127 protein-coding genes, 73 pseudogenes and 1 riboswitch (2 of these 201 cut by a window edge) are annotated in these 230,686 nt (G+C 50.0%); of the genes and pseudogenes, 101 read left to right on the top strand and 99 right to left on the bottom strand.

The features are described 5' to 3' along the window. On the top strand, nucleotides 1-424 hold the end of the coding sequence (locus ABDK09_05445) for a chemotaxis protein (protein ID XAW87652.1). Its footprint begins 500 nt before the window's first position; only the last 424 of its 924 coding nucleotides appear in the window; its start codon lies off the left edge, out of view; the stop codon is at nucleotides 422-424. Between the two features lie 105 nt (nucleotides 425-529). Here ABDK09_05445 and ABDK09_05450 read toward each other — a convergent pair whose 3' ends face one another. After that, nucleotides 530-922, bottom strand: coding sequence for an MmcQ/YjbR family DNA-binding protein (locus ABDK09_05450; GenBank protein ID XAW87653.1), 393 nt, complete (start codon nucleotides 920-922; stop codon nucleotides 530-532). 1 nt (nucleotide 923) lies between these two features. After that, nucleotides 924-1,422: pseudogene (locus tag ABDK09_05455) on the bottom strand (MarR family transcriptional regulator). Nucleotides 1,423-1,537: 115 nt separating this feature from the next. Here ABDK09_05455 and ABDK09_05460 point away from each other — a divergent pair. Beyond that, nucleotides 1,538-2,434: an EamA family transporter gene (locus tag ABDK09_05460; protein XAW87654.1), complete on the top strand. Its 897-nt coding sequence runs from the start codon at nucleotides 1,538-1,540 to the stop codon at nucleotides 2,432-2,434. Nucleotides 2,435-2,601: 167 nt separating this feature from the next. Further along, nucleotides 2,602-3,619 (top strand): annotated as a pseudogene (locus tag ABDK09_05465) (GGDEF domain-containing protein). 221 nt (nucleotides 3,620-3,840) lie between these two features. Here the strand turns inward: ABDK09_05465 and ABDK09_05470 are convergent. Next, nucleotides 3,841-4,419, bottom strand: coding sequence for a hypothetical protein (locus ABDK09_05470; GenBank protein ID XAW87655.1), 579 nt, complete (start codon nucleotides 4,417-4,419; stop codon nucleotides 3,841-3,843). 161 nt (nucleotides 4,420-4,580) lie between these two features. Here ABDK09_05470 and ABDK09_05475 point away from each other — a divergent pair, with 161 nt between their 5' ends. After that, entirely contained in the window at nucleotides 4,581-6,101 is a 1,521-nt protein-coding gene (locus tag ABDK09_05475) for a DUF3612 domain-containing protein (GenBank protein XAW87656.1), read from the top strand. Between the two features lie 479 nt (nucleotides 6,102-6,580). Here ABDK09_05475 and ABDK09_05480 read toward each other — a convergent pair whose 3' ends face one another. Next, a complete protein-coding gene (locus tag ABDK09_05480; protein XAW87657.1) occupies nucleotides 6,581-7,945 on the bottom strand; it encodes a diguanylate cyclase in 1,365 nt (454 codons plus the stop codon). A gap of 127 nt (nucleotides 7,946-8,072) precedes the next feature. On the opposite strand from ABDK09_05480, the pseudogene ABDK09_05485 reads away from it, so the two are divergent. Further along, nucleotides 8,073-8,682 (top strand): annotated as a pseudogene (locus ABDK09_05485) (alpha-ketoglutarate-dependent dioxygenase AlkB). A 187-nt stretch (nucleotides 8,683-8,869) separates the two neighbouring features. Further along, the gene (locus tag ABDK09_05490; protein XAW88471.1) at nucleotides 8,870-9,946 is read left to right on the top strand and encodes a DUF3541 domain-containing protein; all 1,077 of its coding nucleotides are present in this window, start codon (nucleotides 8,870-8,872) and stop codon (nucleotides 9,944-9,946) included. Nucleotides 9,947-9,980: 34 nt separating this feature from the next. On the opposite strand, the gene ABDK09_05495 is transcribed toward ABDK09_05490, so the two are convergent. Continuing rightward, entirely contained in the window at nucleotides 9,981-10,898 is a 918-nt protein-coding gene (locus ABDK09_05495; protein XAW87658.1) for a DMT family transporter, read from the bottom strand. Nucleotides 10,899-10,990: 92 nt separating this feature from the next. On the opposite strand from ABDK09_05495, the gene ABDK09_05500 reads away from it, so the two are divergent. After that, complete coding sequence (locus ABDK09_05500) at nucleotides 10,991-11,887, top strand: LysR substrate-binding domain-containing protein (GenBank protein ID XAW87659.1); 897 nt, start codon at nucleotides 10,991-10,993, stop codon at nucleotides 11,885-11,887. Nucleotides 11,888-12,257: 370 nt separating this feature from the next. After that, nucleotides 12,258-13,328 carry a GGDEF domain-containing protein gene (locus tag ABDK09_05505; GenBank protein XAW87660.1) on the top strand — a complete coding sequence of 357 codons (1,071 nt, stop codon included), beginning with the start codon at nucleotides 12,258-12,260 and terminating at the stop codon, nucleotides 13,326-13,328. Here ABDK09_05505 and ABDK09_05510 read toward each other — a convergent pair. Beyond that, nucleotides 13,294-13,588 (bottom strand): annotated as a pseudogene (locus ABDK09_05510) (hypothetical protein). The gene ABDK09_05505 and the pseudogene ABDK09_05510 sit on opposite strands and share 35 nt — an antisense overlap. A 382-nt stretch (nucleotides 13,589-13,970) precedes the next feature. On the opposite strand from ABDK09_05510, the gene ABDK09_05515 reads away from it, so the two are divergent. Then, entirely contained in the window at nucleotides 13,971-14,819 is an 849-nt protein-coding gene (locus ABDK09_05515) for a pirin family protein (protein ID XAW87661.1), read from the top strand. Nucleotides 14,820-15,112: 293 nt separating this feature from the next. Here ABDK09_05515 and ABDK09_05520 read toward each other — a convergent pair. Further along, nucleotides 15,113-15,395: pseudogene (locus tag ABDK09_05520) on the bottom strand (pyrimidine/purine nucleoside phosphorylase). A gap of 437 nt (nucleotides 15,396-15,832) precedes the next feature. Here ABDK09_05520 and ABDK09_05525 point away from each other — a divergent pair. Further along, the gene (locus tag ABDK09_05525) at nucleotides 15,833-16,219 is read left to right on the top strand and encodes a DUF2850 domain-containing protein (protein ID XAW88472.1); all 387 of its coding nucleotides are present in this window, start codon (nucleotides 15,833-15,835) and stop codon (nucleotides 16,217-16,219) included. Nucleotides 16,220-16,258: 39 nt separating this feature from the next. Here ABDK09_05525 and ABDK09_05530 read toward each other — a convergent pair. Then, nucleotides 16,259-17,627, bottom strand: a pseudogene (locus ABDK09_05530) (TrkH family potassium uptake protein). Further along, nucleotides 17,624-18,287: pseudogene (locus ABDK09_05535) on the bottom strand (TrkA family potassium uptake protein). The pseudogenes ABDK09_05530 and ABDK09_05535 overlap by 4 nt, the downstream one beginning before the upstream one ends. A gap of 221 nt (nucleotides 18,288-18,508) precedes the next feature. On the opposite strand from ABDK09_05535, the gene ABDK09_05540 reads away from it, so the two are divergent. Continuing rightward, complete coding sequence (locus tag ABDK09_05540) at nucleotides 18,509-19,627, top strand: mechanosensitive ion channel family protein (protein XAW87662.1); 1,119 nt, start codon at nucleotides 18,509-18,511, stop codon at nucleotides 19,625-19,627. Between the two features lie 80 nt (nucleotides 19,628-19,707). Here the strand turns inward: ABDK09_05540 and ABDK09_05545 are convergent. Then, nucleotides 19,708-22,070 (bottom strand): annotated as a pseudogene (locus ABDK09_05545) (ATP-binding protein). Nucleotides 22,071-22,274: 204 nt separating this feature from the next. Between ABDK09_05545 and ABDK09_05550 the strand changes: the two are divergent. Further along, the gene (locus tag ABDK09_05550) at nucleotides 22,275-22,769 is read left to right on the top strand and encodes a hypothetical protein (GenBank protein ID XAW88473.1); all 495 of its coding nucleotides are present in this window, start codon (nucleotides 22,275-22,277) and stop codon (nucleotides 22,767-22,769) included. Between the two features lie 79 nt (nucleotides 22,770-22,848). Here ABDK09_05550 and ABDK09_05555 read toward each other — a convergent pair whose 3' ends face one another. After that, complete coding sequence (locus ABDK09_05555) at nucleotides 22,849-23,748, bottom strand: LysR family transcriptional regulator (GenBank protein XAW87663.1); 900 nt, start codon at nucleotides 23,746-23,748, stop codon at nucleotides 22,849-22,851. Nucleotides 23,749-24,019: 271 nt separating this feature from the next. Between ABDK09_05555 and ABDK09_05560 the strand changes: the two are divergent. The 3 genes and pseudogenes from ABDK09_05560 (at nucleotide 24,020) to ABDK09_05570 (ending at nucleotide 29,915) form a co-directional block, all read left to right on the top strand. Further along, nucleotides 24,020-25,715, top strand: a pseudogene (locus ABDK09_05560) (L-lactate permease). Nucleotides 25,716-25,819: 104 nt separating this feature from the next. Beyond that, a complete protein-coding gene (gene lldD, locus ABDK09_05565) occupies nucleotides 25,820-26,959 on the top strand; it encodes an FMN-dependent L-lactate dehydrogenase LldD (GenBank protein ID XAW87664.1) in 1,140 nt (379 codons plus the stop codon). A gap of 111 nt (nucleotides 26,960-27,070) precedes the next feature. Next, nucleotides 27,071-29,915, top strand: a pseudogene (locus tag ABDK09_05570) (FAD-binding and (Fe-S)-binding domain-containing protein). A gap of 108 nt (nucleotides 29,916-30,023) precedes the next feature. Here the strand turns inward: ABDK09_05570 and ABDK09_05575 are convergent. Continuing rightward, nucleotides 30,024-30,858: pseudogene (locus ABDK09_05575) on the bottom strand (pyruvate, water dikinase regulatory protein). Nucleotides 30,859-31,030: 172 nt separating this feature from the next. Between ABDK09_05575 and ppsA the strand changes: the two are divergent. Further along, nucleotides 31,031-33,404 (top strand): annotated as a pseudogene (gene ppsA / locus ABDK09_05580) (phosphoenolpyruvate synthase). A gap of 393 nt (nucleotides 33,405-33,797) precedes the next feature. Then, the gene (locus ABDK09_05585) at nucleotides 33,798-35,408 is read left to right on the top strand and encodes a methyl-accepting chemotaxis protein (protein XAW87665.1); all 1,611 of its coding nucleotides are present in this window, start codon (nucleotides 33,798-33,800) and stop codon (nucleotides 35,406-35,408) included. 71 nt (nucleotides 35,409-35,479) lie between these two features. On the opposite strand, the gene ABDK09_05590 is transcribed toward ABDK09_05585, so the two are convergent. Both ABDK09_05590 and ABDK09_05595 read right to left on the bottom strand, forming a co-directional pair. Beyond that, a complete protein-coding gene (locus ABDK09_05590) occupies nucleotides 35,480-35,995 on the bottom strand; it encodes a hypothetical protein (protein ID XAW87666.1) in 516 nt (171 codons plus the stop codon). Between the two features lie 9 nt (nucleotides 35,996-36,004). Then, nucleotides 36,005-36,349, bottom strand: a complete 345-nt coding sequence (locus tag ABDK09_05595; protein XAW87667.1) for a DUF805 domain-containing protein — start codon at nucleotides 36,347-36,349, stop codon at nucleotides 36,005-36,007. 223 nt (nucleotides 36,350-36,572) lie between these two features. Here ABDK09_05595 and ABDK09_05600 point away from each other — a divergent pair. From ABDK09_05600 to ABDK09_05610, 3 genes and pseudogenes are all read left to right on the top strand, one after another. Further along, a pseudogene (locus ABDK09_05600) lies at nucleotides 36,573-37,605 on the top strand (AraC family transcriptional regulator). A 612-nt stretch (nucleotides 37,606-38,217) separates the two neighbouring features. Further along, nucleotides 38,218-38,898, top strand: a complete 681-nt coding sequence (locus tag ABDK09_05605) for a malate:quinone oxidoreductase (GenBank protein XAW87668.1) — start codon at nucleotides 38,218-38,220, stop codon at nucleotides 38,896-38,898. Continuing rightward, on the top strand, nucleotides 38,873-39,823 hold the full coding sequence (locus ABDK09_05610; protein XAW87669.1) for a malate:quinone oxidoreductase: 951 nt from the start codon (nucleotides 38,873-38,875) through the stop codon (nucleotides 39,821-39,823). The genes ABDK09_05605 and ABDK09_05610 overlap by 26 nt, the downstream gene beginning before the upstream one ends. 256 nt (nucleotides 39,824-40,079) lie before the next feature. Here ABDK09_05610 and ABDK09_05615 read toward each other — a convergent pair whose 3' ends face one another. After that, a complete protein-coding gene (locus ABDK09_05615; protein XAW87670.1) occupies nucleotides 40,080-40,547 on the bottom strand; it encodes an Lrp/AsnC family transcriptional regulator in 468 nt (155 codons plus the stop codon). Between the two features lie 110 nt (nucleotides 40,548-40,657). Between ABDK09_05615 and rarD the strand changes: the two genes are divergently transcribed. Continuing rightward, entirely contained in the window at nucleotides 40,658-41,578 is a 921-nt protein-coding gene (gene rarD, locus ABDK09_05620) for an EamA family transporter RarD (protein ID XAW87671.1), read from the top strand. A 269-nt stretch (nucleotides 41,579-41,847) separates the two neighbouring features. On the opposite strand, the pseudogene ABDK09_05625 reads toward rarD, so the two are convergent. Further along, nucleotides 41,848-42,745: pseudogene (locus ABDK09_05625) on the bottom strand (EamA family transporter). 108 nt (nucleotides 42,746-42,853) lie between these two features. Between ABDK09_05625 and ABDK09_05630 the strand changes: the two are divergent. The 5 genes and pseudogenes from ABDK09_05630 to ABDK09_05650 all read left to right on the top strand — a co-directional run bounded on the left by ABDK09_05630 (nucleotide 42,854) and on the right by ABDK09_05650 (nucleotide 48,098). Further along, a pseudogene (locus ABDK09_05630) lies at nucleotides 42,854-44,228 on the top strand (PLP-dependent aminotransferase family protein). 247 nt (nucleotides 44,229-44,475) lie between these two features. After that, complete coding sequence (locus tag ABDK09_05635; protein XAW87672.1) at nucleotides 44,476-45,375, top strand: DUF4432 family protein; 900 nt, start codon at nucleotides 44,476-44,478, stop codon at nucleotides 45,373-45,375. A 52-nt stretch (nucleotides 45,376-45,427) separates the two neighbouring features. Next, nucleotides 45,428-45,706: a DUF4432 family protein gene (locus ABDK09_05640; protein XAW87673.1), complete on the top strand. Its 279-nt coding sequence runs from the start codon at nucleotides 45,428-45,430 to the stop codon at nucleotides 45,704-45,706. Between the two features lie 309 nt (nucleotides 45,707-46,015). After that, a complete protein-coding gene (locus ABDK09_05645; protein XAW87674.1) occupies nucleotides 46,016-46,975 on the top strand; it encodes a hypothetical protein in 960 nt (319 codons plus the stop codon). A 327-nt stretch (nucleotides 46,976-47,302) separates the two neighbouring features. Further along, nucleotides 47,303-48,098: pseudogene (locus ABDK09_05650) on the top strand (PhzF family phenazine biosynthesis protein). 291 nt (nucleotides 48,099-48,389) lie between these two features. On the opposite strand, the gene ABDK09_05655 reads toward ABDK09_05650, so the two are convergent. Genes ABDK09_05655 through ABDK09_05670 form a run of 4 tightly spaced genes read right to left on the bottom strand, consistent with a single transcriptional unit; the run spans nucleotide 48,390 to nucleotide 52,271 of the window. Beyond that, nucleotides 48,390-49,715 (bottom strand): cytochrome c, encoded by a 1,326-nt coding sequence (locus ABDK09_05655; GenBank protein ID XAW87675.1) that lies wholly within the window; start codon nucleotides 49,713-49,715, stop codon nucleotides 48,390-48,392. An 8-nt stretch (nucleotides 49,716-49,723) separates the two neighbouring features. Then, a complete protein-coding gene (locus ABDK09_05660) occupies nucleotides 49,724-51,199 on the bottom strand; it encodes a GMC family oxidoreductase (GenBank protein ID XAW87676.1) in 1,476 nt (491 codons plus the stop codon). Then, a complete protein-coding gene (locus ABDK09_05665) occupies nucleotides 51,159-51,509 on the bottom strand; it encodes a hypothetical protein (GenBank protein ID XAW87677.1) in 351 nt (116 codons plus the stop codon). Before ABDK09_05665 ends, ABDK09_05660 begins: the two co-directional genes overlap by 41 nt. A gap of 3 nt (nucleotides 51,510-51,512) precedes the next feature. Further along, nucleotides 51,513-52,271 carry a gluconate 2-dehydrogenase subunit 3 family protein gene (locus ABDK09_05670; protein XAW87678.1) on the bottom strand — a complete coding sequence of 253 codons (759 nt, stop codon included), beginning with the start codon at nucleotides 52,269-52,271 and terminating at the stop codon, nucleotides 51,513-51,515. Between the two features lie 415 nt (nucleotides 52,272-52,686). On the opposite strand from ABDK09_05670, the gene ABDK09_05675 reads away from it, so the two are divergent. Together ABDK09_05675 and ABDK09_05680 are read left to right on the top strand one after the other, a co-directional pair. Then, complete coding sequence (locus ABDK09_05675) at nucleotides 52,687-53,409, top strand: helix-turn-helix domain-containing protein (protein ID XAW87679.1); 723 nt, start codon at nucleotides 52,687-52,689, stop codon at nucleotides 53,407-53,409. Nucleotides 53,410-53,524: 115 nt separating this feature from the next. Then, nucleotides 53,525-54,487, top strand: a complete 963-nt coding sequence (locus tag ABDK09_05680) for a DMT family transporter (protein XAW87680.1) — start codon at nucleotides 53,525-53,527, stop codon at nucleotides 54,485-54,487. Here the strand turns inward: ABDK09_05680 and ABDK09_05685 are convergent. Then, nucleotides 54,475-57,100, bottom strand: a pseudogene (locus ABDK09_05685) (alkaline phosphatase family protein). The gene ABDK09_05680 and the pseudogene ABDK09_05685 overlap by 13 nt on opposite strands. 94 nt (nucleotides 57,101-57,194) lie before the next feature. Between ABDK09_05685 and ABDK09_05690 the strand changes: the two are divergent. Continuing rightward, nucleotides 57,195-58,382, top strand: coding sequence for an ISL3 family transposase (locus ABDK09_05690; protein ID XAW88474.1), 1,188 nt, complete (start codon nucleotides 57,195-57,197; stop codon nucleotides 58,380-58,382). Nucleotides 58,383-58,385: 3 nt separating this feature from the next. On the opposite strand, the pseudogene ABDK09_05695 reads toward ABDK09_05690, so the two are convergent. Then, a pseudogene (locus tag ABDK09_05695) lies at nucleotides 58,386-58,652 on the bottom strand (hypothetical protein). A 407-nt stretch (nucleotides 58,653-59,059) separates the two neighbouring features. Here ABDK09_05695 and ABDK09_05700 point away from each other — a divergent pair. After that, nucleotides 59,060-60,397, top strand: coding sequence for an MATE family efflux transporter (locus ABDK09_05700; GenBank protein ID XAW87681.1), 1,338 nt, complete (start codon nucleotides 59,060-59,062; stop codon nucleotides 60,395-60,397). A gap of 107 nt (nucleotides 60,398-60,504) precedes the next feature. Here the strand turns inward: ABDK09_05700 and aroG are convergent, their stop codons facing one another. Both aroG and ABDK09_05710 read right to left on the bottom strand, forming a co-directional pair. Further along, nucleotides 60,505-61,557: a 3-deoxy-7-phosphoheptulonate synthase AroG gene (gene aroG, locus ABDK09_05705; protein ID XAW87682.1), complete on the bottom strand. Its 1,053-nt coding sequence runs from the start codon at nucleotides 61,555-61,557 to the stop codon at nucleotides 60,505-60,507. A gap of 178 nt (nucleotides 61,558-61,735) precedes the next feature. Then, nucleotides 61,736-62,380, bottom strand: a complete 645-nt coding sequence (locus tag ABDK09_05710) for a TetR/AcrR family transcriptional regulator (GenBank protein ID XAW87683.1) — start codon at nucleotides 62,378-62,380, stop codon at nucleotides 61,736-61,738. Nucleotides 62,381-62,633: 253 nt separating this feature from the next. Between ABDK09_05710 and ABDK09_05715 the strand changes: the two are divergent. Then, nucleotides 62,634-63,697, top strand: a pseudogene (locus tag ABDK09_05715) (MBL fold metallo-hydrolase). Nucleotides 63,698-63,785: 88 nt separating this feature from the next. Here ABDK09_05715 and ABDK09_05720 read toward each other — a convergent pair. The 3 genes from ABDK09_05720 to ABDK09_05730 all read right to left on the bottom strand — a co-directional run bounded on the left by ABDK09_05720 (nucleotide 63,786) and on the right by ABDK09_05730 (nucleotide 66,266). After that, a complete protein-coding gene (locus ABDK09_05720) occupies nucleotides 63,786-64,859 on the bottom strand; it encodes a COX15/CtaA family protein (protein XAW87684.1) in 1,074 nt (357 codons plus the stop codon). 18 nt (nucleotides 64,860-64,877) lie between these two features. After that, nucleotides 64,878-65,429, bottom strand: a complete 552-nt coding sequence (locus ABDK09_05725; protein XAW87685.1) for a hypothetical protein — start codon at nucleotides 65,427-65,429, stop codon at nucleotides 64,878-64,880. Nucleotides 65,430-65,546: 117 nt separating this feature from the next. Continuing rightward, nucleotides 65,547-66,266 carry an SURF1 family protein gene (locus ABDK09_05730; protein XAW87686.1) on the bottom strand — a complete coding sequence of 240 codons (720 nt, stop codon included), beginning with the start codon at nucleotides 66,264-66,266 and terminating at the stop codon, nucleotides 65,547-65,549. 40 nt (nucleotides 66,267-66,306) lie between these two features. On the opposite strand from ABDK09_05730, the gene ABDK09_05735 reads away from it, so the two are divergent. After that, entirely contained in the window at nucleotides 66,307-66,534 is a 228-nt protein-coding gene (locus ABDK09_05735) for a DUF2909 domain-containing protein (protein XAW87687.1), read from the top strand. A 42-nt stretch (nucleotides 66,535-66,576) separates the two neighbouring features. On the opposite strand, the gene ABDK09_05740 is transcribed toward ABDK09_05735, so the two are convergent. The 4 genes and pseudogenes from ABDK09_05740 to coxB form a co-directional block, all read right to left on the bottom strand. Then, on the bottom strand, nucleotides 66,577-67,461 hold the full coding sequence (locus ABDK09_05740) for a cytochrome c oxidase subunit 3 (protein ID XAW87688.1): 885 nt from the start codon (nucleotides 67,459-67,461) through the stop codon (nucleotides 66,577-66,579). After that, nucleotides 67,454-68,041 (bottom strand): annotated as a pseudogene (locus ABDK09_05745) (cytochrome c oxidase assembly protein). Before ABDK09_05745 ends, ABDK09_05740 begins: the two are co-directional and overlap by 8 nt. A gap of 24 nt (nucleotides 68,042-68,065) precedes the next feature. Next, nucleotides 68,066-69,715 carry a cytochrome c oxidase subunit I gene (gene ctaD, locus ABDK09_05750; protein XAW87689.1) on the bottom strand — a complete coding sequence of 550 codons (1,650 nt, stop codon included), beginning with the start codon at nucleotides 69,713-69,715 and terminating at the stop codon, nucleotides 68,066-68,068. Then, nucleotides 69,712-70,882 (bottom strand): annotated as a pseudogene (coxB, locus tag ABDK09_05755) (cytochrome c oxidase subunit II). The gene ctaD and the pseudogene coxB overlap by 4 nt, the downstream one beginning before the upstream one ends. Before the next feature lie 322 nt (nucleotides 70,883-71,204). On the opposite strand from coxB, the pseudogene ABDK09_05760 reads away from it, so the two are divergent. Together ABDK09_05760 and ABDK09_05765 are read left to right on the top strand one after the other, a co-directional pair. After that, nucleotides 71,205-72,912 (top strand): annotated as a pseudogene (locus ABDK09_05760) (phospho-sugar mutase). Between the two features lie 134 nt (nucleotides 72,913-73,046). Next, nucleotides 73,047-74,426 carry an IS4 family transposase gene (locus ABDK09_05765; protein ID XAW87690.1) on the top strand — a complete coding sequence of 460 codons (1,380 nt, stop codon included), beginning with the start codon at nucleotides 73,047-73,049 and terminating at the stop codon, nucleotides 74,424-74,426. A gap of 77 nt (nucleotides 74,427-74,503) precedes the next feature. Here the strand turns inward: ABDK09_05765 and ABDK09_05770 are convergent, their stop codons facing one another. Continuing rightward, nucleotides 74,504-75,547: an alkene reductase gene (locus ABDK09_05770; GenBank protein ID XAW87691.1), complete on the bottom strand. Its 1,044-nt coding sequence runs from the start codon at nucleotides 75,545-75,547 to the stop codon at nucleotides 74,504-74,506. 163 nt (nucleotides 75,548-75,710) lie between these two features. On the opposite strand from ABDK09_05770, the gene ABDK09_05775 reads away from it, so the two are divergent. After that, entirely contained in the window at nucleotides 75,711-76,292 is a 582-nt protein-coding gene (locus ABDK09_05775; GenBank protein ID XAW87692.1) for a TetR/AcrR family transcriptional regulator, read from the top strand. 75 nt (nucleotides 76,293-76,367) lie between these two features. On the opposite strand, the gene ABDK09_05780 is transcribed toward ABDK09_05775, so the two are convergent. Further along, a complete protein-coding gene (locus ABDK09_05780; protein XAW87693.1) occupies nucleotides 76,368-77,000 on the bottom strand; it encodes a LysE family translocator in 633 nt (210 codons plus the stop codon). Between the two features lie 189 nt (nucleotides 77,001-77,189). Here ABDK09_05780 and ABDK09_05785 point away from each other — a divergent pair. From ABDK09_05785 to ABDK09_05795, 3 genes and pseudogenes are all read left to right on the top strand, one after another. After that, a pseudogene (locus ABDK09_05785) lies at nucleotides 77,190-78,027 on the top strand (AraC family transcriptional regulator). A 120-nt stretch (nucleotides 78,028-78,147) separates the two neighbouring features. Then, nucleotides 78,148-78,870, top strand: coding sequence for an AzlC family ABC transporter permease (locus tag ABDK09_05790; GenBank protein ID XAW87694.1), 723 nt, complete (start codon nucleotides 78,148-78,150; stop codon nucleotides 78,868-78,870). Nucleotides 78,871-78,883: 13 nt separating this feature from the next. Beyond that, nucleotides 78,884-79,204, top strand: coding sequence for an AzlD domain-containing protein (locus tag ABDK09_05795; GenBank protein ID XAW87695.1), 321 nt, complete (start codon nucleotides 78,884-78,886; stop codon nucleotides 79,202-79,204). Between the two features lie 129 nt (nucleotides 79,205-79,333). Here the strand turns inward: ABDK09_05795 and ABDK09_05800 are convergent. Together ABDK09_05800 and ABDK09_05805 are read right to left on the bottom strand one after the other, a co-directional pair. Beyond that, a pseudogene (locus tag ABDK09_05800) lies at nucleotides 79,334-79,949 on the bottom strand (fumarylacetoacetate hydrolase family protein). 105 nt (nucleotides 79,950-80,054) lie between these two features. After that, on the bottom strand, nucleotides 80,055-80,525 hold the full coding sequence (locus ABDK09_05805) for a MarR family transcriptional regulator (protein ID XAW87696.1): 471 nt from the start codon (nucleotides 80,523-80,525) through the stop codon (nucleotides 80,055-80,057). Between the two features lie 117 nt (nucleotides 80,526-80,642). Here ABDK09_05805 and ABDK09_05810 point away from each other — a divergent pair, with 117 nt between their 5' ends. The 4 genes and pseudogenes from ABDK09_05810 (at nucleotide 80,643) to ABDK09_05825 (ending at nucleotide 83,952) form a co-directional block, all read left to right on the top strand. Continuing rightward, nucleotides 80,643-81,068: an organic hydroperoxide resistance protein gene (locus ABDK09_05810; protein ID XAW87697.1), complete on the top strand. Its 426-nt coding sequence runs from the start codon at nucleotides 80,643-80,645 to the stop codon at nucleotides 81,066-81,068. Between the two features lie 196 nt (nucleotides 81,069-81,264). Further along, nucleotides 81,265-82,255, top strand: a pseudogene (locus ABDK09_05815) (porin). A 420-nt stretch (nucleotides 82,256-82,675) separates the two neighbouring features. Next, a complete protein-coding gene (locus ABDK09_05820; GenBank protein XAW87698.1) occupies nucleotides 82,676-82,876 on the top strand; it encodes a hypothetical protein in 201 nt (66 codons plus the stop codon). Between the two features lie 464 nt (nucleotides 82,877-83,340). Beyond that, nucleotides 83,341-83,952 carry a glutaredoxin domain-containing protein gene (locus tag ABDK09_05825; GenBank protein ID XAW87699.1) on the top strand — a complete coding sequence of 204 codons (612 nt, stop codon included), beginning with the start codon at nucleotides 83,341-83,343 and terminating at the stop codon, nucleotides 83,950-83,952. 130 nt (nucleotides 83,953-84,082) lie between these two features. Here the strand turns inward: ABDK09_05825 and ABDK09_05830 are convergent, their stop codons facing one another. The 3 genes from ABDK09_05830 to uraH form a co-directional block, all read right to left on the bottom strand. After that, entirely contained in the window at nucleotides 84,083-84,217 is a 135-nt protein-coding gene (locus ABDK09_05830; protein XAW87700.1) for a hypothetical protein, read from the bottom strand. 130 nt (nucleotides 84,218-84,347) lie between these two features. Beyond that, nucleotides 84,348-84,698: a hypothetical protein gene (locus ABDK09_05835; protein XAW87701.1), complete on the bottom strand. Its 351-nt coding sequence runs from the start codon at nucleotides 84,696-84,698 to the stop codon at nucleotides 84,348-84,350. Between the two features lie 123 nt (nucleotides 84,699-84,821). After that, the gene (uraH, locus tag ABDK09_05840; GenBank protein ID XAW87702.1) at nucleotides 84,822-85,229 is read right to left on the bottom strand and encodes a hydroxyisourate hydrolase; all 408 of its coding nucleotides are present in this window, start codon (nucleotides 85,227-85,229) and stop codon (nucleotides 84,822-84,824) included. Nucleotides 85,230-85,415: 186 nt separating this feature from the next. Here uraH and ABDK09_05845 point away from each other — a divergent pair. Together ABDK09_05845 and ABDK09_05850 are read left to right on the top strand one after the other, a co-directional pair. Next, a pseudogene (locus ABDK09_05845) lies at nucleotides 85,416-86,319 on the top strand (LysR family transcriptional regulator). A gap of 200 nt (nucleotides 86,320-86,519) precedes the next feature. Next, nucleotides 86,520-88,428 (top strand): annotated as a pseudogene (locus tag ABDK09_05850) (EAL domain-containing protein). A 168-nt stretch (nucleotides 88,429-88,596) separates the two neighbouring features. Here the strand turns inward: ABDK09_05850 and ABDK09_05855 are convergent. After that, nucleotides 88,597-89,949 carry a peptidoglycan DD-metalloendopeptidase family protein gene (locus ABDK09_05855; GenBank protein XAW87703.1) on the bottom strand — a complete coding sequence of 451 codons (1,353 nt, stop codon included), beginning with the start codon at nucleotides 89,947-89,949 and terminating at the stop codon, nucleotides 88,597-88,599. Nucleotides 89,950-90,145: 196 nt separating this feature from the next. Between ABDK09_05855 and ABDK09_05860 the strand changes: the two genes are divergently transcribed. Next, nucleotides 90,146-91,339, top strand: a complete 1,194-nt coding sequence (locus ABDK09_05860; GenBank protein ID XAW87704.1) for an ISL3 family transposase — start codon at nucleotides 90,146-90,148, stop codon at nucleotides 91,337-91,339. 124 nt (nucleotides 91,340-91,463) lie between these two features. On the opposite strand, the gene ABDK09_05865 is transcribed toward ABDK09_05860, so the two are convergent. From ABDK09_05865 to ABDK09_05875, 3 genes are all read right to left on the bottom strand, one after another. Further along, the gene (locus ABDK09_05865) at nucleotides 91,464-91,763 is read right to left on the bottom strand and encodes an isoamylase early set domain-containing protein (GenBank protein XAW87705.1); all 300 of its coding nucleotides are present in this window, start codon (nucleotides 91,761-91,763) and stop codon (nucleotides 91,464-91,466) included. Between the two features lie 247 nt (nucleotides 91,764-92,010). Next, entirely contained in the window at nucleotides 92,011-92,364 is a 354-nt protein-coding gene (locus ABDK09_05870) for a hypothetical protein (protein ID XAW87706.1), read from the bottom strand. Beyond that, the gene (locus ABDK09_05875) at nucleotides 92,339-92,635 is read right to left on the bottom strand and encodes a hypothetical protein (protein ID XAW87707.1); all 297 of its coding nucleotides are present in this window, start codon (nucleotides 92,633-92,635) and stop codon (nucleotides 92,339-92,341) included. The genes ABDK09_05870 and ABDK09_05875 overlap by 26 nt, the downstream gene beginning before the upstream one ends. A gap of 281 nt (nucleotides 92,636-92,916) precedes the next feature. Between ABDK09_05875 and ABDK09_05880 the strand changes: the two are divergent. From ABDK09_05880 to ABDK09_05890, 3 pseudogenes are all read left to right on the top strand, one after another. Next, nucleotides 92,917-94,594, top strand: a pseudogene (locus tag ABDK09_05880) (SulP family inorganic anion transporter). Nucleotides 94,595-94,972: 378 nt separating this feature from the next. Then, nucleotides 94,973-96,353: pseudogene (locus ABDK09_05885) on the top strand (YjiH family protein). 325 nt (nucleotides 96,354-96,678) lie between these two features. After that, nucleotides 96,679-97,798, top strand: a pseudogene (locus tag ABDK09_05890) (GGDEF domain-containing protein). Between the two features lie 175 nt (nucleotides 97,799-97,973). Here the strand turns inward: ABDK09_05890 and pstB are convergent. From pstB to ABDK09_05910, 4 genes are all read right to left on the bottom strand, one after another. After that, nucleotides 97,974-98,723 (bottom strand): phosphate ABC transporter ATP-binding protein PstB, encoded by a 750-nt coding sequence (gene pstB / locus ABDK09_05895; protein XAW87708.1) that lies wholly within the window; start codon nucleotides 98,721-98,723, stop codon nucleotides 97,974-97,976. Between the two features lie 50 nt (nucleotides 98,724-98,773). Continuing rightward, nucleotides 98,774-99,637, bottom strand: a complete 864-nt coding sequence (pstA, locus tag ABDK09_05900) for a phosphate ABC transporter permease PstA (protein ID XAW87709.1) — start codon at nucleotides 99,635-99,637, stop codon at nucleotides 98,774-98,776. Between the two features lie 5 nt (nucleotides 99,638-99,642). Continuing rightward, nucleotides 99,643-100,575, bottom strand: coding sequence for a phosphate ABC transporter permease subunit PstC (gene pstC, locus ABDK09_05905; GenBank protein XAW87710.1), 933 nt, complete (start codon nucleotides 100,573-100,575; stop codon nucleotides 99,643-99,645). Nucleotides 100,576-100,672: 97 nt separating this feature from the next. After that, nucleotides 100,673-101,494, bottom strand: a complete 822-nt coding sequence (locus ABDK09_05910) for a phosphate ABC transporter substrate-binding protein (GenBank protein ID XAW87711.1) — start codon at nucleotides 101,492-101,494, stop codon at nucleotides 100,673-100,675. 403 nt (nucleotides 101,495-101,897) lie between these two features. Between ABDK09_05910 and ABDK09_05915 the strand changes: the two are divergent. Then, a pseudogene (locus tag ABDK09_05915) lies at nucleotides 101,898-103,539 on the top strand (methyl-accepting chemotaxis protein). 137 nt (nucleotides 103,540-103,676) lie between these two features. Here the strand turns inward: ABDK09_05915 and ABDK09_05920 are convergent. Beyond that, nucleotides 103,677-105,023 carry a DEAD/DEAH box helicase gene (locus tag ABDK09_05920; GenBank protein ID XAW88475.1) on the bottom strand — a complete coding sequence of 449 codons (1,347 nt, stop codon included), beginning with the start codon at nucleotides 105,021-105,023 and terminating at the stop codon, nucleotides 103,677-103,679. Between the two features lie 432 nt (nucleotides 105,024-105,455). Here ABDK09_05920 and ABDK09_05925 point away from each other — a divergent pair, with 432 nt between their 5' ends. Then, complete coding sequence (locus tag ABDK09_05925) at nucleotides 105,456-105,725, top strand: Lpp/OprI family alanine-zipper lipoprotein (protein XAW87712.1); 270 nt, start codon at nucleotides 105,456-105,458, stop codon at nucleotides 105,723-105,725. Nucleotides 105,726-105,845: 120 nt separating this feature from the next. Here the strand turns inward: ABDK09_05925 and ABDK09_05930 are convergent, their stop codons facing one another. From ABDK09_05930 to ABDK09_05945, 4 genes and pseudogenes are all read right to left on the bottom strand, one after another. Continuing rightward, the gene (locus ABDK09_05930) at nucleotides 105,846-106,778 is read right to left on the bottom strand and encodes a L,D-transpeptidase family protein (GenBank protein XAW87713.1); all 933 of its coding nucleotides are present in this window, start codon (nucleotides 106,776-106,778) and stop codon (nucleotides 105,846-105,848) included. Next, on the bottom strand, nucleotides 106,768-108,195 hold the full coding sequence (phrB, locus tag ABDK09_05935) for a deoxyribodipyrimidine photo-lyase (protein XAW87714.1): 1,428 nt from the start codon (nucleotides 108,193-108,195) through the stop codon (nucleotides 106,768-106,770). The genes ABDK09_05930 and phrB overlap by 11 nt, the downstream gene beginning before the upstream one ends. A 24-nt stretch (nucleotides 108,196-108,219) precedes the next feature. Beyond that, nucleotides 108,220-109,021, bottom strand: a pseudogene (locus ABDK09_05940) (MerR family transcriptional regulator). Beyond that, a complete protein-coding gene (locus ABDK09_05945; protein ID XAW87715.1) occupies nucleotides 109,011-109,964 on the bottom strand; it encodes a DUF523 and DUF1722 domain-containing protein in 954 nt (317 codons plus the stop codon). The pseudogene ABDK09_05940 and the gene ABDK09_05945 overlap by 11 nt, the downstream one beginning before the upstream one ends. Nucleotides 109,965-110,400: 436 nt before the next feature. On the opposite strand from ABDK09_05945, the pseudogene deoD reads away from it, so the two are divergent. The 6 genes and pseudogenes from deoD (at nucleotide 110,401) to ABDK09_05975 (ending at nucleotide 117,711) form a co-directional block, all read left to right on the top strand. Next, nucleotides 110,401-111,112 (top strand): annotated as a pseudogene (deoD, locus tag ABDK09_05950) (purine-nucleoside phosphorylase). 69 nt (nucleotides 111,113-111,181) lie between these two features. Next, nucleotides 111,182-112,651 carry a lactate dehydrogenase gene (locus ABDK09_05955; GenBank protein XAW87716.1) on the top strand — a complete coding sequence of 490 codons (1,470 nt, stop codon included), beginning with the start codon at nucleotides 111,182-111,184 and terminating at the stop codon, nucleotides 112,649-112,651. A gap of 167 nt (nucleotides 112,652-112,818) precedes the next feature. Next, nucleotides 112,819-114,307 (top strand): annotated as a pseudogene (locus ABDK09_05960) (hypothetical protein). Further along, a complete protein-coding gene (locus ABDK09_05965; GenBank protein ID XAW87717.1) occupies nucleotides 114,288-115,868 on the top strand; it encodes a GGDEF domain-containing protein in 1,581 nt (526 codons plus the stop codon). The pseudogene ABDK09_05960 and the gene ABDK09_05965 overlap by 20 nt, the downstream one beginning before the upstream one ends. 326 nt (nucleotides 115,869-116,194) lie before the next feature. Beyond that, nucleotides 116,195-116,575 carry a DUF3302 domain-containing protein gene (locus ABDK09_05970; protein ID XAW87718.1) on the top strand — a complete coding sequence of 127 codons (381 nt, stop codon included), beginning with the start codon at nucleotides 116,195-116,197 and terminating at the stop codon, nucleotides 116,573-116,575. 5 nt (nucleotides 116,576-116,580) lie between these two features. Then, entirely contained in the window at nucleotides 116,581-117,711 is a 1,131-nt protein-coding gene (locus tag ABDK09_05975) for an HlyD family secretion protein (GenBank protein ID XAW87719.1), read from the top strand. 199 nt (nucleotides 117,712-117,910) lie between these two features. Here ABDK09_05975 and ABDK09_05980 read toward each other — a convergent pair whose 3' ends face one another. Beyond that, on the bottom strand, nucleotides 117,911-119,086 hold the full coding sequence (locus ABDK09_05980; protein XAW87720.1) for an MFS transporter: 1,176 nt from the start codon (nucleotides 119,084-119,086) through the stop codon (nucleotides 117,911-117,913). A 139-nt stretch (nucleotides 119,087-119,225) separates the two neighbouring features. Here ABDK09_05980 and ABDK09_05985 point away from each other — a divergent pair, with 139 nt between their 5' ends. Together ABDK09_05985 and ABDK09_05990 are read left to right on the top strand one after the other, a co-directional pair. Next, nucleotides 119,226-119,972, top strand: coding sequence for an endonuclease/exonuclease/phosphatase family protein (locus tag ABDK09_05985; protein XAW87721.1), 747 nt, complete (start codon nucleotides 119,226-119,228; stop codon nucleotides 119,970-119,972). A gap of 31 nt (nucleotides 119,973-120,003) precedes the next feature. Beyond that, complete coding sequence (locus ABDK09_05990) at nucleotides 120,004-120,195, top strand: hypothetical protein (GenBank protein XAW87722.1); 192 nt, start codon at nucleotides 120,004-120,006, stop codon at nucleotides 120,193-120,195. A 103-nt stretch (nucleotides 120,196-120,298) separates the two neighbouring features. On the opposite strand, the gene ABDK09_05995 is transcribed toward ABDK09_05990, so the two are convergent. Continuing rightward, a complete protein-coding gene (locus tag ABDK09_05995) occupies nucleotides 120,299-120,631 on the bottom strand; it encodes a GNAT family N-acetyltransferase (GenBank protein XAW87723.1) in 333 nt (110 codons plus the stop codon). 234 nt (nucleotides 120,632-120,865) lie between these two features. Between ABDK09_05995 and ABDK09_06000 the strand changes: the two genes are divergently transcribed. The 6 genes and pseudogenes from ABDK09_06000 to sstT all read left to right on the top strand — a co-directional run bounded on the left by ABDK09_06000 (nucleotide 120,866) and on the right by sstT (nucleotide 126,298). Beyond that, nucleotides 120,866-121,513: a flagellar brake protein gene (locus ABDK09_06000; GenBank protein XAW88476.1), complete on the top strand. Its 648-nt coding sequence runs from the start codon at nucleotides 120,866-120,868 to the stop codon at nucleotides 121,511-121,513. Between the two features lie 411 nt (nucleotides 121,514-121,924). Next, nucleotides 121,925-122,846: pseudogene (locus ABDK09_06005) on the top strand (DUF368 domain-containing protein). A gap of 239 nt (nucleotides 122,847-123,085) precedes the next feature. After that, nucleotides 123,086-123,514, top strand: a complete 429-nt coding sequence (locus ABDK09_06010) for a hypothetical protein (GenBank protein ID XAW87724.1) — start codon at nucleotides 123,086-123,088, stop codon at nucleotides 123,512-123,514. Then, entirely contained in the window at nucleotides 123,511-124,134 is a 624-nt protein-coding gene (locus ABDK09_06015) for an SCO family protein (protein XAW87725.1), read from the top strand. The genes ABDK09_06010 and ABDK09_06015 overlap by 4 nt, the downstream gene beginning before the upstream one ends. 13 nt (nucleotides 124,135-124,147) lie before the next feature. Next, a pseudogene (locus tag ABDK09_06020) lies at nucleotides 124,148-124,583 on the top strand (copper chaperone PCu(A)C). 496 nt (nucleotides 124,584-125,079) lie between these two features. Beyond that, nucleotides 125,080-126,298: pseudogene (gene sstT / locus ABDK09_06025) on the top strand (serine/threonine transporter SstT). A gap of 160 nt (nucleotides 126,299-126,458) precedes the next feature. Here sstT and ABDK09_06030 read toward each other — a convergent pair. The 3 genes and pseudogenes from ABDK09_06030 to ABDK09_06040 all read right to left on the bottom strand — a co-directional run bounded on the left by ABDK09_06030 (nucleotide 126,459) and on the right by ABDK09_06040 (nucleotide 130,141). Beyond that, nucleotides 126,459-127,631 (bottom strand): tetratricopeptide repeat protein, encoded by a 1,173-nt coding sequence (locus ABDK09_06030; protein XAW87726.1) that lies wholly within the window; start codon nucleotides 127,629-127,631, stop codon nucleotides 126,459-126,461. A gap of 283 nt (nucleotides 127,632-127,914) precedes the next feature. Next, nucleotides 127,915-128,733, bottom strand: a complete 819-nt coding sequence (locus ABDK09_06035; GenBank protein XAW87727.1) for a MalM family protein — start codon at nucleotides 128,731-128,733, stop codon at nucleotides 127,915-127,917. A 96-nt stretch (nucleotides 128,734-128,829) separates the two neighbouring features. After that, a pseudogene (locus tag ABDK09_06040) lies at nucleotides 128,830-130,141 on the bottom strand (maltoporin). 467 nt (nucleotides 130,142-130,608) lie between these two features. Here ABDK09_06040 and glgX point away from each other — a divergent pair. From glgX to ABDK09_06055, 3 genes and pseudogenes are all read left to right on the top strand, one after another. Further along, nucleotides 130,609-132,597: pseudogene (glgX, locus tag ABDK09_06045) on the top strand (glycogen debranching protein GlgX). Nucleotides 132,598-132,872: 275 nt separating this feature from the next. Next, nucleotides 132,873-134,724 (top strand): annotated as a pseudogene (locus ABDK09_06050) (ABC transporter ATP-binding protein). A 120-nt stretch (nucleotides 134,725-134,844) separates the two neighbouring features. After that, nucleotides 134,845-135,549 carry a DUF445 domain-containing protein gene (locus ABDK09_06055; protein XAW87728.1) on the top strand — a complete coding sequence of 235 codons (705 nt, stop codon included), beginning with the start codon at nucleotides 134,845-134,847 and terminating at the stop codon, nucleotides 135,547-135,549. Nucleotides 135,550-135,688: 139 nt separating this feature from the next. On the opposite strand, the pseudogene ABDK09_06060 reads toward ABDK09_06055, so the two are convergent. From ABDK09_06060 to ABDK09_06095, 8 genes and pseudogenes are all read right to left on the bottom strand, one after another. Then, nucleotides 135,689-137,567: pseudogene (locus tag ABDK09_06060) on the bottom strand (PhoX family phosphatase). A gap of 298 nt (nucleotides 137,568-137,865) precedes the next feature. Beyond that, a complete protein-coding gene (locus ABDK09_06065; protein XAW87729.1) occupies nucleotides 137,866-138,702 on the bottom strand; it encodes an arginase in 837 nt (278 codons plus the stop codon). 6 nt (nucleotides 138,703-138,708) lie between these two features. Next, nucleotides 138,709-139,443 carry an IclR family transcriptional regulator gene (locus ABDK09_06070; protein XAW87730.1) on the bottom strand — a complete coding sequence of 245 codons (735 nt, stop codon included), beginning with the start codon at nucleotides 139,441-139,443 and terminating at the stop codon, nucleotides 138,709-138,711. Between the two features lie 286 nt (nucleotides 139,444-139,729). Next, nucleotides 139,730-141,617 (bottom strand): annotated as a pseudogene (locus ABDK09_06075) (methyl-accepting chemotaxis protein). 262 nt (nucleotides 141,618-141,879) lie between these two features. Beyond that, nucleotides 141,880-142,437: a hypothetical protein gene (locus ABDK09_06080; GenBank protein ID XAW87731.1), complete on the bottom strand. Its 558-nt coding sequence runs from the start codon at nucleotides 142,435-142,437 to the stop codon at nucleotides 141,880-141,882. A 22-nt stretch (nucleotides 142,438-142,459) separates the two neighbouring features. Then, nucleotides 142,460-142,735 carry a hypothetical protein gene (locus ABDK09_06085; GenBank protein XAW87732.1) on the bottom strand — a complete coding sequence of 92 codons (276 nt, stop codon included), beginning with the start codon at nucleotides 142,733-142,735 and terminating at the stop codon, nucleotides 142,460-142,462. Further along, on the bottom strand, nucleotides 142,735-143,598 hold the full coding sequence (locus ABDK09_06090) for an ABC transporter ATP-binding protein (GenBank protein XAW87733.1): 864 nt from the start codon (nucleotides 143,596-143,598) through the stop codon (nucleotides 142,735-142,737). Before ABDK09_06090 ends, ABDK09_06085 begins: the two co-directional genes overlap by 1 nt. Next, nucleotides 143,595-143,966: a GntR family transcriptional regulator gene (locus ABDK09_06095; protein XAW87734.1), complete on the bottom strand. Its 372-nt coding sequence runs from the start codon at nucleotides 143,964-143,966 to the stop codon at nucleotides 143,595-143,597. The genes ABDK09_06090 and ABDK09_06095 overlap by 4 nt, the downstream gene beginning before the upstream one ends. A 256-nt stretch (nucleotides 143,967-144,222) precedes the next feature. Here ABDK09_06095 and ABDK09_06100 point away from each other — a divergent pair, with 256 nt between their 5' ends. Next, nucleotides 144,223-144,837: a DUF2057 family protein gene (locus ABDK09_06100; protein ID XAW88477.1), complete on the top strand. Its 615-nt coding sequence runs from the start codon at nucleotides 144,223-144,225 to the stop codon at nucleotides 144,835-144,837. Nucleotides 144,838-144,899: 62 nt separating this feature from the next. Here the strand turns inward: ABDK09_06100 and ABDK09_06105 are convergent, their stop codons facing one another. Then, a complete protein-coding gene (locus ABDK09_06105) occupies nucleotides 144,900-146,180 on the bottom strand; it encodes an HD domain-containing phosphohydrolase (protein XAW87735.1) in 1,281 nt (426 codons plus the stop codon). 210 nt (nucleotides 146,181-146,390) lie between these two features. On the opposite strand from ABDK09_06105, the pseudogene ABDK09_06110 reads away from it, so the two are divergent. Next, nucleotides 146,391-146,928, top strand: a pseudogene (locus ABDK09_06110) (GNAT family N-acetyltransferase). A gap of 89 nt (nucleotides 146,929-147,017) precedes the next feature. On the opposite strand, the gene ABDK09_06115 reads toward ABDK09_06110, so the two are convergent. The 3 genes and pseudogenes from ABDK09_06115 to ABDK09_06125 all read right to left on the bottom strand — a co-directional run bounded on the left by ABDK09_06115 (nucleotide 147,018) and on the right by ABDK09_06125 (nucleotide 150,166). Next, a complete protein-coding gene (locus ABDK09_06115; protein XAW87736.1) occupies nucleotides 147,018-148,406 on the bottom strand; it encodes a DASS family sodium-coupled anion symporter in 1,389 nt (462 codons plus the stop codon). Nucleotides 148,407-148,603: 197 nt separating this feature from the next. Continuing rightward, nucleotides 148,604-149,461, bottom strand: a complete 858-nt coding sequence (locus ABDK09_06120) for an alpha/beta fold hydrolase (GenBank protein XAW87737.1) — start codon at nucleotides 149,459-149,461, stop codon at nucleotides 148,604-148,606. Between the two features lie 113 nt (nucleotides 149,462-149,574). Further along, nucleotides 149,575-150,166: pseudogene (locus tag ABDK09_06125) on the bottom strand (TetR/AcrR family transcriptional regulator). 145 nt (nucleotides 150,167-150,311) lie between these two features. On the opposite strand from ABDK09_06125, the gene ABDK09_06130 reads away from it, so the two are divergent. After that, on the top strand, nucleotides 150,312-151,268 hold the full coding sequence (locus tag ABDK09_06130) for an AEC family transporter (protein ID XAW87738.1): 957 nt from the start codon (nucleotides 150,312-150,314) through the stop codon (nucleotides 151,266-151,268). Nucleotides 151,269-151,364: 96 nt separating this feature from the next. Next, nucleotides 151,365-151,998 (top strand): annotated as a pseudogene (locus tag ABDK09_06135) (START domain-containing protein). On the opposite strand, the gene ABDK09_06140 reads toward ABDK09_06135, so the two are convergent. From ABDK09_06140 to ABDK09_06185, 10 genes and pseudogenes are all read right to left on the bottom strand, one after another. Then, a complete protein-coding gene (locus ABDK09_06140; protein ID XAW87739.1) occupies nucleotides 151,999-152,385 on the bottom strand; it encodes an MAPEG family protein in 387 nt (128 codons plus the stop codon). It abuts the pseudogene before it with no gap. Nucleotides 152,386-152,639: 254 nt separating this feature from the next. Continuing rightward, nucleotides 152,640-153,002 carry a hypothetical protein gene (locus ABDK09_06145; protein ID XAW87740.1) on the bottom strand — a complete coding sequence of 121 codons (363 nt, stop codon included), beginning with the start codon at nucleotides 153,000-153,002 and terminating at the stop codon, nucleotides 152,640-152,642. Nucleotides 153,003-153,042: 40 nt separating this feature from the next. Beyond that, entirely contained in the window at nucleotides 153,043-153,363 is a 321-nt protein-coding gene (locus ABDK09_06150; protein ID XAW87741.1) for a hypothetical protein, read from the bottom strand. Beyond that, nucleotides 153,360-156,628, bottom strand: a pseudogene (locus tag ABDK09_06155) (T6SS effector BTH_I2691 family protein). The gene ABDK09_06150 and the pseudogene ABDK09_06155 overlap by 4 nt, the downstream one beginning before the upstream one ends. Beyond that, nucleotides 156,625-157,485 carry a DUF4123 domain-containing protein gene (locus ABDK09_06160; GenBank protein XAW87742.1) on the bottom strand — a complete coding sequence of 287 codons (861 nt, stop codon included), beginning with the start codon at nucleotides 157,483-157,485 and terminating at the stop codon, nucleotides 156,625-156,627. The pseudogene ABDK09_06155 and the gene ABDK09_06160 overlap by 4 nt, the downstream one beginning before the upstream one ends. After that, nucleotides 157,482-159,569, bottom strand: a complete 2,088-nt coding sequence (locus tag ABDK09_06165; GenBank protein XAW87743.1) for a type VI secretion system tip protein VgrG — start codon at nucleotides 159,567-159,569, stop codon at nucleotides 157,482-157,484. The genes ABDK09_06160 and ABDK09_06165 overlap by 4 nt, the downstream gene beginning before the upstream one ends. 206 nt (nucleotides 159,570-159,775) lie before the next feature. Continuing rightward, a pseudogene (hcp-2, locus tag ABDK09_06170) lies at nucleotides 159,776-160,295 on the bottom strand (type VI secretion system effector Hcp-2). A 367-nt stretch (nucleotides 160,296-160,662) separates the two neighbouring features. Beyond that, nucleotides 160,663-162,853, bottom strand: a pseudogene (gene glgB / locus ABDK09_06175) (1,4-alpha-glucan branching protein GlgB). A gap of 164 nt (nucleotides 162,854-163,017) precedes the next feature. Beyond that, nucleotides 163,018-165,199: pseudogene (gene malQ, locus ABDK09_06180) on the bottom strand (4-alpha-glucanotransferase). Nucleotides 165,200-165,309: 110 nt separating this feature from the next. Beyond that, a pseudogene (locus tag ABDK09_06185) lies at nucleotides 165,310-167,764 on the bottom strand (glycogen/starch/alpha-glucan phosphorylase). Nucleotides 167,765-168,292: 528 nt separating this feature from the next. Here ABDK09_06185 and malT point away from each other — a divergent pair. After that, a pseudogene (gene malT, locus ABDK09_06190) lies at nucleotides 168,293-171,002 on the top strand (HTH-type transcriptional regulator MalT). Nucleotides 171,003-171,102: 100 nt separating this feature from the next. Here the strand turns inward: malT and ABDK09_06195 are convergent. From ABDK09_06195 to cyoA, 6 genes and pseudogenes are all read right to left on the bottom strand, one after another. Further along, nucleotides 171,103-171,460 (bottom strand): annotated as a pseudogene (locus tag ABDK09_06195) (YibL family ribosome-associated protein). A gap of 120 nt (nucleotides 171,461-171,580) precedes the next feature. Further along, on the bottom strand, nucleotides 171,581-172,447 hold the full coding sequence (cyoE, locus tag ABDK09_06200; GenBank protein XAW87744.1) for a heme o synthase: 867 nt from the start codon (nucleotides 172,445-172,447) through the stop codon (nucleotides 171,581-171,583). 7 nt (nucleotides 172,448-172,454) lie between these two features. After that, nucleotides 172,455-172,769, bottom strand: coding sequence for a cytochrome o ubiquinol oxidase subunit IV (cyoD, locus tag ABDK09_06205; GenBank protein XAW87745.1), 315 nt, complete (start codon nucleotides 172,767-172,769; stop codon nucleotides 172,455-172,457). Then, nucleotides 172,769-173,372: pseudogene (gene cyoC, locus ABDK09_06210) on the bottom strand (cytochrome o ubiquinol oxidase subunit III). The gene cyoD and the pseudogene cyoC overlap by 1 nt, the downstream one beginning before the upstream one ends. A 37-nt stretch (nucleotides 173,373-173,409) precedes the next feature. Further along, a pseudogene (gene cyoB / locus ABDK09_06215) lies at nucleotides 173,410-175,390 on the bottom strand (cytochrome o ubiquinol oxidase subunit I). Between the two features lie 6 nt (nucleotides 175,391-175,396). Further along, nucleotides 175,397-176,311 (bottom strand): ubiquinol oxidase subunit II, encoded by a 915-nt coding sequence (gene cyoA / locus ABDK09_06220; GenBank protein ID XAW88478.1) that lies wholly within the window; start codon nucleotides 176,309-176,311, stop codon nucleotides 175,397-175,399. Between the two features lie 427 nt (nucleotides 176,312-176,738). On the opposite strand from cyoA, the gene ABDK09_06225 reads away from it, so the two are divergent. After that, nucleotides 176,739-177,125 (top strand): DUF393 domain-containing protein, encoded by a 387-nt coding sequence (locus ABDK09_06225; GenBank protein XAW87746.1) that lies wholly within the window; start codon nucleotides 176,739-176,741, stop codon nucleotides 177,123-177,125. Between the two features lie 163 nt (nucleotides 177,126-177,288). On the opposite strand, the gene ABDK09_06230 is transcribed toward ABDK09_06225, so the two are convergent. The 6 genes and pseudogenes from ABDK09_06230 to ABDK09_06255 form a co-directional block, all read right to left on the bottom strand. Continuing rightward, entirely contained in the window at nucleotides 177,289-178,173 is an 885-nt protein-coding gene (locus ABDK09_06230; GenBank protein ID XAW87747.1) for an NAD(P)-dependent oxidoreductase, read from the bottom strand. Nucleotides 178,174-178,396: 223 nt separating this feature from the next. Next, nucleotides 178,397-179,017: a YebC/PmpR family DNA-binding transcriptional regulator gene (locus tag ABDK09_06235; GenBank protein ID XAW87748.1), complete on the bottom strand. Its 621-nt coding sequence runs from the start codon at nucleotides 179,015-179,017 to the stop codon at nucleotides 178,397-178,399. Between the two features lie 173 nt (nucleotides 179,018-179,190). After that, on the bottom strand, nucleotides 179,191-179,400 hold the full coding sequence (locus tag ABDK09_06240; protein XAW87749.1) for a DUF3283 family protein: 210 nt from the start codon (nucleotides 179,398-179,400) through the stop codon (nucleotides 179,191-179,193). A gap of 161 nt (nucleotides 179,401-179,561) precedes the next feature. Continuing rightward, nucleotides 179,562-179,759 carry a hypothetical protein gene (locus ABDK09_06245; GenBank protein ID XAW87750.1) on the bottom strand — a complete coding sequence of 66 codons (198 nt, stop codon included), beginning with the start codon at nucleotides 179,757-179,759 and terminating at the stop codon, nucleotides 179,562-179,564. A gap of 857 nt (nucleotides 179,760-180,616) precedes the next feature. After that, the gene (locus ABDK09_06250; GenBank protein ID XAW87751.1) at nucleotides 180,617-181,657 is read right to left on the bottom strand and encodes a replication initiator protein RctB domain-containing protein; all 1,041 of its coding nucleotides are present in this window, start codon (nucleotides 181,655-181,657) and stop codon (nucleotides 180,617-180,619) included. Further along, nucleotides 181,557-182,594, bottom strand: a pseudogene (locus tag ABDK09_06255) (replication initiator protein RctB domain-containing protein). The gene ABDK09_06250 and the pseudogene ABDK09_06255 overlap by 101 nt, the downstream one beginning before the upstream one ends. 1,274 nt (nucleotides 182,595-183,868) lie before the next feature. Between ABDK09_06255 and ABDK09_06260 the strand changes: the two are divergent. Both ABDK09_06260 and ABDK09_06265 read left to right on the top strand, forming a co-directional pair. Next, a pseudogene (locus tag ABDK09_06260) lies at nucleotides 183,869-185,087 on the top strand (AAA family ATPase). A 7-nt stretch (nucleotides 185,088-185,094) separates the two neighbouring features. Next, nucleotides 185,095-186,067, top strand: a pseudogene (locus tag ABDK09_06265) (ParB/RepB/Spo0J family partition protein). A gap of 78 nt (nucleotides 186,068-186,145) precedes the next feature. On the opposite strand, the gene ABDK09_06270 reads toward ABDK09_06265, so the two are convergent. Next, complete coding sequence (locus ABDK09_06270) at nucleotides 186,146-187,177, bottom strand: spermidine/putrescine ABC transporter substrate-binding protein (GenBank protein ID XAW87752.1); 1,032 nt, start codon at nucleotides 187,175-187,177, stop codon at nucleotides 186,146-186,148. Nucleotides 187,178-187,384: 207 nt separating this feature from the next. Here ABDK09_06270 and ABDK09_06275 point away from each other — a divergent pair, with 207 nt between their 5' ends. The 14 genes and pseudogenes from ABDK09_06275 (at nucleotide 187,385) to ABDK09_06340 (ending at nucleotide 203,965) form a co-directional block, all read left to right on the top strand. After that, entirely contained in the window at nucleotides 187,385-189,442 is a 2,058-nt protein-coding gene (locus ABDK09_06275) for a GNAT family N-acetyltransferase (protein ID XAW87753.1), read from the top strand. A 291-nt stretch (nucleotides 189,443-189,733) separates the two neighbouring features. After that, on the top strand, nucleotides 189,734-190,009 hold the full coding sequence (locus ABDK09_06280; protein XAW87754.1) for an STAS domain-containing protein: 276 nt from the start codon (nucleotides 189,734-189,736) through the stop codon (nucleotides 190,007-190,009). 13 nt (nucleotides 190,010-190,022) lie between these two features. Then, nucleotides 190,023-190,382 (top strand): response regulator, encoded by a 360-nt coding sequence (locus ABDK09_06285; GenBank protein XAW87755.1) that lies wholly within the window; start codon nucleotides 190,023-190,025, stop codon nucleotides 190,380-190,382. A 165-nt stretch (nucleotides 190,383-190,547) separates the two neighbouring features. Beyond that, nucleotides 190,548-192,750: pseudogene (locus ABDK09_06290) on the top strand (chemotaxis protein CheA). 75 nt (nucleotides 192,751-192,825) lie between these two features. Next, nucleotides 192,826-193,299, top strand: a complete 474-nt coding sequence (locus ABDK09_06295; GenBank protein XAW88479.1) for a chemotaxis protein CheW — start codon at nucleotides 192,826-192,828, stop codon at nucleotides 193,297-193,299. Continuing rightward, nucleotides 193,299-193,763 (top strand): chemotaxis protein CheW, encoded by a 465-nt coding sequence (locus ABDK09_06300; GenBank protein XAW88480.1) that lies wholly within the window; start codon nucleotides 193,299-193,301, stop codon nucleotides 193,761-193,763. Before ABDK09_06295 ends, ABDK09_06300 begins: the two co-directional genes overlap by 1 nt. 10 nt (nucleotides 193,764-193,773) lie before the next feature. Continuing rightward, nucleotides 193,774-196,189: pseudogene (gene aer2 / locus ABDK09_06305) on the top strand (aerotaxis transducer Aer2). Between the two features lie 15 nt (nucleotides 196,190-196,204). Continuing rightward, nucleotides 196,205-197,036, top strand: a pseudogene (locus ABDK09_06310) (protein-glutamate O-methyltransferase CheR). Nucleotides 197,037-197,044: 8 nt separating this feature from the next. After that, complete coding sequence (locus ABDK09_06315) at nucleotides 197,045-197,689, top strand: chemotaxis protein CheD (protein ID XAW87756.1); 645 nt, start codon at nucleotides 197,045-197,047, stop codon at nucleotides 197,687-197,689. Beyond that, nucleotides 197,686-198,733: pseudogene (locus ABDK09_06320) on the top strand (chemotaxis response regulator protein-glutamate methylesterase). Before ABDK09_06315 ends, ABDK09_06320 begins: the two are co-directional and overlap by 4 nt. 25 nt (nucleotides 198,734-198,758) lie before the next feature. Then, nucleotides 198,759-199,982: a methyl-accepting chemotaxis protein gene (locus tag ABDK09_06325; protein XAW87757.1), complete on the top strand. Its 1,224-nt coding sequence runs from the start codon at nucleotides 198,759-198,761 to the stop codon at nucleotides 199,980-199,982. A 54-nt stretch (nucleotides 199,983-200,036) separates the two neighbouring features. Then, nucleotides 200,037-200,336, top strand: coding sequence for an STAS domain-containing protein (locus ABDK09_06330; protein ID XAW87758.1), 300 nt, complete (start codon nucleotides 200,037-200,039; stop codon nucleotides 200,334-200,336). Between the two features lie 38 nt (nucleotides 200,337-200,374). Continuing rightward, a pseudogene (locus tag ABDK09_06335) lies at nucleotides 200,375-202,076 on the top strand (fused response regulator/phosphatase). A 493-nt stretch (nucleotides 202,077-202,569) separates the two neighbouring features. Next, nucleotides 202,570-203,965, top strand: a pseudogene (locus ABDK09_06340) (FapA family protein). A 177-nt stretch (nucleotides 203,966-204,142) separates the two neighbouring features. Here ABDK09_06340 and ABDK09_06345 read toward each other — a convergent pair. The 3 genes and pseudogenes from ABDK09_06345 to ABDK09_06355 all read right to left on the bottom strand — a co-directional run bounded on the left by ABDK09_06345 (nucleotide 204,143) and on the right by ABDK09_06355 (nucleotide 207,604). Further along, nucleotides 204,143-206,053 carry an EAL domain-containing protein gene (locus ABDK09_06345; protein XAW87759.1) on the bottom strand — a complete coding sequence of 637 codons (1,911 nt, stop codon included), beginning with the start codon at nucleotides 206,051-206,053 and terminating at the stop codon, nucleotides 204,143-204,145. A gap of 5 nt (nucleotides 206,054-206,058) precedes the next feature. Next, nucleotides 206,059-206,725, bottom strand: a pseudogene (locus tag ABDK09_06350) (transglutaminase-like cysteine peptidase). Nucleotides 206,726-206,770: 45 nt separating this feature from the next. Then, nucleotides 206,771-207,604 (bottom strand): annotated as a pseudogene (locus ABDK09_06355) (HlyD family type I secretion periplasmic adaptor subunit). 23 nt (nucleotides 207,605-207,627) lie between these two features. Here ABDK09_06355 and ABDK09_06360 point away from each other — a divergent pair. Together ABDK09_06360 and ABDK09_06365 are read left to right on the top strand one after the other, a co-directional pair. Next, a pseudogene (locus tag ABDK09_06360) lies at nucleotides 207,628-208,655 on the top strand (IS630 family transposase). A gap of 54 nt (nucleotides 208,656-208,709) precedes the next feature. Continuing rightward, nucleotides 208,710-209,736, top strand: a protein-coding gene (locus ABDK09_06365) for an IS630 family transposase (protein ID XAW87760.1) whose coding sequence is annotated in 2 segments (ribosomal slippage) — nucleotides 208,710-209,159 and nucleotides 209,161-209,736 — 1,026 coding nt in all. Because the reading frame shifts where the segments join, the coding sequence is not laid out codon by codon here. A gap of 16 nt (nucleotides 209,737-209,752) precedes the next feature. Here ABDK09_06365 and ABDK09_06370 read toward each other — a convergent pair. After that, a pseudogene (locus ABDK09_06370) lies at nucleotides 209,753-210,341 on the bottom strand (biotin/lipoyl-binding protein). A 296-nt stretch (nucleotides 210,342-210,637) separates the two neighbouring features. Between ABDK09_06370 and pdxH the strand changes: the two are divergent. Then, on the top strand, nucleotides 210,638-211,273 hold the full coding sequence (pdxH, locus tag ABDK09_06375; protein XAW87761.1) for a pyridoxamine 5'-phosphate oxidase: 636 nt from the start codon (nucleotides 210,638-210,640) through the stop codon (nucleotides 211,271-211,273). Between the two features lie 42 nt (nucleotides 211,274-211,315). On the opposite strand, the pseudogene ABDK09_06380 reads toward pdxH, so the two are convergent. The 3 genes and pseudogenes from ABDK09_06380 to ABDK09_06390 all read right to left on the bottom strand — a co-directional run bounded on the left by ABDK09_06380 (nucleotide 211,316) and on the right by ABDK09_06390 (nucleotide 215,479). Continuing rightward, nucleotides 211,316-212,033 (bottom strand): annotated as a pseudogene (locus ABDK09_06380) (helix-turn-helix transcriptional regulator). Between the two features lie 316 nt (nucleotides 212,034-212,349). Continuing rightward, nucleotides 212,350-214,207, bottom strand: a pseudogene (locus ABDK09_06385) (SUMF1/EgtB/PvdO family nonheme iron enzyme). A gap of 168 nt (nucleotides 214,208-214,375) precedes the next feature. Beyond that, nucleotides 214,376-215,479, bottom strand: a complete 1,104-nt coding sequence (locus tag ABDK09_06390) for a PEGA domain-containing protein (GenBank protein XAW87762.1) — start codon at nucleotides 215,477-215,479, stop codon at nucleotides 214,376-214,378. Between the two features lie 436 nt (nucleotides 215,480-215,915). Between ABDK09_06390 and ABDK09_06395 the strand changes: the two genes are divergently transcribed. The 7 genes and pseudogenes from ABDK09_06395 to ribB all read left to right on the top strand — a co-directional run bounded on the left by ABDK09_06395 (nucleotide 215,916) and on the right by ribB (nucleotide 226,164). After that, nucleotides 215,916-216,740: an AraC family transcriptional regulator gene (locus tag ABDK09_06395; protein XAW87763.1), complete on the top strand. Its 825-nt coding sequence runs from the start codon at nucleotides 215,916-215,918 to the stop codon at nucleotides 216,738-216,740. Between the two features lie 272 nt (nucleotides 216,741-217,012). Next, nucleotides 217,013-220,134: pseudogene (gene putA, locus ABDK09_06400) on the top strand (bifunctional proline dehydrogenase/L-glutamate gamma-semialdehyde dehydrogenase PutA). A 24-nt stretch (nucleotides 220,135-220,158) separates the two neighbouring features. Then, nucleotides 220,159-220,857 (top strand): aldehyde dehydrogenase family protein, encoded by a 699-nt coding sequence (locus tag ABDK09_06405; protein XAW87764.1) that lies wholly within the window; start codon nucleotides 220,159-220,161, stop codon nucleotides 220,855-220,857. A 72-nt stretch (nucleotides 220,858-220,929) separates the two neighbouring features. Further along, nucleotides 220,930-222,421 (top strand): annotated as a pseudogene (putP, locus tag ABDK09_06410) (sodium/proline symporter PutP). A 217-nt stretch (nucleotides 222,422-222,638) separates the two neighbouring features. Further along, entirely contained in the window at nucleotides 222,639-222,866 is a 228-nt protein-coding gene (locus ABDK09_06415; GenBank protein ID XAW87765.1) for a hypothetical protein, read from the top strand. Between the two features lie 200 nt (nucleotides 222,867-223,066). Beyond that, nucleotides 223,067-224,957, top strand: a pseudogene (locus tag ABDK09_06420) (methyl-accepting chemotaxis protein). A gap of 296 nt (nucleotides 224,958-225,253) precedes the next feature. Beyond that, nucleotides 225,254-225,393, top strand: a riboswitch (FMN riboswitch). Nucleotides 225,394-225,506: 113 nt separating this feature from the next. After that, nucleotides 225,507-226,164, top strand: a pseudogene (ribB, locus tag ABDK09_06425) (3,4-dihydroxy-2-butanone-4-phosphate synthase). Nucleotides 226,165-226,508: 344 nt separating this feature from the next. Here ribB and ABDK09_06430 read toward each other — a convergent pair. Then, nucleotides 226,509-227,270 carry a hypothetical protein gene (locus tag ABDK09_06430; GenBank protein ID XAW87766.1) on the bottom strand — a complete coding sequence of 254 codons (762 nt, stop codon included), beginning with the start codon at nucleotides 227,268-227,270 and terminating at the stop codon, nucleotides 226,509-226,511. 536 nt (nucleotides 227,271-227,806) lie between these two features. Here ABDK09_06430 and ABDK09_06435 point away from each other — a divergent pair. Both ABDK09_06435 and ABDK09_06440 read left to right on the top strand, forming a co-directional pair. Then, entirely contained in the window at nucleotides 227,807-229,126 is a 1,320-nt protein-coding gene (locus ABDK09_06435; protein ID XAW87767.1) for an enterochelin esterase domain-containing protein, read from the top strand. Between the two features lie 267 nt (nucleotides 229,127-229,393). Next, a protein-coding gene (locus ABDK09_06440) for a TonB-dependent receptor (protein ID XAW87768.1) crosses the window boundary here: on the top strand, nucleotides 229,394-230,686 show its 5' portion. It continues 306 nt past the right edge of the window; only the first 1,293 of its 1,599 coding nucleotides appear in the window; it begins with the start codon at nucleotides 229,394-229,396; the stop codon falls past the right edge of the window.

Raw genomic sequence — 230,686 nt, forward strand, 5'->3', positions numbered from 1 at the left:
GCGTGAGCGACTTAAAGCCCTCAATATTATGCTGGTTGATGATTCATCTATCGCACGTAAACAGCTGGCGGATGCGCTGGATCGTATCAATATCCCTTACCAGATCTGTAAAAATGGTCTGGAAGCGATTGATGTGATGCGCCGTTTAGCAGCAGACCATCAGGCGATTGACATCCTGGTCAGTGATATTGAAATGCCGGGACTGGATGGCTATGAGTTGGCATTTGAGGTACAAAACGACGCTAACCTCAGCCATGCTTACTGCATCCTGCACACGTCGCTGTCGAGTGAAATCTGTGTCGATCGCGCCCATCAGGTCGGCGCGCACGAAGCGTTAGAAAAATTCAACGCCACCGAACTGATTGAAGCCATGTTGCGCGGCGCCAAAAAACTGAGCCAGCAGCCACTCTCTGCCGCCCATTGATCAGGCGTCTCCCTGAAGGCACTGCTAAGACTGTGCCTTCAGGACCTGTTCAGATATTGCCTTGCAAGTACAGTCCAGGCGTTGTGTTACGGCCACAGTTCGTGGTCAGTCTTGTGGCCCCTGGCCCGGTTTTGCCTGGCAGAACAAGCCCAGCAAGGCTTCCCGTTCCCCTTTACGCAGCTTACTGACCACCAGTTGGTAAGAGCGCGTACACAAGTCCTCAATCATTCCGGCATCTGCATCGCCCTGCAACGAGACCGAAATCCAGTGACGCTTGTTCATATGGTAACCCGGACGAATCGCACTGAACTGACTGCTCAGTACCTCGCCATCCTGTGGGGTACATTTCAGGGTCACAAAAGGAGAGGGGTGCTGCTCGGACAGTGCGGCAAACATCTTACCGCGAATTTTATAAACCAGAGGATCCGGGCCAAACGGGTATTCCGCCTGAGCCTGAGGCAAGCTGTCAAGAATGCGAATCAGCGTGCTGGTGTCCATGTTATGCGCCGCCAGCCGGTTCAAAACTGCCCAGCCAGTCTCTCAGCAACGCAGTAAGTGCCTGCTGCTGCTCAGTCGTCAGCGTTGCCATCAACTGATGCTGGATATTAACGTGTTCCTCGAGCAGGGTATTAATCAAATCCAAGCCCTGCTCACTGAGCTTAACTTCAATGCTGCGTCGGTCCGCCGTGCTGTGTACGCGGGTAATCAGGCCTTTCTGCTCCAGTTTATCGAGACGATTGGTCATGGCTCCGGAGGTCAGCATCATCGAAGCGAGCAGTTTCAGAAGGGGTTAGTTGATGCGGTGTGCCGGCCCGCAACAAGGTCGCCAGCACGTCAAATTCACCCATCTTCAGACCATGCTGCTTGTGTAACTCTCCCACCGCCGCTTCGAGGTACTTAATCAAACGCATCATGCGTCCCATGATACCCATAGGTAAAGTGTCTAACTGTGGCCGTTCTGACTGCCACTGAGCAAGTACGCGATCGATCGCATCCATCAGGTTGTGTTCTCCTTTATCGGCTTCGAAAATTTACTTTAACATAAAGATACTTTACAAGAAGCATTCTGTGCGATAAATTTTAATTAGATATCTCAACATAAAGATACTTGATATGAACATTTTCTTCGCCATGATTCCTGCCTTCCTGTGGGGAACCACCTACGCTGTCACTAAATCCACCTTGGCCGACTGGCCACCTTTGGCACTGGGAGCGCTGCGTGCACTGCCTGCCGGTCTGCTGCTGCTTGCTCTAAAACCAAGCTGGCCGGATAAAACAAGCTGGAAAACGCTGGGCATGGTTGGCCTGGTCAATATCGCCGCATTCTTCAGCCTGATCTTTGTTATGGCTTTGACGTTGCCATCCGCCATTTCGGGGGTCGGGATGGTGTCTGTCCCTGTCTTTGCCATGGGCTACCACTGGCTCGTCCGTCGTCAACGTCCGTCGCTTATTCAGTTGATGTGTGGTCTTGGCCTGGTGCTGCTGGCCTGGATGCTGTTTGATCCTAAAACCCTCAGTCTCAACCCGCTTGGTCTGCTGGCCATGCTGGCGGCGATTATGTGTATCATCTTTGGTTCAACCCTGACCAAAGCCCTGGGCGGACGCATTCACTGGTGGTCAGTACTGACCTGGCAACTGATCATTGGCGGCCTGGCGCTGAGCGCGGCGGCAATGGTGCACGCTTTCATTGAACCGCACGCCTATCTGGAGGCCCTGCATCACTTTTCTGCCCGCAACGCGATTGGCATCATCTGGATAGCGCTGGCCAATACTGTCATCGGTTATGGTTTGTATGTGTGGCTGCTGCAACGTATGTCGGTAGTGGATTTTACCTTTGGCGGTATCGCTAACCCAGTGGCCGGTATTGTTTGCGGAGGCTTGTTACTGGATGAATTTTACCAACCGCAGCAATATGCCCTGATGGCCGGAATGATAGTCATGTCACTATTACCTCAGGTCATCGCCCTGCTGCGTCAGCGCCGCCCGTTAAAACTGGCTGCTCACTCATGAGCGGCCTGATCTGATTAGGTTTTGATCTATATAGATAAAAGCACTCGGCTAAACCCTATCTGGCTCATAGAATCCTTACATATCATGCGTTTTTTAAAGCATTACTGACCAAACTCAGCTACTATTTGTTAATCAAATGGTTATCGCCTAGTGACTTCCGATACATAATGACTGACGACGATTTCAAAAAATCCACGGCCAACCTCAAACAAGCCGTTCCACTGATGATCAAAAACCATGTTGCCGCGACGCCTGCCAACTACGCGCTCTGGTACACCTATGTCGATAACAGTATGCCGCAGCTGAATGAGGAGATGGACGCCATTCTGGCCAACTTCGATCTGTTCCCGCCAGCCACTGGTGAGCATCTGTACAAGACGCACATAGCGACCAAAGCCGAAACCAGCGTCAGTGAACTACGCACCAATATCGAATTGCTGGCCAATGAAATCTGCTGCTCCATGTCAGACACCATGACGGACACCAGTGCATTTGAAGCCGCTATTGATAAAAGCCTGAATGACCTTGAACGGGTTGAGCACGAAGAGCTTTCCATCGAGGAAGTGATGGTCAGGATTCGTCAGTTTGTCAGTGAATCACACGATATCCGTCATTCGACCCGTTTTCTCAACAATCAGTTACAGAGTGCCAGTCAGGAAATATCACGCCTCAAAGCGCAACTGGCGGCGGTACAGCGCGATGCCCTGTTTGACAGCCTGTCTGGTCTGTATAACCGCCGCGCCTTTAATGATGACCTGGCGGCCCTGATGCATGGCCACCAGCCAATGAGCCTTATTTTGCTCGACCTCGATCATTTTAAGAGCTTTAACGACGAATTTGGTCACCTGTTCGGCGACAATATTATACGCAGCCTGGGCAAGCGTCTGCAGGCCAGTTGCCGGGAAGGTATTACCGCTTATCGTTTTGGCGGCGAAGAGTTTGCGCTAATCCTGCCGAATAAATCATTGCGCAGCGCACGTCAGTTTCGCAGATACATTGCGTCGCTCAATTGAAAAACTCAAGGTACGCGATCGCCGCAGTAATAACCAGGTCGGTAACATTACCGCCTCATTCGGCGTTTCGCAGCGTGATGAACTTGATAGCGCACAGTCACTGCTCGATCGGGCTGACAAAATGCTGTACGACGCGAAGAACCTCGGACGTAACCGGGTGATGCCGATTTAACCAGGCGCTTCAAGCAGCACAGAACAGCTTTACGAAACGCTGAGACAATAAAAAATCCACCGATTCAACCCGGTGGATTTTTTATTACTGAAGAGCTTAAGCAAAGCAAACGCTTTGGCTTGTATTGCTGTGATAACCATTGTGCGGATTTGTATAGCTATGCGGCTTTTCACCGCCAAACCTTGTTTACCGCAAAACCTTGTTCACCACGAACCTTGCTGTCACAGATTAAAACAGTAGCTCAGGCAGTAGTCTTCTCCGCTTTTCGACGTATATTCTTTATCCTCACTGCACGCCTGTGGTCGGCCACGCTCGTCTCCTTTGATAAGGCTTATCCAGTGGCGCATCCCCGCGGTCGGTTCAGTTTCATCACACATCTGACAGAAGGTAGTGCAGGTCTCAAGCTGAATATCGTCTATTTCCACCAACTCAACACAGCCTGTTCCTTTCATGCAGCCCAGCAACACTTCAACATGGCAGCCACTGCCATCACGCAGCAGGATCGAGCACGGATTGTCTTTTCCACCAGTGTACGCCACAAAGTGTTTCGGATATTTCAATCCGCTGTGTGTGCCGTCTTTGAAATAGGCCAGTACGTGACTGTAATCAATCATGTAGCTGGTCACGTCCTGGTGAGAGCCACTTTCCAGCGGAAACAGGCGGTCAAGCAACTGTTTGGCTTTGGCTTGTTTTTCACACTGTTTATCAGCGCTGATCGTCTCGACGGCGAAGACAGCTTCAGCGATAAATGGCTTTGGTTGTTGTTGGATTTCTGTTTTATCGAATGTCAGCATATTCATCGTCTTTCCCTCATGGATAACCCAAAATGTTTCGTCCTGCGCATTCACATCAAGCTGGTTAAGTATTTTTGTTTTCCAGTTTGTGACTTGCTTATTTGGTAGACTAGCGGATTTTTTACTACAATTTCACAACAAAAATTTTACAATGTGAATTTTACAAAATGGCCGTGTCAAAAAGCTTAGTCAGACAATCTCATTTTCTTGGAACTAAAGTCAGAAACCTGAGAAAACGCAATCACTTAACGATGGAGGATCTCTCCGCACGCTGTATTCGGGTCAATCCGGAGTACGCGCCATCCGTGTCCTACTTGTCGATGATTGAACGGGGCAAGCGGGTACCGAGTGTGGAAATGCTTGAGGTGATCGCCAATGTATTTCAAAAAGATCCAGCCTGGTTTCTCGATGACGAGCCGGAGCAGGCCGACATCACCCCGGACAAAGGTAACCGCGGCGGGATTAGCGGCATGGCTCTGGAGCCAAGCTTTTTGTTCTCGAACGACATTTTGCAGATTGCCATACCAGAAATGCTGTCACAAACCGGCATTACCGGCCGCCAGTTTGCTCATCTGCTGATCCGTGCTCACCAGGAAAGCCTGCAGAACCATTTCCCCGATTTGGAACGTGCAGCTGAAGAGGTCGGGCTCAAACGTCTGAATCTGGCGGTGGAAGATCTGTTCGATATCGCCAAAAGCCTGGGGCTGAATATTCGCTGGGTGCAGCGTACCCCGCGTGACGTGGTGGACGAGCTTGGGGTGAGTGCCAAACAGCTTATCACCTCATTTTTTGAACCTCCCGGCACCATTTATCTCAATGAAATCCTGCGCCAGCACCCGACACGGCTTAAATATGACTTGGCGGTCTACATTGGCCACAATGTGCTGCATAGCAAAGACGGCCTGAAAAGCGTGCTCACGGTCGGCCACACGCAAGGCTGGGAAGAGCAAGACAGCCAGCCTACTTCAGAGCTGAACTCACAGGACATTCTGCAGGCGTGGCGAGACTTTGAATCGAGCTTTTATGCCGGTGCCCTGCTGTGCCCGAAAGTCCCGTTCCGCCAACTGCTCGACCGCAATGGCTATGAGATTGATGTGCACCTCAAAGCCGGCGTGTCACCGTCAGTCGCGATGCGCCGTATGACGGTCGTATCCCCCTATCCGTACTGGCACTATTTCGATGCTTACGGCGAAGGAAAGCTTAAAGCGGTTTATCGTGGGAATGGTATCCCTCTGCCCTGGGGTAATATGCGCAAAGTTAACGACCCCTGTCAGCACTGGGCAGTTTTCCGTCGCCTGTCTGAGCCTCAACCGGACAGCTCCGCACAGATCTCTATTCTCAACGTCGGCGACGAGCCGCGCATTTACTGCTGTGAATCGGTTAACATGACCGATCCTGCCGGCAACAACCGGGTGTTGTGCGCAGGCATTGATCTCAACCCCGCCATTGCAGCGCAAGGCGGGGATGCACTGGCCATTGCAGAAGAGCTGAAAGCGTCTTGCGTCAGTCACGGCGGGAGTACGGTGATTCCGGGCGCAATTAAGAAAGATTTACTTACTATCGCAAAAATTCTTAATATCAACTGGATTGAACGTGGGATTGAAAATGAAGCGCGCTTGATTTGCTCACGTGGTGCGGTCTGTCCGCGTCAGCCAAGCTGCTATGCAAAATGTGGTGGCGAAGAGTAAAAGCCACACCATATCCGGCCAGCTAATAGATTCATTTGAATGAGTTAATTGTCGGGAAAAGAGCAAAAAAAAGCCAATCGCAATAAAGGCGGTTGGCTATATATAGATGTGAACAAGATGGTTCACTAACAACGTCAGTTGGCTAGGTGACCCTCGGCTTAAAAGGGTCAATGTATATAAAGCACATAGCGTGCCAACTTATAAAATGCTTTAAATACGGGGTTAGCGGTGAAAAATAGAACGATTTCATTACAACTGATGTCATAATACAATTGCGATTTGCAAATAATTGCAATATGCAAAGCTAATGAGCAACTAAACACTAACAATAGAATTGCATATTGCGGGAAGCGCAGAAAAGTATGCTAAGACGGAGCTGAAGAAACGCAAGCCAGCTTAACAAGTGCAAACCATATTTAAGAAATGCAAACCATGCCTAAGAAATGCAAACAAAGCAACTAGAGACGGTCGAACCAGCTCTAATCGGTCAGATGGCGGCGTTTCGCATTATACATACGTTCATCGGCACGCTTGAGCATCGCATCAGGATCGCAGAATCCTTCTGAGAACACAGCGTGGCCGATACTGACTCTTAAATCAATGCTCTGCCCTTCATAGATGACCGGAGTGTGGCACAGCTCATTATCAATGGCCTGAATAACGAAGCTCACATCATCAAAATTAGCGATTCGCGGTAATAAAACCAAAAACTCGTCGCCGCCAATCCGGGCAACAACGTCCGAGCCGCGCAGCACAGATTTCATTCTCCGGGCACTTTCCACCAACACTTTGTCACCAGCAGCATGGCCAAAGGTATCATTGATCTGTTTAAACTTGTCCAGATCGATATTGAGCAAAGCGAAATTGTCGGTTTTACCGGACTTTTGCGCATGTTCAAAAAAACGCTCCAGAGTAAAAATAAAATAGCGCCGATTGGGTAAATGGGTCATCTCATCGTACATGGCTCGAATGTCCGCCGAGCGATAGAGGCGGTAAATGATCACAAACGCAATGGTGAGCAACAGCATCAGCGGATAGCCGATAAAACGAACCAGGTTACGCTGATAACTATCAAGCTTAACGAGAGGATCTTTTTTTTCACGCGCAGCCAGCTGCCAGCTGCCGTAAGGAAAACGCACCGTCTCAGTGGCAACGGCTTGCTGAAAGGTCTCATGTTCGCCGTAAAACAGGTCGCCGTGGCTTCCGGTGCTATTGGCACCACGAATCGCCACATCATAATTTTGCTCTAATTCGCCGATCCCCGATTCTGCGAGCAAAGACTCCCAGTCGAGCACCAGGCTACAGGCTCCCCAATAGCGGGTATTGGCCGGCGGATCAGTAAAAACCGGCACACGCACGATAAGCGAGCGCCCCCCCTGAACCAAATCAAATGGTCCGGCGATGAAAATCTTCTTCAACTGGCGGGCTTTCACTATCGAATCCCACTGACTGGGAATAGTGCGGTAATCCAATCCCAGCACGGACTGGTTATTTTTCAGCGGATAGACAAATTTGACCACATCATCCGGCGCCAGACCAATAACCTTAACGTGACTGACTTCGCCCATGACATGTCTGGCCAATTCATCCCATTCCTGCAACGTGGAGTCAGGGCGCAGAGTGACCAGCGTCGACAAACTGTTGGCTGAATAGATATCGGACAGAATGGAGGCTTCAAGACGATAACGAATCAGAGACAACTCTTCTCGCGCGCCGGCTTGTAACCCGTCACGCATGTAAGTACGCTGATAATTCTGTAGTGTTTCTATGATGGCAATGCAGGAGAGGATAAAAATAACAAGCAGCGCACGGACACCCATTCGTTTACCTGAGGTCAGAGTCATCGCGCTTATCTCCTGTTACTGTGTACGAGCCGCCCCGTTATAGCGGGCTTTATGAGACTACAACATTTAGAATAAACAAATCAGTCGTTAAATCCACACTTAAATTGTTATTTTGTTTGTATAAATTATGGAAAAAGAGACATCAGGATTATTTGATGACAGCCCGCAATGGATCGATATTGCGGATGGACGTTTGCTGTGGATCGAGCATTTTCTTCCTCAGGCAGCGGCGAGCGAGATTCAGTCCGCACTGATGCGTGAACTCGACTGGCAGCAAGAAGCCATCACTCTGTTTGGTAAGAGGGTCCTTCAGCCGCGCCTGCAAGCCTGGTATGGCGATCAAAGTTATACCTATTCAGGGCTGACTATGGCGCCCAAACCCTGGACTCCGACCCTGAAGACGCTGCGCCAACAATGTGAACGAGCCGCACACTCATCATTTAATTCAGTGCTGGCCAACTTGTATCGCGATGGACAAGACTCTATGGGCTGGCATCAGGACAACGAACCGGAAACTGGGCCATCAGCCTGTCATTGCCTCGTTGTCATTCGGTGAAACCCGTCGTTTTATGTTAAAGCATCTACACAGCAAAGAAAAATTCGAACTGCCACTTGGGCACGGCTCACTGCTGGTGATGGCAGGCCCTACTCAGCACTACTGGCAGCATAGTGTACCAAAAACCGCAAAGCCCAGAGAACCACGTATCAATCTGACTTTTCGCCATATTTACCCTTAGAAGGTTCAATATTGCTGCGTTTTTTTACACAAGCCTGACATCAGTTTCACTTCACATTCGGGCTATCATCTATGCTTAGTGGTCATGAATGGTCATATTCAGGCTTACTATGTTGCTACCTCGTTCCTACCTAATCAGCATACTTTCTGCAGCGCTGCTGCTGCCATATCCGGCGCTTGCCGCGCCAATGGCTCAGTCAGACAGCGCCAATGAAAGTAATAGCGCGTCGGTTGACAATTATGCTTACACTGCCGATCTGATTCGAAATACCTTTGAAAGTCAGTTGTACACACTGCCCGCTTTTAAGGAAGGTCATTATGGCCTGAGAATGTATCGCCAGACGCTTGATGACAAATACGCCGCAGCGGTGTGGAGTGACATGGCCAGAGTGGCCAGTCAGCTCAATTATTTTGCGGCTGAAGTGAATACCCCCGAGCAAATTTACCTCTATTCGCAACAAAAGCTGGCCAGCTATAGTAAAGACCCGTCGATTCGTTCCAAATTGCGTTACACAGTATCGAAACATACCCCGGAATATCTCTACCTTGGCCTTGATTTACTCGGCAGCATGGCCAGGGCCAATGAATATGGCCTCAAACATCGCTCCGATCAGCTGTTCAGGAAGATCATCCGTCGCTACGACTTCAGCAACTATGCCACCAATCCGGAAATGATCCGGGCCTGGGCCGCTCAGCTGGCCAATCAGGTTTACTGGCTACGTCAATTAGGCGAACAAGATGTGGTCAATAAGTTTATTCAGGCGTTTCGCGCCACATACCCGGATAGTGAGGATGATGACCTGTCACCACAGCAATTTGAAAATAAATTGTATGGCATGACACACATTATCTTCGCCGATTCTGAATACTATCAACATCTGGTCAGTGAACAGCAGCATCAGTGGATATACGATTACCTGCGCGCCAATATCGATACCATATTGCAGCATGCCAAAGAAGATGTGATTGCCGAAGTGGGCATCAGTTTCTTACTCGCAGGGCTGGATGATGATCCGGTGGTCGAAAAGACCCGCCAGGCCATCGTTCAGGCAGTGAATAAAGAAGCGGGTATGGTGCCTTCCGTCAGAGGTGGCACCAACCTTGCCCGGGGTGAACACCGTAATGTGCTGGCGATTATGCTGCTCGACTGGCAGGGCGTACATGAAGTACCAACGTTCGCCCATCAGCCGGACATTTTTGCCGACTTGCCGTTTGGACTGGAACCGGCCAAGGTCGCTCCCAGCCCCACTCCGGCCATCCAATAAAGCGCCCCAATAGAAAAGGAACAGAAGTAACGTCTCAGGCGGAATGCAGTTTGTGAGCGGTGGCCGCTTTCCACAGCATTGGTAAGACATTGGTCATCATGGTCGCGACAACAATCAGCAGCAGTCCGAGGTTCTGAACCGGGCTGTACTGCACATCGAAAAACACCACCTGCAACACCGCTGAGAACAGCAGATTCGTAAAAATCAGCGGTGCCAACTGAGAACCGGACTCAGCCAGTCGATACGCCTTGGAACGAAAGATCTGCGTATTAATCACCAACAGGGAAACCGCGAGCAACGAACCGGCAATCACCAAGACTTGCGGGTTAAAGGTCAATTGGGCCGCAGCTTGCCATGGCACCAAGGCGAGCATCGGCAACAAAACAATCGAGGCGATACCCAGGCTCCACAGATTGATATCGACCGAGCGCATGTTACTTTTCGATACCCGATACAGACACAGCTGAGACGCCGCGTTAAGCACTCCAGCCAACAGGCCTGACATCAACTCCGGACGCCACTCGACATGTCCGACACTGCCGGACAACATCACCACGCCAGTAAACGTACTGACTAACCCAGCCAACGTCGTCCAGGGCATGCGAACACCAAAAAAGAGTTTTTCTAACAACGGAATGAACAGCGGTCCGGTACTGAACAACACCACACTTTCAACCAGCGTTAAATGTTGCAGCGAATAGATGAAACAGAGCTGACACGCAGCCAGGCACAATGCCCGCATCGCCAGCGGCTTGTACATATTGCGCGTTGGCATACGCAATTGAGTCAACGCCAGAAACACCAGCAAAATCAGTGACGGAATGGCAAAACGCAGCACACTCAGCAGACTGAGTGGTAATACAGTGGTCAGGTACTTGGTCAGTAAACCTGTGATGGACAGGCTGGCGGTTGACGACAGCATAAACACCACAGGTAATAATTTGTTGGGCATGGAATTCTCCTTCATCTGGCGCTTATATTACGTCAGTGACAGCGGAAAAAATAACGAGTAATATTGACCAAACCTGTTAGAAAAACTTACATATGCGAAAACTACTGCCTCTTAAATCCCTGTACTCATTCATCGCTGTGGCCGAAACCGGCAGCATGACTGAAGCGGCACAGGTACTCAATGTCAGTCACTCAGCAGTAAGCCAGGCGATTAAGTCACTTGAAAGTCAGCTCAATCAGCCGCTGTTTAACCGGATCGGACGCAGTGTGGCCCTCAATAGTGCCGGTAAAAAATATTACCGCCAGATCGCCCCGGCACTGGAACAGATTGTCGATGCAACCGAATCCATGCTGGTAAGCAATACCCCAAACCGCCTCACTCTCAACATGATTAACTCTCTGGCGTTGCATTGGTGGATCCCGCGCGTACCTAAATTCCAGCAATTTGCGCCGGAAATTGATATCCGCATCTCGACCCTGACCGGTGTCTTTTCACTTGAAGCCGAAGGCGTTGATGTGGCGTTGATCCACGGTATCAAAGAGGAATGGCAGGACTATTATTGTGAAAAACTGGCTGATGACGAACTCAGTCTGGTCGCACATCCGGAGTTAATTCAGGCACTGGCCGACACCAGCACAGAGTCGGTCATTCGGCATTACCCGGCCATTTTTGCCGCCAACACCCGGCGTCAGGATGACTGGAAAATATGGTGCAATGCCAACCAGGTCTCACTGCCCAAACAGCATAAAAACCTGACGTTTACCACCTCCGCTCAGGCTGTACAGGCGACGATGCGCAAACTGGGTGTGTTTGTTACCCATCGCCAGTTTGTGCGCGAAGAGATCGAGCATGGTCTGCTGACTGAAATCGGCCAGGTTACCGTGCATCCGAAGCAGGGGTTTTATTTTGCCTGCCAGAGAGACAAACTGACTCTTGAAAGCGTCATGTTACTGCGCACCTGGCTGACACAGGAATTTTCACAGGCCTAGCGAGTTCACAGGTGTAGTAAGTTCACAGGCGTAGTAAGATTGGATTAAAGTCCGGCACAATTCGTGCTCAGCCAAATCAGGTATCAGCGCCGGGCATCCCCTTCCCTTAATATCTTTATTCCTAGACGTAAATATCCCTAATTGTTCAAAGGTTGAATTAAGTCACATCCTTTTTTTCATACCTTGCTTCAGACAAAAAAATCTAATCTAGACTTTAATCGAGCGGGTTTACAACATAAGGATATGATACCCATGGGTAATCTGGTCGGGAGTCGACTCAGAGAGATGGCAGAACTGGGCCAGATACGTAAACAACAAATTGTGCAGATAAGTTTCTCTGCTTACAGTACTCGTGCTGGTGCTGTATACAGTGCTCGACGCTGCAAATGAAAGTTGGTGGTATCTGGGCTTTAACATTGTCTGTTCGCTCCTTGTCGGTAGCAGTCTGCTCTATTCTCGCAAACACTCTTTTAGTCTGGCTGGCTATGTGCTCACTGCGGTACTTCTGGCCCAGGCGGTAATGCTTTTTTCGATGGGAGAACTCCACCCCAACCGACTTTTCTGGCTGTACCCGATCATCGCCACGATCATTTTCATCAACCGCTTCCCTGTTGGCCTGCTGCTCAGTGGCGGATTTTGCCTGTTAAGCACTCTGGCCATCTATAGCCGTCATCCCGGCCTTGGCGGAGAAGCGATGGCTGCCGATCGCTTGATCATCAGTCTGCTGGTGCTAAGCATTATCTGTAATATTTGCGCCTACTTATACACTCAGGCGGCAGAATATATTCAGTCACTTTATCAGGAAGGGCTGGAAGATATGGCCTACACCGATCGCCTGACCGGCCTGGCGAATCGCTGGAGTTTTGAGAACTGGGCTAAAGGCAAACTGGAGCAACAAATAGACCAGAAGTCACTGACGGCTCTGGTATTTATTGATATCGATAACTTCAAAACAATTAATGACAGTTATGGTCATCAGATAGGCGACCAGGTGTTGAAACACTTTGCTCAACGCCTGAAAAATAACGTCCGACACCGCGATCGGGGGACAGAACAGGACGACTATTCCATTGCGCGCTTTGCCGGCGATGAGTTTGTCATCCTGCTTTATGGGGTAAAGAATAAAATCGATCTCGACCATATACTTGAGCGTATCAGCCACCTTTTTCATGACAAACTACAAGAAGAGAACCGCACCTTGTTTAAACAGCTCACCGTCAGTGCCGGTGCCGCGCTGTTTCCGCACGACGCCAATACCCTGGAAGAGTTGACCCGCTGCGCAGATAAGGCGATGTATGCCGCCAAGCATCATGGCAAGAATCAGTATTGCTATTACCATACATTATCTGAAACGCATTCTCTCGAAGGCGCGATAACTCACAACACAGTCACACCTCTGCGCGCGGTCAGGCAGACATGTACATCAACCACAAGCCAGTGATAGCAAACACCACCAGCCAGATAGCATAACGGGCCGTATTAGGTTTATCAGGTTTGGGCTTGATCACCGGGCGCATCGCGACTCGCCTGGCTCTGCGGGCAACTTCCACGATCGAGGGTTCTTCAAGCTGTCTCTGCTCTTCTCGCTTTTGTTCCGCATGATTCGCCGCACGGGTAAAACGTTGCAGTTGATCCAGCGTTAAGTCTTTGTCCGGGTCATAACGCGGGTTTCTGATCAGTATGTTTGGGAAGTACAGCCATAGTGACCTCCTCACTATTCTCTATCTCGTTGGTCGTCATCCACTGATTTTGTTACAGCATATTATTTCAAACTAAGTCCAAATCATTGACCAAAAATAACTGCGCTATAACACGTGATGACACGCAAAACATCAATCACAAGCATTACGGGCTTTCAGGGCTTAGTGCCTCGCCAAACAGCCGCGTTAATCAAATCTATTCTTGTGGGTAAAACCTATTCTTGTGCTTAAAAAACCGCTGATTTAAGTATAGTTGAGAGATAAAAATCCGCATCATTCACAAGGTTGTTCAAATATCTTGAATGACTGCCTCAACTGTAACGGCTCCTCTTTCTAGTGCACTGCACTACAATTGCGCCATGTTCTACCAACGGAGAAGAACCATGAGCAAAGCAAGAGCCATTCGACAGTTGATCCCTGCACAAGCCACCTCAGACGGTGACGGCGTTAAAATTCGTCGTGTTGCAGGATTTAACAACGCGAGTTTCTCTCCATTTTTGATGGTAGATGAATTGAAATCCGATGACCGCGCCGATTATGTCGGTGGTTTTCCACCTCATCCGCATCGTGGTATCGAAACCCTGACTTATATGATGCGGGGACACTTTCAGCATCGTGACCATATGGGCAATGTCGGCGAGCTTCGCAGTGGCGGCGCACAATGGATGGCGGCTGGACGCGGTGTGATTCACAGCGAAATGCCGATTATGGAAGACGGCGATCTGCACGGTTTCCAGATTTGGATTAACCAACCGGCTCGCGACAAGATGATCCCGGCTCGCTACCATGATTTTCAGCCGGAAAGCATCACTGAACATAGTACAGAGACACTGGGCTTACTGCGCGTATTAGCCGGGGATATCAATGCCAATGGTGACCAATTGCAGGGGCCGCTGACACAAACCGGTGTACCAGCAACCGTCGCAGACTGGCGTGCAGGTACAGGCCAGTCACTGGCCATGCGTACCATTGAGACCTACAACATGATGGTGTACGTCTACCAAGGGGCGATTAATATTGATGGTCATCTGGTCAAGCAAGGTGAGATGGCGATGTTAACGCATGGCGATCACGCAGAATTGGCTGCCCTGCAATCCAGCGGCGCACTGATTTTTTACGGTGAGCCGATTCATGAGCCAGTGGTCCATTACGGTCCGTTCGTCATGAACAGCATCGATGAAATTGAGCAGGCGATTAACGATTACAACAGCGGTATTTTTGAGACGTATTAATCGAAACATCAATCAACCCAGATGTTGATTGACCAAAGAAGTGCTTAAAAGCGTAAGTGATTAACTGATTTCCTGATTGACTGTTTTGCCGAGCCTACATGGTCTCAGCTCTCGACACAAAAAGTGAATATCCACTGCCATTCCTTTTTGTTTTTGCCACACTCATTACGAGTGTGGCATTTTTATTGGCGCTCACTTCTGTGCCAAAACGGAGCCGTCACGACAAACAGGACACGCCAATTGATGGCCAGCGGGCAGAATCTGCAAAGCTCGGCCCAACCACCAACTACTTATTACAGGTATTCACACAAGTAAGCGGTAGTTGTTGCCACTTTTACATCAAACGATGAATCACCTTCAACATCGAACGCTTCGCCTGCGTTAAAGGTCTGCCAGTCTGCATCAGTGGTACGTTTAATAGTCAGCGCACCGCTCACTACTGTCATGCGTTTCCGGCGCACCTGTGCCGAACGTGTACTCACCGACAGACATCACACCCACACTGATGGTGTTTGATTCCTGCTGAAAAGCCAGAGATTTTACATTCCCGTCGAAATAGGTGTTTTCCTTAATCATTTTTCTTCCTTGTCAAAGTGTATTCATCACTAACCTGTGTTAGCTGACTGTTTTTAACCTAAGTTTGACCATTACACAAGATGTAAACCATGCTTTATAACAGCCGACTGCCATCACTACCGCATAAAACAGGCTGCGGCAGATCAGTTAACCTCAGGTATGCAAATAAGTTAGCCAGGGGTATTAAGCAATTACGGCATTTCATAGCCGACAATTTGGAATAAGGATCATTCTTTGATGCGAGGAGTTTGCTCTGCGGCAGCCACTCAGACACTCTATCTCACATCGAATTTAAGGATATTTCTTCAAACAGAGTCAGCACGGGAGCAAACAGCGTGGCGACAGGTAATCAAGGAAATCGAGCGGAAAACAGCCCTGCCGGGCCGCGCTTTGGCAGTATAGCCACCAAAGCGCTTTTCTGGCTCGGACTGTGTGCCATGGCCGGTGGATTTGCCGCCCTGATCCTGGTCAGTTACCGTGATTATGTCGACCAAAGCCACGTTTACGGCACCTGGATCGAAATTGGTACGCCCGCCTATCAGACTGATGTTCTGACCCTCAGCGATCAGGGCGTATTCCGCAACGGTCGCATGGTCAGCACCCAATTTGAATTTGACGGTAAAACCATCTCCGTCAAAACCGGCGGTGGTATCAGCCTTTATCAGATGGCTGGAACCCCTAACTCGCCACAGCTCAAGCGTCTCGAACCCGAACTGCCTGCGCAACGCTTTATCAAACAAGGCTATGAACATACCGTCAGCGATGATCAGGTCGGCGGTCAGGTGCGTCGTGCCGCGCTGTCCGACCATTTTAGTGAAGAGTGAAACAGAGCAGGCATTCCCACCTCCAGGTGTAAACAGAGCTTAACCCGTCAGCACGTCGTCTTCGGGATACTTAAGCAGACTTGCCTGCGGACGAGCCAGCATATAAGCCAGCGTCAGCGGACCAATACGGCCGATGATCATCACCACAATCAGGATGTATTTACCCGGCTCGGATAAATGAGCGCTCAATCCGGCGCTGAGCCCCACTGTCGCAAATGCAGATATTGTCTCAAACAGCACCTGTTCAAAACTGGCTTGCTCTGTCAGCATGAGTAGAAACATCGCCACCGTCAGCAAAGCCCCGCTGACAACAATGATGGCGAGCGATTTAGTCACCGTTGGCCAGTTCACGGTACGCTGAAACATCACCACGTGTTTCTTCTGGCGCAAGAATGCCCAGGTCGCTGCCACCGCCACGGCAAACGTCGAGACTTTTATCCCGCCACCGGTTGACGTAGAAACCGGCACCAATCAACATCAGCATGATCATAATCAACATCGCAGGCTGAGTGAGCTGCGTCACATCGATACTATTAAATCCGGCAGTGCGCGCCGTAGCAGACTGAAAAAAGGCTGCCAGCCATTGCTGCCAGACCGGCAAAGCTTGCATTGTCGCAGGGTTATTATGCTCCAGCAGCCAGAACAGTACCGTCCCGGCCAACAGTAAAAACGCAGTTGCTGCCAGCATGATCTGGGTATGCAGGCTAAAGCAACGCCAGCCGTGGCGCCGATGCATCCACAAATCGCCGACGACAGTGAATCCCAGCCCGCCGAAAATAAACAGTCCTGCCAGTGTCAGCAACAGCATCGGCTCACCGGAATAAGCACTCATACTGTCTGAAAACAGCGAGAAACCAGCGTTATTAAACGCCGATACAGCGTGAAATAACGCATAGAACATGCCCTCTGCCCAGCCCATTTTCGGCACCCAATACCAGCACAGCAGCAGCCATCCGATACTTTCGGCAATCAGGGCAAAAATAATAATTCGCTTGACCAGATGCTGCAGGTTGACGGAGCGATCCTGTCCGAGCGCTTCTTTAGCAATCGCCTGTTGTTTGAGGCTCAGTCGCACCCCGAACAGATAAAGCAATACGGCTGACAATGTCATTTGCCCCAAACCGCCAATCTGCATCAGCAACATCAACAAAATCTTGCCTTCCAGAGTAAAATGAGAGCCGGTATCGACCACACCAAGACCGGTCACGCTGATCGCGGAAGTCGCGGTAAACAGAGCATCGGTAAAGCTAAGGCCGGTTTTAGAAAACACCGGTAGCGTCAGCAACACGGCCGCCGGCACTAACACCGAAAGAAAGCTGAGCAGAATGATTTTCGGCTCCGAGCCCTGACGCCGTTTTTTGTCCTGATCCGGGGTATAAAATATCCCGCTGCGTTCATGCTGTATCATAAGTTCTGCAACTGCTTAGTCAGGGTCTGCTGCGGGCCGACCACAATCAACATATCGCCGATTTCCAGCACAGTATCCAGTGAAGGAGAGCTAGTCACTTCCGGTCCGCGTTTAAATCCCAGCACCTGAATGCCTTTTTGATGATAAACCGGCATATCACCGATGCTTTTACCCATCATCTGAGAGCCAATGACCACCTCGGTCAGGGCGAGCCCGCTGCCGAGTTCGATAAACTCGAGAAACCCGGCGATCCAGCATCTTACGCGCAACCCTGATGCCCATGTCCCGTTCAGGCATAATCACGTGATCGGCACCGACTTTGTGCAGTATTTTGACGTGATACTTATCGTTCGCCTTCACCCACACCGATTTGGCACCGGATTCTTTGACCACTAAAGTAGTCAGAATTGAGGCATTGATATCTTCGCCAATCGCAATCAGCACCATGTCATACTCTTTCAGCTTGAGTTCAAACACTGTCTCTTCGAGGGTGCAGTTGGCAACAATGGCCTGGGTGGCAAAATTGAGCGCCATTTTGACCTTGTCTTCATCAATATCCACCGCCAGTACCTGAGCGCCCGCTTCCATCAACTCCTCACACACCGACAAACCAAATTGCCCCAGACCTATCACTGCAAACTGCTTATCACGAATCTTCATTCTTCTACCTTGTGCCAATCCGACGTCATGCAGAGTTTTCTTTCTGCCAGAAATAGAGAGTGCTAAAACGCTAAATTGTTCATTTTACATACCAAAGTTATATACCAATCCTGAGCACAACAACAATGTCCGCCGCATGTCATGTATAGAGAATAGCGAGCTTTTCTGGTAGTTTGTGCGGCAAAACTTTTCCTTTCACTTTTACTCACACAAGCACTCTCATGAGCATTGACGAACTAATCCTGCGCTTTGAACAATCCCCTTACCTGAAAGACTGGGACAACAGCGTACTCCTGATCACTCTGGCCAGTTTTCTGGCTTGGGGGATATGGCGCCTGGCCTACCGCTACCTGTTTAACCTGACCGAGAAAACCCGGATTCACTGGGATGATCTGCTGCTGCACGCACTGAAAACTCCCATCAGTACCCTGATCTGGTGCTGGCCCGGCACGATTTCGCTCGGACTGCTGCTGGATGACCACTTCCAGACCAAATTCAACTGGCTGCAAAACAGCAAGAAGCTGATGCTGATTGCCATTTTTGTCTGGATTCTGTTGCGCCTGGTCAGTGAAGTCGAACGTCACTTGCTGCTGCAACGGGTCCATGATGAAACGACAGTGCAAGCGGTATCGAAAGTGGTGCGATTACTGTTTATCATGACCGGATTGTTGTCGATCATGCAGGCATTCGGCCTAAGTCTCAAAGGACTGCTGACCTTTGGTGGCGTGGGCGGCCTGGTGGTGGGTCTGGCGGCCAAAGACCTGCTGTCAAACTTCTTTGGCGGACTGATGATCTATTTTGACCGTCCGTTTAAAGTCGGCGACTGGATCCGCTCTCCGGATCGCCAGATTGAAGGTACCGTGGAGCGCATCGGCTGGCGCATGACCATTATCCGTACCTTTGATAAGCGTCCCTTGTATGTGCCTAACTCGGTGTTCAGCAACATCGTAGTAGAGAACCCGTCCCGGATGCTCAACCGCCGCATTCATGAGACCATAGGGCTACGTTATCAGGATGCCGACAAAATAGAACGCGTCATCAACGATGTGCGTGAAATGCTGAAAAATCACCCGGATATCGATGCAGATCAGACCCTGATCGTCAATTTCAATAGCTTTGGGGCTTCCTCGCTGGATTTCTTTATTTATACCTTTACCAAAACCATCAACTGGATTCGCTTCCATGAAGTTAAGCAGGATGTGCTGTTGAAGGTAATGGCAATTGTGCGCCAGCACGGTGCCGATGTGGCCTTCCCGACCCGTACCCTGATGATTGATCCCGGCAGTCCGTCGCCACAACCCGACAAGGTATTGAGTGATTCGGTAGAAGATCCACGTTAAACCTGAGTCGGCCTTGCCAGTATGCAGGTAAAAAAAATCGCCCCGGACAGGGGCGATTTTGCCATTACATTAAAATGTGATTACTTACGTAACGCATTCAACTTAGCTTGCGCCAGACCAAAAATAGTATCCACCGGATAACTGCCATCTTCGGTTGCTACCCCGGCAGATTTGCCGGTAAACAGTTCAATCGCTTCGGTCACATGTTCAATCGCCCAGATATTGAACTCACCTTTCTCAACCGCTTTGACGATATCGGCACGCAGCATCAGGTTATGCATGTTGGAGCGCGGAATGATCACCCCTTGCCCGGCATGATGACCTTTGATTGCACACACATCAAAGAAGCCTTCGATTTTCTCGTTCACTCCGCCAATCGGCTGTGACTCACCAAACTGGTTCATCGAACCGGTAATCGCAATATCCTGACGGTTAGGTTGTTTGGAGAAAGCCGACACGATGGCACAAAACTCAGCCATGCTGGCACTGTCACCGTCAACACCACCGTAGGACTGCTCAAAGGTGATCGTAGTCGTAAGCGGTACCCGGGCGGTGCGGCCAAATACCGAGTTAAGGTAAGCCGACAAAATCATCACGCCTTTGGAGTGGATGCTGCCGCCCAAATCAACACTGCGCTCGATATCAATAATATCGCCGTCGCCGTACGATGTAGTCGCGGTAATCCGGTTTCGGCGCACCAAAAGCATGGTCGCTGGTCGCCAGCACCGACAACGCATTAACCTGGCCGACCGCCATACCATCAGTCTGGATCAGGGTGGTGCCGTTGATGAAGCTCTCCATCACCCCTTCCTGAATCCGGTTAACCCGCAATTGCTGATTATGTAGCGCCTCATCAACATGGCTTTGGCGAATCATATTCGAGTTCGCCTGACGCGCCACATAGTTGGACTCACGCAGCAGATTGGCAATATGAGCCGAATGCAGCGAGAGTTTATTTTGATCGCCGGTAATACGCGAACTGTGCTCAATAATGCGCGCGATGGCTTTACGGTCACAGTGCAGCATATTGTTGTCATGCACTATGCTGGAAATAAAACGCGCGTAATGCAGCTCGCTATCGGCACTGCGCTTCATTTCATCTTCAAAATCTGCAGTAACCCGGAACAGTTCGCTGAATTCAGGATCGTAATGAGTCAGCAGTTCATAGGTGCGGTAGTCACCAAACAGAATGATTTTGACATCCAGTGGAATCGGTTCTGGATCGAGCGAAACCGTCCCCGTCAGGGTGACCTCTTTCTCCAGCGAGGTAAAACTGAGCTGACGCGAGCGCAACGCCCGTTTAATGCCGTCCCACACATAAGGTTGCTCAAGTACTTTCACCGCATCCATCAGCAATACACCGCCATTCGCTTTATGCAAGCTGCCTGCGCGGATCAACGAGAAATCGGTAAATACGGTCCCTTTATAGGTAGCGGTTTCAACGTACCCAAACAGAGAGTGATAGTTGGGGTTCTCCTCGACCACAATCGGAAACTCTTCCGACTGACGGCTGACCAGCACGTTCACTTTGTAACGACGCGGCAATTTTTTATCCAGCGCCGCACCGGCTATCTCACTCTGCTCACCGCTTTCATCCAGGAAGATCTCGACGTTGTCGACGATATCCTTTTGCAGCTCAGTCAGGTAACTTTTTACTTCCGGATATCGGCTGTAATCCTGCTTGAGCTGCTTGATAAAGTGGCTGATCACATCCAGAGTGACATCGTCGTTAAGTTTTTTGATTTTCTCGCTGTACGACTCTTCCCACTCGGTCAGTTGGCGCACCATATTACGCAACGCCACTTCCAGCTCATCAATAATCTGACCAAACTGTTCCTGCTCTTTCTTACTCAGCGCATCAAAAGTTTCTTCAGTGTGCTGCTCTTCACCATTCATGGCGACAAACTGATAATCGCCCTGAGAGGTAATCGTCAGGCTGATGCCCTGCTCTGTAGCGATGCGCGAAATCTCTTCCAGCTCGGTTTGCTGCTTTTGCGCCAGTTGATTCTTAAGTTTCTCGGCGCGGCTGAAATAGATTTCATTATCGAACGCCAGCGGAATCGCGTTCATCAGTTTGACCATCAGTTTTTCAATATCCTGACGGAACGCCTGGCCAACCCCGCGCGGCAGCTTCAGCACACGCGGCGTACGGATATCCTCAAAGTTAGCCACATAGCACCAGTCACACAGGTGGCCGACATCGTGTTTATGCCGTTTAAGATAACGCAGGATCATGGTGCGTTTGCCAAGGCCATTTCGCCCGATGGCGTAAATGTTGTAGCCTTTTTCCTTGATGGACATGGCAAATTCGACCGCTTTCTGCGCTCGTTTCCTGACCAACAATCTCATCAATGGGAGCCAGTTCTTTTGTCGATTTACAAGGCAGTTTTTCAAGCTCTGCTACGTGGTAAAGCTGTGCTGCGTCTAGTTTTTGAATCGCCATCGCTCCCCTCCTTGGGTTTTTATACTTGTTATTTTGTAGCCTAAGTTTAGAGGCAAAGCATAGACTTTTTAGTGACTTAACCCATATTCACACCTAAGTGGACAAATAATAGCCAAATAACGGCCACAATTATAATAACAATCATTTGCAATTGATAATTATTTGCATTTAAATAATCGCTGTTGAGTTAACCGGAGAGTGATGATGGAAATAAAACAGTGCTGGACCAGCTATCAGCAGGCGGAAAATCTGCTCAAACATGGTCACTGGGCGCAAGCACGTTTTCTGTTTGAAGATGTGCTGCATTATCTGCCTGAGCATATTCAAAATGCGGCGCAGAATACCACGACCAAACCGTGCCAGATGGCCTGCCTTATCAGCGTCATGCGTGATGCGGCCATCAAACAGGCTGAGATTCTGACCAGCATGGGCCATCCGCAACGTGCGTTTGCTGTGCTCAATAACTGCTACGCCCTGCTGCAATTCACATCGATTGAGGAATCCGATCTGATTCAGTCGGTCGCCTCTGTGCTGGATCAATCCAGCGAGCTATTACTCAACCAGATGACGCAGTTTTGCCTGTCACAACGCCAGGCATCCTGGCAGTTGGAACATGAACATCTGACCAAATCCCATCACTATTTCACTCAACTCAAAGCCTACCGCGAACGCATGAGCTCGGCCGTGATGATCAACTAATTGGGTGATCAACTAATTGGGCAGTCACTGGCTGACCATCTGCTGCACAATTGCTCGATGTCAGCGTAAATAAAGTCACTCAGAAATAGTGTGAGATCGTCAGGTATCTGGCCCGGATATGCTCAATCAGCAGGCGAACTTTATTGGGTAACTGGCGGGTAAACGGGTAAACCGCATAAATACCCAGTTTTTTACCCACCTGCTGCGGAAAAATATCCACCAGCTCGCCGTTACGAAAGTCGTGATACACCAGGCAACGCGGGACATAAGCAATCCCGTGCCCGCCCAATGCGGCTTTACGCAGTGCACGGGCATCATCGGTCGAAAAGGTTCCGGACACCCGCACGATATAGGTCCCTTTCGGGCTCTTAAACTCCCACTCACTGGCTCCTGTGGTCTGATAGGCGTACTGCAGGCAGTTGTGATTAACCAGATCTTCCGGTTTGTGCAGTTTACCGTTGCGGGCAATGTAGGAAGGAGAAGCGCACACCACCCACTGTGAATCCAGGATATGACGCGCAATCAGACTGGAATCTTCCAGGTAGCCGGTGCGGATCACCAGATCAAAGCCGCCATCGACCAAATCGACAAAGCGGTTATCCAACGACATATCAACGGTCAGTCCCGGATGCAGATTACAGAACTCCGCCACTGCATCAGCCAGGATCAAATCGCCGGAAATACTCGGTACGGACATCTTGATATGTCCGCTGACATTTTCACCAAACCCCGCCACCGCATCGCTCGCTTCCTGGGTGGCTTGCTTCACATTTTTGGCACTCACCAACAACGCCTTACCCGCTTCGGTCAGCGTTAATTTACGCGTTGTCCGATATAATAGCTGAACACCCAGTTGTTCTTCCAGACGCGCCATCCTTTTACTAACTACTGAATTTGTAAGGTTATTTTGTTCAGCAACCTTACTAAAACTGCCTAATTCCACCACTTGGGCAAAAAGAATCAAATCGTCCGCACGCATTTTATTTATCAACTTTTGGAAATAATCATTTTCATTATTTCTCTATATCACCAAAAAATAAAGCAGTACATTCACGCCGTATTAACAAACCAATCACAAATATAAAAATTAGCAACCTGAGCTCTAACGTCTTACTCCTGGTGAGCAGATGAAAGCGAGAAGACTGAATCGATCAGCACCGCCGTCATCCACCGCCCGTCAGGAATAATCTGTATCCTACAATACACGTTACTCCACCCAGTGTGGGAGCTCATGGACGAGGAAGGACTCCATGAACGATACTCTGTTAGCCCTAGTGGCTTTCTCACCGATAGTGGTGGCGGCCATTCTGCTGGTCGGCCTCAACTGGCCAGCCAAAAAAGCCATGCCCGTGGCGTTTGCCATGACCATCATTATTGCCCTGACTTTCTGGGATATGACCACCAACCGCGTACTGGCTTCAGTACTGCAAGGCCTTGGTATTACTGTGACCGTACTGTGGATTGTGTTCGGTGCTATCTTTTTGCTCAACACTCTTAAGCACACCGGCGCGATTACCGCAATTCGTAACGGCTTTACAGATATCTCACCGGATCGCCGGGTACAGGCCATTATCATCGCTTGGTGCTTTGGCTCTTTCATTGAAGGGGCTTCCGGCTTTGGTACTCCGGCAGCCATCGCAGCTCCGTTACTGGTAGCGATCGGCTTTCCGGCGATGGCCGCAGTGCTGATGGGCATGATGATTCAGTCCACTCCGGTGTCATTCGGTGCCGTCGGCACCCCTATTCTGGTCGGCGTCAACAAAGGCTTAGATACTCATAACATCAGCGAAACATTGCTGGCGAATGGGTCCAACTGGGAAGCTTACCTGCAGCAAATTACTGCCAGTGTGGCGTTAATTCACGCCTGTGTCGGCAGCCTGATGCCGGTGTTAATGGCAATGATGCTGACCCGCTTTTTCGGTAAAAATCGCAGCTGGCGTGAAGGTCTGAGCATTCTGCCGTTTGCCCTGTTTGCCGGTTTGTCTTTTACCATCCCGTACGCGTTGACCGGGGTATTTCTCGGGCCGGAATTCCCGTCGCTGGTAGGCGCCTTGTGCGGCCTGACGATCGTCGTCACTGCGGCTAAAAAGGGCTTTTTGGTGCCTAAAACCAGCTGGGATTTCATGCCAGAAAAAGAGTGGCCGGCGGAATGGCTTGGTTCGCTGAAAATGGATCTGGACGAGGTAAAACGTAAGCCTATGAGCCTGATGCTGGCCTGGGTTTCCTTACCTGCTGCTGGCTGCCATTCTGGTCTTGAGCCGTGTCAGTCCTGATTTTAAGCAGCTGCTGCTCAGCTTCAGCATCAGTGCCAACAACATTCTGGGTGAAAATGGTATCAGTACTTCCTTTGCACCGCTGTACCTGCCGGGGGGCATTCTGCTGTTCACCGCACTGCTGGCGGTACTCATCCAGTCCCGCAGCCTGAAACCGATGGCGCAGGCGTTTGGTGAGTCAAGTAAAACCCTGGTCGGCGCCGGTTTCGTTCTGGTCTTCACCATTCCAATGGTGCGGATCTTCATCAACTCCGGGGTCAATATGTCCGACCTGGCCAGTATGCCGGTCACCACTGCAAATTTCGCAGCTGGCCTGGTCGGGGACGCTTTCCCGGCGCTGAGTGCGACCGTTGGCGCTCTGGGCGCATTTATTGCCGGCTCCAACACCATTTCTAACATGATGTTCAGCCAGTTCCAGTTCGAAGTGGCCCATACTCTGACCATTTCAAGCGTGACTGTGATTGCCTTGCAGGCGGTCGGCGCTGCGGCAGGTAACATGATTGCCATCCATAACGTGGTAGCCGCATCCGCAACGGTCGGTCTGCTTGGTCGCGAAGGTGCGACATTGCGCAAAACCGTCATCCCGACTTTCTACTACCTTGTAGTAACAGGAATTATTGGCCTGATTGTGATCTACGGCTTTCACATCACCGATGTCCTGATGAAGGCTTAATGGTCGGGCGGAGACCGCTCCGGTCTCCGTCCGATAAGCGGCAATCCCCGCAATGATGAAACAGGCTACTGACCTGTCCGACTGAAAACGTTAGGAATGTATTTATGATTATCTCGGCCTCTACCGACTACCGCGCTGCAGCAAAAGCAAAACTGCCCCCTTTCCTGTTTCACTATATCGACGGCGGCTCTTACAGCGAACACACCTTAAGACGCAATACCGACGACCTGTCTGACATCGCCCTGCGTCAGCGTGTGCTGAATGATATGTCACAGCTCGACTTGTCGACCGAATTGTTTGGCGAGCAGCTTTCGATGCCCATCGCGCTCGCTCCGGTCGGACTGACCGGGATGTACGCCCGGCGCGGTGAAGTGCAGGCCGCAACCGCCGCCTGCAACAAAGGCATCCCGTTTACACTCTCCACCGTTTCTGTGTGCCCGATTGAAGAAGTGGCCCCCGCTATTGAACGCCCGATGTGGTTCCAGCTTTACGTGCTCAAAGATCGCGGTTTTATGAAGAATGTGCTCGAACGTGCCAAAGCAGCCGGCGTCACCACTCTGGTTTTTACCGTTGATATGCCGGTACCTGGCGCCCGCTACCGCGACATGCATTCCGGAATGAGTGGCCCGAATGCCGCGATGCGCCGGGTCATCCAGGCGATGACTCACCCGGCCTGGGCCTGGGATGTCGGCCTGAACGGCAAACCGCATGATCTGGGAAATATCTCCCGATACCGTGGTACACCGACCAAGCTTGAGGATTACATCGGCTGGCTCGGCGCCAACTTTGACCCGTCGATTTCCTGGAAAGATCTGGAATGGATACGAGACTTTTGGGATGGCCCTATGGTGATTAAAGGTATCCTGGACACCGAAGATGCCAAAGATGCGGTGCGCTTTGGTGCCGACGGTATCGTGGTTTCTAACCACGGCGGCCGTCAGCTGGACGGTGTGCTCTCTACCGCCCGAGCCCTGCCTGCAATTGCTGACGCTGTGAAAGGCGATCTCAAAATCCTGGTCGACTCCGGCATCCGTACCGGCCTGGATGTGGTCCGCATGCTGGCGCTGGGCGCAGACTGCACCTTACTCGGACGCGCTTTTGTTTACGCGCTGGCCACCCATGGTCAGGCCGGTGTGGAGAACCTGCTCGAGCTGTTTAAGAAAGAGATGCAGGTTGCCATGACGCTGACCGGTGCAAAAACTATCCATCAACTGTCACAAGACTCTCTGGTGAGAGGAATCTAGCTCCAAACCTGAGTTGGCCGGGCTTAATGCCTCTCAACTCAGAGATCAACAGACAATAAAACAGGCTTTCAGCCTCCGCAGCTGAGAGCCTGAATAAAAACAGGAAGTCATATGAACAAGTCACCTTCTGCAGCTCAATACCAGCAACTTGAACAGCTACTCAGCAGCCAAATTGATGCCGAACGCATCATTACTCAGCAAGCGAAACGTCTGGCCTACGGCACCGATGCCAGTTTTTATCGTCTGGTGCCTAAAATGGTGCTGCGCCTGAATTCATTGCAGGAGGTCATTTTCACCATAGAAAGCTGCGCCCGGCTCGGCATCCATTTTACCTTCCGTGCTGCCGGCACCAGCTTGTCGGGACAAGCCGTATCAGACTCGGTTCTGATCACTCTTACCGACGACTGGCGTGGGCACCAGATCCTCGATGATGGCCACAAAATTCTTCTTCAACCAGGCGTAATCGGCTCTGATGCCAACAAATACCTTGCCCCGTACCAACGTAAAATCGGCCCTGATCCTGCCTCGATCAACAGTTGCAAAATCGGTGGTATCGCCGCCAACAACTCGAGCGGCATGTGCTGTGGTACCGCACAAAACTCGTACCGCACGGTCGACAGTATGAAAATTGTCTTTGCTGATGGTTTTGTGCTGGATACCCGTGATGAAGCCAGTATCGCGAACTTCAAACAGCAAAAACCGCAACTGGTCGCCGGATTACAAGCTCTGTGCGCCGAAACCCTTGCCAATCCGCAACTGAGCGAACGTATTCGTCATAAATACCGTTTAAAAAATACCACCGGCTACGCGCTGAACGCACTGGTCGATTTCAGTGACCCGATTGAAGTTCTGGAACACCTGATGATAGGGTCCGAGGGCACCTTGGGCTTTATTGCGGAAATTACCTATAACACCGTGATTGAACATAGCCACAAAGCGTCAGCTCTGCTGGTGTTTGCCGATATTGAACAGGCCAGCCAGGCCGTGACGCAGCTCTCTCACACACCAGTCGCTGCCGTGGAAATGATGGACGGACGTGCGATGCGCTCGGTCGCAGACCAAAAAGGCATGCCGGACTTTATTGCTAGTCTGGATCTGGAGGCTGCCTCGTTATTGATTGAAACTCACGCCAGCGACGACGCAACGCTGCAGACGCAGTGCGATCAGATCCTCGCCGCCCTGAGTGACTATCAGATCATCGAGTCGGTGCCGTTTACTTCCGAAAGCCGTATGGTCGCCACCTTGTGGGGCATCCGTAAAGGCATGTTTCCCGGCGGTGGGGGCAGTGCGTGAAGTCGGCACGACCGTCATTATTGAAGATGTGGCTTTTCCGGTCGAACATCTTGCCGCAGGTGTGCGCGATTTGCAGACACTGTTTGATAAATATCACTACAACGAAGCAATCATTTTTGGCCATGCGCTGGAAGGCAACCTGCATTTTGTCTTCACCCAGGGCTTTGATAGCCAGCAGGAGATCGATCGCTACGGCGCGTTTATGGATGATGTCGCCGATCTGGTGGCGGTGAAATATCAGGGTTCACTCAAAGCTGAGCACGGCACCGGCCGCAACATGGCCCCCTACGTCGAGCTTGAGTGGGGTAAAGACGGCTACGCGCTGATGCAAAAAATCAAAACACTGTTTGATCCGCACGGACTGCTTAATCCGGGCGTCATCATTAATGACGATCCTCACTCCCATATCAGCCATCTCAAACCTATGCCTGCTGCCGATGATCTGGTTAACCGCTGTATTGAGTGCGGATTCTGTGAACCGGTCTGCCCGTCACGCACGCTGACCCTGTCACCGCGCCAGCGCATCGTGTTGTACCGCGAACTGCAGCGCCGCCGGGCAGCCGGAGAAGAGGTCGAAGCCAGTGAACTGGCCAAAGTCTTCGAGTACCAGGGAATCGATACCTGCGCGGCAACCGGCTTATGTGCCGAGCGTTGTCCGGTCGGCATCAACACCGGCGATCTGGTCAAAAAACTGCGCAGCGCCAAATACGAGAAATTTACCCCGATCGCGCGCTGGACCGCCGATCACTTCGCCACTACCACCGCACTGGCAAGAACCGGCCTCAAAGCCAATCAACTGGCGACCAAAACGCTGGGCGTAAATACCGTCGCCGGTCTCAGTAACGGATTACGTCGCCTGACTAAAGGCAAAACGCCGCTCTGGATACCGGAAATGCCGCAGGCAAACACGCACCCACTTGAACTGGCGGCATACAATCTTCCACAACGAGAAAAAAAAGTGGTCTACGTACCTTCTTGTGCCAGCCGTAACATGGGCCAGCAACAAGATGCGCAGGATGAACGTCCGCTGACAGAAGTGACCTTGTCGCTGCTCAACAAAGCCGGTTATGAGGTGATTCTGCCGGATGCGCTCAGTGAGCAGTGCTGCGGCATGCCCTATGACAGCAAAGGGATGAATGAACTGGCCATCAGCAAGGCGCAGCAGCTGGAGCAAGCTATCTGGCAGGCCAGTAAGCAGGGGGAATATCCGGTGCTGATGGACACCAGTCCGTGTGCCAAACGCAGCATTGAGCAGTTTACCAAACCACTCGAGGTGCTTGAACCAGCCGGATTTGTCAGTAAATACCTGCTCGATCATCTGGCGATCACGCCCAAAGATGAGACGGTGATGCTGCATATTACCTGCAGTGCACGCCGCCTGGGGCTGGAAAACGCAATGCTGACTCTGGCCAAAGCCTGCGTGTCAGAGGTCGTGGTGCCTGAGCATATTCAGTGCTGCGGCTGGGCCGGTGATAAAGGTTTCACCACGCCGGAACTCAATGCAGCGGCGGTTAAGCCGCTCAGAGAGCAAGTACCGGAGCAGTGCTCGCGCGGTTTTAGTAACAGCCGCACCTGTGAAATCGGTTTGTCGCATCATAGCGGCATCCCTTATCAATCGATCTTGTATCTGGTCGATGAGGTGGCCCGCCCGCTGGTGAACTGACGGCAATCGGGCGCGGCAGAGGTGATACGACAATCGATAAGCTTATAGCTTAAAGCAAGGCGCTCCGGGGAGCGCCGTGTAATAAAGCGGAGAACCAACAAACGGCGCTCAAAACAGACGGCGTTTGAGACCGGATTTCTCCAGAATACGGGTCGAAATCTCTTCCACCGATAACGAAGAGGTATTGATGTAAGGAATCGCTTCGCGGCGGAACAGACCTTCAACGGTTGCCAGTTCAGTCTGACACTGTTGAGTGCTGGCGTAATTACTGCCGGCGAGACGGTTTCTCACGAATTTCAGTCAGACGCTCAGCGTCAATAGTGAGGCCGAACAATTTGTGGCGATGCATCTCAAATTCGGGCAACAGACGCAGCGCGCGGATGTCATCGGCAATAAACGGATAGTTCACGACACGCAGACCAAACTGCATCGCCATGTACAGGCTGGTTGGCGTTTTTCCGCTGCGGGATACGCCGAGCAGGATAATATCCGCCTGCTCCAGCCCCTTAAGTGAGACACCGTCATCGTGTGCCAGGGTGTATTCAATCGCCGCGATACGGTCAAAATAGGTATTGGTGTCTTTACCGACACTGCGCGAGCGCTGCAATTGCGGCACCGGCTCCATCTGAATGTCGTCTTTGACGCGCTGCACTATGCTGTCGAGCACGTCATAGCAATAAGCAGGTGCATTGAGCAGGCGTTCACGCAGTTCGGGGACGACCATAGAAAAGAACACCAGCGGACGTACACCATTGCGTGAGTAAGAGAGCTCAATTTGTCGAATCAGCTCACTCAGCTTGTCGCTGGATTCAATAAACGGGAAGGTTTTTTCGTTGGCCGGAAACGGGAACTGCCCCAGAACCACGTGGCCAACTGTTTCACAAGTGATGGCCGTTCCATCGGAAACGTAGAATACATCACGACTTTGACTTTCTGTATGCATTTTTGTTTAAAACTTAAAAATAACTTGATTAGGATGTTACACATAATACCGACAATAAAACCCGGCATGCCATTACGCCCCCCACAGCTTTGAAAATTTCCTGTGGATTTTTTTAAAGTTGATGCGTAATCGATTGCCACCCTACAAAGCTGCAATGTTTCTGGAGAAAGACATGCAAAACAACACCCTCTGGTATAATGGCCTGTCCATGGAAGATGTCGACAAAGTCGGCGGTAAAAATGCATCACTCGGCGAAATGGTTTCTAACCTCGCTAACGCTGGTGTTTCGGTTCCTAATGGTTTCGCAACCACCTCTTACGCATTCAACCAATTCCTTGATTTTGAAGGTCTGGATGATCGCATTCATGAATTATTAGACGCACTGGACGTTGATGATGTTGACGCCCTGCGCAAAACCGGCGCCACGATTCGTCAATGGGTACTGGATGCACCATTCCCTGCCGATCTGGAGCGCGACATTCGCGACAACTATGAAACACTGATCGAAGGCAATCAGGAACTGTCTGTCGCAGTACGTTCATCTGCGACCGCAGAAGACCTGCCAGACGCCTCATTTGCAGGCCAGCAGGAAACCTTCCTCAACGTTAAAGGCATTGATGCTGTGCTGGAAGCCACCAAGCACGTTTACGCATCGCTGTTTAACGACCGCGCTATCTCTTACCGTGTACACCAGGGTTTTGACCACCGTGGTATTTCTCTGTCTGCCGGCATCCAGCGCATGGTTCGCTCAGACAAAGCTTCTTCCGGTGTCATGTTCACTCTGGATACTGAATCTGGTTTCGACCAGGTGGTATTCATCACTTCAGCCTGGGGTCTGGGCGAAATGGTGGTTCAGGGTGCGGTTAACCCGGATGAATTTTACGTGCACAAACCGCTGCTTGAAGCGGGCCAGGCACCGATCGTGAAGAAAACCTTCGGTTCGAAACAGATCAAAATGATCTACGCAAACAGCCAGGAAATCGGTAAACAGGTTGAGATCGTTGACACCTCTGAACAAGAGCGCAACGAATTTTCACTGACCGACGACGAAATCAAAGAACTGGCTAAACAAGCGTTGATCATCGAGAAGCACTACCAGCGTCCGATGGACATTGAATGGGCGAAAGATGGTATCGATGGCAAGCTGTACATCGTGCAGGCCCGTCCGGAAACCGTCTGCTCCCAGAGCGAGCAGAACGTGATTGAACGTTACGAACTGAACAACAAAGCCGATGTGCTGATCGAAGGCCGTGCTATCGGCCAGCGTATCGGTAGCGGTACTGTACGTCTGGTTGACTCGCTGGATCAGATGTCTCTGGTACAAACCGGTGACATCCTGGTGACTGACATGACCGACCCTGACTGGGAACCGGTCATGAAGAAAGCGGCAGCGATTGTAACCAACCGTGGTGGCCGTACCTGTCACGCAGCGATCATCGCCCGTGAACTGGGTATTCCGGCTATCGTGGGTTGTGGTAACGCCACCAGCACACTGACTGACGGCAGCACAGTGACGGTTTCATGTGCAGAGGGCGAAGCCGGCTACGTATACAACGGCCTGCTGGATTTTGAAATCCGCCGCTCTTCCGTTGATGAGCTGCCACTGCTGCCAACCAAAGTGATGATGAACGTGGGTAACCCGGATCGTGCTTTCGACTTCGCTCAGATTCCGAACGAAGGTGTTGGCCTGGCTCGTCTCGAATTCATCATCAACAAGATGATTGGTATTCACCCGAAAGCACTGTTGAACTTCGACGCGCAAACGGACGAAACTGAAAGCAGAAATCAACCAGCGCATCCGTGGTTACAAAGATCCGATTGATTTCTACGTCAGCAAACTGACGGAAGGCATCGCGACCATCGCGGCGGCTTTCTGGCCAAAACGCGTTATCGTGCGTATGTCTGACTTCAAGTCAAACGAATACAGCAACCTGGTCGGTGGTAAAAACTACGAACCGCACGAAGAAAACCCGATGCTGGGTTTCCGTGGTGCGTCACGTTACATTTCGCCGGTATTCGAAGACTGTTTCGAGCTGGAAACTCAGGCAGTAAAACGTGTTCGTAACGAAATGGGCCTGAAAAACGTTGAGATCATGATCCCGTTCGTTCGCACTCCAAGCGAAGCGGCGTCGGTTATCGACATTCTGGCTAAGTTTGGTCTGCGCCGCGGCGAACAGGGCCTCAAAGTCATCATGATGTGCGAACTGCCATCGAACGCGGTTCTGGCTGACGAGTTCCTCAAGTACTTTGACGGCTTCTCTATCGGCTCCAACGACATGACTCAGCTGACACTTGGTCTTGACCGTGACTCCGGCGACGTTGCTCATCTGTTCGACGAGCGTAACCCGGCAGTCAAAGTGATGCTGAAGATGGCGATCGACGCTGCAACCAAAGCAGGTAAATACGTCGGTATTTGTGGTCAGGGTCCTTCTGACCATGAAGATCTGGCTGAGTGGTTAATGGAACAAGGCATCAGCTCCGTATCCCTCAACCCGGATACCGTGATTGATACCTGGATTAAACTGGGTGAAGTCGCGGATAAATAATCTGTGCAGCTTTAATTATTTCAACGCCGGCCATTGCCGGCGTTTTTTATGTGCTCTGGTTAACAAAAATCAATAAATATTTATTTTCCTACTAACCACACTATTTTCAGAAAAATTCCGACTTAGTTTATAATCAATTGAACCTGTTAATTAATTCAGATAGTTATCATATAAAAGCACAAATTAATTGGTGAACATATCGCATTAATTAACAGATTGTCTCAGGAATGACATCACTAAACTTCCCTCAGCGCCTCCCTTCACACTCTGCGATAAATACCCCTTTAGCCACATATACTTTTGCCTGAAAATATCAGATACACTGCTAAACAATTATAAAAATCCTGGCTTAACATACGATTAATTATTTTTGCTTGCTTGAGGATTGAGCCCATGCGAATCGCACTTAAAAACACGATTGCGACCGGACTGTTATCGGCGGTACTGATCGGAACATCGATATACAGTAACCTGCTGTTGAATCAGGTTTCCAACCAGACCCAATATCAGCAGACTCAGGTCAATCCGATCCTGCAATCTGTCAACACGTTAAAACTGGATATTATTCAGATTCAGCAGTGGCTGACCGATATCAGTGCCACACGGGCTCAGGACGGACTGGATGACGGATTCAGTCTGGCCGAGCAATACGTTAGCGAAGCCAGACAAAAGCTGGTGACCCTGACTGAGTTATTGCCCAACAAGCAAGACGAGCTGCGCCAGTTCCGCCAGACGCTGGACCATTACTACCAACAAGGTCAAAGCATGGCACACGCCTACATAGAAGGCGGGCCGGCACTGGGCAATCCTAAGATGGGAGAATTTGATGCAGCAGCGACGGCGATGGTCGATGCGATGAACAGTATTGAGCAGCATGCCATCACGCTGGATAGCGAATCTGAACAGCATATTGCCCAATACACCGAACGCGCGACATTAGTGTCGAAAATTAATACCGGCGTATTTATTTTGCTGTTGCTTGGTTTCGTGCTGTTTTTGCGCCATACCCTGATTAAGCCGCTCGATCACCTGGAAGAGCTGTTTAAATCGCTCAATTCAGGTAAAGCCAATCTCAATTTTCGCTTTGATGAAGGGCGTCAGGATGAAATAGGCTCGATCCAAAATTCAATGAACGGCTTTCTCGCTAAAATCCAGACCATGGTTGATGAACTGAAAGGAATTTCAGATACCATTTATGCCAGTGTCGACAACCTGCAACAGGTCAGTCACGGTACCAAACGCGGGGTAGAACACCAACTGGTGCAAATTGATGCCTTATCGGTGGCTCTTAACCAGATGAACAGCACCTCACATGATGCGGCCGAAAATACCTCAACTCTGTCGCATAATGCGCATGATATTCATCAGTTACTGAACGTCTCCTCCGATGCCGCGAAACAGACCCAGCAAACAACCCACGAGGTCGCACAGACCCTCAAGCAAGCGGCAAGCAGCATCACCTCACTTGAAGACAGCGTTACCGCTATCACCAACATGGTCAACAGCATTGAAGGCATTGCCGATCAGACCAACCTGCTGGCACTTAACGCAGCGATCGAAGCAGCCCGGGCGGGCGAACAGGGACGAGCCTTTGCCGTAGTAGCGGATGAAGTCCGCTCCCTGGCCTCCAGTACTCAGCATTCGACCATAGAGATTAAAACCCTGATTGACACGCTGCAACGCACTTCGAAGGTGGCCGTCAGAGAAATGAACCAGTGTCTGGATGGCGTCACCACCTGCGTCGATCACAGTACCCAAAGCCTGGAATCAACCCTTAACATCGGCACCCTGCTGGGTGAAATTAATCAGATGTCCGGGCAGATAGCCACTGCAATGGAAGAGCTGTCCAGCACCTGTCAGCTTCACACCGACAGCATAGCGGCGATTCATCAGGTCACCGAACAGTCACAACACAGTGTCGCCGATATTGAAAGCAGCATTGTCAATATTAAGCAGGATGCAGCACGTCTGACGGATCTTTCAACCACGTTCAGCCGCCATTAAGCCGCTACTACCACCGGAGTCAATATCACTGCCTGATGGCTGCAGTGATATTGACCACCGATTATCAGTCTTTACGTCAGTCCTGCAGTCTCCATGGAATGACCTGTAATCACCGTACATTTCGGATGATACTCACCTCCACGTAACCAAGACGTCCAGCGTCGGCGCGGGTTAATAATGAAATGCATCCCACTATCCAAACCACTGACAATCTCGATATCAGCCGATTGTTGACTTTCGATCTGCTTTCCTTCTCTGATCTGACGCGCCAGAGTCGGATTATGGATTTTTAAGATAATCGGGCCATTATCAACAATACCTATCTCCCCCTGACTAATACTGCCGGCGATCAGATGCACCGGCGCAAGCATACACGGCTGCCCCTGCTCATTGCGGGTCAGATACCGCCCTTCTCCGGCCAGGCCATGTAAATACAGCAGATGCCCTTGGGTTGCCTCAGGTATGATCACCATACCCTCTAATTTATCAGGTAAGTGATTCATCACTTCCAATCTACTGTCCGACCAAACGCTTATACTAGCCAACATGAAACATCCGCCCAGCAGAGCACTAATCCATCGCTTCATACCTACTCCTTATGATGTCAGACCATACTGATTAGCCTGCTTCTCGCCAGGCAGCAACATCAGTACTAGTAAAATCAGCGCACCAACAGCAGGCACTAAAAACACCAGGCTCCACCAACCGCTGTAGCCACTGTCATGCAAGCGACGTACGGTCAGAGCAAGCAGTGGTAAAAAGCTTGCAACGCTGTAACCGATTTCCAGCCAAGCCGACCAGATTGAAGCTTGGTTAATATCAACCGCAATCAGCACCAGACTCACGATTAGGTTGATGACAAAAAACGCCCAGTAAGCGTGGCGCGAAACACGGCCGGAAAAATCCAGTCCGTGCTGCCAAGTCAGCCAGTACCATTTCATATTTTCACTCCTTAGTTCAGGGAAGAGGCCTGCGCAGATATCGCAGCCCTTGTTACTGTCGCGGTAAAACATCTTATCCGCGTCCTCGAACCGGTTTTAGGTCTGCCTGAATCTGGTTTTAGGTCCTTTCAGCTTCACTCTGGGGACTGGAATAGGTAGGCTAGCGCAAACAAGACTATGCACTCGCACTCATTTAATTGTGCCAAGAAAAAAAGGAACCCCGATGATCGCGATCCCACTTCCGTTTGTCGTCTCTATGCTATTGATGCTGCTTGCGATCATCCTATGGTTCAAACCGGATAACGATTTCAAACCGGCCAGCGGTTTTGCGACTTTATGTGCAGTAACGACTGCTATTGTGGGTCTGCGCTGGAGCATAGATTTAGCTCTGTTTCGATTATTGCAACCCATCTTCGCCTCTTTGGTGCCGATGACCGCTTGGTACTGTTTCCGACGTGCTCATCAAACCGGACGACTTTCATGGTTGCACTGGACAGGTCCGCTGTGCATCACTTTAGGCTCGCTCAGCTATCCCTACTGGCATGCTCCACTCGACTTAATGCTGACCCTGCTCTATATCGGCTATGGAATCCGGCTTATCTATTCATCACGTGCCGAGGCGTTGCAGGTACGCTTATCTGATTTGGAAAAGGTTCGTTATGCGGAACGACTGGCAGGCTGCATGCTGCTGTTTTCAGCCTGCATCGATGGTGCGCTGAGTGTTGATTTCAGTTTTAATTCTGGCCGCTATGCCATGTATATCCTGGCATTGGGTTACAGCGTATTATTGCCGGTTCTGGCTATCAGCGTGGTTTCTGGTCAGCCGCAGTACACTGACTAGCGAACTCAATAACCACAGTCAGGCCGATATCACATCGGACTCAACAGTAAAAACGGTCGCGGCGATAGCTGAGAGTGATGCACAAGCTATCACAGACAAGCTCGGTGAGTTGATGCAGACCCAACGCGTTTATCTCGATCCGGATCTCACTCTGGACCGACTAGCGCGAAAGCTGACCATACCGGCCAAACAGATCTCAGCCGCAGTCAATCTTATCCACGGCCGTAATATCTCCAAACTGTTGAATGAATATCGGATTGAACACGCCAAACAGCGCCTGATAAACAGTGATGAGAGTATTACTCAGGTTTACCTCAGCTCCGGCTTTCAAACCAAATCCAACTTTAACCGAGAATTCAGCCGCGTCACAGGACAGACACCAAGTACCTTCCGTCGCACCATGCAAACCGAATAGATGCCAAAGAGCCCCAGCCTAATCGCCAACATCAATCAGCAAGTATTAACGAGGACAGACGCCCTTATTTAAGGTTCATCGCAGTCCAAATCTGCCCCTACGCCAGATTGGGCTGTGAGCCATTTTTGCTACCTGACTTTGTTGCGTATTGAGTAGGGCCAATATAGTCAGGACGTATATGTATAAAAACACCATCCATACACCCTACTTTTAACATAAACGTCACAAATGAAACCAGGGTAAATTCCGTAGGTTTTTTACATCATTTACTAATACAATTGATTGAATTATTAATGATTCATCCTAGCTATCCTTTACTAGTATATCGGCACCACCATTGTTAAATAATTGTTATCACAAAAACTTTCTCGCGTCAGTTATGTTTTTTTTGCTAAAAAAATCATCAAAAATGTGTAACACTTATACTGTTTTGGTTGTTTAGTTACCAAACTCATCAACTAAAGCACGTTGTCTGTCTCTGGAGCCAAAGGATGTTCTAGAACACCCCGTTCAATAAAAACCCAAATAAAAAATATTGGACGACGGCTATCTAGTGGTCAGAGCGGATAAACGGAGTAGTTATTATCTGCAATTGAGAGAGATTTAAGTCCCATGAAGAAGGTATCTGGTCAAAAAGGATTCAACCAGTTCGGCTCTGCTACGTCTGAAAAACTGGTCGATGTGGTTCTTATCGGTGGCGGTATCATGAGCGCAACGCTCGGAACCTTTATCCAGCAGCTTGAGCCAAGCTGGACTATCGAGATGTTTGAGCGTCTGGATGAAGTTGCTCAGGAAAGCTCAAATGGTTGGAATAACGCAGGAACCGGGCATTCAGCGTTAGCGGAATCAAATTACACCCCTCAAACGCCTGACGGCGAAGTCAAGATGGGCAAAGCTGCTAATATTTACCAGCAATTCCAACTATCACGCCAGTTCTGGGCATATTTGGTCTTGGAAGGCTTGATTAAAGACCCGGCTACCTTCATCAACAGTGTTCCTCACATGAGTTTTGTGACCGGTGAGCAAAACGTAGAATTTTTGCGCAAACGTTATCAGCGTCTGCGCACTAGCCCGCTGTTTGACGGCATGGTTTTCTCTGAAGATCGTGAACAGATCAAATCCTGGGCTCCACTGCTGATGGAAAATCGTGATCCAAATCAGCCAATCGCTGCGACCCGTTCACGCTTTGGTACCGATGTAAACTTTGGTGCCCTGACCCATCACATGGTGGATATTCTCCAGCAGAAACGAAAACTTTGCGCTCAACATGCAGCACGAAGTGCACACGCTTAAACGTCAGAAAGATGGTACCTGGAAAGTAACGGTGAAAGATCTGACCACCAATACCACGCGCACTGTGCATAGCAAGTATGTGTTTATTGGTGCTGGCGGCGCTTCACTTACTCTGTTGCAAAAATCAGGGATTCCTGAAGCCCGTGCCTATGCGGGTTTTCCGGTCGGCGGCCAGTTTATCGTTTCCGACAATCCGGATATAGTCAATCAACACCGCGCCAAAGTGTACGGTAAAGCGGCCGTCGGTGCGCCACCGATGTCTGTACCGCATATGGACACGCGTATCATCGATGGGAAAAAAGTGGTGTTGTTTGGTCCATTTGCCAGCTTCTCCAGTAAATTCCTTAAGAAGGGGTCGTTGCTGGACCTGTTTGGCTCCGTACGCCCGTCAAATGTATTGCCGATGACTCAGGTCGGCCTGAAAAGTTTTGACCTGGTCAAATATTTAGTCGGTCAGCTAGTACAAAGCAATGAAGACCGTATTAACGCATTACGTGAATTCTTCCCAAATGCTAAAGCTGAAGACTGGACCCTATGGCAGGCTGGTCAACGCGTGCAAATTATCAAGAATGTTCCGGGTAAAGGCGGTGAACTCCATCTGGGCTCAGAGCTGGTGCACGCCGAAGATGGCAGCCTGACTGCGCTGCTTGGCGCATCCCCGGGCGCTTCTGTTTCAGCCTCTGTAATGCTGGAACTACTGGAGCGCTGTTTTGCCGACCAAATGGCTTCCGATAAATGGCAGAGTAAAATCAGAGATATGTTCCCGTCTTACGGTCAGTCACTGCAAGACAATCCGGAACTCAACCAACAAATTCTGCTGCAAACCAGCCAGGTGCTGCAACTTGAGCATGATCTGCTGGAAATTCGCGCTGCGAAAACTCAGAGTGTGCTGGACAATCAGCAAGCCGTCGCCACTCAGGCTTAAACTGTTATTCACTCGACCAATGCCGCCCGACCAGGCGGCATTTTTGATCCCGCATCGTGACGATGATGCTCCCCAGCTCATAAACAGCACTGCGCCACACCGTCACTTCCAAGTCATACATATTTCATGATTTTGTAAATAAACGGGACAGACGTGTTTATCATTAAAACCAGCGCCACCAATTAAGCGGGGAAATTAAACGGGACACACGCCAATACATTCGGCGTAGGACGTTAATAATTATAAATGTTCAGGCTTATTCTATCGCTTCAATAGGCACTGACAATGTCGCTTTCACCCTATCCAGTGCCACTATAGTGCGAAACCATTTCACGTTAGGATTGGAGTGAAATAATTTATCGCAGATTTGCTGAAAACGTTGCATGTTGGGCACCAGCAGTACCAACATGAAGTCGGCTTCTCCGGTCACGTAATAACACTGCTGAACTTCCGGTCCGGAAAAACTCTGTTTTAATAGTTGCAGATCAGCACTGTGGGTCTTGTCGGCCTGCACTTCCACCAGAATCGTAATCACCTGATTGAGTTTATTCGGGTCCAACAGGGCAACATTCGCCTGAATATAACCTTTGTCTTTGAGTTTTTGGATTCGGCGCTGAACGGATGCCGTAGACAGGTGCACCATTTCCGCCAGTTCACGCAACGGAGTTTGGCAGTTTTGCTGCAACTGCTGCAGTAACGAGTAATCGTACTTGTCCAATGTCATGCTTACCTCGATCCATGAGAAAATTTCTCGTAAACACTATGTATTTAGAGCACCTTTATCAAGCAATACGCAATAAAATATACACATCTCGAATATTCACAGACCTCACTATGCAGACTCAAACCAATACCACGCTAGGTGTCACACTTAACGTCATCGCATCCGGATTTTTTGCCCTGATGTTTGCGTATACCGCTTTGCTCAAAGACGTTGAAGGCACGGAAATTTATGGCTGGCGTATAGTGTTAACCCTGCCTCTGCTGACCCTGTTTATTGTGATGCGTGGTTACTGGCCGCAAGTGATCACCATCATTCGCCGTATCGTCAATGAACGCTATTTCTGGGCAACGCGCCTCTTATCGTCATTTCTGGTCGGCCTGCAGTTATGGCTGTTTATGTGGGCGCCGGTAAACGGCTATGGTTTGGCCGTATCACTCGGCTACTTCATTATGCCGATAACCATGGTGGTCGTCGGCCGGTTAGCGTTCAACGACAAAATGTCACGCTTACAGCAACTGGCATGCGGCTTTGCAGTCATCGGGGTTCTGAATCAACTGATTATTTCTCAAACCTTGGCCTGGCCTACGCTGGCAATTTGCCTGTGCTACCCGGTCTATTTCTGGCTGCGGCTGAAAACAGATACTAACAGTATCGGCGGTGTCTGGTTTGACATGCTACTGAGTGTACCTTTCAGCCTGTATTGTCTGATACACAGCGGTGATGTGCTCTCCAGCCTGACCACCAGCTATCAGCTGCTGTGGCTGGTATTCGGCCTCGGTATCATCAGTGCCATGGCGCTGGCGTTTCAATCGCTTTCAGCACCTCACCTTAACCTCAGTCTGTTTGGCTTACTGATTTATGTTGAGCCCGTCATGCTGCTTTTGGTGGCCCTATTGCTGGGTGAGACCATCAGTCCTAAAGAGTGGCCAACCTACATCGCGATTTGGCTGGCGGTCATGGCATTGGTTACCGAGGGTATTCTGGGGCTGAAAAAAACACGCAGCCTGAGCAAAGCAGCAGGCCATTCATAGCCACATCAATCCCTTCACATCCGAGGCGTTAACTAAAAGCATTCACCGGCTGCTGAGAATAAACAGGACAGACACCAATCCTTCCCCTGGTAACCATTGTTATGGGTTAACAAGAAAGAGGACACACGCCGTTGTTGAAGCAATTTTAATTGCTGAAATTTAACAACTTAAACTAACGGTGACTAAAAATAACGGCGTCTGTCCCTTATCATCGCCTCATTCAGCCTGTCCCGCATAGCCAGCCTCATTTTCAGCTTATCCAGGCATTATCACGTACTTGGGCGCAGACGTACGGCTTTATCCGGACGGGAAGAAGGCTGCGGATACAGCACCAGTATAATTCCGATCAGAAACGCACTACACGAAACCCACTGTGCGGCCGACAACTGTTCACCGTAAATAAGATACCCACTCAGCAACGCAAATACAGTCACCATGAGTGTCATGGGTGCCAATTGACTCATTGGATATTTAAGGACCATTTTGTTCCATATCCAATAACCAAATAAGGTGGTTGGGTACGCCTGGAACAGGACCGATATCCAGGCATTGGTGCTCCAATGCTGATAGGTTGCGACAACGCCTTCCCAGCCATTGAATGCCAAACTGAGCACAATCAATGGAACAGGAGCAAACAACATCCCCCAGATATTGAATGCAAAAGCGGCCCGGGTTTCCTGACTGACGAACAATGACCCCGGCCAAAGGCCAGCACACCGCAGAGATCATGATGAACATCACCCCACTCCAGGTCACGTTTCCGTTGGTGTATATAATCGACACCACAAGCCCGGCTAAGGCCAGCAAAATACCCGCAGCCATGCGGGGTGATATCACCTCTTTATAGATCAGAACCCCGACCAGGACCGTGGTCAGAACATCCGTTTGCAGCAGTACGGAGGCCATGCCAGATGACAGGCCGAATGTGATAGCGCAAGACGCCATACCCCAGATGCCAGTCCCGAACACCAAACCGTAGCTCATCAGGTAACGCCAACGTACATTCGGTCGACGAATAAAAAAGATGACAGGGAAGGTGGCGAAAAAGAAGCGAGCCGCGGCGATCAAAAGCGGGTCTAACTCGCTGACGCCAAGTTTAATCATAGAAAAGTTGAAGCCCCAAATGGCCATGACGCTCATGATGAGCAGCAAATCTCGTCCCTGCATGGTTATCTTTCCACATTGTTTGCCAAGGCTTCAGTGTCGCTTGCCAGACAAAATCAGTACAGATACAATTTTTGTAATTTTAACCAGTACAGTTTAAGTGATGACCGCATGAGCCGATACAAACAGCTGGCCGCCAGATTCATTCAGGACATCGAATCCGGCAAACTCAATCCTGGTGATCGCATGCTGTCACTACGGCAATTCGCCAGACAACATGGTATCAGTGTCTCAACGGCCGTCAGCTGCTACGCAGAGCTTGAGTCACAAGGCTGGCTGATTGCCCGTCCTCAGTCGGGATTCTTTATTGCTCATCGAGGATCTCTCACCCCTCCACCAGACTGGCAACTGTTCAACAGCCAGGTCGCCACTCCGGCAGTAACCAGACAGCGCACACTCTCCCCTTGCGGCCCGCTGGGTACCTCACGCCTGCAATTAGACCCCACGACAAAACGGGCATTAGAGCGTAGCTTGCGACGCGCGATGAAACGCGCTGCAGACAGTATCACTTATTATCCCGAACCTCAGGGCGAGTCCGTTTTACGATTGGCACTGGCCGAGCACTTTACCCAATGTGGCTTCCCGCTCAGTAGCCGTGAAACTGGTTATTACGCACGGTTGTATGGATGCAGTGCGCCATGCACTGCAGGTATGTACTCAACCTGGTGATACCGTTGCTGTCAGTTCACCCTGCTACAATGGCTTACTGGATCTCCTTTCGCAGCTTTCCCTGCGCGTGCTTGAGATTCCTTCACTGCCAGACGGGATTGACTTAGACCAGTTTGAGACCAAACTACAACAGCATGAAGTGCAAGCCGGCTTGTTTTGTACCACCCATATGAACCCACAGGGCATTACCCTTTCCAACGCACAAAAACAGAGGCTGGCGCAGTTAGCCAATCAGTACCAGGTGCCAGTCATTGAAGATGATGTCTACTTTGAACTGCCACATTCCAGCCAAGCGTCACTGCCGGCCTGTTATCATGACCAAGGCGGTTACATTCTATGGTGTGGTTCCGTCTCAAAAACCGTGTCTCCCAGCTATCGGCTTGGTTGGTGCCGCCCCGGACGATTTTTGTCAGCTTACAGCCGACGAGCCCTTGGTGTACCAACCCTGATCCAATACGCCTTGGCGGATTTCATTGCCAGTGGTGCTTACACGCCCCATCTCAAGCGGGCGCGCCAGCAGCTTAAGCAGCAAAAAATGTGTTATCAGAAGTATCTCAGCCAACATTTGCCGTCAGGCAGCAGAATGACACAACCCGATGGTGGATTAGTGCTCTGGATTCAGGTCCCTAACCTGAATGCTCAGACTCTGGGCACTGCAGCTGAGCAGTCAGGACTGGATATACGTATCGGCCCCTGGTTTACCGAATCGGACCGCTATCGTGACTGCCTGCGCATTAATATCGGCTTCGCTCTCGACGAGTATATTGAACAAGAGCTCCAGCGACTAATAACGCTTATCGAACACCATATAGAATAAACCTTATTTATCAGCAAATTAAAAAATGTTCCTTGTTTCACATCTGTATTGTGCGACAGGAACAGAGTTCATCCTGCAGAATTGCTGAAGTTGATTCAGCAATCAAAATTTAGCTTCACTTCGCGTATCACTGCCAGCAAGATCACATTGCCATCAGTTGCACATTGTTGTTCTCCCTTGTTCAGGCGTATGTTTTTGCTGAATCGATTCAGTCATTAAAAATAACGACAAAAGATAAGGAAAGAACATGAAAATCAAAGCTTCGTACGCTGCCATCCTGCTCAGTTTATCCGCAATGAATACTCAGGCAGCTGAGTTTGTGCTAACCAATTCTGCCAGCGGTGAAGATGTCGGCGACTGGCAGGTAAGCAGCCAATCGTTAGGCTTACAAAGCAGTACCCCGTTCTCAGTAGAAAAACGCCGTCTGCATGGCGGTAAACAACTAGGGGTAGAGGTGCTCATCGTTAATAATGGTGAACTGACCATTACCCTGATCCCGACCCGTGGCATGGGGATCCTCAATGTCAAAAGACAGGGTAAACGTATTCTTGGCTGGGATTCACCAGTCAAAGAAGTGGTGAACCCGGCCTTTATCGATTTGGAAAGTCGCAACGGCCTGGGATGGCTGGACGGATTTAATGAAATGCTGGTGCGCTGTGGTTATGAATGGACCGGCCACCCAGGTGTGGATGACAACGGACAACTGCTGAGCCTGCATGGCCGGGTCCAGAACACACCAGCGTCGAGTGTCAAAGTGACGATTGATGACGCAGCGCCACACAAGATAACGATTGAAGGCGAAGTTTCTGAACGTACTTTCAAAAAAGCCGAGTTGGTGACTCTAACTAAACTGGAAGTGACTCCGGGAGCTAACAGCTTCTCCTTACATGACACGCTGACCAACAAAGCCGACTATGACGATGAATATCAAATCATCTACCACTCCAACTTTGGTCGTCCTATCCTGGAACAAGGTGCGAAAATCACTGCCGCAGCGAGCGAAATTTCACCATTCAATGACTACGCCAAGGCCGGCCTGCAAGAGTGGCAAACCTATCTTGCACCCACCAAAGGCTTTGATGAAATGGTGTTTAACCTCAAACCAATTGGTGACGCACAAGGCAACAGCTTAGCCGTTTCTGCATAATCAGGCCGGAGACAGCGGTGTTGCTCTGGGCTATAACGTCACTCAGTTACCGGTGCTGACGTTATGGAAAAACACTGACACGGAGCAACAAGGCTATGTGACTGGCATCGAACCGGGTACCAGCTATGCCTACAACACTAAATATCAGCGTCCGCTCGGCCTCGTCCCGACGATTAAGGCTGGTGAAAGCAAGCACTTTGACCTCACCTACACTGTGCTGCGCACTAGCACAGAAGTATCTCAGGCTCTGAGCAAAGTTGCGGATATTCAAGGCAAGACACCGCTCAAACAGGCCGCGCAACCACTGGTTGATTTAAGCAAAGTCGACTAGCCATCACACCAGCAGGGTGGGCACCGTTCACCCTGCTCTCTTCTGATCTAAGTATTAATGACACAACGGCCAGGAAACAGCTTAAGAGGACAGGCACTCATAATCGCCCGACCTCTGCGCTATACGCTCACAACTCAACAGGACAAAATTGACAGGACAGGCGCGTTTAACAAGCTCTGTATTTCCCATTCTTGAGCAACAGATAAGTTGCACTCATCACCACGTTAGCCCGCAGTTTAGCGTTCTCGGGTTGCATAAAATCATAGCCGAACCACACTCTGTCAATCACTAACCAACAGAGCACGAATCATGACTACCGCCCGAGCTAAACTTATTTGTCCGGAAGTCACGCCCTATTATCACTGCGTTTCACGCTGTGTGCGACGCTCATTTTTATGCGGTCAGGATATTATCTCGGGTTGCTCCTACGAACACCGCCGCCAATGGGTAGAAAATAAAATTCTCCATCTCGCAACCCTGTACTGCATTGATATCTGCGCCTTTGCCGTGATGAGCAATCATTACCATCTGGTCGTGCATATTGATCGTGAATCTGCCATGACGTTAACACCGGCCGAAGTCATTGAGCGCTGGGGGGCAGATCATCACCTGCCTTTAATAATGCAGCGTTTTAAAATCGGCAAGGTGACACAAGCCGAGCAGGAACAGTGCCTGAAAATAATAACAACCTGGCGGGAAAGGTTGTGTTCACTCAGTTGGTTTATGAAAGAGCTCAATTTTGATATCGCCCTGCAAGCGAATAAAGAAGACGAATGTACCGGACATTTTTGGGAAGGACGGTTTAAATCTCAGGCGCTGCTGGATGAAAAGGCACTACTTGCAGCAATGGCTTACGTGGATCTGAACCCGGTGCGAGCCAAAGAAGCATCAACTCCGGAAAAATCCACATACACTTCACTCAAACTGAGGGTGAGTAACGCAGTAAAAGGTCTGACTCAATCGCCGCCACTGCTTAATTTTGTTGGCTTTGCTAGCTCACTAAAAAGCAAAGGCATACCTTTTACCTTCAAAGATTATCTCCAGCTCGTGGATTGGCTTGGCAGACAGATCCGGCCAGATAAAGCCGGGCATATAAACGGGAACCTGCCTGATATTCTTGCCCGCTTAGCTCTTTCACCCAGTGACTGCTTCCACTTTTGTACCCAACTCGAAGCAAAATCACGCCTTTGGATCGGTAGTGCTCAACGGCTGATCAGTGCCAAACATCGTTTAAATCGCCGCCGCATGGTGGGACTGATCATTACTTAACTGATTACCCCTCTCAATAAAAATATGTTCACTCAATATCGCAACCTACATACCTCATAACGCTGTTCATTGCATCGCTTCCACATCTCATAAATCTCTTATCAGCATATCGGGACAACCTTTGTGTCCTTACGAGCTCTGTCGGTAACAACTGAGTACGCTATCACGAATCCAATCAAGGGCTTAGATAACCAACAATGTCTGTCCTCAACCAAGGGGGTCTGTCCTTGATAAACGATAACTTTCGCACGTTTCGGGTTGATAATTCGATAAAGTTAAGTAACTTAGCTGTGGAACTGGTCAAAAGAATCGAGCCGAGAGCAATAAATGGAATTAGAACTTTACGTGGTGGATGCCTTTACTACACAGCAGTTTAAAGGCAACTCAGCGGCAGTCATACCGCTTGAAGAGTGGTTGAGCGATGGGCTTATGCTCTCTATCGCTCAAGAAAATAACCTGTCAGAGACAGCCTTCGTAAAACGTCTCGGACAAGATCACTACGCGATTCGCTGGTTTCTCCCCAATAACGGAAATCGATTTTTGCGGGCACGCTACCCTAGCTTCAGCGTATGTTCTGTTCAACCATTTCAACACAGGTAATACTCTGACATTTGATACCCTCGAGGTCGGTACCCTGAGCGTTACTCGGGCTGCGGATAAACTGATTTCAATGAGCTTTCCCAAGCGCGCACCAAATCCAGTCTCAGACATTCCCGCAGCGCTAATCGAAGGTCTTTCCATTAAACCGGATGATGTATGGCTCAGCCCGCAAGCCTATTTTGCGGTATATCATGATGAGTCTTCCGTACTAAACGTGCTACGTGATAATGAAAAACTCAAACAGCTCGCCCCTTTTGATGTCGTCGCAACCGCGCTCTCTTGTGACTATGATTTTATTTCGCGCTATTTTTGGCCGGCTAATGGCGGTGACGAAGACCCGGTAACAGGTTCAATTCACGCCGGTTTGGTACCATTCTGGTCGGAAAGACTCAATAAAACAGAATTGATCGCTTATCAGGCATCAGCACGCGGCGGCATTTTGCATTGCCGTGTAGAAAAGGAAAGAGTGATAGTGGCCGGGCATGCTGTTTTATATCTGCAGGGTAAGATAAACGTCAACTAGCGGATGCTGTTTAGGGCGTCTGTCCCGGTTAGCCAATCCCCATTAGCCAAACATCAGCTAAGCGTCTGTCCTGCTTAGTTGTACTGTCTAAGTTTTGTACTATTCAAGTTACAGGCTTAGATTAAGGTAACGGTGTCTGTCCCTGATAATAGTCCTATATTGGCGTCTGTCCTTGTTAACGACACTGATAATAGTCCCAGATAAAACAAGCCTGCCCCGACCAGGGCAGGCTTAATAACATCAGCGAAAGACAGCCTGTATAGGCGTCTGTCCTTGTTAACGTTGTTCTTCTCAGCGCTGCACTTGCGACAACTTATCCGGGTTAACGTTACCCAGCAGAGCGGGATCAGACGTTGCAATCTCGGCGCGAATTGCTTTAACTTCTGCGGCATCGACCGGTTTAGCCTGATTACCCCAGCTGGAGCGGATAAAGTTGACGACTTCCGCCACTTCCTGGTCGCTCAAACGCCAGCCAAACGGTGGCATAGTAATCGCACTCGGTGCCTGCTGTGTGCCGGGCAGCGTACTGCCAGCCAACACAACGTGGATCAGCGAGGTCGCATCGTCGGTCTGCACCACGGAATTCCCCCGTAATGCCGGGAAGAAGTGATCGTAACCGCTGCCGTCACTCTTGTGACAAGCCGCGCAGCTGTCGATATACACCGCCGCGCCTGGTTTACTGTCATCGCCATGCCACAGTGCTTTCGCGACAGTGTCATCGGGTTTAAACGGTGCCTGATTCGGGTCCTTCGCCGGTAATGATTTCAGATAGCGGGCAATCGCCGTTAAGTCTTCCTGCGACAGATACTGCAGGCTATGTTTGACCACATCTGTCATACCGCCAAACACGGCCGTGTGGGAGTTACGGCCGGTTTTGAGGAAAGTGACCAACTCCTGCTCACTCCACTGCCCCAAACCATCTTTATTATCGCCACGCAGATTTTTCGCCACCCAACCTTCCATCGGATCACCACCGGATAAGTACTGTTCACCCTCGCTGTCGCTGAGTGCCTTTTCCTGCATGGTCAGCGCACGTGGAGTATGACAAGCACCGCAGTGGCCCAGGCCCTGCACCAGGTAACGGCCCCGCTCGGTCACCGTATCCGCATCGCTGTCAGCGCTGAAGTCCTGCACCTCAGGCGCAAACATGCCGCGCCACAGGCTCAGCGGCCAGCGCATCGACAGCGGCCAAGGAATATCCACGGCATGGTTAGCCTGCTTAACCGGCGTAACCCCTTGCATGAAGTAAGCATACAATGCATGCATGTCCTGCTTACTGACGATGGCGTAAGAAGGATACGGCATTGCAGGATACAGGCTGTCACCATCCTTTCTTACCCCATGGCGCACGGCCTGGTCAAAGTCCTCAAAGCTGTAGCCACCAATTCCGGTCTCTTTATCCGGAGTGATATTGGTGCTGTAGATATTGCCAATCGGGGTCGGCATCGACAAACCACCGGCAAACGGCGCGCCGCCTTTTGCGGTGTGGCAAGCCACACAGTCTCCGGCGCGGGCCAGATATTCGCCGCGAGCCACCAAATCGGACTCAGGCGTCTGTCCCATAGCTGCGGTGCTTAATCCGCCAAGTAACAGGCAAGCAATCCATTTTTTCATCATGCCTCTCCTTACGCCTGAACCATAGGACCTGGATTTTTCAGGTATTGTTCGCGAATCGCCTTGGCCGACCAATAGGTCAACGCCGCCACCATGCCGGTCGGGTTGTAGCCTAGCCCTTGCGGAAATGCAGAAGCCCCCGGCACAAACACATTGTGCACATCCCAGCTTTGCAGATAGCGGTTGACCGCACTGGTTTTCGGGTTTTCACCCATCACCGCGCCGCCATTAAGGTGAGTGGTCTGATACTTACGGGCATCGAAATGCTCGCCGGCTTGTTTCGCACTGCCGCTTATCGCTTGCGGATTCATCGCCTTGGCAATGTTAGCCATCTTGTTGTGCATAAACTGCGACATCTTGATGTCATTCTCCTGCCAGTCGAACGTCATGCGCAGCAAAGGCTGGCCATGCACATCGGTATAGTTAGGATCAAGATCCATATAATTGACCCGATAAGACTGGTGCGCACCGTGCGCGTCCATCGACACATGGTGGTTGTAAGCTTGCTTAATCGCGCCTTTCCATTCGCTGCCCCAGGCTGGTGCACCCGGAACGGTAGGCAGACCGGAAATCGGCTTGGTGCCCGCCTGGTTAACCCAGAACGGTGAACCACCGACAAAACCATGTGGTCCGTGATCGAAGTTATCAGCGTTGAAATCATCGACCGCCACGCCAGCGCCGCCGGCACCAATGAAGTTATTGGTGTAGGTGTTTTGATCGAAAAACGCTTTGATGGTCGACAGGTTCTGATAAGCGAAATTGCGTCCCACCACCCCTTCATTGGTGATAGGGTTATATGGCTGGCCGATGCCAGACAACAGCATCAGATGAACGTTATGGAATTGGAACGCCGCCAGAACCACGATGTCCGCCGGTTGCTCGACTTCTTGACCTTGCGCATCTACGTAAGTTACTCCCGTCGCTTTCTTTTTATCGTCTGTCAGATTGACGCGCAGCACATAAGAGTTAGCGCGCAGTTCAAATTTCGGCTCTTGCTTCAACGCCGGCCAGATATTCACATTCGGTGATGCTTTGGAATACATGTAACAAGCGTAACCACTGCAGTAACCGCAGAAGTTACACGGCCCCATCTGGGCACCATAGGTGTTCGTGTAAGGACCGGAAGTATTGGCTGACGGCAGGTCATAGGGATGATAACCGACGGATTCAGCGGCTTGAGCAAACATCTGCGCTGAATGAGTACGCTTTTGCGCTTTGAGCGGGAAACGATCCGAGCGATCCGGCGCATATGGGTTGCCGCCTTTGCCTTTACCGATCACCTGGCCTTTGACCGACCATTCAGAGCCCGAAGTACCGAAAACTTTCTCCGCTTTATCAAAGAAAGGTTCCAGCTCCTGATACGACACGCCGAAATCCTGAATTGTCATACCTTCAGGAATAAATTTTTTACCGTAGCGCTCTTCATAATGGCTGCGTAAGCGCAGTTCAACCGGATCGACCCGGAAGTGCACGCCAGACCAGTGCAAGCCTGCGCCGCCTGTCCCGTTTCCCGGGTAAAAACACCGCCAACTGACGGTAAGGTACCGCCGTCTGCGCTTCGTTATGACGAAACGTCACTGTGCTTTTGGATAAATCCTGAAACAGCTTGCGCCGCGTGTTGTAGGTCAGCTCATCAATAGTTTGTGGATACGCACCATCGGGATAGGTATCGCGCATCGGGCCGCGCTCCAGTGCCACCACATTCAAGCCGGCTTCTGTCAGCTCTTTAGCCATAATAGAGCCAGCCCAGCCGAAGCCGACAATCACTGCATCGGCCTTTTTCATCTGTTTTGCCATGCTTTAACCTCGCTGACCTGTAATTGAAACCGGTGGGAACGGGTAGGCTTCATCGCGCTCAACCCAGTCCATAAAATCAGCGCGTGCGCCGGGAAAACCGATCAGATTCCAGCCGACCATGTTCTGGTTGCCGCCATGAATCGGATCGCTGAAGAAACCTTCCCGTGTGTTCTGCAACAACGTGGCAAAAAACAGGCTGGCTGGCAGTTGCTCAAAATTAACCTGATCGCTTTCCATCTGGCTTAGCAATTGGCTTTGTTTGCTAACGCTCAGCTGAGCAAACCCTTTGCCCATTTGCTGCCGGGCAACCTTGTCGGCTTCAGCGATGCCAAGTTTATAAATATCGCGCGGCACCAGCGGACGCTGGTAACCCAACTCCGGCGCGGCGTCGGGGTTAAACGGCCCCTGCATATACCAGTTCGAGCCACTGCCGTAAGGCGTGTTCATCTGACGGTCAATAAACTCGGGGACACCCGCTTCCAGAGCGCCCGGACCATATTGGTCATTGGGAATCAGCACCGCGACGGCCGCTTGAATAAAAGCAAACTCTTCACTGCTGAAAAAGGTCGGAAAATAGTCTCGTGCTTGCTGATTATCCGTATCGCTTGCAGCTTCGGAAGGAAGAGATGCCGCTTGAGCCACTGATGAGGAGGTCAATCCCCCGAGGGAACTGCCAATGGCGACTGTGGGGATCAATGCTAAAGTCTTAGCCAGAAAATCGCGGCGTCGCGAGCTATCCGGCGTATCATTTTTGTTAGACATTGCTAGGTTCCATTAATAATTATAATAAAATGTGACTAAAATCTCTTTTTTGTTATAAATTATTTCAAGATTTATTTTGTGAACCAGATCTCATATAAAAAATGTCAATGCTGAATTTAGATAATATTTCAATGACCAGTGTCACATAAAATTCACCATAAAAATGACAAACATCAAATAAATTAACTTTTCAGATGACATGGATTATCAGCACTCGTTGTTAACCGAGGTGAGTCTGCGTAAAATTCGAACATCCAAGCGTCGCAAACTTAACCTCAACTCAGATTGTTGCCTGTGGTTTCTTTGGCTAACATGCACCTTGCCGCAGAGCTCTACCTCCTGATTTAAACCCTTTGTAGTCAGTGACCAGCGTCAGTGGCACCGCCCTGCCCATTCATCTCAGGAGAATTCATCCGTGCGCGACCGACTCTCTATCCGCTCTTACACTGTGCACGCCAACAGCCATCTGCATGACTATCATCAGGTTGTGATCCCCCTATCCGGGTTCATTGAAATGGAACTGGGAGACAGTGGCAAACCGCTGCGGGCGGGGCTTGGGGATTGCGTGGTGATCCGCTCAGCCACGCGCCACGATTTCCGGGCCTCCTCAGCTTTTCGCTTTTTAGTCGCCGACCTCTGTCAGCTACCGGATAACCTGGCTCATTCTGAGGTCACGGATTTCATCCTCGATGCCCCGGCACTGGCATTTGCGCAATTTGTTGATTCGCAACTAAGCAGCGAGGTGGACAGCAGAATTGAAGAGAAAATGCTGGCTCTTTTTCTCGATCTGCTTGCCCGTCAACGCTTTGCCGCGCCGATAGACAGCCGGATTCAGAAGGCGCTGCAGGTAATGCGTGATAATCTGGCCATGCCACTCACCATAAAGCAGTTAGCCAGTGTCGCCTGTCTGAGCAGCACCCAATACAAAACTCTGTTCAAAGCCAGTATGGGCATGACCACTTTTCAGTACCTGACCAAGTTACGTATGGAGCGGGCACGGGCTCTGTTGTCTCACTCCGATCTGCCGATTGCTCTGATTGCCGAACAAGTCGGTTTTGTGGACCCCTCTGCGTTCAGCCGTAGTTTCAGCCGTTATTTTGGCCAGCCGCCAAAATATTTTAACGCCCGAAGAGGCTAACCACCGCCGGACATAACAACATCGTTTCAGCGCAGTAAAGCGTCTTTTCAGCACAATTTTTTCTTTTGGTTACGATACGATTTCCCGGTCACTATTTATTTCACAAGGCCGGTTTATGCGTAACAAGTACACACTCTATTCTCCGCAAACACTGACGGCTCTGGCACCGGTGCTATTCTTACTGATGTGGAGCAGCGGAGCGGTGATGGCTAAGGTGGGGTTACAATACGCCTCCGTATGGAGCTTCCTGATTGCCCGTTCAGCCATTTCTTTGCTTCTGATTTTAGTGCTGTCAGGCCTGTTCAGGGGCTGGCGATTAATCCGCTTGCCGACTCTCGACAGGCCAACGCAGCGTAATGTGCTGGGAGCAGGCCTGCTGGTGCAGGCCGGCTATCTGAGTGGCTATTTTCTTGCTCTGCAGCACGGCTTATCGCCGGGTATTGTGACCGTGATCCTTGGATTACAGCCGCTGCTCACCCCATTGCTGACCCGACAAAAACAGAGCGGCTTGGCCGTATTGTGTCTTATGGGTGGCTTTTTCGGGCTGTGCCTTGCTGTCGCGGGCTCCTCCTCTGGTGCTGAGCTGAACTGGACGGGGCTCCTCTGCGCGATTCTGGCGCTGCTGGCCATCACCTGGGGTACGATTTTTCAAAGCCGCATCACTCTTGATACCATGGATTCCATGTTGTACCAGAATAGTCTGGCACTACTGGTGTTTAGCCTGATTCAGTTATTTCAGCCCTGGCACATGGTCTGGAATCCGGAGCTGATCGCTTCCTTGCTGTGGATGAGTGTCATTGTATCAACCGGGGCCGTATTGCTACTGATGCTGATGCTCAAACAACGCTCTGCCAGCCAGGTCAGCGTGCTGTTTTACGCGATTCCGGCTCTGGCCATGCTGTTTGATTTTATCTGGTTTGACACCCGGTTATCCCCTTTATCGCTCTCAGGTGTCGCTCTGGTCGCTGTCAGTGTCTGGCGCTATACCCGGCATCAGACTCGCTCACAGCAAGCCAGCGCGACTCAGCCCCCCTGCCAAGCCGAACTGGCTGCAGAGCAGGGGCATCACAAGGGCTGAATATCGAGCCGGGAGAGCAGTGACGGGAATCCCCAGCCATCCTGCCCCGCATGCACGGGCTCCCCCGTCAGATACTCATAAATGGTCGGCGCCAGTGAGCCGTTGACCTGACTATGAATCGGTCCGGCATCCGGGCCGATCGGTGTCCCCCAGAAACCAAGAAAAGCGTCTTTTTCGAGGTAACTTTCACCGGCATGGCGACCCGGAAACCTTGGTGTTGTAGCCTATCCCTTCGCGTGGAAACAGATTCACACTACCCGCTCTGTCCTCTTCATAAATTGCGGCCAACTGGTTGACTGAGTCGGGGCGGGTACTGAAACGGGTTAAATCACGCCACTCAGCAGATGTGCACCAACTGGTTAGGTCATCTTCACGTGCGCGGTACAGGCATTTATCCACCAACTGACCATAATGATCGAGCGCTTTGTCATCCGGTGCGGGCAAATACGGATTGAGCACCTGAACATCCAGCAAGCGAACCTGTCCGTTGCGACTATCTCGATTGCGCTGTTTACCATGGAGATCGCTGTTATTAAGCGCAAAATAGAATAATTTATCCCCCTGACGGCGAATAATTTCATCGAACCGCTGCCCGTCACGCTCGCCAACCAGACGCACGCTGCACTGCTCACTGCCACATGCTGATTCTCGCACCACCAAGTAATCGAGAGTATCGCCCAGGCGCCGGACACTTTCACTGATGATGTCCAGCGCTTTGTCTGCCTGCGCGGGCTGCCAGCGGGTCAGTTCCTGATAAACCGGCTGCACATCCCAACCTGCACGGGCATTAAAGAAGTCGAGCATGTAGTTGCCGCCGGCTGTCGATGCCACCACGACATCAACTCCGCGGTAAGCGGGCGGATCAATGGCGTTGGTCAGTTTCGGACCTTCACCTTCGTCCGAGGAAATTTTTTCCACCGTGATCGGATAACCAAGATCATCCTGCATCGTCCTGAAAATCTGTTGCTCCGGATTGAGAGTATAGTAAACCGGGGCCAGGCCATGGTCGCCGGCCATCCCCCACAAGGTGCGGTCGTATACCCCGGCCTGACGATACACATCCTCAAGCCGGCCCAGCCAATAATCAAGCCGGTTAAGTTCGCCGGTCGGCATCAGAATCTCATCGCTGAACGGCCCGGAAAAATGAGCGAAATGATCCGGCCAGGGATTATAAATCAAGGTGTAGTCCGGCATCCCCTGAATGTCCTTGCTGGCATAATCACTCAGTGTCTGCTGCAACGCCCATTTACGGCTTAAGCGCGTCAGGACATCCCATTTGCCGATCTGCTGGTAACCCGCAATTTGTTCAATCAACGCCCGGCGCATTGCACTGAGTTCTTGTTCCACCCCGGCACGGGCTGCCAGTTCACGCAGACAGCGCTTTTCACCAAAATCGCGCTGCGCTTCTCCAACGCCAAGATTAATCAGTCCATCGTAAGTGACATGGGCATTCCAGTCATACTGGGCATTGCAGTTGAGTGTTTTAAGATAGTCGAGACGATCAAACATGGTTTGCATCCCGCGCTCACCGGCCAGGCGATCGAGTTGCAACGCATCATTGCCGTAAAAATAGTAGGCACGATCCTGCTGTCGGTCGACGAAATGAAAGTTCGGAATACCTGTTCCGCCCGGGCCGGTCACTTTGGCTCCGGTTTTTATCAGAGGCAAATTACGCACACTGATGGTCGGCGTTGAAGAAATCCCGACTTCAGCGATCGCGCGATGCTGACTGTGGTACAGCCGTTTAAAAAACGGCAGATAATTGGGATCGCGGTAGGTCTGTTCAGCCAGCGTCTGCAGAAAGCGAGTCTGCTGCTGATGGTCAGGACTGGATGTGGTGAGCGGCGATTTGAGCGCAGGTGCAGCAAGGTGTCGCTGATAAGCATGGCCGATAAAAGGCAGTTCCGGCTTGACCAGACCCTGCATCAGCCCTTGCTGCAGGCCGTCAACCGTCACTTGAACCGCAAAACGGCGCTGCTCCAGACCTTGTAAAAACGCCGCCACTTGAGCCGGAGACTCATCCAGTGTATCAACCAGCCAGTCATTGAGGCGTTGAGTACGTTCCTGCTGATACACGTACTGTCGATAGCCTTTGAGCACATTGAGGCGGACAAAATCAATCAGTGAAACCGTCACGGCCTCAGCTTTATTGTTGTTTTTGTCTGCATTTTCCGGTTTAGCATCGTCCAGTACCGCCTGCACGGCATGCTTGATGTCGCCCTCTTCCATTCCGCCTGCTGCTCTTGTCAGCAAGCCGACGACGACAGGCTCTATTTTGGCGACTAATGCCCTGTCCTGCTCGCTATCAGTCAGATACTGGTAGTGCGCCGGTAGTTGGTCGAGATCCTGCCACTCTCCAATATCCACCAGCGCATCGTACAGGGTCACCAGGGTGGCAATAAACTCACGATCAACTTTAATCCCTTCCTGATGAGCCTGGTCCTTGCTGTGAGTGGCCGGTGCCGATTGTGCTTGCTCGCCAAGATGATACAAGCTGTGCTGAAAGCCGGTTAACGCTCTGTCGTCATAAACACCGCTCAAATATGATTTGAACTGATCGCCAGCCGCCATGCCGCTGTAGCGGTCATAGTACTGGTATAAAAAATGGTTCATCGCGGATTGGCGGGAACTTAAAACAAAAACGGTAGTAAGTGATAAGGTTACATCGCCAAACACAACCTTACACAAACTACCGTTTTCATGCCGAATCATACTTTCCTATCCTCGTTTCTGGGAAGGCTTTCATGTCGTAAAGTCTGTACAAACGTCTTCTCTCATCACGATTACTCTCCAACCCAGCACGACTGCTCGATGTTCATGTGGGCAACATGTTCAAGCCATACATGATTATCAGTGGCGCACGATTAAGGAAGCGACGATTCTCGGCGTACCCGTCGAGCTATCCCTACAAACAAGGCGTATAAAGTGCCCTGACTGCGGTATCAAAACCGAATCTATTTCTTGGCTTGAACCTTTTGCTCGCCTGACTAACCGCTTAAGACGTTACATTGAGCAGTTGCTGCCTCTTCTTCCTATCAAACATATCGCCCAGATGACGGGGGTTCATTGGCATACGATTAAGGCGATAGATAAACGTCGGCTACAACATGCGGTGCCAGAGGTTAACTGGGCAGAGCTGAGACAGCTGGTCATGGATGAGTTTGCTCTCTTCAAGGGACATCGTTATGCCACTGTTATCGCGGATGCTAAGACGCATCAAGTGCTTTGGATAGGCGTTGGACGCAGCCGAAAAGATATCCGTCCCTTCTTTGAATTACTCGGTGAGCATGGCCAGAACATAGAAGCGGTTGCAATGGATATGAATACGGCTTTCGACCTCGAAGTGCAGCGACATTGTCCTAACGCCCGCATTGTGTACGATTTATTCCATGTGGTCGCAAAATTTGGTCGGGAAGTGATGGATAGAGTCAGAGTTGACCAAGCTAATCAACTCAAACAGGACAAGAAAGCGCGCCAATGGGTGAAACGTTCACGCTGGGTTCTCCTCAAAAACAGAGGTAATTTAGACAGTAAACAGGAGAGCTATCTGAGTGAGATACTGAGTATGAACAAAGACTTAATGGTGACGTATTTACTTGGCTCTCAGCTAAAAGAGTTATGGAGGTGCGAGTCAGAAAGCGAAGCGGAAGACTTATGGGACGTATGGTGGGAGCAAGTTCAAGAAAGCGGGATCAAGCCGCTTATGGACTTCGCGAGAAAGCTCAAACCGTATCTTCATGGCATCGTTGCTTCTGCAAGCTACCCACTCAATACCTGTACGCTCGAAGGGATAAACAACAAGATAAAGTTAATCAAACGAATGGGCTACGGCTACCGAGATATCGATTACTTTTTTTTAAAGATAAAAGCGGCTTTCCCCGGAAAGCCGCGATGAACCTAAAAAATAGCCCAACGGAATCGCATAGGCCGGATTGGAAATCTGGCCTATCACCCGCGCTTTTACCCCCGCCTCCAGCGGCAGCGTCAGTATATAGCTGTCCAGCGTAACGCCGGCGATGGTAAACAGCGTCGCATCACGCGCCACCACGGTGGAATAACTCAGGGTTGATACCACCTGGTTTTTCAGGATTTCTCCTGCATTGAATACCCCGCCAATCAAGGGTGCATCTCCTAACGCAGCACCAGCTGGTGCCGCCAATCCCATCGTGCATACCGCGCTCAGTACCGAGCGGCGCAGGGTGCTCTTTGCTGTTCCCATCTTGCTCATCAAGCTTGTCCAGTCATCCTTTTGCATATATGGCCCTAACCATAGCACTGGCGTCTAAATTTTCGATGTTGATGACCAAGATTTGTGAAATGCACTCTATAACCAGATAGCGACGCCAAGTTCATTATAAAGATCATGGGGTTATGGAAAGCAAATCCTGCGCTGCTGATGGCATGGCAACCGTGGCAGAGAAAGAGTTCTCGTTTTGACATAGCGACGAACGGACTACGCTGTTAACATACGCCACCTAAAGTTGACCCGGTTACCAGGGCATTAAGTTTATCTGCGCAGACTACTCCTTCCGCAGTCACTTTTTTATCTTATCAACAAGCAGAATACACCACATGCAAAACCCCGAAATCTCCACTTCGCCTTCACTCTCTCGTCAGCTGTTTCAAATGACCTGGCCAATGCTGTTTGGCGTCTTATCCCTGATGAGCTTTCAGCTGATTGACAGTGCCTTTATCGGCCAGCTGGGCGTCCTGCCTCTGGCGGCGCAAGGCTTTACCATGCCGATTCAGATGATCATCATCGGCGTTCAGGTCGGCCTAGGCATCGCGACGACCGCGGTGATTTCACGCGCTTTGGGCGCAGGTCAGGCTAAGTATGCCCGTCAGCTTGGCGGTTTAGTGGTCGCCATAGGGAGTATTGGCGTGGCCGTGTTTGGTATCCTGCTCTACTGGCTGCGTGAACCGATTTTGACGCTGCTCAGCGCACCACAAACAATCTTCAGTATTATCGACAGCTACTGGATTTGGTGGGTTATCAGCGCCTGGGTCGGCGCGGTACTTTATTTCCTCTACAGTCTGTGCCGTGCCAACGGCAATACAATGTTGCCGGGCACCATCATGATGCTGACCAGCGTACTCAACCTGGTACTCGACCCGCTGTTTATTTTCGTGTTTGACTTTGGCATTAACGGCGCCGCCATGGCAACCATTGTTGCCTTTGGCATTGGTATCGTGATCGTGGCGCCGCGTGTGTCCTCGAAACACTGGATGCTGTTTGACTGGAGCGATCTCGATATCGCCCAAAGCATTCGCTCTATCGGCCACATCATGGGGCCGGCGATGCTGAGCCAGTTACTGCCGCCACTCTCTTCGATGCTGGCAACCAAATTACTGGCGGGGTTCGGTACTGCGGCGGTTGCCGCGTGGGCGCTGGGATCGCGTTATGAATTTTTTGCCATTGTGTCTGTACTGGCGCTGACCATGTCCATCCCGCCGATGGTGGGTCGCTTATTGGGGTCAAATCAGGTCGGTGACATCCGTAAACTGGTGGCCATCGCGATTCGTTTTATTCTGATTTTCCAGCTGTTTATTGCATTGGTTACCCTGGCTCTGTCCACCCCGCTGGCCAGCCTGATGACCAGCGAAAGCAGCGTTGAATCGATTCTGAACTGGCATCTGATGATTGTGCCGCTCAGCCTGGGGCCATTGGGGGTCTGTATGTTGATGGTGTCCGTCGCAAACGCTTTGGGTAAGTCGTATGTCGCGCTGACGATTTCCGCACTGCGCCTGTTCGCTTTTTTCCTGCCGTGTCTATGGCTGGGAGCGCAACTCGGCGACTTAAAAGGTCTGTTTATCGGTGCCTTTATCGGTAATATTCTGGCCGGAGCCTCGGCGTGGAGCCTTTACCAGCGCACCTTATACCGGATTGAACATCAAGCCGCACGGGCTTAACCGGCTTGGCAATCTGCGGCCGACCTATGTTAGTGAGCTTAAATCCCATACGCTGACCATTAAAAAAGGCGCTCTGTTGAGCGCCTTTCGTTTCGCAGATTATCGCATTAACGGTTGCGACGAGTTTCTACTGCATTAGCCAGCTGGCGCAGCAGTGTCTCAGTATCTTCCCAACCGATACATGCGTCAGTAATCGACTGACCGTAAACCGGCGCTTCGCCAGCAACCAGATCCTGACGACCTTCAACCAGGTGAGATTCAACCATCACACCGAAGATAGCATCTTCGCCGTTTGCAATCTGACCCGCAACGTCTTCACCCACCACCATCTGGCGCTGGTACTGTTTCGAGCTGTTAGCGTGGCTGAAGTCGATCATCACTTTCTGAGACAGACCTGCACCTTCGAGTTTATGTTTCACTTCACTGACGTGAGCTTCGCTGTAGTTCGGCTCTTTACCACCACGCAGAATGATGTGGCAGTCAGGGTTACCCGCGGTTTCCACAATCGCAGAATGACCGTACTTAGTTACTGACAGGAAGTTGTGTGACGCACTGGCTGAACGGATTGCGTCCGCAGCGATCTTGATGTTGCCATCAGTACCGTTTTTGAAACCAACCGGGCAAGACAGACCAGAAGCCAGCTCACGGTGAACCTGAGATTCAGTGGTACGCGCACCAATCGCACCCCAGCTGATCAGATCGGCCACGTATTGCGGCGTGATCATATCCAGGAATTCGCTTGCCGTCGGCATACCCATGTCAGTCAGATCAAGCAGCAGTTTACGACCAATACGTAAACCATCATTGATCTCGTACGTATCGTTCAGGTACGGGTCGTTGATAAGTCCTTTCCAGCCAACAGTAGTACGCGGTTTCTCGAAGTAAACACGCATCACCACTTCCAGCTGACCGCTTAGCTCTTCACGCAGCGCTTTCAGGCGTTTACCGTATTCCAGCGCTGCCTGAGGATCGTGAATCGAACATGGACCGACAATCACCAGCAGGCGATCGTCTTTATCCTGCATGATGTTATGAATAGCGCTTCGGGCCTGAAAAGTGGTTGAAGAAGCAACTTCAGTCGCCGGAAACTTCTCCAGAACAGCAACTGGCGGTAATAACTCTTTAATTTGTTTAATATTTACATCATCGGTTTGGTACATTGCTTACTTCTTCCTGTTACGTCTTGCTGCTGACTATTCGAACGGAAATAGTCTCTCCCAGAGCAGTGTCGACTTGCTACCCTCGTAACTTATCCACTTCGCCCAGCAAGAGCAAGCATTATTTTTTACCAAAAGCAATATATGTAAATTATTTACACTTTACATTAGGTGTAATTATTTATTTACAGGTGTAATAGCTGAGAAAAAACCGACTCGTTTCTAATGCAAGCTTTTGTTTTTCATCAACATTCAGCACTGGTTTCAACCCCATCAGTTGCGGCCAGAAACAACCACCTTTAATCAGGCTGTGCAACTGCACATTGGTAAACTCAACGTCAGTAATATTGAGCTGCCCTTTGTCCGCCTGATGTTTCAGCCAGCGTGCGAGCTGAGTTTCCTTACTGGCCATTTGCTCTGACTGCTGAGCCAGCTCTTGTGGTCGGTACAGATAGTGACCCAGCACCACACGCGCCAAGTCAAGGTATTCACCCGAACTCAGAATATCAATTTCACTCAGCAGCAACTGCTCTAACTGTTGCTGCAACGGCAGTGACGCAAGTTGGTCTGAATCGATAAGATTAGCCGTCGCCTGCCACAGATTGGCCAGTAAGGTCATCACCAGCGCCTCTTTTGAAGCAAAGTGATTGTAGACGGTACGCTTGGACACCTGCGCCATCGCGGCGATTTTGTCCATGCTGGTGTTCTGCGCACCAAATTCGCGAAAAGCGTCCATTGCGGCTTGAAGTATCGCTTCGCGCTTCAATTCACTACGGGTCTTTTTCATTTCGACTACCTGGTTCATTTCAATTACCTGGGTGTTCATGATCGTTTTCTCAATAATACACTAACCGAGTTAGTTACACTATGCAGTGTACTTTACTAAACTTCTCGGTGTACTTTATTAAACTACCCGGTTTACTTTATTACACTAGGTAGTTTACTTTTTAGGTTGAGATATGTAAACTACACCGACTAGTTTACTTAAAACCTTATTGCAATCGTCACAAACGTTTCATTTTTTTAGTGAACACTATGCCTGAACCCATTGTGTGATTGCGACAACAAGAAGGACGCCTATGAATATCGAATCTACATACGAAACTTCCCAAGAGCTTCCGATGCGCAACGGCAAATTTGCCAACAGCGAAGTCGTCAATAAAAACACACTGCGTGATTTTCTCTCGATCTCTTGGGCCTATCTGACTTCCGAGCGTGAGGAGACTACCCCAAAAAAGCCAATGCCTGTTCAGGAGATCTCTGCTGAGCAGCTTGATGAAGAAAACGAGGATGTGGTTTATCGCCTTGGCCATTCAACCGTATTAGTCAGACTGGACGGCCAGTGGATCCTGACCGATCCTGTGTTCAGTGACCGGGCATCACCGGTGCAGTGGATGGGCCCCAAACGTTTCCATCAACCGCCGATTGCCCTGCAGGACTTACCGGCGATTGATGTGGTACTGATCAGTCACGACCACTATGATCATCTCGATAAAGCCGCGGTAAAAGTTCTGGCTGATAAAGTCGGCTGTTTCCTGGTACCACTTGAACTGGGCAAACTGCTGATCAAATGGGGGTTACCGGCAGAAAAAATTCACGAGTTTTCCTGGTGGCAAAGCGCGAAACTGGGCTCCATTGAATTTGCCTTTACCCCGACCCAGCATTTTTCCGGTCGCGGACTTAATGATCGAAACAGCACGTTATGGGGCAGCTGGGTGATGAAAGGCGCGCAGAAATCGCTATTTTTCAGCGGGGATTCCGGCTATTTCAGCGGCTTTAAACAGATCGGCGAGCGTTTCGGCCCGTTTGATTTAACTCTGGTTGAAACCGGTGCGTACAGTTTTCTCTGTGGTCGGAAGTTCACATGTTCCCCGACCAAAGCCTGCAAGCGCATATCGATTTACGCGGTAAAGTAATGCTGCCGATTCATAACAGCACATTTGATTTGTCCCTGCACCGCTGGTACGAACCGCTGGAACAGGTTGCCGCACTGGCGCACAACCTGAACGTTCAGGTCACGACGCCCATGATAGGCGAGCGCATGGTGCTGTCCGAGCCTAAACCACTGGAAAAATGGTGGCGCAGTAGCGTAACCACACCTGTCGCCGATGTCGCGCCACAACAGGCTTATGATGCGACCTAATACCCACAACTGACCTAGTACTCACGACTGACCAGTATCCACGGCAGACAGAGGGAGGAAACACGACTTTCCTTTTATACTCGATGGATTAGGGTGACATCCGGGTCAGAGCAGTCCGGTAGGGCGATGATGCCCAGAGTCGATAATTGCACTTTACCACCGCCAGCAGTAAACATGCCGCGCACAGGTTATGTAACACTGCCGCCCAAAGCGGTAAACTCATCACGACATTGGCCATGCCGAGCAGCACTTGTAGCATCAGGATGCCCAGCACATGACCGGCCAGTTTATTTTCCTCTGCTGCCCGCAGTTTCATCACCAGTATAGCGACGACCAGGATAGTCAGTATGGCTCCAAATCGGTGAGCGACATGAATCGTCAGCCGCGGTCCATAATCCAGCACGCCAAACTCATAGCTGTCATGACCATAGTGAATCGGCGTAAAGGCCGTTTTGAAATCCAGATGCTGAGTCCAGTTACCTTCGCATATCGGTAAACTGCTGCACATCAACGCGGCATAATTGGAAGACGTCCATCCTCCCAGCATAATCTGCCCCACCACCACCACCAGTGCAGCACCAGCCAGAGCACGCAGCGTTCCACTTTGCGCCCGCATCGGCTGAGAATTCGAACCCGGTGATAATTGCCAGTAAAGCAGGAACAAGGCACACAACAGGCTCAATCCTCCCAACAAATGCCCCATGACCACCAAAGGCAGCAGCTTGAGTGTCACCGTCCACATGCCGAGCACCGCCTGGAAAATAACGATGGCAGCAATCAGAATCGGCAGTCCGATCGCCACCGGCCGATAACGGATACACAGGGTTGTAATGGCAAACACCACCAGACCCAGCGTTGCGGCAAAGTAGCGGTGGATCATTTCAGCCCAAGCTTTCGCCGGCTCCACCTCCAGGTGCGGGTAGAGAAACTCAGCCTTCTTCAGGGCATGATCTGACAGGGGAACCGTAAAGTGACCGTAGCATCCGGGCCAGTCCGGGCAACCGAGCCCGGCATCGGATAAGCGGGTATAGGCCCCGAGAATAATCACCATCAGAGTCAGTAGCAGACTGAAACGCACCAGAGAGAGCAAAACCGTTGCACGGACTGCTTGGCGGTGAGTGATGGCTGATAACCTGTGTTTGTCTGTTGGATGAGTCAGCATAGCCTCCCCCTGTCCTGTTTAACCCACGCGGGATAACTTAAGCAGCTTACGCATATCAGCCAGCATATTACGACTCAGCGCTGCCTGCTGCTCCGCTGGTGCGGTATAGCCCATGACTAACTGACCAAGCGGGTCAATGATCACCATTTGCACAGCACCAACCGTCTGCATAAAACGTTGATTGACTGTTATTCGGGGCAAAGTCAGGTCCCGAATGGCATTTAAATCGCTGACGGCACTGAGCAAGAGTACCGGACTGACCCGCCCTTGCTCTTTACCTAATGCGGTATGGCTTTGGGTCAGCAGATGAAGTTGCTGGCGGCAAACATCATCACATTTATCGGGAACCAGATAAGCCATCTGCCAGCGACTGTGCTGCAAGGGATTGTTTATCCCAAGCTGGCTCAGTGTGACACGCGGTTCAATTAAAGTGCCTTTATTGGTGATACCGCTCTGATACCAGTGGTTGGAGAGCACCGCTTTGGCAACCAACGCCGGCAGCGCAAAAAACAGCACGATGGCGATAAGAATCACGCGACCTTTGGTTTTTGCTTGCGTTTTTGCTTGCATAGTTGCCTCCTTGCTTCGTTTGGTTTCATTTGGTTTCGTTTGGCTCAGCAGCCTCAAATCCGGCCCGCACCGGCTCACTGCGAGTTTGGCGATTTGGGCTGATGCTTTCGATCCGGACTATGTTTTGTCTTGTCCGCACACGACAAACGCATATCGCGGGCTCGCCGCCGATACTTTTTCAACAGCAGCAGTGAAATCAGTGCCAGTACGGTCGCCATAGTGAACCACTGCAGTGCATAGCCAAAATGCTTGCGCGAACCCATCGCCAGAGGTTGCCAGGGCTGAGCATAGGGCCAGCCTGACTGCTGAGGTTGCAGTACCGCCGGAACAACCGGTTTCTCCAAGCCAGCGCGACAATTCAGTCAGATTGAGATTCTGAATCCGGTGCGGATTACCCGCCTCGATGAGCAGCTGCGAACTGAGCGGATTAAGTGAGCGGGTGTACAGCCGGCCGGTTAAACTCTGCACTTGTTGCAGCCATTCAACTTGCGGCAGCATACTGCGCTGCAATCCGGCGGCAACAAAACCACGTTCGACCAGCAGCCAATCACCATCTGCCGTGCGTCCCAACTGATAGGCCAGATAGCCAACCTGTCCGTCCATCGTCTGGTTGTCGAGTAAAAAGGTGCGGGTGGTATCAGGTTGGAAAGTGACTTTTACCTTCACACCGGTCATCTGCTCCGGGGCATACGTTGCCAGCGCCTGTTTAAGACTCACCGGTGCCATCTGCTGATAGCCGGCCAGGCGCGATTCCAACAGCTGCTTTTCCTCGCCACGCGTCCACTGCCAAAGTCCCAATTTGACCAACAAGATAAATACAGCCACAGTTAATGCCATCCCCAACCACATTTTCCCCCGCCCGCGCAAAGGAGGCACCATGCTGCCACTGGCTGTGAAAATCGTTCTGGTCTTACTCTTGCTGTTCATCATTGTTAATCTCGCACGAGCCTTGATCCACATGGTCAGAGAATCAGATGAGAGAGAGAACCAACGCCCGATGAGTCACTATCTCGGGCGGCGCCTGATCCTGTCCGCCTGTGTGGTTCTGCTGCTGATCTTCGCTTTGCTAAGTGGCTGGCTGCATCCTAATACCAGCCCGTACTGACGTACTCCGGAACCGGTCCTCTTTTTTCTGCGGCCCGCCGTTTTAAAGCACGTAAACAAAGACAAACAGACACAGCCACACCACATCCACAAAGTGCCAGTACCAGCTCCCGGCCTGAAAAGCAAAATGGTCTCTGGGCGTAAAATGATCCTTGGCAATACGACCGAGCAGAACAATGAGAAACAGTGTGCCCAGACAGACGTGCATGCCATGAAAACCGGTCAGTAGAAAGAAGGTGTTACCGTACACGCCGGATTGCAGAGTGAGCCCCATCTCATGATAGGCATGGGCATACTCAACCCCCTGGAAGTAGAGGAAAAAGCCGGCCAGCACTATGGTAATTTCCAGCCATACGATCAAGGCCATGCGCCGGTTACGCTCCAGACTGAGATGGGCCATATGTAACGTGACCGATGACGCCAGCAGAATAATGGTATTTTTCAGCGGGATACCCTGCCACGGCATTGCCTGAGTGGTTGTGCCATCAGGTGTGCTCAGTAATGGCCAGATGGCCTCGAAACCAGGCCACAAGACTTCATGGGTCATCGCATTATTACTGGCTCCGCCCAACCAGGGGACTGCGACCATACGGGCGTAGAAAAGCGCACCAAAAAAGGCACCAAAAAACATCACTTCCGAAAAAATGAACCAGCTCATTCCCTGACGAAAAGAGCGCGCTATCTGCGCCGAGTAGAGCCCGGACATCGACTCCATGATCACACTACGAAACCAGCCGGCCAGCATAAACAGCAACACAAAAAAGCCGCCAAACAGAATGATTTTACCAACCACGCCTCCGGCGCTGTCACTACCGGCATGCTGCACCGTGATACCCGCTCCGACCGCGAGCAAAAACAGGGCGACGGCCCCCACAATCGGCCAGTGGCTCTGGGCCGGAACATAATAAGCAGGGCTTTTATTACTCATGATTTGCTCCTTGAGTCACCGCTTGTCCCAAGCGGGCCAGTGATTGTGGATCCGCTTTAGCCGTAATGTTGTACAGGGTATAAGACAGAGTCAGGGTGTGAATCGACGCTGGTAAGTCCGGTTCAATGTAAAAAATCAGCGCCATCTCGGCCTCACCTTGTGCTGCCAGCGGCTGCTGATTGAAACAAAAACACTCGATTTTATTAAAATAACCCGCCCCCAGTCCCGGCGATACCGAGGGCACGGCCTGCCCCACTATCACAGATCCCGATACATTGTGGGCATGATAGGCGGTCTGTATTACTTCACCCGGATGCACATCCATATGAGTAACCTGCGGACCAAATGTCCAGGGCATGCCCTGAGTGATGTGAGCCATAAACTCAACCCGTACGGTGCGTGACATGTCAATCTGCATCCCCTGTGGCTGCACACTGGCCTGATTGCTGGTTTTACCGTTGATGCCCAGTTGCTCGCACATAATGTCGTACAACGGCACCAGAGCAAACCCGAACCCGAACATCAGACACACCGCCAGCAATAGTTTGAAGGTCAGCTTACGATTGCGGGTCTCAGAAACAAGGCGCGTTCATACTCTGTTCCCTTAATCCACTTTAGGCGGGGTGGTAAAGGTATGATGTGGTGCCGGACTCGGAACTGTCCATTCCAGGCCTTCTGCCCGTTGCCACGGTTTTGCCTCAGCGGCCTTACCACCACGAACGCACTTGATCACCAGCCACAAAAAGATCAGTTGCGACAAACCAAATGCAAACCCACCGATAGAAACGATCTGATTCACATCAGCAAACTGAATCGCGTAATCAGGAATCCGGCGCGGCATGCCGGCCAGACCCAGAAAGTGCATAGGGAAAAACAGCACGTTGACCGAAATCACCGAGCACCAGAAGTGCCAGCGGCTCAGGCGCTCGTCATACATGTGTCCGGTCCACTTCGGCAACCAGTAATAAGCCGCCGCCATAATCGAAAATACCGCGCCCGAGACCAAGACGTAATGAAAGTGTGCCACGACAAAATAGGTATCATGGTACTGGAAGTCAGCCGGAACAATCGCCAGCATCAGTCCTGAGAAGCCGCCGATGGTAAACAGCACAATAAAGGCAATGGCAAACAGCATTGGCGTTTCAAACGTGAGCGAGCCATGCCACATGGTCGCCACCCAGTTGAATACTTTGACCCCGGTCGGCACTGCAATCAGCATGGTGCAGTACATAAAGAACAGCTCGGCGAAAACCGGCATCCCGGTGGTGAACATATGGTGGGCCCAGACCAGAAATGACAGCAGTGCAATACTGCTGGTCGCATAGACCATTGAATGATAACCAAAGAGCTTCTTGCCGCTAAATGCGGGGATTATCGCCGAAATTATACCAAATGACGGTAAAATCATAATGTACACTTCAGGATGGCCAAAGAACCAGAAAATGTGCTGGAACATCACCGGGTCGCCGCCACCAGCCGCATCGAAGAAGCTGGTTCCGAAGTATTTGTCGGTCAGCACCATGGTCACCGCTCCCGCCAGCACCGGCATCACAGCAATCAGCAGAAACGCAGTGATCAGCCAGGTCCAGACAAACATCGGCAGTTTGAACCAGGTCATGCCCGGTGCCCGCATATTGACTATGGTCACAATGACGTTGATCGCGCCCATAATGGAGCTGATGCCCATAATATGCACCGAAAATACAAACAGTGCCGTGCTGTCCGGCCCGTAGGTAGTCGAAAGCGGCGCATAGAAAGTCCAGCCAAAATTGGGGCCTCCGCCCTCAGTAAATAACGAAGCAAGCAGGATTAAAAATGCAAATGGCAAAATCCAGAAACTGAGGTTATTCATGCGTGGCAGCGCCATGTCCGGTGCGCCGATCATCAGCGGGATCATCCAGTTGGCGAGACCGGTGAAGGCAGGCATCACCGCACCGAACACCATAATCAGACCATGGACTGTGGTCATCTGATTAAAGAATTCGGGCTCGACTAGCTGCAGACCGGGCTGAAATAATTCTGCCCGGATCACCATCGCCATCGCGCCGCCGGTCAGGAACATGATAAAGCTGAACCATAGATAAAGCGTGCCGATGTCTTTATGATTGGTTGAATAAATCCAGCGCGCCAGCCCTGAGGGAGCCGCGTGATGATCATGATCATGATCATCCAGCACCGCCGTGCTGTTAGCACGTGTCATATCTGCATCGGCAGCCGGTGCCGATTTTGCGTGCTGTTCGGTCGACGGTTTCATTGCGCCTCCTCGCCAGTGGCTTGTCCCTGAGTTTTAAACGCGTTGATATCCGATGCCTGAACCGTATCTCCGGTATTATTACCCCAGGCATTACGCTGATAGGTAATCACCGCTGCCAGTTCCTTATCGCTGAGTTGGTTACCAAAGGCCTGCATTGCCGTGCCGGAACGACCGTTTACCACAACACCAAGATGCTGTTCCAGCGGGCCTGTCGCAATCGGGCTGCCTTTAATGGCCGGGAAAGCACCGGGAAACCCCATACCGGTCGGTTGGTGGCACACTGAACAGCGCTCAAGATAAATTTTTTCGCCCAGAACCATCGACTCTTCCAGTGATACGGAGCTCTGTAACGCTTGCTGCGCCTCCGCCCGGGCAGCAGCAATCTGCACTTTTTTGTCCGCCAGCCACGCTTCGTAGTTCTGTTCCGTCATGGCATGCACCACAATGGGCATAAAACCATGGGCGCGCCCGCACAGTTTCCGCACACTGACCACGGTAAACACCAGGCTTATCGATCCGGGTCCAGGCTTCATTGATAAATCCGGGGATGGTGTCTTTTTTGACGGCAAAGTCAGGTACCCACCAGGAATGAATCACATCATCTGAGGTGAGCAGAAAGCGCACTTTGCGGTTGATGGGCAGCACCAGCGGCTGATCCACTTCCAACAAATAATGCGCGCCTTTCTCTTCATTGCCCTCGATCTGCTGCTGAGAAGTGGCTAACAGGCTGTAGAACTCGACATCCTGATCGAAATAACTGTAATGCCACTTCCATTGGGAGCCGGTCACTTTAATGGTCAGATCCGACTGTGAGGTATCTTCCATCGCGATAAGCGTGGTGGAGGCAGGAATCGCCATGCCAATCAGGATAAGTACAGGAATGACGGTCCAAATAATTTCGACTTTAGTACTTTCATGGAAATCAGCCGCGACTGCGCCTTTGGATTTACGGTGTTTAAAAATGGCATAGAACATAGCGCCAAACACCACCAAAGCGATGGCGACACAGATATAAAAAATCAGCATGTGCAAATGGTAAACCTTGCCACTGATCTCGGTTACACCTTGTGTCATATTCAGCGAATGTTCAGCAGAAATAGCAGGAGCAGCAAAACTAATCAGCAATACATCAGTCAGCAGCCACAGGTTGGTCACGAACCTTCTCAAGAGATCTCTCCTTCGCTAAGCCAGGGTAAACTGCGCGTTTCAGGATCCACTCCGTGTGAACATCGAACTCAACACGATTTGTTATATTTATGTTAACTAAAGGCTAGTAAGTGTTTCAATTTTGTTCAAGCACGTCGCACGGAAAGTCTTGCGGTCGGATAAGTAACTGAAAATTTGTCCTAAGATTGCTATAGGTTAGGATGACCATACTGACAGGCGGCTGTTCCATACGCTTGCAGTCGGTTTAGCGATTGCGCCCTCATAACCGAGAATCAATATCACTTAGACTAAAACCTACAATACATTCAACAAGGTGATCGCCATGATGCAACAAGTCACGCAATGGTTAGCAAAAGACCCCGACCCGAAAACGCGCGAAGAAACTGCAACGCCTGATTGATACTCAGGCCACAGAGGAGCTGGCATCTCGCTTTCAAGCGCGCCTCGAATTCGGTACAGCTGGCCTGCGCGGCAAAGTCGGTTGCGGACCAAACCGGATGAATCGTCTGGTGATTCAGGAAACCGCCACCGGACTGGGTGAATACCTCATCAAACAAGTCGATAATGCCAAGATGCGTGGTGTGGTCGTCGGTTACGACGGACGCCCTGATTCAGAGCAATTTGCCCATGATACCGCTGCGGTGCTGACTGCCCTTGGCGTCAAAGTGTATCTGACCCATAAAGTCGCGCCGACGCCTGTCGTTGCATTCGGGGTCAAACATTTCAAAGCTGCCGCTGCCGTGGTCGTTACTGCCAGTCATAACCCGCCAGAGTATAATGGCTTTAAGGTTTACTGGGAGAATGGCGCGCAAATCATACCGCCTCATGATGGTGGTATCGCCGCTGAAATAGAGCTGGCTGCAACCCGTGCCGTCCCGTTGATGGCACTGGATGATGCCCATCAGGTCGGCCTTCTGGAGTGGTTAGATGATGCCTACTACCAGACCTATCGCCGCACTCTGGAAAGCAGTAAGTTACTCAACAATCATACGAATCCGCAAAGTATTACCCTGGCCTATACCGCCATGCACGGCGTTGGCGCGGACATGGCAGAAAGCCTGTTGCGTGATGCCGGATTTAAAAATGTTCTGAGCGTCGCGGAGCAACGTGAGCCGGACGGCCGCTTCCCGACCGTCAACTTCCCCAACCCTGAAGAAGCCGGTGCGATGGATATGGTGATCGCCCTGGCCGATTCTATCGAGGCCGAACTGGCCTGCGCCAACGATCCTGATGCCGACCGCTTTGCCGTCGCAGTACGCCGCAGCGATGGCGAGTATCAGATGCTGACCGGCGATCAGGTCGGGACGCTGTTCGCCGAATACCTGCTCACCCATACTGATGCCAGCAAGCAGTTGGTCGGTAATACCATCGTCTCCTCCAGCCTGCTGGGCAAAATTGCAGCGGCGCATGGCGCACAATATTACCAGACCCTGACCGGTTTCAAATGGCTGACCAATGTCGCGATGCAGCAGCAAAGCCCGCAGCATCAGTTCCTGTTTGCTTATGAAGAAGCGCTGGGTTATACCCTGGGACAAACCGTGTGGGACAAAGACGGCCTGTCAGCACTGGTGGGATTTGCCCAGCTTGCCGCCGAGCTTTACAGTGAGGGCAAAACCATCTGGGATCAGCTCGAAGCCATCTATCGCCAGCACGGCCTGTACGTCACCGCTCAGTGCAGTATCGCGCTCGATCCAACTCAGCCAGCCGTCGGTGACAGACTACGTGCCGAGCCTCCGCACGAGATTGCCGGCCGGGTGGTGACTGAGATGGACGATCTGAAGTCGTCAATACGCTATCTGGCTGATGGCATCACAGAAAAGATCGACCTGCCAGCCAGTGACGTGCTGATTTATCATCTCGAAGGAGGCGCGCGCGTCATCGTCAGACCTTCCGGTACAGAACCGAAACTGAAATGTTACTACGAGGTGATTGGCAGCTTCTCTCACAACGAGAGCTATGCCAGTGCTCAGGAGCGGGCCGATGAACAGCTCTCGCTGCTAATGAGTGAACATCAGCACAGCCTGAGCTGAGCCCTTAACGACAAAGCCCTGCCAGATAGGCCTGTCTTTCCTACACAAATCCCTCGATGAAAGTTGAGGGATTTTTTTTTGAATTTTTGTCGATTTTTATGATCTCAACAAAAAACAAAGTGTTGAGGTAAAGTATGGTGTTTTTAACAGATGCAGAGCAATGGGCGACTGAGACTTTTTCACAAGCTAATCTCGGAGATCTTAGACGAACCAAACGTTTAGTTAAACTCACCGCATCTCTTGCTAATCACGTAGGGCAGTCTATTGTGCAATCTTTAAAATCTCCTTCTGACATTGAAGCCGCTTACCGTTTTACCCGCAATCACGCTATTGACTCTCAATCGATTGCAGAAGCAGGCTTTGCCGCAACGGCCGAACTGGCTCAATCTTATGACTGTCTACTGGCTTTGGAAGATACAACCTCACTGGACTTTACCCATCGAACCGTCAGGGATGAAATGGGATATACCACCTCTAGGAAAAGCGCCAAAGGCATGCATGCTCACTCCGTGTTGCTGTTTGCTCCCGAGGAGAAGCAGGTTGTGGGGTTGATTGAGCAGGAGCGCTGGATAAGGGACATGAGCTTATATGGAAAGAAAGCTCAGCGAGGTAACCGAGCCTATGAAGAGAAGGAAAGCTTTAAATGGGAACGTGCGTCGAGAGCCATGGAAAAACGTCTCGGCTCAGTGATAGACAAGGTTATCTCCGTCTGTGACAGAGAAGCCGACATCATTGAATACCTGACCTATAAAATGACCAACCGACAACGCTTTGTCGTCCGATCGATGCAAAGCCGGTGCATCGAAGAGAGTACAGACAAGCTGTACTCATTTAGTGATGCCTTACAGCCCGCAGATGAAAGAAAAGTTCAGGTTAAGCAACGAGGAGGACGTAAAGCTCGAGAGGCTATCTGCGAAGTTCGATATGCCCCAATCACCATCAAAATGCCAGCAAACAAACGAGGTGAACCCGTCTCATTGTACTATGTGGGCTGTCAGGAAACGAATCACGAGCAGGCCCTTTGCTGGCATATTCTCACGTCAGAGCCAGTGTTGAGTAAAGAGGATGCTAAGCGTATCTTGGATTACTATGAAAAACGCTGGTTGATTGAGGAGTTCCACAAAGCCTGGAAAAGCGGAGGAACACAGGTTGAGGAGCTCCGTATGCAAAATAAAGAGAATTTAGAAAAGATGGTCGTCATCCTAGCGTTCATAGCCGTTCGTGTTCATCAACTGCGTTATCTTGGTCTGAACAAAAAAGAAGCGGAAAAACAGAGTTGTGAAACGCTCTTGAGTCCGGTTGCTTGGAAGCTACTTTGGTCAAAACAGGAAAAGACGCGCCCCCCTAAAAGAGCACCAAGTGTGTACTGGGCATACATCAATCTCGGCAAGCTCGCGGGATGGTATGACTCGAAACGTAATGGTCGTGTGGGCTGGGAGCGGTTATGGGAAGGATGGTTCTTATTACAAACCATCCTTGAAGGTTATCTGTTAGCCAAGTCTCTTGACCTATGAGATGTGATCAAGAGACAGGCCAGATAGGCAGGGCTTTGCTCTTGGTATCGGGTATCTGGTATTAGACCAGGCACCGGTTATACCAAAACATCCAGCATGCTGGCATCGTACTCTTGCAGCGGCTGGGCATCACGAACCAGTTCAACATAGTTCGGATTAGCAATAAACGGACGACCAATCGCCACTAACTCGAACTTGCCCTGTTCTATCGCTTGTGCACTGCTTTGTGCCGTAAAGCCGCCAGATGCCATCAGCGTACCTGAATAGTGTTTGCGCATATACGCAGAGACTTTGCCATCCAGATAATCAAACTCCATGCTGTCGTCAAACATGCCTTCATGCAGATAAGCCAGTTCACGCTTGCCAAGCTCAGCCAGCAGGTAATCGAACACAGCACGGTCACGGGCATCCGGGCTGATATGGGCATACGCACCCGGCGACAAACGCAGACCAGTACGCTCACCGCCGATACGAGCGATGATGGCATCAATAACCGCCAGAGGGAAACGCGCCATATTCTCCGGCGTCTGACCAAATTCATCCTCACGCTGGTTGGTATCAAAGTGCAGGAACTGATCAAGCAAATAGCCGTTAGCACCGTGAATTTCCACACCGTCAAAACCCGCCACAATCGCGTTTTCCGCTGCGGTCACATAATCTTCGATCAGTTGCTCAATCTCTTCTTTACTGGCGGCTTTCGGTACCACATAAGTCAGATCACGACGACGCGGGACAGTGCCGTCAAACGCAAGCGCAGACGGGCCAATCACCTCACCACCACCAAAAAACTCAGGATGAGCCACACGGCCGGTGTGCCATAGCTGGGCGAAAATTTTTCCGCCACGATCATGCACCGCCTGAGTCACTTTAGTCCATCCTGCGATCTGCTCATCGCTGAATAGTCCCGGGGTATCCGGATAGCCCTGACCATCCGGGCGAATAATGGTAGCTTCAGAAATAATCAAACCAGCGTCAGCGCGGCGCGCGTAATAGGCTGCCATTTCGTCAGTTGGTACCAGACCGGCTGCGGCCATACAACGTGTCAGCGGCGCCATCACAATGCGGTTGCTTAAAGTGATCTGCTCATTGAGAACATAAGGTTGAAACAATAAATCGGTCATGGAACTGTCCTGCTATTTGAATGCTTACTTTACTTGCGTGCCACTATGCTAGATCAAATTTGAATGATCATTCAAGATATATTTTGAATGACCGTTCAAGATACTTTGTCAGCCTGACAAATTCAGAGTAGAATCAGCCTATCCACCCCAGCTGAGAGACGTTGTGCGCGTAGCCGAATTTAACCGAGAGCAGGTATTACGTTCTGCGATGTATGAATTTATGTCGAAGGGCTTTAATAAAACCAGCATGCAAGATCTAAAAAAAGCCACCGGACTGCATCCGGGGTCGATTTATTGCGCTTTCGAAAATAAACGTGGCTTACTGCTCGCCGCTCTTGAACAATACGCCAGTGAACGCGAAGCAGAATTCAACGCTATTTTTGCCGCTCAGCCAAGTGTCATGGACGGTTTGAAAAGCTATTTCTGTATGGTCATCGACGAGTGTGCCCAGGACACGGTCAAAGATTGTCTGCTGCAAAAAGCGCAAAGTGAGTTATCACAGCAGGATGATGAAGTGGAATCCGTCATTCGTGACACGCTCAATATCTGGAAACTGGGTCTGCGCGATCAATTGCAAGTCGCTCGTCAGCGGGGCGAGATCAGTCCGGAATCGGATTGCGATTTTCTGGCTGATTATCTGGTGATGGGAATCTATGGATTGCGCACCTTTGCGCACGCTAAACCGAAAAAAGAATTGCTGTGTAAGATGGCTGAACAGCTGCTGGCAACCATCAAAATCCAGTAAATTAACCACTAAAATATTCGTATTGCCAAGGCACATCCTGTGCCGGATTATCCGTGGCGTATGGATCTCATTGGTTTAAAGCAAGCCGTCACTCAGCATCCAGCCCGCCAGCAGCAAAAAGATAACACCCATCACTTTATGCTGATAAGTGCGAAAACGGCGACTGTCCAGCAGCGGACGACCAAACATCCCGACGGCAGCAACCAGCAGCAGATTAAATGCTAATCCCAGACAATTAAGCAGCAGGCCAAGACTCAGCATCTGCTGGGCTGAACTGGCAGCAATGTTGGACGATACAAACTGGGGTAAAAACATCACAAAAAACAGCAACGCCTTAGGATTGAGCAGGTTACTGACCAAGGCTCGCTGATAGAACGTGGTCGCCAGCTGATGTTTATCGTCCAGTTGCGGAGCCTGTTCGGCCCGGGCTCTAAGACAATCCACACCCAGTTTAAGCAAATACGCTCCCCCTAACAGATGCAGTACGCTTAACGCTAACGGGCTGACGGCAATCAGTGCCGACACGCCTAACGCAGCCAGCAAAGTCAGAATAATGCCTGAGGTGGCATTACCCAGGCTGGCAAACACACCGACTTTTTTTCCATAGCTGAGGCTGGAACTGGCAATCAGCAGCATATCAGGCCCGGGCAGAAGTAACAGCGCAATCACAGCGGTCAGATACACCGGCAGCACAGTCGAATCAATCATAGTTATCATGTTGTCAAAATTAAAAGGCGGCGGATCTTATATTAATGATAAACATAAAAACAACACCATTAACTGATAAATTTAATTTATAAAGACAATAGTTTCATATGAACCATTAAGAGCAATTTTGTACAAAAATTCTGTCCGGTGATGCAGTAGACTGGTGAATCCTGTCATTACGAGGCCACGATGAATAAGCCACACGACGAACGCAGTAAAGAAAGCGCCCGCTTTCAGAGAGCAGATGAGTTGGGCAGTATCGAACTGCTTGATGCTGAATATCATAAGCAGAATTTCTCCCGGCACAGTCACGAAGGGTTCACGGTGGGCGTCATTGAGCGTGGGGCGCAGCGGTTTTATCGCACCGGCGGAGAACACGTTGCTCCGCAGGACAGCATTATTCTGGTTAACGCCGACGAAGTACACACCGGCCATTCAGCCGTGGAAGGTGGCTGGGCTTATCGGGCGATGTACCCTCTGCCAGAACAGTTTGCCACCATAGCCCGTGAAATGGGCGCCAACCGATACGGCTCACCCTATTTCCCCAGTGCCGTGGTCAACGATGCCGACCTCGCTAATCAGTTTCGTCTGGTGTTTGATACTCTGCAGCACTCAGAGAAACCGCCTGTTGCGCGAAACGCTGATCTACGCCAGCTTGGTAAAACTGATGACCCGGCATGGTAAACACGCACCTAAGGCGCGTGATACGGGCAAACTGCAGCAACAGCTTAAAGTGGTCAAAGAATTTCTGGATGACTTTCCGCAAGCCGATGTATCCTTGGATGCATTAGCCCAGTTGGCTGGTATCAGCGCGTTTCATTTAGTCCGGGCATTTCAGAAAATGTTTGGCCTGCCACCACACGCTTATCAGATTCAGTCGCGTTTACGCTACGCCAAAACCCTGCTGCGTGCTGGTCACTCGATTGCCGATACCGCTCAGCAGTGTGGTTTTCACGACCAAAGTCATCTGCACCGCCATTTTAAACGTGCCATGGGCATCACCCCGCGCCAGTATTTGCAAAGCTGAGCAATTTCATCCAAGTTTTTCTCTGTTCCATATGGCTAACTGAGATCAGTAAACACCACCTGTTACGCTGCATTACGCAGCCAAATCAGTATAATGTCGCCTTCACAATCAGGATGATTTATGAGTAGTTCCGTTTTGTCACATGCCAGCCCCAATCCTTCACACGCCCGCCTGTTCTGGCAGGGCACTGTTGCCATGCTTCCGCTCAGTGTGGCGGTGTTGCCCTGGGGCCTGTTGGCCGGTTCGTTCGCCATTGATGCCGGCCTCAATCCGCTCGAAAGCCAGGCCCTGTCAGCGATTTTGTTTGCAGGTTCGGCGCAATTGGTGGCTACCGGCATGTTTAAAGCGGGCGCAGGTCTGCTGACCATGCTGATCACCACCCTGTTTATCACCTCACGTCACTTGCTGTATAGCATTTCAATGCGCAGCAAAATCAGTCCGTTACCGACCCGATGGCGCTTAATTCTCGGCTTTTTGCTCACCGACGAGTTATTTGCTTTGTGCGGACAACAAAATGAACAGCAATTTAATCGCTGGTATGCACTCGGCGCAGGTCTGAGCTTCTATCTGTGCTGGAATCTGGCCACGCTGGCAGGTATCGTTGCCGGCAGTTACATCCCGGCGCTGACTGATCTCGGTCTGGAGTTTGCGGTCGCCGCCACTTTTATCGCGATTGTGGTACCTAATATCAAAAGTGTGCCGGTTCTGGTGTCTGTGATAGTGGCCTTGGTGCTGTCGGTAACCCTGAATGTATTGCAGATTGAAGGCAGCCTGATGATTGCCAGTATCGGGGCCATGCTGGCCGGTTTTGCCACTGAACAACTTTTACCACGAAACAACTAATGGGAGGCCGCGCATGATCCTGCTTTCAATCCTCGCCATGACGGCTTTGGTGTTTGTCAGTCGCTACGTTTTTCTCGAACCCAGGCTGCCGCTGCGCCTCAGTCCGCGTCTGCAGCGTCTGCTCAGCTACTCGGGCCCGGCGGTTCTGACTGCAATTTGGGCTCCTATCGTTTTTACTCATGAGCACACACTGTGGCTAGGCCAGAACAATCCTTATCTGTGGGCGGCGGCACTGGCTGTCCTGCTGGCCTGGAAAACGAAAAATGTTCTGCTCACCACCGTACTGAGTATGGTTGTCTTTCTGCTGCTTAATCTGGTGGTCTTTGCCGCTTAGCCAGCAGCGAAAGCCAATCAGAGCCAGCGACAAACAAAAAACCACCGCAAAGCGGTGGTTTCAATCAACACTGACATCTTCTACTGCTATTCACTGACATAGCAGTTGTTCTGCTCTGTTGCTACGCAGTTACTCAGCAACCCATTCAATTTCCATCAAGGTTGTATCAGCGCATTTCAGGCGCGCCAGAAACAGGTCATCTTTATGCACCACCCCAACTCCGGACGGCGTGCCCGTCATCACGATGTCTCCATCGGCTAACGTGGTGTAGGATTGCAGGTCATCCAGAATCACGTCGGGTTTGAACATCATCTGACTCACACCACCGCACTGAACTCGCACGCAGTTAATATACAGCTCCAGTGAGAGTTGTCCGATGTCCAGGCCTTGCAAAGAGATAAACCGACTCAGAAACCGCAGAACCATCAAAGGCTTTGGCCCTTTCCCACGGCAACTGTTTACCTTTCAGCTGTGACTGAAGCTCACGTTTAGTCAGATCCAGCCCCAGACCGACAGCGCTAAAGCGGCCATTTTCGACCACAAAACAGATCTCCGTTTCATAATGGAGAGGTTCCTGATGAAACGCATGCAGAGTGCTGGAAATACTGCTGTTGGGCTTATTAAACACCACCATCTGGTCCGGAATGACGTTGTTGAGTTCTTTCACATGCTCAACATAATTACGCCCGACACAAACCACTTTTGACGGACAGACCAGCCTCTCATCAACACGAACCGAATTCATCTCTCTTCCTTGAACTATGGTGAAAGGAAAAGTGTACCGGATCCTGCAACCACTCCCATCAAATTCTGTCGATGCGATGTCAAAATTAAGATCTGCCGCCCACTCTTAATTCGCAACCTTGCCGATGATTTTTTCACATAACTGCTTGAGCTGGACCAGTTCTTCAACCTCCAGGTCAAATTTGCACATCATCGCGGCAGGCACTGTCAGTGCCTGCTCACGCAGGCTTTGTCCTTTTTCGGTCAGGCATAATTCACGCGCCCGTTCATCAGTCGCGCTGCGACGACGCTCCAGTAAACCTTTCCCTTCCAGGCGTTTAAGCAGCGGCGTTAAGGTCCCTGAATCAAGATAAAGTTTTTCACCCAGCGTTTTTACGCTGATCCCATTTTGCTGCCATAGCACCATCATCACCAGATACTGAACATAAGTCAGATCCAGGGCGTCGAGCAGTGGTCGGTAAGCCCTCACTACCGCATTAGCCGCGCTATACAGAGGGAAACAGAGCTGATTATCCAGCAACAACATCTCGTCACTACTGGCAGGGAAATCAGTTTGAGAGGAACGGCAATCACTCATTTTTATCACTCACAATTAAATTGCGCACAATATACTTGCCTTATGAGCAAAGATCGATCTAATATTGCTTACAATTAAATTGCACACAACTTAAATTACCCTACGAGGAGAAGCAACATGAGTGCTCTATACACAACCAAAGCCACCGCATCAGCTGGTCGTAACGGCAAAGTCAGTACTGATGACGGATTACTGACCCTGGATTTAAGCTACCCGAAAGAGATGGGCGGCACTGGATCTGCAACCAATCCGGAGCAATTATTTGCCGCAGGTTATGCAGCCTGTTTTTCCAACGCGATTTTACACGTCGCAAGAGAAGCCAAAATCAGCCTCAAATCGGCCCCGGTCAGCGCGGAAGTCGGTATTGTTCAGAACGAGAACGGCGGTTTCGCTTTAACGGTAAATTTAGCGGCAACATTGGAACTACCGGAGCAACAGGCAGTCGAACTGGTAACGAAATCACACCAGATTTGCCCTTACTCCAATGCAACCCGCGGCAACATTGCCGTCGGCGTCACTGCCAACGGGGTAAAAATTGCCTAATTGGGAGCAAGATTACCTAATTGGGAGAAAAATTGCACAAAAAGTCGCCACCTGGCGGCTTTATTCATTTTTCTTCAATAAAAACAAAACCTAAACGTCACAAACCAGAAATCAAACCGTCATTTAAAAATCCTACCTTACTCACATCCAAACGAAAGAGCACCGAAGCTCGTTAACTATGAATAAGGTAATAACAATGAAACAAGCAGCAGTGGCAATCGCCGTTTTCGCAGCCCTGGCATCAGGTTCAGCAATGGCAGCAACCGTTTACAAAGCCGATGGTACCGAACTGAAAGTTGGCGGTCGTATGGAGTTCCGTGGTGACTTCAACGGTTCAACCAACGGTCAGGAAATCGAAGGCACAATGGAAAACAAAAGCCGTATGCGTCTGAACGTGAAAGGCGAAACGGAACTCGCTAACGAGCTGAAAGGCTTTGCGGTTTGGGAAGCAGAACAGAAAGTCGAATCTTCAGGCGATAAAAGTGGCACCAGCGATTTCGATCAACGTTACATGTACGTGGGCCTGAAAGGTAACTTCGGTGCAGTATCATTCGGCCGTCAGAACAGCGCTGGCGTACAAATCTCTGACATGTCAGATATCGCTACCTTTACTGGTGACCAAAAAGCGTTCATCAACTCAGGTAACGAGCAAATCAACAACACGATTGCTTATGGCTACGAGTTCGACGCAGTCAGCCTGAAAGCAAGCTACATTGCCGGCGAAGAAAAAGATACTGATGGCTTTGGTATCTCTGCAATCTACAACACGCCATTTGGTCTGGATATCGGTCTGGGCTACTCATTCAATGACAATGGTGAAGGTAACGGTTCTGCTGACCAAGTTATCGCAGGTCTGGGCTACACCATTGACCAACTGTACCTAGCAGCAACTTACACCACAGGTGATCTGGACGACGATGCGAACCAGGAATTTGATGGCGTAGAGCTGGTTGCTCAGTACAAACTGACTAAAGAATTCCGCATGATTGCGGCGTACCAGAAACAAACTGAAGAGACCAACGGTGTTGATGAAGACACGGCTGACTTCTTCGAACTGACTGGTCGCTACGACTTCAACAAAAACTTCCGTGGTTACCTGTCTTACATGCTAAACAACCTGGATGAAGAAGACACTGGTTACGACGTAAACGACACAGTTTCGCCTGGGTCTGCGCTACGACTTCTAATCTCTCCCTTAATCTTCTGGGATACTGTCCTTTGGCCAAGCTTCGCTTGGCCTTTTTTGCACTTTGTGGGTGCACAGTGAGCCGCAACAGTGCCGTCATTACGGTAAATATGGGCTAACTGGTAGTTTAGTCTATCTAATTCACTGATATTATTGGATTTATAGATTTGGCATGAGGAATGCAAGGTAATTAGTACAAATGCAGGCAGCGTTTGTGCTTCTTTTCAGTGATAAGGCAGAAATCACTGGTCACTTCATGTTCTTTGACCTCCCTCTGGGAGGTCTTTTTTTGCACCAAATTCAGCCCCTTGCCCAAAGACAAAGCACTAATCTGTGTACACTTGTGTTGAGAAATGTTCTAAATAGTTGATATTACTTAAAATTAAAACATGGCACACTACATGCATTATCAAGAGTACAAATGCAGGCAGCGTTTGTGCTTCTTTTCAGTGGTAAGGCAGAAATCACTGATCACTTCATGTTCTTTGACCTCCCTTTGGGAGGTCTTTTTTTTGCACCAAACTTAATCTCATGCCCTAAAACCAAGCAGCGGTACTGGTTCCGCCGCAGCGAAGAAAAAAAACAAGCCACTGATTTTATTAGCATTATTGAGTTGGCATAGAGAATGCATTGTTATAATTACAAATGCAGGCAGCGTTTGTGCTTCTTTTCAGTGATATGGCAGAAATCACTGATCACTTCATGTTCTTTACCTCCCTCTGGGAGGTTTTTTTTGCGTGTCGTGTCTCTGACATCGAATGGATACTAGTCGCTTTAGCTTGCTCGTTATTTGAGCGGCATCAATATTTTCAAAATCTACGCCTCCCGAAACACAAATGACATCGACAAATGTGGCGCAGATCAGACCAATGCAAAACCAGTTGCATAATATAAATCCCGTTCAGCACCGCCAGCGAGTCGTGTTGCGGCAACATATCTCTGTCAGCCAATCCTGTGCTGAAAATAAACTGAAAGAAAAAGGCCCAAATCTCTGTCTTAACCTTTAACTCACCCGATTGCGCAGCTTACAGCGAATGCTTATGCTGATGATTAATCGGACTCACATCAGGATTCAGAGGAATGAGGATGACCAAGCCAATTAAGGTGACACTTTATCGATGGGCAGGGCTGTTTGGCCCGTTTAAAGTCAAAATACCCTGTGGTGAATGCACATTAAGCAAAGATATCCTGGAAGATAGTTTACGCAATGAACTACTTGATGTACCGGTCGATCTGGAAGTCAAAGACTGGCTCAGCAACTGGTGGCAGCCACTGCGCTTTGGCGCATGGCACGCGCCTATTGTGATGGTGGAAAATCGGGTCGTCAGCCAGGGAGAGGCCCTCAACCGGGGAGCGTTTATTCAGGCCGTGATCAGCGAATGGGCCAAACGAGACAGGTTACAGGGCAATATTCTCTTTGGGAAACACAACTGCCCATACTGTCAAAAAGCCAAGAAACTGCTCGATAGCGCCGGTATTCACTATCAGTATCATGATGTGGTGAAAGAGAGTGCCGCACTGTATCGCATGATCCCGGAGGTCAAAGCACATATCGGTCATAAAACCCCGGTCACTGTACCGCAAATCTGGCTGAACGGTGACTATATTGGCGGTTGTGATGCACTTGAACATTGGCTCAAAAGCCATACAGACAGCAACAATATTATCCACTTCTCAAGCCAGGCCAGTAGTGAGTAACACAACGTTGAGCTAGGGTTTCAACCCTATGTTTCAATTCCTTAATTTCAATTCCATCGTTTCAATCCCAGATAAAAACGAAAAGCCCCGGTTGTGGCAACCAGGGCTTCGATAATATCGATGGCTCGCGTTAGCGGCTGATTTTCTTCCACAATGTTTTAATGAAAGACTTTTTCTTCGGCTTACTTTTACCGTACAGCTCTGCATGCATCAGCTGCTGACCAATTACTTGACTCATGTACAGTGCACCTAAATCATTACCCATGATTCTCTCCCACACCAAGATGTAATTTAACTACATATTGAAGTTAATATAGCATCAAACCGGGATAAAGCAAGATACGCATCACACTTTTAAGTAATTTAAAAACAAAGCGTAGTAATTACACAACAAATCAGCTGCGTTTAGGCTGTTTATAGGTCTTGCCGGCCGCCTGATAAGTGTCCTTCACTTTGACATCAAACAGCGCATCAAAGAACCAGGCTACAAACTTAATCACATCTTCACCTTCGTTCATGATGTGTTCAACGTATTCCTGCTCTACGCCCTGTTCATCGGTCTGCACAGACACATGATAGATACGTTGTTCACCTTCAATATCAGCCAGCGCAAACTGTCCACTCAGAGACTGTGCCGCTTCCGCGATATCCGCGTCATCCGATTGCTTCAGCAATTCGAGCGCTTGTGGCAGTGATTCTTTCGCACATAGTTCTTTTACCAGCGCTTCAAACTCATTCTGTTGCATGTCGATTCCTCTTTAATTGCAGCGCTGAAGTATAACGATAAGGTGCGCAAACTGCACCAGCATTACGCGGCATCAGTCAAAATCGTCCCTCATACCACATCAGGTGAGGCAACCGAAGAAAACTCAATTCCCCCGATAAGTCGAATACGCATAAGGGCTGAGTAACAGTGGAATGTGATAATGTGCCGTTTTATCGGTGACATTAAAATCAACCGGGATCTCGCTGTAGAAGCTGTCGATATGTTGCTGCTTAAAGAAGGGGGCAACATCAAAAACCACCCGGTAATGCTCACTGTCGCCTAACGCAAAACTGTTGATTCGACCCTGAGCGTTGGTGGTTTGCTCGGATAATAACTGCCATTCGCCGTTCAATTGCTGATAGAAGCGGACATCCACACCTTGCCCGGGTAAACCCTGATTGGTATCCAGCACATGCACGCTCACATCCGCCAAAGCCGGAACACTGGTCAGTAAAGCCGCCGTCAATACGCTGCGTTGAATAAACCGGCTCATCGTTTTTTGCTTAACCATCTTTGGTCACCTCTGTTGTAATGAATATGCCCATCACAAGACCTTGAGACTGCGATAAATATTTCACGCTACGATAAATTTTTACCGCACAGGTAAGAGTTTATTCCTCGATAAAAGCGTTTATAGTGTTGGCCGTCTGTATTAACCCGGCTTTGCCGGATGCCCATCACCCTACAGGAGTATTCTATGGATTGGCTGCAAAGTGTTACCACTTATACCCGCGTGGTCGAAGAAGGCAGCTTTAACGGCGCGGCACGCAAACTCAATACCACCAGCTCAGCCGTCAGCAAGCGTATCCATTGGCTCGAGGAGCGGATCGGTGTTCAGTTGCTCAAACGCACGACCCGTTTCTGTGACGCAAACCGAAGCCGGGGCTCTATTTTATCAGCGCGCGAAATCACAACTGGAAAGCTGGCAATCAGTCGTCGATGAAACCCGCTCACTCAACCAAAGCCCGGCCGGACTACTGAAAATCGGTGCCACTTTGGCGGTAGGTTCCAAATTCCTGATGCAGTATGTCGACGAGTTTCTTCATCTTTATCCCGATATCCGTATCCAGCTGACGACCACAACGCCAGGCCAGTTACCTGAACTGCATCTTGATCTGTTCATCAGCCGTGAAATCGAACAGCTCAATTCCCTCAGCTTTAAAGCGACAGCCCTGTTTGAGCATCACGCCGGCTTTTACGCCTCTCCGCAATATCTGCAGCGCCACGGCATGCCAACCCGGCTGCAAGATCTTAATGACCACAATGTATTGTGCTGGGGTGAGCAGACGCGACGCGAGATGAAAACCAGTAATAACCAACGCATCACGGTATCGGGTAATTTTGCCACGACCAATCCTGAAGCCCTATTTTATGCCGGCAAATGTGGCATGGGTATTGTGGTCTCCAACCATGTCATGCTGAAAGAAGAACTCAGACAGGGATCATTGGTGCGTATTTTGCCGGACATCACCATCGATCAGGCCACGGTCTATGCCTACTACCCGAAACTGGATTATCAGCACACGCGTACCCAGTTGTTTCTTAATTTCCTCAAGCAGAAACTGGCTCAGTCACAAGACAAAACGCTAAGTTTTGGATGATGTCGCAAAGCGGACAAAAAACACCCAACCAGTTAGTACCAACTAACACATTGATTTTCGATAACTAATATTACGCATCTGCACAGAACAACGCAGATAGTGGAAAATTGTGATAATTTCAGCCATAGTAACAAAGCGCATAATATGATATCAGTTACTTAATTCCCATCAGCCTGTCTGAGACAACGTGAGTGCGAATTATGACTACAACGTCACTGGCCAGAAACGCCGTTAGTCTGGAAACCATAAACGAACTACTTCTGCTGGAAGAGAACGCATTGCTGGACAGAGCCGCCAGAGTGCTGCATTCGCATTTCAGTACGTTTTGTACCTGTATTGTCGAACTCGATAAATCTCATTACAAGGCTCATCCCCTCTCCTATGCGGCGGGCAACGAGCTGAGAAGCAGCCCGTGCTACCAGTTGAAAGGCACCCCTTGTGAGCAGGTGGCAAAGTCCAAACAGGAGTTTTGCCTGTTTCCCTCACAGGTCAGTAAGATTTTCCCGTTTGATGATTTTCTGGCAGACAACCAGATTGAGTCGTATATCGGCGTACCTTTGCGCACCAACAGTGGCGAAGTGCTGGGGATATTGATTTCAACCTTTACCGAAACCATTCACGATGAAGACAGCATGGTGGAATACCATCGCATTATTGCGCGTATTATCGTCCATTCACTGCGTAACAAATGGTTATCTGAGCGCTCCGACAGCCTGGTCAATCAGCTGAGTTATGAAGTATCGCATGACAATCTGACCAACCTGATGAACCGCAATTATCTGTCAGATAAATTAGAGCGTCTGGTTGAGACCAGCAGCGAACCGTTTACGCTCGCTTACCTTGATATTGATAATTTTAAAGCCATCAATGACCTGTACGGACACTATATTGGCGACCAGATCATTCGGTTTGTCGCGAATTCGATTGTGCAATGCGTACGTGAAGAGAAACCTGACCTTTCGGATTGCCGGCGATGAGTTCGCTTTTATCACCTACTCATCAGACCCGCTCAAAATTTGCCGCTCCATTCTCGATAAGCTCGAACAAGGCTACTTCGACCCGTCCCATCGCATCAAAGTCGGCCTCAGTATCGGTATTGCGAAAAAAGGACCGGAAGCGATCAGCGCTGACCAGCTGATACTCAATGCCAGCCTGGCGCTGAAAGATTGTAAACAGAGCCGCAGCAGCCAGATTCGCTGCTATGACACCCATCTGAGCAGTCAATATCACCGCCGCACTCAAATCATTGACGCTCTGCGCAGTGAACTGGATAAAACCAGTGTCACCGAGGCGGAGATTTTTATCGTCGTACAGCCAATCGTGCAGCGAGGCCAAAGCGATTGGAACTATTATGAAGTCCTGGCACGCTGGAATCACCCCAGCATGGGCTTCATCTCTCCGGTTGAATTTATCGAAGCAGCCGAACAGTCCGGGCTAATCATTGAACTTGGGGAGCGTATTGTAGAACTGGCCTGTGAAGCCAAAGCTGCGTTAGAGGCGGAACTGGGTTACAAAGTTAAGCTAGGGCTAAACTGCTCAGCGTATGAATTAACCAATTCGACCCGTTATCTCAATCACTTGATGCACACACTCAACCATTATCAGTTCGCTCCGCATGAGTTCACCATTGAGCTGACCGAAACGGTGCTGCTGTTACAGACCAATGAGGTGAAGTACATTCTCGACCGGCTGAGAGAACTCGGTTTTACTGTCGCATTGGATGATTTTGGCACCGGCTACTCCAGTCTCAACTACATCCATAGCTATCCGATCGACTGCATCAAGATAGACGCCAGCTTTATTCGCAATATGTTGTGCAACGAGAACTCAGAGCGGGTGGTCTGGCTGATTATCCAGCTCGCCAAACAGTTACAGGTCGACTTGGTCGCCGAAGGCGTGGAAAGTCAGGATGAGTTAGACAAGCTCTATTCGATGGGCTGTGAGCAAATTCAGGGCTACTTTTTCTCAAAACCGGACAGGCCGGCCCACATTGCTCAGCTGTGGCGTGAAAACCGCGCTAAGCTGGCCGGTACCCGTTCAGAAAACGCCGAACAGACCAGTCGTCCCGATCAAAGTAATCATCCCGATCAAGACAATTATCGCGATTAACCCTCATCATCGCGCTTAACACGGCAGCGAGGTTAGTGGTAGTCACGAGGTTTGGCGGAGCGAGCACATAAAAAAAGGCCCTGTAAAACAGGGCCTTTATCATACAATACTGGTGTGATACCCGGCCAAATCGGCCCGGCACCACTGTCCATTAAGAACCGGAGCTCATTAAGAGCCTGATTCAGGTGTCGCTTCAGTAGCTGAAACTTCATTAGCGGACGATGTCTCGGCCTGGTTTGCGGCCAGTAAGCCTTCCTGCTGTTCCAGCATGGTGTCGAGCTGATCACGGCGCGCGATAAAATTCGCCATATCCTTTTTCGGCACCGAATTTGCCATCGGAATTTTCGCCGTCATCGGATTGACCGGATGTCCGCGTACAATCAACTCATAATGGATATGCGGCCCGGTAACCCGGCCGGTAGCACCCGATAAAGCAATACGTTGACCACGGGTAATCTTCTGGCCTTTGTGAACCAGAATTTTACTCAGGTGCAGATAACGCGTGGTATAGGTACTGCCATGGTTGATCACCACGTACTTACCGGCGTAGGGATGGTTACGGGTCATGACGACCACGCCATCGCCCGTTGCTAAAACCGGTGTACCGGTCGGCGCAGCAAAGTCAGTTCCGTTGTGCGGCGCGATGCGGCCGGTCACCGGATGACGACGCTGCGGATCAAACGGTGAAGACATACGCCACTTGTGAGCACTTGGATAGCGCTGGAAAGCGCGTTGCAGGCTCTCACCATTTTTATCGTAATACTGACCATCTTTGTAAAGATACGCGGTGACTTCATTACTGCGACCCAAAATCTTGATCGCCTGAATCTCACGGTTGCCCGTCAGTTTATCGCCAACGTATTGACGTGACTGCACAACTTCGAACCGGTCACCGGCACGCAAATCACGCCCAAAATTAATTTTATCTTTCAGCAACGTTACTATCTGATCGATATCTGAGCTTCCCAGGCCCAACTGATTTGCCGACTGCGAGAAACTGCCCTGAATTTCACCAATCAACGCAAACTCTTTCCATTTGCCCGGAATTTTAACGTCCTTGAACTCGTAGCCACCATCCGGCGTTCGAGAATACACCGCGCGCTCGACCATGCTGAATTCCAGCTCCATTTTGGCCAGGCTCTTACCATCCTGACCTTTCCAGAAGCGCAAAATATTGCCTGGTTTCAGCGTATCCAGTGCGAGGTAGTTTAAATCGGTTTCCATTACCTTCATCATTTCCTGGTAAGTAAATCCCAGTTGCGTGAAGATAGAGCTCAGATTATCACCAGATTGAATCTCATATTCATAATCCGGATAGACTCGCTGTGAGTCTGCCGAATCAGACAGAATCGACTCCACGATTTGCGATTCTGGAATCGACAATTCGATTGTTCGTGGATACGAAGGACTGTTAAGCGAAGATGAGATGGCTGCCACTGCCAGTAGGGGTAATCCTACAACTGATGCTTTCTTGCGTTTAGAAAGCTCAGAAAATCGTAATATTAGAGACTTCGGTAGCACAATCTAACCCGTGGATAATGTTAAAAGAGCACAAAGAGTAAGTTTTTTTTGGCTAAAAGTCACCTGTAGAGTGTCATACAGTGTCAATCACAGATTAAAAAAGGTTCATCGCGGATTGGCGGGAACTTAAAACAAAAACGGTAGTAAGTGATAAGGTTACATCGCCAAACACAACCTTACACAAACTACCGTTTTCATGCCGAATCATACTTTCCTATCCTCGTTCTGGGAAGGCTTTCATGTCGTAAAGTCTGTACAAACGTCTTCTCTCATCACGATTACTCTCCAACCCAGCACGACTGCTCGATGTTCATGTGGGCAACATGTTCAAGCCATACATGATTATCAGTGGCGCACGATTAAGGAAGCGACGATTCTCGGCGTACCCGTCGAGCTATCCCTACAAACAAGGCGTATAAAGTGCCCTGACTGCGGTATCAAAACCGAATCTATTTCTTGGCTTGAACCTTTTGCTCGCCTGACTAACCGCTTAAGACGTTACATTGAGCAGTTGCTGCCTCTTCTTCCTATCAAACATATCGCCCAGATGACGGGGGTTCATTGGCATACGATTAAGGCGATAGATAAACGTCGGCTACAACATGCGGTGCCAGAGGTTAACTGGGCAGAGCTGAGACAGCTGGTCATGGATGAGTTTGCTCTCTTCAAGGGACATCGTTATGCCACTGTTATCGCGGATGCTAAGACGCATCAAGTGCTTTGGATAGGCGTTGGACGCAGCCGAAAAGATATCCGTCCCTTCTTTGAATTACTCGGTGAGCATGGCCAGAACATAGAAGCGGTTGCAATGGATATGAATACGGCTTTCGACCTCGAAGTGCAGCGACATTGTCCTAACGCCCGCATTGTGTACGATTTATTCCATGTGGTCGCAAAATTTGGTCGGGAAGTGATGGATAGAGTCAGAGTTGACCAAGCTAATCAACTCAAACAGGACAAGAAAGCGCGCCAATGGGTGAAACGTTCACGCTGGGTTCTCCTCAAAAACAGAGGTAATTTAGACAGTAAACAGGAGAGCTATCTGAGTGAGATACTGAGTATGAACAAAGACTTAATGGTGACGTATTTACTTGGCTCTCAGCTAAAAGAGTTATGGAGGTGCGAGTCAGAAAGCGAAGCGGAAGACTTATGGGACGTATGGTGGGAGCAAGTTCAAGAAAGCGGGATCAAGCCGCTTATGGACTTCGCGAGAAAGCTCAAACCGTATCTTCATGGCATCGTTGCTTCTGCAAGCTACCCACTCAATACCTGTACGCTCGAAGGGATAAACAACAAGATAAAGTTAATCAAACGAATGGGCTACGGCTACCGAGATATCGATTACTTTTTTTTAAAGATAAAAGCGGCTTTCCCCGGAAAGCCGCGATGAACCTTAAAAAAGGCACCGTAGTGCCTTGTAAGATTTATGTTAGATTTCACTGATATTATGCTCGTCCACACGGATAGAATGGCGCACTGAACAAGGGGCGACATATCAGCAACGGATAGATTGACTACTGATACGTTTTCACCAGGCAGTTATCTTCACCAAAACCGTTAGGGATGTATTGATCGGCCTCAGCATCATTGACCCACTGCTCAGTATCGAGCAGATAGCGGAACTGATATTCACCATCTTTGGGTAAACGCGTTTTGAATTTAAAGGTGCCGGTTTTGGCCACTTTTTTCATTGGTTCAGGCTGCCAACCAAGAAAATCAGCCACAATTTCAACCTTTGAGGCTTGTGACGGAACTTCCAGCTCAAACGTCACTTCCACTTCATCTTTGGTTTTAAAAAAACGCTTATTAATCATGTCAAAACTCCATTTTTGAAAAAATCATTCCGCTAGCCGACTATAAAACTAACCTGCTGTAGAAAAAGCATCATCTGTAGAAAAGAGAAGCATCTGCAGATAAGAAAATCAGCTCTGCATAAAAGTCATCAGTCATACGTGAAACGAACCAGCCACAGATGTTAGTACGCATCAGCGGCTCTCTGGACACCCGGCAGTTATTGCACAGGCCAGGTACAACGCCTGTGCTGACACTGGCTGTTCATTGTTATTGAATTAACTGATATTTCTGCGATATACCCACCATTATAGACTTAAACTTTGTCGGGACCTCACTCAGAGCCTGATTCTCATCATGAGTCAGCAGAGAAACGTTAAGTTGGTCATCCTTTTGTTCTAATGCCTGCACCACAATACGATCGCCTAACCAAAGACTGTCAGTCATCACCATGCGTTGCCGCTGGGCATCAAACTCAAACAAAGCGAGATAGTACATCAGAGCACTACCCTGATCAGACACCCGGATAATACCGGCATAGCCATACCGCTGAGAGAATTGCTCCAGTTTGAGCACAGTTCGGGTATCGAGCACAACCTCACCACGTTTCCTGACCTGAATCATAACGCCCCAGCACCGCGTGCCGGGCATCATCCCGTTCATTGATCAACGCAAAGGCGAAAGAGCCAGGTACCCCAATGGTCAGCGGGGCGCTGACCTGAAGATTAAACAACTGGCCGACAATCATATCGCGCTCGGCAGGCCGTGCAGGAAACTTGGCCAGGATTTCTTCATCCGACAAAGAGAATCGATATACTCCTGCGGCTACGACCAACACCAGCAACAACAGTGGCGTCAGTAATATTAAAGGAATCGGCAGCCAGCGTTTTCTCATTGTTCTTTCTCCCAAGCGTTATCTTCCAAGCGATTTGCCTCCAAACGTTTTTCCAAACGATTCGACTCCGGGCGGTAGCCTGCAAAAAAGGGCTCTTCATCATTCTGGCCTTGCTCACCACCCCAATACACCACGATTAGCGGGCACTATACCTCAATCTTCACTCCGGGTTGCCGGAGCACAAGCAAAATGTGCAGTGCGCCGGGTTTCACTTTACAGCGTTCGCAATAAGCGTAAAATCCACGCCGCGCATTACCATTACTTATGTAAGGTTATTCTCTATGTTTGCTATCGTTGAGTCCTATAAAAACGGCTTACTGAAGTCCGGTCACTGGACACGTAATCTCGTTGCCGGCCTGATTGTCGGTGTCGTCGCACTCCCGCTGGCAATGGCCTTTGCCATTGCGTCCGGAGTCAAACCGGAACAAGGCATTTATACCGCCATTATTGCTGGCATCATTGTATCCCTATGCGGCGGTTCCAGAGTTCAGATAGCCGGTCCGACCGGCGCATTTATTGTTATTCTGGCCGCAATCGTTGCCGAACACGGCATCGTCGGACTGCAAATCGCCACCATGATGGCAGGCGCCATCCTGCTGCTGCTGGGCATCAGTAAACTTGGCAGTATCATCCGTTATATCCCGAATCCGGTGATCGTCGGATTTACCAGCGGGATCGGGGTCATCATCTGGGTCGGTCAGTGGCGCGAATTTTTTGGCCTGCCCGCCATTCACGCCGAACATTTTCATCAGAAACTGCTGGCTCTGCTGCAAGCGTTACCACAACTGGATATAACCACCACACTGCTGGCCGTGTTGTCGCTATTTTTGGTTTTGGCCGGACCGAAAATACCCTACCTGAAAAAAATACCGGGCCCGCTGCTGGCGCTGGTCATCGTCACGACATTGCAGTATGTGCTGCAGTTTGACGGCGTGCGTACGATTGGCTCAGCGTTTGGAGGTATTCCGCAAGGACTGCCGTCTCTTTCTGTCCCCGAGATAAGCCTGGCTCAAATCCTCACGCTGATTGGGCCGGCCTTTGCCATCGCCATGTTGGGTGCAATTGAATCTTTGCTGTCTGCGGTCGTCGCTGACGGGATGGCGGGCACTAAACATAATTCCAATCAGGAGCTGATTGGTCAGGGTATCGCTAACATGATCACGCCTCTGTTTGGTGGTATCGCCGCGACCGGAGCCATAGCACGCACTGCAACCAATATCCGCAATGGAGGCAACAGCCCGATTGCCGGTGTGGTGCATGCCCTGACTCTGGTAGTGATCATTCTGGCCCTGGCGCCGCTGGCCGTTAACATCCCGCTCGCAACACTGAGCGCGATATTGTTTGTAGTGGCATGGAATATGAGTGAAGCCGGGCATTTTGTGAAACTTATCCGCCGCGCACCACGAGCCGATGTGGTCATTCTGCTATTGACCTTTCTGCTCACCGTGTTTGCTGATCTGGTTGTCGCCGTCAATATCGGGGTTATTCTTGCTATTTTGCACTTTGTCAAACGCATGGCAGCCAGTGTTGAGGTCACCGCCAATACCAGCCAGGATCTCAGCCAGGAAACTTCGCGAGTACAACCTGACCGTGTTACCTCGCGACATCGCGGTCTACGCTCTGGACGGACCCTTCTTTTTTGCCGCCGCTGAGAGTTTCGAACGGGTCATGAGCAGCATTGCCCTGCCGCCGCAGATCCTGATCATCCGCCTGAAGTGGGTACCTTTTATGGATATTACCGGCTTGCAGACACTGGAAGAGATGGTGACCCGCTTCCAACACCAGCAGGTGAATGTCTTGCTCTCCGGTGCCAACCCCAGAGTGGCACATAAGCTGCGCCGGGCAGGAATTGTCGCCTTACTTGGTGAACAAAACATCCATCCGGATTTTCATCATGCCCTGGGAGCCGCGCTGGCAATGACAGAACCGGCCACAGACAAGAATCCATCGTTCAACTGAACATTACTAATTACCCATTTTGTCCTCTTCACCCCTGAATTTACAAATCAGGGGTGTTTTTTTGACCGCAATGCCGGGTTATCAACCTCTTTTGTGTTGTTTCATCATAACGTGCTATGGGACTGTGTTCATGGTCACATAAAAAGCACAAACCATTTTAAACATCCCGTTCACCAATGTAACAATAACCAAACAATTCACTATATTGACACCACACCCTAGTGAAATGAAGTGAATATTTAACGATATTTAATGAATAGTATTGCTCAAAACATAAAAACTAGATATTCTTGCGCGCATGAGTAAATAGGGATATTGAGTGAATGACTATGCCAGGGAGTGGGTATTACTTGAACCAGTGGTATCACGAGAGACGCAATGCAAGATAACGCTCAAACTATTAAATCACCGGCAGAAGGCGCTTCTTCCGGCAGCTTCTGGATGTTCCTGATCCCTTCTCTGATCGGGCTTTTCCTGTTTATGGCCCCGATCAGCTATGAGGACTCTTTGACGATTCCTGTCGCTATTCTGGCCAAATCGATTCAAGCGCTACTCGGTGACAGCCTGGTTGCTATCGTGACCATCATCATCGCTTTTATGTCGGTTGCTTCCGTATTAACCAAACTTTTCCAACCGGCATGGATCACTCAACGTCCGTTTCTGAATGGTCTGTTTAATCCGAACTGGATCTGGCTCGTTGTACGTATCATTGGCGGCGCGGCAGTGATCATGACCTTTTTCCAAATTGGTCCTAAAGCGGTTTGGGAAGAAAATACCGGTGGCTTGGTGCTGGAAGGCCTGCTACCGACCCTGTTTTCGGTCTTCATTTTTGCCGGCCTGCTGCTGCCACTGCTGCTGAACTTTGGTTTGCTGGAACTGATGGGCGCACTGCTGAGTAAAATCATGCGTCCGCTGTTTAACCTGCCTGGTCGCAGTGCGATTGACTGTGTTGCGTCGTGGCTGGGTGACGGCAGCGTCGGTATTCTGCTGACCAGTAAGCAGTATGAAGGTAAGTTTTATACTCAGCGTGAAGCTGCCGTGGTCGGTACCACATTCTCTGCTGTATCGATTACGTTCAGCCTGATCGTGATTGCGCAGGTTGGCCTGGAGCATCTGTTTCCTGCCATTCTACGCCGCTATCTGTCTGGCTGGCTTGGTGGCTGCTGTCATTATTCCTCGCCTGCCACCACTGAGCACGAAAAAAGATACCTATATCGATGGCAGTAAACCAGACGCCGATCAGGATGCCGTACCACAAGGTCAAACCGCATTCTCATGGGGAATGGACCTGGCACTGACCAAAGCAGGCCAGGTCGGTTCGCTGAAAAACGTATTGGCTGAAGGCGTACGCAACGCTGTTGATATGGTATTCGGGGTTCTGCCTGTGGTGATGGGTCTGGGTACGATTGCACTGGTTATCGCTGAATATACATCTGTGTTCTCGATTCTGGGTCAGCCGTTTGTGCCTTACCTGGAACTGCTGGGCATTCCGGAAGCAGTTCAGGCATCACAGACCATGGTGGTGGGTTTTGCCGATATGTTTATCCCGGCCATTCTGGCTGCTTCAATCGATAACGAAATGACCCGTTTTGTGATTGCCGCTATGTCGGTAACACAGCTGATCTACTTATCCGAAGTCGGTGCTCTGCTACTGGGCAGCCGTATTCCGGTCAACATTATCGAGCTGTTCGTGATTTTCATCCTGCGTACCCTGATTACGCTGCCAGTGATTGCAGGTGTTGCTCACCTGATTTTCTAAATTCACTGAGTTTTCCCGACAGCAAAAACCTCACTTCATCGTGAGGTTTTTTTATGTCAGTCACTCTTTGTTATTTTTCGCTTCAAGAGTGAAATCAGGTACTAACACTTTAGTCAATAGTACGTTCCATTGAACCTGCACTCACCCTATAATAGCGACAAGCCTGAGCGCAGCGCTCAAAGAACCCGCTTACACACCCATAGCTTCTCCGTCTATAAGTATCAGAAACTAACGGGTGGTTTACCGTCAAGTCGAGCGCGTAAGCCACACAAGACGAGAGTACTTTGCGCCACTATCGACCGGTAAGATCATGACTATGCCTTATCTGAATTCAGAGACGACGGCTGCCGTCAAAAGAAAAGCGCTTCACCCTCTGATCTTTTGGGCTAAATTGCTGCTGATTGTGATTTCCGTTCTGCTGGTCGTTGCCAATCTTTATACTCTAAAAACCACCCGTGATCTGGCACGCTCTTACTCCAATCAACAAAATCAGGCAACCTGGTTCCTGTTTCAGCTGACCAAAGAGTTTACTGAAATGATTGCCGAATCACCTTATATCCTCGCATCAGAGGAGAAGGCTGAAAAAGTCTGGCTGAAATATGACCTGACCTGGAGCCGGTTCGATGTCACTTTAAATAGTGAAGAGTCGCAGGCTTTCCTCACCCTGGACGGCACTTATCCGTTTCTTCAGGCAAGCGTTTGAAGATTTCAAACAACTCGAGCCGCTGCTTAAAGCAGTCAAAGACAACAATAGCCTCCAGCAGTTTGAGAGCCAGTCTCAGCATCTTTATCAGACTATCATCAGTTATATTAACGACAAATTCCGCGTCCAGAGCCCGATTTATATTGAGCAGAAACAGCAGGCTTTGACTCTGACACAATTGCAGTTTGGCCTGATGCTGGTGCTGTTTATCTGTATTGCTCTGGTCAGCTTCATCCTGCACACCGAAGCACGCTTTCACAAACTACTGGCACGGACAGACCCGCTCACCGGCCTTGCCAATCGCCAGGCTTTGTTTGAAACCCTGCACCGCTACCGTGATGGTCAGCGTTTTGCACTGATGCTGCTTGATCTGAATGGTTTTAAGCCGATTAACGATCAGCTGGGCCATCAGGCCGGTGATACGGTGCTCAAACAGCTGGCCCATCGTTTAAATCAGATACCAACGTTTCACTACCAGGTGTTTCGCATGGGCGGAGATGAATTTGCCATTGTGCTCGACAGCGGTGACGCTGAGCACATTGAGGGCATGCATGCACTGATCATGGACTGCTTCAGTGCTCGTTTTTCACCACAAACTTTCAGCACGCATCCGCATCAGTCGTCACTTCATCTGTGCAGCCAGTCCGAATTCAGCATGAGTTGCAGCCTGGGTACCAGCTGCTTTCCTGAGGACACCACCAATATCAACGAGCTGATTTATCTGGCAGATAAACGTATGTATGCCGCAAAGCATCACTACCAACAGTCACACTCTCAGTCACGGTCAGAGGTCAGCACCAACCATCATGCTGCACAGCGACAGCCGCAGGTGCAACGACAAGCATAAAAAAGCCCCTCATAAAATGAGGGGCAAGGTTACCATCGCTTTATAGTTATAATACGTTGAGGCTAATGACTTAGCCGAAATCACCGTTAACATAGCCGCGAGTGCGATCGTCTTTCGGCTCATTAAAGATATTCTGGGTTTCATCGTGCTCCACCAGCTCTCCCATCAGGAAAAAGGCGGTACGATCGGAAATACGACGAGCCTGCTGCATCGAGTGTGTCACAATAACGATGGTATAGTTCTTTTTCAGCTCTTCCATCAACTCTTCAATTTTGTGGGTCGCAATCGGGTCAAGCGCCGACGTCGGCTCATCCATTAGAATCACGTCCGGCTGCATCGCGATGGTACGAGCAATACATAAACGTTGCTGCTGACCACCAGACAGACCAAATGCATGCGACTTAAGACGATCTTTCACTTCATCCCACAGCGCCGCACCGCGCAGCGAGCTTTCCACCACTTCATCAATGTGTTTTTTGTCTTTGATGCCCTGCGCACGCAAACCGTAAGCTACGTTTTCATAAATGCTCATCGGGAACGGGTTTGGCTTTTGGAACACCATACCGACGCGAATACGCAGATCTGCCACATCGATGTTACCGTACACATCATCGCCGTCCATCGTCAGCTTACCGGTGATTTTAACCCCTTCAATCAGGTCATTCATGCGGTTAAGGCAGCGCAGCAGAGTGGATTTACCACAACCGGACGGGCCGATCAGAGCCGTGACCTGACGAGTCGGAATTGGCAGGTTGATCGATTTCAGCGCTTGGTTTTCACCGTAAAACAGGTTCAGGTTTTCAATATTAAATTTGTTCATCGTGTTATCTCTTAAATTCTGTCAGTCGTATGAGACGAGTAAATCACGGATTAGTAAGTCGCCGTATTGAATCGCTTGGCGATCAATTTGGTAATCATGTTGATGAGCAACACGACGACAATCAGGACCGTTGCTGTACCGTAAGCCTGGTTCCACTCTTCGACAGTGAACAGCTCGGTAGTCAGCTTGTAAAGGTGAACCGTCAAGGTACGGCCCGAATCCATCAAAGAATCCGGAATACGTGCCACCATGCCAGCGGTCAGAAAGACCGGAGCCGATTCACCGATCACACGACCGATACTTAGAATGACTGAAGTCAGAATACCTGGCATTGCGCTTGGCAAAATCAGACGCCAGATAGTATAGATTTTAGAAGCACCAAGGCCGTAGGAGCCTTCGCGATAGGTTTGCGGTACAGACATCAACGCTTCTTCTGTGGTACGGATAATCACCGGCAGAATCAGAATACTCAGCGTCAGCGCCCCCGACAGAATCGAGAAACCCAGCCCCAGAATCGCCACGAAGAAGGTCATACCAAACAGACCGAAAATAATCGACGGAATACCGGCCAGAGATTCGGTACAAAAACGAATCACCTTCACCAGACGACTGCCGACTTTGGCATATTCGGTCAGATAAATAGCCGTCATGATACCGAGCGGAGCCGCCACCGCGATAGAGGCAACCACCATATAAATGGTCGAGACGATCATCGGGAAGATACCATGCTCTTCACCGGTACGAGTGTAATTATCGCTGATGAAGTTCCAGTCAACGTGCTGCAGACCGTTAGACAGAATGTACCAGATGATCCAGAACAGGAAGCCGACAGTCAGTGCCGCCGCAATCCAGATAAAGCTGCGCAGTACGTTATCTTTAAATACACGCGCTTGTTTTAGTTTTGCACGATCCATGGGTCTTACCTCGCTTTCTCACGGTTCAGGTACAGCAATGCCGCATTAAGCATCATGATAAACACCAGCAATACCACACCGGTGGCATACAGCGCATTGGCGTGAACGCCACTCGCGTATGACATTTCGATCGCAATGTTAGCGGTCAGTGTACGCGCAGAATCAAGAATGCCCTGTGGCATCGCCGGCGCATTACCCATAACCATGATGATCGCCATGGTTTCACCCAGAGCACGACCAATTCCCAGAATCACACCGGTCATAATACCTGAGCGCGCTGCCGGAACGAGCAATTTGAAAATGGTGTAGATATTTGATGCACCCAGCGCCAGAGAACCCTCTTTGTAGGTTTTTGGCACGGCACGAATCGAGGTTTCAGAAACGGTAATCACGGTTGGCAGGATCATGACTCCCAGCACAATAATACCGGCCAGAATGGTGTTACCGGCAGGAACCTGAAAGATGTTCTGAATCAGAGGAACGATGATAACCAGGCCGAAGAAGCCGTAAACCACCGAAGGGATGCCCGCCAGCAATTCGACAGCCGGACGAATGATGTCAGCCACACGTTTCGGGGCAATTTCGGCGATAAAAATAGCGGTCAGGACACCAATCGGCACCCCGACAATCACGGCACCAAAGGTAGAGACAACGGAAGCGACAATCATGGTCGCAACACCGTACAGAGCCGGCGGCAGCCAGTTTTGGCCCAGAACGATACCGGATACACCGGCTTCCTGAAACGCGGGAATACTTTCCCGGATGATAAAATAAGCAATAATCGCCAGAGAGACGATACCGATTACTGCACTGGTTAAGAACAAACCGTGGAAAATGCGCTCTCTCCAGTCGATACGCTTTTTCTCACGCAGAGTGCGTTTGGATAGCTGTGTCGATTCACTGTTCATAAGCTGGTCACTATTTGTCGCGATGGTCATATTCATCTCACTTGTCGAGCGAGTCGATGTGGATTGAAAACGCTCAGCCCTAAGTAAGCGGGCTGAGCAAACTACTGATTAATTATAGAGGTGTATCTTACTTCACAGAGATGTAGTGGTGAGAACCTACGATTTCCTGAGCTTCGTCAGTCAGCATCCAATCCAGGAATTTCTGGGTTTCAGCTGAAGGCTGGCCTTTCTTGTACAGAACCAGGAATGGACGAGCTACTTTGTAAGAACCGCTCTTCACGTTTTCAACGCTTGCATTAACACCGTCGATTGCCAGTGCGTGAACTGAATTATCAACTGTACCCAGAGAGATGTAGCCGATTGCGTATGGGTTAGAAGCAACCATAGTTTTCAGACCACCGTTACCGTTCGCAACTTGAGCGCGCTGAGAGATAGCAGAAACAGTCTTACCTGAAACTTTCATTTTCAGTTCCATGATTTCTTCAAATGCGCCGCGCGTACCTGATGCTGTGTCACGAGTGATAGCAACGATTGGTTTGTCTTCGCCACCGACTTCTTTCCAGTTAGACACTTCACCTTTATAAATAGCTGACACTTGTTCAGCCGACAGGCCTTTAACTTTGTTGCTTGGGTTAACCACGACTGCGATACCGTCGCGGGCAATGACTTCTTCAACCAGGTTTGATTCTTTTTCAGAGTCTTTCAGGTTACGAGAAGACATACCGATATCTGCACTGCCGTTCTTCGCTGCTTTAATACCCGCTGAAGAACCCGGGCCTTGTACTTCAATGAACACGTCTGAATTCTTTTTCATGTATGTTTCAGAGAAAACTTCCATCAGTGGTGTTACGCTGCTTGAGCCAACTGCAGAGATGGTCTCTTTTGCTGAAACTGGATTTACTGCCAGAGCACCTAGCAGAGCGATTGCACCGATTACTGTCTTTTTCATCACAATTTCCTTTAGTGGCTTTATTGCCGTTGTGTGTCACTTGAACGAGTGTCACTTTAGGCCGCGAATATGACAATTATGTTTCAGTAAATTGAACAGTGCATGACAGAATGCCACACCGGTAGCAGAGATAACTCAGCACCGAATTTAACTTCGCCAATAAAACCAATCACTTAATAAGTGAATTCTGATGCAACCCGGTTTTATTACACTTGCGACAAAATCAAGAATATTCCGCTCTTAAAACTGAGACAAAAAAGAATAAGTCAGAATACTTTTCTATTAAATCCCTATTGATATCTTGTAGTTAGCCGATATCATCAGCGAATTATTTTAATAACAAAAATAACTTCCTATTTAATCCTTAATTCATTTTTATCTCATATTCAGAAGAGGAATTTCAATGCGCCAGCTACTCAGCGGTTTGTCTATTAAACTGCAGGTGGTGGTACCGGTATTTATGACAATGCTGTTACTCATCTCCGGCATTATATACAGTACATCAACCCTTAAAGATGCATTTCGTGACATGACCCAATCGACCGAAGCGCTGATCAATCACAAAGACGAAGTGACTAAAATTATAGACAACACTTACGCAATGCGTATTAGTGCCATCTATAGCTTATTCCAGCCGGAAGAAGTCAAAGTCCTGCCATCCGTATTAAAACAGCGTCAGAGTGACAACCTGGCTCACCTGCAGTCGATTAGCACCATTCCTGAAATGAACGAAGAAGTGGAACAGCTGAAAAACGCGATGCAGGAGTATGTGGATTACTCAATTAAGACCATGATTCCTCTGCTTAACGTCAAACATAACCAGCAGACTTCAGCCGCATTTGACGCCGAATACAAGCGAGCGATGGATGTATACCGTGATGAAGGTACGGTCATGATCAAAGCCATTGATGCCCTGTCAAAAGAGCTTAATCGTTTAGCTCTGGAAAAAGTCCATCAGAGCGAAGAGTACAATCACAGCGTGATGAACATGTCGATCACCGGACTGATTTTTGTGCTGCTGTTCGCCGCGGCGTTCGCATGGTATCTGGCCGGCGTTATTGTTACCCCTATTCAAAAGCTGCAGAGTGTGGTCCGTGAAGTTGCCCAAGGTAACCTGTTGGTGAAAGCCGACGAAGACGGTGATAACGAAGTAACTCTGCTGGCACGTGATGTCAACAGTACCGTGACTCAGCTGCGCAGCACGGTCGGCGCACTGGTGCGCATCAGTGATGACGTGGCCTCTTCGGCAACGGAAACTGGCTGCGGTAATGACGCAGTCCAGCGTGAACTCCGATCAGGAAAAGCAGGAAGTCGAGCAAGTGGCCTCCGCAGTAAACCAGATGGAAATTGCTGCCAGCACCGTGACCGATAATGCGACTCAGGCCGATCAGGCTGCACAAAGTGCCAACCAGCAGGCACAAAGCAGTATGGCCATGTTTGAACAGAGCAACCGTGCGAACGCACTGATGGCTAACAAACTGGGTGATGCGGCCAACGTGGTGAACAACCTGAAAGAGCAGTCCGAAAAAATCGGCAAAGTGATTGAAGTGATTCAGGGCATCTCTGAACAGACGAACCTGCTGGCGTTGAATGCAGCCATCGAGGCTGCGCGTGCCGGCGAAAGCGGACGCGGATTTGCTGTGGTTGCCGATGAAGTTCGCATGCTGGCTGCTCGAACCCAGGATTCGACTAAAGAGATCCAGGCCATTATCGAAGAGCTGCAGGATCAATCCGGCATTGCCAACGACAGCATGAACTCCAGCCTGCAAATGCTGGAAGAGAACCAATCTCTCTCGGCACAAGTCAGCGGCGCCCTGCAAGCGATTAACCAGGCGATTGCAGAACTGAGTGCGCTTAATACCCAGGTTGCATCCGCATCTGAAGAGCAAAACCAGGTTACCTCGGATATTAACCGTAACCTGGGCAATATTTACGATCTGGTGAGCCAGAATGTTACCGGCATCACCCAGTCAGCTACCGCCAGCCAGGAATTATCCGCTCTGGCCGAGCAGCAGAAACAGCAGTTGGACTATTTCAAGGTATAAACTATACCCGGTAGCCAACTTCACACTATGCAAATAATAAGGCCGCCCCTTTAGAGGGCGGCCTTATTATTTATCGATACAGCCATTCAATTATTGTTGAGCAGACAGGCTTTACCACCGTCCTGACTAAACAGCAATTACTCGCCGTCATCAACCTTAGGGGCAACTTTCTTTTTCGGAATAAACACCGAATCCCCCACCGCCACGTGATCATAAAAACCTTTATCACGCTTAACCGGTTTCTTGGCGACTTTCTTCGCCTGAGGTTTAGCTTTGGCACCACGGGCCTGCACATTGGTATTCTGCGACTGACGAGGTTTCAGGCCTTTAAACTTACCTTGCAAGCCTTCCAGAACATCAAACTTGATATCCTGCTGCAAAAATGTTTCAACCCGTTTAAAGCTATCCCAGTCCTTTGGCCCCACCAGAGAAACCGCATCACCTTTGTTACCTGCACGGCCGGTACGGCCGACACGGTGCACATACTCTTCCGTATGCTTAGGCATGTCAAAGTTAATCACGTGGGTGACGTTAGCGATATCCAGGCCACGCGAAGCGACATCTGTGGTCACCAGAATCTTAAATACCGCACGCTCAAACTGGCTCATGATGGTATTGCGCTGAGTCTGATTGAGGTTACCGCTTAGTGCCACCGCTTTGAGTTTTTGCTCATTCAACTTGGTGGTCAGACGCTCGGTATCGTTACGGGTCGCGGTAAAGATGATCACCTGACGGTAGTCGGCATCGCTGAGAACACGTTCCAGTAACGCTTCTTTATGATCCAGATGGTCACACAGATAAAAGCGTTGCGTAATGTCTTTGTGCTGTTCGTTAGCACCACCGATCGCAATGCGTTTCGGCTCATTCAACATTTCATACGCAATGTCATTGACCTGAGCATGATCCAAGGTCGCAGAGAACATCAGGGTCTGGCGACGACGGTGCTTTGCCACATTATGGATATGACGCAGCTGAGGAGCGAAACCCAAATCCAGCATGCGGTCAGCTTCATCAAGGATCAGGGTGTCCAGACCTTCCAGAAACAGGGAACGATGCTCTAAATGGTCAGCGAGACGTCCCGGAGTCGCCACGATAAATTTCGGGCCACGGCGTAGCGCCTTAACCTGATCGTTAAAGTTTTCACCACCGGTAATCAGGGTCGCGGTATAGCTCAGTCCCGACAGCACTGAACGTAGCTCACTGTACACCTGCTTGGCCAGTTCACGGGTAGGAACGAGAATCAGACCACGAGGGTCACGGGCAGACAACGCCTTGGTTTTTAATGCTTTGTGCAGCATCGGCAACAGAAAGGCTAGCGTTTTACCCGAACCCGTTTTGGATGAAGCCAGAAGATCTTTCCCGGCTATAGCGACAGGAATCGCCTGTTGCTGGATCTGGGTCGCCTGCTTGAAATCATAGTGTGCCAGTGTTTTCAGTAAGCGATTATCTAAACCTAAGTCTTTGAACTGCAAAGGATTCTCCAATATCGTTATCAAGCCTTGCGCCGCAAGGCAGGGGTCAAAATTAAAAACGCAGTATGATAACGCGAATAGAACATCAATAGATAGAGATCACACAAAATAATCTGGTTTTCATTACGGGTAAGCCTTTCCTGACTTCATCGATGCCCCATAATCCTTCAAAAAACAAGGATAAAGCTATCAAAGCCTTATTAGTTAAGGCTTGTGTGGTTACCGTCTATACTTAATTTAGTCCAAAATCGGCCTTTGGATAACAAAGCAAAGCAAGACTCAGTCTGAGATGAAGGTCAATTATTTGATTAATTGGTAAAAATTTGGATTATTTTGACTTTTTCCCAGTAGTCGAAGGCTAGAATTGTGTCTACACTTTAATTCGTCACTATATGGGCAAAAATGTATAGGGCGTTTTTGATAAATGTAAACAAGGAGTTCAGCATGAACAAAATGTTAATCGCAGCTGCAGCGTCATCTGTACTAGTACTGGCTGGCTGTGCATCAGGTCCAGACGAAGCAACCTCTTCTAAACTGGATCAACTTAGCAACCAAGTAAGCGATCTGAGCAATCAAGTATCTTCTCTGCAAAACAGCCAATCTCAAATGATGTCTAAGCTGAATGCAACTTCTGATGCTGCGATGTCAGCTCAGGAAGAAGCTGCACGTGCAAACGAGCGCATTGACAATATCGCACAGTCTTACACCAAGTAAGCCTTTGTAGAATTGAAAAAAGAGCCTCTGATGAGGCTCTTTTTTTATGTCGCTATTCAGCGGTAAAATATACGATTCGGCGCCAAATGACCGACGTTGTCAATTGCAGAAAAGCAGTGCTCAGTTAACCTCGGCAGGTTCCGTTTCCAGAATCGGTGCGACCACTTCAACCGGTACTCCGTTTTGAGCCAGAATCACTGCGCGCGCTTTCGTGTCAGATTTATTGAATTCATCCATCCACCATTTCAGCTCCATTGGTATCGCCAGTGATTTCTTACTGCCGTCGCTGCGGGTCAGTGGTTCATGCGCTTCGACAAACACGCTGCGATCCGGTTCCAGTGCCACTTTGACCGGCTCGTCGATGACACGTACTTTTTCGCCGCGATCGACCTGCTGGAATAACCATTCGATGTCTTTCGGCTCCATACGAATACAACCTGAGCTGACGCGTAATCCAATGCCAAAATCTTTGTTGGTACCATGGATCAGATATTCACCATGCCCATAGCCAAGACGCAAGGCGTACTCACCCAGTGGGTTATCCGGGCCGGCCGGCACGACGGCGGGCAATTCAATCCCTTTCTTGCGGTATTCCTGGCGAATATTTTCGGTCGGTGTCCAGGTCGGGGCCGGACGTTTCTGACTGATCACGGTTTGCATTTCTGGCGTATCACGCCCGATACGGCCAATACCAACCGGGAAAATATGCACTTTGCCCGAGTCAGGCTCGAAATAGTACAAACGCAATTCGGCCAGATTGACCACAATACCTTCGTAAGGAACATTCGGTAAAATCACCTGAGAGGGAATGGTCAGCACATAGCCTTCCTGCGGCAAAAACGGGTCAACCCCTTTGTTGGCGGCCATCAGAGCCAGGAAACCCACATCATAGTGCTTGGCAATATTGGCCAGTGTTTCCCCTTTCTCAATCACATGGTATTGAGTGTGGCCGACCATGCTGCTGCCTTCATGGGGCAGATCGTAAGTCGCAGCCCACGCACTGGTTGCAAAACTGGTGGTCAATGCTCCCCACAGCAATAACTTACGTAACATGATCGCTATTATCCTTCGCTTCTTTATATAAGCGTAAGGTTACTTCTCTTTCCGCTTTGTGATCAACTATTGGCTGCGGATATAACAGAGAGTTAACACCGGACCATAGCCATGGCGCGTGAATATACTTTTCCGGCACCTGGTTGAGCTCTTCGACCCACTGGCGAATAAAGCGTCCTTGCGGATCAAACTTTTCACTCTGGGTCACCGGGTTGAAAATACGAAAATAGGGCTGGCCATCGCAACCGGTGGAAGCACACCACTGCCAGCCACCATTATTGGCCGCGTAATCACCATCAATCAGCTGCTGCATAAAGTAGCGTTCACCCCAGCGCCAGTCGATGTGCAGATCTTTGGTCAGAAAACTGGCGACAATCATACGCAGCCGGTTATGCATCCAACCCGTCTGGTTGAGCTGACGCATGGCGGCATCAACAATCGGATAGCCGGTTTTACCTTCACACCAACGGAGGAATTTCTCCTCATCCTGCCACCATTCCAGGCGGGCGCCCCAATCAAGAAAATCTTTGCTCTTCGACAGGCGTGGTTCAAACACCAATAAGTGCTGGTAAAACTCGCGCCAAATCAGTTCACTCAGCCAGGTCTGCGCTCCTTCCGACAACGCGCCCATATCAGATTCGGCATACAGACGAGCAATGCACTGACGAGGCGACAGAGCGCCGATCGCCAGATACGGAGAAAGCGTACTGGTGGCATCGCGGGCAGGGAAATCCCGCAGTTGCTTGTAATCTGTCACCAGCTCCTGACAAAATGCGCGCAGACGTTGGCGCAAATCATCAAATTCAACCGGCCAGTCGCTGCTGTCGACTCGCGGATGAGAAAAAGGCTGTGCGTCATCCCATACCAGTGCGCTAAAAGAGGCATCCAGCTCCCAACATGCGGCTTTAACCGGTGTCTCAATTCTTGGCGGAGCGAAGCGCGTGAGCCAAGCACGTTTAAACGGCGTGAACACCTTAAAATAGTCACCCTGCTTGTTGAGCACGCTGCCGGGCGCCAGCACGCACTTGTCGTGTTCCGAGTGCCAGTCAATTCCTTTCGCCGTCAGCAACTCAGCAGCCAAAGCATCACGCTGCTGTTCATTGAGCTCATAATCCCGATTCGCCAGCACCTGACCAGCGTCGAGTTGCTGCGCTAAGTCGGCAACAAACTCAGCCGCCTGGTTAAAGTCATCGACTTCTTTGTACAGCAGCGGAATATTCAGCGCCTGCAACTCTCGCTGCAACGCAAACAAGCGGCGGTAAATGAGATCGGCCTGAATCGGCGCCAAATCATGTTGCTGCCACTGGGCAGGCGTCGCGACAAACAGTGCACATACCGCTTCACCACTGCTGATCGCTTGATTAAGCGCGCCGTTATCTACCGAACGTAAATCGCGACGTAACCACACCAGCTTCATATCGGTTCCTCATTCAAAACAGGCTTACTGTTGAGTCAGGGTTTGCAACACATCTGACAGAAATAACTGCTCACCAAACCGGCTGGCCAGTTGATGCAGCGTCTGAACCTGGTTCTCGGCCAGACTGCGATGAGAGAACAGCGCCACGGCGCTGTATTGCGCCAAGAAACTCATTTTCCTGCAGACCCGTCATGTCCTCGACACCATCCAGGAAGGTGACGTTATAGCCTTGTTCTGCCCAGGTCAGCGCCCAAAGCCACGCCAGCACACTGCCCACAGGATCGAAACTCACCACCAGGCAGCGCCCTTTATGCGCCGCTTTATTTTCAGACTCCATGATGCCCGATAATTTGGTCAGCATGATCGATTGCAGCAGACCTTTTTGCAGCGAGCGCAGCGGGCCTTTCACCTTGTCGACCGCGTCAATCACAGGCAACAAGAACTGACGCTCGACGATATCGAGCGGATACTCTTTCATCACAGTCGAAATCACACTTTCGGCCTTACCAAGATTGAGCTGGGCCAGAGCACTCAGCAGAGCTTCACACTCTTCCAGATCCGTCTGAGCCGCTGTCAGCTCACCCGGTTCAGGCAGCGATCCCTGCAACAACTGGCTTACCTTACCGATAGAGACGCCTTTGAGCAGCCAGCTTTGAATTTGGCGTATCGTCTGAATATCCAGGTCGGTGTACAAGCGGTGCCCTTTCGCCGTGCGCTGAGGTTGCACCAGGTTGTAACGACGCTGCCAGGCTCTGAGCGTGACCGGCTTGACCCCGGTAATTTCTGAGACTTCGCGAATCGCGTACAACTTCTCTTCACAAGCCATAACGTAATTTCAACTCCTGAGGATGAGGATCCAGATAACGCTGCTTACTCAGGTATGCATCCGGATACATGGATAAATAGTGTTTAATTAGCGTCAGTGGCGCCAGCAGCGGCAAGGTGCCAAGACGATAATCGTGAATCAAACCGGCCAGTTCTGATTTCTGCTCGGGATTCAGAGAGCGCTTGAAGTAACCCTGCAGATGCATCAGCACATTTGTATGGTTTTTGCGGCTGGCACGATGTGACAGCGCCTGCATCAGCCCCAAACGATACTGACGCACAAACTCTTGCGGATCATAATGACTGACATTGGCCACCAGCCTGCCCAGCTCCCGGTAAGAGAGCGGATGGTGAGCCATGAGCGACAGTTTGTAGCGGGAATGGAAGTCGACCACTTTGCCCGCACTCGGCTTCTCGCCCATGGTCTGATAGAAATCGTGCAGGCAAAACACCCGGGTAATGAAGTTTTCGCGCAATACAGGGTCATTGAGCCGGCCATCTTCTTCAATCGGCAGCCACGGCATCGCCTCTTTCAATTTCTGAGTGTAAAGCCCGACGCCCTCTTTTTCAGCGCCATGCTCTTTATACACTTTGACCTTTTCCATGCCGCAAGTAGGCGATTTGGCACAGACAATATAGCCACGCAGCTGCTCTTGCTGCAGCTCAGCAATTTTCTGCTCAGAATAGGCCAGCAGCCCAGCCGTGTGATCACGACTCGGGTCTTTGGTCTCAACCAGAGCGATGCGCTCCTGATCAGAAATCAGCCGGATAGTCGGACGCGGGACAGGCAGCCCCATACCCACTTCAGGGCAGACAGCAACAAACTCAAAGTACGGAGCAAGCTCGTCGGCCACAAACCGGCTCTTCTTATGCCCGGAGTCAAAGCGCACCCGCTCCCCCAGAACACAGGAGCTGATTCCGACTCGAATACCTTGCGATTCCATACTGGCCTCCAAATTGTACAATTAAAAACTTTGTATAACATATAGCATAACTGTGAGATGTTATACAAACAAATTTCTTGTACAAAAATATTCAGCCTAATGCGCTACATTATCCCCGTTTCCACCCGGCACGCGGGTCACTGGTTTTCAACCATAAAGGTTGAGTCATGCGATATGGCTCCAATCGACATGGAGTAAATCGATTACGTTATCGTTTTCAACATAAATAGTTATCAAACTAATTCATTCACACTCACCAGCACTATTTTGTGACAAACATCGCAAGGATCCTTGCTATTACTGATTACTATTGCCGCAACAAATCATTCATGAGTCAACAATATAGGTAATTACACTTTCATGACCGTTAACCACATCGTCATGTCAGTGAATTAATCTCCGTTGACGAAAGACTGTCCAACTTTGGAGAACAACAATGGCCACCCCACACATTAATGCCGAAGCCGGTGATTTTGCAGAAACCGTCCTGATGCCAGGTGATCCGCTGCGTGCAGAATTCATCGCGCAAACCTATCTCGATGATGTAGAGAAAGTCTGCGATGTACGTAATATGTTCGGTTACACAGGCACTTACAAAGGTAAGAAAGTGTCGGTAATGGGACATGGTATGGGCATTCCGTCCTGCAGCATTTACGTGCATGAACTGATCGCAGAATTCGGCGTGAAAAACATTATCCGTATTGGCAGCTGTGGCGCGGTGCGTGATGATGTCAAGCTGATGGATGTGGTCATTGGTATGGGCGCGTCGACCGATTCCAAAGTAAACCGCATTCGTTTCAGCGGTCATGATTTTGCCGCAATCGCCGACTACGACTTACTGGAAACCGCGGTTAATCAGGCGCGGGCTCAGGATGTTGCCATTAAAGTAGGTAACGTCTTTTCCGCGGATCTGTTCTACACCCCTGAACCTGAAATCTTTGAAAAGATGAAGAAACTGGGCATCCTGGGTGTGGATATGGAAGCAGCTGGTATCTACGGTGTTGCCGCCGAAACTGGGCGCGCGTGCCCTGACGATTCTGACTGTATCCGATCATATCCTGCGCGGTGAAAAACTGAGCGCCGAGGATCGTCAGAAATCTTTCCATGACATGATGCAGGTCGCACTGGAAACGGCGATCAACATCTAAGGTAACTTTAACTTATCTCGCCGCCACTGAACGTAACAGTGGCGGCTGACAAACTCCGAGGGGGCGATCGTGTCTTACGACCAATTACCGGTGGATGCGGATGGTTTGCAACTTAACTTTTGTAAAACATTGGCGTGTGACAACTTTGGATTAAGTGATGCAGAACGTTATATTCTGCAACGCGCAAACCCCAAGCGTCCTACCATGGTTTGTCGTGAATGTGGCGCCTTCCCCCCCTTACTTAACAATCGCGAAGTACTCAACGAGCTGCACCGTCTGCGCCAATTGCACAGTGACGGCCTGCCAGCGTGTCGCCAGCCTGAGTGCACCAATTTCGGCCTGTCGGTTCATACCCATAAGCACCTTTATCACGCTTTTGGTTACAGTGGCGATCGTCAGCGTTACCGCTGCAAAACCTGCCAGTCGACTTTTGTCGATAAATGGTCGGGAGCCAATCGCAAACTTCAGGTGCAGGAAACCCTGCTCGGCCTGCTGTTCACTGGCTACTCGGTGCGCGAAATCTGCCGTAAATTAAACATTAATCCTAAAACTTTCTATGACCATGTCGACCACATCGCCAGCCGTTGCCGGCGTAAACTGGCGGTCATGGATGCACGCTGGATCAATCACAGCGACAGTTATCACTTTGCGTCACGCTTTGTGCCGCTGCAGCCGCACAGTAACAATGGCGCGCTGTGGATAACGACCGGTGACGCTCGCACCGGCTACATTTTGTGCCAACACGTCAATTACTCCGCCGATGAAGAACCGCAAGGCCCGGTGGATCACGACCCGTATGCTTTTCCGGCCCGGTTTGTGTCCCGTCAGCAGTCTGCTGAAGCCAGCCTGGAGAGTGAGCCGCCTTCTCCAAACCTGCGTGAACGTATTGATCAGAAATACCAGACCATTCTGGCCCGCACCAATGTGGAAGACCCGATGGGCAATCTGACCCGTTTTCATTATCCATCCAAAGGTGCTTTGATTCGCCCGCCGTATACTGCCTACGCGCACTATCTGCATTTATTGGCGATGTGTGATGAGAGCAAGCGGGTAACTATCTATATGCCGCAGGATCCATTACTGCGCTCGGCAGCACTCAGCGTTTGTTTACCGCGTATCAAAACCAACCGTGTCGATCTGATGTATGTGGAGGAAGACAGCCAGTGGGTCACCGGCCGCACGTTTGAAAAAGTCGACATCGTACTTATGGGATGGTGGCGCGACCGCTGGGCAATCACTCACCAGCAATCAGGCAGCAAAGGCATCTGTTATCTGGCCGGAGATAATCCGGAGCCAACCTACTGGCTGGACAAAGCTTCCATCCGCCAGATTGAATTTTATCAGCAGCGCTTTCAGCTGCTGTTCGATGGCTTTATCAACGAGCCAAGACGCAAACTCAGACCGGGCGGGCTGCAGCCGTTGCTGGACATTTTCCGCGCCTGGCACAACCTCTGTTATCAGGATAAACACGGCTTTACCGCGGCGCAAAACCTGGGAGTAACCCAACATCCTCTTACATTAAAAGAACTTTTGTCCTAAACTTTCGGCGAATCCCCGAACGTAAATTTGTGAACTACGGTCAATAAATACAGCGACTCATTGTAAAATAACCAAAATTGTTGCACTAATACGTTTGAAGTCATGTCGGCATGTTACCCGGGCAAATTCAGCCAACTGCTGACCACAACGCCAAGGATCTCATCAGTTTGGATAAAAACCAGTACCTAATCGATCTTGAACTCGACCAGTTACGCAATAAAATTGAATCAGAACCCCAGCAAACACTGCAGGTGGCTGAGCAGTGCCTGGCACGTTCGAAACAGCTCGATTACTCCGATGGTATTATCCAGGCACTGATTATTCTCTCCCGTTGCCACTGGCTTGAGCACAATCACGGCCAGGGTCTGAAAACCATCAAACAGGCGCTCAGTTACCAAAACAGCCTGGATACCGATGACTATGTTCCCGAAATACTGCATATCCACGCACTACATTTCTGGGGACAAGCAAAGTTCTACACCGCCCAACAGTTTTGGATCAATGCCCTCGAGCAGGCCGCTCTGGTCGATGAACATGACATTATGATCGAGTGTCTGATCGGTTTGGGGAATGTGTGGCGCACAACCGGCGAGCATAAACTGGCCGCTTCAACCCATGAACTGGCCGTCAAGGTCGCCAATAACACGCGTATTCACTGGCTGGAAGGCAAAGCTCGCATTTTATGGGCCTGGGATCTCTACCTGCTCAATCAGTTTGTCGACATGCTAACCGTGCTTGATGGTGCCGAAGAAGTCCTGCAAGGTCATCAGGACCGCACTTGGCAGGCTGAAGTATGGGATTTCAGAGCATTAGCGTTACTCGGGCTGGAACGACTCAGTGATGCGGATGAAGCGACCAAACGCGCCCATGATCTGGCGGTCAAACACGATTTGGTCTGGATGACCGCGCACTCCTACATCAGCCGTGCACGTCTGGAGATGCTGCGCCATAATCTGGATGAGGCTTCACGGCTGCTGCATGCCGCCGAAACTCTCAGCCGACGATGCCGATAACCGGGAATTGTTGGCACAAATCTGCTACCAACAATCTTTGATCGCCGAAGAACGTGGCGACTACCGGAGCGCTCTGCAGGCATTTCGTCATTATCGCCTCCATTCGACCCGTATGCTGCGGGATCAGACGGTACAAATCGGGCTCGATAAAGCCCGTATGTCCAAAGATCAGCTTGAGCAGCGCGCCAGAAAACTGATTAACCGTATCCGCACCCAGTTCGAATACGACCCGGAAAAGCATCTGTCCAATATGGTGTCAGAAACCTACTGGTGGGAACAATTAGTTCAGTTCAAAGCGGAGCTGAACCATGCCAACCACTCGGTGATTACCATTGTGCACCCGGATCCCTACTTTCTCGACATTTGTACCGAGCTGGTACACACCTTGTGTGCTTCACAGGACTTGTTGTCAAGGCTGAGCAGTCATCGGCTGGGACTGCTGGTAAAAGAAAAAGACCGCGCCGCACAGAAGCTCTATCAGACCCTGCAACAGATGATCGAAATCTATCCCTGGCAGCGTAAAGGGCTGCATCATGAGATGCCGGATATTCAGCTGTACGATATCCTCAGTTTTCCGTTTACCCTAGAGCAGTTAGAACAGATACAAACACAGGAAAAGTCGTATGGAAGTCCTACTCAATAAAATTCAGGAGGCGGGACTGGACGCCATGTCGGTCACGGGCGAAGGTGCGATCATTTTCTGGAATCATGTTCGTCAGCACATTGCGACCACACCGGAAGAAAAAGCTCTGTGTCTGATCTTCAGTGCTGAATGCCGGGCTGAACTCAATCAGTTGGCCCAGAGCAGCGATGAGTTGCGCTCTGCACTCAAACTATTAGCGGCCAGTCATGACTACGAACTTATCCTGTCACTGAAGCACAGCCTCAGTGAACGTTTGATTGAACTTGGCGACTACTCTGCGGCACTGACAGAGTATATTTCTGCATCTGGCCTGGCGGTGGAACACAGCCTGATTGACAACTACGTGCTGGCGGTGCTGGGCATGGGTAGCTTGTGTGATGACTATGGCGATCATAACCGGGCTCTGCGCTACTATCAGAAAATAGACGGGATTGATCATGCCATATCCAGCCGCTCTTTACGGCTGAGATACAAACTCAATATGTTGGGCTGCTATCTGCATCTGCATCGCTACACCGCCGCCAACGATTTGATTAAAGAGTGCGAAGAGCTGAGTATTCTGGTCAACGACAAAAACCTCGCCGGACAAATCCTGCTCTATCAGGCTACCTTGTATCGCCAGCAGAATAAACTGGAACTGGCGATAGCGACACTGGGCAGCGTCGCGAATCAGGTCGGTCAGGTGCAGTCATTGTGGCTTTCCGTCATGCTGAGAATAGAAAAAGCCTACTGCTTACTGCAGTTAGACAAGTATCAGTATGCAACTTTGGTCCTGCAGGCCACGGAAAAACGCCTGCCGACCAAGATAACCTCAGTGCTTGAACAACGCCTGTATCGTGCATTCAGCCAAATCAGTGAACAGCAGGGGCAGTATAAAACGGCACTGGATTATGAGAAGAAAGGCTTTCGCATAGAATCCGATCTGATGAAACAGATTCCAATAGGCGAACTGGGCTCGCCGCAACTGCGCCGCTTATCTCGCTTTGAACTGCAACTGAAACTCATCTTATCTGAACTGGAAAACCGCGAGCTCAAAGAAACCACAGAGAATCAGAAACATGCCGTGGCGCAATTGCAGCAAGATGTCTACACCGATCCGATGACCAAGCTGCACAACCGGCGCTGGCTGGATAGCAAGCTTAAAGATCTGCTGCTCAACGCAACACCATTCGCCTTTCTGGTCGTCGATATCGATCATTTTAAATCGATTAATGATGAGCTCAGCCATCTGGTCGGGGATAGTGCTATTGTCAGCGTCTCATCTGAATTGGCGCGCTATTTCCGTTTTCGTAATGCGTCATGTGTTCGTTTTGGTGGCGAAGAGTTCCTGGTGATTATCGAAAATGCCACGCTCGATCAAGCCCATGGCCACGCAGAAATGTTTCGCGAACGCATTAACCAGTTTGACTGGGAAAGTATTCTCGGCGAGCGCCGCCTGACCGTCAGTATCGGCGTCACTCTGCATCGAGATGGTGAAAACACCCAGCGCACTTTCTATCGTGCCGACAAAGCGCTGTATCGCGCCAAAGCCAATGGCCGTAATCAGGTCTGCACCGAGTAACCTGACAGTTCCCGGCGAGCGCAACGCTCGCCAACCTCTTAGCCTGGAGTGACGGTACGGATCGCCATATTCTCAGTGCATACCTGCCCGGCACTCTGTTCCTAAACCACGTCCAAAACCCGAAACACGTCGACAGCCCCTGTAGTCCGAAGTACCTGTGCCACAAGGTCTGCCATCATTCGGCAAACTGTGATCGTAACCCAGTTTCACGTTTTCTTGTCCGGGCAAACAGGTAAGATCACCATTAAACCTATGAAATTCGATTACTATTTAAACATTACTTTCACTGACTAACAGCAGCCCCGCGCTGCCTGAAGGGGACGGTTATGTTTTTAGACTATTTTGCCCTCGGTTTACTGATCTTTGTAAGTCTAGTTATTTTCTATACCATTATCGTTATCCACGATATTCCGTATGAAATCGCCAAAGGACGTGACCATCCCCATCAGGACGCCATTCATGTCGCAGGTTGGGTGAGCCTGTTTACCCTACACGTCCTGTGGCCCTTCTTATGGATCTGGGCAACCTTATGGCGCAAAGACCGTGGCTGGGGCTTTTCCCAGTTGCAGCAGGAGCAACATGACATTCATCACAGGGTCGATGAACTGTCAGACGAAATTACGGCGCTGAGAAAAGAAATAGCAAGCTTGAAACAGCCCGTCCCGTCTGCGGCAGGCCCGCAATCCAACCCGGCTGATGAGGAGTAACAAGTATGGATCTGCTGCTCATTCTGACCTACACCGCGCTGTGTATCGCCATCTTCAAAGCCTTCAAAATACCGCTCAATAAATGGACCGTCCCCACCGCTGTACTGGGCGGCGTGGTGCTGATAGGAACCCTCATCCTGCTGATGAATTACAACCATCCGTTTACCGCGCTGGGAGGCCAAGTGTACAACACAACACCAATTGTCTCCGGCGTGCGTGGCAAGGTCATCGAAGTCAATGTCGTCCCCAATACACCATTGCAACAAGGCGACGTTCTGTTTCGCATCGACCCGACGCCCTATCAGGCAGAAGTCACCCGTAAACAGGCCGCACTGGCTCAGGCACGCCAGGATGTTTTGCGCCTCGAAGCCAACTATAAGCAGGCAAGCGCGAACAGCGTCAAAGCCACCGCCGAACGCGACAAAGCCCAGCGCGAATTTGCCCGTTATGAAAAAGGCTTCAAACGGGGCGCTTTTACCGCCCAGCAAGTTGATACCACCCGCCAGGCTTTTAAAGGGGCCCAGGCTGCTCTGGAAGCCGCTCAGGCGCTGGAAAGTGAAGCCAAGCTGGCATTTGAATCACAGATTGACGGCGAGAACACCGCCGTGGCCAGGCTCAATGCGGAACTGATTCAGGCGGAGTTCAACCTGCAAGAGACCACCGTACGTGCTCCCACCGCCGGCTATGTCACCCAACTAGCGCTGCGCCCGGGCATGATGGCGGTACCACTGCCGCTTTCGCCTGTGATGACGTTTGTCCATACCGAACAGCAGTTTTATGTCGGGGCTTTCCGCCAAAACTCGCTGCAACGCCTCAAGCCGGGCTTTGCAGCGGAGTTTCTGTTTCGGGCTCTGCCCGGAGAAGTGTTTCACGGTGAAGTGGTCGAAGTGCTGCCCGCCATTGCAGAAGGCCAGATACAGGCACGTGGCGCGCTGTTAGGCAGTCAGGCACTCAATACCCAAGGCCGGGTACTGGTAAAATTACGTCTGACCGATGATATCAGCCAGTATGAACTGCCGCTGGGGACCAATGTGGAAATTGCGGTCTATTCCGATACATTCGAACATGTCTCCATCATGCGTAAAGTGTTAATCCGGATGAAAAGCTGGCAAAACTATCTGTATCTTGATCACTAACGGCATCTTGATCGCTAGCGGTATCTTAACCACGAACTGTACCTTAACCAACCGTTGAACTTTGACCAGCAGATAGGAACTCACGCTTAGTGAATTTATGCTAAGCGGTTCCTGCTTTGCCCCAAAAAACTTACTGAAAAAAACCGTCTCAGAGACGGTTTTTTACTTTACCCAACAGGGAAATAAGGTTGAGCCGGTATCAGCTCCAGCGCAGGATGCGCACTTCGTTGCCTTCCTGCGGCTGACCAGGAATATTGAGAGAGAGCAGGAAAGAAACTCCGGCCATCACAGCCCCGATCAGAAATACCGCTGCTGGCGAAACCAGCCACAGCAGACCGAAGGTCACCGGAATCACGACCGCTGCGATGTGGTTAATAGTAAACGAAACACCCGCGGTAGAGGCCATATCAGCCGGATCCGCAATTTTCTGGAAATAGGTTTTCACCGCCAGCGCCAGCGCAAAGAACAGATGGTCAACCACGTACAGGCCCGCAGCCCAATTGGCATCCGTCACGAAAGCGTAGCTAACAAACACACAAATCAGCCCAAGGTACTCAAACATCAGCGCTTTGCGTTCGCCAACAATGCCGATAAAACGACCAATACGCTTAGCAAACAGGAAGTTAAACACATAGTTGATCAAAAATAACAGGGTAATATCAGCCGCCGAATAGCCAAATTTTTCCACCATCAGAAAGCCGGCAAACACGGTAAATATCTGACGCCGTGCGCCACTCATAAAAGTCAGCGCATAGTAAAGCCAGTAGCGTTTACGCAGCACCAGTTTCTTGTTCTGCGGAGTCTTAGCCTGAAATTCAGGAAACAGTAATGCGATGGCAATCACCAGCAGCAAACCGGTTCCGCCTGTGATGCCATATACCCATTTGTAACTGAGCTGTAATTGCTCCAGCATCACCCAGACAACGCCATAGGTGATCAGCGAAGCCAGCGCGCCAACCGAGATAAACTTACCCAGCATTTCCGGCGCTTCTTCTTTCGTCAGCCATTGCAGCGAGAGAGACTGTTTTAATGTTTCAAAATAGTGGAATCCGATCGACATGATCAAAGTGGTAAACAACAGTCCGGTCAGAGTCGGGAACCATCCGGTCATGGTGACTCCGAAAGTGAGCATCGCCAGTGCGATGATCATAAAACGCTGTTCACGAATGAACAGCAGCACAAAGATGGCGGTGAAAGCGAGAAAGCCGGGAATTTCACGCACACTTTGCAGCAAGCCGATGTCGGCACCATCAAACTGCGCTTGCTCAACCGCAAAGTTGTTGAGCAGAGCCATCCAGCTGGAGAATGCGACGGGTACGATAATCGAAATTATCAGCAGAAAATTTTCAGGAGTTCGCCAATTTTTAGCTTCCATGGGTATTATTATCATCCTAGCGTTTAACAGGCGGTCAGTTTACCTAAACTTCTGTTCACTGTAACCTTTCTGTAGCACAACATTAACGCCAATACTGTTGGACGAACGCTGACATCATACCTGACTGCCGAGGACTGCTATGCATATCCGATTTGCGACTGCCAATCTGCTCAATTACCTGGCGCCGCCGAACGCGTTTTATGACTTTAACAATATTTACGAAGCTGGCCAGTGGCAGCAGAAACAAGCCTGGCTGAGCCGTAAACTCGCCGCGCTGAATGCCGATGTGATTGGTTTCCAGGAAGTCTTCACGCCAGAGGCTCTGCAACAGCAAGTGACGGAGTTGGGATACCCTTATTTTGCGGTGATCGATCAACCCAAAGTCAGCGATGGCTACATTTATTCATCGCCTGTCGTCGCGATTGCCTCACGTTTCGAACTGATCGAGGTCAAGCGAATCGATGTGACAGTGGAAGGGTTTAGTTTTCAACGTCAGCCGCTACGTGCCACCCTCAGCCATCCGGCGCTTGGCCTGGTAGATGTGTATGTGGTGCATTTTAAATCCCAACGTTCCATGCTGGAAAGCGAGGAAGACACCAGGTTGGTTGATGCCTGGCAAACAGAGCTCTACGGGCGCTGGCAATCGGCAATGCAACGAGGACAAGAGGCGCACCTGCTCCATCAGGCCATGGTGCAGCGTAAACGCCAATATGGCCATCCCATGGTACTGATGGGCGATTTCAACCAAGTGCTGAGCAGCATGGAATTCAATGCTCTGCGCGCAACTCATCGTTTCCGCCAGCCTGATACTTTCACACCTTTGCTGCCCTATCATCTGCACGACAGTTGGGAGCTCTTCAGCCATAGTCACGCAGGAAACGCGTAAACCGACCCACTACAGTGGCGCCAGTGGTCAGGTGCTCGACTATATCCTGCTCAGCAGCGACTTTACTCAGGACGCCGACCATCCGGTGGCAACCGTGGTCGATTATCATGTGGAAGATCACCATCTGGTCAATCCGCATTCAGAAGCCGACCGCTATGCCAGCGATCATGCCCTGGTTGCGGTGACCTTGCAGTGCGCTAAAACCATAGTCGGCAATACATAGCCGCCAATAGTGAGCGCCCACTTTGAATGAAACAGCGCAATCACTGTCCGGTTCACCTCAAAACATCGCAAGGCTGACAGCATGAATCCTTGCCTCAGGCAGATTATTCTCCCGCCGTCTTGAGCAAGTGCTGCCATCGGGAATGGCGCTGCAGATAGTGAGCAACGTAACTACAACGCGGGATAAGCTGCCATTGTCTCGCTTCCAGCAACGGTAGAATGCACTCCATCATCACGTTTCCGTATCCCTTGCCACGCATTGATTCGGGAATTCGGGTTGAGGTTATTGTCATCACTCTCCCTTCAAGGTAATAGTCCATCCGGGCCCAGTCGCCCCCCTCAAGATGAACCCGAATCTGCTGCTGTTGTTCGTCAAACACCACTTGATGGTAATTTCCAGCCTCATCCGATGCCGTGTGTGAGCTGTTCTGTTTCATTTCTGCTCCAATTTTGATAAATAACTCAAAGAAATTGTCGCCTTATCACATTGAATCTCAAATTATCTAATCATAAAATGCGCTTAACTGCAGAAAAAAAGCATAAAAGCAGTCAATAATACGGAGACCATAATGCGCGCACAGTCAGTGGCAACACCACAAGAGCATGGAAGCTCGAAGTCCAGCGCCCGGCAAAAAAATGTGTCGACTCTCAACAGCACAGATGCGTTGGCGATGGTGGAACACGGTAGTGAGCTCACTTTAAGCATCACTACCCCGGTCGGGACTAAATTCAGTTGTAAAACCCCTTTCATCGGCACTCATTCTGATACTTATCTGTTGATAGAGATTCCACAGGTCTCAGCAGAAGATCTCAACTTTTTCTTTCAGGAAGGTTTTTGGATCAACGTCCGAGCGATTTCGCCGCGTGGTGAAGGCGCTATGCTGCATTTTCGCAGCCAGTTACTGCACATCTTGCAAGAGCCGATAGCGCTGGCGATGCTGTCCATTCCTAACACCATGCAAGTCACCCAGTTACGCAAAGAACCGCGTTACGAGGTCAACTTGTCCGGCAAGGTCTATCTGGGTGAACAAAAAGCGGAATGCGAAGTCCGGGATCTGTCCAAAAGTGGCTGTCGTTTCATTACCGCTCCGGTAGGCCGTACCTATCAGGTCGGAGATCTGGTCTCAGTCGAGCTGTTTGCAGACCGCAGAGGCAGCAAAGTGTTTGCGCCGCTGATTGGTAAAATCTGTAACTTACAGCGCTCAATGCATTATGCCCGTTACGGCCTGGAATTTAACGATCAGGGTAAGACCAACGCTAAAAATTTGCTGGCACGACTTAAATTCAACGGTACCAAGTTAACCTTGAACGTGGAATAAAAACGATACCTAAACGGCCTGGAATTGCAGGTGGGATTGACCAACGACAGATAAAAAAAGAGCCAAGCGCAAAAGGTGCGATTGGCTTATATATGATGTGAACAAATATCGATTCACTAACAACGTCAGTTGGCTAGGTGACCCTCGGCTTAATAAGGGTCGAAACATATTATGCATTATGTATGCCAACTTTAAAATCGCTTTTTGGGCCTGTTGTGCGGCATATTTACCCCAACCTTGAGCGTGTTTTTGCATTTTAAAAATTGCAAAATGCAAAAACACGCATTTTGATACGCAACTCATCGCTTAACCGACGCTAACTTTGTTTAACGATAATTTCAATTTATCGGTCGGATTTGACTCTCCTTTTTGGGTATACTGCCGTCATCAGTTGGTCTAATAAGGTTAGTAATGAATTACATCACTACATTTTTAAAAGGTATCGCCATGGGCGCTGCGGATGTTGTACCCGGCGTGTCAGGGGGGACTATTGCTTTTATTACCGGAGTATACGATACCCTGTTAGAAAGTATTCGCCGTATTAACCCGCGTTTACTCGGCTTATGGAAGCGAGAAGGTTTTTCTGCCGCTTTTCGTCACATCAACGGCGGATTTCTGATCGCACTGTTCGGCGGTATCATCACCAGCATCGTCAGCCTGGCGAAACTCATCTCCTGGCTGCTGGAGACCCATCCCATCCCGACCTGGTCTTTCTTCTTCGGTTTAATTCTGGTCTCTGTGTACCATATTTTGCGTCAGGTCGAACAAAAAAGTGTGTCCCGCTGGTGTTGTCTGGCGCTCGGAGTGGCGTTTCGCGTATTCGATTACCGTCATCAAGCCTCTTACGATGGATTTTACCAGCCTCAATATTCTGCTGGCAGGCAGCATAGCTATCTGTGCAATGATTCTACCCGGTATATCCGGCAGCTTTATCCTGCTGCTGATCGGTATGTATACGCCGATTATTGATGCGGTGAAATCGTTGCAAGGCAGTGTACTGGGATTGTTTGTGCTTGGTTGTGTGGCAGGCTTGCTGTGCTTCTCACATCTGTTGTCCTGGCTGCTGAACCACTATCGTGAAGTCACGCTGTCTTTTCTGACCGGCCTGATGCTGGGGACTCTACCGAAAATCTGGCCCTGGAAAGAGACTATCAGCTGGCGCACCAATTCACACGGTGAACAAGTACCGCTGCTGCAACATAACCTCAGTCCTTTTGAATTTGAATCTGTAACATCCCAGCCGGCTCAACTGGGTATCGCTATCCTGTTAATGGTATGTGCGATTGCTCTGGTATTAGGCCTGGAGAAATATGCCAGCCGTCACGACGTGTGACAACCTGATCAACACAGAGGTGGCTGCAGCCACCTTTGTTATTCATATCACTCCTGCGCCAGACCCGGATTTCTACCGCACTATCACAATTTTCCCCTTTGCTCACAGCCACTTATTATACAGTGTGCTAGTCTTGCCTTAATCACGCCATTTCCGTGACTGGCGTAACTGTGTTGTGATGTTGAACCTGGCAATAGCAGACAAGCTTGCTGTCGCCTTCGATGATCTGAGCCGTCCGAATGCAAAGAACCCTTCAAATTGGCTGCATCCTTTTAGCGCTGGCCGGTGGCTTTTTCGCCGCCCAGATGACCGATTTTTCTCAGCAGGAACATCGCCCGGCTGAGTTGAGCGATTACTGCACCCTGTCCACCATCAGTTGCCAGCAACACAAGGTCACTATGACTCTCGCCAACGACCATGTGCAGCCGCTGGTTGCAACCCCGATTCACATAGACTGGCCTGACACCGCTGCAGACACCCTGTTGCTCTCCATGCAAGGCCTGGAAATGGAGATGGGAGAAGTTCGCTTTATGTTACAGCGCAATCAGCAGGGGATTTTTACTGCCGATATCGTCCTGCCGGTCTGCACTGCAGGCAGTATGACCTGGCTTGGTACTCTGACCGATGGTCAGCAAACCGCCTATCCGGCAATAAGGATGCAACGATGAGTAAAAACTGGTCTCTGATCCTGGTGGTAGCTTTTGCGCTTGGCTTCGCACTGAAAACCTATCTCGACACACATCAACCGCAGCCGCCACAAAACGCAGCACCGCTTCAATCTGCGGTGTTATATGGTGAAAATAATAAAGCGGTCGAGGTGTTTGACCCAGACGACAACCGTATCCGCATTATCTATTTTGGCTTCACCCGTTGCCCCGACGTGTGTCCTACTTCACTGGCCATGTTAGCCGGAGCGCTGAATCAGCTGGATGATACAGCTTTGCATCAATTACGCCCGATGTTCATCTCTCTTGATCCGGAAAGAGATAACGCCGCCGACTCGGCCAAATATGCCCATTACTTCCATCCGATGCTGGAAGGTTTGTCTGCCCCGCTTGAGGTGACGACGGCTTTGGCTCATCAATATGGGGTGATTTTCCGCAAGACTGAATTACCCGACTCCAAGCTGCAATATACCCTGGACCACAGTTCCTATTTCTACTTTATTCGTCCGGATGGCAGCCTGATTACTAAGGTGCCCCACACCCAAAATCCGGCCCCGATCATCGCTGCGGTTCAGCAAGTCTTGTCTGCAACGTTGAATACGCCCTCATCACAAGGAGAGTAAAGTGATTACCAAAATGTGCTTATTAACGGCTGCGCTGCTAAGTCCAATGGCACTAGCAGCAGCCACCAGCCTGGAAGTAACCCAGGCGTATGCGCGCGCAACCCCGCCCAATGCGGTCACCAGCGCCGTATTTGCCACTATCAGCAACCATGACAGCCAGGACCATTACATAGTGGCAGCGCTGACACCGGCAGCGGGCAAAGCAGAAACTGCATGACGTGATAACCGAGGGTGAAATAATGAAGATGCGTCAGGTCTCATCTTTTAAACTACCGGCCGGAGGCTCACTGCAACTCAAACCCGGCAGTTTTCATATTATGTTGTTTTATTTATCCCGGCCCCTGATAACAGGCACGGAAATCGAGGTCGAGCTGCAATTAGAAAATGGCGACATCTACCGTTTTGATGCCCCGGTAAAAAAGGTGATGGCAGGAATGCATCAGCATTAATATGGCATTCGGTGCCGCGCGATCAAATTCCCGGCCCTTTTACTTCCCGCTCCTTTTCTTCATCACGCCACGGATTTGTTCTGCCCCCCGCACCGCCCAGATAATGTAACCAGAACGTTAATTACGCCTGATTACACTCGCTTTTGGAACCAAATGGCAATCCGGTGCTGGTTGTGAATAGCCGATACAAAACCAGGCGCATAACAAGCGCATACCAGTCAGTATAAGGGACTAACTTATTTCCATAGAGCGGTACAATAGTCTAAAAATAATTCAACACACCAAATACCTGACCAATCAACACACAACCAAGTCAACTACAAATATTTAACAAAAATCCTAAAATGTGTTGCAATTCAACATAAGCGGTAATTTTTTGTTCTAACGAACAATTAATCCTAGACACATTATCCCGTGACGTTAATATTGGCTACCTTCAGTGATATTCACTGATATAACTACAAACTGAACTTTATTTTCATCTCAGGGATAACTAATGCAAAGCAACAATATTTTTGCCCGTTTTGCGCGCGGTAACCTGGTGCTGCAAATCCTGGCAGGTATCATCCTTGGTATCCTGCTGGCACTCGTCGCACCGGAATCTGCACAAAACGCCGGTTTACTCGGAAGCCTTTTTGTAGGTGCACTCAAAGCCGTTGCGCCAATTCTGGTGTTTATTCTGGTTGCCGCGTCTATCGCCAACCAAAAGAAAAACCAGCACACCTTTATGCGCCCGATCGTCGTTCTATACCTTTTGGGAACCTTTGCCGCAGCTCTGACCGCTGTAGTACTAAGCTTCCTGTTCCCGACCACTTTGACGCTGGTTGCTGGTGCTGAAGGCGCAACGCCACCACAAGGCATTGCTGAAGTTTTGCATACTCTGCTATTCAAACTGGTCGATAACCCGGTGAATGCCCTGATGTCTGCTAACTACATCGGTATTCTGGCCTGGGCTATCGGCCTTGGTCTTGCGCTGCACCATGCTTCTGCGACCACCAAAGCGGTATTTGAAGATCTGAGCCACGGCGTCTCTCAAATCGTGCGTTTCATTATTCGTCTCGCGCCATTTGGTATCTTTGGCCTGGTTTCTTCGACCTTCGCGACCACAGGTTTCAGCGCGCTGGCCGGCTACGCGCAACTGCTGGCGGTTCTGCTTGGCGCAATGCTGATCATTGCTCTGATCGTAAACCCTCTGATTGTTTACATCAAAACAGGCACTAACCCATACCCGCTGGTTCTGCAGTGTCTGCGTGAGAGCGGCGTAACTGCGTTCTTCACCCGTTCAAGTGCAGCCAACATTCCGGTCAACATGGCGCTGTGTGAACGCCTGAAACTGGACGAAGATACCTACTCAGTATCCATCCCTCTGGGTGCAACCATCAACATGGGCGGCGCAGCGATCACGATTACCGTTCTGACTCTCGCTGCAGTGCATACTCTGGGTATTCAAATTGACCTGATGACAGCGCTGCTGCTAAGCGTGGTTGCGGCCATTTCTGCTTGTGGCGCATCGGGTGTTGCCGGTGGTTCACTGCTGCTGATCCCACTGGCTTGTGGCCTGTTTGGTATTCCGAATGAAGTTGCGATGCAGGTTGTCGGTGTCGGTTTCATTATTGGTGTGATTCAGGACTCGGCAGAGACTGCACTAAACAGTTTCGACTGACGTTGTGTTTACCGCAGCAGTATGTCGCTCAGAACATAAACCGGAAGCTTAATCGCTAAGCTGATGGTTAGACATAAAAATGCCCCGCTGTGTCGGGGCATTTTTTATCTGTCTGATGTACTCACTGGCGATACAGACAATTGGTCATGGTAGCTGACAATTAGTCACGGTGAAGGTGAGTCACTGTCGGCGATAAACCGGAAGCTCTTGTGCTAATAACGGTCCATCGGAGTCTGCGAAAAATTCACTGCGGGTGATGTCTTGGTTTCGTTCTGATCCGCAGGTAACTGACTCGGTTCAACAACCTCGCCCTCGCCATCCCCGCCAAACCCATCACTGTGCAGCCCGGCCTCTTGCATCTCCTCGCTGAGATCCGCCGCATCGGGTATCGACACACCGCGTTTATACAGTTTATTCAGCGCACGGATAATGGAATGTTTCCGTACCGTACCGGAGGCAATTTTCCTCTGCAAAGGCTTAGCCAGCGACTGCAGGCCAACCACTGAATCCACACCTATCTGACTGCCAACCTGATCGCGCAGAGCCTTGGCGGGTTCGTAACCGAATAAGACAGACAGAAACAACCAGATATAGGCATTAGCTTTGCCGTGAGCACCGCGCTCTATCCAGGCCTGACCGCAGTGATACATGGCTTCAGCATGACCTTTTTCACAGGCCCGCTCAAGCCAGTAAATGCCTTTGGCAAAGTCACTGTTCACCCCGATGCCTTTGATATAATTCATCCCCAGCTTCATCATGCCTTCCAGGCTATGCAGGCTGGCTGCTTTGGAATACCAGTAAGTCGAGTCACCCGGAGCTGGCGCTATATTATCGTGTGACACGCACCACTCACCCATAAACAACATGGCGTCGATATATTGTTGTTCAGCCGCCTCCTGAATGATGGCGATACCTTTGGTGACATCAGTCTCCACACCGCGACCATGAAACAGTGCGCGTCCAGCCTCATATTTTGCCGCGTTGTCGCCTTCCATGCCACGGATATAATTTTGCCAGAATTTCGCTTTTTCTTTTAAAATCAAATCGTCACGCATACGTTGGCATATTCTCACTATGCCATACATGCCGGTAATATTGTCGCTCTGGGCCGCTTTTTCATACCAGAACAGAGCTTCGCGTAAATTGCTGCGTTCCGCCTCTTTGGCCAGAAACAGCATTGTCGGCACATGGCCGGACTCTGCTTTTTGCAGACGCTCTTTACGCTCCAGATCTCGCTGACGCTCCAGCGCTTTACGATACGCTTCTTCACGCGCTTTTTTCTCAGCTTCCAGGCGCTTTTTACGCACCGAAAGTGAAATCATCCAGACAAAAATCAGTATCAGTGATAAGCCTGTCGCGCCAATCGCGATCCCTATGGTATTCATACAATTAATTCTTTATCTGTACTTTGTGCACTGTATCGGCTGAAACGACAAAAGATTGAGTCTGATGTGCGGTAACAGTGCTGAATAAATGAAGGCCTGCGTCATGTCATACCAGCAGGATAGATGACCATAGTACCGCACTCCATTAGAGCGCGGTACTGACAATCTCATGGAAGATAGGATTTGAGCGCAGACGCGCGGGGCTCACAACACGTCTGGCGAGTGACAAACAAATTAATGGTGAACAACAATTAGCTGTTCACCAGTAGTGGACCGAGAAAGATCACTGTGCCGATTTACGATTCACCGCTTTAACAAACACTTCCTGAGCACCCTGGATACCAAGTGCTTTGGCTTCATCGAGTAAGCTCAATGCTTTAGGAATATCGTTGGCTTCGACAGAACGCTCAATCGCCGTGTGGTAATAGCCGGTCAGCTCAGTACCCTGCGGAATATTGTCATTCTGGTTAACAATCTTGCGGTTGATGATATCGTTGGCTGACACAGACAAACGGAATTGGCCTAAAGAACTGTGCTTGGCTTGCGGGTCAGCAATATCAGGCGGCTGAGTGTGACGCGCAATCGCAAACGCTTTAGCCGGGTGCATGATGGTACTGCTGCCTTTGATATCCTCGGCAGTGGTGTAAATCAGCACATGCAGGTCCTGACCGCTCATATCGGGAATCACATTGAAATCTAGAACAAACTTGTCATTGTCGAGCAGTTTCGCCGGAACATATTTAAACTGGGCAAAATCCGCATGATAAATCGACTCACCCTTGCTGTTCAGCACCTCAACATTCGGAGCATAAAACTGCATATCCTGACTAACAAATGTTTCAAGTTGCATATCCAGGCTACCGCGGTTACCCGGAATCGTGAAGCCCGCAATCGCACCGGCACTGTGGCCGTCCAGCAAAATCTGACTTTTTTCGGTGAGGGCAAATTCGCTCACCACAGGCACGGCTAACGGAGTCCAGCTTATCTGCTCCGCCTGAGTAATGACTTGCTGCGCTCCCTGCGAGTCCATTTCAACAGGAGCTACGGATGTACAACCGGTCACCACCATCCCTAACAATATGGGAGTAAGCCATTTTCTCATTAACGTTTACCTCAATATCTGCTTGAAAGAAATACAGCCAGAGTCTATCTGGCTGTATTAGTTTAGGACAGTTTATTAGTTTTAAAAATCAGATAATTACCACCAAGCTTCGGCTTGTACACCAAACTGGAATGAATTATCAGAAGTACCATTATCGAACACGTTGGAATCGCCATCGTTATCGTTAGTCAGGTAAGACGCGTACAGACGGATTTCAGGACGAGCCCAGAAGCTTGAACCGGCAGACCAGGCTTGCGCCACAGTCAGCTTACCAAATTTATTTTTGTCTCCGTCGTTGTCATCAACTGCGTAGCCTGCTTCAAAGATAGTCTTGTTGTACTCATCCCATTTGTAGACAGGACGAACCACAACGGACATAGCTTCGTATTTGTCCTGACCATCCCACATGTCCTGGCCTACACCATAAACCAATTGGTGACCCAGTTCCCAGCTGTCGCCCAGACCCACAACACCCATGTTGATCAAACGGTAACCATCAGCACCGCTCTTAGCTTCTGCACCGTACCAGCTGCCGTCACCATAGAAAGCCATGGTTTTAGAATAACCTTCTGTACCATATTGGACGACAGTTTTGTTGAAACCGTTTCGCCAGCCCCTGAGTCAGTTCAGCGGTCAGCATCACGCCATTTTTAGCATCTTTCGCTGCCTGAGAAGCGGCATCCGTTTCATTTACGATCGCGTAATCCACACCGACTTCCAGTGAGCCGTTGTCCCACAAAGGGATACCTGCATAACGCGCGTCCAGCGTATTCACGTTCACAGCACCGCCACTGTTACCGCTGTCCGGAGTATCACCTGGGTTATTTGAACCTAAACTAAAATTGTCGTTGCGATCACTGCGCACCCAAGCCAGAGAGAGTTTACCCGGACCGGTTTCAATGCCTTCAATACCTGCACCGGCACCTGAAATGTTCCAGTAATAGAAGTCACTGATGTGGATGTCGTGACGTTGGTAGAAACGTTTACCGGCCCACAGCGTTGCTTCTGGTGCAAAGCCCAGCAGGCCTTTCGCCTGCACGTTGAACTGACGCAGAGCAAATTCAGCATCATCAACACAATCCACACCATCACCTGCGTCATTCAAACCACAGTTGGTACTGGTGCCTTCCCAGTCATTAGAGCCGTTTGAAGTCATCGCTACCATAGAGTCAACGTAAAACGTTTTGCCGTTGTTGTTGTAGACTTCCTGACCCAGCTGAACTTCGCCGTAGATATCGCCTTCGTTACCAAGACGACCAACTTTGTTCTTTTCATAGGTTACCTGCTGACCACCGTCAGCACTGACGCCAACACCAGCACGCATGTAGCCATGAAAATCCACTGCGAATGCGGAACCTGCTGCCAGAGAAGCAGCCACTGCGGCAGCGATTACACTTACTTTTTTCATCATTAACTCCATTTAGGGTCTTTTTTATCGGAATTTTCGTCACTCTCTTACGGGCTAAACGTCTCTAAAAGGCAGAAAAGATGGGTTTAACGTCAGAGATGTGATGGGGTAAACCCCGTTTGTTTCAACTGCAATTCAGATTACTTGACGGCCGACAGGCACACTTCCTCCACCCCTTGAGATTATTAGGGGGGAGTAGAGAGGCGTAGAAAATCGCAGGTATGGTCTTTTTCCAGGGCTGATCACGAATTTGGGGGAGGAGGAGATCATTAACTTCCAGGATCATGGAATACAAAATGCATATTTGATCACAATTTCAACGTATTAGCGATGCACTTCTGAAAGAAAATTACATTATAAAATATGTGACCAGGCTCTTGACCTTGAACGGCCAAAGCCTTTTACTTAAAAATGATGGTTAATATTACGCCAATAACAACAACGACTGGATATGATGAAAACGACTCGTTTCTCGCCCTTACCCTTTAGGTGCAACACTTGATCCAGATGGATGCAATTTTGCTGTGTATGCACCGGCTAACAAAAACCTGTTACTGGCGTTGTTCAATTCTGACGGCAGTTACGAAACTCATCCCTTTGCAGACGAATACGCCGGGGTACAGCACCTTTACCTCGAAGGCCTTCAGGCTGGTCAACGTTACGGCTTTTTAATTCATAGTGATGACGAACTTTTCTACATTTCCGATCCCTATGCTAAAGCATTGGACCAAAGCCTGACTTACAAAGTTCCGTTTCAACTGCACGATAGTTTTTCTCTGGCCAAATGCGTGGTCACGGATAGCCACTTTGACTGGCAGGATGTTGCTAAACCCAATCGCCCGCGCGACGAAATGGTCCTGTTCGAAACCCATGTTAAAGGCGCAACCAAACTTCACCCGCAAGTCGATAGCGCGCTGCGCGGCACTTATCTTGGCCTTGTCAGCGAACCTATGCTGGAGTTTTATCGTCAGCAACAGATAAATACCCTACAACTGCTGCCGATTGCCGCATGTATGCATGAGCCGCATTTACTTGAGATGGAGACGGTTAACTACTGGGGCTATAACCCGTATCTGTTTATGGCGCCGGATCCGCGCTATGCCAGTCAGGATGCCGTCACCGAGCTTAAAACCACCATCCGCGAGCTGCACCGACAAGGTATCGAAGTCATTCTGGATGTGGTCTATAACCATACCGCAGAAGGTGGTGAAGATGGCCCGGTGTTTAACCTTAAGGCACTCGATCCCAATTACTACCTTAAGCATGGCCAGCATTACGCTAACTTTACCGGCTGCGGTAATACCTTAGATCTCTCTTACCAGGCATCACTTAACCTGGTGATGGATACGCTGCGCTACTGGGTCAGTGAATTTCATGTTGACGGCTTTCGCTTTGATCTGGCCGCGACTCTTGGCCGTATCGGCGATGATTTCAGTCGTGACGCCGCTTTCTTTAAAGCCGTGGCTCAGGATCCGGTACTGCGTCAAGTCAAGCTCATCGCTGAACCCTGGGATATCGGTCCCAACGGTTATCAAGTCGGTAACTTTCCCTTTGGCTGGAACGAGACAAACGACAAGCTACGCGATATTACCCGCAGTTTCTGGCGTGGTGATCAGGGCTACCTGAAAGAGTTTGCCACCCGCTTGATGGGATCGCGCGATTTATACAGTGCGGCCAACTGGCCGTATAAACTGACCGTTAACTACATTACCTATCATGACGGTTTTACCCTGCAGGATTTGGTGTCATACAAGCTCAAGCATAATGAAGCCAACGGCGAGCAAAACCGTGACGGTCACGGTGATAACCGCTCAGATAACTATGGGGTCGAAGGCGAAACCGACAACATGGTTATCCGCACTATCCGCGAGCGACAAAAGCGCAACTTTATGGCCAGCCTGCTGTTTGCGTTCGGCATCCCGCATATTCTGACCGCAGATGTACTGTCTCACAGTCAGAAGGGCAATAATAACGCCTATTGTCAGGATAACGAGATCAGCTGGCTCGACTGGACACCGTCAGAACGTAAGTCTTATTTCAAGAACTGGCTGGCTGAGATGGTCGCAGCCCGTCAGACTTACATGGTGCCTTTCATCCGCGCTTTCAGTGGTGAGGAACGCAATTTCAACCGCATCTTCTGGCGTCGGGTCGATGGTCATTTGATGGAGCATGACGACTGGAACCGGCTCAGCTGCGTGGCACTGCACATTGGTATTGGTGAAGAAGGTCAGGAACTGCTGTATTTGATTAACCAGACCAACGCTCCGGCCCGATTTGTCCTGCCCAATGATCGTAAACAGGACTGGAAAATCATCTGCGATACCAACATGCGTCAGGTTCAGCCGGGACATGCCGAAGGTGAAGTCCTGCAGTTGCCGATATCAATGACTATTTTACATTACCAGCCCAAAACGCACGCTAAGAAAACGCCAGCCTCCCGCGCTAAAAAAGCCTGAGTCCGGCATATTGTCTGACAGCCTTCCACAACGCCCGCCAGCCGGGCGTTGTCATTCTCTGTGACAAAAATCGCCCTTCATCTGCGCGGCCGATTCGCTTGAATCCTGCCCCGTAACTACGGATTCAGGTTATACTGGTTACGACTCAGAAAACAATCAGTTGCATAATACTGGCTGCCGCAGCCACCGGGTCATCAAACTCTTGCCCCATCACTGTTAGCCCATCGTTGTCCGGCCAGCAGAAGAGCGTTACGGGACAATCAAAAGGATGTTTCATGTTTAAATTGTTTGAAAGCTTTACTCAGGCTTTCCCGAAAAACGAGCCCCAACGTCCACCGGATACGTTGTGGGCATTCTGCCGCCACTACACCCGCGGCTACGAAAAGCCACTTTTGGTCATGGCTCTGATGAGCACCACCATAGCGATCATCGAAGTGTCGCTTTTTGGTTTTATGGGTCAGCTGGTTGACTGGCTTTCATCGAGCAATCCGGAAACGTTTTTCCAGGATAACCGCAATACCCTGATTGGACTATCACTCCTGCTGTTGGTCGGCATGCCGATTCTGGTCTCGGTTTATTCCATGCTGATTCACCAAACCATGCTCGGCAACTATCCGATGTCAATCCGCTGGCTGGCACACCGCTATCTGCTCAAACAGAGCCTGTCGTTTCTATCAGGATGAATTTGCCGGACGCATCGCCACCAAAGTGATGCAAACCGCGCTGGCAGTGCGGGAAACCGTGATGAAAACGCTGGATGTATTTGTCTATGTCGCGGTCTACTTCACCGCGATGCTGGTCATGTTGGCTCAGGCCGACTGGCGCCTAATGATGCCGATGCTGTTGTGGCTTGTGGCCTACATAGCCATTCAGGTCCGCTTTGTGCCGAAATTGAAAAAGATCTCGGCTGAACAGGCAGACGCCCGCTCAACCATGACGGGACGCATTGTCGATAGCTACACCAATATTGCGACCGTAAAACTGTTTTCGCACAGCCGGCGAGAAACCCAGTATGCCGAAGAAGGCATGGAGGGTTTTCTCGATACGGTATACCGCCAGATGCGTCTGGTGACCGGCTTTAATATCTGGGTAGAAATCGCCAACTATCTGCTGGTATTTTCCATTGCTGCGATTTCGATTTATCTGTGGATGCACAGCGCCATCAGCGTGGGTGCCATTGCGATTGCCATCAGTCTAGCCCTGCGTATCAACGGCATGTCGAAATGGATCATGTGGGAAGTGGGCGGTCTGTTTGAAAATATGGGGACCGTGGTCGATGGTATGAAAACCCTGTCCCAGCCAATCAGTATCGAAGACAAGCCCGGCGCGCGCGAACTGAATGTACCTAAGGGTGGCATCGAGTTTAACGACGTCAGCTTTCATTACGGCGAAAACAAAGGGGTGATCAACCACCTCAACCTGGACATCAAACCCGGTGAAAAAGTCGGCCTGGTTGGCCGCTCCGGAGCCGGAAAATCGACGCTGGTTAATTTGCTGCTGCGTTTCCACGATGTGGAAAGTGGTGAAATACGCATTGATGGTCAGAACATTAAAGGCGTTACCCAGGATTCGCTGCGCCGTCAGATAGGCATGGTGACGCAGGATACTTCTCTGCTGCACCGCTCAATCCGTGACAACATTCTCTACAGCCATCCGGATGCCAGCGAAGCAGACCTGCTGCGCGCCACCAGACAGGCACATGCACACGAATTTATTGAGACTCTGACCGATCCCTACGGTAATGTCGGGTATGATGCGCAAGTCGGCGAGCGTGGCGTTAAACTGTCAGGCGGGCAACGTCAGCGCATTGCCATTTCGCGGGTGTTACTAAAAGATGCCCCGCTGCTGGTAATGGATGAAGCCACTTCAGCGCTTGATTCTGAGGTCGAAGCGGCGATACAGGAAAGCCTCAATCAGCTGATGAAGGGCAAAACCGTGATTGCCATCGCACACCGCCTGTCCACCATCGCGGCAATGGATCGCTTGATCGTCCTCGATCAGGGCCGAATCGTTGAGCAGGGCTCCCACCAGCAGTTGATTGAGCAAAATGGAATCTATGCGCAGTTATGGGCGCATCAGACCGGTGGCTTTATCGGCTGCGATGAAACCGAAGGCGAAGTCGCTTAAAAGCTGCAAGCCTGCTATTTATCAAGAACCCAGGGTCAGCGTGTATACGCTGACCCTTTTCCCGCCAGACAATTTCTCTTAAAATTCAGTTCTCTTTCTTTTCACTCTGAATGCGTTGTTATGAATAAAAGCTTTATTACCAATTTTGTCGCGCTGGTCTTGCTGGCGGGCGGCTACGCTCTCGACAACCGACTGGCCCTGTATGCCGGTCTGTTTGCCTTCTCCGGTGCCATCACTAACTGGCTCGCCATTCATATGCTGTTTGAAAAAGTGCCCGGATTATACGGCTCAGGGGTCATTCCGGCCCGCTTCGAAGCCTTTAAAGCGGCGATTAAACAGCTGATGATGACGCAGTTTTTCAGCGACGCCAACATCGACCGTTTCCTTAATCAGGAAATGGCAGGCGACAAAGCGCTCGACCTTGAACCTGTGATCGCTAAAATCGACTTTAACCCGACCTTTGATTCTCTGGTTGAAGTGATTGAAAACTCTTCCTTTGGCGCCATGCTGGCGATGTTTGGCGGTCGTGAAGCGCTGCAACCACTCAAGCAGCCGTTTGTCGAAAAAATGCAGGATGCAGTCGTTGATATCAGCCAGAGTGACACGGTGAAAAACGCGCTCAAAGAGCAACTTGAATCACCGGCGATGCTGAATGAAATTAAAACCAACATCGAGAACATCATTGATCAGCGCCTGAGCGAGCTGACGCCGCAGTTAGTTAAAGAAATGGTACAGACCATGATCAAAGAGCATCTGGGCTGGCTGGTCGTTTGGGGCGGTATTTTTGGCGGTGTGATTGGTATCCTGTCCACTTTTGTTGCTTGATCTGCGCAGCGTTGCTTGATCTGAGCAATAAAAGCAGTCAGAAAATCAACAGAGCGTAAATAGAGATCCCGGCCAGAGCCGGGATTTCTTATTGGTAATATGCAGCTTAATCTTAATCGCTGTTTACGCTGGCAAACCGTTATGCACCAATCACGCCGCCATCTTCGCGGGTAATCATCATCACCGTTGAACGTGGTTTGCTGTTACCACCAGCCGGGAAATGCGACGGAGCATTGTCTTCGCCCGGGTGCTGCACACCAATAAACATGGTTTTGTAATCCGGAGAGAAAGTCAGGCCGGTAATTTCACACGCAATTGGACCGGTCAGAAAACGCTGTACTTCACCAGTGATCGGGTCACCGCACAACATCTGGTTGTTCCCCTGCCCCGCAAAGTCACCCTTGTTGGAGTAGTTACCATCGGTTTGAATCCACAGGCGACCTGATTGATCGAAACCAATACCATCCGGGCTGTTAAACATGTTTTCAGCACTGATATTGGCACTACCTGCATACAAATCGCCATGATGAACCGTCGGGTTACCGGCAATCAAATACAGATCCCAGGCAAACATATCGGCCGTATGATCGCCGTTGACCGGCATCCAGCGCAGGATCTGACCGTAATGGTTCTCAGCACGTGGGTTTGGTCCGCCAACTGGCTGGCCCTCTTTCACACCACGGTTTTTGTTGTTGGTCAGGGTACAGAACACGTGCTTGTTGTCCGGATGAATCGCCACCCACTCAGGACGGTCCATGGTCGTTGCACCGACCTGAGTCGCCGCGCGGCGGGCAAAAATCAGTACTTCGGCCTGGTTGTTAAAACCATTTTCTGCAGTCAGGCCATTTTTGCCAAAGGTCAGTTCAATCCAGTGGCCCTGACCTTTCAGCTCTTTGTCATCCATCTCAAATTTGGCGACATACAGCGTGCCTTCTTCCAGCAAAGTGCGGTTAGCCGCATCATTACCTTCCTGATAACGATTTTTAGACACAAAACGGTACAGGTGCTCACCACGTTCATCATCGCCCAGATACACCACAGCATGACCGTCGCTGTTGAGGGTGAACGCGGCATTTTCATGCTTGAAACGGCCCAGAGCAGTGCGTTTCAGTGGCGTTGAATCCGGGTTATGCGGGTCGATTTCGACAATCCAGCCGAAGCGGTTTGCTTCATTCGGGTTTCTTGGTAATATCAAAGCGTTCATCGTGAACATACCACTGATAGTCGTTTGGCTTGGCTTCAATGCCGTAACGTTTTTGATCCGCCGTCACGGATGCTTCCTGATTGGCGCCAAAGAAATCATCAAAGTTCTCTTCACAGGTCAGGTAAGTGCCCCAAGGCGTCTGACCGTTTGAACAGTTGTTAAACGTTCCTAAAGCCAGTACACCTTTAGGATCCGCTTTGGTTTTCAGCATGTCATGTCCGGCAGCCGGACCCGTCAGTTGCATCGGCGTATTGGCGGTGATACGGCGGTTACGCTTGCCTGAGCGGTCAATGCTCCATTGACCGTTGCTACGTACGATCTCAACAATGGTGATACCCACTGCTGCCTGGGCTTTGCGCACATCATCAGCGCTCATCGCTTTACCCTGATGAGCAAACAGATACTCGTAGTTGGTGTATTCGTTATTGATGGCCAGTACCGCGCGGTCGTCGCTGATTGGGAACAGGCTCATACCATCAGTGTTATCGCCAAATTGCTGCGCCTGAGCACGGGAGTCCTGTTTACCGCTTGGATCAAATTCTGGTGCATTAGCAAAGATAGGATCGCCCCACGACATCAGTGGTGTCGCTTTATAGCCTTTTGGTACCACCAGGGTATCAGACGTTGATGCCGGTACCGGCTCGAAATTGAGTAATGAAGACTGAGGCTTGGCAGCCATCGCTTTAGCAACCGGGTTCAGAGTCAGAAAAGCGCCCGCACCAACGGCGGCAGTACCAGTCAGAAAACGACGGCGTGATAAACGCGCGTCAATCATAGCGCTAAACTGTGAATCTTGCTCATCACGGTTCCACATAGGGTTGCTCCTTACTTTCGTGATTTTTGCTTTCGAAAAATATTATTGTGTTGCATCAATGCAATTTGATGATGGCAGGAGCTTAGCGGGAATAAATGACGCTTAAGTGAAAGATATATTGCTAAACGATGACAGCTCAGAGTGAAAAAAACGTCGCTGCAATAGTGAGACGGGCCATGCGGAATTACAGATATTTTGCTTAATAAACAAAGAGTGTTCTTAATAAACAGAGACTTTCTCTTAATGAAAAAGAGATAAAACAAAAACGCCACCCGAGGGTGGCGTTGGAGAAGCCGTTTTATTCGCTGACAGTAACTTCTGCCGACAGCGCACACAACTCATCGACAATCGCTTTGGTCTCTTTGGAGTAGATCAGCTTATCCTTGGCCCCGACCAGCTGAATCATACGTACCTTTCCGGACAATACTGCGTGTCGCACTACACGCAATACCATCTGCAGATCCAGTACCGCATGGTCATCAAGACTGCGGCCCGGTACCAGTGAAGCCAAATCGATATTGAGCACCAGTTGGTCACAGTGCTGCATGTAATGGTTGAGTTGGGTTTTGAGCTGGCTGCGATTACGGAACTGAGACTCCTGATGAGTCACCCAGTTACAACCAAGATCTTCGGCATATTCCAGCATCGGACCCGATACACGCTCTGGGTCTATCCCCATGCAAAACAGACGTACATTAGCAAAACGCGACAGAGCAAAGTGAAACACTGAACCGACCTGAGGTTCCAGACTCTGTTTCAAGGCAAATTCATGGCCAATATGAATAATGCCGACTTCATCGTTATCCAGCACAATCACAGGCAATGCTTTCAGCAGCACTTCATGGCAGTTAGCCAGTACCACAGGTACCGAACTGAGTGCCAGATGACGGCTTACTAAATCCTGAAAACGGAAATCGCCATTGTCTTCAATCACCAGATGGCCAGCATCGGCATAATTCGGATTGCTCTGCTGCTGGTAAAGCCATTCTGACGATAACTCAAGGCTATGCTGGGCAAATTCAAACTCAACGCGAGACATGGGTTTCACGCGTTCACATACGGTCATAAAAGTAAAAGCCGAGATGTGTGGAACCGCACTGCGGCTCAATCGGTAACGTTTGAATAAGCTTAACATAGTGAATTACCTTTCCGGTGGCAACGCTCTCGCGGCCTGCAACACATGTAAAATGATCCGTTGCTTGTGAGTCTCAACCCGGTGTACCGGAGCCATCACAGAGATCGCACCAATCAATTTACTCCCTTTCATCACCGGAGCGCTGATGCCTGATACCCCGGTATCAATTTCAGACTCACTCACGGCATAACCATGGCGGCGTATTTTTTCCAGTTCGGCTTGCCACTTTTCCATCTGGTGATCTTCGCCGAAATAGCGCAGAATCTTTTCACAACGCTGCGCTGGCATATACGCCAACATGACTTTGGATGAGGCGCCACGAAGCAGGGGTTGACTTTGACCCTGGACGAAGCTGCATCGAAGCGCCTGCATACTTTCTTTCTGGCTGACACACAAAGCCCGGTAACCGACCGGAACCATGTAGGCCGCCATTTCTCCCGTCTGCTTCTGCAGCCGGCTTAAAACTGCATCAACCGCATCTAAATTATGCTGACTGGTTTCATAACTGCGCATCAGTAATAACGCGGCAGGACCAATAATCAGTGTCTTGTCATGCGGGCTTTCCTCAATGAGGTTCCACTCTTTAAGCAATTTGAGATGCCGATAAAGGCTGCTCAGTGGAACCTGAAGTTGCTCGCTTAAGACTTTGGCTGATACCGGTTCATCATTGACCGCAACCTGCATCAACAATTGCAGTGACTTTTCGTTAACCTGATTCGCAGTTAGCTTTGTTTCTTTCATAACGATGTTTTAGCCTTTATCCTTGATGAGCTCAAACCTAAATTCCTATATAGCGAGAATTTAATTTTAATTAAAGCATTGCATTCTCACCTAATGGGAATAGACATAAAATTGGATTGTTTTTTGCCGAGTATTCGCAAGATTCAAACGAACAAGAAGCATGCAACATCAGGATAAAGAGACAGCACATCTGCGTTTTGCAGAGATAAAAAAGCGACGCTAACGCATCGCTTTTTGAACGGATTCACGGCACAAGAGTCATCCGTGGAACAGCAGGAACCGCTAATCAGGCCAACTTAAACGTCGCCACTTTCGCACTTAGTTTCTGCCGCCTGATGACGCAAATCATTGGACTGACTCAAGCTATCGCTGGCGCCTTCAGCTAACTGTTCAGTGACATCCTTAATCGCGGTAATATTCTGGGTAATTTCGCTGGTGACATGGGTCTGCTCCTCTGCAGCGGTGGCAATTTGCGTCGCCATATCGCTGATTAACGCGACCGCGGCATTGATTTCTTCCAGCGCGTGCGCGGCTTTATCGGCATCTTCGACTGAGCTGGCCGCCAGGTCAGAACTGCTTTGCATCATGGTCACCGCACGTCCGGTCGTTGCCTGCAGCGTATCTATCGTCGACTTAATCTCTTCGGTCGAAGTATGAGTGCGTTGCGACAACACCCGTACTTCATCAGCGACCACAGCAAACCCCCGCCCCTGCTCTCCGGCACGAGCAGCCTCGATGGCTGCGTTAAGTGCCAGCAGGTTAGTTTGCTCGGCGATACCCTGAATCGTTGCCAGCACAGCAGAAATATCCTGGGCATGCTGATTGAGAGCGACAATCACCTCTCCGGCCTGACCCACTTCCTGTGCCAGATTACTGATCGACGAGCGGGTATTTTGCACCAGAGTGCGACCATTACTGGTACTGGTAGAGGAGTTCTGCGCCGCGTGTGCAGTTTGTTCTGCGTGCGAGGCAATCTCCTGAGTAGCCGACGCCATCTCCGTCACGGCAGTGGCCACCATGGTAATTTCCTGCTGCTGGGTGCCAAGCTCCTCAGCAGACTGATTAGCACGCTGCGCACTGTGTTCCGCCTGGCCGCTTAACTGCTGTGACTGATGGCGAATATGACCAATCAACTGCTGTAAACTGGCCACAAAGGTATTGAAACTGTTCGCCAGTTTGCCAACCTCATCGTTATTTTCCACCTCAATCCGCTGGGTCAGATCACCACTACCGTTGGCAATTTGCTCCAGTGCCTGTGCGACATTCTTAAGTGGCCGGAACAAGACATTACACAGCAGGTTAAACAGTACAATACACACCACCACCACGATAAGTGTCGCCAGTAGCTGGCCCCACAATGCATCAAACAGCGGAGAAACCAGCGAGTGGTAATTAATCACAATCACAGTGCTGAGCTGACTGCCGGCAATAGCCTTGGCATACAGAACATAGGTTTCGCCGTTAATCTCAACCTGAATATCTTCCCCTGAGTTTTGCGCACGCTGAATATCAGCAAAAGAGAGACCAAGCTCGGCAACACTGCGATTGAGCAACTTAGGCTCAGAATGAGTAAAAATATTGCCCTGTTGATTAGCAATAAACATATAGCCTGAGCCCGGTAAAATCACCTGCTGCATGCTGTTAAGAATATCGGTAATCTCGACATCAGCCCCCAACACCAGCGACTGGCCATGCAGCTGCAGCGCTTTCCCTAAAGAAACCACATTGGCGCCGGTTGCCGCCGCTACCGTCGGATTATCCATATATACCTGTTGCGGATTGGCCTTCGCATTGATGTACCAACCCCATTTGCGCGGATCGTTGTTATCCGGCGGCAAGGTCACACCATTGGCGTTTTGCTGCGAACCATCAGGATACGCGAGAAAGACGTTGTCAAACCCGGCAGCATGTCTGAGCTGCTTCAGGTGCGTCACTATCGCATCCGATTGCATCTCCTCGGACAACGAAGTCAAAGCCAACTGCTTGGATTCCAGCCAGTCTGTCACATACTGGTTGTAAGACGCCGTGGTGCTTTGCAAACGCTGATCCATTTCAACATCGAGCCGCTCGAGTGAAGCGTTGAACGATAACGCTTCAACCAAAACACTGCCGATTACAATCGCAGCGCTGGCCGAAATGGCCAGTTTATTTTTTAAAGAAAGATTTTTGAACATAGACTATCCCGTTTGTCATCCTGTGTAACCTGATCAACAAAATCGCTTCATTAACGAATAGAATTATAGTTTTTTGGAGTTGATACCAATTAGATCTGGCTTGCGAATCGGGCAATTACCTGACTTTTCCAGCCCTAAAATCTAATCTGTATTTCATTCTGTAAAAATTCAGCCGATATTACCATGCTAAAATATCTCCTCTGGAAAATGAGATAAGAAAAAAGGGAGCAAAAGCTCCCTTTGATAAAAATTACACCTCGCTTTAACGCTTCAGCAGCGCCCGCCAACTGGTTTCATCGGTTTGATAGAGACGCAGACTGGCCACAAAACTCAGCGCCCCGATCGCAAAATAAATCAGCAAATTAAGGGCACTGATTTGCGTCATCAGCTCCGCCATATCAGAGTCAGTCAGCAGGTGCAGCGGTAATGCAAAGATTTGATCAAAAAAGCGTTCAAACCAGTCGCTGCCGGTCACACCAAGCGTCACCCATTGCAACGCATACACACCGATAAACATCACCATGATCGGCGCACTCACCAGCTGAGAAAGCAGCAATGTAAAACAGGCCAGCGGTAACAGTGCCAGCGCGACTAACACCATGCGCAGCAGAAACAGCAGCCAATGGATCGGGATAAACAGCACATCGCGCTGATTGTAAAACAGCGGAATAGCATCCTCTGTCATTACATTGACCACCCACAACAGGCTATCAACCGTAACCACTAACAGCGAGCAAATCAGCGGGATCACCAAGAGTCCAAAGCCAAGTTTAACCAGATGGATACGCAGATTACTGACCGGCATACTGCGCCAGAACATGAAACTGCCTTCCTGACGCTCTTTACGCAGGGTTTCTGGGAAAGTAGAGCGTACTCAGCATCACAGACAATAGTCCGGCACCGGCGACCAACAGCGAGCTGAACTCGTCGACAAACTGTAAATCGAAATCTTCGAAGCCGCTGCTGGTCATTTGAAAACTGACATTGGCTGATAAACCGCCATTGCTGAGCAATCCTGCGAACAGAGCCAGTATACAAATCAAAACAAACAGCGGAATACGAGTGACCGACTTATGCTCCAGCCACTCTTTTTCCAGCATATAGAACGCAGGATGCATCAGTTATTCTCCTTTTGCAGCGCCAGAAACAGGTCGGCCAGTTTTACAGTGTAAATACGCCCCAGGGTTTCAACCTGAGGCAAATATTGCGCAGCCAGCAGCCAACGCGTGGTTCCTAAACCTAGCTCAGAGGCCAGAGGCTGATAAGGGGCAATCTGATCCGCCAGCGTCGATGGCGCCTCCAGCACAAAATACCCCTGCTCCACATCGGCCATGCTCTGTTGTAATACAACCTTGCCCTGTTTGAGAATCAACACATCCGTCAGCAGGTGTTCGATTTCGGCCACTTCGTGACTGGCAATGATCAGGCAACGCTGCCCGTCATGAAACCACTCCAGCAGGTGACGGTAAAACGTATCACGATAAATCAGATCCAGCCCCAACGTAGGCTCATCAAGAATCAGCACCTTAGTATCAGTCGCGATGACCAGGGCAAGATGAAGCTGAACCTGCATCCCTTTCGACAATGACTCAATCTTGCTGCACGGCTGAATATTGGTTTTACTCAACAACGCGTTGGCTTTTTCCAGATTAAATTTCGGATGCACCCCGGCGGTATAACGCAGCAACTGCTGCACTGTCATCCACTGCGGCAGTACGTTCACATCCGAGATATAAGCCAGATTCTCCATCACTTTTTCACGCTGTTGCAGCGGATTGAGCCCAAGAATCGCAATCTCGCCCTCAGAGCGGTGTGCCCCAAGTAACGCTTTGATTAAGGTAGATTTACCAGCACCGTTATGCCCCAACAAGCCCAGCACCTGTCCGGGATTAAGGGTAAAACTCACCTCTTGCAGAGCCGCAGCCGTGTCAGCACCAGCATACTGTTTAGACACATGTTTCACTTCAACATATGGATTCATGCTTCACCCTTGATGTGTTGTTTAAGCTGCTCGACGAATTCATCCAGCGACATATCGATTTGAGTCAGCGTTGCGGCAATTTGCGGAATTTGCTGCTGCAGAAACTGCGCACGTTGCTGACAACGCAATGCCGAAACGGCGCCTTCGGCAACAAACATACCCTGCCCGCGACGTTTTTCGACCAGCCCTTCATCCACCAGTAACTGATAACCTTTCATCACAGTTAAATGGTTAATTTTCAAATCTGACGCGACGCTGCGCACCGAAGGTAAGGCCTCACCTTCCGGCCACAGGCCCTGCGCAATCTGCGCACTGAGTTTATCCGCCAGCTGGCGAAAAATCGGTTGGTTATCGTGCCACTCTGTCACTATCATGCACCGATATAGTGTTATACATGTATATAACACTATATCCATAACGGTGAGAGTGCAAGTGCCGGACAGGATTTAGGTCTGAACGTTATCCGCAGACTTTCTGTTCCCGAATGAAAACCAGGGAAAATGTGTTAAGTTTTGATGAAATCTGGCCTGGAGTCACAGCGAAAACTTGCTTTTCTTCGCCACAATCGGCACCCTTTTCGCTGATTACGCGAAAGCGGTTTAAAGGATAAAACTCATGAATATAATCAAACCCTTAACATGCATTATGGCTATCGCTTTCAGTGCAACAGCAGCAGCACAAGTCACGCTGGAGATCCCTGATACGATAGAAATGCTGGTTGTGAACGGCCAAAAACCAGAAACGTCAGGCAGCATTTTTTCATCGGTGACCTCAGTGGAACTGAAAGACGGCGAACAACAAATCGTGTTCCGCTATCACCCATATTACAGTCAGGGTAGTGAAAGAATTGGTGTGGAAGGCGATGTTGTGATTGCCAAATTTGATGCAGCAGACCAATCTCTGAGCTTCGACATGCCGAAATACCGCAACGCGACCGAAGCAGAAGAAAACATCAAATCTATGCAGTGGTCACTGCGTGATGATAAGGGACAGGCGCTGCAGGTCACACAAGACCGCCTGATTAAAGAAGGCATGCAGATTGGCCGTGACTACAAACAAGAAACGTTTGAGTACAACCTGAGTGGCGGTGAAGCCGCTGTCGGTACTGCCTTCATCAAAACCGGTAAATCGAGCAATGGCACGGCCAACGACACGACCGCCGAAGAGATGCTGCATTTCTGGTACAACAAAGCCGATGCGGCAACCAAAGCGCGCTTTAAAGCGTACGTCAACAAGTAAGCCGCTACGTGATTCAAAAAATAAACGGGCTGTGAACAGCCCGTTTTGTTATCTCTTTATTTTCAGCCCGCCGCCGACTGCAACCCAACTTCATTCTCATCAGCTGATAGCCAGTAGCAGTGCTGGGCGTTATGCTGCAGACAGGCAAACACATCACCATCAAGCTGATTATTCGCAACCTGCTCCGCAATAATACTTAATGACTGCTCGAGCGACATGCCTTGTCGGTAAGGTCGTGACTGAGTCAGTGCCTGAAACACATCGGCCACCGCCACAATACGGCTCGGGCCATCCAGCTCCTGCGCGGTTTTTCCGAGCGGATAACCGGAGCCATCCAGTCTTTCATGATGATTCGATGCCCAATCGCACACCAGCGAAGAGGTGTGAATGTCCTGCAGAATAAATCGCGTATCGGTCGCATGACGCTTGATACAGGTATACTCTTCTGCCGTCAGAGTGCCCTCTTTGTGCAATACGAAATCCGGTGTTCTCAGTTTGCCGATATCATGCAGCAACCCCGCCAGATAGAGCAGTTTCTGCATTTTGGCAGAGTAACCCATTTTCTTAGCCAGATACTGGGATAACAGAGCAACCTTCAATGAATGCTGAAACGTAAACGGGCTTTTGGCATCGACGATTTTAGAAAACAGCTCGGCGATTTCAATCCGTTCATCCAAATTCAGATTGCTGGAGAATAACGGAGCGGCATCCAGACGCAGCAGGACGGCTTCAATATGTTGCGGATGCATGGAAAACCAGAAGTCATCGTTTTCCACCAGCACGGCCATATGGTCAACCATATGGGCCGCAAACAAGGTGCCGGAATGAGCCTGCAACTGCTCGATAATTTGACGTTTGGCGCTGGCTGAAAGGTTACCAAACTGGTCTTTATGCTGATGAAAATAGAGATGATCGACCCGGTTAGTGAGATAAATCAGCGCCGCGATCTGTTTGTCGCGTTCTTCTATCGCCAAGGTCTGCAGTTCGTGCCATGGCGTATGATGATACAACACGGGAAGCGAAAAACGGGACAAAGGCCCGCATGCACCGAGTAAGTTAAACCCTTTCTCACAATGGCGGGCAAAACTACCGGGACGCCGGCTGGCAGCGAACGGCATAGAAGCGGAATGCTGGGTAGAGCCGCAATCATGTATCAGACCGGCGGCAAAAGAGAGCTGAGCCTGCTCTTGATCCCAGCCCATTCGTAATGCGCACCGGTAAGCCATATACCCGACCCGATGACTGTGATTGAGCGCATCAAATCCAACGTCATCCAGAGCCTGTGCAATACTCAGCAAGACCCGGCGCAGATCAATGCTGACTTTTTCCTCACAAGTTTCCATAAAGCTAACTGACTACTTTTTATATAATTATGTCAGCAAAGACTAATACAAACTGAGTTATCCGTCCCTAATTTTATTAAGGTTTTGATGTATTCTGTGACAGCAATTGTGTGCTACTGAGAACTTGTTGGAACAGCATTCTAATAAAGTTTGAGCAGCCGCTTGTTAATGCTACAGTTTGCACACTTTTCACCCACCATGGATCCCGTCATGTTTACGTTAACGGTCGATAAAAATCTGCAGCTGGCCCTGATTGAAGAAGCCTTTGCGCCACTTTACGCCCATCTAGTTGCTGCGCATCGGGATTATCTTTGTCAATGGCTCGCCTGGCCGGCTTACTGCCATTCAGAACAGGACTTCCGCCTGTTCGCTCAAACCATGTTGCACGATTACGCCGATGGTAAATCGATGACATGCGCCATCTTTTACCACGATGAACTGGTCGGGAACTGCAGCCTGCAAGAGATCAATCCCGATCTGCAAAAAGCCCGGATCGGCTATTGGCTGGCCGAGAAACCAACAGGGCAAGGGCATCGTCACCCGCTGCGTGGCAAAACTGATTGATGTGGCATTTACCAGCTATCAACTGGAAAAAACCGAGCTGGCTATCGCAAGCGGCAATCAACCCAGTCAACAAGTGGCCAAGCGGCTTGGATTCCGTCAGGAAGGCATCATTACCCGTGCGGAGAATCTCAACGGGCGGATTGTTGACCATGTGATTTATGGGCTGTCTCGCCCATCCAGGTAACGCCTTTCTTTTATTTTTATAGGTAAAAACAATAGACAAAAAACGGAGCATTGCGCTCCGTTTCTTTATCGGGGGGAGTTTTGACTGGCTTACTGCCAGAAGAACATCGCAATCGCAGTCAGTAGCGCGATACAGGCGATATTCAGGAACATCCCCACCCGCATCATCTCGCTTTGCTTAATGTGTCCGGTCGCAAACACAATCGCATTCGGTGGTGTAGCCACCGGCAGCATAAAGGCACACGATGCGGAAACAGCGATCAATACCGACAGCAGCACAGGTGAGATACCAAAGGCTTCTGCGACGCTGGCAAATACCGGGATCAACAGCGCCGCACTGGCTGTGTTACTGGCAAACTCGGTCAGGAACACCACAAACGCGGCGATCACCAGTACGATCACAAACAGACCCAGATCAGCAATCATCGAACTCAGCTCGTTAGCCAGGAAGACACTGGTTCCGGTTTGCTTCAGTACATTACTCAAACAGATACCACCACCAAACAGCAGCAATACCCCCCAGTCAGCGGTTTTCTCGATGTCTTTCCAGTGCACAACGCGCGCGAAGCTGACCAGAATAATCGCACCCAGTGCAATGATGGTATCAAAGCTCTTAAAGCCGCCCAGCATCGCATTCACCGGCTTACTGAAAATCCACAAAAAGACAATCAGGGCAAAAATCGCCAGCGTCACCACTTTACCTTTGTCCCACTGGACCGGTGCATGGTTAAGCTCAAAATGGCCGCTCAAATCCGGTTTAAGCAAAAAGTACAGCAGGGTAATCGCCATCGGCAGCATGATAACCGCTGTCGGCAAACCAAATTCCATCCAATCGGTAAACGACAGGCCGACTTCCGCGGCTGCGATGGCGTTAGGCGGACTGCCTACCACAGTTGCGATCCCGCCAATACTGGCGCTGTAGGCGATACCCAGCAGCACAAACACGTAAGTGCTGTGACCACGGTCATCATCAACTTTGCTCAGCACGCCCAGTACCAGTGGCAGCATCATAGCCGCGGTCGCAGTATTACTGATCCACATCGACAGTATGCCGGTGACACCAAACAGCATAAATACCGCTACGCTCATCTTACCGCGCGCCATGATCAGCACTTTATCGGCGATGACTTTATCCAGCCCCTGACGGTGCATGGCCGCTGCCAGAGCAAAACCACCCAGAAAGAGGAAAATAATTGAGTTGGCAAAGTTGTTCAGTGCAGCCTGGGTATCAAATACGCCAAACAGCACCGCCATCACAGGCACCAGGATCGCGGTCACCGTGACATGCAGTGCTTCGGTCAGCCACAGCACAGCGATAAAGGCGAGCATACTGATGCCCAGCACAACATTAGGTTCAAACGGCAGAGTATTAAACAGGATTGCAAACAGCGCGACGTCCGCCAGCACGATCAGACTGTTGCGGTTAAAAAACCATTCTCGGGTATTGTTCGGTAAAGGGACACTATCATTTCTATTCATTATTATGCTTCCTTGTGGAGGCCATACGGCAGCTATATGTTCACATAGATTGCCAACGCCGGGGCAATTATCATTGCCAAATTGTTAAGCCAATCAAAACTCTCACATCCAATTTAACATCATGAAATAAATAGAATTAAGAAAGATCCAAAATTTAACAAAAATGAAAAATACCGGTTTCATTTCAAAACATTTATCTAATCGATGAATTTAACAATATTGTCAAATGCATTTAGCACTTCATTTCCTTTCATGATGCGCCCGTGCCCCTGATTCTGCGTGGTAATCAGCATGACATTCTCTATTTCACGCGCCGCTTTTTCCGATTCCGCGTAACGGGCAAATTTATCACTTTCATCATGAACGATAACCGTCATTCCCTTACGTTGTCTGAGTTTCTCAAACGGCTGAATAGAATGAATAGGATAATGATATTCATCCTGTACCTGATTCACGACTTCCTCAAACAGACGCATCGAATAGCCGGAACGGGCCACGGTGCCAAACAGGTTATCGATATAATCCAGCACTGGCGCAATCAGCAGCAGCGGACACTGCTCCAGCTTAGTGTGACGGCACTCAAGCGCGGTGACGTTGCCCATACTGTGTCCGATAAGGCCCGCCACGTTCTCTTCACTGTCGAGGATACTCTCCAGACCACGTACGAACGCCGGAATATGCCCAAACATGCCTTCACTTTCACCGTGAGCCGGGTGATCATACGCCAATGCGGTAAAGCCCTGAGCGGCAATATGTTCCATCAAAGGAAAAAATTGGCTCGATGAGCCGGACCAGCCATGGGTCAGGATCCATACCGGGCCCTGGCCAAGCCGGTAAGTCGTCAGCTTGCCCTCCAAAGAATCGACCTGTGATTTAATCAGCCGTTGCGGCATCTCATTTTTACCCGTCATACGTACCGGTGTCAGCAGCAGCTTGCGTGCGGTTTTACGGGCATGGGCCGGTGCCAGCGTGTGGTGCAGACGGGTGGTCCAGTTGATCATCCGGCGGCGCAGATGCAGGCCACGGGAAGTATTAAAATAAATCTTGTCACTCATTATGCTGTCCTTGACGAGGGCTCAATAAAAGAACACTCGTGCTTTTTTATTCTAAATTTTTTTCGCCTCAGGCGAAGAATGTTATCAGACCGCCAAACGACTCCGGCCCGAACCTAATGTAACCAACCAGTAAACAGTCTATCGACCCCCTGCCAGAAGTGCTGCTCACTGCGTTTCCTGGCCATACAGGGAGTAAAACAGATGCGCACTGAGATATAAGCCATACAATTCGTAACTGGCCTGCTCAATCGCGAGATCGCGCTTAAACTCACCACTGGTCACGCCTTTGCTTATCTGGATGCTCAGGTACTCTATCCAGCTGGCAATGGTCGCTTTCAGTGCCTGCTGCAGGGCACATTCGCTGTGACCCGCTTCACGCCATGCATCAAGAAACATACAACTGCCCTGAAAAGACTGATTCCAGTTGAGCCAGTTGGCCAGAATATGACGCAGCTTACGCTGCATATTGCCATCATCCAGTTCACGCGCCGGGGCGATCACCCGCGCCACGAAAGTCTGATTGGCATATTCAAGCACCGCCAGCTGCAAATTTTCTTTGGCGTTAAAATGCGCAAACAAGCCACTTTTGGACATTCCGCACTGCTTGGCTAACTCGCCAATCGTCAGACTCTCGAGACCATTGGCACTCGCCAGCTCAAAGGCCGTGGCGAGAATATTGTCGCGGGTGATTCTACCTTTGCTCATATTGACCACTATTATCGAAATACTCCCCCATTTTTAGCACGTCCGTTCTATTTTGCAAACGTCCGTTCTATTTTACAAATAGCATTTCTCGCCCTGCTGAAACTATGAAACAATGGTCAAACTTCACCCACGTTCAAGGAAGGGTATGCAAGGCATTCTCGAACAGCTGCAATTTTCTGCTTCTATCACCGGACCAATCTGTTTAATGCTGGCGCTCGGCGTCATCTTCAAACGGATGAACTTAATCAATGAGAACTTTATCGACGTCGCATCACGCATGGTGTTCCAGGTTACCCTGCCTGCCCTGCTGTTTTTGAGCATTGTCGGCTCCAAGCATGACTTCTCATCCAGTATGCCGCTGATCCTGTTTGGTCTGATTGCCAATTTTGCTTTCTTCCTTTTCACCACCTGGACCACCAGACGCACCGTGCCGAATCCGAAAGATCAGGGCGTGGTAATTCAGGGCGGTTTTCGCGCCAATACTGCGATTATCGGCCTGGCCTACATGGCCAACACTTACGGTAACAGCGGCGTAGCGCTGGCGGCGATTTACGTCGCCTCAATGACCATGCTGTACAACATTCAGGCCGTGATCACCCTGACGCCCAAAGGCAGTGCCAGCGGCCTGCAGGCGGCGAAACTAATGTTCAAAACCCTGACCAAGAACCCGCTCATTATTTCAATTGTGCTCGGCATGATTTGCTACTTTCTCGCGGTACCGATCCCGCAGGTGGTCGAGAAAGCCGGCCACTATTTTGCCAACATGACCCTGCCACTGGCGCTGCTGTGCACCGGCGGCTCACTCGATATTCGCTCTCTGCGGGATGACAAAGTCGCGGCATGGATTTCCACTGCTTACAAACTGGTACTGGCACCGCTGATGATCACTGTCGCCGCGATGATTTACGGCTTCCGTGATATGGAGCTGGGCCTGATTTTTCTGATGAGCGCGTCACCCAGCGCCGCGGCCAGTTACGTCATGGCGCGCGCGATGGGCGGTAACGCGGCACTGGCAGCCAATATTATCGCTTTGACAACGGTCTTTTCACTGGTGACCTGTACGTTGGGTATTTTCCTGCTCTCAACCTTTCAGCTCATCTGAGCGCACAGGACAATAAATTCTGCATAAATGCCGGCCAGCCCCTACGCTTTACTAGGACTCACGATTTGGGTCAGTCAGGGACGAGAGGGAATCACAATGCTGAGCCGCTGGTTATGCTTGCTGTGGCTGCTGCCGATCGGCGCGGCCACAGCCGACAGTACGCAACGATGGGAAATGGCCAAAAATGAGGATGGTATTACCATCCACACCCGCCATCATCAGGATGGTTTGGTCGAAATCCGCGCTCAGATGTTTGAGCCGACCAGCTATGCGGCTTTTCTGGCGCTGCTGGAAGACAGCGCCAATATCCCCAACTGGATAGATAAAGTCTCATCCAGCCGCGTTTCTCAAGCAGCTGTCACCAAATGAAAATATTGTTTATACCCGCTTCAGCGCTCCCTGGCCGGCGCGCAATCGCGATATGGTGACCTACTCGCGCTTTGAGCAGCCACCAGGCGCGTTTATTCTCACCATTGAAGATGCCTCCGAGCGCTACCCGCCGCAGCCGGACTATATCCGTATCACCGCAGTCAAGGCGACCTGGACGCTGGAAAAACTCACTAACGGCCTGACCCATATTGACTACGTTGCCTTCGCCGACCCGGGCGGCAACCTGCCAGACTGGATGGCCAACAAGCTGTCAGTCTCCAGCGCCTTCAATACCTTTCAGGGCCTCAGGCAGCAGCTTCCCAAATATCAACAGCGCCAACACTCTCAAGTCAGTGAGTAATTACCACAGCCTGGCATAAGGCAGATAAATCAGATTCAGCACCATCAACAGCGTCATCACCCCAAAGGTCAGCTTCATCCCGGTCACGCGGCCTTTGAGCTGATCGTTTAATATTGCTTTAGCATGCAGCACACGCCCGACAATAAACGCAATCCCGCACAGGTGAATCCACCCTACTGCGGCGCCATTCATTTCCGCCAGCCCCATCATAATCAAAGTGATCGGCACGTACTCAGCCGCATTGCCCTGCGCACTACGCGCCAGGGTCAGCACATTCACGCCACCATCGGCATATTTGACCTGATGCCGGCGCCGCAACTGAATCACCTGTACCGCCAGCCAAATCATCAACCCGGCCAGAATGACCGCATACAAAGCCGTAACCATAAGGTTTCCTTTTGTCTCAGATGTTTAAGTGCAGATAAGTGTAGATGAAAAGCCCGGAAAGCAAAAAGCGCTGCCAGAGCAGCGCTTTGAATAAGAGCGTATTGGTATCAATATCAGGCCTGTTTTTCTTGCCACGCCTGCATATAGCGGCTGCACGCATCACCGATGCTAAAAATGGTATGACCTTGGGCATATTCGTTGCGAGCCAGCATGTATAATCTTGTTATATGACCTCTACCAAGAAAAAATAAAAACTAGTCATCTGTTAATTCTCGATTAAACATTGGATGTTTATATTGATCATTTAGACGTTTCAATTGATGATGCTCAACGTTATCATGACAATTTTTTAAGCATTCTATAAATTCTTTTTTATCGTCAAATGTTTTAAAGAAAATCGTTCTTATAAATTTTGGATGAAAGTCTGCAGTAGTATTTATTTCCACTACAGTATCTTTTATTGGATCAAAAACAACCACATGATCAGAAAAATACACTTCTAACTCTTCCACTTGAGGCTTAAAGTTTGTTAAACCAAAGGACAAAAGTGCACACCCCCCCACACCAACGAAGGCTAAAGGACCAATCAGAACTAAAGCGACAATACATACAGCCATCCCCACCCATGCAAATCCCCTCACTACTGTGTAAGCACTATCAGGAAACCGCCACTTGCTCAGTATAATTAATACCCACAGATGTCAAATAATAATGAAATTTTCTATCAGAAAAAAATAGATACCTAGTGGCAAACATCATACCAACACAAATAATAATATTAATCCAAAATAAAACATCATTGGAATTAAGATCACTTACCACAAGAAAAGCCAAAGGAATTAGCCCCGCGACAATAACTAATAACCAGCGCCAGATAGTAGCAAGACGCGATCCTATACCGGTATATTCCCAGCTAAAAACACTTTCACTGCTATATAGTTTTTCTTTCAATTTTTGCAACTCTTTCTCTGATATCATTTACTTTTCTCTACATTTACAATTCTTGTTGAAAAATCTTTTTCGTTTATCGGATCCAATTCCAACTCACCATTACTGGAACCTTGCGCACAAAATTTTATCGCTTTATTATCCTGAGTTATCCAGTTAAATGGCAAAGAAATACAAACACCAATAATATCTTGATCACTACCACCTAAATTTAATCGATACACCAACTTATCATCCTCCGATTCCCAATTTCCCAACTGTTCATTAATAAGTACTGGAGAGCTTGATTTCGGTATCTGATATGAAAGCGTCTGCTGCCTTGGGGAGCGTGTAATTTGTAATCCAATTGCCTTATTTTCAAGATATGAGGGAACTTTTATTTCAATCTGCCACTGCATGTTAAAATTATAACGTTGATTATTAGGAAGATCTTTCAATACAGATTTTAGCCGAATAACAGGGCGATGAACCAACCGTTCCAAATTGATCAACTCTTCCGTTGCTGTCCAAAATTCTGGTTTTTTTCCCCAAGTTGAATCCCTTAGCCAGTTTTCTAAATCAGAGCGCTTAAAAACATTGGTTATGATGACAGCAATCAGATAAATAACACCGATAACAGCCATACCCGTTAACATCCAACCAGCACTGATCCAACCGATAGTAAATATTCCAAATAAACGGCTACCTAACCAAGCTCCCAACTGTATACCAAATATGGCACTCTGTGCGAGAGTTGCAGACCACTTTAGAGCATAACCAGCTCTTTCCATTGGTGTTCTGGAAGTATCCTTGAATCGCACATAACTTTCCCATGTCTCTAATGCGCTGGAAATAAAACCGATAGTTGAGACTAATGCAATAGATTTAGAAAAAGTCTTAAGTGTATTTTGTACTACTAATGTAGACTCATTTTTTAACGCTACTTTTAAAGATATCTTCAGAAGATCTTTTCTAACAATTGTGTCCCAAGCTCGACCCACACTGATCGCTCCGGCAGCCACCACGGTATAACCGGTTGCATATAGAGCTTCTCCTACAGCAGGATTGTCTAGCGGACTTAAACTCGAATTGTCGGCAAGTTTTTGAGGTAAAGCCTCCAGCACCGCCATGGTGTTCCATAAGTTCAGTGCAAAAACCAATCCCCCCAGGCCTCCTAAAGAATTACTGACAGATGTAGTGTTCACTTTTGTTTTTTGCCACACAGCTTCAAGCTTTTCATTTACGGACTGCTGGAAAGTCTTCATCGCCGCTTGTTCTTTGAGCGTGACCATCATAGGTAACTCTTGACTAAACAAATTTTCCAGCTTGCGCCTGGCTGCGTTGGCCATACCAACCTGATGATTTTTGGGACTTATTTTTCCAGGCTTGAGATTAATCGCCCCATCGATCTCTTTGAGTATATTGTTCAGTTTAACTCTAAAATTTCCCAATTCTTTTGCATAATTGGGGTTAGACTTAAGAATCGCATCTTCATTAACGATGCTTTCTACTAAAAGCAGCCTGATGTTTGAGAGCAAGCTCTGTGTACCTGGTTTGCGTGCAAATTGATACGGGAAACAGCAGTTCCTGCAACGCTCCCCAGCTGTCTTTTGCCTGATTAGCAATGGCGCTTTGCATCGCAGAAAAACTAAGTTGAATCGGCTCAATTGAGGACTTAAACCAAGCCTTCTCCCTAATCCGGCTATCGCCGGTGAAAGTATCCCAGTTCGCAATCGCAGTGGATAGCGTCACCATATCACTCGGCGTAGAGAAGGAGAGAAACGAATTACTAAAATCTTTAACATGGTCATTAATTGCTTTATTGGCTTCAACACAAAAGCCAGAAGAGGCTAATGCCATCAAATTTTTCGGCGAATCGAAAGATAACTCTTTCTTAAGCCTTGCCTGGCCCTTCTCACTGCTGCTGGCTTGGGTTACCACTGTTAAAAATTGACTCACTAAATCCATTAAATAGGCTTGCTGATACGCATCCTGATTATCTATTCCCAGTGAAACAGGATCAGTGCCAAGCTGATTAAACGCAGTCATAAATTTGGCATAATGGGCTTGTATTTGTTCATCCAATCCTTCTAATTTGGTGTAATGCTCAATCAGAAAACTATCCAGATCGCCCCAACGGACTTCATCATGAAAAATATTATTTTTTTTCTGCCACTCACGCATTTGTTGGCTGCTAGGGGAGAAATTGTACATTCTCTTTAGTTCCGCCAACTGCTGATCAGCCTCTTTTTGTATGGGTGAGTCAAAGATAGGTACAGCCCCCTGACTGGCGGCTTGAGTAAACTGAATTTCCGCTAACTCAGCGTTAGAAACATACTCGGTCAGAGCTTTTTCAAACTCTAAGATACGAATCGGATCTTGCTTTATGTATTCAGGAAGGTCTTTCTCTTCAACTGTCACTCGCCCCAAAGAACGCGTTAACGCCGCCATTTGCAGCTTATGCTGTTTATCTTCATCCCCCATCAATTGACTACGACTATTAACTTGTCCAGCAAATTGAATAAAGAGATCTGAGATATCTGCCAATGGATCATCCAAGGCCACAAAAACAGCACTTGTTTGCTCTGGCAGATCGCTGAGATATTCACTACTCGCTGCAGCAGGTTTAACTGCGACCAAATTAAACTCACTCTCGCTCGGGGTATCGTCTTGTTGCTCAGTGACGGATAGCGGAGTACACGTATGTTCAAACAGTTCATTCTGATCTGAAACATCGATATCTGCGACATAATCACCTAAATAGCGGGCGAATTGAGCATGAGGAAGCGCTGAATTTTCATCACACTGATTTAAGCTTAACTTGCGCATTAAAGCATTGCGACTAGATGAATCAGAGCGCATATGCTCGCAAACCCGCCATGTCCAGCGCTGATGAGCGTAACCAATAAATAGCGTATGTGTTGAGGGATAAAACAGGCAACTTTTTGTCTCACCTTCACTCCCCCGCTCAGCAGCGGGTTTTGTCGCTTCATCTGATGACCAGTCAATCTTGATAAACTTAGAGCCAAGCACCTGATATTCATGAAAAGTATTGGCTGTTTGATCAAACACGTAAATCCAGCCATCACGCAATTGCCGCAGAGTATAGTGGCGATCGTCAGACTTGAACCTTCCTTGCCATCGCTTACCATCGTCGGGGAAACGGATGTAGCTGATCACCATGTTCATCATTATCATCAAACGCATATCGAACCGGAATAATGCCCAACATAGACAGCTTAAGCGGACAAGTACCGGCCGGATCCTGAGAATCTTTTGTCTGGCCGGATTTGGCTGAATTCATTGCGCCACTCATGCTTGTCTCTCCTGCGATTGTGAATACTGGTATGCCAGATTTGCTGCTGTTTCAATACGTTGTGATGGGGTTTGTTGCGAAGGTTGATGAATCAACTGGAAAATATCCGCATAAACCGGCTCTTGAACGGCTTGCAGGCCGACAAAGCCGATGACATTAAAAAACATCAATAGGTCGCGCTCAGAGCTAAAGCCTTGCTGATAGGCATTTTCGGCCTGTAATGCCAGCCAGTCAGGCTGAGAGGCATGTTGAGCCAGTGTTTCCGGAAACCAGCGCAGCATATGATTTTCGATACTTTCCAGGGTATTACACCAGGTTACCTGACCCAATAAGCGCCACTGCTCATCAGAAAGCTTGTAGGTACCTTGCTCCATAGCAAGCAGCGCGTCAGGCTGTACCAAGTGCTGCCATCTTTTTCGGGTGGGTAGCCAGGCCTGATTCATCACCTGCCATAAATTAGCCACTCCGGTACTGAGCAATATGTATCCACATTCTGTGTTCGCCATTTTGGCAAATACTGAAGAGCCATAGGGGGATTCGACCTTAATCAGGCTTCGTAACCCATCCGCGACCTGATTTAGTGGCAATGATGAGGAAAAGAAATACCCCGCCATCGCTTCATTTAACTCTAAAAACCAATCTGTTACCGACTGTGTTGCTCTGATGACATACGGCGAAACCGGCAGCAATTCCTGATACGGAGCATCGAGATAAATCGGCTCTAGATCCAGCTCACCTTTGAGGCCATACAACTTGACCGCAAGGTGTTCAATCTGCGCACCATCGACCAAAAGGTAAAGCTCCTCATGTGAATCGATAGTCATATCTGGAACTGTGGTCACTAAGTTTGCTTTCATGCCTGCTCTTTTGCCTCTTCACACACTTCACAAACCGGATCTTTACCTTTCAGCGCTTCAATCTGCCGGCTTTTCAGCAGCGGCGACATCGATTGCTGACTGGCGGTGATGCTCTGCGCTTCAGCGGCTTCCGGCGCAGCCACCGCCTCTATCCCCCCAGGCAATACTGCCGTCAGGCCGCCGTAGCCGGAGCCTGAACTGGCGCTGCCGCCGGAGTTGAGGTTGATGGCTGAGCCGACCGCGTGTACGCCGGCCGGGTCGATTTTGATGAAGCTGCCGCCGCCCTGGATGGTGATCTCGCTGCCGGCGTCCAGTACCAGTTTGTTGCCCGCTTTGAGGTGGACTTCGCTGCCGGCCTCAAAGATAGATTTGGCGCCGACTTTCTGCTGCAGTCCGCCGCCGATATCGACGCTGTTATCAAGGGCAATATTGGTTCGACTTTCGCCGCCGATGGTAAGGTGCTGGTTGTTGTGCACCTGAGTAAAACTGTCGTTGGTGACGGTCTGATGTTTATCGTGCTTGATGCGGTAGGTCTGGTCGTTTTCAATCAGGCGTTCGAGATCTTTCTGCGCGTGCAGATAAATCTGCTCACTACCGGCCTGATCTTCCAGGCTCAGTTCGTTATAGCCTTCGCCCTGATGGGTCTGTGTGCGCAGCACGGTTTTGGTTTTATTGTCTGGCAAGGTGTACGGCGCCACATTCGTCGCGTGGTAGGTTCGTCCGGTGACAATCGGCTGATCCGGGTCGCCGTTTAAGAACGACACGATCACTTCGTGGCCGATACGCGGGATAGCCAGCATACCGTATTGGCTGCCGGCCCAGTCCTGGGCAACCCGCACCCAACATGAGCTGTGCTCGTCTCGGTTGGAATAGCGATCCCAGGGGAAATGCAGTTTGACCCGGCCATGCTCGTCACAAAAAATTTCTTCCCCCTGCGGGCCGACCACAGTGGCAATCATCGGGCCGTCAACCTGAGGTTTGGTTTGCGGCGTGGCGCGCCAGTTCATATTGCCCGGAATGAGCTTAAACTGGTTGGCATAAGTCGTGGCACCACTGCCGCCCGCCTCTTCCAATGCCTGTGGCTGCCTGCCCTGATGCGCAATACTGACCACCAGCCACTCGCGGTTGAGGCTGTCATCGCTGTGCTCAGTCAGGGCAAACTTAAACCCGGCGCGCAGCAGCGGCTGATTACTGCGCCCGCAGGCGCTGTGTGCGTCACGACGCAGATAGTCGAGACGGATCTGGCTGTACGCTTTGCCGTTTGCATCGTTTTTATAGCGCCCCGGCGCATCAAAGTGTTGGTAACCGTCCTGCTGATAGGCCATCTCGGTGCCGGTCGCACTTTGGGCAAACGAATAAGCCGGCTTTTTAAAACTGTAGTCACGCAGCACTGTGTGGCTGACTTCCGCCTGGGTATTGCTGCTGAGTGCGGAAATGTAAGGCGTATCCATCACGCCGCCGGCTAACGTGTTGTACGGCACCGGCACGCCGAGTGACGGCAAAGAATCTGATGCATCACTGAACAGCAAGGTGTGCTTGCCTTCTTGATGCACAAAGCTGTACACCAGCCCTTCTTCTGCGGCCAAACGATGAACGAAATCGAGGTCGGATTCGCGGTACTGGACACAAAACTCACGCTGCGCGCAATCGCGGGTCAGGGAAAAGGCATACTCATTAATGCCCATCTCCTGCAGCAGGACAGCGATGATCTCCGGCACGGTTTTAAGCTGGAAAATCCGGCTGTTGTGACGCAGTGACAAACGCTCCAGCGCCGGCACCAATGTCAGTGAGTAGAAGGTATGGTGATGACCGGTATCGCCGCGGTTGAAGCGGCGCACAATGCCGTTGACGCACTGAACCAGCACATTGTCGCGATAAAACGTCAGCTCTGCGGTTTTATCGACGATAGCGTCAGCGCTCAGGTTCGGTTGCCGGCTGGCCAGTTCAATCTGATAGCGGAAACCATGACAGGGTGCACTGCCCTGCCACTCACTGGACAAGGTTTCCTGCCCGTTAAACGTATGCACCACCAGAGTGTCGTCTTCCAGCCCTTCGACCTGAATTTGATAACTTAACGTCGCCATGCTGCCATTCCTTGCTACTCGGTAAAGATGGGTAACTGCTGAGTTAAACCGGTCGGCGCTGTGCGCTCAGCCGGACAAATTTTTGCTCACCCCTAAACGCAAAACACCCGTGACCATGCTGAAACAGAATGGCGCGGGTCAGATACTTTGGGTTTAAGGCTGACAAAGTTGCCCGCCAGCGGCGGGCAACTGAGTTCGAGCGTGACTTACGCTTCGACAGGCTTACGCCAGTCATCAGAACCTGAAGTACCCGCGTTAACGTGATCCCAGGTGATTTTGCGGTAAGACATAGACACAGTCAGGTTCTGAGTGAAATCAGATTTCGCAGGATCCTGACAGTGTGGCATTTCGCAGTGAATATCCACGATAGAGGCGTTTCTCCAGCTTAGTGGTGAAGAAGTTCTCTTGTTTGCCTTCAATAGAGGTACGGTACCATTTCAGCTCAACGTTGGTCATCTTCTCACCAGACGCCAGTGCGTTGTACAGCAGTGGAACCGCTTTGTTCAAAGACACAGTGAATTTAAACGGCTTGTGTACACGCTGACCAGAAGGCTGACCAGATTGTGGGTCAGTTGGTACAGTAACGTTGTGATCGAACTGCTGAACCAGCATTTGATCTTCGTGACCTTCAACGAATGAATCGCCGATAGAATCCGCAGTACAAGCGCCTGCAGTGATAAGACCCTGAGTTTGACCTTCGATAGAGATATAACATGGAGTTGGCATTGCTAATTCCTTTCTAACTGATTATGTCGTTTACCACGACGATGATTGAAACGTGCGCCTGGCGCGAATTCAGTCATAAGGGAGCAAGGTCGATGCCAAAAACACAACTTATAAAAATCAGTCAGTTATATTGAATTAACTATTTTTAGAGCAATAAACTGCCCCCGGGCGAGCAACATCTTGCTTGGCGGGTAAACTTCTTCCAGGAAAAGAGGTTCAATACCGCATCACTTCCATAGCAAAAAGCCATTGTAACAGGCAGTAAAAAGCCCGATTTACACTATAAATCGGGCTTGGATGATGAAAGCAACAGACTATTCGCGGTAGTCAATGATTCGCTTAAACGGCTTCACGCGCTTAGACAGCCTCAATCGATGAATTTATACATCAGCGTTGCCAGCGGCGGCACGCGCAGTTCAAGCGACTGCGGCAGATCTTCACTGGCGACTTTCTCGGTCGCGAGCAGGTTTTTGACTTCAAAGTCACTGCCGTCGTATTTGCAGTCATCGGTATTGAGCAGCAACTGATAACGACCTGTGACCGGCACCCCCAGACGGAATGCAGAGTGCGGCACCGGCGTGAAGTTGGTGACTATCAGCACCCGTTCGCCACTGTCGCTGAAACGTTCATGGGCGATGATACTGGCATCGGCCGAGTCCTGCAGACGCCATTCAAAGCCTTTCGGCTCACAATCGAGTTCGTGTAACGCCGCTTCACTGCGATAGAGGTGGTTGAGATCGCGTACCAGACTCTGCACACCTTTATGACGCGGGAAATCAAGCAGGAACCATTGCAACTGGTCATCGTGATTCCACTCTGCGGTCTGGCCGAATTCAGCGCCCATAAAATTGAGCTTCTTACCCGGCTGACCATACATATAGGCCATGTAAGCGCGCATGTTAGCCGTTTGCTGCCACTCGTCACCAGGCATTTTGTAGATCAGTGACTGCTTGCCGTACACCACTTCGTCATGAGACAAAGACAACACATAGTTCTCGCTGAACGCGTAGATAAGCGGGAAGGTCAACGTATTGTGGTGGTACTTACGGTGTACCGGATCTTCTTTAATGTACGACAAACTGTCGTGCATCCAGCCCATATTCCACTTAAAGCCGAAACCAAGCCCGCCCATAAAGGTTGGCGCGGATACGCCCGGAAAGGCGGTCGACTCTTCAGCGATAGTCATCGCGTTCGGGAAGTATTTGTACACTTCCTCGTTCATCCATTTCAGCGTCGCAATGGCGTCGTAGTTTTCCCGTCCGCCGTCAATGTTCGGTATCCATTGATCGTGACTGCGCGAGTAATCAAGATACAGCATAGAAGCCACCGCATCGACGCGGATGCCATCGATATGGAACATCTCAAACCAGTACAAGGCGTTAGAGACTAAGAAACGGCGCACATGCTCGCGCCCCATATCGTAGATAAACGAGTTCCAGTCCTGATGCCAACCACGGCGTGGATCCGGGTCGTGATAAAGTGGCGTGCCGTCAAAGTTGGCCAGGCCATGATCGTCAGACGGGAAATGCGCCGGCACCCAGTCCAGCACCACGCCTAAACCCGCCTGGTGGCAGACATCAACAAAGTATTTAAAATCATCCGGGCTGCCAAAGCGGCTGGTTGGCGCAAACAAACCGACCGGCTGATAACCCCATGAGCCGTAAAACGGATGCTCCGAGACCGGCATCAGCTCGACATGGCTGTAGCCCATATCCACCAGATACGGCACCAGCTGATCGGCCAGCTCCCGGTAATTAAGGAAGCGGCCATCTTCGCCGCGTTTCCAAGAGCCAGCATGCAGCTCATAAAACGACAACGCTTCTCTGCGCTTTTCCGTCACCGCGCGCGTCTGCCATGCTTCATCCTGCCATTGATAGCCCTGATGATCATAAACCACAGACGCGAAACGACGGATACTGATCGGCATAACTGCCCCACGGATCGGCTTTGTGTGGCAAGCCTTCACCCTGCGGGCCTTTGAGTTCAAACTTGTATTGTACGCCGGCTTGCAACCCGGGAATAAACAGACCCCAGATGCCGTAATCAAGGCGCTGCATCGGATGGCGACGACCATCCCACTGGTTAAACGAGCCGACCAGGCTACAGGCTGACGCGTGCGGCGCGTAGACTAAAAAACGGACCCCGGAAATCTGTTTGCCATCACGCTCTACAGTCACAAACTGCGAGCCCATGTGGTGATACATGGCTTTGGGCGTGTGCAGATCGTCGTATTCGGCGTAAATACCATGATACTGGTACGGGTCGTCGATGATCTGCTCTACCCCATCCCAGTCGATGGCCAACTGGTAATGGGTGAAGCGCAAATCACGTTCGGCGTTGAGCACAAAGCCGGAATCCAGCTCGCGTTGCAGCTCAATTCTTGCTTCACCCTCAATCAGAAGTTCTACCTTATTGGCTCCGGGCATCCATACCCGCAGAGATCCCTGCTGTGTGGGAATAAAAGGACCGAGAAATGCGAATGGATCAGCAAAGGCAGCGCTGGAAAGCTGCTGATAGGCCAGTTGCTGCTTGGACGGCTTCTTTTTGGTCGGTTTCAATATTCCTACTCCTAAACCTGAACTTACCTAAGGAAAAAAAGGCCCGCTAAGAAGCGGGCTGCTAGCATAAAACCATCTTATCGAACTCATCTTGGCCATGGAGTGACCCAGGCTAAACTTCTCATTGTAAATGCTGAGAAATCGCAAAATCACTCCACGATCATTCACTTGCTCGCTGTGGCTCGGACTTCACTCAGTTTAGAGGCAATGCGGTTAACATCCTCACGAGCAAAAATCTCATCCAGATTCATCGACAGTTTACGCCGCCAGTTAGGATATTCATTTACCGTGCCAGGAATATTGACCGGTTTATCCATTTCCAGCCAGTCCTCAAGCTGCACACTCAGCAGCGCAGATGACCCGGCAGCAACGTGCAGTTGCAGCGCTTCACTCAGATAAGAGTCCATCGGTACCAGGCTGGCATCACGCCCGACACCTTGTGGCAGGAAACCATGCCAGGCTACCGAGTCGAGAATGCCCTGCTTACACTTGAGGCGATCAGCAAACAAGGTTTCAAGCTGATCTTCATCCGGATACAGGCCGATTTCACGTCCCATTTTCAGATCATCACAGTGCCAGAAGCCACGCAGGGTCGGCATATCGTGGGTACACAGTGCCGCCATGGATTGATCCGCATAATGAGCCGGCGAGATAAAGCCGCCGTCTTCTTTGGAGGTTTCAAAGAAGAACACCTTGTAGGAGTGCACTCCGGCATCGCGCAGCAGTTCGACGATTTCATCCGGCACGGTACCGAGATCTTCGCCAATCACACTGCACTGGTGACGATGTGATTCGAGCGCCAGGATCGCCAGCATGTCACGCACCGGGTAATAGACGTAAGCGCCTTTGGTCGCGTTTCTCACCTTTCGGGATCCACCACAGACGCAGCAGGCCAAGCACATGGTCAATGCGCAGCGAGCCACAATGCTTCATATTGGCGCGCAGCAGATTGATATAGGCGCGATACGCAGTTTGCTCCAGCACCTGCGGATTGAGTGGCGGCAGCCCCCAGTTCTGGCCCAGCGGGCCGAGAATATCCGGCGGCGCACCAATACTGGCATCCTGCACCAGAATCCCCTCATCAGCCCAGGTCTCTGACCCGGCATCAGACACACCAACCGCCAGGTCACGGTACAGGCCGACTGACATGCCTTTCTCTTCAGCCAGAGTCTGCACTTCGCTGATCTGGGTATCGGCAATCCACTGCAGGTACATGTAGAGATGCACACTGTCCTGATTGTCTTCAATAAATTTCTGTACCGCAGCCAGGTCAAAGCGACGGTATTTTTCCGGGAATACCGGCCAGCCCCAGACGTTGCTGTCTTCAGCATGCAACTGGGCATGCAGTGCGTCAAACGCTGCCTGATGCAACAGGCTGTCACCGCCCTGCTCGACAAAGCTCAGAAACGTGGCGGCGCGATCGCTGTTTTTATCGAGATGGCGGGTTTTAAACTCGGCAAACAACAAAGGCAACACGCTCATTTTCATCGCCGCGACTTCGCTGTAGTTGACCCAATGCTCTTCACGCACTTTTTGCAGACGCTGCTGGAAATCCGGGCTACCGACTTTTTGCTGCGCTTCAGCGCTCAGAGCAAATTCCGGTACCGAGCTGACATCAATGTAGAGAATATTAAGCCAGCGACGCGATGACGGGCTGTACGGGCTGGCACCTTCCGGATTGGCCGGAAACAGCGAGTGAATCGGGTTAAGACCAACGAAATCACCGCCACGTGAAGCAATGTCCGCCACCAGTTGCTTGAGGTCACCGAAATCGCCCATACCCCAGTTGTGCTGGGTACGCAGGGTGTAGAGTTGAACACTCGGGCCCCACAGTTTTTTGTGTTGCTCAAGAGCCGGCTGCTTGTAACAGGCAGCAGGGGCGATGATCAATGTCATGCTGTAAGGCGCTTTGCGACGCTTACGGGTGATCAACAAAGTGTGATAACCCCAGGCTAAGTCACTGGGCAAAGCAAATACCAGAGGGCCACCCTCGGCACGCTCGTCCCGAACGATCTGCGACTGAAGATAGCCTTCAAGTACTTCTCCCTGCTCGGTTTCCAGGCGCCAGTTAAACTCACTTTCACGCGCACTGACACCCAGATATAAGGGGACTTCGACCGCTTCACCGTCGCGGATCACCAGCACAGGATCGAGTACATCTTTCTTGTGCTTTTTCTCCGCCGATTTGAGTAGTGCGTCGTCACTGCTGGTGTCATAACCCATGCAGTCGAGTAGATGGCGAATCGTCTCATCCTGTACGTGCGCTTCGTCGCCCCAGGCACTGATATAGCGGTTGGATATATTCGCCATTTCAGCGACCTGCATTAACGCATTATTGTCTTTCATCGCTCTCTCCGAAGGGAATTGCCACCCTTCAAATCATGTAGGGTTTATTGTAATTAATATGATGAAGGCACAGCCCGGGACTTTTGCCCCGGGCTGGTTTGGAATCAGGCTCAGCGTTTGACCGCTTCCAGTTTCCAGATGTTATTCACGTAATCACGAATACTGCGGTCGGAACTGAATTTACCCACCAGCGCCGTATTGAGAATCGCTTTCTTAGCCCAGCCGGCCTGATCGCGGTACTGCTCATCAATCGCCTGATGTGCCGCAACATAAGAAGCGAAATCCGCCAGCACCAGATACGGGTCACCACCATCCAACAGGCTGTCATAAGTGGTGCGCAGTTTGCCCGGCATACCCGGGGTAAACTCGTCACCAAGCAGCAAGTCCAGTGATGCTTTCAGCAGCGGATCGGCATGATAGAAGTCGTACGGGTTGTAACCCTGTGCCCGCAACGCTTCGACACCGTCGACTTCCAGACCGAAGATGTAGATATTGTCATCACCGACTTCTTCACGAATTTCAACGTTAGCGCCATCCATGGTGCCGATGGTCAGCGCACCGTTGAGTGCCATCTTCATGTTGCCGGTACCGGAGGCTTCTTTACCCGCGGTCGAGATCTGCTCGGAAACATCAGCGGCCGGGATAATGATTTCCGCCATGCTGACCCGGTAATCCGGAATGAACACCACTTTCAGCTTGTCACTGACACGCGGATCGTTGTTGACCTTCTCGGCAATCTTGTTAATCGCGTAGATGATCTCTTTCGCCAGGTGATAACCCGGCGCCGCTTTCGCCGCAAAGAAGAATACCCGTGGGTGCATATCGAAACTGGCTTCGTTCACCAGGCGATGGTAAAGCGACAGGATGTGCAGCATGTTGAGATGCTGGCGTTTGTACTCGTGCAGACGTTTGATCTGAACATCAAAAATCGCATTGGTGTCGAGCTCAATGTCCATGTGCTGTTTAACCCAGTCTGCCAAACGCTGTTTGTTCTCTTTCTTGACCGCCATAAACTGCTGCTGGAAGGTCTTATCATCCGCGTACTGCGAAATGGCTTCCAGCTGGTCAAGATGCGCCGGCCACTCGTCACCAATCTTATCGCTGATCAAGGCTGACAGGCCCGGGTTACAGAATTTCAGCCAGCGACGCGGGGTAATACCGTTGGTGACGTTTTGCAAACGGCCCGGATAGAGTTGATTAAACTCAGGGAACAGATCGCGTTTGACTAACTCAGAGTGCAGCGCTGCCACCCCGTTGACCGCGTACGAACCAATGACGCACAGGTTGGCCATACGCACCATACGGTGGAAACCTTCCTCGATAACCGACAGTTTTTGCTGTTTAGACACATCGCCCGGCCATTTGGCGCGTACTTCCTGCAGGAACAGATGGTTGATTTGGTAGATGATTTCCATATGGCGCGGCAGCAGACGCTGGATCAGAGATTCGCTCCAGGTTTCCAGCGCTTCCGGCAACAGAGTGTGGTTGGTGTAAGCAAACGTATGTGAACAGATAGCCCACGCCTCATCCCACGACAGATCACGCTCATCGATCAGAATGCGCATCAGCTCCGGAATGGCGATGGTCGGGTGGGTATCATTGAGCTGGATAGTTTCCTGCTTAGGCAGATCAGCCAGAGCAAAGCCAGCCGCTTCGTGACGACGCAGAATGTCGCGTACTGACGCCGCGCTGTGGAAGTACTGCTGCATCAGACGCAGAGTTTTGCCTTTTTCATGGTTATCGTTCGGGTACAGCACTTTAGTAATGTTGCCCGCATCGATCAGCGCGTGCTGCGCTTCAAAATAGTTACCGTTGTTAAAGCTCTCCAGCGAGAAAGGCGCAATCGCGCGGCACTCCCACAAACGCAGCGGATAAACGGTTTCACTCTGATAGCCGACAATCGGCAAATCCCACGGCATCGCCTGCACCAGCATGCCCGGAACCCAGCGTCGTTTCTCGACGCCGTTTTCCTGGATGACTTCTACATGGCCGTAAAAGCCGATTTCCTGTTTCAGTTTCCGGACGGGCCACTTCCCACGGGTAGCCTTCCACCCCGCCCCACGCATCCGGCGCTTCTTTCTGGTGGCCATCTTCAAATGATTGCTTGAACAGGCCGTATTCATAATGCAAACCGTAACCGACGGTCGGGTACTCCTGCGCAGCACAAGAATCCATGTAACATGCCGCCAGACGTCCCAGGCCGCCGTTACCGAGTGAAGGGTCACGCTCTTCTTCGAGGATGTCGGTCAGGCTCAGACCCAGCTCCGCCATGGCTTCAGCGATCTGCTCGTACAGACCCATGCTGATCAGGTTGTTACCGGTCAGACGACCGATCAGAAATTCCAGTGACAGGTAGTTAAGGCTTTTGGCATTGACAATGCGCTCATCCTGCTCGGTTTCCAGCAGGTCAAAGGTGGTCAGCTCAGCCAGCGCACGACCCATCGCCAGGTACCACAGACGGCTGTTGGCATGTTCAACGGTACTCGCGTAGGTGGCAGTCAGATGGCGTTTCACGTTGTCTTGGAACAAAGCTTTATCAAATGTTTTTTGTTGCGTAGGTTTCATGGAGAAATCTCACTTATGGTTCTAATCCAGCTGGGACATATCCTGCATCTAGCGCGCCAGCAAAACATCCTCCCACAACACCACTCCCACGGGAGTAGGAGTAAGGGCGTAGAGGAGGAGCACCCGGGTTTGAGTGATCCATCTCTCACACAAGCCAGCCAGTAAGATTTTCTGAGTGACCAGGATCACAGCAACCTGCCATTAAAGCGTACGGAGTATTTATGAAAGCGACGTGATTGATTGATGGACCAGTTGCTCAAAATGCAACATCGCTCACATTTCAAATAGAACAGAAACCGCTAATTGCGCGCGTTTTGGTGGAAGACCGCCGCCATTACGGTGCATAACTGCATCAAATTGGTGATCAGATTCACACTTACGGGGCGTAGTTCGGTAAGAAGTGTGAATCCTGCTTAAATCTCGCCGCGGATCAATAAACGTAGGCAATGACATCAAGTAACATTCTTGCATCAAGACGTGAGCTGACTCACTTCGTATAACAAAAATGACAGAACGGAACGTATTAACATGTGGATACCTTCTAAACTTACTCGTCCCGGGCGGTTGCATAATGCTATCGTCCGGCCACGTGTTCTGGAACTGCTTCAGCAGGCACCTTACTACAAGCTGGTTTTGTTCCGCTCTCCTGCCGGCTACGGCAAAACCACCATGGCCGCCCAATGGCTGGCCGATAAGCCCAACGTCGGCTGGTACAGCATCGATGAGAGTGATAACGATCCGTTTCGCTTTATGAACTACATGCTGCAGGCGCTCAATAAAGCCACGCATCAAAGCTGCCCGAATGCGCAGAAGCTGGCCGAACGACGCCAGTTCTCTACCCTGCACTCGCTGCTGAGCGAAGTGTTTGCCGAAATGTCCGATTTCCAGCAAGAGTGCTATCTGGTCTTAGACGACTACCATCTGATCAGCGATGAAGATATCCATGAAGTCATGCGCTTTTTCCTCAAGCATATGCCGGACAATCTGACCCTGGTGGTCACCAGTCGCATGATCCCGCCGCTGGGCACGGCAAACCTGCGGGTGCGCGATCTGATGATCGAAATCGGCAACGATCTGCTGGCGTTTGATAACGAGGAGACGACGCGCTTTTTTAATCAGCGTGTTGCAGAAGGCATTGATGACAGCACCGCAGTCAGCCTGCGTAATTATGTCGAGGGCTGGCCGTCAGCTCTGCAGCTTATCGCACTGCAAGCTCAGCATCAGAAACGGACTCTGGCCCAGTCGGCCGAATCAGTTTCCCAGTTTAACCACGCCCACCTGTGGGATTATCTGGTAGAAGAAGTGTTTGATCTGCTTGATAAAGACACCCGTCGTTTTCTGATGCAGTGTTCGGTACTCGATCACTTTAACGATGCGTTGGTCGCCGCGTTAACCAAACGTGATGACGCACTCAACATGATAGAGCAGCTCAACCGTTATGGCCTGTTTATCTATCCGCTGGAAGGTGAACATAACTGGTATCGCTTTCATAACCTGTTTGCCGAATTTCTTGCCCACCAACGCCTGGCGAATATTCCGCAGCAGGAGCAGGAGTTGCATCGGGCTGCCGCGCTTGCCTGGCTGGAAGCCAACACGGCACATCAGGCTCTGCGCCATGCCCGCTTAGCCCAGGATTCAGATTTGCTGGCGCGTATTCTGGTTGAGTATGGCTGGAAGATGTTTAACGAAGGTGAACTGGAAATTCTCGAAGAGGCAATTAATCTGCTCAGCCCGACTCAGCTCTACAGCCAGCCGAAACTGTGCCTGCTACAAGCCTGGCTGGCACAAAGTCAGCACCGCTACAACGCCGTTGGCGATCTGCTGGCACGCGCTGATGAGGAGATGAGCGCACTGAATATCAAACCCAGCAGTAAAGAGCAGGGGGAGTTTCTGCGCGCTGCGTGCCCAGGTCGCCATCAACCAGAATGAACCGGAGAAAGCGCTTGAGCTGGCTGAGCAGGCGCTGGGCCAACTCGATAACACCATCTACCGCAGCCGCATTGTCGCCACCTCAGTGGTGGGTGAAGTCAACCATGTGCTCGGCAATCTCAGCCGTGCCCTGTCGATGATGCAACAGACCGAAAAGCTGGCGCGTCAGTATCAGGTCTATCATCAGGCACTGTGGGCACTGCTGCAGCAGAGTGAGATTCTGATTGCTCAGGGATATGTTCAGGCGGCCTTTGAGGTGCAGGATAACGCGTTTAAGCTGGTGGAAGATCAGCATCTGCACCAGTTGCCGCTGCATGAATTCCTGCTGCGTATCCGCGCTCAAATCCTGTGGTGCTGGAACCGGCTTGACGAAGCCGAGGAGTGCGCTTACAAAGGGCTGGATGTATTGGGTAAACAGTCACCCAGCCAGCACCTGCATAGTTACTCAATGCTGGCGCGCATTGCAGTCGGCAGGGGTGAACTCGATAAGGCCGGCCGCTTTATCGAACAGATTCAGCATCTGCTCAAGCAGTCCAATTACCATGTCGACTGGACTGCCAATGCGTCACTATCACTGATCCTGTACTGGCAGGCACGCGACGATCAAACCGCAATTGCAGAATGGCTGCAAGGCAGTATTCGCCCACAGCATGCCCGCAACCACTTTCAGCAGATGCAGTGGCGTAACATAGCCCGCGCGCAGATCAACCTGGGTCAGAATGACGACGCCAGCCAGACTCTGGCATTTATGCAAACTGAAGCGCAGCAGTACCAGTTGGTGACCGATACCAACCGTAACCTGATCGTCGAAGCATGTCTGGCCACTTCTTGTGGTCAGGATGACGTGGCACGCGACAAACTCAAAGCCGCACTGCGCCTGACCAACCAGACCGGCATGATCGGTAATTTCCTCATTGACGGCAGTAAAATTGGCCACCTATTGGAAAAACTGTCTCACCGGGTTGATTTGGGCGATCTGGAACGTCACCGCGCCCAGCAACTGATGAAAGAGATTTCCACCACGCAGCGCAGCCGCTCAGTACACTTTGACGAAGAGTTTGTCGAGAGTCTGATCAATCACCCGAACATTCCGGAACTGGTGCGCACCAGCCCGCTCACGCAGCGTGAATGGCAGGTGCTGGGGCTTATCTACTCGGGCTTAAGTAACGAGCAAATCGCGCAGGAACTCGATGTCGCCGGTACCACGATCAAAACCCACATCCGTAATCTGTACCAGAAACTCAACATCGCCAATCGTAAAGAAGCAGTTCGTACCGCGGAGAATCTGTTGCAGCTGATGGGATATTAAGCCCTGAGCTGCCATCAGAGCCGCTAAAACGCAAAGAGCCAGCATCTGCTGGCTCTTTTTATTCTGGCCCGGTAAAAGGCTCTCAGGACGCATTGGCCGATTAAAACGGCTTAGGCGCGAAACCTGTCATCGCCTGCAGACGCAGGGCTTTACCGATTTTGGTCATTGGGTGTACCACCACCAGACCTTTGACTGATTTTTTCAGCTTGCCCAAATCAGACTGTTCAGCTTTGGTCAGCTCACGCGAGAAACGGCATGTCCGCCAGTTGCTTGCGTTCTTTATTCAGTTCGTAATCTTCTTTGCCTTTCAGGCCATTGAGCTTTTTGCTCAGCTGATCCAGGTCATCAGTGAATTTGCTGATCATCGCGCTGTCGCCGCGAGTCTTAGCGGCATCCAACTTGCGACGGCAAGTATCCAGGCGGTTGTTCAGTTGTTGAATGTCGTTTTTCAGACTCATGGGAAAACTCTCTTCGTGGAACGGGCACGGAGTATAGCACAAAGGTCCGCTCAGAGTGGTATTTGTAAAAAGAAAAGGCACCCGATTGGGTGCCTTTAGACGCTTTAAATGGCGGGACCGTCAAATGGAGATAGGAATAAGTTCCAGTCCGAGAACCGAACTGATCCCCATCACAACCAGCAGTGACACTTTGAACACCGATTTTGACCACTGGACATAATTGTCTTCGGTCACCGGGCGGAATGTCACTCGGGTCCACATGAAGCATACGGCTGACGCAACGGCCAGATACTCGTAACCGCCTTCACCGGCCAGGAACAGAGCGAACGCCACAACGTTAAACGCCACAACGTAAGCCATCATATGCTTGCGCGCTTTCTCGATGCCGGACACAACAGGCAACACAGGGATGCCCGCCGATTTGTAGTCCTGCATACGGAACATCGCAATTGCGTAAGAGTGTGGCATCTGCCACAGACCAAACAACGCGAACAGCAACACAGCTTCCAGGCTGATGTAGTTGGTCACCGCAAGGTAGCCGACCAGGGGCGGAACTGCTCCCGACACACTGCCGACTAACGTACCGTACACCGAGGTACGCTTGTACCACATGGTGTAGAAGAAAACGTAAAACACGTATCCCAGCAACACCACCACTGTCGACAGCGGATTGGCCAGCAGGTACAGCTCAGCCGTGCCTGCTAACAGCAACACAATGGCAAACACAAACGCATGGTCAGCATTGATCTCGCCTTTCACCAGTAATCGGCTTCGGGTGCGATCCATTCGCGAATCGATATCACGATCGAAAATGTTATTTACCACACAACCTGATGCAATCACCATTGCCACCCCTGCCAGGGTGTAGGCCAGCAGCGCCACATCGGCCGTCTCTGATTTAGCTGCGAGGAAGAACCCCGCAGCCACAGAGATAAGGTTACCGATGATAATGCCTGGCTTAGTGATAGAAACGTAACCTTTAATCATGAAACGCCTACATCTTCATATTGACGTTGAGGTTCCACATAATCCAGATTGAACCACCAATCAGAATCAGTACCACAATTGCAGTAAACATCAGCGACACGAAGTTCCAGCGCCCTTCTTCAGTGCGGGTTTCCATGTGCAGGAAGTATGCAAAATGGACAAACACCTGAACAAGTGCACAACCGAACATTACCGCGTACGTCGCCGCTGCTGGCAGAGTCTGCGCTGCAACGAAATAGAACGGAATGGCGGTCAGGATCAGTGACAGGATAAAACCTTTTACGTAATCCTTTTTACCAGTATCTACATGTTGGTTGCTCATTACATTACTCCCACTAGGTAGACGATGGTGAATACACAGATCCAAACGATGTCCAGGAAGTGCCAGAACAAGCTCAGGCAGTTCAGACGCGTTTGCATCATGTCGTTCAGACCTTTAGTCGACAGCTGCCAGTAGCATACTGCCAGCCAGATCAGACCAAAGCTTACGTGCAGACCGTGCGTACCAACCAGCGTGAAGAAACGCAGACAGGAATGCACTGGTGTCAGGACCCGCACCATGAGCGATCAGGTGATGGAATTCGTAGATTTCCATACCGATAAAGCCAGCGCCCAACAGGAAGGTCACAGCCAACCAACGTTTCAGACCAGCCAGGTCCTGACGTTTCATCGCAATCATGCCGAAACCGAAAGTGATACTACTAAACAGCAGCAGCATGGTTTCAACAAATACGAACGGTAGTTCAAACAGATCTTTACCAGACGGGCCACCCGCAGTTGCGTGCGACAGTACTGCGTACGTTGCAAACAGAGTTGCGAACAGTACACAGTCACTCATCAGATAAACCCAGAAGCCAAACAGCTTGTTGCTACCGGTATCGTGGTGATGATCATGCGCGTGCGCACCATGAGCATTAGCGTGCATAGGTCACCTCCATATCGTCGTCTTTCTGACCTGCAGTCTTATTAGCTTCTGCAACACGCTTACGGTGTGCATCTTCGATAGCTTTGATTTCATCAACCTGAACGTAGTAGTCCACGTCTTCGTTGAAGCTGTGCTTGATACAAGCCACAACCACACCGATGAAGCCAATCGCTGCCAGCCACCAGATGTACCAGATCATAGCGAAACCGAATACCAGAGACCAAGCCGATACGTACATACCTGTTGGGGTATTCTTCGGCATGTGGATTGGTTCGTATTCCACTTCTTTGTTCAGGTCGTGCTCACCACGCTCTTTCTGGTACCAGAAGGCATCCAGTTCATCGCCTTTCGGCAATTTAGCGAAGTTGTAGAACGGCGGTGGAGAAGAGGTTGCCCATTCCAGAGTACGGCCACCCCATGGGTCACCGGTCACATCCAGGTTCTCTTTACGGTCGCGGATACTTACGTAAATCTGGATGAACTGACACAGTACGCCCAGTGCAACGATAGCAGTACCAAAGGCAGCAACCGCCAGCAGAGGGAAGAACTCTGGATCAATGTTCTGGCTGATACGACGAGTCATACCCATGAAGCCCAGCGCGTACAGCGGCAGGAATGCCAGGATAAAACCAGTGATCCAGCAGTAGAACGCACGTTTGCCCCATGCTTCGTTCAGCATGAAACCTGTTGCTTTCGGGAACCAGTAAGTGATCGCTGCGAAACAGCCGAATACCACACCACCGATGATAACGTTGTGGAAGTGCGCAATCAGGAATACTGAGTTATGCAGTACAAAGTCAGCACCAGGAACCGCCATCAGTACGCCGGTCATACCACCGATAGAGAACGAGATCAGGAAGCCGATGGTCCACATCATAGGGGTAGTGAACTTGATACGACCACGGTACATAGTGAACAGCCAGTTGAAGATCTTAACCCCGGTCGGGATAGAGATGATCATGGTTGCAATACCGAAGAAACGCGTTCACGTTTGCACCGCCACCCATGGTGAAGAAGTGGTGCAGCCATACAACGAAGGCCAGAATGGTGATAACGATTGTCGCCCAAACCAGAGAGGTGTAACCGAACAGCTTCTTACGTGAGAAGGTTGCTGTTACTTCTGAGAACACACCGAATACCGGCAGAACCAGGATGTATACTTCAGGGTGACCCCATGCCCAAATCAGGTTGACATACATCATCATGTTGCCGCCCATGTCATTGGTAAAGAAGTGCATACCCAAGTAACGGTCCAGAGTCAGTAGCGCGATGGTTACAGTCAGGATTGGGAACGAGATGATGATCAGAATGTTGGCACAGAATGATGCCCAGGTGAAAACTGGCATCTTCATCATTGGCATAGACGGCGTACGCATACGCAGAATTGTCACGAAGAAGTTCACACCTGTCAGCGTGGTACCCACACCGGATATCTGCAGCGCCCATATCCAGTAGTCAACCCCGACCCCCGGACTGGCATCAATGCCAGACAATGGCGGATACGCAAGCCAACCAGTACGGCCGAACTCACCCACAGCCAGAGACATGTTGGTCAGAATAACACCGACAACAAACAGCCAGAAGCTCAGGTTGTTCAGGTATGGGAATGCAACGTCACGAGCACCGATTTGCAGTGGCACAACGATGTTCATCAAACCGATGACCAACGGCATTGCCACGAAGAAAATCATGATCACGCCGTGCGCGGTAAAGATTTGATCGTAGTGGTGCTGAGGCAGGTAACCTGCTTCACCCGCTGACGACAGCAATTGCTGGCTACGCATCATCACCGCATCGGCAAAACCACGAATCAACATGATCATTGCAACGGCGATGTACATAAAGCCTAGTTTTTTGTGGTCTACTGACGTAAACCATTCATTCCATAGGTACTGCCATTTACCCATACGAGTAATGGTAGCCACTACCGCAAGACCAACAAGCGCAATTACAGCCATAGTAACTACGATGATAGGCTCGTGGTATGGAATGGAATCTAATGTAAGTCTTCCAAACATTGTTTGTTACCCTTTGTGTTCTGCCATGTTCATATGACCGTGAACTTCCTTTTTCTCATCATCATTGAGAGAACCCATAAACTGCATAACAACAGTTGAGAACAGGTCTTGAGGAACTTCAGAGAAGTAAGTCACAGGAACGTCTTCGCTCGGCTTAGCCAGCGTTTGGTAATCACTGAAATCGTTCAGCTTCTTAGGCTGAGCTTTCACGTTTTGTACCCACTCATCAAAGCTTGCTTGATCAGGCAGGGCACTGGCCGTGAATTTCATGTGAGAGAAACCTTCGCCGCTGTAGCTGGAAGAAATACCTTTGTACTCACCTTCATGGTTCGCAATCAGGTGCAAACGGGTCACCATGCCTGGCATAGCGTAAATTTGACTACCTAATCGAGGGATGAAGAATGAGTTCATGATGTTGTCAGAGGTGATTTTGAACTCCACCGGCACATCTTTAGGGAACGCGACATAGTTGACTGTGGCAATATTCTGCTCAGGGTAGATAAACAGCCATTTCCAATCCAGTGACACAACTTCGATTGTCATATGATCGACGTCGCTTTTCAGAGGAACAGATGGCTCGAGCTCATGGGTAGAACGCCAGGTAATCACGCCCAAAATCGCGATAATGATGATTGGAATCGTCCAAACCACCACTTCGATTTTGGTCGAGTGTGACCAATCTGGTGTGTACTCTACGTCAGTGTTGCTCGCACGGTATTTATAGGCAAAGTAGATTGTCATCAAAATCACAGGGATCACGACAATCAACATCAGAACAAGAGCTGTGATGATCAACTCCTTTTCACGTACCCCTACCATGCCCTTTGGATCAAGCAAAGCAGATTGACATCCCGAGAGGAGCAAAATTGCAATGAACAATCCGGCTCTCGACAAGATGTTTTTATATCTTGAGGCTTCCATTGACTTTCTCGACTGTATTTGCGGGATTCCAGAGACAAAAGTTGGCACTTTTAAGAACCCGCGGTTGATGTTTATGAGTTTTTATGTGTAATTGAGCTTGCACAAATGTTTACTTCATGTAACATTTATGTATACGCCACTCAGAATTCCGACATTCGTCATTTTCTCTGCCATTCGCGCATATACCCAAATGCCACAGCCGCATACAATTTGTTACATCCGAGGCATTATGCGGACATTATCTTTCGATCACAGTAGACGAAATTGCAATCTAATCTTGCAAAAATGGAATCATAAGCAAATAAAAACCTTTCCTAAACCATGGTTAAACAAGTCAACTTCCTGTTATTTAAATAAACTTTCTTTGACCTCAGTCAATAACTGTCATCATTTTGTCAAAGAAAAGGAAAATAAAGATTCTTAAAACATGTCACAAATTACGATTTTTTTTGATGGCCAATGTCCGCTTTGTGTACGCGAAATGCACGCCTTAAAACGCTACGACGATCACAATTTGATTGCACTCATCGATATCAACAGTGACCAGATGGCGGACTATCCCGACATCGATCCGACCGAGGCACGGCGAATCATTCTTGCTTACAATAACCGTAACCAATTGATTCGCGGGTTGGATGTATTACACCAGGCTTGGAGACTGGTCGGGAAAGGCTGGATTTATGCACCGACACGCTGGCCGCTTATTAAGACGTTAGCTGACCAGTGTTATCTTCTGTTTGCTAAGCATCGTTACACCATATCACGCTGGCTGACAGGCAAAGGCCGCTGCGACAACAACCAATGTGGTCGATAGACGCCATATTTTAATATTTGTGTCTGCCTCATTGGCATAACAACAGCGCTTAAAAAAGCGACGGTTTTACACTGTAAACCGTCGCTTATGGAACATTGAAACTTTGAACAAGATCTCTTTGTTATCAAATGGTTAACAAAAGTTTTCTTGTAACATCAATCTGTTAATTACGCTGTTTCCGACTCTCTTTTTTAACGGCCTTAATCAATACCGATGTGTCCATTCTGCCATCTCCTTGCGCCGACAATTCCTGGTACGCCTGAGCGGTTTTTTCTGTCATCGGCAGACGGATTCCCTGCCGCTCAGCTTCATCGAGACAGAAACCAAGATCTTTGATCATCCAGTCAATCGCAAAACCGAAATCAAACTGATTCGCTGCCATGGTCTGCGCCCGGTTTTCCATCTGCCACGAGCCGGCAGCACCGTTTTTCAAACAAGCGACCAGAGTAGTGATATCCAACCCGGCATTTTCAGCCAGAATCAGCCCCTCTGACAATCCGTTCAGCACTCCGGCAATACAGATCTGATTGACCATTTTGGCACGTTGCCCCTGCCCTACCGCGCCCATCAGCACCGCCGAACGACCATAAGCATCAAACACCGGCTGCAGTTGATCAAACAGCGCTTGTTCACCGCCACACATAATGGTCAGTACCCCATTCTCAGCCCCGGCCTGGCCACCGGAAACCGGCGCGTCCATAAAACGTACGCCAACTTGTTGCGCCGCTGCGGCAAGCTCCTCAGCCAACAATGCAGAGGTGGTCGTATGGTCGACCAAAATCGCACCTGGCTGCATAAATGCTAAAGCACCGCTAGCGCTGGTGGTCATACTGCGCACGTCATCGTCATTACCCACGCAGGTCAATACCACCTCAGCATTGCGCACACACTCTTCAACCGTTGCAGCATAGTGGCCACCAAACTGCTCAGCCCACGCTTTGGCTTTCGTTTCGGTGCGGTTGTAAACCGTCACGGAAAAACCGGCTTTGACAAGATGACCGGCCATCGGATAGCCCATCACACCTAAACCAATAAAACTGACATTCATAATTGACTCCTTATTGAGGCTGGCTCTTTTTAATGCGGCGCGAATCTGCTCTCTGACCTGACAGCTGCGACTCGGCACAGAACACTCGCTCGGCCTGGCTTACAGTACCAAGATCAGTCAACACAGGAAAACCGTGCCGAGATAACCGCTCTCCACTTTCGCCGCGCAGCAATCAGCAAATCGCAGACACAAAAAAGCCGGGCTTAGCCCGGCTCTTCGATGATTAGATTTCAGCGTTGTGGTAAACCTGCTGAACATCATCACAATCATCCAGCATATCCAGGAACTTCTGGAATTTCTCTGCATCTTCACCGGCAATCGCAGTGCGGTTCTGAGGAACGAAAGTTACTTCTTCAACGTCGATAGTCAGATCCGGGAATGCGTTACCCAGAGCCGTTTTCACTTTGAAGAATTCCGTGTTTGGAGCAAAAACAGTGATCACACCATCTTCCAGCTCGATATCAGTCACGTCAGCATCTTCCATCATCAGCGCTTCCAGTACGGCTTCTTCATCGTCGCCCTGGAACTGGAATACAGCCTGATGATCAAACATGTGTGAAACCACACCTGGCGTACCAATCTTAGCACCGGTCTTAACGAAACACTGGCGAACATCCTGGAACGTACGGTTACCGTTGTCAGTCAGACAGTCAACGATCACGCTGACACCACCAGGGCCAAAACCTTCGTAACGTGCTGGTTGGTAATCTTCACCACCGCCGCCACTGGCTTTATCAATCGCTTTTTCGATGACGTGTGCTGGTACCTGATCTCTTTTCGCTTTAGTGATCAGGTGACGCAGAGACAGGTTCATGTCCGGATCCGAACCACCGTTTCTTAGCACACACGTAAATTTCTTTACCGTATTTGGAATAAACTTTAATTTTTGCGCCTTGAGTTTTCGCCATTGAGGCTTTGCGCACTTCAAAACTTCTTCCCATCGGGATGTTCTCTCTAGTTCAAAATTTAATGCGACGGATTTTAGCAGAAAAGCAAATTTCTGCAGAGGGCCAAGCGTTACATTACGCCCATCACTCGTTTGTACTTATCAACCGACTGTTGAAACCACGCTTTCTCCGCCTCGGAGCTGAGCTTGGTTAGCTGCTTAGTGATCTCTTCCGGTCCGCCTTTTGCCTGCTTCATCTTCCAAACTAAAAAAGAAGCCTGTTTATCGAGTTCAATTTTGTTTTTCTCTGCAGCATCGAGCAGCGCAAGGTTGAAAGACATTAGTAAGCCCACAGTAGATAGATAAGGTGGGGCGAAATATAGCATAGGAATGGTAAAAATTAAGAGTCAAAATGTCGCTTTAAGCGGCTTTCATCAATAAAAGCGCTAAAAATACAAAGGGTGGCTTACGCCACCCTTGTCAATACGCCGATCAGGTTGTGTTAATGCAACAGACCTAACTCCTTGGCTTCCTCGATGGATAATCCGCTTTCCCGGATCTCGCGCAGTGTTTCGATACGACGGCGCGCTTCCGCTGATTTCAGATTCTTCACCGGACGTTGAGTCTCAACTTCTTCAGCGAGATCCCAACTGCTTGCAATATGCGTCATTTCATCATGGTCAATTGAATTGATGGACATTCTAACCTCCGAACAAACCATGCCAGGGACAGCTAATCTGTAGCAAACGGCAAAATTGTTGTTAAGCAAATTTAAACCAGAATGTGATTCAAACGATAGTTCAGAAATCTAAACTTGTCCGCCTGCATTTATCTTTTGCCGACCTGCAAAACTCGAAGTACATTTAAAGAATTGTCGCCCGAAAATAAAGCCGATCCAGTTCTCATTTCTCATCCCGCTTGCTACTCAACAGCATCCTAAAACACAGTGTCAGACGTTATACAACAAGGCTCTTAAACGCTTTCCGGTGCAATGATCATCAGCGTCTTATGCCTATTTGTCCTGCATAACCAATTGCCGTTGTACTGCTCTTCCACGCCACAACTCCTGAGCGCTCGAAAGCATGATCAAGGAGTGGCCGAAACAGCGGATCCATCGCCCTCCCCTGCCATCAGATTCAGGGTTAACGACCCGCTACTCGATAGCCGGAACAATGATCAAGGCGGTAATGATCAATAGTAATATCAACATCCGATCCGTTCATTCGGCCAGGCAGGAGCCTGTTGAGGGATCAAATTTTGGTGCTCGAAAATTGCGTGACATAGTGCAGCGATCAACAACATACGGACACATGATCAAGGAAATCGTCACCGGCAGGTAACACGGATTAAAGCGATGTGCTTGAATTTAAGACAAAAAAAAGCGAGTTCTTAGGGAGAACTCGCAAAATAATTCAGAATGAATCTAACAATATGAGCCAATCTATCAATTCATCAGATAGGGCAAAAGGTTGTCTATTCGCTAATAACGATACGCAAACCCGCAACTGCTTTTGTCAGGCCTCTGTCAGGGTTGTGTTCAGTATTGGTTGAGGTTTTTCACACTCCAATTGCGACCTCATCCAGGGCGCGGAATACCATGTCATCCAGATGGCCTTCAAACACCTGCTTACACACTTTGCGTCGTACAGCCAGGCCGGAAATCAACCGTTCGACCGACAGATGCTTATTCTGGTTCTGCGTATTATACAACTCGATTACCTTGCTGAGAGTCTCGTAAGGAATCACGTTATCATCGACCCGCAACCAATCCAGCTTGTCTATGAGCTCCACACACTCCTCACGGATTGAAGAAGGGGAATGCCCTGTCATCGCTGCCAAAGCTGTTATACTGCGTTCCAGGGCCTCTGGAGAGGTATATTTCGATAAGGTTATGGTTATCTCATCGGCATTGATCTCAACCAGATGTTTACGCTGCTTAACCCGGCGACCCAGTTTACCGCGCGGAGAAGGCGCTTTACGCTGAATAGGTTCAAATTCGCCATCGATGATTTCCGACAGTTCATCCAACTTCTGACGTGACACCATTTCGTGTCGCAGCGGGTTAGGAAGGGTTGGCGCCATATTGCGTTTGCCGGCATTGGTGGTTTTGGCTCGTGAGTAACGCAGCACTTCCTCGACATCACATTTGATGTCAACCTGATAATCGATCACTTTACCTTTATCGATCGAAGTGGTGATCGTCAAATGGTAGCCCCACAAATTCACCACAAACAGATCGTCTGTCCCTTTGCCGTCTGACAAGCGCTTGAGTTCGCGGATCAGATCCATTGAAAAGCGGCGCCATTCAATATTCCGTGCCAGCTTCTGGTTCAGTTCGCTTAGCAGCATCACATCAGTGTGACGACGTGACATACGGCTACGAAAATAAGAGTAGAGCTGGAAAACCAGAGTGTGCTGCTTCAGGATTTCCGGCGGGAACAAGAAGAAGTAGTCCCGGGTCATCAGTTTCTTCGAAGAATGAAGGTTCCCACACCAGAATATACAGATTCGGTTTGATCTTGATCTCACCGTCACTGCCTTCCGTTGGTGCTTCTTCGGATGCGGTAATGGTGCGGGCCAGAAAGCGGAAACGATCACTTTTAAAGCCTTCCGGCATGTTTTCACTCAGCCAGCGTCCGGTCAGTTCGTGCAATTGAAAGTCGGTGAATTCAATACGATCAATACTGTCACGAATGGAATCGCGTGCCGGCCCGCTGTCTTTTTTACCGCGCAATGAGAGAATATCGGTGATATAGAGCGGTGTTTTATTCGGTACGTGGCTGGCATTAAGCTGATAGTCTTCATGATGATGATCATGATACTGCACGGTCAGGGTAAACAGAGCAAACAGAGTCATCAGATCGTCAACCGTCATGATATTCTTTGACGATCGTGTTTCGATCACGGCGCGGGTACCAGAGATCGAGACCATGGATTTCTGGTAACTTTTACGTGTTCGTGGCGGAGCCAGCGCTTGATCGATGATGCCGGCCCAGTTTGTTGGTGAAACAACGAACTGATCCGCTTCATCTTTCATTGCTGGTGGCGTATTTAGGCCATGTTCAGTGAGTAAACGCTGATTGACCTGAGTTTGGGCCAGCGCTTTGGATCGTTTGCGTTTTTCGGTCTGCTTAACGGACTCTGTCATCAGGCTGGTTGATCCTAATACTGAGATCAACTGATTGGGGTTAACAAACCGGTGCAGCATGGTTTTGCCCGCCAGGCCCTCTTCAAAACGCACCGGAACCTGTTTAAACAGGCCGATCGATACCGCAGCACGCAGGCGTTGCTGGATCGCAGCACGCGTCAGCTGACCATCGGTGGCATCGATCAATTCAGTGGTTGAAACTAAGCCATCCCTGCTACGAAAGCCTCGTAGTGAGATCAAGTTCAGGAGTTCAACAATACTCTTAGTTACACCTTTAAAATGCTGATATTGTTCAATCCAGTCTACTGCTGTTTCAGAAACCTCAAAGAGATGTCCATCTTTGTGGCTTCTAGGTGCCTTTATCAGCAATTTGTTTTCTGATGCCATTATTCGATCCGTATCACACTAGCCGTAATATCGCTATAGTTCCAAGAGAATAAAGAAAAAGAGATCATAAATAAAGAAAAAATTGTTGGTTTTAAATAACTGATCTTTCTGATTATATTGATATAAGCTGATTAGAGTGATCATATGATCTGAGCGTCAAATCATTTCTAATGTATTGTTTTCATTTGACTTTTTTTTTGCACCTCTCGAAAGCATGATCATAGTAATTTCGAAACGATGATCATTAACTTATTGAAAGCATGATCAAACTTCTCTGAAACCATGATCATGACAAGTATGAATCAATGATCAACGCAAACTGCAAACGATGATCAAGGCCGATTCACACTTTATCCACAAGCAGAGAGATAACAGTAGCTTAAAGCTGGGCGATTTCTCTTTTCCTATCCGTTATCTCAACGGAAGCATGATCAAGAGTTTCACTTATCCGGGTCAATATGCGGATAAAATCGCTATTTTCTGAATCCATCGACACTGTTGTGCTTATCAATGCTTACTTATTGTGGTGTGAAAGCGCATCGAAAGCATGATCATGGTCTGTATGCTGTCTGCGCTGTTACTTGAATGGGATTCTGCAACGGACTTTGAATGGCCGTATTGGTCGCTAACCCCTATTGCAATTGACGTTGTCCGTAGTTCGGCCGTAATTTTTCATGCTTCCGTATTTTCATTGCTCTTGATCATTGATCCGATTCAGGATCCACTTGGCGGGGATAAATTGTTACTGTGAGATGATCAAAAATAACCTTGATCATGTTTCCTATGCTCACCATATTGTACGGAAGCATGATCATCATAGCTGCCTTGATCATGCTTTCATGGTTAACTTACTGAGTACACTCAATTCGGATTAATGATCAAGATACGCAGCTTATGCTCAGATTTTGTTCTGGTGGATGAGTTATTGAGATTGAAATGACAGGCTCCGTAATTTAACCCGCGCAGATAATCGTTCCGGTAAAATTAGTCTAGTGCATCACCAAAGAGACGAGATAGATGAATTGATGTGCTTTGTGACGGTTTTACATTGTAAATAAGTGACACTGTGACTTTTTAAAAGTTTTCGAGTTTGTTTATCTTATTAGGCTAGTTTTAAACGATGATTTTTCAGCCTTTAAGTCTTATACAATAAAAGTTGTGTTAAAAATCTATTTAATGTGATTGTTATCTAAAAGTGATTGTTCACCTTTTTATTGTATATGGTTAATATTGCTGTACAATTCGACTTAAAGCACTAATCACGGAATTTGGCGATGAAAAGAGAACAAACGATAGACAATCTCTACCAGCTAGCGGAACAGACACAGCAAGTCCAATCTGACCGAATTGAGATTGTGTTGGAGGAGCGTCGTGACGAACACTTTCCTCCGATGTCCAAGGCACTAATGGAAACCCGTTCAGGTTTGACACGCCGTAAACTCGATGAAGCAATAGCAAAAATGGAAGAGGCCGGGCACCAGTTTACAAAAAACAACGCCAACCATTACTCCATTTCTCTCTCTGAAGCACATATGCTGATGGATGCGGCGGGTATCCCCAAATTCCACCAACGTAAGAAAAATACGGATAACAAACCGTGGATTATTAACGTTCAGAACCAGAAGGGTGGTACCGGTAAGTCGATGACAGCGGTCCATCTGGCGGCGTGTCTTGCGCTTAATCTCGATAAGCGTTATCGCATTTGTCTGATTGACTTGGATCCACAAGGCTCACTGCGTTTGTTCCTTAACCCGCAGATCAGCCTGGCAGAGCACAACAATATCTACTCAGCGGTCGACATCATGCTCGACAATGTGCCGGAAGAAGTTGAAGTCGACAAAGCATTCCTGCAAAAGAATGTGATGCTTTCGACTCAGTATCCAAACCTGAAAACTATTTCAGCGTTTCCCGGAAGATGCGATGTTTAACGCGGAAGCGTGGCAATATCTGTCTCAGAATCAGTCGCTGGATATTGTGCGTTTGCTTAAAGAAAAGCTGATTGACAAGATTGCTGATGAGTTCGATGTCATCATGATTGATACCGGCCCGCACGTCGATCCGCTGGTGTGGAATGCGATGTATGCTTCGAATGCACTATTGATCCCTTGTGCCGCGAAGCGTCTTGACTGGGCATCGACCGTGAACTTCTTCCAACACTTACCGACTGTGTATGAAATGTTCCCGGATGACTGGAAAGGGCTGGAATTTGTTCGTCTGATGCCGACCATGTTTGAAGATGACAACAAGAAACAAGTGTCGGTCCTGACCGAAATGAACTATCTGCTCGGTGATCAGGTGATGATGGCAACCATCCCGCGCAGCCGTGCTTTTGAGACTTGTGCAGACACCTACAGCACAGTATTCGATCTCACCACGGGTGATTTTGAAGGCGGTAAGAAAACGCTGGCCACGGCTCAGGATGCGGTGCAAAAGAGTGCGCTGGAACTGGAACGCGTGCTTCACTCAAATTGGACTTCACTTAATCAGGGGTAAGTAACACATGGCAATTAAAACGTCTGATCTGAATGCAAAACTGTTTGGCAAGGCCAATAAACGTCGTGCGTCAACACCCGCGGAAGCCCAGGCTGCAGCCAAAGAGCAGGCGCAGGTGATTGAACTGTCTGTGGCCGGTGAAGAGCTGGTCACTTTTGAATTGGTACGTATTCCTGCTGACCAAGTAGAAAGTCAGACCCGGGTATTTGCAGAAAATGCCCGTGAACAGGCTTTTCTTAACGAGCACGCCCTGTCTGATGTGCTGACCACATTACGTGAACGCGGGCAGCAGTACCCGGCAGTCGGACGTCGTTGTGATGACGGCCGTATTGAGGTACTCGATGGCAGCCGTCGTCGTATGTCTTGTATTCTGGCTGGCAAAGAATTTCTGATTTACGTTGGTGAACACATCAATGGTGAACACGCGAAGTTCCTGTCTGATGTGGCGAATGCGCACAAGCCTCTGTCTCTGTATGAGAAGGGCCGTGAAATGCAGGCTAAGTTGGACAGCGGTGAAGCGGAAGATCAGAAAGCTCTGGCTAAGATGTTCCAGTGCAGTGAAGCTCTGGTCAGCGGCGCTCTGAAAGCGGCGGCGCTGCCACTGGAACTGCTTCAGGCTTACCCGAATGTGGTGGAAACTGGGCCGTCCGACCATTGTTAAGCTGCATAAACAGTTTAATGATTTAAGTGAAGCTCAGCAGCGTGAACTGCTTGCCAAATGTCACCAGAGTGATGGTTTTGTCTGGCAGCGTTGTGATGCCCAGGGCGTGGCCCGTATCACCAAAGAAGTGACCGAGACACTGGAAGGCTGGATTCAGGAGTTGGTGCCGCCAAAGCGTGCAGTCAGCAATAAGGTTGACCTTATCAAAGGCCGTGCAAGTTATGCGCGTAAAGGCTCCAATCTGGCGCTCAATCTGAAGAAAGTGGATGATGCGTTGATGAAAGAGATTCTTGAGTTTGTTGAACAGAAACTGAGTTAATTCGACCTGTCTCTCGCCCATGAAAAAGCCCGCTAGTGAAGCGGGCTTTTTTGATAAGTGTTGATGACTGCCAGTGATTTAGTTTCTCAGGCGTTGCCAGTATTTTTCATAGATAGCCAGTGTTTGCGGGCCGACATCATTGATGAATTCGCCCTTTGCCATATCTTCATCAGAAGGGAAGATAGTGCTGTTGTTACGTAGCGCTTCAGGCAGAAGTTCACGCCCGCCTTTGGTGGCTGATGCATAACCCAGGCTGTTGACGATTTCGGCCTGGTTTTCTGGTTGGTACATAAAGTTGATAAACTTATGGGCCAGCGCTTTATGGGTACTGCCGGAAGGAATGGTGAAGTTGTCCATCCACAATACCGCGCCTTCTTCAGGCATCACGAATTTCAGTTCCGGCATGTCCTGCTGGCCCTGATATGCGTTACCGTTCCATTGCATGCCTAACGCCGCTTCACCTGAGACGTAAGGGACGTGCGGGGCATCGGAGTTGTACAGCAGAACGTTGTCTTTTAACGCGGCTAATGACTCATACGCTTTTTCAATTTCTTGTTCGTTTTTACTGTTGATGCTGTAGCCGTTCATCTTCAGCGCCATGCCGAATACGTCACGGATGTCATCAATCAACATCACTTGCTGGCTGTATTTGCTGTTCCACAAATCTTGCCATTTAGTGATGCCTTCCGGAACTAGATCTTCGTTGTAGCTCAGACCGGTGACACCCCAGATGTAAGGTAACGAAAACTTGTTTTGCGGATCGTGTGCCTGGCCAAGCAAAGCAGGCATGGTATCTTTCATATTCGGGATTTGGTTGTGGTCAAGTTCAGCCAGCAGCCCCTCGCGCCCCATTTTCTCGATAAAGTAGGCCGAGGCGAACACCACATCATAACCACTGCCTTTAAGAAGTTTGAGCTTGGTATACATCGACTCGTTATTCTCGAAAGTAGAATAGTTGATGGTGACACCTTCTTGTTGTTCAAACTTTTTCAACGATGCTTCAGGCAGGTAACCGCCCCAGGCATACACGTTCAGGGTTTGCGTTTCAGCGTGGACTTGCGACGTCGCGACGGCCGCAGCCAATACCAATCCTTTGATGAAATGTTTCATTGCATTTGCTTTCCTCTGGCCCAGCACCATGCTGGATTTCTTTTGCATCATTAGTGAAATCAGGTTCGTAATAAAGCAAATATAATTTGTCGTCTTGGCAAAAAATTTTCACTGTGGGTAGTGATTCTGTTGCTATGTAACGATAGCGCTCTTATCGCTGCTGATGCGTGTGCTAACATGGAGCCAGAGTTATTCAGAGCATCGTTTATGACAATTTCCAGTACCGATATTTCTCACTTTCTTTTGCAACTATCACAACAAGCCAGACAGCAGCATTGCCGTTTTGGGGTGCGTATTGCTGCCACAATGCCGTGGCATGACGTCATGTTAGCAGATTGTCTGAGTGGCAAATCTTCGCTTGCGATTATCTTTCAGTTGGGCGGCGAGCGTGTGGCGGATGCAGAACACGTTGCTTTTAACAAAGGCCAGCAGTTTCTCGGACGTGAATGCCAGTTACTTATTTGTGATGTGTCTGCGGGTCTGGACGCAAATAGTTTTAGTTCGGCGCTAGGAACTTTAGTCGGCGGCGGGCTATTGATTGTGGTAGGGGAGCTGCCGCAAAAAAACAATCCGGCCACAAAGTGGCTCAATCGCTGTCTGGATGAACTGCCGGTGATTACGCCGCAGCAATTGCCGCTGATACCTGCCCGGCAACAGCCGTTCGGCGACATCGATTATTCCCAGCAGAATGACGCGGTCGATAATATCGAAAGAGTAGTCAGCGGGAATCGTAAGCGGCCGTTGGTGTTAACCGCTGACCGCGGGCGCGGGAAAAGCAGTGCGCTGGGGATGGCAGCGGCGCGTTTGATGCGAAATCGTAATTTGCACATCCTGGTTACGGCGCCGTCTTTAGCCAGTGTGGCTCCGCTTTTTCGACATGCCGAGCTCGGTTTACAAAACGCAACGATAAAAAGAGGGGAGATTCGATGCGGCCAGTCGAGTTTGCGCTTTGTTGCTCCGGATGAGTTAATCAGTCAGACGCCGGATTGCGATCTGTTATTGGTCGATGAGGCGGCGGCTCTGCCATTGCCTTTGTTAATCGGGTTAGTGGAGCGTTATCATCGCGCGGTGTTTTCTACCACGATTCATGGTTATGAAGGATGCGGGCGTGGCTTTACGCTCAAATTCCTTGACTGGTTGCAGCAAGAGCGCCCGCAATTTCGCAGTCAGCATATTGACCAGCCGATTCGCTGGAGTCTTGGTGATCCACTGGAAGCATGGCATCGACGCGCGTTTTTACTTGATTATGAATTCCCAGATTTGGCGGAAGATTTCTCAGTCGCAGCGGTTGATTATCAGCAAGTGAGTAAACAGCAACTGTTGCAGCAGCCACAACTTCTGTCTGATATCTTCTCTTTATTGGTCAATGCCCATTATCAAACATCACCAAACGACCTGCTACATTTGCTGGGTGATGAGGCAATGTCGGTCTATGTCGCTCAATCCGGGCAACAGGCTGAATGTGAACAAAAGATAGTGGGCTGCATTCTTGCTGTACGCGAGGGTGGGTTGGACGCTGAATTGATTACGCAGATTCAGCTCGGCGCCCGGCGCCCGAGAGGTCATCTTGCGCCTGTTACGTTAGCCAACCAGCTCGGTCTGAACGAAGCTGCGCAGCAAACATGTTGGCGGGTAATGCGCATCGCTGTGCACCCTCAGTGTCAGCAACTCGGACTCGGGTCTCAATTACTGCAGCACTTTATTGCGCACCATCCGGCTGACTATTATGCGACGAGCTTTGGCGCGACCAAGCAGCTGATTCGTTTTTGGCTCCACAATCAGTTTCGAGCGGTTAAGCTAGGTTCGCAGCGCGATCAAGCCAGTGGTTGTTATTCACTGCTGATGGTCCGTGCATCTGGTTGTGACTGGATGCCATCTGCCGAGCAGCAGTGTTATCAGCATCTGGGTTATGAATTAAAAGATAGTTTGCAGGCATTGGATGCGGGGCTGGTGAAAGAGTTAATGGCGGCGCGCCTGTCGGCAAGTTCTGGCCAGACCGTGCCCTATCACTTATTGTCCGGGTATGCGCGCGGTGGCGCGAATTATGAAAGTGTTGCAGTTTGGATTGAGCAGCTTTTACTGGCTTTAGAGCCGCAGCAGTGGCTGGAGCTATCTGAGCTGATTATTGCGAAAGTAGTCCAGCAGCAATCATGGCAAGAATGTGCCAGACGTCATCATTACACCGGTCGGAAACAGACCGAGCAGGTCATCCGACAAGAGCTGGCTAAGTTACTGAGTAATTTACACTGTAAACTGACATCCTGAAATCATTCGAATGTAAATCGCGTTACCCGATTTACAGTGTAAATGAGTGTGATCAACACGACATAACAAAAAAGTCCTATTGGTCTGATTGAACCAGCAGGACTTTTTAATTTGCTACTTAGATAAAAATTTCCTTTCTAATTTAATCGCTTATAAGCCATCTTGTTTAAAATTACCGCTTGCCACATCCCGCATAAACCTTGTGGAGAATTTGCTAATTAAGCATTAGTTTCTACACTCATTTCATAAGACCAAAATTCGCATCCACACACGTCAGTAAGGTAAAACTTCATGTTTTCTCTCAATGAAAGTCTGGATATCAGCATTGTCGTTGATTGCAAGATTCAGTATACCGAGTGGCTTCAACAGCACAGTGATGATGTCATTGTGCTGGATGCTGCCTGCGTGAATCGTGTTGATGCGGCTGGATTGCAGCTGCTGGTTTCGTTTCATCATTCTGCCCGGGTGGCAGGAAAAAATTTACAGTTTCAAAACGTATCTGAGACGCTTGAGGAAGGCCTTAAAGTCCTGGGACTGGACCGCATACTTACGGGCGCTCAGCAATGAGAAGGAAAACGTGATGACTAAAATTCTCGCCGTCGATGATTCGATCTCTATCCGCCAGATGGTCAGTCATACGCTTAAAGACGCTGGCTTTGACGTAGAAACGGCTAATGATGGCCAGGACGCGCTAATCAAGGCACAACGTACCAAATTTGATGTGATTATTTCCGATGTCAACATGCCTAACATGGGCGGCTTCGAACTGGTAAAAGCGATCCGGGGCAATCCACAATACAAGTTTATTCCTATTCTGATGTTGACCACGGAAACCAGTACCGAGAAAAAACAGGAAGGTAAACAGGCCGGGGCGACCGGTTGGATAGTGAAACCGTTTAATCCGGACACGCTGCTCAAAACGCTGCAACGCGTTCTTTAAGCACTGCGTAAACGCAGATTGTACCGGCAGGAACAAATCTTTAAATCAAAACCGGGGTAACAACCCAGAGCAAAATAGCAAAAAAGCAGAACTAGAAAAAAGATAAGCGATTTGCGCGTCACTAATTTTTCGCGTCACTAATAACGTTAATTGGCAGGGCAGGGTATGGCTTTAGATATGGAGCAGCTGCGCAAGATGTTTTACGAGGAATGTCGTGAGAATCTTGAAGTGCTGGAAAATGTGTTACTACATCTCGACCCGCAACAGGCCGATGATGAAACCATTAATACTATTTTTCGGGCCGCCCATTCCATCAAAGGCGGTGCCGCGACATTCAATTTACTTGATATCAGCGAGTTTACCCATTCCGTCGAAGCTTACCTTGACTTGGTTCGCAACCATCAGACTCAACTCAGCACTAGCAGTGTCGATGTACTGCTGAAAAGTTGCGACATGATACGCGAGTTACTTCAGGGTCATGAACAGGGATCTCCGTGTGACGCGGCAATGACCCATCAAGTCGGGCTTGAATTGAGTGCCTTGCTCCACGGTACGGAACATCAAACGGGGCCAAGTGGACAACAAGACGCAACGCAACTTCATTGCGGCAGTGGTTCTGGTGCCAACACTGCGCCCGAAGAATGGCAGTTACAGTTTGTACCTCATCGCGAGCTGTTCTTCAGTGGTAATGACCCGCTGCGCATTTTGCGTGAGTTGCAACAGCTTGACCCGCAATGCCAGCTCGAGGTCGATGTTCGCGCTTTACCGGAATTGCTCGAACTCGAACCTGAGCTGTGTTATCTGGCCTGGCAAATCCGGCTCAGTGCAGCGCTCGAAGAGAGTGACATCCGGGAAATATTTGAATGGGTTGAAGACGAATGTGATCTGCATCTTAGCCGAATAGCGTCTGAGCCGCCGGGTAGCGCCGGCATGGCTTCCAGTGACAATGATGCGCAAGGTGCAACTGCACCACCAACCGCGGCAGTCAATATGGCAGGTGACTTAACTCCGCTTGTTCATGCTGAGGGCGGAGCGAAGGCCGTTATTCCTGAAGCGAGTCTGGCTGATAAGGTGAGTGCGGCGTCTGAGGTTCGTACTACGTCCACGCCACCGACTGAGTCCGCAGTCAAAGCGGCAGCGAAACCAGCTAAATCTGAATCCAGCGTCACTTCTATCCGGGTGGATATCGATAAAGTCGACAGCCTGATTAATCTGGTCGGCGAAACTGGTGATTACCCAGTCCATGCTGACTGAAATCGGTAACGACTTTTCGATGGATAAGCTGGAAAAACTCAAATCCGGCTTGGCGCAACTGCTGCAAAATAGTAAAGACCTACAGGAAAACGTACTCAATATTCGTATGTTGCCAATGAGCTTTGCGTTTAGTCGCTTTCCCCGTCTGGTGCGTGATTTGTGTGGCCGGCTGGAGAAAAAGGTAGAGCTTAAAATTGAAGGCGAAAATACCGAACTCGATAAAACCGTGCTGGAGCGTATTGTTGACCCGCTGGTTCACTTGGTGCGTAACGGCATCGACCACGGTATCGAGCAACCCCACCAGCGGCTGCAGGCCGGTAAATCAGAAACCGGTTGTGTCGAACTGAAAGCCTATCATCAGGGTGGCTCGATTGTTATTGAAGTCAAAGACGATGGTGCCGGGATTGATTGCGATCGAATCTGGCGTAAGGCAGTGGAAAAAGGCGTGTTACCCGCAGATAGCCGACGCGAAGAGATCAGTGACAAACAGGTGATGAACCTGATTTTCGCACCGGGATTTTCCACTGCAGAACAGGTTTCCGATATCTCCGGCCGCGGGGTCGGGATGGATGTGGTGAAACGCAACATCGAAGAGCTCGGCGGTCACATCGAGCTGGATTCTGAACTGGGGCGGGGCAGCCACTTTACCATCAACCTGCCGCTGACTTTGGCCATCCTCGACGGCCAACTGGTCAAAGTTGGTCACGAGGTCTACATCATTCCTCTGTTGACCATCATCGAATCGATTCAGATTAACCCTGCCTGCGTCAAACTGGCTTCCGGCGGGGTCGAACTGTATCGCTTGCGGGAAGAGAATATTCCGATTTTGCGCCTGCAGGACGAACTGGAAATGGGTGCCAGCGGGCCGCTGGATAAGCGCTTGCTCTGTTTTGTTGAAGCGGCTGGCAACCGGGTTGGTTTGCTGGTTGATGAGTTACTTGATCAGCAGCAGGTGGTGATCAAAAGCCTGGAGTCCAATTATGCCAAGGTGGCCGGTATCTCCGGAGCAACCATTCTTGGTGATGGGGCTGTGTCTCTGATCCTGGATATTCAGGGGCTGATTACCAATTATCTGAAACGTCGCAGTCAAACCCAGAAAGTGATCGCTGCCTGATAACAAGGAGAGTTAGGAATGGATATCGAACATGCTCACCCGCTGCAACATGAATCCGTGGTTCATGCGGCGTTGATGGCCAGTCATGACGCTTCGGCAATGAATGCCGACTTTCTCAGTTTTCGTCTGGCCAGTGAATTATATGGAGTGGCGATTTGTGACATTGAAGAAATCCGCGTCTGGGAGCATCCGACGCCGATACCGCGCGCGCCTCATTTCGTCAAAGGGGTGATCAACCTGCGTGGCATGATAGTTCCTATCATGGATTTGCGCCTGCGTTTCGGTATTGGCTCGAACGATTATCTGCCGACGACCGTGGTGTTAGTGGTGCGCAGCGAGTTCGGCGAACAAACCCGTCTGATGGGCCTGGTTGTGGATGCGGTCAGTGACGTTATCGGTCAGGGTGACAACGAGCTGTTTCCGGCCATTGGGGAGACGTCGATTGCTCCCTATCTGCAAGGCCTGCTCAATGTCGGCGAAGAGGTGATGTCGCTGCTGGATACCGAAGCCCTGCTGGATATCCAGCGTTTACTGGGTGAGGAGGCATGATGCACAGTCAGGAATTTTTGAGTTTCATTCTGGCACAAGATGAATATGGCGTACCCATTTTAGATGTACGTGAAGTGCGGGGCTGGAGCGAGGTCCGCTCCGTCCCCAATGGTCCGGATTACTTACTCGGCGTTCTGGATATTCGTGGTGAATATGTGCCGATTGTTGATTTACGGCGCCGTTTCAATCTGGAACCGGCCTGTATCAGTGCCACGACCGTGGTGATCGTCCTGAATGACTGCGCCAAACAGCCGCTCGGACTCATCGTAGACGGCGTTGCTGAAGTGTACGAACTGTCGCAACAGCAGATAAAACCTGCGCCTGGTTTATCTTGTTCACAGCCACAGCCTTTTATTAAAGGCATCGCCTCGGTTAAAAGTGGCCACCTAATTTTGATTGATGTTGAAGCTCTGTTTGATGTGAGCAAGCTGCAACACCATTCCGTCGAAGCTGCAATCATGTGAGGAAACACTCATGCCATTCTGGAACCGCAAACCCCAACAACAAAAACACGATAGCGCGCCAGTCAGTCACGTGGTGCAAGATGAGACTCCGGCCAAGGCGAGTATTGGTATTTCCAATCAACATCTGCTGTCGGCGTTAAATGCCGCACAAACGGCATTAATGATGATCGACCGTGATTTCAAAATCACTTACGTCAACAAACAATCGATGCTGTTACTCAAACAACATGAGAGCTTGTTCAAATCGGTGTGGCCTAATTTTCGTGCCGAGGAAGACTTTTTGCTCGGCTATTGTATCGACCTGTTTCATGCTAATCCGGCCCACCAGCGTCAGATGTTATCGACACCGGCTCGTCTGCCCTATATCACGACCATAGACATTCGCGGGGTTAAGATCGAACTCAACGTCGGTGCGATACTCGATCATGACGGGCAGTATGTCGGTAATACCCTGGAGTGGCGTGATGTGACGGCAGAGCGGCAGCAGGAAAATGAAGTCGCGCGCCTTCGCGCCGCCATCGATCAGGCCCAAACCGCCATGGTCATGATTGACCGTGATTTCAATATCACTTACATCAACCAGGAAACACTGAATCTGTTTGGTAAACATGAAGCCAAACTACGTATCGTCTGGTCTGGCTTTACCGCTTCGTCAGACTGGCTGATGGGACGTTGTATCGATGAGTTCCATCGCAATCCGGCCCACCAGCGCAAGATGCTCAGCGACCCGGGTAATCTGCCATACAGCACTGATATCGCAATCAGCGATATCAAAATAGAACTCAATGTTGCGGCAATTTTCGATAAGGGCGGTACCTATATTGGTAACACGCTCGAATGGCGTGACGTGACCGAAGAACGTGCGACGGACATGCAAATCGGTCGTCTTGCTTCTGCGGTTGAGGGCATGACCACCAACCTGATGATGGCGGATCCTGAAGGCATTATACGTTATCTCAATCCGTCGCTGACAGCTTTGCTGCGCAGCCGACAACGCGAGCTGCAGCAAGCATTTCCCGGTTTTGATGTTGATCATCTGGTCGGGCGCAATATTGACGTCTTCCATAAAAACCCAAGCCATCAGCGCAATATCATTAATAACCCTGATCGCCTGCCATTCAGTTCCAATATTGCGGTCGGATCGCTGGAGTTCAATCTGACCTGTATTGCGATGCATGACAGCAAAGGCAACTACATTGGTCCGGCACTGCAGTGGGTGGATATCACCGAGCAACAGGATGGTCAGCGTCAGGTGGAAAGTCTGATTCAGAAAGCGATTGATGGTCAGTTGCATGAACGCATCAACACCGCCGCTTACAGTGGCTTTATGCGTGAGCTGGGTGATGGCATTAATAACCTGCTCGATACTCTGGTTGAACCGCTTGGCCAGTGTATTGACGTGATGAGTGAGGTGGCCGAAGGCAACCTGAATAATCAGATGCCGTCTGATCACCAGGGTGAATTCGGGCGACTGGCTGAAGCGGTCAATACTTCCATCGTCAACTTGCGCAATATGGTCGATAAGATCACGAAATCTTCAGCGCGGGTGGCAACAGCGTCGACCGAGATTGCTGACGGGAATAATGACCTCAGTCAGCGCGTAGAAGCTCAGGCATCGAATCTGGAGCAAACAGCGGCCAGCATGGAACAGATGACCGCCACTGTGCGCCAGAAACGCGGATAACGCTAAAGATGCCAATACCGTGTCAAACGATGCGGCGAAAAAAGCCAGTCAGGGCGGCCAGGTGGTAGGGCAGGCTATTAACGCGATGAGCGAAATCAACACCGCGAGCAAGAAGATTGCTGACATCATCGGTGTGATTGATGAGATTGCATTCCAGACCAATTTGCTGGCGCTGAACGCCGCTGTCGAAGCCGCGCGAGCCGGTGAACAAGGGCGTGGATTTGCGGTCGTGGCGGGTGAAGTGCGTAACCTGGCACAGCGCAGTGCAGCAGCAGCGAAAGAGATTAAAGGCTTAATCAAAGACAGTGTTGAGAAAGTGGATGAAGGTTCACGCCTGGTGAATGAATCCGGTGCTACGCTGGATGAGTTAGTTGAAGCGGTACAGAAAGTTTCGGTACTGATTAGCCAGATCACCTCGTCCAGTATTGAGCAGTCGACCGGTATTGATGAGATCAACCGTGCGGTGACCGCCATGGATGAAATGACGCAGCAAAATGCCTCGCTGGTTGAGGAAATTTCGGCGGCGAGCCAGTCGCTGAAAGACGAAGGGAAAGAGCTGCTTAATCTGATGAACTTCTTTGCCACCGACAGCAACATTACCACGTTTGAGACCAAACGCGCTTCGAATACAGCTAAGCCGGTTGGCAAGCGTGGCAATGTCAGTGATTTGCGTGCCAGCGGGAAAGTGGCCAACGCCAAGATGAATCTCAGTGACGATGGTGATGAATGGGAAGAGTTTTAATAAAGGGTTCAGTCTATGTTGGCGGTGAGTGAACAAGAATTTGAACTTACGGATAAGGATTTTAAGTTCATCCAATGGTTCATGCATAAGCGGGTCGGTATCTATCTGGCGGATACCAAGCGTGCCATGGTGTATGGCAGAGTCAGTCGCCAACTGAGGCGGCGCGGATTAACGCGTTTTAAAGAATATCGGGTACTGATTGAGAATGATGAGCAGGAATGTGTGCATTTCATCAACACACTGACGACCAATAAAACCCAGTTTTTCCGTGAAATTCATCATTTTGAGTTTCTTGAAAAAGTAGTGGTGGAGGGATGGCGCAGTCTGGGTAATACCGATATCAAGATTTGGTCTGCTGGCTGTTCAACCGGTGAGGAGCCATACAGCATAGCCGCGACTCTGTGGCATGCCGGTACTTTTGAGTTTGCTAAGTCAGTGAAAATCTTTGCAACGGACCTCGATACTCAGGTAACTTGAGCATGCTAAACGCGGCGTCTATCCGGCGGAGGCGTTGGCGACGATACCGAAAGAGTACCTCAGGCACTGTTTTATGCGTGGTAAAGAGGCGCAGAGCGGAAAGATCAAAGTGGCTAACCGGTTGCAGCAGTTTATTCAGTTTCAACAGATCAATCTGATCGAACCCTGGTCGCTGCCGGAGCAATTTGATCTGATCGCCTGTCGTAACGTGATGATCTATTTCGATAAACCTACTCAGGAGCAGATACTCAAGCGCTTTCATGCCCGCCTCAAGCCTGGCGGTGTATTGTTCCTCGGCCATTCTGAGGGATTGGGAGGGTGCAGTTCGTTGTTCCATCATCTCGGCCAGACAATTTACGTCAAAATGTAGGATAAGCCATGGTAAGTGAAGTCGTGACCCATACACCGTCATCGCAGGCATCGTTTGAGCGTTTTCCGCACAACAGGCCTGACCAGCCGTGGGTTAAGGTTGCGCCCGGTCAGGTATATGTGACCGTGGATCATGAAATTATTACCACAGGTCTTGGCTCTTGTGTGTCAGCCTGCATTTGGGACCCCTGCGCAGGTGTTGGTGGGATGAATCACTTTCTGTTGCCGTTTGATACCACCGCCGAACTGCATCACTGGAAAGCCGATGAACTGTTATCGAATGCATCCCGTTACGGGTGTTATGCGATGGAAAATCTTATTAATCAATTGCTTAATCTTGGTGCTCAGCGCGGTCGCCTGAATGTGAAACTGTTTGGTGGCGCGCAATTGCTGGGGTTCAAATCGCTGATTGGAATTAAGAATGTGGAGTTTGTCCTCGGTTATGTGCAGCGTGAAGGCCTGAATGTGGTCGCTAAAGATCTAGGCGGTGTCGAACCGCGCCGGGTACTGTTTGATCCGAAGTCGGGCCGAGCCTGGCTGAAACGTATTCCTTGTCCGGAAGTGATGCAGATTCGCCGTAGTGAAGAGTGTTACTCCAGCCAGGTAGAGCAGCAACGGCCTGATACGGACAACAATGTGGAGTTATTCGAATGAGTAAAATGATCAAAGTGTTGGTCGTGGATGATTCCCCGGTATTCAGGGCGCTGCTGACTCAGCTGATCGCATCCGATCCGGATCTTGAAGTCGTCGGCAGTGCTGAGGATCCCTATCAGGCTCGCGATATGATCAAGCGCCTCAATCCGGATGTGCTGACGCTGGATATCGAAATGCCCAAAATGAATGGCGTACAGTTTCTGCGTAATCTGATGCGTCTGCGTCCGATGCCTGTGGTGATGATCTCAACCCTGACCCAGCATGGTGCCGATGCAACACTCGCGGCACTCGAAGCCGGTGCAGTGGATTATTTTCCTAAGCCTTCGGTCGATAACACGGCGGATATGGTGAATTACAAAACGCTGGTGAATGAAAAACTCAAAATGGCGGCCGGAGCGAATGTGGCCAGCAGCCCGAAGCCGCCAGCGAAAGTTCCTGTGGCGATAACGCCCTGCGCAACCCGGATTCAATTGTTGGCCATTGGCGCTTCCACCGGCGGTACGGAAGCGCTAAACAGTGTTTTATCTGCGTTACCGGCAGGTTTACCGCCCATCGTGATCACTCAGCATATCAGTGCCCAGTTTACTCCTTCATTGGCGAAGAGGCTTAATGCCAATAGTGCGGTTGAAGTGGAAGAGGTCAAACAGCGTCAGGTATTGCTGCAAAGCGGACACGCCTATCTTGCGCCCGGAGATCAACATCTTGTGGTCACGCGTCGCGGTGCCGAATTGCACGCGTTGCTGGATGACCGGGAGCCGGTCAATCGTCATAAACCGTCAGTGGATGTGATGTTTGATTCGGTGGCGGAAGTTTCTGGCCGACAGGGCGCTGGGGATGTTGCTGACCGGAATGGGGCAAGACGGAGCTAAGGGAATGCTGAAAATGCGCCAGAAGGGCGCGGCAACCGTCGCGCAGGATGAGCGTAGTTGTGTGGTGTGGGGAATGCCCAGAGTTGCAATTGAACTGGGTGCTGCCAAGGATGTGCGGGCACTCAGCGCGATGCCGCAATGGATTGGTGAACATATTCATCTGAATAAAAAATAACGGATAGCGGCCAGCAGGAGTCAGTATGCAGAAAAGTAAAAACTCTATCAAAACAGGCGGCGTTGTATTGGTACAGCTGGTGCTACTGGCTGGCATTCTGACGCAGGGTGTATCAGCAGGTCTCGGGAGTGCGATTGTGCTGATTGCGCTGCTCCCCTGGTTGCTGAGAGCGACTTCGTCTTCCTCAGCTTCTGCAAGCAGCGCAGATTCGACGGCGTATTCGGCTCAGATCAAGTCCGGCGCCAACAATAAAACTCAATCTGCTGTCGCCTCAACGGCTGGTTCTTTATCTCAGCCAGAGCGAGGTGATGCTGCTCAGGTCAAACGCTTGCAGGCCGTGATTAACCAGAATATCGAACGTATCAAAGAGCCTTTGGTCAAGCAGCACAACATAGTGGATGAGTCGGCCGAAACTTTAAATGAAAGCTTTTTTGGTTTGCAGACTGTCAGTGAGCAGCAGTCGGAAATATCCAGCACCTTAGTGAATAATCTGCTCGCCAATCAGAACAGTCAGTACAACTTGAAAACGGTCCTGCCGCGCACCGAAGCGATCATTAATGAGTTTATTGCCACCTTGCAAAATGTATCGAACAAAAGTACGTCAGCCGTGAGCAGTATTCACGATATGTCGGACAAGCTGGATGTGGTGTTTAAGCTGCTTAATGAGGTACGTGGATTATCTGAGCAGACAAACCTTCTGGCGCTGAACGCGGCAATTGAAGCGGCCCGCGCTGGTGAAGCCGGCAGAGGCTTCGCGGTGGTCGCGCAGGAAGTGCGCAATTTATCAGTGAAAGCGGAAGCGCTCAATAACCAGATCGAAAAAGAAATTCAGATTGCTCAGCAAACCGTGAAAGCGGCCAACCATACCGTGGGTGAGATGGCGACCATCGATATGTCTCATATCGAAGCATCGAAGCAGTCGGTCGATGACATGCTGCAGGGGGTTCAGCAGGTCAATACTGAAATCGAACGTGAAGTTCAGAAAATACAGGAGCTGGGCCAGACGCTGGTGCAGCATGTGGGCGATGGGGTACGTTGCCTGCAATTTGCGGACATCGTGATGCAGCAAGGCGATTATGCGCAGGATTCTTTGCATTACCTGGAAGAGGCGTTGCAGTTACTCGATAAACTTCACCACGGTGGAGTGGAGAGTGCGCACATCGAACAATTGGAGCAGAAAACCTCTAATCGCAGCGCTCCGGCTGCCAGTCAAAGCAGTATGGATGAGGGTGAAGTTGAGCTGTTTTAACGACGGACGTTTTGACAGTGAGCGGATTAAAGTTGAGCGTTTTAAGGACGAGATATGGCGATTGAAACCACGATAGATAACGATAACAAGCATGTCACCATTGCGGTTGAAGGGACTTTTTGTTTCAACCTGGTGCAAGATTTTCGGAGTAGTTATGCCAAACGGTTTGATCATGAGTTTACGGTTGATATGCGTAAAGTTGACTATATAGACAGTACCGCTTTGGGCATGTTGCTGAATATGAAGAACTATCTCGAACAGCCCGATGGCATGATCCGCATCGTCAATACGCTCCCTCAGGTGCGCAAGGTATTGATGATTTCGCGTTTTGATAAGAAATTTACTATCGAATAAGCACTGACTATCGAATCGACAGGGAGAGTAACGTACCTATGCGCGTAATTGTTGTGGATGACCATGCGACCAACCGTCAGTTGTGCCGTTTTATGCTCGATAGCGTCGCGGAGCAAATTGATGTCTTTGAGAACGGTGAAGGTGTGGTGGCTGCTATGCAGCAGATGGAAGTGCTGCCGGATCTGATTTTGCTGGATGTGATGATGCCGGTAAAGGATGGTTTTGTCACTGCGCAGGAGATAAGAGCGGCGTTTCCTAATCACTACATTCCCATCATTTTCCTCACCGTGCTGGATGACCATGACTCGTTTGAGCGCTGTTTATCGCTTGGCGATGATTTTATTCTCAAACCGGTTGAGCGCAGTGTGCTGATTGCTAAGGTCCAGGCACATTTTCGGGTGGTAAAAATGCACAAAGAGGTGATGGAACAACGTGACCAGCTGCAACGATTTCGTGAACAGGTGCAATATGACTTCGCTATTTCTGAGTCCATTTTTTCCAATCTGATGGAGGAGATGGGCGAACAGGTTGAACACATTTTCGGTATTGAATACATCTCGACGCCATCGACCATTTTTAACGGCGATCTGATCGTGATTGCCAGCCGGCCTTACGGTGGTATCTATGTGATGATCGCGGATGCAACCGGTAATGGACTTCCGGCTGCGATTTCCACGCTGCCTGCTACGCGAACCTTTTTTTCAACGGCAGCTAAGGGGTTGTCCTTAGGAGAGATGGTTTCAGAGCTCAACCGCTCTCTGGAAAGTTTTCTGCCAACCGGGATGATGCTGGCCGCCAGCGTGTTTGAAATCAGAGCCAATGGGTTTGAAGTTTCCTGGTGGGGAGGAGGATTGCCGGATGGCTATATTCTCGACAGCGACGGCAGTGTGGCTAAGCGTCTGGTGTCGTCTCACATGCCAATGGGGGTACTTAAACCGGAAGAGTTTGAAAGTGATGTCATGCACTTTAAATTGGATCCGGACCAGCGCATTGTCTGCTACACCGACGGTATTACCGAAGCGGAAAATGACGCCGGGGAAACTGTTCGGTGAGCAACGATTGGAGGCCTTGCTGGGTAAGGTTTCGCAAGGTGCCTTAATTCCAACCTTGTACGAAGAAGTGCAGCGTTTTGCCAAACCGGGCAAAGCCGATGATTTGTCGGTGTTAACCATGACGTTTCCCCTGGTAAATGTGAATAAAGGTCAGGTAAATCAGCCATTGATGTTAGGTAAAGTTCCCCTGAAAACCTCACTTAGCTTTCCCGCTGCTGTAATGAAACGCATCGCAGTCATGAATGAAATGCGCACTTACCTGAAAGGGATAGTGCTGGGTGGCGAACATCTCGATTTATTGTGTTCACTGCTTTCAGAGTTGTTCAACAACGCTATTGATCATGGCTTGCTTGGCCTTAATTCTGAGATGAAAGATGATCCGGACGGTTTCTTACTCTATTACCAACAAAGAGAAGAGCGTTTGCAGCAACTGGATGAATCGCACTGGATTCGGCTCGACATCGATTTTCAGCCGCAGCGGTTGCGGATTGAATTCATGCTTGAGCACAGTGGCGTGGGGTTTGATTATCAGCAAAATCGGGCTGAAAACCCCGATGTATCTTATGGGCGCGGCATCCTGTTGGCCTCGACACTGTGTGAATCCCTGCATTATTCCAATGAAGGTAAATGCGTGCACGCCGTGTACCTGTTTAACGAAGAGCAACCGTTCCCTAACCTGATGACTTAACCAAAGCAAGAGCAAGCTGTGCACCGGGGAGTCGATGGCTGGCACATTTACACTGTAAACCTGGCGATAGGCTGCAGCTTGCCTGACTCTGCACAATACACTGTGGCCAAGAAGTGACGTAAGCCTGACTTTGCTACTCGTTTTATTCCGACCTTGTCTCAATTTCTATACACTGTATATCAAAACGACAGCTATGCCGTGAAGGTTATTCAGGATGTGGAATGAATTGATTGTTCTCTCCGAGGACAAAATCCAGGTGATCGCAAAACTGAATGGCGACAAAACCATCGCCAAGGAGTTTTCTGAGCAGGGATTGAACGATGCTTTGGTTCAGATCGGGGCAAGGAAATATTTTGTCGACCAGGATGCAGTTAAACGTTTTATTAATTGTGCCAAGGAAATGAAACGTGAAGCTTACGACGGGATAGTCGTGGCGCTGCAGCGTGATGCGCAGGTGGAAGTCGTACTGACCGAGCAGGACATGTTGGCGAGCATGCTGGTCATCGGCGCGTATGGCGGCCGTGGTTTGCACGGCAGTGAACTGGTACAGGCTTTAGCGGATGCTCAGGTAGTTAAAGGGATAAACAAATTAGCCCTCAAGAAAGTTCTGCTGATGAGTAATACACTCAAGCCCGGAGAAACCTTCACCCAGCCTGTCGCGCGTGGCAAAGAGGCTGTGCAGGGGCAGGACAGTCAGTTTATTGCGCTGGTGGAGGATGTCAGCAAACGCATTCTCGCGCCGCAAGAGCGTAAAAGTGACGATAAAATTGATATGCGAAACCTCGGTGAGACGGTGACTGTTGGCGAAAATGAGCCGGTCATGCGGCGTCAGCCGGCGACTGAGGGGGAAGCAGGGTACACAGTGCAGGGTAAAGTAATTGCGCCGAGACCCGGCATCAATAGTGAGCTGTTGCCAGGCCGTGGAACGCATCTTTCCCCTGAGGATCCCAACCTTTTACTGGCGAGTCAGTCCGGTATGCCGATCATTAAAAGTAAAACCATCGATGTCGATAACGCGCTGTGCCTCAATAACGTCAGCATCGCGACCGGGCACGTGAAATTTAAAGGCAATGTCGTTATAGCCGGTGATGTTGAGCCGGGCATGGTTGTCCGGGCCACAGGTTCAGTCACCGTTGGCGGGTTTATTGAATCGGCTGATGTGCAAGCTCAGGGAAACATCGAAGTTGGCAAAGGCATCATAGGTCATACCGTTTCTGAAGGTGAAGCGAAAAGCTGTGTGGTGAAATCCGGTGTCAGTATCAAAGCAAACTACGCTCAGTTTTGTGAATTGCAGGCGGCGGAAAATATTCAGATCGCTGTCCACTGTATGAGCGCGGAGGTGCGCTGTGGCGGAGATTTACTGGTACTGGACGATGCTGAAAAACAGGGCACGTTAAGCGGTGGTGTGACTAAAGTGGGTGGTAAAGTGACCTGCCTTAACTTAGGCGTTGAGGGGGATACCGCGATGAATGTTGAAGCGTTTGCACGCTTTGCCTGGTACAAAGACCGGATGGCCAAGCACAAAGAGCAGTACAAACTGGCTCAGGAAGAGACCATGGACATTATTCGCCGTGAGCTGGAATTCAAAAAACGCCCGAAAGCCGAACGTAGCGATGAAGAAGAAACTGGAGATTGATAATGCCAAGGCTCAAGCCAACGCCAAGCTGGAAAAAGTCAAATCGGCGCTGGATATTCTTAACGATGAATTTGAAATCGCGCTGGAAAATAACGTGGTTGATGTGAAGGGCAAGGTATTTACCCACGTCAGCGTACAATTTGGCGATGAACGAGTAACGACAAAGCGGGTCCATGGCCCTTCTATTTTCAGCTTTAATCAATATGAAATTCAGCTCTCGTCCAAACTCGATGAGGAAGAGATCGGGATTTAGCCGCATCCGGGGTCAAGCAGGCCTCGGTGCTGATGTGCGGTGAGACCTGTCATCATCTGACCATTCCATTCGACCCAACCATCTGACCAAACAAAAGGGAGCGCTGACTCCCTTTTGCCATTCTCCCTAATCATTTTCGGTCCTGAGGTGCTGCAGGACGTTTTATGAAAGATCGACTCAGCGGTCGAAAATAAAGCCTTGGAAGACATCAACAAAGTGCTGGGCAAGAAAATCGAGCTGCTCTCTGGTTTCAACCCGCGATGCAATGGTGGTGATCCCGAGATCGTGTGCAGTGCGCGAAATTGAGGTCAGGGTAAGCTTCTGTTTGTCATCGTCTAGATGGTGGGTAAACAGATAATCTAATTTAACATATTTGGGTCTGAACTCATTGATATAAGCCAGAGACTGGAAATTGCGTCCGTAGTTATCCACGCCAAATTCGGCGCCTACAGTGCGCAGTGCGTGACAAAACAGGGCGGTGTGGTGCGGCGCATTAACAAAACAACTCTCCGGTATTTCAAAGTGCAGTTTGTGGGCCACGGCTTTGCTGCGGGTCAGTAGCTGGGTGACCCAGCGGATAAAGCTGGGTTGCTCAATACTGCTTTGTGAAATATTGACTGCCAGGGTGTCGCTCAACTCACCGGATTGCAGTTTATCAACCATGGTCTGCAACACATATTCATCAAACAGGTGAGTGGCATGCAGTTGCTCCAGCGCGAAAAGATACTGGTTCGCGCTGTATCGGACATGATCTTTTTCAATCGCAGAAAACACTTCACGGTGAAACGTGTGTTGTGATTCGTCGTTGGCCGCCTGGAAACGGAATGTAAACCAGTCGTGCTGAATAGCTTCTTCGACCAAAGCTTTCCACTGTTGTTTACCCATCACTAACTGATTATCGGAGCTGGCGATAAAACCATAATCGAGTTCAGGGTTGGAGGTAGAGGCTGCCAGCGCATTATCCAGCAGTGACAATAGTTCGGTCGTTGTCTTGGTTTCTTTGTTGTACACCACCCCCAAGGCGGCTTGTGAGGCGGTCATCGCGGTCTGATCCGGGGTGACGTCATGGACGCAGCTCACGATCGTGCTGGCCACTTCACGCAGTTCCGCTTCTGCCATATTCGGAATAATAAAGCCAAATTCACTGCCGGAGATACGTGCCAGGGTCAGATTAGGGGCAGAGAGCGATGCTTTCAACTGCACAGCCAGCTGGCGCACCATGTTATCACCGGCTTCATAGCCTTGCTCTTCGTAACCCTCTTTGATGAAGGGAACCTGGAGCATGGCAACGCCACCCAGGCCATGTACACTCAGCCAGGCGTTGAGCTGGTTCATATAGTAAGCACGATTGCCTAATTGCGATACCGGGTCGATATAGGCCCGCTCACGCAGTTGCTGCGCTTCCTGAGCCTGAGCCTTGAAGTATTTCTCGACCTGGGCAGACATACTGTTGATCCCGTCGACGACTGCAATCAGATCCCGGGTATCCGGGCGTGGCAGCGGATCGCCGAATTGATTACGCCCGATCTGCTCCATTTTAGCGACGATCATTTGCAGCGGTTTAAGCGCATGACGAACAATCAGGGCAATTGCGGTCAAACCAAGCAAGGTAATCGCCCCGAATGCGAGGCACAGCCGGATAAGCGCCTGCCAGAGCTGGATATAAGCTTCTCCGGGATGGCTGATAATTTCCACCTCAGCCAGCTGCAGCCAGCCACTGGTGACGATTCTGCTGTCGTGAATTGGCTCAAACAGATTGAGGTTGGTGAACCACTGCGGAACCTGGCTTGGTTTGACCGGATAGGTACGGACAATTTCACTGCTGTCATCGAGAAATGTCAGCCGCACAACCGAGTATGTACTGCCATCAAACAGCGCGTTAATCACCGATTCGGCGGCTACGCTATCTTTATTTTCCAGATAAGGAGCTAACGCCAGCCCGACGGTATTGATGGTATTGCTGACTTCGGATCGCTGCTGCTGCTCAAGATTATTGCGCGTCGTATTAAATTCAATAATGAATACGCAAATCATCAGCAGAATCAGCACGGTAACCATGCCCGCGACCAGTTGTTTGTATAGTGTCATACTCGCTACTCATCGTAATTAATTAACGGTTTATTCAGACTCAGGGCCCGCTCGCGCGAGCGTAAATCATTCCATAGGCTGAGACGGGATGAATTGCCGGCCAGCTCGCCACTTTTGGACTTCATCAGCCACAGGTTCTGACCGTTAAAGCTGTAGATTGGCAGTAAATCGCGTCGGCTGGAGGCGGGTTTGATCTGCGGATTAATGTTATCCAGGATCACAGGTTGCGCGTTTGCACTGGCGTAGTAGGCCAGCACCATATGGAATTGATTGAGCTCGATCGCTTTGACATAAACCAGACGCAATTTTTTGTCGGACACGCCCAGTTCCAGTAAAGAAAAATATTTGGCAATAGTGAAATCTTCACAGTCGCCGGCATTACTGCCCAAAAACTCAAGGGGAGTGGCCCAGTAGTCGTTCTTACCCCACAATACGATGTCGTTGACAAAATAGAGCTGGTTGAAGAAGTTGTTGACCTGGGTAAGCTTATCCTGCTCTGACAAAGTGCGGAAGCGGGCCATTTCCCGCCGCCAGGTTTCGACCCTTTTGCCGGCGCGTTTCTCCATAGGTTGTGGTGACGGCATCAACCCAGCGCTGCTCTTTGGTGTTTAATGCCCCGGCCAGCGACGAAATCACCATGGCTGTCAGTAGCCATAGCCAACGCATTCTCATTGTTTGATACCTGGTACAAGCGACGTCATAAGGAGTAGTTCCCTGTTACTCTCGCAGCGCGTTGCTTTTGGCGCTGAGAATGGGGTTGAGCATATAGTCGAGAACACTGCGTTTGCCGGTGATAATGTCTACTGAGGCGGTCATGCCGGGAATAATGGGCAGCGTTTCTTCGTTGCCAAATGACGTTTGTTTGGTGCGTACCCGTACCAAATAGAAGCTGTTGCCTTCTTCGTCCTCGCTGGTGTCGGCGCTGATATGCTCAAGAGTGCCCTCCAGGCCGCCATATCGGGTGAAGTCATAAGCACTGAACTTGACGACGGCCGGCAACTCCGGGCGCAGGAAAGCGATATCCTGCGGTGCTATCTGCGCTTCAACCAGTAGCGTGTCTTCGGTCGGCACTATCTCAACGATATCCATCCCCGGTTGAATAACACCCCCCACGGTATTGACGTTAAGGGTTTTGATGGTACCGGTGACCGGTGAGATGACCACGGTGCGATTAACCCTGTCTTCCAGACCAACCGTCGACTCCGTCATTGCGGACAACTGATCCTGGGCTCGGTTGAGTGCTTCCTGCTGACGCGAACGAAACGTTAGTGCTGCGTCGATGCGACTGAGCATGGACTCGCGGATGGAGGATCTCAGCACGGGAATTTTTAGTTCACTTGATGTCAGTTCACGCCGCGTATCGTTGACCTGACGCTGCAGTTTGAGCAGATCGATACGCGGCACCACGCCCTCTTCGGCCAGAGGCTGAGTGATTTCCAGCTCTTTGTTGGCGTAACTGTAGCTTTGGCGCAGGTTACTTACCCGGGCCTGAATCTCAATCAAATCCTGTTGTTTTTGTTTTATACCAATCGCACTAATTTTATGATCTAATATCAGCTTCAATAGGAGCTGATATGACGACCCCTGACTTCCCAAAACTTATTCGTGAAACATCCGATGCTAGGATGCGTACGAGACTTCTTGCTATATCTCATTTCGTGGATGGAAAAAGCCGCACTCAGATCGCCAAATATTTAAAAGCCAGCCGTACCAGTATCAATAACTGGGTCGCGGCTTATTTAAAGAATGGTGTTGAAGGCTTGGTAGAAAAGCAGCATACAGGCCGTCCTCCACGACTGACTGAAGACCAGCTATCTCAGTTAAAGCTGTACATCACTTCCAATGCGATTAAGCCTGAAGGTGGCAGACTACAGGGGACAGATATTATTGAATTCATCCATGAAGAATTTGGCCTATCGTACAGCTTATCAGGCATCTATAAGATATTGAGAAAGCTTGATTTAGTTTGGATAACAACGCGTTCAAAGCACCCAAAGCAATCTGTAGAAGCACAAGAAGCTTTTAAAAAAATTCCCAATAGAAACGATCCTTAAGATCCCAGGACATGTTGCTTTAAAAGATGTTCAAATCTGGTTTCAAGATGAAGCCAGATTTGGCCAGCGCAACACAACAACCCGAATATGGGCAGAAAAAGGGACTCGTCCCAGAGCGGTACAACAACAGCAATTTGAGTATGCGTACCTATTTGGAGCGGTGTGCGTTAATACCGGAGAAACTGAAGCTATTGTTGTTCCGATGAGCAACATGGAAGCAATGAAAGAGCAACTCAGGCTCATTTCTCAATCCACACCCGCAGACAAACATGCTGTCGTCATCATGGATCAAGCCAGTTGGCATCAAAGTTATCTTGCTGATTCATTCAAGAAACCTGACTGTCATTCATATACCGCCCTATTCACCGGAACTCAACCCAATAGAGCAGGTATGGAGTTGGTTGCGTCAGAACGAAATAGCCAATAGGTGTTTTGAATGTTACGACGATATTGTCGACAAGCTGTGTAGTGCTTGGAATCGTTTTTGTGCAGACAAAAGCAGAGTCATTTCGCTCTGCTTTAGAGATTGGACTATATTGACCAGTTAATTAGTGTGATTGGTATAATTTTATGATCTAATATCAGCTTCAATAGGAGCTGATATGACGACCCCTGACTTCCCAAAACTTATTCGTGAAACATCCGATGCTAGGATGCGTACGAGACTTCTTGCGATATCTCATTTCGTGGATGGAAAAAGCCGCACTCAGATCGCCAAATATTTAAAAGCCAGCCGTACCAGTATCAATAACTGGGTCGCGGCTTATTTAAAGAATGGTGTTGAAGGCTTGGTAGAAAAGCAGCATACAGGCCGTCCTCCACGACTGACTGAAGACCAGCTATCTCAGTTAAAGCTGTACATCACTTCCAATGCGATTAAGCCTGAAGGTGGCAGACTACAGGGGACAGATATTATTGAATTCATCCATGAAGAATTTGGCCTATCGTACAGCTTATCAGGCATCTATAAGATATTGAGAAAACTTGATTTAGTTTGGATAACAACGCGTTCAAAGCACCCAAAGCAATCTGCAGAAGCGCAAGAAGCTTTTAAAAAAATTCCCAATAGAAACGATCCTTAAGATCCCAGGACATGTTGCTTTAAAAGATGTTCAAATCTGGTTTCAAGATGAAGCCAGATTTGGCCAGCGCAACACAACAACCCGAATATGGGCAGAAAAAGGGACTCGTCCCAGAGCGGTACAACAACAGCAATTTGAGTATGCGTACCTATTTGGAGCGGTGTGCGTTAATACCGGAGAAACTGAAGCTATTGTTGTTCCGATGAGCAACATGGAAGCAATGAAAGAGCAACTCAGGCTCATTTCTCAATCCACACCCGCAGACAAACATGCTGTCGTCATCATGGATCAAGCCAGTTGGCATCAAAGTTATCTTGCTGATTCATTCAAGAACCTGACTGTCATTCATATACCGCCCTATTCACCGGAACTCAACCCAATAGAGCAGGTATGGAGTTGGTTGCGTCAGAACGAAATAGCCAATAGGTGTTTTGAATGTTACGACGATATTGTCGACAAGCTGTGTAGTGCTTGGAATCGCTTTTGTGCAGACAAAAGCAGAGTCATTTCGCTCTGCTTTAGAGATTGGACTATATTGACCAGTTAATTAGTGTGATTGGTATTACTTGTTGTGACATGACTGACAACTGGTTGCGCAGGTTATCCAGATCCTGACGGTATTGGGCGCGCTGGCGATCGGCCAGTTTCTGGTTGGGCTGCGAGCAGCGAGGGAGGGAAGGCGAGCTTGTTGTAGTCAATCAGCACGGCTTGCTGCCACTCGTTTTCGCTGAACGCTTCATTGACCACGACACTGGCCAGTGAAGCGGAAAGCTGCAGTACATTGGCGGTCAGGTTGGCGACCTGCTGTTCACGCTCACGGTAGTCGGAACGAAAGCGGGTGTCATCAATCAGCAGCAGTTGCTGGCCTTTACGGACCTGTTCACCTTCACGCACCAGAATTTGTTTGACCAGTCCGCCCTCCAGATTCTGCACCACCTGAATCTGCGATGAGGGTACGACTTTACCCTGACCGACGGTGACTTTGTCGATTTGCGCCCAGGCAGCCCAGGCCACCGCTATGAACAAAAACAATACCATCACCCAAAGCATGATGCGGGCGCTGCTGGGAGTGTTGAGCAGCAGCGCCGCAGTTTGATCATCGACAAAGTCCAGTTCGCCGTCAGCGTTCTGATCTTTGCCAAACCGGCCCATGGATAACCGTTGCTTAGAGAGGTGCTCGTGATTAGCCATGACTCATGGCGAGATCCTGCGATAGACTGAAACCGTCCCCGGTCTGGTGGCGACCGGGAGTGGCGCTGAAACTGCCAAGAGTCTCAGACGTGTGGTTAAAGTTTAGACGGTTTCTTGGCGGTTAAGCGGGGAATGAGTCAAGAGTCGCACTGCAACCATCACAGAGTGTGAAGTGATCGACAAAGGCTTTCGTTTGTCATGGCTTGAGTTATACGGCGTATAGGCGCACAATCGGCAAAAAATAACGAGGAGTAGAAATGGAACTTTCAGACATTCGCCGTGAATACATTCAAGGTGGTTTGCGCCGCAAAGATTTGCTGGCCGATCCGGTGCAACAGTTTAACTTATGGCTGCAGCAGGCGATCGACGCGAAGTTAACCGATCCGACCGCGATGACCGTTGCCACAGTGGATGAACAGGGTCAGCCATTTCAACGTATTGTGCTGCTGAAAAATGTCGAAACTGACGGTTTCGTGTTTTATACCAACCTGGCCAGCCGCAAAGCGCAACATATCCAGCACAATAACAAAATCAGCCTGCATTTCCCGTGGCACCCGCTTGAGCGTCAGGTCCACATCACAGGTACGGCAGAAAAACTGAGCGCGCTGGAAAACATGAAGTATTTTACGTCACGTCCGAAAGAGAGCCAGATTGCCGCGATCGCCAGTCATCAGAGCAGCCGTATTTCTGCCCGTGGCGTATTGGAAGGTAAGTACCTTGAGCTGAAACAGAAGTTTGCCAAAGGTGAGATCCCGGTACCGAGTTTCTGGGGTGGTTTCCGTATTCGTCCGCACAGCATTGAGTTCTGGCAGGGAGGTGAACATCGTCTGCACGATCGTTTCATTTACACCCGTCAGGAGAGTGGCTGGGATGTGGATCGTCTCGCGCCGTAACCGACACTCTTTTGTTGGTCATCCCGTTTCACACACGCCGCTTTAAGCGGCGTGTTCGTTTTTCAGCACCACGGAAAGCTGGGTTTTGAGCAGGGTTTGTGGGATAACCGAGCCAAAACCGAGGTCCAGTGCCCGGTCGAGCAGGCTCTCTTTACTGGGGACGCCGAATTTGGTGCGCAGGCGTGCCTCGTAACCTTCAACGGTTTTGATTGAAATTCCCATCACGCGCGCAATGTGTTGCGGTTTTTTGCCGTACAGCAGCAGAAACAGAGTTTCCGATTCACGGGTGGTGAGCTTGGGCAGTTGCAATTCATCATGATTGGCACTTTTAAGCGCTGAACTTAAGCCTGTCGCGCGACACACCCAGTGTCCGACTTCGAGAATGGCGGTATCCGTCAGTTTCCTGGCCGTAAAAAATGGTGCCGCGAACTTTACCCTGCGCATCGCGCCACGGACTTTTGGTAAAGATGTGAGCATGCCAGCGTCCATCCGGGTAGGGGTGGATGTCGAGAACTTTCAGTGAGCGACCGGTTGTGATCACGTAGCGATCCTGCTCCTGAAAATCAGCGGCGCAGGCAACGGTCGGACTTGGCATATCAAAATCGGTCAGACCAACACAGTGCTGCATGCTCTCCACGCCGATCAGCGCAGAATAGGCCTCATTGGCATAAACAAAAACAGAGTTCAGATCTTTACAGCCCCAGTAACCGGGTAACTGTTGAAACAGTGATAACTGTTCTGCGGTGAGTGGATTTGACACAACATAATTCCCTTGTATGCAACCGGGTTATGATACCAAGGTGGTGGGGTAAAGTAAGTACTCAGTGCGGGTTTACGGGGTGAAAACATAAAAAAAGCCAGCCTGAAGACGGGCTGGCACAAATACAAGAAACATATCTTGTCGACGTGTAGAAGAGGTTCCATGAATTCAGCGAGGGTCTGCCGAAAACACAGAGGCATCAATAAGATACCCGGCGTCAAGGGACCCTTAACGCCTGCGACAACTATATTAAAGCTGCCAGCAACGCAAAAGGGGGGATTTCCCCCCTTTTAGCTAATTTACGCAAATAGTTGCGTTACAATTCACGTAAAACCCGAAAGCCAACGTAATTGGCGGCCGCTGAAGGGGCAATAAACAGCTGACTGTCCGCCTTAGCCATCTCCGGCGAAAAGCTCCAGGCGCCGCCTTTTGCTAAGCCGCGTGTATCTGTGGTCCATTGCCAGACGTTACCGACGACATCGTAGAGACCCAGTGGGTTAGCATCAAAAGCGCCGACCGGAGAAGTGCTCTTGTTTGACCATGGAGTGCCGCCCCAGCCAGTATTGGCTCTTCCGCTGCCAAAACGTTCACCCCACCAGTACGCGGCTTTACTGCCGGCGCGGGCGGCCGCTTCCCATTCATCTTCACTTGGCAGGCGATAATGGAAGCCGGTTTGTTGTGACAGCCATTGAGTATACGCTTTGGCGTCGTTCTGGCTGATACAGACCACCGGGGATTGCCTTGACTGCTTAAATCCTGGGTTGCGCCAGTAACTGCCCGGCATCGGCGCGACTTCCGCCTTGTCGACCGCAATACAGAGTTTTTGCAATTCGGCATCAGTCTGGTAGCCAGTCTGGTTAACGAAGGTTTCAAACTGAGCCACGGTTACTGGTGTGGCGCTGACTGCGAAAGCATGATCAAGGTGAACCTGACGCGATGCATTCTCACCCAGCAGGTATTCGCCGCTTAGTAATGTGACCATTTGCGGCGCTTTGACATCGCCTTTCAGCGAGTCGGCAAAAGTATGTCCCGCTTTAAGCGGGTTGGCCTGCTCGCGCAGCACAGCACGTAGCGTATGGTCTGAGTTGATGCTCAGTTCCTGATGGAAGGCGCGGTAGCCCTCTTTGGCCACCGTAATCATGTGACTGCCGACCGGCAGCATAATATCGACCGGTGTGCTGCCGTAGCTGACGCCATCCACTGAAACGGAATCCTGGTACTGGTTCGAGCGGATCAGCAGGTTTACCCATGCGACTTCTTTCTGTGGTTGCGGCTGTGCGCTATCTCCGGGTGCAAAACAGTATTGCGATTCGACGTCCAGCAGTTTACACGGGGTATTTTCCGCCGGACGGGCATTCAGCTGTGCGGCGATCACGGTTTTGAATCGGCTGCCGTCAAAGAAACCCGGCATCTTTGACTGTATGGCTCAGTACGTGAATATTGAGCGCGACATCCGCCAGATGCTGTTTGACCTGCTTAGATTCTGTGGTTTGATCGATCAGCCAGGCCTGATACTGGGTGACTGCTTTTTGCAGCGCCAGATCCGTGGTCTGTTTGGCACACTGGGCCAGGGTCATGTCTGCCTGGCAGGCGTTGGTGAAGCTGACCGTCTGCTCGCCTTCACGTTTGAGTTCGTTTCTCAGCTGTTCAACCCGGGCACGTACTTTATCTTCATCAAGCCGGGCGATTTTCTGCTCAATCAACTGCTGTGCGGCTTTGGCTTCGCTCAGCGCGGATTGCTGTTCCTGAAGTTTCTGCTCTGCTTGCAGACGTGTTTGTTGGTTCTGTTTCACCTCTGCCCAGGCGGACTGATAGGCATTCTGGGCCGCAGAGATATCCAGATCCGGTTCATTGGTCATCGCCTGATACTGCTTCGCCAGTGTCTCTTTGGCCTGCTGCAGCGCTTTGTCGAGCTTGGCAGCCCGCTGCGTCAGGCGGTTGACCTCACTGAGCTGATTGTCTGCAGCCGTTTGCTGAGCCTGAGTGCTCTTTTTGGCCTCTCGCAATGCGCTGTGCTGGCTGAACAGGGCATCGTCGATGCTGACAACGCTGGAGCTGTTGGCGACGTCGGATGCATTGACAACGTCGGATGCCGAAGCTTGTTCCGCCATCAAAGGTGTTGCGAGCATGTATGGCGAAAGTGCAAATAACAGAGCGGGTAAACCTTGTCGCATGAGTATCTACTTCAGTTAAAATTGAACAAATCCTGACGCTATTCTAAATGCAAACGCCATTCTGTCATTAGCTATCTTTCAGTAACTTGATGACAAAATGGCGTTATAGCTACATGTCGTTATAGCTACAGGCGGTAATGGCGCAGCCAGGGCAGTCAGTCCGTTTTATCAGCTGTCTTTATTGGGTCTGAGTTTAACCCACACCGTGTCATTACCGTTGACGGTGATCACGCGGTTGTAACTTTCGAAACCGTCTTTGGATACCGTCACCTGATGGCGACCAGCCGGCAGGACGATTTCAACCGGCGTGCTGCCATAGTTGATGCCATTGATGGTAACGGAATCATTGTATTGATCTGAGCGCACCGTGACGTTGGCCCATGCCTTGTCCTGCTTGCTGCTTTTGCTCTCAGCGGCACCCTGCAGGCAGTAACGGCTGGAAACATTGAGCATTTTACACGCTGCGACCGCTTCCGGCTTGGCCTGCAGCTGTGCCTGCATCTGAGTAAAGTACTCGCTGTTGCCTTCAAATCCGGCACGCTGAATCTGGCTGTCCTGAACGTGAATATTCAGTTCGACACCACTGAGATTTTGCTTCGCGATCACCGACTCGCTCAGGCTGTCGAGCAGCTGGGCGCGGAAAGTTTTAACCGCTTTTTGTTTGGTCAGGTGCAGGCCCTGGCTGGAACATTCGCCCAGTGTCATCGTGGTGGAACAGGTGGTTTTATAGCTGGTTTCCACGACAGCACTTTCGCGCAGTTCGGCTTCAAGGCGTTTTACCCGTGCCTCGATCTTGCTCTCTTCGAGGTTGGTGTATTCGGTTTTCAGACGCGCCTGTTTCTGCTTAAGCTGTGAAAGGCGCATTTCGCTTTCGGCGATGGTCTGTTGGTTGGTCAGCTGTTCTGACTGATTCTGTTTGACCGCAGCCCAGGCGTCCTGATACTGCTTCTGGAAGGTAACCAGATCGGTCTCCGGGTCTTCCAGCATACGGCTGTACTGTTTGTCCAGAGCCGACTTCGCGCGGTTACGTTTGGCATCCAACTCGTCGCCATCACGCTTGAGGCGGGCTTGATCGTTCTTTAGCTGTTGAAGCGTCGAACTTTCAGTGTCGAACTCAGATGCGATAGCATCAAGTTCGTTCTGTTTTGTACTGATTTTTTCATCGATGGCGGTCACAGGATCGACCTGTGTAACTTCATCCGCGTACACCGATGCAGATACCCAAACTGGGCTTAGCGCAAGCAGTAGCGCTGGGAGGCGATGTTTGATCATAGGTCCCTGCAACATTTATATGAATCCACTGCGAGCAGTGGGAAAGACAAACTTTTGACAGCAGTATTAACTGGCTTAATACCCTGGCTTTGGTCATGCAAATTGCCAGCTCTCTGGCGAAAAAGTCACACTCATCTGACATTAGGTCGCTGATTTTGTGAATCTTATAACTCTGCAAACTCCATTTTGAGCAGATTATCGAAATATGCAAGCACCGATTTCCGATCTGGTTGACCGTTTTCCTGATTGAACACACATTGACCGTAATTTATGTGCACTTGATCATTGTTCCGGTCGTGCTACAAACCACACGCCCGCTTTACTGACAAATCAAAATATGCATTTGATTGTTTATTGGTGCGCCGGCGCAGCACTGATTGTCGCTTATGATAGAATTGTAATAAAATGCAGGTCTGTTTCGTCGGGTAGAATGATCATGAGTACTTTATCTTCAGCCAATTCGCTCATCAGCGAGCAAAGAGCCAAACTTTTGTCGCCGCGTCCGGCGCAACTGATCACTTTGCCTTCTTACATGCACTGTCATGATCACAGCTATACCCAGATAGTGATTGGCCTTAAAGGCCAGGCCGAATTCGAAGTGGGCGGAATGGGGAATATTGTTAATCCTGGTCAGGGCTGCGTGGTGACTTCAGGCACCGGCCATGCGTTTGGTGGCATGGTCGGGCAATCCGACATTCTGGTGCTTAATATGCCTCAGCCGTGCGACGATGATCCGCTCACACTGCACAAGCTCAATGAACTGGCAGGTAAGGACACTTATTTTAAGCTCGATAACCAGATTCAGAAATTGGTCCAGATGCTGGTGCAGGAAATGCAAAGTAGTCCGGATGACATGCTGCTCAGCCGGGCATGCAGTGATACGGTGCTGGCACTTCTGCAACGCCATATTTCGGCATTTGATGCCCAGCGTAAAGAGTCCCGTTTTGACCTTGATGCAATCGATCGCTACATCGAACAGCATATCAGCCGACGCATTTCGGTGGCGCAGCTCGCTGGCAGTGTATTTCTTGGCGAAAGTCAGTTTCATATGCTGTTTAAGGAACAGATGGGTATTACGCCGCATCAGTATGTGCTTGGAAAACGAGTGGATATGGCCAAGTCATTGATAGAAAATGGAAATTTAACACTTGGTCAGATTGCTGAGTTAAGCGGTTTTTCCAATCAAAGCACCTTTACCCATACTTTTTCCCGTCTGCAGGGCATTTCTCCGTCGCGCTACAAAAAGACGTGCCGCAACTAATCACTACAAAACTCCAGTTTTAATGAGAATTATTCTATAACCCGGCGTGAATCTATCAGCGCCGGGTTATTTATTTGCGTAATAAGCTAAATGAACAGCATTTTATTTTATAAATAATGCTGTGATTCTGTTTTTGTTTTGTTAAAAAGCCAAGTTTTTGGCAAAAAGCTCGGAGTTTTTGACAAGTATTCTCGACGCGCTCAAAATACACTGCGAGTCATTGTAGGAAAACCCGACTCAACGGATATCGGGTATGAGATTGAGGAAAACGCATGTTTACTGCAACTGATGTGTTGAACGCTGAGTTTGTTGAGCAGCCGCTTAGCCAACTTTGGTCACAGATCTCGCCACTTTACATGGTGGACGAAACCCAATGGCTCAAACAGCTTCTGCCTTTGGCGACGCCAAGTGAGGAAGAAAAAACCTCGATGGCGGTCAAAACGACACAATTGATCGAAGCGATTCGTCAAGACAAAAAAGCGATTCAGATGATTGATGCATTGCTGCTCGAATACAGCCTGGATACCCAGGAAGGTATTCTGCTGATGTGTCTGGCGGAAGCGCTGATGCGCATTCCGGATACTGAAACCGCGGACGCGTTCATCAAAGACCGTCTGGGCGTGGCGGACTGGAAATCTCATTTGAAGAATTCTGATTCTGTGTTTGTCAATGCGTCAACCTGGGGTCTGATGCTGACCGGGAAAGTGGTCGGCCTGTCTGACAGCCAGAGCACCAGCCCGGTTTCAGGCAGTGAATCGCCTGGTCAATAAACTGAGTGAGCCGGTGATCCGCAAAGCGATGCATCAGGCGATGAAGGTGATGGGCCATCAGTTTGTCCTGGGGCGTAACATCAAAGAAGCGCAGAAAAACGGTCGCGTGATGCGTGATAAAGGTTTCACCTACTCATTTGATATGTTGGGTGAAGCGGCGCTGACGACGGCGGATGCGGATAAATATTTTCAGGATTACCTGATGGCGATTGAAGCGGTGGGCCGCGACAAGTACGGACTGGAAACCAGCCCGGCGCCATCAGTATCGATCAAACTTTCTGCTCTGCACCCGCGTTATGAAGTGGCGAACCACAGCCGGGTGATGAGTGAGTTGTATAACACCTTGATCCAACTGTTGGACAAAGCGATTGAGTTGGATGTGGCGATCACCATTGATGCCGAAGAAGCGGATCGTCTTGAGCTGTCGCTGGAACTGTTCGAGAAAGTGTATCGCAGTGACAAAGTGAAGGGGTGGGGTAAGTTTGGTCTGGTGGTACAAGCCTATTCCAAACGTGCGCTGCCTGTGCTGGTATGGCTGACCGCACTGGCAAAAGAGCAGGGCGATCTGATTCCGGTGCGCCTGGTGAAAGGGGCATACTGGGACAGCGAGATCAAATGGTCTCAGCAGAGTGGTTACACCGGCTATCCGGTCTATACCCGCAAAGAGGCAACTGATGTATCTTATCTGGCTTGTGCGCGTTTTTTGCTCAGCGAGCAGGTACGCGGTAACCTGTTCCCACAGTTTGCCAGCCATAATGCACAGACCGTTACCGCGATTGCAGTGATGGCTCAGCATAAAGATTTTGAGTTCCAGCGTCTGCACGGCATGGGTGATGCTTTGTATAACCATGTGATGGCGACTTACAAGCAATCGGTCCGTATTTATGCGCCGGTGGGCAGTCACAAAGATCTGCTGCCGTATCTGGTGCGCCGTCTGCTGGAAAACGGTGCCAACAGCTCATTCGTACATCGTCTGGTTGATGCGCGTTGCCCGATTAACACCTTGACTCAGCACCCGGTTGATATGCTGCTTGAGTACGAGTCATTAAATAACCGCCAGATCCCGTTGCCGCCGCAGATCTTTAACCAGCGAGCGAACTCTTACGGTGTCAATATTGATATCGAAAGTGAAGCTAAGCCGTTCGAAGATCAGGTGAATGCGTTTTTGAACAAGCAGTGGCAGGCAGCACCGATCATCAATGGTCAGACTCAGTTCGAAAGCATGATCAAGGCTGAAAACCAGCCCGAGATCGTGACAGCACCGTACGATCGCCGGATCGAAGTGGGTCAGGTCATGCATGCCAACCTTGATCATGTTTCCGAAGCGATCGAAGTTGCTCAGGCCGCGTTTGCGCAGTGGAGTCAATCTCCGGCCGGCCAGCGCGCCGAGAAATTGGACAAACTGGCGGATCTGCTGGAAGCCAATCTGGCCGAGCTGGTGGCACTGTGTCATCAGGAAGCTGGTAAAACCGTTCATGACGGGATAGATGAAGTGCGTGAAGCGGTGGATTTCTGCCGTTACTACGCCCAACGAATTGATGACCTGGCTGCGTTTACGCTGCAAGGATTCGACGGCCAGAGCCGCCAGGTGACCCGTTCAGGGCGCGGCGTGTTTGTCTGTATCAGCCCGTGGAACTTCCCGCTGGCCATTTTCCTTGGTCAGATCACCGCCGCTTTAGTCGCGGGTAACACTGTGGTGGCGAAACCTGCTGAGCAAACCAGCCTGATTGCGGCCCGCGCGGTTGAATTGATGCTGGAAGCCGGTTTCCCGGGCGGGGTGATTCAACTGCTGACGGGACGTGGTGCTGCTATTGGTGGTGCGCTGACCTCGCACAGCGCGATTGCTGGCGTGGCCTTTACCGGCTCAACTGCGACAGCGCAGCGTATCAACCAGACTCTGGCGGAACGTGATGCGGATCCGGTGCCTTTTATTGCTGAAACCGGTGGTCAGAAACGCGATGATTGTTGACAGTACTGCCTTGCCAGAGCAAGTGGTGCGTGATGTGCTGCGCTCTGCCTTTGCCTCTGCCGGCCAGCGCTGCTCGGCGCTGCGCGTACTGTTTGTTCAGCAGGACGTCGCTGACCGTATCATCGGCCTGATTAAAGGGGCGATGCAGGAGCTGTCTGTGGGCACACCTTACCTGCACAGCACGGATGTTGGCCCTGTGATTGATGGCAAAGCGAAACAAGGGTTGCTGGCGCATATTGAACGTATGAGTCAGAGCCAGAAAAAAGTGGCTCAGCTTGAGCTGGGTGAGGCTTGTGCCCATGGTGATTTTGTTGCGCCAAGCGCATTTGAAATCTCAGGGATTGATTGTCTGACTGAAGAGCAGTTTGGCCCTGTCCTGCATATTGTTCGCTTTAAAGCGAGTGAGTTGACGCAGGTGGTACAACAAATCAACGATACCGGTTTTGGTCTGACTATGGGTATCCATAGCCGTAACGAAACCACCTATCGCTGGATTGAAAAACATGCTCGCGTGGGTAACTGCTACATCAACCGCGATCAGGTGGGTGCTGTGGTTGGCGTACAGCCGTTTGGTGGCCAGGGTTTGTCCGGCACCGGACCAAAAGCAGGTGGCCCGCACTACCTGTACCGTTTTACTCAAGTTCAGTACAGCTAATCGAACCAGCGAAGGAGATAGACCATGGTGCATCAAGTAACTCGTTTTTCTGACGCTTTTTCGGCTTGGGAAAACTGGAATCTGACCGGTTTTGACTCAAAAAATGAGTCATTGCAGTCATTGAAAAATAATTTGCAACGCACGCTGCCGGCAGTGGCGGGTGTGTTTGCTTTTCATCTTCGTCAGGCGGCCACGATGCTGGCGCAACCGCATCTGCTTAATGGCCCGACCGGAGAAACCAACGAACTTTATACTGCAGGGCGCGGTGTTGCCCTGGTCGTTCACGACGACAGCGGTAATGAAGCGAGACTGGCTGTCGCTGCCCAGTTATGTGCTGCGTTAATCGCAGGCAACAGCGTCGTGCTTTGCAGTGACGACACTGAGCTGACAGCCGCATTTAAGGCTGCTTACCAGCAGTCAACAATCCCGGCGAACCTGTTGCAATTTGCTACTCTGGATGCTTATCAGCAATTGATGGATTCAGATATCCGCTGCATGGGTTATGTCGGAAAAACGTCGGTTGAGCGTAGCCTCAACCGTCAGTTAGCCAAACGCCAGGGGGCAATTGTCAGCCTGGTGTCTGAAACGGATTTGGTCCACCTGCCGGTGGCGAACGATCCACATTTAGTGCTGCGTTTTATTACGGAACGCACGCGCACAATAAATATAACAGCAGTGGGTGGTAACGCGACCTTGCTCGAGCTTGGAAACGAGGCCCACTAAACCTTTCTGAACTATTCCCCCTGTCTCTGACGGGGGGACATGGAAGGCGATCTTATACAAGAGGACATATCAATGGAAAATGGTTTTGCCATTACGAGCACCTTTATCGTCTACCTCATTTTGATGTTGGCGATTGGGGTATATGCATATCAGCGAACGAAAAACTCGTCTGATTACTTTTTGGGCGGCCGTTCTTTAGGCCCTTGGCCTGCTGCACTTTCAGCGGGCGCATCTGATATGAGTGGCTGGCTGCTGCTGGGGCTGCCGGGTTATGCTTATGCGGCGGGTATTGAAGCTTTCTGGCTGGCTGGTGGTCTGCTGGCTGGTACTTGGCTGAACTGGCTGGTGACGGCAAAGCGTCTGCGCACCTACAGCATCACCACTGATGCGCTGACTCTGCCAGAGTTTCTGTCACGTCGTTTTAACGACAAATCGAAACTGATTCAAACTATTTCAGCGTTTTTTATCCTTTTGTTCTTCCTTTTCTACACCAGTTCAGGTCTGGTCGCAGGCGGTAAACTGTTTGAAACGGTATTTGGTCTGGATTACACCACCGCGGTTATTATTGGTACCATCTGCGTGGTGTCTTACACGCTGTTCGGTGGTTTCCTGGCGGTATCCTGGACTGACCTGGTACAAGGTCTGCTGATGTCTGCTGCACTGCTTATCGTGCCGATTGCGGCGATGGATGGTGGTCTGATGAAACTTGACCACGATCTTGTGGCAATCAACCCGCAACTGCTGACCATGTGGAACGATGTGAAAGGTGAACCACTCAGTGGTATCGCCATTATTTCTCTCGTCGCCTGGGGGCTTGGCTATTTTGGTCAGCCACACATTCTGGCTCGCTTTAAAGCCACCCGTTCGAACAAAGATCTGACCACAGCACGCCGCATCGCGGTGCTGTGGACCGGCATTTCAATGGTAGGCGCTATGCTGGTGGGTCTGGTTGGTCTGATTTATGTGACTAATACTGGTGGCCTGCAGCTGGATGACGGCGAAAAAATCTTCATGCTGCTGGTGAATGCGATGTTCCATCCGGTTGTCGCGGGTATCCTGCTGGCGGCGATTCTGGCGGCCATCATGAGTACAGCAGACTCACAGCTGCTGGTTTCATCATCAGCACTGGCAGAAGACTTCTACAAACAAGTATTTAAGACAGATGCGACATCAGAAGAGATTGTTCGTGTTGGTCGCCTGGCAGTTATCCTGATTTCTGTCATTGCTCTGGTTTCTGGCCATGACGCCGGACAGTTCGGTACTTGGTCTGGTCTCTTACGCCTGGGCAGGTTTCGGTGCTGCGTTTGGTCCGGCACTGGTGCTGAGCCTGTACTGGTCTCGTATGAACCGTAACGGTGCGCTGGCCGGTATTCTGGTGGGTGGTATCACCATCGTGGTTTGGAAGCAACTGTCTGGCGGTTGGTTTGATGTGTACGAAATCGTTCCGGGAATCATCTTCTCTGCGATTGCAATTGTGGTTGTCAGCCTGACAACAGGTGAGCCGGAAGCAACGGTTCAACAGCAGCACAAGACATTCAAAAAGCACTTGATTGAACTCGATTAAACAACCTTAAGTTGACATGAACGAACAAAGCCTCACCGATGTGGGGCTTTTTTGTACCTGTGTCAGCAAGCGGTCATAGCAGAAACAGTTCGTGCTTGGGCTGTTAATTTTTGTACTTGGCTCACAATTTAAAAAGGAAAGTTTGGGACAATGGAACCAATCGATTCAATATGCGTCAATTGTAATTAATTGAGTAAATTAACAGGAGGAACTCCCCATGCCAGAAGCGTATTGCAGCTGTTGTCGAAAAACCACACCGCACAAAGTTGTAATGAGGCGTTGTCAGACGGAAGTGTCGTCAGGATGGCAGGGGTTCCAGCAATTCATGTCCGCGCTTGTCAATGGTGAGCACTATTACAAGATGGAGAAGCAGGGCTTCTGCCGGGTGTGTAACCAACCTTCAGAATTGTCGGAAGCGGATTTCTCCCGCGCCAGAGTAATCTGAGATTGTGACAGATTGATGGCTCTTGTATCTTAATGCGGGCACTATTTTATGTTTTCTGTTGATAATTAGAGCAGGATCAACTTATTGAATCTGGGTGTGTGTCCTGCATTCCTGCGCCGCATCTTTCGCTACGTAAACCCGGGGCTTTCCGCTAATCTGTCTGTTAATCACGCAGTGAAATAACAAACAGAGGTAGAGCAATGCGGTTAAGTTTAAAGAGAAAAATGGTTTTCTCGGTGGTACTTGCGATAGCACTGACGGCAATCGCTTTAGTGATTGCCAGTTATCACATGTTTCAGCAGGACAGCTGGCGTGCGATTGAAAGTGAAAGCCGAAACACCTTGCGTGCCCATGCCAAAGGTATCGGCGATTGGTTTGCTGATAAGCAACACGCATTGCAGGGCCTGCGTGAGGAAATAGAAGCCAACCCGCAACTCGATCTGGTCCCGCATTTACGCCAGACTTTGCAGTCCGGTTCATTCGGTCTGAGTTACTACGGTAATGAGCAGGGTGAAATGTACCGTCAGGACCCGTCACTCAACAAAGCCGGTTACGATCCCCGTGAACGCGGCTGGTACCAACAAGCCAAACAAGCCGGCCAACCGATTACCACCGATCCTTATGTCAGTGTCACCATGCAAACGCTGGTTGTGACTCTGGCTGATCCTGTGCGTATTAATGGCCAGTTCGCCGGTGTCGCGGCATCCAACCTTGCCTTGAACAAACTGATTGAGGACGTGCTGGCTATTCCGGTTCCGGGTAAAGGTTACGCCATTCTGGTCAATCAGAAAGGTAATATCGTCGCACACCCGAATAAAGACCTGATCCTTAAGACCACTCAGGATATGGCCGCAGGGCTCAGTACGTCGGCTTTGAACGACGCCGCTAAGCAAAACACTCCGCTTGATCTGACCATTGACGGCCGTGAGAAGCTGCTGATGGCCCAGAGTATTGATAATACCGATTGGACTCTGGTCATGGTGATGGATAAAGCCGTGCTGGCGCAGCCACTGAATAGTTTGCTGACGACTCAGTTGCTGATTGGTCTGGGTATTTTGCTGGTGATGGCATTAATCACTTCCTGGTTTGTTGCGCGTCAGCTTAATGAACTCGGTAATATTACAGCGGCATTGACCGATATTGCCGAGGGAGACGGAGATCTGACTCGTCGCCTCAACGTCAAGAGCGAAGACGAAGTGGGTATTCTGGCTGACAAGTTCAACAAGTTTGTTGACCGTCTGCACGTGATGGTGAAAAACGTTCACTCTGTTTCCGTTGCTCTGAATGAGGGCGCCAATCATGCCGCGCGTTTCGGCAGGGCAGCGCGGAGAGCGCATCCGCACCCAGCAGGATGAAATTACCATGGTTGCGACCGCGGTGACTGAGATGGCCTCTGCCACAGCGGAAATTGCCGGTAATGCCGATAATACCGCTAAGCAGGCCAACGAATCGGTCGATCTCGGTGCGCGTGGTTACAAACAGATGCAGCAAAGCAAACAGTCTATCGATCAGCTGGCGCAAGAGCTGAATGGTGCGGTCAATATTATCGGCGACCTAGAAGCGCAGGCGAATGAGATCTCTACCATCTTGTCGACGATTCGCTCTATTGCTGAGCAGACTAACCTGCTGGCGCTGAACGCGGCAATCGAAGCGGCACGGGCCGGCGATCAGGGGCGTGGTTTCGCTGTGGTTGCCGACGAAGTTCGGGTATTGTCGCAGCGCACCCATTCCTCGACAGAAGAGATTCAGACCAAGATTGAGGGGCTGCAAAAAGCGACCGCTAAGGCAGTGAGTGTGATGACGGACAGTCACCGTCTGGTCGAAACCAGTGTAGAGGATGTCAATCTGACCGGCGACAGTCTGCAGGCGATCAGTGAAGCGATTCAACTGATCAGCGATATGGCCACTCAGATTGCTTCAGCTGCCGAGGAGCAATCTCTGGTTACCGCAGATATCAACGGTAATACTGAATCTGTTCGTGAAGTGAGTGACCAGCTAGCCAGTGAGGCGACCGATGCGGTGCAGCAGGCCAAATCGCTGCACAATCTGGCCCAGGAGCTGGATCAGGAGATTTCCCGTTTCCGGCTTTAAAGCGAAGTTTCCCCACCATTGATGAATCAGGGCGCCATGAGCGCCCTTTTTTCGTCGAGAGTATCCGCCTGCAGCGGTACAATTGAAAGCAAACGTCGCGAAAATATCAAAATAAGTCGCACTTATTAACTCAGCCAATATTAAGTCGTGGCAATAATGGTAGCCAGTAATAGCTTCTATTACTTTTTGCTAAATTTCATTGCTGCACTACTTTTCAATCGGCTATGAAAGCACTACCATAGCGGACAGCTTCAGGTTGAAATACTCGGCTGAAGTGGTACACAGTTTAATTTGAATATTATTCTCAGGGCGGGGCGAAATTCCCCACCGGTGGTATACCCTAAGGGTGAGCCCACGAGCGCTCGAGCAATCGAGGTCAGCAGATCTGGTGAGACGCCAGAGCCGACGGTCATAGTCCGGATGAGAGAGAATGACAAATACACCAGCCATCCTGCGTCGGGATTTCCTCGCCTTGGATTTGGTGACTTAGTTTTTGCCTTTTGATCCCTCATAAACAGCCCTGATTCTGGTCATTATTTAGGAGTAACCATGAATCAGCTATCTCTACTTGCCGAATTCGGCGACCCAATTACCCGTGTTGAAAATGCGCTGCAAGCTTTACGTGAAGGGCGCGGTGTCCTGTTGCTTGATGATGAAGATCGTGAGAAACGAAGGTGACATCATCTGCGCAGCAGAAACTCTGACTACAGAGCAAATGGCACTGATGATCCGCGAAGGCAGCGGTATTGTGTGTTTGTGTCTGACTGATGAGCAAGCGGATAAACTCCAACTGCCACCTATGGTCAGTGTCAACGACAGCAAAAACCAGACGGCATTTACTGTTTCGATTGAAGCGCGTCACGGCGTGACAACGGGTGTTTCTGCCAAAGACCGCGTGACCACAGTCAAAACGGCGGCCAACCCGACTGCCCAGCCGGAAGATTTGGCCCGTCCTGGTCACGTATTCCCGCTGCGTGCACGTAAAGGCGGTGTTCTGGCTCGTCGTGGACATACCGAAGGTACCGTAGATCTGATGCAAATGGCTGGTTTGCTGCCATCAGGTGTGCTGTGTGAAGTGACTAACCCGGACGGCACTATGGCCAAAACGCCGGAAATCGTGGCATTTGGTAAACTGCACAACATGCCGGTGCTGACCATCGAAGACATGGTCATGTACCGCATGCAATACGACCTCAAGCTGGCTTAAGTCGTTTTACACTGTAAAGAGCGCGCATCGACGCGCTCTTTTTGATCCCGCCGTTTCGGGGACACACATGATTATAATCAGGACAGTCCCGTCAATCAGCCTTTAGTTCACGGTAAACAGCTCATGCGGTAAACAGTTCACGGGACACACACCTTAAGCATGCAAATAATTTAAAGCACACTCGCCCTTCCAATAATTAAAAGGACACACACTCTAAAAGACTTGAGGTATTCGCAGGGCACTCTTTAAATAAGTTGGGCATCAACAGTTGCAACAACCCTGGTCATTGAATGAAAAAGTTGGCGGTGAATGGTGTCTGTTCCGAGGGCAGGAATGGGGGAGTGTTACGAAATCGAAAGACCGACCAACCGTTTACGATTGAGTGTTGATTTTGCGTCCTGCAATTTGTGATGGCTGCCAATCCAGAGTCGATATTTCCTCTCCAGCCCGGAACACAGGGCAAGACATTCTCGCTGTTGCAGTGATAAGCGCCGCAAAATCTCTGGTTGGTACGCATCAATGCGTCCTGGTTTATCATTTCTTAATTGCCGACCGACCCAGTCAACCAATTCTATGTAATCAAGCAGACGAAACGGAAGCCCAAATGCTGTGTTTGGTTGCTGCTCACCAATAAAGTCGGATAGAGGAAAGGCGGTGTGTTGGCCTTGGTCTAACTTATCCAGCCGGTTTTTGATAGATGTATATTCTGATTTCTCAGGTGTGTCGGCCATATTGGAACGAATCGGATTAAGGTCGACATAGGCCATTGCCGCGAGCAGCGCTTTGTCATCCAAAAGTGCCTGCGATCTAAAGCGCCCCTCCCAAAAACGGCCAGTGCATTCATCTTCTCTGTTGGCCTGCAGCGCAATGTCGTAGTTGAGCTCTTTCATAAACCAACTCAGGGAGTGTAAGCGGTCCCGCCAAGTATTGATGATGTTGTGACAGGTTTGCTTTTCAAGCTCAGAACTGAGTTGGTCCGTTAAAAAACGGCTAATGATTTCAGGGAGTTGATGCTCTGTTGCCCAACGCTCAATTACCTCAGTGTTACTCAGCGACGCCGCAGTGTCTTGGTCAATATAAGCGATCAAATGGTAATGATTGCTCATTACGGCGTACGCACAGATACGAATACAATATATTTGCGCCAGGGACAGAATACGCTGTTCTACCCAGTCGCGGCGGTGTTCATAAGATTGCCCGGAAAGCGGATCATATCCACACAGGTAAGAGCGTCTGACGCAACGCGACACGCAGTGGTAGTAGGGAGTGATGTCCGGGCGAATCAGTTGGCTGCGGGCGGTAGTCATACATACTCCATATGGAACAAGTTAATTGAAGGATGGAGTATGTTGTCTCCAAGCGCCGCAGGTGATGAGGCCATTTTCGAGTGACTTCACAACATCAACGGCTCATTTGTGTCGAACGAGTTTGACTGAGCGCGAAGCTCGCAAAGGTGTGTGTCCTTCTCACACACACTTCCCACATTCTGACCCTCCTGCAACGACAAGATCGTTCGCATTTATAAGATTTACTTAGTTTATTAATAAATACCCGACGGCTTTCTTTACCTTATGAATTTAATTTGTATAATACGAATGATAATAATTACCATTTTTGTTTTGTTTTAATTAAGGTGTCTATCTTGAACTCCCTTTTCTTCTCTGCGTTGGTTATCTCCTCTCTCACAACGACGCCGGTGAACCGGCAATTTGAAGTATCGGAACCAGTAGCGATTAATATTGAAACCGATCAACTGAGCTATTTTCGAGGTATTCTGACTAGTGATAGACCCCTCAAATCCGCTGTGATTCGCAATCCCGGTGGCCAGGTCATCAAGTCACTGTTGTCTGAGGGAGAGCAGGAAAGTGAGATTTATTGGCTGGCTCCAGGACCAAACGACTATCTGCTAGAAATTCATCCATTTGCGCAACAAGCGGCGCAAATCTCGCTTGAGTTGACCACACTCAAACTGAAAGATGATCAAACGGTTTCTCCGCCTCAAGAGCTGATCAGCCCGTTGTTGCTGTCTGCACGCAGAGATATCGCTGCTGGTAAGGCCGGAGCACTGGCGAATTTTTGGCAGCAAATTGAACGCTCGGGCACGCCTTTGGTTGAGCCTGCAAATGACGGACAACAACTGGTCACATTTTTGTGGCGCGGAGAGGCTGCCAACGTGCGCGTGCTAGGCAGTCCCTATGACGGACACACCCATCTGAGCCGTCTACCGGACAGTGATATCTGGTACAAAAGTTATACGCTACCGGATGATGCCCGTTTTTCTTACCGCATCGCGCCTAATGTACCGCAACTCGACTCGTCACAACTGGCACCAAACAGTTATGAACAACGCAGGGCGGTGCTGGCGACCAGCCAGGCCGATCCGCTTAATCACCAGCCTCAGTTTGCTAGCGAGGACACACGCTTTGGAGCTGCCTCGACTCTAACCCTCTCCAAGGCGCCTAATGGTGAGATTGCTCTTGAGCAGGGCAACCCGTCGGGCAGCGTAACTCATTACCGCTATCACAGTGCTAGCTTAAACAATGATCGCTCTATCAGCATTTATACCCCTAATGCGAAATATGCGCTCACGCCGCAATCGCCTCTGCTGATCCTGTTTGACGGGGATGCTTATCTAGGACGAGTACCGACACCAACTATTCTTGACAACCTGATTGCGCAGCAAAAGATTCCGGCCATGCGAGCGGTGTTTATCAACAATCCGCTGCCCAGTTTGCGCGGCAAGGAACTGACACCTAATAGCGAGTTTGCTGACTTTATGGCGCGTGAGTTCAAACCTTACCTGTGTCGGGTTCATCAAATCTGTCCGGCGGGCCAAGACACCATTCTGTCCGGTTCCAGTTTTGGCGGTCTGGCCTCATTGGCGATAGCACTCCAGTACCCGGCGGCATTTGGCAAAGTGCTGAGTCAGTCGGGCTCGTTTCTGGTGGTGTCAGGACGGTGAAGATGAATTATGGATAACTCAGCAACTCAATAACCAGTCGAAGAAAAATATTGAAATCTACCTCAATGCCGGCGTGTTTGAGCAAGGTTCAAGTGACAGTGGTATTTTGCAAACCAACCGGACTGCTTACGCCGAACTCAAAAACCAAGGCTACCCCGTAATCTTTGAAGAAGTTTCCGGAGGACATGACTACTTCTCATGGCGAGTCATGTTGTCTCATGGATTAACTCAGCTTTTTAAACACCAATAATAAGGACGTCAGATACAATGAAATTATCTCTATTAAGCTGCGCAGTAGTTGCCGCTTGTTTCTCTGCAGCGGCAGCAGCTGAGAGTGCCCAGAATGATAATACGGAAGTGATGGTGGTGACCGCCACCAAAAATCAGACCTCATTGCGTGAGGCACCAGCCTCTATCAGTGTGATCGACAATGAAGAGATAAACCGTATCCCGGTCAATGACGTGGCCAGTGTGCTGGAGCGAGTTCCTGGGGTTCAGGTTTCAAGGACTTCGGGCAGTGAGCCTTACATCTCTATCCGCGGTTTGAAAAACAACAATGCTGCCCGCGATAACTACACATTACTATTGATAAACGGTCGCCGTATTACTTCGGCTGAGACTCTGGTGCGCGGTGCAACTTTTGATTTCTCCAGTATCCCGATGAGTGCCATTGACCACATCGAGGTAATCCGTGGCCCGATGTCATCGCTGTATGGTAGTGATGCGATTGGTGGTGTGGTGAACGTCATTCTTAAGCAGCCTACCGATGATACCCAGGTTAGTGCCAGCTTGACCTATTCCCACCCGGAAGATGGCGGCGGCGCGATGAAAAAAGGCAACGTGTTTGTCAGCGGTACCGCGTTACCAGACAAGCTGTTGTACACAGTGACAGCTGAAATGAGCAAGCAGGATGATTGGTTCCCGGACGATGTGAACAGCTCGAATACTTTCGTTGGCAATGCTGAAGAAGAGCGTACAGGTTTGCATACCTCGTTGACTTGGCTGGTGAATGACGCTAACACCTTGTTGCTTGACGCTGGGTATATGAAAAATGACCGTACTTTCCCTGAAGAAGATAAGGACGATACCAGCGATGACATCATTTCTAACAGCAAGAAATATACGCTTGGACTAGGTCATCAAGGTTTGTGGGATTGGGGGGACAGCGATGTCTATTACCTGTACGAGCGTACAAAGGTCTACGACGATAACCCGCATCCATTACTAGGGGTGACCAATGCGAAACAGCAAAACCATTCGTTGGATACCAAAATTAGCCTGACGAATTTTGAGCGTCAGGTCATCACCACAGGTTTTGATGTCAGCCATTCCGCGATCAATATTGACCAGAATTATGATGGCACGCAGACGACAGGCCAACAGGCTGTGTTCCTGCAAGACGAGATCAGTCTGACGCAAACCATGACGGCAACGTTAAGCGGACGTTTCACCCATCATAATGAGTTTGGCAGTGAATTCACCCCACGTGCGTATCTGGTTTACAGCCCGACGAATCGTGTCACCCTGAAAGGGGGCTATGCTGAAGGCTTCAAGACCCCG

It is taken from the genome of Vibrio sp. CDRSL-10 TSBA (genome assembly GCA_039696685.1).
Taxonomy (GTDB): Bacteria; Pseudomonadota; Gammaproteobacteria; order Enterobacterales; family Vibrionaceae; genus Vibrio.

What these genes read in the sequence shown, in the direction of transcription:
- ABDK09_05970 (XAW87718.1), top strand. Translation starts at nt 116,195, where the DNA reads ATGTTTTTAGACTATTTTGCCCTCGGTTTACTGATCTTTGTAAGTCTA.
- ABDK09_06300 (XAW88480.1), top strand. Translation starts at nt 193,299, where the DNA reads ATGCACAGTCAGGAATTTTTGAGTTTCATTCTGGCACAAGATGAATAT.
- ABDK09_05725 (XAW87685.1), bottom strand. Translation starts at nt 65,429, where the DNA reads ATGCAAGCAAAAACGCAAGCAAAAACCAAAGGTCGCGTGATTCTTATC.
- uraH (XAW87702.1), bottom strand. Translation starts at nt 85,229, where the DNA reads ATGGTTAAGCAAAAAACGATGAGCCGGTTTATTCAACGCAGCGTATTG.
- ctaD (XAW87689.1), bottom strand. Translation starts at nt 69,715, where the DNA reads ATGAAACCGTCGACCGAACAGCACGCAAAATCGGCACCGGCTGCCGAT.
- ABDK09_05585 (XAW87665.1), top strand. Translation starts at nt 33,798, where the DNA reads ATGCGAATCGCACTTAAAAACACGATTGCGACCGGACTGTTATCGGCG.
- ABDK09_05925 (XAW87712.1), top strand. Translation starts at nt 105,456, where the DNA reads ATGAACAAAATGTTAATCGCAGCTGCAGCGTCATCTGTACTAGTACTG.
- ABDK09_06035 (XAW87727.1), bottom strand. Translation starts at nt 128,733, where the DNA reads ATGAGAAAATGGCTTACTCCCATATTGTTAGGGATGGTGGTGACCGGT.
- ABDK09_06330 (XAW87758.1), top strand. Translation starts at nt 200,037, where the DNA reads ATGGCGATTGAAACCACGATAGATAACGATAACAAGCATGTCACCATT.
- ABDK09_06120 (XAW87737.1), bottom strand. Translation starts at nt 149,461, where the DNA reads ATGAGTGACAAGATTTATTTTAATACTTCCCGTGGCCTGCATCTGCGC.
- ABDK09_05820 (XAW87698.1), top strand. Translation starts at nt 82,676, where the DNA reads ATGCAGGCAGCGTTTGTGCTTCTTTTCAGTGGTAAGGCAGAAATCACT.
- ABDK09_05995 (XAW87723.1), bottom strand. Translation starts at nt 120,631, where the DNA reads ATGAAACAGAACAGCTCACACACGGCATCGGATGAGGCTGGAAATTAC.
- ABDK09_06405 (XAW87764.1), top strand. Translation starts at nt 220,159, where the DNA reads ATGGTGCATCAAGTAACTCGTTTTTCTGACGCTTTTTCGGCTTGGGAA.
- ABDK09_06010 (XAW87724.1), top strand. Translation starts at nt 123,086, where the DNA reads ATGCAAAGAACCCTTCAAATTGGCTGCATCCTTTTAGCGCTGGCCGGT.
- ABDK09_05805 (XAW87696.1), bottom strand. Translation starts at nt 80,525, where the DNA reads ATGAGTGATTGCCGTTCCTCTCAAACTGATTTCCCTGCCAGTAGTGAC.
- ABDK09_05490 (XAW88471.1), top strand. Translation starts at nt 8,870, where the DNA reads ATGGCTCAGTCAGACAGCGCCAATGAAAGTAATAGCGCGTCGGTTGAC.
- cyoA (XAW88478.1), bottom strand. Translation starts at nt 176,311, where the DNA reads ATGGAAGCCTCAAGATATAAAAACATCTTGTCGAGAGCCGGATTGTTC.
- ABDK09_05495 (XAW87658.1), bottom strand. Translation starts at nt 10,898, where the DNA reads ATGCCCAACAAATTATTACCTGTGGTGTTTATGCTGTCGTCAACCGCC.
- ABDK09_05790 (XAW87694.1), top strand. Translation starts at nt 78,148, where the DNA reads ATGAGTAGTTCCGTTTTGTCACATGCCAGCCCCAATCCTTCACACGCC.
- ABDK09_05645 (XAW87674.1), top strand. Translation starts at nt 46,016, where the DNA reads ATGACTACCGCCCGAGCTAAACTTATTTGTCCGGAAGTCACGCCCTAT.
- ABDK09_05870 (XAW87706.1), bottom strand. Translation starts at nt 92,364, where the DNA reads ATGATTCAGGTCAGGAAACGTGGTGAGGTTGTGCTCGATACCCGAACT.
- pstA (XAW87709.1), bottom strand. Translation starts at nt 99,637, where the DNA reads ATGGATCGTGCAAAACTAAAACAAGCGCGTGTATTTAAAGATAACGTA.
- ABDK09_06230 (XAW87747.1), bottom strand. Translation starts at nt 178,173, where the DNA reads ATGAATGTCAGTTTTATTGGTTTAGGTGTGATGGGCTATCCGATGGCC.
- ABDK09_05525 (XAW88472.1), top strand. Translation starts at nt 15,833, where the DNA reads ATGGCCGGTGGATTTGCCGCCCTGATCCTGGTCAGTTACCGTGATTAT.
- ABDK09_06415 (XAW87765.1), top strand. Translation starts at nt 222,639, where the DNA reads ATGCCAGAAGCGTATTGCAGCTGTTGTCGAAAAACCACACCGCACAAA.
- ABDK09_05975 (XAW87719.1), top strand. Translation starts at nt 116,581, where the DNA reads ATGGATCTGCTGCTCATTCTGACCTACACCGCGCTGTGTATCGCCATC.
- ABDK09_05865 (XAW87705.1), bottom strand. Translation starts at nt 91,763, where the DNA reads ATGATTAATAAGCGTTTTTTTAAAACCAAAGATGAAGTGGAAGTGACG.
- ABDK09_05980 (XAW87720.1), bottom strand. Translation starts at nt 119,086, where the DNA reads ATGGAAGCTAAAAATTGGCGAACTCCTGAAAATTTTCTGCTGATAATT.
- ABDK09_06325 (XAW87757.1), top strand. Translation starts at nt 198,759, where the DNA reads ATGCAGAAAAGTAAAAACTCTATCAAAACAGGCGGCGTTGTATTGGTA.
- ABDK09_05825 (XAW87699.1), top strand. Translation starts at nt 83,341, where the DNA reads ATGACCAAGCCAATTAAGGTGACACTTTATCGATGGGCAGGGCTGTTT.
- ABDK09_06430 (XAW87766.1), bottom strand. Translation starts at nt 227,270, where the DNA reads ATGAGCAATCATTACCATTTGATCGCTTATATTGACCAAGACACTGCG.
- ABDK09_05655 (XAW87675.1), bottom strand. Translation starts at nt 49,715, where the DNA reads ATGATGAAAAAATGGATTGCTTGCCTGTTACTTGGCGGATTAAGCACC.
- ABDK09_06090 (XAW87733.1), bottom strand. Translation starts at nt 143,598, where the DNA reads ATGAATCCATATGTTGAAGTGAAACATGTGTCTAAACAGTATGCTGGT.
- ABDK09_06160 (XAW87742.1), bottom strand. Translation starts at nt 157,485, where the DNA reads ATGAAAGCAAACTTAGTGACCACAGTTCCAGATATGACTATCGATTCA.
- ABDK09_05720 (XAW87684.1), bottom strand. Translation starts at nt 64,859, where the DNA reads ATGCTGACTCATCCAACAGACAAACACAGGTTATCAGCCATCACTCAC.
- ABDK09_06070 (XAW87730.1), bottom strand. Translation starts at nt 139,443, where the DNA reads ATGAAAGAAACAAAGCTAACTGCGAATCAGGTTAACGAAAAGTCACTG.
- ABDK09_06245 (XAW87750.1), bottom strand. Translation starts at nt 179,759, where the DNA reads ATGTCCATCAATTCAATTGACCATGATGAAATGACGCATATTGCAAGC.
- ABDK09_05965 (XAW87717.1), top strand. Translation starts at nt 114,288, where the DNA reads ATGGAAGTCCTACTCAATAAAATTCAGGAGGCGGGACTGGACGCCATG.
- ABDK09_05665 (XAW87677.1), bottom strand. Translation starts at nt 51,509, where the DNA reads ATGGCAAAACAGATGAAAAAGGCCGATGCAGTGATTGTCGGCTTCGGC.
- ABDK09_05595 (XAW87667.1), bottom strand. Translation starts at nt 36,349, where the DNA reads ATGAAATGGTACTGGCTGACTTGGCAGCACGGACTGGATTTTTCCGGC.
- cyoE (XAW87744.1), bottom strand. Translation starts at nt 172,447, where the DNA reads ATGATTAAAGGTTACGTTTCTATCACTAAGCCAGGCATTATCATCGGT.
- ABDK09_06270 (XAW87752.1), bottom strand. Translation starts at nt 187,177, where the DNA reads ATGAAACATTTCATCAAAGGATTGGTATTGGCTGCGGCCGTCGCGACG.
- ABDK09_05500 (XAW87659.1), top strand. Translation starts at nt 10,991, where the DNA reads ATGCGAAAACTACTGCCTCTTAAATCCCTGTACTCATTCATCGCTGTG.
- ABDK09_06315 (XAW87756.1), top strand. Translation starts at nt 197,045, where the DNA reads ATGGTAAGTGAAGTCGTGACCCATACACCGTCATCGCAGGCATCGTTT.
- ABDK09_05810 (XAW87697.1), top strand. Translation starts at nt 80,643, where the DNA reads ATGAGTGCTCTATACACAACCAAAGCCACCGCATCAGCTGGTCGTAAC.
- ABDK09_05730 (XAW87686.1), bottom strand. Translation starts at nt 66,266, where the DNA reads ATGGCATTAACTGTGGCTGTATTTATCTTGTTGGTCAAATTGGGACTT.
- ABDK09_06105 (XAW87735.1), bottom strand. Translation starts at nt 146,180, where the DNA reads ATGGAAACTTGTGAGGAAAAAGTCAGCATTGATCTGCGCCGGGTCTTG.
- ABDK09_06295 (XAW88479.1), top strand. Translation starts at nt 192,826, where the DNA reads ATGGCCAGTCATGACGCTTCGGCAATGAATGCCGACTTTCTCAGTTTT.
- pstB (XAW87708.1), bottom strand. Translation starts at nt 98,723, where the DNA reads ATGAACAAATTTAATATTGAAAACCTGAACCTGTTTTACGGTGAAAAC.
- ABDK09_05555 (XAW87663.1), bottom strand. Translation starts at nt 23,748, where the DNA reads ATGCGTGCGGACGATTTGATTCTTTTTGCCCAAGTGGTGGAATTAGGC.
- ABDK09_06145 (XAW87740.1), bottom strand. Translation starts at nt 153,002, where the DNA reads ATGGCTGTATGTATTGTCGCTTTAGTTCTGATTGGTCCTTTAGCCTTC.
- ABDK09_06390 (XAW87762.1), bottom strand. Translation starts at nt 215,479, where the DNA reads ATGATCAAACATCGCCTCCCAGCGCTACTGCTTGCGCTAAGCCCAGTT.
- ABDK09_06055 (XAW87728.1), top strand. Translation starts at nt 134,845, where the DNA reads ATGAATAAAAGCTTTATTACCAATTTTGTCGCGCTGGTCTTGCTGGCG.
- ABDK09_05770 (XAW87691.1), bottom strand. Translation starts at nt 75,547, where the DNA reads ATGACCGATTTATTGTTTCAACCTTATGTTCTCAATGAGCAGATCACT.
- ABDK09_05740 (XAW87688.1), bottom strand. Translation starts at nt 67,461, where the DNA reads ATGAGTAATAAAAGCCCTGCTTATTATGTTCCGGCCCAGAGCCACTGG.
- ABDK09_06140 (XAW87739.1), bottom strand. Translation starts at nt 152,385, where the DNA reads ATGGTTACGGCTTTGTATGCGGTCATTCTGGCCGGGTTGATGATTTGG.
- ABDK09_05930 (XAW87713.1), bottom strand. Translation starts at nt 106,778, where the DNA reads ATGTTACGTAAGTTATTGCTGTGGGGAGCATTGACCACCAGTTTTGCA.
- ABDK09_05680 (XAW87680.1), top strand. Translation starts at nt 53,525, where the DNA reads ATGCGTAACAAGTACACACTCTATTCTCCGCAAACACTGACGGCTCTG.
- ABDK09_05830 (XAW87700.1), bottom strand. Translation starts at nt 84,217, where the DNA reads ATGGGTAATGATTTAGGTGCACTGTACATGAGTCAAGTAATTGGTCAG.
- ABDK09_05540 (XAW87662.1), top strand. Translation starts at nt 18,509, where the DNA reads ATGAGCATTGACGAACTAATCCTGCGCTTTGAACAATCCCCTTACCTG.
- ABDK09_06150 (XAW87741.1), bottom strand. Translation starts at nt 153,363, where the DNA reads ATGATATCAGAGAAAGAGTTGCAAAAATTGAAAGAAAAACTATATAGC.
- ABDK09_05710 (XAW87683.1), bottom strand. Translation starts at nt 62,380, where the DNA reads ATGAACACCCAGGTAATTGAAATGAACCAGGTAGTCGAAATGAAAAAG.
- ABDK09_05450 (XAW87653.1), bottom strand. Translation starts at nt 922, where the DNA reads ATGGACACCAGCACGCTGATTCGCATTCTTGACAGCTTGCCTCAGGCT.
- pstC (XAW87710.1), bottom strand. Translation starts at nt 100,575, where the DNA reads ATGACCATCGCGACAAATAGTGACCAGCTTATGAACAGTGAATCGACA.
- ABDK09_05795 (XAW87695.1), top strand. Translation starts at nt 78,884, where the DNA reads ATGATCCTGCTTTCAATCCTCGCCATGACGGCTTTGGTGTTTGTCAGT.
- ABDK09_05615 (XAW87670.1), bottom strand. Translation starts at nt 40,547, where the DNA reads ATGACATTGGACAAGTACGATTACTCGTTACTGCAGCAGTTGCAGCAA.
- ABDK09_05985 (XAW87721.1), top strand. Translation starts at nt 119,226, where the DNA reads ATGCATATCCGATTTGCGACTGCCAATCTGCTCAATTACCTGGCGCCG.
- aroG (XAW87682.1), bottom strand. Translation starts at nt 61,557, where the DNA reads ATGTACCAAACCGATGATGTAAATATTAAACAAATTAAAGAGTTATTA.
- phrB (XAW87714.1), bottom strand. Translation starts at nt 108,195, where the DNA reads ATGAAGCTGGTGTGGTTACGTCGCGATTTACGTTCGGTAGATAACGGC.
- cyoD (XAW87745.1), bottom strand. Translation starts at nt 172,769, where the DNA reads ATGAGCAACCAACATGTAGATACTGGTAAAAAGGATTACGTAAAAGGT.
- lldD (XAW87664.1), top strand. Translation starts at nt 25,820, where the DNA reads ATGATTATCTCGGCCTCTACCGACTACCGCGCTGCAGCAAAAGCAAAA.
- ABDK09_05860 (XAW87704.1), top strand. Translation starts at nt 90,146, where the DNA reads ATGCCGAATCATACTTTCCTATCCTCGTTCTGGGAAGGCTTTCATGTC.
- ABDK09_06225 (XAW87746.1), top strand. Translation starts at nt 176,739, where the DNA reads ATGTCACAAATTACGATTTTTTTTGATGGCCAATGTCCGCTTTGTGTA.
- pdxH (XAW87761.1), top strand. Translation starts at nt 210,638, where the DNA reads ATGGAACTTTCAGACATTCGCCGTGAATACATTCAAGGTGGTTTGCGC.
- ABDK09_05550 (XAW88473.1), top strand. Translation starts at nt 22,275, where the DNA reads ATGGAAATAAAACAGTGCTGGACCAGCTATCAGCAGGCGGAAAATCTG.
- ABDK09_05590 (XAW87666.1), bottom strand. Translation starts at nt 35,995, where the DNA reads ATGAAGCGATGGATTAGTGCTCTGCTGGGCGGATGTTTCATGTTGGCT.
- ABDK09_05735 (XAW87687.1), top strand. Translation starts at nt 66,307, where the DNA reads ATGCTGCCACTGGCTGTGAAAATCGTTCTGGTCTTACTCTTGCTGTTC.
- ABDK09_06285 (XAW87755.1), top strand. Translation starts at nt 190,023, where the DNA reads ATGACTAAAATTCTCGCCGTCGATGATTCGATCTCTATCCGCCAGATG.
- ABDK09_05700 (XAW87681.1), top strand. Translation starts at nt 59,060, where the DNA reads ATGCAAAACCCCGAAATCTCCACTTCGCCTTCACTCTCTCGTCAGCTG.
- ABDK09_05470 (XAW87655.1), bottom strand. Translation starts at nt 4,419, where the DNA reads ATGAATATGCTGACATTCGATAAAACAGAAATCCAACAACAACCAAAG.
- ABDK09_06280 (XAW87754.1), top strand. Translation starts at nt 189,734, where the DNA reads ATGTTTTCTCTCAATGAAAGTCTGGATATCAGCATTGTCGTTGATTGC.
- ABDK09_06085 (XAW87732.1), bottom strand. Translation starts at nt 142,735, where the DNA reads ATGCATCCTGCGTTCTATATGCTGGAAAAAGAGTGGCTGGAGCATAAG.
- ABDK09_05875 (XAW87707.1), bottom strand. Translation starts at nt 92,635, where the DNA reads ATGAGAAAACGCTGGCTGCCGATTCCTTTAATATTACTGACGCCACTG.
- ABDK09_05635 (XAW87672.1), top strand. Translation starts at nt 44,476, where the DNA reads ATGAAAATCAAAGCTTCGTACGCTGCCATCCTGCTCAGTTTATCCGCA.
- ABDK09_06345 (XAW87759.1), bottom strand. Translation starts at nt 206,053, where the DNA reads ATGACACTATACAAACAACTGGTCGCGGGCATGGTTACCGTGCTGATT.
- ABDK09_05945 (XAW87715.1), bottom strand. Translation starts at nt 109,964, where the DNA reads ATGGAATCGCAAGGTATTCGAGTCGGAATCAGCTCCTGTGTTCTGGGG.
- ABDK09_05765 (XAW87690.1), top strand. Translation starts at nt 73,047, where the DNA reads ATGGTGTTTTTAACAGATGCAGAGCAATGGGCGACTGAGACTTTTTCA.
- ABDK09_05515 (XAW87661.1), top strand. Translation starts at nt 13,971, where the DNA reads ATGAGCAAAGCAAGAGCCATTCGACAGTTGATCCCTGCACAAGCCACC.
- ABDK09_05480 (XAW87657.1), bottom strand. Translation starts at nt 7,945, where the DNA reads ATGACTCTGACCTCAGGTAAACGAATGGGTGTCCGTGCGCTGCTTGTT.
- ABDK09_06015 (XAW87725.1), top strand. Translation starts at nt 123,511, where the DNA reads ATGAGTAAAAACTGGTCTCTGATCCTGGTGGTAGCTTTTGCGCTTGGC.
- ABDK09_06275 (XAW87753.1), top strand. Translation starts at nt 187,385, where the DNA reads ATGACAATTTCCAGTACCGATATTTCTCACTTTCTTTTGCAACTATCA.
- ABDK09_06000 (XAW88476.1), top strand. Translation starts at nt 120,866, where the DNA reads ATGGTGGAACACGGTAGTGAGCTCACTTTAAGCATCACTACCCCGGTC.
- ABDK09_05605 (XAW87668.1), top strand. Translation starts at nt 38,218, where the DNA reads ATGAAGAAGGTATCTGGTCAAAAAGGATTCAACCAGTTCGGCTCTGCT.
- ABDK09_05475 (XAW87656.1), top strand. Translation starts at nt 4,581, where the DNA reads ATGGCCGTGTCAAAAAGCTTAGTCAGACAATCTCATTTTCTTGGAACT.
- ABDK09_06115 (XAW87736.1), bottom strand. Translation starts at nt 148,406, where the DNA reads ATGAATAGAAATGATAGTGTCCCTTTACCGAACAATACCCGAGAATGG.
- ABDK09_05835 (XAW87701.1), bottom strand. Translation starts at nt 84,698, where the DNA reads ATGCAACAGAATGAGTTTGAAGCGCTGGTAAAAGAACTATGTGCGAAA.
- ABDK09_06130 (XAW87738.1), top strand. Translation starts at nt 150,312, where the DNA reads ATGCAAGGCATTCTCGAACAGCTGCAATTTTCTGCTTCTATCACCGGA.
- ABDK09_06165 (XAW87743.1), bottom strand. Translation starts at nt 159,569, where the DNA reads ATGGCGACGTTAAGTTATCAAATTCAGGTCGAAGGGCTGGAAGACGAC.
- ABDK09_05910 (XAW87711.1), bottom strand. Translation starts at nt 101,494, where the DNA reads ATGAAAAAGACAGTAATCGGTGCAATCGCTCTGCTAGGTGCTCTGGCA.
- ABDK09_06030 (XAW87726.1), bottom strand. Translation starts at nt 127,631, where the DNA reads ATGAATACCATAGGGATCGCGATTGGCGCGACAGGCTTATCACTGATA.
- ABDK09_06240 (XAW87749.1), bottom strand. Translation starts at nt 179,400, where the DNA reads ATGTCTTTCAACCTTGCGCTGCTCGATGCTGCAGAGAAAAACAAAATT.
- ABDK09_06080 (XAW87731.1), bottom strand. Translation starts at nt 142,437, where the DNA reads ATGTTCTGGCGCAGTATGCCGGTCAGTAATCTGCGTATCCATCTGGTT.
- rarD (XAW87671.1), top strand. Translation starts at nt 40,658, where the DNA reads ATGCAGACTCAAACCAATACCACGCTAGGTGTCACACTTAACGTCATC.
- ABDK09_06395 (XAW87763.1), top strand. Translation starts at nt 215,916, where the DNA reads ATGAGTACTTTATCTTCAGCCAATTCGCTCATCAGCGAGCAAAGAGCC.
- ABDK09_05610 (XAW87669.1), top strand. Translation starts at nt 38,873, where the DNA reads ATGCAGCACGAAGTGCACACGCTTAAACGTCAGAAAGATGGTACCTGG.
- ABDK09_06065 (XAW87729.1), bottom strand. Translation starts at nt 138,702, where the DNA reads ATGTTAAGCTTATTCAAACGTTACCGATTGAGCCGCAGTGCGGTTCCA.
- ABDK09_05780 (XAW87693.1), bottom strand. Translation starts at nt 77,000, where the DNA reads ATGATTGATTCGACTGTGCTGCCGGTGTATCTGACCGCTGTGATTGCG.
- ABDK09_05460 (XAW87654.1), top strand. Translation starts at nt 1,538, where the DNA reads ATGAACATTTTCTTCGCCATGATTCCTGCCTTCCTGTGGGGAACCACC.
- ABDK09_05670 (XAW87678.1), bottom strand. Translation starts at nt 52,271, where the DNA reads ATGTCTAACAAAAATGATACGCCGGATAGCTCGCGACGCCGCGATTTT.